We start from the raw sequence: 225,110 nt of genomic DNA, 5'->3' as shown, positions 1-225,110 counted from the left end.
CGATCGTCCTCGAACGGGTCGATTTGATGTTCTCGCACTTGAAGAAGTACGCAAGTCTCAATGAATTCGAGGTTGTCTAACCATGACCGGCGTTACCACCAGCCCGACCGTCCACAAGGAATTTGTCAGCACCGAGTCCCCCGGCGCGAAGCGCGCGGGTGCCGGCGGCTACCCGTGCCAAGGCCTGTACTACACGCCGGCCGGCAAGAAGCCGCGCATCGCAATGATCGCTACGCATTACCAGATTGATTTCTCGGAGCATTACCTCGCCGAGTTCATGGCTGTGTGCGGCATTGGATTTCTGGGCTGGAACACCCGCTACCGCGGTTACGAAGAGCTTTTCAACCTCGATGCGGCCCTGGTCGACATCGGTGTGGGCGTGCGCTGGCTCAAGGAGCACGAGGGTGTGGATCAGGTTATCCTGCTTGGTAATTCCGGTGGCGGCTCGCTCATGGCGGCCTATCAGGCGCAAGCCACCTCGCCGTGCATCCGCCCCGCCCGCGACATGGAACCCGCAGTGGGTATCAACGATCTCATCGCCGGTGATGCCTACGTCTCACTCGCGGCGCACGGCGGCCGGCCCGATGTTCTCACCGCATGGCTGGATGCAGCCGTCGTCGACGAGAACGACCCGACGCTGACCGACCCCGAACTCGACCTGTTCAACCCGGTGAACGGTCCGCCGTACTCCGAGGAATTCATCGAGAAGTACCGCGCCGCGCAGGTTGCTCGCAACCACCGGATCACCGCCTGGGCCAAGGAAGAGCTTGCCCGGGTCACCGACGCCGGTTACTACGACCGGCACTTCGGCGTCCCACGTACATGGGCGGATCCCCGGATGATGGATGCGACGCTGGATCCGAGTAGTCGCCCGGAAGGTCAGTGCTATCGCGGGGAGACTCCCGCGGCCAACCGCGGCGACCGCGGCATCGGTGCGGGCAGCACCCTGCGGAACTGGCTGCACATGTGGAGCCTCGAAGAATCTCAGTGTCGCGCGGAAATGCACATGGAGAAGATCACGGTGCCGGCGTTGGTCATCAACCCTGACGGCGATTCGGGTGTGTTTCCGAGCGACGCGGACACGCTGTACAGCGCCTTTGCGAGCGAGGACAAGTCGCGCAAGGACCTGCCCGGCGATCATTACTTCCAGGAGCCCGGTGCCCGCGAAGCCGTCGCCGAAGTGATCTGCGATTGGATCGCCGACCGTTTCCCCAAGGCGCAGTGGTGAATACGAGCATCGAGATGGATGATCTGGCGCTTGCGCGAAAGCAGCACTGGGTCAATCAGGTTGCACGGTATGCGTTTGAGCGCGGGGGCCTGACGGCCATCGTCTTCGGTGACCGCCGGATAACCTGGGCGCAGCTTCAGGAGCGAGTGGTTGCCGTCTCTTCCGCACTCACCGAGCGCGGCGTGGGCTCGGGCGACCGCGTTGCAGTGCTGATGGGCAACCAGGCCGAATACATCGAGATCATGATCGCCGCCAACCGAATCGGTGCTATCGCGGTGCCGATCAACTTCCGGCTGAGCGTCGGTGAGGTGGCGTTCACACTCGACAACAGCGGGTCTGCCGTCCTTTTCGTGGACGAACAGGCGAGCGCCACCGGAATCGCGGCAGTTGCAAAGGCCGAGGGTCCGGTGCAGGTATTCCAGCTCGGCAGCGAGAGCACTGATGGTGCAACGCCATACGACGTTCTCCTCTCTCACCCCGGTTCGAGAGGAATCGTCGAGGAGGTGGACGAGGCACAGTCAGCGCTGCTGATGTACACCTCGGGCACCACCGGACGACCCAAGGGGGCCGTCCTCACGCATCGCAACCTGGCAGCGCAGTCGACCACAAATCTCATGGCGTTCCGCTTCGAGATGCATGACGAGGTCAGCCTCTGCGCAGCGCCGCTGTTCCATATCGGCACCATCGGCCTGGTGGCCCCGTCCATCCTGGTGGGCGCCACGATGGTCATCCTGCCGAGCGTCTCCTTCGATGCGGGTGCCCTGCTCGACGTTGCGGAGCGCGAGCGGGTCACCTCGACGTTCCTCGTGCCCACTCAGTGGCAGGCGGTCTGTGACGAGCAAGAGCGAGCGCCGCGTGATCTGTCACGGCTCCGCGTCAGCTCCTGGGGCGCGGCGCCGGCCAGCGACACGCTGCTCCGCAAGATGGACGAGGTGCTGCCGGGCGCGTCGAGCCTTGCGCTGTTCGGACAGACCGAGATGTCGCCGGTCACGTGCGTGCTCGAGGCAAAGGACTCGCGCCGCAAACTCGGCTCCGTCGGACGCCCGGCTCCCGGGGTCTGGGCACGCATCGTCGACCCCGACATGGTGGATGTGCAGCACGGAGAGGTCGGCGAGATCGTTTACCGCGGCCCGGGGCTCATGACCGGCTACTGGAACAACCCGGAGGCGACGGCGCAGGCTTTCGCCGGCGGCTGGTTCCACTCCGGTGACCTGGTGCGAATGGACGACGAGGGCTTCATCTATGTCGTGGACCGCGCGAAGGACATGATCATTTCCGGCGGAGAGAACATCTACTGCGCCGAGGTCGAGAATGCGCTGGCCGGCCACCCCGACATCGCCGAGGTTGCGGTGATCGGCCAGGCTCACGAGACGTGGGGCGAGACCCCGGTCGCAGTGGTCTCGCTGAAGGCGGGTGCGGGGGAACTGACCGTCGAGGCGCTGCGCACTTGGGCAGGGGAGAGGTTGGCCCGCTACAAGTTGCCGACCGACCTCGTTGTGGTCGATATGTTGCCGCGAAACGCGTCGGGCAAGGTCACGAAGAATGATCTGCGAACTTCTGCCGTTACGCTACCTGCGTGACCGCAAAGGAAGATTCATCTGCGAACCGTCCGCAGTACCCGATCGAGTCCGTCGATAATGCACTTCGGATCCTGCTGCTGCTGGGCGAGCGCCGCAGTATCCGGCTGACCGATGTGAGTGAGTACCTCTCGGTTGCCTCGTCGACCGCGCACCGGTTGCTGGCGATGTTGCAGTACCGAGGTTTCGTTCGTCAGGTCGAGGGCTCGCGGGCATACGAGCCGGGTCCTGCCTTGACGACGATAGCGTTCGCGGTCTTGCGTCAGACCGACGTTCGAGCACGGGTGCATCCGGTGCTCGAGCGTCTCTCGACCAGTCTGGGTGAGACTGTCCATCTGGCCCGGCTTGATGGGAACACGGTGACTTTCGTGGACTCGGTCGAGAGCGCAAGGGCGGTGCGCGTGGGGTCCCGCATGGGGATGACGATGCCCGCGCACTGCACATCGTCCGGCAAGGCGTTGCTCGCAGCGCTGGATGACCGCGCAGTACGTGAGCTCTATCCCGAGGAGAAGCTGACGGGCCTGACCTCGCACTCGATCACCAAGCGGTCGGCACTGCTGCGCCAGCTCACGGAGATTCGCAAAGTCGGCTTCGCTACCAGCGACGAAGAGTCCGAGGATGAAGTTGCATCGGTGTCGGTTTCGCTCGGCGAGTACGGCGGGGCGCGGTACACCTTGAACGTGTCCACACCCAAGAGTCGGATGTCGGATGTGACCCGTGAGGAGATCGCAGAAGCTCTGGCCAAAGCGGTGGACGAAGTCGCAGCGTTCTTCCTGTGATCTGGAGATAGTGCGAATCTGCCTGCGCGGCAAGGTAGTGCAACGCGACAGCCACGCCGATCAAATTGATCGGCGTGGCTGTTCTATGTACTGCGTACTCTTCAGGCGAACACCTTGCGGAGTTGACCTGCGTCCAGATACTCCTCGATACGACGGACCTTGCCGCCGTCGACGTATACCCGAAAGATCGTGGGGACGTTGACGGTCTTGTCTCCGATGGACGCCCGGATGACGTGCTGGCGCACAAAGCCATCCTCGAGTGCGACGCAGCGTGGGTCGTCGTAGCCGAAGTCGTCGTAGCGGGTGGGGATGCCTGAGAGGATGCGGAGGTTGTCCTCACGGGACTGCTCGGCGTTGTCCCAGTTGTGCCAGATCTTCACGTCGTCGTGATAGATCTCGTCGAGAACGGCGACATTACCGAGCTCGAGGGCTCCGAACATCTTGTCTGCGAGCTCGAGTATCTCGCTCATTTGGCGGCAGCCCCAACCGGGGTGCCAAGGTCACCGTCTGCGGTCCGGGGAGCGTGCTTCACATCGTCCTCGCGTAGCTCTCGGGTCCAGGCCGCGAACTCGAGCAGGATGCCGTCCGGGTCGAAGAAGTAGATCGATCGAACGAACGTGGAGTCGCTCTCTCCGAAGCTGATCCCGCGCTCGGACATGTCGTGGTTGAGCATGGGGCCGGTCTGCACGCCTTTGGCTTCGAGCTTGGCCTTGTACTCGTCGAACTTGTCGAGCGGGATCTTGAACGACACGTGGTTCATGGAGCCGTGCGCTGACGCGATTTCCTTGCCGATGCCGGGGATTGCCGCGGGTGCTGCGATGCCGGGGGCGTGGGGGGCGGCGTCGGCGAACCAGAAGAATGCGATGAACTGTCCGCCGCCCATGTCGAAGAAGAAGTGCTGTCCGCCGCCGGGCAGGGAGAGTGTCATGGACAGCTTCATGCCCAGGACGTTGGTGTAGAAGTCGACGGTGCGTTCCATGTCCTGACACACCAGCGCCAAGTGGCATACGCCGCCGAGTTCGAATTCCGTATTTGTCATCACACTCTCCCTGCTCTGTGACGCTCACCGCGCCGTTGCCTTGGTTCGAGACTATTGCCGAGTGTTCGGTTCGTCAAGACCTATCGATCGCTAAGTTACGAACATTGGGCTGGCTATGGTAGTGGCGGCACCTGTCCCTCGGGTGTTCGAGGGTTGGGTCAGCCAAAGACGATGTTGAGTTGGCCGCGGTCGAAGTACTCCTCGATACGGTGGATCTTGCCGCTCTCGACGTACACGCGCAGGACCGCGGGAACGTTGACGGTCTTCTCTCCGATCGTGGCCTTGATGACGTGCTGGCGGAGAAATCCGTCCTCGACTGCGGTGTGGCGGACGTCCTCGTAACCGAATTCGTCGTAGCGGCTGGAGATTCCAGCGAGGGTCGCGAGGTTGTCCTCACGAGACTGATCGAGGTTGTCGAAGTTGTGCCAGACGGTTACGTCGTCGCGGTAAAAGCCGGCTACCGCATCGATGTCACCGCCCTGGACAGCGTTGAAGAACTGCTCTGCAAACTCGAGGATGTCGCTCATTGGGATGCTCCTGACCGGGCGTCGTAGGCGACGCTGAACGTATTTATCAGAGGGTGAGATTGCGCAGTTGCCGGACCTGGTCCGGGGTCTCGTATTCGCGCTGTGATGTGACATTCATCGCTCGAACATCACACGAAGACCGTATTGTCACCTGTTTGGTTCGTCAAGGACTATCGATCGATAAGTTTCGAACAAGTTGCGAACCTGGTATCGGGGATGACCCACTTGGCATGCAACCTAGCCGTCTAGCCGGGCAATCGCGAGTCGGCGGGATACCGTGGTGGGCATGGCAGCGGTGGGACGAATCGGTGGGGACGGGCTAGGTGTCAGGATGCGCGCAGCGCGCATCGAGCGTGAGATGGGGCTTAGGCAACTGGCGCAGCAGATCGGGATGAGTCCGTCGTCGCTGAGCGAGTTCGAGAACGGCAAGAGCATGCCGGGCGCTGAGCGTCTGCAGGCACTCGCAACTGTGCTCGGAGTACCACTCGAGCTGGATCCGCCCGAGCCTGCCGGCCCAGGGTTCGAGGACTGGCGGGACTTTGAACGACTAGACCTCGCCCCGGTCTTTCGGGTGGCACTGGATGTCTTCGTGGAAGAGGGTTACCACGCTGCGACGGTCAGGATGATCGCCGACAGGTGCGGATTGTCGATGGCAGGCGTCTATTACCACGTGGAAAGCAAGGACGCGCTGCTCACCGAATTGTTGCAGGGCGCAATGGCTGAGCTGATCAGTCGATGCGTAGCAGCAGACGCCGAAGCGGATTCACCTGCGCAGCGGGTGGTGAATCTTGTCGAATGCGTCATCCTGTTCCATACGTACCGTCAGGCCTCGGCGGTACTCGCGTCCACGGAACTCCGTTCGCTTGACGAGCCCGGCCGATTACTGCACCTTCAGTCGCGCCGGAAGGTTCGGGAAATTATTCAGTCGGCAGTGGAGGCCTGCCGTAATGCGGGACGGGTCGGAACTGTGCCGGCGACGTCGACGGCCACGGCGATCGTCACGATGTGCGTCGCCGTGGCCGATTGGTACCGGCCGGGGATCAGTCCGTCGCCGCGTGAGATCGCCCGGGAGTACGCCGATCTCGCGTTGGCCATGGTTGGTGCATGAGCGAGTCGTGCAGGCTTGGGGTTTCGGACTTCATGCCTTGACTAAGCCAGTTGGCCTATGCAATTCTGAGAGCAGAGAAGTATTCTGCATTGCAGAATAATGTGGTGGATGAATGTCAGTCCCACGAAATATCAAGTCCAGGCGACACGTTGAGGGGTCAGCATCCGACACGGTTGCTGACCCCTCGAACAACCGGATACCAGGAGTGCGCAATGACCGCGATTGTCCAGGGACACCCGTCGACGAATGACGATTCGTATCAGCTCAACACAACGACGTTGATCCGTCATTCGGCGCGGAACTACCCGGAGCGCGAGATCGTCTATCGCACCAGCGATGGGGGATGGGACCGTTACACGTACGCCGACGCGTATGCACGCGTCAAACGGATTGCGAACACTCTGACCGATCTGGGTGTAGCACCTGGTGACGTGGTGGGAATCCTGGACTGGAACAGCAAGCGGCACTTCGAGCTCTACTGGGCCATCCCCGGTACCGGAGCAGTGATGCTTCAGATGAACCTGCGCTTGGCGCCCGAAGATGTTGGCTATGTCGCGACGCACGGCGGTGCGTCCGTGGTCCTGGTGGACGAGAGTTTGCTGAGCGTCGCGGAGTCGGTCGCGCCGTTCGCGCCGGAGGTCACGTGGGTTGTGATGTCCGACAAGCCATTATCCGACATCACCACGACATTGCCGAATGTCCGTCATTTCGAAGACCTCGTCGCGAAGGCGTCGCCGGAGATCGACTGGCCGATGATCGACGAGAGTTCCGCCTACAGTGCTTGCTACACGACCGGAACCACCGGCCGGCCCAAGGGCGTGTACTACTCGCATCGAGCGATCTATCTGCACACCCTGACGCAGGCCTCGTCCTACGGGATGAGCGCCGCCGACGCGGTCATGCTGATCACGCCGATGTTCCACAGTCAGTCCTGGGGTCTGCCGCAGTCCGCGGTCTACGTCGCGGCCAAGATTGTTCTGCCCGGCCGCTATTCGGCGGAGGACACCGACATGCTGGCGGACGTGATGATCGCAGAGGCTGTGACTGTCGCGAACGGCGCGCCGGCGATCTTCCAGCCGATGCTCGACTACATCAAGACTCTCGACGTCAAACCCGACTTCAGCCGAACCCGATTGCTGTCCGGCGCTACCGAGCCCGCGCTTTCCCTCATGCGCGGGTTCCACGACTTGACCGGGGCTGATTTCATCCATGCGTACGGGGCTACCGAGACTGCCCCGATGGCCTTCGTCAACTACGGCCGCAAGGTGACCTTGCAGGGCAAGGTGGCGGAGGACGAATGGTGGAACATCAAGCGCTATCAGGGTCTTCCCGCAGGTGGTGTCGATGTGCGGATCGTGGATCCAGAAGACAACGACTTGCCGCATGACGGCAAGAGTCAGGGCGAGGTCCTACTGAAGGGGCCGTGGATCACCGCGAGATATCACAAGCTTGATGACGACGCCGATCGATTCCTCGACGGATACTGGCGTAGCGGCGACATCGGAACCATTGATGAAAACGGCTACCTCAAGCTTGCGGATCGGCTCAAAGACGTCATCAAGAGTGGTGGCGAATGGATTTCGTCGATTGACATGGAAAACGCGATCATTGCTCATCCTCGGGTAGCTGAGGCAGCAGTGATCGGTGTCGAGCATCCGAAGTGGCAGGAACGTCCGGTCGTCATCATGGTGACCACGGACGGTGAGGACGTTGCGCTCGCCGAGATCCACGCACTGCTCCACGGTTCCTTCGCCAAATGGCAGCTCCCCGACACGATCTTGTATGTCGACGCGCTTCCACGGACGAGTGTGGGAAAGCTCGACAAGAAGGTCATGCGTGTTCAACACGGGGACTTCTACCGGGACGCCTAAGTTTCGTGAAAGCCCGGCTAGTGAGATTTTCACACTGGCCGGGCTTTGTTGTATCTGTTTGTTGCGCACTCTTTTCCGGACTTTCCGGCGCCGGATCTCCATTCTTCACAGTAGAAATGACTTCTGATAGCCTCGTCACAGGAGCCGCCGGAAGTGGCTCGAATCACCTCGATGTCAGGGAGACGCAGTTGACCAAGCGGATCGCATATCTCGAAATGAATACGGGCCAGCAGAAGAGCCCGGTCCCCGATCGCCTGATCTCGCCCGGGTATTCCGTAGAGTCGGTATACACGGGGATTCGAGTGACTCCGATCGACGCGGTCGACCTACTGCTCTCCGATGTCATCTACACGGAGGCTGCTATGCGGGCCGCTCGCGACGGGTACGCCGGAGTGCTGATCGGCGGGGTTCCGGATTACGGTCTGGCTGCCGCGCGCGCTGCCTCCGACATCCCGGTGGTCGGCAGCGGTGAAGCTAGCCTGCTGGCTGCGGCGTCTCTCGGTGAGAAATTCAGTATCGTCACGATCTGGCCGGAGACGATGGACTTCGTCTACGAACGCCTCTTGCGCGATAATCCTGTTGGGCGTCAGTGTATCTCGGTTCGCTATGTCTCGACACACGCGGAGCAGAGCACTCTGGCCGATGAAGACAACTTCCTCACCCGGATGAAGGCCGGACGAGAGGACATTGTCGAGCGCATCCTTACCGAGATCGAGCTCGCAGTGCGGGACGGCGCCAAGTCGGTCATTCTCGGTTGCAACTGTATGAGCCCGGTCGCCGAGATCCTCGCTGCCCGTTCGAGTGTCCCCATCGTGGACCCGACGACGGCCGGTTACCGCCAGCTCGAGACGCTGATCGAGCTCGGCTTGCGCCCGGCGCGGGATTCGCGGCTGCCGCGATCGGAGCGACAGGAGCTTTTTGCCGAGATGGTGCAGGCGGCGGATCTCGCCCTCGGGGCTGATCTGGAAGACTGCCCGGTGTGTGTCCTCAATGACGACGGCACCGCCTCGTGCGACCTGCCGGCGAGCATGCCCGCAGAAGCATAGGACGGGCAGAGATATATGAGCGCTGCATACACACTCGAATCAGTATCGGCCCGAGCCGAAATCGAAGATGTCATCCATCGGTACTGCCATGCGACGGATCGCCGGCGCTGGTGGCTGATGGACTCGGTTTTCCATGAAGACGCGACGTGCCGATTGTCGTCGATCGGCGGAAGCTGGCGCGAATTCGTCGCACAAGGCTCAGCGCTTCTCGAGCCGGTCGCCGCGACGCACCACCAGGTCGGCAACATCATGATTGCTTTCGAGGGTAGCGTGGCACACGTCGAAACCTACGTGACTGCTTTCCACGCAGTCCCGGCTGATGCACCGGCCGGTGGCTCATTCGGTGGCACGGGAGTGGCGTACGAGGTCATGCTCGGCGCTCGCTACATCGACCGGTTCGAGCTCCGCGACGAGCGCTGGCGGATCGCCGACCGTCGCCTGCTCACGGAGTGGCGTAACCACCGCCCGGTCCGTGAAGGCGGATTGGCCGGCGTCACTGCGCAGGCGCGGGGACAGCGAGAGGACGGTATCTCGAGATCCGTCGTCGAGGCATGGCGCACACACGATCTCGGCCGAGTAGACCCGAGCCGGCTTGTCGACCGCGCGGAAATCGCCGACGTTGTCAATCGCTTCTGCCACGCAGTGGATCGGAACCGATGGGAACTGATGGCGAGCGTTTTCCACGAGGACGGGAAAACTGTCTTCATCGGAACCGAGAAGCCTTGGCAGAAAATGGTGGAGGGCGCGCGCGTATCGATGGGCTCCCTCGATCGGACCCACCACCAGACGGGAAATATGCTGTTCTCGTTTGACGGTGATGTCGCCGAAGTGGAAACCTACGTCACCGCCTACCACCGAGTTCCGCCCACAGCTTCCGCAAATGCATTCTGGGACGGCCGAGATGAGGACTACGAGGGCGTTGCGGGCGGTCGGTACATCGACCGGTTCGAGCGTCGCGACGGTCGCTGGCTCATGGTCGAGCACCGAACCTTTGTCGAGTGGCGTCATGACCATGCCGTCGAGGAAGGCTCGCTCGCTCATACCCCGTCGAACATGCGGGGTCAGCGCGGGGATGCCGACACATCGCTTCCGGTGGTAGCGGCGCTGCTGAACTGACTACTGTATTGCGTTGAGGTGCAACGAATGAGTGCCGGCAAATCGCCGGCGCTCATTCGTTTCGAAGGTCATTCGATCCCCAGGGCACGCGACCATAGGTAGGTGATGGTGTCGATCGCTTCGTCATCGGACTCAGGTCGGCCTATCCCTTGCGCGTTCATGCCGAGCCAGAGATAACAACTGTGTTCGAGCATGGACGAGAGCGCTGACGCGGCAACGTACGGATCTACATTGGGATCCGTTATTCCTTCGCGCTGAAGCACTTTGATTCGTCCGGCAATCTTTCGGACACCGACCTCGCGAATCTCCATCCACGCTTGCAGGAATTCGTCCTCGACTGCCGCCGCGTGCGTGATTCCGACCAGTTCAGGAATGAACTCGGTGTAGGTACGCCAGAACACGGCGACGGCAGATCTCAGTGATTCCGCGGTGTACTCGCCCTGCGGATCGGGTTTCCCGTCCTCGAGGACGCGGCTGAGGAAGTCTTGCAACATTGCGTGGAGGATCTCCCGCTTGTTGTCGAAGTAGTTGTAGAGCGTTCCTGGAGATTTGCCTGCCTCGTCAGCGATATCGGTCATCCGGGCGTTGAGGTAACCGTCGCGCTTGAAGACGGTGCGCGCCGCGGTCTTGATGAGCTGCTCGGTCTGCTGCCCCTTCGTACCCACGTGTTCGGTACTCGCTGTATGCACCTTGATGGCCCCTTCAGATCTCGTCGCTGCAGGTCTGGATTGTAGCGATATCGCTGACGTGGATGCACCTACAGCTTGGGCATGATCTCGGAGGCGAAGAGTTGCATTGTGTCCATGAGCATTTCGTGCGGCAGGGCGCCGACGTCGAAGACCGGCAGGTGGATATCGGGATCGATGATTTCCTGCAGGTTTCCCATGCGGTCGAGGACTTCTTCCGGGCTGCCGCACATGGCGGTGCCCTCGATCAGGTCTTGGTAGTCGACGGGCTTCGACTTGCCGAGCATCTTGTGAACCCACGAGACGTACCCGGTCAGGTAGGGCTCCCACTGCGTCCGCGCCTTCTGTCCGTCTACGTCCACATGTAGGTAGCCGCACGAGCCGACCAACGGCGTCAGGCCCTGCTCCTCCATGAGTTCGCGGTAGATCTTCACGAGCGGGCCCCACGCGTCGATACGGGCGAAGATGCTCGGGAGCATCAGTGGCAGGCCCTGTGATGCGGTGCGGCGCACGGACTCCTCGGTGGTGCCGGTGCCCATCCACAGGCGCGGCGCACCCTTGAGGGGAGCGGGCTTGAGTTGCACGTTGTCCAGAGGCCCGCGGAACTCGCCGGACCAGCTGAAGGGCTTCTTCGCGTTCCAGAGCTGATCGAGCAGCAGAACCTTCTCGGCCATGATGGCGTGGCCTTGCTTGGGATCCAGACTGCCGAATGCCGCATAGGTTTCCGGGTTGATGCCGCGTCCGACGACGATCTCGGCACGACCGTTGGACAGTAGGTCGAGAGTCGCGAAATCCTCGGCAACCTTGACCGGGTCCGAGGTGGCGAGCAGTGTCACCGCGGTAGCCAGGCGCATACGCTTCGTGCGCTCTGCGATCGCGGCGAGCATCAGCTCGGGCGAGGAAATGATGTAGTCGTTGAAGTGGTGCTCGCCCAGCGCGATCATGGAGAAGCCCATGTCCTCGCCCGCGACAGCGCTGTCGATGATGGAGCGCAGTCGATCCCGCTGTGAGTTCCGGGCTCCCGTGTGTGGATTGGGTACGTGGTCGCCGAGGCTCAGAATGCCGATTTCCATGCGATATTCCTTCCGGATTCAGTGAAAAACTAAAACTGACGGTAGTTTCAGTTTTTGTGTTCGTCAAGGCTTGGGATGAGGAAGTTCGCGAACAGTCATCGAGTCGGATGAGTGGGTAACACGTTGGGGCAGTAGATTTCTGGAATCCAGGTGAGTTGGACGTATCTTGAATGGAGGAATGCTCGTGCAGTTGACGGTGGATGAACACGGTGGTGTCCGATTGGTGGATTGGGATACTTTCACGGCCTTCGCAGTGCATGCTCCCATCGGCCACGACGTCGAGAGCGTCGGAAAGGCTCTCGAAGCTGACGCGGCGGGTGAGGTCGAGGATGGCCGCGCCTGGATATCCGCGGATGCGGTTGCGCGACTTGCGGGCGAGGCCGGCGCTGGGGACGACTGGCAGAGTGGCTTCGAGGCGATGGTGGAGTATGCGCGGCTGAAAGGTTGGCTTCGAGAGGATGGCGCGATTCGCGCGCACATCGAGTTCGACTGACAGGTCATCTGTCGGGAGACTGTGCCAGAATCGGTGACATGACCCAGTTCGGACGGACGTGCATGCTGCGGCAGGCGCTGGGTGAGGCGCACCAACCGTCGCCCCGGTTCGTCCTCATTCGGGGGTAGCGGGTCGGGGCGCACGAGCCCGAAAGGCACTGCCTTGTCCCGTACTGATTCACACGCACCGCTGTGGGTTCGCCTGACTCGTCGTGAGTTGGGAATCGAAGCCGACCATGATCATCGCGGTGGGCCCTGCGATCTCCCGTCTATCGCTGTGTTCGATCGCTCGTCACAGTCGCCGGGAACCTGCTGCTGGACATTCACTTATACCGGAACCCGGATCTGCTCCTGCTCGCTCTGCTACGACGGCGAGGGTCGTCACCGCGATCTTCGGCGGGAGCGGCGTCGCGCGGTATCTCGGATCTCGGCCGATCTTCGGCATTGGAGGATCGGCGACGGCGAAGTATTCGACGACCTCTCCATGCCGCATCGTCGCTGCGATTGGTGGTGACGATGCGGTGACGAAGCCGCGTCACTCGCCGATGGGCATCGAGTCGCGTAGATACGGATAGGCGTGATGGCGTTGTCTCGGCAGTTTGTGCCGAGACAACGCCATCACGTTGTCGAGGGTGCTTGTCAGACCAGGGAACCCTGGTAGTTGAGAACGAGACCCGCTCGGGGCCAGTCGAATCGGAGCAGTTTGCCGGTGCTCGATGCGGTGACGTACGCCGTTCGCATGTCTTCGCCGCCCCAGCAGATGTTCGTGATGCCGGGGTCGCCATCGGTGTCGATGCTGACGAACTCGACAAATTCGCCTTCGGGACTGATCACACAAATACCGGGCGTAGCCAACGATGCGACGCAGATGTTGCCGTTGGCTTCGACACCGAGCGAATCGAAGTATCGGAAGTCGGGCGAACCCCAGAGGAAGTTGCCACCACCGGAACCGGCAAGCGTACGGCCGCCGACGATCTCGCCGGGACCGGTAACGTCCCACCACCAGACGCGGGCGGTGTACGTCTCGCTGACGTAGAGGCGGGTGCCGTCGGGGGAGAGGCCGATTCCGTTGGGGCCATTCATCTCTGACGCAACGAGGCGGATGGACGAACCGTCGCTTGTGCCGTAGTAGAGGCGGCCGTGGTCGGTACCCCGTTCGTTACTTTTGCCGTGGTCCGTGAAGTAGAAGCCACCATGCGCATCGAAGACGATATCGTTGGGGCCGCGGAGCGGGACGCCGTCGCACTCGGTGTAGAGCGTCTCGACCTCGCCGGATTCGAGATCGACAGCTTGAATGCTGCCGCCGGTGTAGTCCTCGGGGGTGCCGCCGGCGAAGACGTAGCCATACGCTTCGGTAGCGATCATCCCTCCGCAGTTGGCAATGTACGCGAGGCCGTCGGGGCCGATAGCGGTGCCGTTGGGCCCACCGCCTACCTCTGCGACGACGGTGTTGGTGCCGTCAGGGGTGACGCGGGTGAGCGTGCCGCGGTGAATCTCGACGACCAGTGCATCGCCGTTGGGCAGTGCTACCGGGCCCTCTGGGAACTTGAGTCCGGTAGTGACAACTGTGAACGACATCGGGTTCTCCTCGGTTCGTGTACTGCGGGAGTTCGTGTACTGGGGGTGTTGGCGTCAGTTGGTCGTGAACTGATCGCGCAGGACGTTCTTGCGGATCTTGCCGCTGACGGTCTGGGGCATTTCGTCGATGAAGATGACCTTGCGCGGTTGCTTGAAGGCGGCGAGTTGCGACTTGCAGCTGCTGACAACGTCGTCGGCGGTAAGAGTGGTGCCGGGCTTGCGGACGACGACGGCGGTGACAATCTCGCCCCACTTTTCGTCGGGCGTTCCGATGACCGCCGCGCCGAGGACTTCAGGGTTGGTGTAGATCGCGTTTTCGACCTCGCTGGAGTACACGTTCTCCCCGCCGGAGATGATCATGTCCTTGGCGCGATCGACGATGTAGAGGAATCCCTCCTCGTCCTGACGTGCCAGGTCACCGGTGTGGAACCAGCCGCGCTCGAAACTCTGCGCATTCGCCTCGGGATTGCCGAAATAGCCCTTTGTCACCTGGTCGCCCCGAACGATGATTTCGCCAATTTCTCCTGTGGGACAGTCATTTTCGAGCGGGTCTACGACGCGGACATCGACGAGGGACATCGGCTTGCCGACGGCGTCGAGCAGGTGCTCCTCGCCGTTAGCCGCCCGGATATGCGCGGCCTTGTCGAGTGTGAGCATGTTGCCGCCGAGTTCGGTCATTCCCATTCCGGCATAAACAACAGGCCCGAACCGATCAATGGTCTGGCGCAACACATCTGCCGGGATCTTCGACGCACCGTAGCCCATCCACTCGAGGCTGCTCAGGTCGTAGTCATTGATCTTCGGGTGTGCGAGCAGCATTTGCATCATGGTCGGCGCGAAGCCACCACTGGTTACGCGGTTGTCCTGCACCAACTGCATCCATCGTTCTGGGTCCCAGCCCGACATCATCACCACCGAGCCGCCGTGGAATTGATGTAGCGGAGTGAGGTAGCCCGCGATGTGGCACAGGGGCATGGCGTTGAGGAAGCAGGTTTCCGGTTTCGGGTCGTACTCGAGCGCGGACTGGATCAGGGCAGTGTTGAGGTTGCGATGGCTCAGCCGGGCTCCCTTGGGCTTGCCCGTCGTTCCGCTCGTGTACAGGATCCAGGCATCGTCGTCGTCGCTGATCTGAAGTTGTGGGGCAATCATCGACGCGGACTGGAGGACGTTCTCGTAGGTCGTGAAACCTGTTGTGCCTTGGCCGATCACGATGATGTGTTCGATGCTCGTGAGCTCGGATCGATAGTCGGCGATCACCTCGAGATACTTGGCTTCCACCATCAGCACACGAGCCCCGGAATCGTTGAGGATCCAGACCCACTCTTTGGGGTGCAATCGGTAGTTGAGCAGGGTCAGGACCATTCCGGCAGCCGGGACACCGTAGTAGGCCTCGACGTACTCGAGATTGTTTTCGGACAGCAGGGCTACGCGGTCGCCGGGGGCCGCAAGACCGCTCATACCGTTGGCCAGGCGCAGGGCGCGCTGGTGGAGTTGGGCGTAGGTCCGGGTATCGGATCCGTCATCCATTGCGAGCGCAGTCTTATGGGGGAAGCGAGTGGCGTTCCGCCGTAGAAGATCGCTGTACAGCATGTGGGGCTCCAGTCGAAACGAGATCAAGCGGCCGTGAATTGCACACAATCTAACTCAAAAGTGCCATGGATCACAAGCGCTTACCGGAGGCGGTTGGACGATCTGACTTGAGTCCAACTGGCGGAATGGTGGAGGTGCATGGAAGGGGGCTTGATTTTGCGACATTGTCGACTCCGTCAGGCGAGGGAGTTTGTATACAATGATTCATGATCGGTGCGCAGTTCGCCGAGCGATGCTGCACAGGAAGGGATATGCCGTGGAGATTGTTGAAGTAAGCCCGCGCGACGGACTACAGAACGAGGCAGTACATGTTTCGACGGCGAACAAGATTGCGCTGATCGAGCACGCCATTGCTTCCGGTCTACGTCGCATCGAGGCCACCAGCTTCGTGCACCCGGCCGCAGTGCCGCAGATGGCCGACGCGGAGGCAGTCATGGCAGGGGTGCCTCGTCGTGACGATGTCTCCTACAGCGGTCTCGTACTCAATCGCCGCGGCTTCGATCGCGCGGTGGCAGCAGGCGTGAACGAGGTCAACGTCGTAGTCGTGGCGTCGGAAACCTTCAGTCAGCGCAATCAACGTATGTCGGTCACGGACTCAGTCCACATAGTGCGTGATCTCGTCGACGATGCCCGTTCCGCGGGTATCGGGGTGTCGGCCACCATCGCCACCGCCTTCGGGTGTCCGTTCGAGGGAGAGGTGTCCGAATCTGCGGTCCTTGCTCTCGCCGGGCAGATGGCCGATTTGGGGGTGGACGAGATCGCGCTGGCCGACACGATCGGGGTGGGAGTGCCCGCCCAGGTATCCAGGCTGGTCGCGGGGACCGCAGCGATCGCACCTGGAATTCGATTGCGCGCTCATTTTCACAACACGCGCAACACGGGCTATGCAAACGCTGTTGCGGCCATCGATTCCGGTGTGAGCGTGCTGGATTCATCGATCGGCGGGATTGGTGGATGTCCCTTCGCTCCGGATGCCACGGGCAACATTGCGACCGAGGATCTGGTCTATCTCCTCGATCGCAGTGGTATCGCCACGGGCGCTCAGCTGCCCGAGTTGATCAAGGCCTCACACTGGCTCGGCGGGATACTCGGCGCTCAGGTTCCCGGCCAACTCGCCCGTGCCGGCGGTTTCCCAGGTTGAGACGCCGAACAACTCGTCCACTTCGTCGCTGCTGGTTACTGCGAGGTGGGCGAGAAGCACATCGCGGCCTTGGAGGACGTGCTCGTGCATCAGGGCGGACGCCCGATTTCCGTCGCCGGCGACGATAGCGTCGCGGATGAGTTGATGGAACAGGTGCGAGCGCTCGGTCTGGGCGCGGTCGTACTGGCGGAATGCCTGGAAGACCAACGGAACGTCGGTGGTCCGTTCGAGTAGGCGGCTCAGACGCTCGTGCTTGGCGGCGGTCATGATGGCCCGGTGGATCTGGCTGTTTGCCGTATCCACCGCTCGAACCTGATCGACAGCGTCCGCCGACGTGATTGTCAGGGCGAGAGCAAAAGCCTCGATCCCCGCGTCGAGAACCGTCTGGGTGGCGGGGTCGATGCGTGAGGCAGCCAGTTCGGCGGCATACGCCTCGAGTCGGGCGCGAAGTCCGTACAAGTCCGAGACATCCTCCACCGACAGGGTTCGGACGATGGATCCTCGGTTCGGCTCGCTGAGCACAAGGCCCTCGGCTTCGAGTCTCCGAAGCGCCTCGCGCACCGGTGTGCGGGACAACGAAAACTGCTCGGCGATCCGTTGTTCGATCAGACGCTGGCCAGGCTTGTAGCGCCCTTCGACGATCGCCTGACGGATCTGGGAGTAGGCGATCTGACCCGGTGCCTGCGGTGTGGTTGCCACGGTGCCTCTTCGTTTCATGTGGGGTTGATGCGAAAACAAGCCTATCCCGACGCACTTTCTATTTTTGTATGCAGTAGTTACGTGTTCCAGGGAAATTATCGAGCTTTGATGTCAGATTGTGTACAATTTTTCCATGACTACAACTTCCGGTCCGCTCAGCGGCCTGCGCGTACTCGAACTGGGAAACTTCATCGCCGGTCCTTTCGCGGGGCAGTTGTTGGGCGACTACGGGGCGGAGGTGCTCAAGATCGAGGCGCCCGAATCTGGTGACTCGATGCGGCGGTGGGGCGTCACGGTTGACGGCGAAAGCCTGTGGTGGCCGTCGATTGCGCGGAACAAGAAGTCGGTCGCGATCGACCTGCGTCAGCCCGACGGTCGAGAGTTGGTGCGCAAGCTGGTCGCCGAAGCCGACATCGTCCTCGAGAACTTCAGGCCCGGCACGCTTGCGAAGTGGGGGATGGACTACCCGACCCTCTCTGAAATCAACTCGCGCGTCATCCTGGTTCATGTCTCGGGGTTCGGTCAGAACGGGCCGCGTTCGACGGATGCGGGTTTCGGCAGCGTCGGTGAGGCGATGGGTGGAATCCGTCATACGACGGGCAACCCCGGACTGCCCCCGACCCGCGTGGGCATCAGCCTCGGGGACTCCTTGGCTGCACTGTTCGCGGTGATCGGAACCCTTGCAGCGGTCCATGAGCGGTCGGTCAGTGGCCGCGGCCAGGAAGTGGACGTTGCGATTTACGAGGCAGTTGCTGCCCTCATGGAATCGACGATGGCCGACCATGAAATCGGTGGAGTCACCCGAGGTCGTACCGGATCGGTGCTGCCCGGCGTCGCGCCGTCGAACGTGTACCCCACGTCGGACGGAGCCGAGATCATCATCGCCGCCAACGCCGACACCGTCTTCCGTCGGCTCTGCACCGCAATGGGCCGTCCCGAGTTGGCCGACGACCCGAAGTTCGCAACGCACGGCCCGCGCGGTGACAACATGGCCGAGATCGACGCGGTCATCGGTGAGTGGACCCGCGGGATGACGGGCGACGAACTGCTGAAGTCCATGGAGGACAACAGTGTTCCGGCCGGCCGCATCTACACGGCCCCGGACATGCTCGCCGACCCGCAGTATGCCGCGCGCGACATGGTGGTCCGCCTCGTCAACCAATTCGGTATTGCAGTGCCCGCGACCGGCGTCGTACCCAAGTTCTCCCGGTCGCAGCCGGCGACTCCCGTGCCGGGACCGGGTCTGGGCGAACACACCCGCGAAGTCCTCGCTGCATTGGCCGGCGTCGATGAGAGCCAATGGGACGACTTGAGGTCGGCCGGTACCGCTGTTCAATCGACCAGCTGACGCGACGAAGGCCTCCCGTCGTGAATTCACGACAGGAGGCCTTCGTCTGCGTAGATTCGATCAGACCTGCGAGTCGACGGTTCCCGTCGTCAGCGACGGTGCGCCTGCCAGTAGCGGACCGAGGTCGGTGATAGCGCCCTCGCCGGCACGGAACTTGCGGTACTCCGCGTCGTGCTCGGCGGATTCCCAGGTTTCGATAAATCGCCACGTAGTGGGGCTCTTGCTGTCGACGACTGTCTTCACGGAAATGCAACCGGGGAATGCTCGCGTTTCCTCGAGTACCCGCGCCATTACCGTACGTGCAGATTCGAGAGAATCCGGCTTGAATGAAAGTTCCAGGATGGCAACAAGTTCCATGGTCGGTCCTTACAGAGTAGGTAGTCTTCGATGAAGACTAGCGGGTCATTCTCCGGCGAGGTCGGCGGACAGGTCGGCGACAACGACGCCTTCGGGAATTCGGACTTCCTCGATGAGTTCGGGGCGATCGTCGAATTCGAGTTTCAGGGCACGGCAGATGGTGGCGTGCATGTCGTACATGCAGGTGATGTACGTCAGTTCCATGATCTGCTTGTCGGACAGGTGCGCTTTGAGGGCGGAGAAGACCTCGTCGGGTACGCGCCCGCCGTCGTAGACGAGTCCGTCGGTGTAGGCGAGGACGGCGCGTTCGATGTCGCTGAACAGGTCGCTGACCTGCCAGTGGGGGAGCGCGGCAATCTTCTCTTCGGTCATGCCCAGGGAGCGCATCTGCTTGCAGTGCTGGGAGAAGACGAATTGGCTGCCGCGAGCGTACCCGGCGCGGGCCTGGCCGAGTTCACGCAGGAGGGGATCGAGGTCTGCGTTGCGATACAGCGCGAATCCTTTGACGGCATGACGGAAAACGTCGGAGGACTGGGCGAATACGGTCCACCAGTCACCGGGGGTGGCGTGGATAGTGCCGTGATCGACGGCGGGGTCCTTGTCGGGGCCGAACAGACGGTCGTAGAAGAAGAGGATCTTCTCGTCGGTTACCTCGGAGCGGGGGATTTCGCGAAGACGTGGCATGCAGGTTCCTTTCGGGTTTTCAGGAAGCTCGGGGTATCAGGAAGTGCTGGGAACGGTGCGGTCTGCGGCGGTCTTCGGCGTGTGTGCGACGTCGGCCTCGGTGAATTCTTTGGTCCAGCAGGCAAATTCGAGAAGTACGCCATCGGGGTCCTGGAAGTAGAAGGACCGGACGAAGGTGCCCTCATGGATCTCTCGCGATGCGCCCTCCGGGCTGTCGTCGTGGTTGAGAGTGATGCTCAGCGGTATGCCGTCGGCCTTGAGTCGCTTGCGGTACTCGTCGAACTTCTCCGGCGGGACGGCAAAGGCAACGTGATTCATCGAGCCGACAGCGCTGACAAGTTCGTCCCGGTCAGGCAGTCCGGCCGGGGCGGAGATTCCGGGAACTGCGTCGGGTGCATCCGCCAGCCAGAAGAACGCCAGCGTGTCTCCGTTTCCACAATCGAAGAAGAAATGTTGTCCGAGGTTACCGGGAAGATCGAGCGTCTTGACGAGCGGCATACCCAGGGTTCCTGAGTAGAAGTCGACGGTGCGCTGCATGTCCGAGCACACAAGTGCGAGGTGATTGATTCCGCGGAATTCGAACTTCGGATTGGCGTTCATTGCGATCCTTTCGGGGGAATGGCATGGCGCGAAACAGGGCAAGAATGTGACTTGACAGTCATGTCATGTTCTTGGATAGTTTGTCCATACGCAAGTCGTCTGTCAATACCAGCTCCTTGCGGGCGGGGCGGGAGACCGTAGCTTGTGTGCTGTAACTGCCTTGAGGAGAAGCATTTTCGCATGAAAGACCTCGCAGATCGGTTCTTCGCCGCCGTCTCCGGTGGTGATGAAGCGACACTCACCGAACTGTATTCGCCGGACGCACGTATCTGGCATAACGACGACGGACAGGAGCAGACGGTCGCGGAGAATCTTCGCACCCTACGCTGGCTCTCCCGAACCCTCGAGAACTTCCGCTACGAAGACATCCGGCGCTACACGCTGCCCGACGGATTTGCTCAACAGCACGTCGTGCGTGGCACCCTCCCGGGACACGGACCACTCGAGATTCCGGCCAGCCTGTTCGTCCGTGTCGAAAACGGTTTGATCACTCGCATCGACGAGTACGTCGACTCGGCCGCAACCCGGCCCCTGCAACTTGCTGCTGCTACAAGGAGGCACTCATGACCGTTAACCAACCCGAAGGCGACATCGCCGAATTGCGTACTCGGTTACGCGCATTCATCGACGACGAGGTGATCCCGATAGAGTCCGTCCTCGCGAAAGAGGACGACGCCGCTCACAAGACTCTCGGTCAACTGCGCTCGCGCGCAAAGGAACTAGGTTTGTGGGCGCTCGGGCACCCGGCAGACGTCGGTGGCGGCGGAGTTCCTTTCCTGGACTTCGTCTACCTCAACGAGGTCATCGGTCGTTCCGAATTCGGCCAGCTGGCAGTCGGTTCGGTCTCCATGCAGGACACCCTGATGTTGCACAAGCACGGCACAGACGAGCAGAAGAAGCGGTGGATCCCGCCGATCGTCGCAGGAGATTTCCTGCCGTCGGTCGGTTTGACCGAGCCGGACACTGCAGGCTCCGATCCCACCCTGATCGAGACCCGCGCAGAACTCGACGGCGACACGTGGGTTATCAACGGGCTCAAGTGGTTCACCACGGGTGTGGCGAATGCTGGGTACTGTTCGGTCTTCGCTCGCACCGAGCCCGAATCGACGCCCCGGCACGCCCGGATCAGTGCGATCATCGTGCCCACCGATACTCCTGGATTCGAGATCGTCCGGTCGATTCCGACCATGGGCCACGATCCCAGCGATCACTACGAGGTCCGACTCACCGACGTCCGAGTGCCGGCGGCCAACCTCCTCGGCGAACGGGGCAAGGGCTTCGTCGTCGCGCAGGACCGACTGGGACCCGGCCGGATCTTCCACTGCATGCGCTGGCTCGGCCAGGCGCAGCGCGCATTCGAATTGATGTGTGAGCGTGCGAACACCCGCTACGTACACGGGTCGCTTCTCGCTGAGAAGGGCGAAATCCACCGGTACATCTCGGAATCCGCGGCGCAGATTCACGCCGCCCGTCTGATGACCCTCGACGCAGCCCGCGTGATGGATTCCGGCGAGGACGCTCGAATCCAGATCGGGCTCGTGAAGTTCTGGGGAGCCCGGATGCTGCACGACGTCATCGATCGCGCCATCCAGGTACACGGCGCGCTCGGCCTGACCGCCGACACCCCGCTCGAACGGATGTACCGCCAGGCTCGCTACGCGCGCGTCTACGACGGTCCGGACGAGGTACACCGCATGTCGACCGCGCGTCGACTGCTACGCGACCCCGGTGCCGCGCCATGGCTGTGACTCACGCTGCCGGCAATCTCGGTGACGGAATCCGGTTCGCGCTCAGTGCCGCCTTCGGCACTGAAATGACCGTCGGCGAACCTCGTCAGCTCACCGGCGGCGCGAGCCGTCAGATCTGGGCGATCGAGGTTCGCGGCGCGGACGGCCGATCGCAGGACGTTGTGCTGCGACGGGACCCACCCGGGCACGGCGACGCCGACCGGATGCAGGCAGAGGTGGCATGCCTGCGGGCAGCCTCCGCAGTCGGAGTTCCAGTTCCTGCTGTCCTCGCATCGGGGGACACGGCACCGGGCATAGATGCCCCGTATCTGTTGATGGACATGGTTGTCGGTGAGTCGATCCCGCGTAAATTGCAGCGAGATCCCGAGTTCGACGAGGTGCGGATGCATCTCGCCGAGGACATGGGTTACGTGCTCGGGCAGATTCACAGTGCCGACACCGGGACTCTCGGGATGCTCGACAGCGGCGACCCGTTGGACGCGCTCGAGGCTGTGTACCGGGGCATGGACCAACCCCGGCCCGCAGTTGAAGTCGGGCTTCGATGGCTTAGGGACAACCGGCCGGTCAAACGTCCGGACGCGTTGGTGCACGGCGACTTCAGGCTCGGCAATGTGTTGGTCGACGGCGCCGGAATTCGCGGAGTGCTGGACTGGGAACTCGCTCACCTCGGTGATCCGATCGAGGACCTCGGCTGGCTCTGCGTGCGTGCGTGGCGTTTTGGCGCGCAGCCGCCGGTCGCGGGTATCGGTACCCTCGAACAACTGCTCGACGGTTATGAACGCGCTACGGGCGTTCGGCCGTCGGACGCTGAACTGCACTGGTGGGAAGCGTACGGCACGTTGCGGTGGTTGGTGCTCAGTCAGTTTCAGTCGCAGCGGCACCTCGGTGGCACCGAGAACTCCATCGAACTGGCCGCGATCGGACGACGGGTGTGCGAGTCCGAGTACGACCTGCTCCTGATTCTCGGTTTGCTCGAAGATGTCGATCCGCAACCAGATGCGACGGCGCCGACGCTGCACGACCGCCCGGGCCTGTCGGAGATCCTCGAACTCGTCAACGGTGCTCTTCGTGACGATATTGCCCCCGTGCTCGACGGGGTGCACGAACGCGAACGGTACCTACTGAGGATCTGCGTCAACCTACTGGGAATTGCCGGACGGGAGCTCAGCGCGGGAGACTGCACGGGCGAGGTTCAAACCTTGCTTGCAGCCCTCGATTGCACATCTGAAACCGATCTCGCCGATCGAATTCGTGTGAGTGCCGTCTCGTACTCCGACGTAAGGGTTCGCCGGTTGCTCTCGACTTCGGTGCTCGCTCGGCTGCGCGTGGCGAATCCACGGCACATGCTGCACCCGTCGCGCAACTGATTTCGACGTGAACTTCGGTCCTTCCTGTATGGCATGTCTACGCTGGAGGGGTCGAGTTCTTCGTTTCTCCGGAAGCAACATGACTTGACAGTCATGTCATCTTCTTGGACACTCGTGACGGTGAGCAAGTTATCCGACAGCGCACCTTCGGTGCCGCCATCCGTCGACACCCTGACTGCGAGGGGGCGAAAGACCCGGGACAATGTGCTTGATGCAGCGCGCAAGGTCTTCGAGGAGGTCGGGTTTCTGGAAACCCGAGTCGAGCAGATAGCGCAGGAAGCGTCAGTCTCCTACGGAACGTTCTACCGGTACTTCGAGTCGAAAGACGATGTGTTCCAAGAATTGAGCACCAGGCTCTTCGACGACGTGCATCGCCGTGAACCTCTCGATCCCGACCTGTCTCCGGCGGAGAGATTGATTGCCACCAACCGGTTGTATTACCAGGCGTACCGCCGCAATGCGAAGCTCATGGCCATCGTTGAGCAGGTCGCTACATTCAACACCGAATTTCGCGGACTTCGCCACGAGCATCGTCGGCAGCTGATCGACCGGACAGCCCGGGCCATCGCGCGCTGGCAGGAGCAGGGCGACGTCCGAGCGTCCCTCGATCCGGTCATGGCGGCTCGCGCCATGTCGGCGATGGTTGACCACACTCTGTATCTGTGGCTTGTCCAAGGCGACGAGGCCGACGAGGAGTGCCTGCTCGACACTCTGGATCAGATGTGCATCGGCGCGCTCGGTCTCGAACTCGGTGAGTCCGGGACCGAGCGTATCGATCCTCTCGCCAGTCATGCACCGTGAGGATCGATGTGCCGCAGAATTTGATCGTCTACAACCGGTGCTTTGCAAGTTTGCCGGTCTCGGTGCGGGGCAGAGTGTCGACGAACCGCACCGACCGCGGGCACATGTAGCGGGCGAGTCGGCCGCGGGCGAAGTCGATGATGTCCTGCACAAGGTCGTCTGACGGCAAAGTACCAGGCATCAATTGCACAACGGCCTGCACAGATTGCCCCATCTCGGGATCGGGAGTGCCGATCACCGCTACATCCCAGATATCGGGGTGCACGCTGAGACAATTCTCGATCTGCTGCGGGTAGATGTTGACGCCACCCGAAATGATCATGAACGTCGCCCGGTCAGTGAGGTACAGGTAGCGGTCCTCGTCCAGGTAGCCGACGTCGCCGACCGTCGTCCACGTCGGATGGTCGGGATGCTGTGCAGCGGCCGTCTTTTCAGGATCGTTGTGGTACTCGAAGGTCCAGTCGTCGCGTTCGAAGTACAGCAGCCCGACCTCGCCCGCGCCCAGCTCTCGACCGTCGTCCCCGCAGATGTGAGCGATGCCCTGCACGCCGTCGCGGCCGACGCTGCCCGGTTTGCGGCGCCACTCGGCGCTGTCGATCAGGGTGGAGCCGTTGTTCTCGGAGCAGCTGTAGTACTCGAAGAGCACGTCGCCCCACCAGCCCAGCATCGACTCCTTGACCTCGACTGGGCAGGGCGCGGCCGCGTGGACTGCTACCCGCAACGAACTCAGGTCGTACCGGGTCCGCTCCTCGTCCGGCAATTTGAGCATTCGGATGAAGTGTGTAGGCACCCACTGCGAGTGCGTCACCGAGTATCGCTCGATCGCCGCGAGGGCGTCACCCGCATCGAACCGGTCCATCAGAACCACGGTGCCGCCGAGTGACTGGGTCGCCGTGCAGTACCGCAGCGGCGCGGCGTGGTAGATCGGTGCGGGTGAGAGAAAGACGGTGTCGGGGCCGAAACCGTAGAAGGACTCGACGATTGGAGTCGCCGGGAGGCCAGGTGCCTCGTGAACCTGTCGGTCGGGCAGAGGGGATTTGATGCCCTTCGGCCGGCCCGTCGTCCCGGATGAGTACATCATGTCCGCCCCGCTTGGCTGATACGGCAACGGCTCTGCCGATACCGAGCCCACCGCGTTCTCGTAGGAGTCATAGCCGGTGACCGGGCCGCCGAAGGCCAACCGTCGGCAGTTTGCGGGGACGCGGTGGGTCAGGTTCTCGGCGAGCGAGGCCAGCGCAGCCGACGCCACGAGCACCTTCGCACCCGAGTCGGCGATCACGTAGGCGAGGTCGTCGGCGGTGCCGTGATGGTTGACGACCGTGATGTAGAGACCGGATCGCAGTGCACCCCAGTATAGTTCGAACACGATCGGGTCGTTGTCGGAGAGCACGGTGATGTGGTCTCCGCGTCGCAGTCCGATGTCGAACATCCACCGTGCAAAGCGTGAAGATCGGGCTTCCAGTTCGGCGTAGGTGGTCGTCGCTCCGGTAGAGGCCACGATGACGGCGGCCTTGTCTGGGGTGACGACACTGTGGGTGCCTGGGAACATGACGGTTGATCTCCTGTCGGGTTCGCGGTGGTCTTCGGTGAAATTCCTTGTCCAGTAAGCGAATTAGCTCTTCGTAGAGTTGTTCGTCAGGGCAGGTTCAGCGAGTTCGTGTCACCGGAACCCAGCGGCGATGTCCCGGCCGATGATTTCTTTCATGATCTCGGTAGTCCCGCCGTAGATGGTCTGGATTCTGGAGTCGACGAAGGCGCGGCCGATCGGGTATTCCATCATGTAGCCGTAGCCGCCGTGCAACTGTACGCAGCGGTCGACAATACGCTTCTGAAGTTCCGTCGCCCACCACTTGCTCATCGACGCGTCGACTGCTGTGAGCTCGCCGGCATTCAACGCGATTACTGCACGGTCGATATGTGATTCGGTGACCTCGATTTCCGTGCGCATTTCTGCGAGGGCAAATCGAGTGTTCTGCAGATCTCCGATCGGCTTTCCGAATGCTTTTCGTTCGAATACGTAGTTCTTCGTCCACTCGTAGGCGGCGCGGGCAGCCACGATTGCAGACACCGCGATGGAGATCCGTTCGAGCGGAAGGTTCTCCATCAGGTGCTGGAATCCCTTGCCCTCGGTTCCGAGCAGGTTGTCGGCCGGAACGCGCACGTTCTCGAAGACCAGTTCTGCGGTGTCCTGTGCGGCTAGTCCGACCTTGTGGAGCTTGCGCCCGCGGGTGAATCCGGGAGTGCCGCGTTCGACTGCGATCAGTGAGAAGCCTTTCGACCCCGCCTCCGGGTCGGTCCGGCACACGACGATCACGAAATCGGAGTGAATTCCGTTGGTGATGAACGTCTTCTGGCCATTGATCACCCATCCGTCGGCGTCCCGTACCGCAGACGTTCGAACTCCTTGCAGGTCCGAGCCGGCGCCGGGCTCGGTCATGGCAATGGCTGTGATCACCTCACCGCTGGCCATTCGAGGCAGCCAGCGTGCCTTCTGCTCCTCCGTGCCGAGATGCAGGATGTACGGTATGGCGATGTCGTCGTGCACGCTCAGGCCCGACCCGAACGACGTGGTGCCCGTGCGGGCGATTTCTTCGAAAACGACCTGACGGAACCGGTAGTCGGCAACGCCCGCGCCGCCGAATTCCTCGGGCACGCTGAGGCCGACGAGGCCTGATGCACCGGCGGCGAGCCACACGCCGCGGTCGATCAACCGATCCTCTTCCCACTGCGGGTAGTGAGGTTCGATCTCACGGGCGAGGAACTCACGGACGGTTGCACGGTAGTCCTCGTGGTCGGCTTCGAAGTGCTTACGCTGCATCGGTTTTCTGCCTCAGGCTCGGTGTTCAGGTGGGTCGGGTGTAACGGGGAACCCAGTGGTGTAGGGTGATCGTCTTGTCGCGGAGGGTAATTCGAATACTGTTAGCGTCCCTGTCATAGAGGTGGACGCCTTTCGGTGAAGGCTTGCCTTCAGATCGGCGCAAGCGCGGAAAGTACCTCAGGTGCCGGTGACGACGCGGATGTCGGCATCTGAGTGGGTCTGCTCGATGAGGTTGTCGGCGGCCGTCACCAGCTCGCCGTTGACCGAGTTGAGCGCGCGCGGGCGGCTCAGGGTAAAGATTGCGATGGAGCCTCGGCGCTCGTAGAACGCTGCGGGTTCGGTCGTGCTTGATTCGTCGGCCACGAGGACTCCTTGGAACGGCACTATTTGTCATTTAGCGATCGATAAATAGCTACCACTCGAACGGCGCTCAGGTCAAACTCTTGATCTTCGTGGCACGTGCAAAGAGTCTCACTTCACGTCTGTAGTCAAGGAATTCGTCATGACAACCGTCGAGTCGGGTATCGCGAGCGCACTCGAGGATGAGTTCTGCATATCGCAATTGATCCTCCTGCCGGCAAGAATGCCGTCCATGCCGAAACGCTCGAAGCGATTGCCGACCTATTCTAGGGGACCTGCGGATCCGGAGGTTCGGGTCGTAGTTTCTCACTCGTCGGCCGCTGGACGGCCCGCCCCATGCCTCCGTCGGACGCAGGATGCGCGATCAACGGACGCCACGCTCGGCAAACTGGCGCTGCCTTCGAGTGCGAGCGGGTCAACTGGAACTGCTGGCGGGTGCGGATTTTGCGGCAGGGGTCGGCGCGTTTCGGGACAAGCGTCCGGCGACGGTCGGGCGCTGATCCAAGAATGTTCGCAATGCGTACTGGGGTTCACAATACGCACAGTTCGCGGTAGTGTCATGAGCATGATGGACAAAGTCGTTCCCACTGCAGCCGAGGCCGTCGCGGACGTGCCGGACGGCGTCACGATCGCTGTCGGAGGATTCGGGCTCGTCGGAGTGCCTGAGATCCTCATCAATGCACTGCTCGAGCAGGGCGCAACGTCTCTCGAGACCGTGAGCAACAACTGCGGTACCGACGGATTCGGGCTTGGTGTACTCCTCGAACACGGGCGGATTCGCCGGACGATCAGCTCGTACGTCGGCTCCAACAAGGAGTTCGCCCGCCAGTACCTCGGCGGTGAACTGGAAGTCGAACTCACGCCGCAAGGCACATTGGCCGAGCGCATGCGCGCCGGCGGTGCCGGTATCCCCGCGTTCTTCACTCCGGCTGGTGTCGGTACTCAGGTTGCCGACGGCGGCTTGCCATTGCGCTACGACGGCAGTGGCGGCATCGCAGTTGCCAGCCCGCCCAAGGAAACTCGCGAATTCGACGGTGTCACCTACGTGATGGAACGAGGCATCGTCGCAGACTACGCCCTGGTTCACGCGTGGAAAGGCGACCGGCACGGCAACCTCGTCTACCGCGCCAGCACCCAGAACTTCAACCCGGCCGCGGCAACATCCGGTCGGATCACCATCGCTCAGGTGGAACACCTCGTGGAACCCGGTGAACTCGACCCTGCCGAGATTCACACCCCCGGAATCCACGTTCAGCGAGTTGTCCACGTCGGCCCTGTGACAGTCGGCATCGAGAATCGGACGGTACGAGCATGACTGCAGTGACCCCAACCAAACTCACCCGCGAAGAGATGGCAGCACGGGTAGCGCGCGAGCTCGAGGACGGTCAGTACGTGAACCTCGGCATCGGAATGCCGACGCTGGTTCCGAACTACCTGCCCACCGACATCACCGTCGTATTGCATTCGGAGAACGGCGTTTTGGGAGTCGGGCCGTACCCGACCGAGGAAGAACTCGATCCCGAACTGATCAACGCGGGTAAGGAAACCATCACGGTGCTACCCGGCGCGTCGTTCTTCGACTCGTCCGCGTCGTTCGGCATGATCCGCGGTGGCCAGGTGGACGTTGCTGTCCTCGGAGCCATGCAGGTAAGCGCCACCGGAGACCTCGCGAACTGGATGATTCCCGGCCACATGGTCAAGGGAATGGGTGGCGCGATGGATCTGGTTCACGGCGCCAAGCGCGTCATCGTGATGATGGAGCACGTGTCGAAGAAGGGTGAGCACAAGATCGTCGAAGAATGCTCTCTTCCTCTCACCGGCAAGGGATGCGTGCAGCGAATCATTACCGACATGGCGGTGATCGACGTGACCGCCGACGGTTTGCGTCTGGTCGAAACGGCGCCGGGTGTCAGCGTCGACGACGTTGTTGCCGCAACCGGAGCAAAGCTGCTCGTCTGACAGTTCAGCGGACTCCGCGAGTACGGAATTGCACGCTGATCCGCGGCCCGAGTGCGCGGGCGCTCTTGGGCACAGCGTGCTCCCAGGTCCGTTGGCACGAGCCTCCCATGACCAGGAGATCGCCGTGTCCGAGGTTGAAGCGGATGGACTCCCCGCCGCCGCGGGGACGAAGAAGTAGCGGTCGGGCAGCGCCGAGCGACAAGATGGCTACCATCGTGTCCTCGGTGCGGCTTCGCCCGGTGTCGTCGCCGTGCCACGCGACGCTGTCGCTCCCGTCGCGATAGAAGCACAGCCCGGACGTGGTGAACGGTTCACCGAGTTCGCTGCGATAGTGGCTGCTCAGGGCGTCCTTTGCTTCGACGAGCAGGGGATCCGGCAGTGGCTCGTTCTCGCCAAAGAAACACACCAACCGCGGGACGTCGACCACGCGGTCGTACATCTGGCGTCGCTCCGCACGCCAGGGCACCGAGCTTTCGAGGGTATCGAACACGGCTTCCGATCCGGTGAGCCAAGCGGGCCGATGATCGACCCACGCGCCTGCGGTGAGTTTCCGTCGTTGCAGGGTGTTGTCGAGTTCGGCCAAGGAAACACCCAGGTCGACATTGTCGAACAGTGACGGTTGCATGGCGCTGGACATGAATAACAGACTACACCGAAGCTAGAACATATGTTCGAACTTTTCGAACTCGAGCAATCTCGGGCAATATCTGAAGCACCGTATCGGGGCCGTGAAATTTGGCGGCCCACCTCCCGGCGAGTGACAGCCGGGCGGCAGGCCTGTTGCGGCTGACCCCTCGCTCCGAAATCTCTGCCGCAATCCGTCAATACCCCGGAAGGCTGCTCCCGAAACACGACTAATTTGCTTCCTGTCCCGCTGCTGCGGCGGATTGCGCCTGCCATCGCTCTTCGACGTGCCCCAGCTTCCACACGGCAATCGCAACGAGCCACGTGATCACAAACAGTCCGACGATGATGAAGCCCATCGCACCCCAGTCCAGGTTGCCGATCGCGCCCAGGATTCCGGTGTGAATATCAAGTTTTTCGGTGAAGATCGAGATGATCTCCTGCACTCCGATGATCAGAGCCACGGCCACCGACAAGCCGGTAATCACCATGTTGTAGTAGATCTTTCGCACCGGCTGCGCAAACGCCCAACCGTAGGCAAAATTCATGAAGGATCCGTCGATGGAGTCGAAGAGGCACATCCCGGCGCAGAACAGAATTGGCAGAACGAGAATTGAATACCACGGCAAGCCCGTCACGGCTGCGCCGCCGGCGATGACGAGAAGGCCGACTTCGGTGACAGTGTCGAAACCCAGGCCGAAGAGTAATCCGACGGGGTACATGTGCCATGGCTTGCGGACCGTTTTCATGACCGGTCCCAGAATCTTGTTCAATGCCCCGCGGCTGTCGAGTTCCTTCTCGAGTTGTTTCTCGTCGAACGTTCCCGCTTTGTATTTCGTGTAGACCCGGTGAATTCCGATGAGGGACACGAGATTCAGGAGGCCGATCAAGATCAGGAATGTGCCCGACACGGTGGTTCCGAACAGTCCGGCCCATTTCCCCAGATCGGAGTTCTCGTCGGACAGGCTGGACGCCAGCCGTCGCACACCCAAGGCGAGCAGAGTGACCATGACAAACACGATGGTCGAATGGCCGAGGGAGAACCAAAACCCCACGGACATGGGCTTTTTGCCATCGGCAACAAGTTTGCGTGTGGTGTTGTCGATAGCGGCGATGTGGTCGGCGTCGAAGGCGTGCCGCATTCCGAGCGTGTAGGCGGTCACACCCAGTCCGACACCGAAAACACTGCCCTCGACGGCATAGTGCCCGGGAACGACGAGGCCGAACAGCACTGCCCAACCGACCACGTTGAGCACGACGACCGTGGCCGTCATTCCGATGATGCTGCGTCGTTGGGGGCGGTCGAGGCTGGTCCACGCTGCGACGAGTTTGTTTCCGGTCGAGGTTGTATCCGTCGTCATCGAACGTCACCGATTTCGTGTCGAGGGTCGGCGTGCCACCGTCATACAAAAATCGTATAAGTGTTCAACTGTTCAGATAAGGGCATTTCGGTTACAAGTTGCCCATCCGCGAGTAAAGGCGCTTTGCTGCCGGATGGGAAAGTCAGGCGAAGATCGTGTTCATCAGCGCGACGTACATCGCGGTCCCGACGACGATGCTCAGCACTGCGTTCTTTCGCCACAGGTGGATTGCGGCGGTAGCCGAGACGGCGATCAGTTCGGGTATGCCGTGCGACGGTCCGATGACGGAAACGTTCTTCAGCGAGTACATCACGAGGATCGACATGACTCCCGCCGGCATGTAGATTCCGAGATACGCGATGAGAGCCGATGAGCGCAGCGGCTTCAGGACGGCAAAGGGTATGGCGCGCAACGCAAAGGTGACGACGGCCATGATGGCGACGGCGCTGAAGATATACGTGGTGTCAGGCATCTGCTGCGGCCTTTCGGGACGTGGCCAAGTATCGGACGATCAGGAACGTGACAAATCCGCCCATCGCGATCGGTAGAACATGATCGGGTGCAATGAGGCGCGCCACCAGTGCGCAGGTAACTGCTGCTGCCGGCACGGCATAGCCGCTCTGTGCCCGCATCGCTTCGATCGACAGGACGACGAACAGGGCTGTCAGCGCAAAGTCCATTCCGACGATCGAATCGGGAATCCATTGTCCCGCAGTAGCTCCGAGGATCGCGCCGCCAACCCAGTAGCCGTGCAGGAACAGTTGTGAGAATACGATGACGCGACCGGAGAGGGCTTTGGGGTCGGTGGTGACCGACATGGCATACGCCTCGTCGGTGAGGGCAAACATGCTGTAGAAGCGCGCAAACGGATTCCGCACCTTGTTCAGCGGAAAACTCAACGCGTAAAAGACGTGTCGAAAGTTGACCAGCAACGCAGTGAGTGCGACGTAAGGCAGGGGAGTCATCGCGGCCACCATGCCGACGGCAATGAACTCCAGCGATCCGGCATAGATCAGTGAGGTGAAAACCAGTGCCCACCAAGGGTTCAGGCCTTGTTGTACGACAAGTACCCCGAGGGCGATGCCGAGCGGTAAGAGTCCGATGCCCACCGGCAGTGACAAGGCAAAGGCGCGTCGCCACGCTGGGCTCCGGTTCGCGGCATCGACGGCAGGTGCGTCCGCTGATGTTGAAGATTCGATCACCACAGAAATGTAGTACAAAGTGGGTGGTCGACGATTGCCCAGAATGCGCAGAATTCAGACTTTGCGCAATAATATCCGCATGGATGCCATGGATGACGCAATTTTATTCCACCTCCGTCAGGACTCCAGTCTGACCAACACCGAATTGGCGGATCTGGTGGGCCTGACGCCGTCGCCGTGCCTGCGCCGGGTCAAGAAACTCGAGGCCGACGGAGTCATCATCGGTTACCGGGCAATTGTCAGCCCCGAAGCACTCGACCGCGGATTTCAGGTGATCGTGACCGCCGAGATCGGCGTCAACGACCAGGCGACCATCGAGGACTTCGAATCACGCGTCGCAGCTTTCGACGAAGTGATCGAATGTCGACGGCTCTTCGGGATCCCCGACTACTTCATCCGCGTCGCAGTCAAGGATCTCGCGACCTACGAACAATTCATGGCCACCAAACTCAGCGGCCTCCCCGCTGTGTCACGGGTGACCTCGCTCATCACGATGAAAACCATCAAGAGTGTGGACTGAGGTCGGTGGCCTCGCACCGGAAGGATGGGGTTGGCGCACACAGCACCTGATCTTTGTCGGTGCCTGGCGTTAGCGTCGGAACATGGGATACGAATTTCAAGTCACCGTGGACTCCGCGCAACCGCATGAACAGGCAAAATGGTGGGCCGCCGCGCTCGGATGGGCTGTCGAGCCGAGCGACGAGGATTTCATCAGAGGGCTCGTCGCCGCTGGTCACGCGCAAGAATCCGACACCACCACTTTTGAGGGCGTACTTGTCTGGAGGGAAGGTGCGGCCATCAGCGATCCGGAACATCCGGAGCGCCCGCGTGTTCTGTTTCAGCTCGTGCCTGAGAAGAAAGCGGTGAAAAACCGACTTCACCTGGATATCCGAGTGGGTGACAACCGTGAGGACGTAGCCGCTCATCTCGAGACGGTCGGTGCGACGATACTTCACCGAGGGCAGCAAGGCCCGAGCGTGTGGATCACGATGTCCGACCCGGAGGGCAACGAATTCTGTGTCAGCTAGCGATACGAACTGGGAGTATCTCCGGTCCAGCGTTTGAACGCCCGGCGGAACGCGCTGGGCTCGGAGAACCCGAGGCGAGCCGACAGAACGTCGACCGATTCGCCCCGGCCCAGACCGGCGATCGCGACGTCGCGTAGCACTTCTTCACGCAACTGATTCAGTGACGTGCCCTCGCGGCGAAGCAACCTTCGCAGGTGCGGCACGCTGATCGAGAGCATTTCGGCAATCTCTTCCGCTGTCGAGGTGCGTCCCTTCACCCCCAGCTCCACAACTCGGCGTACCTGTGCTGATGCCGTGCTGTCGTAATCGCGCTCGGACATCAGCTGAATAGGCGACGTGCGCAGGTACTCCTCGAGGGTTTCCTCGGTCTGGATGATCGGTGCGCGCATAGCGGAATTATCGAAATCCAAAGCGGCGCAGGATGCATCGAAGGTGACCGGGATGCCGAAGATGTAATCGTAATCTTGAGCCAACCGCGCATCCGGTGGTGGGTACGGCAACTCGACGGCCCGCAGCTTGACTCGCTTGCCGATCAACCAGGCGGCAAATCGGTGCAGGAGTATCAAGACGAAGTCGGTGGTGACACGCGCTGCGATACCGGGTTCGGCGACTCCGTCCCGAGGCTGAACGGAGAAACTGATACGAGTGTTGTCTTCGCCCGCCTCTATCGACAACGGAGCCAAACCCGGCAGTGCCCGGATGACGTCGGCCATCCGTGCGAAGGCGCTTCCGAGGTCGGGGCAGTGAATCAATGTCAGGCAGATCAGGCGAAAGGTGCCGCGGGGGACCGGGGAGCGGCCGAGACCGAACAATTCGTCGTTCGTGATCTGCCAGGTGGTTTGGATGAAGGTAGTTACCTGAGCGGGGGTGAGCCGCGCCCGGGGGTCCGCCAGCGTAGTGAGATCGATTCCTGCTGCGCGCAGGGCGCTCGACAAGTCCACATTGTTGTCCGGTGAGAACAAGAGATAACGGTGAACAAATGCAGTGGGGATGGTGCGAGCATTCATGGGTGAGCTGCTCCTTGGAGCCCCTGGAGCCCCTGCAGACGCTTCGCTGCTTCGGCAAGTACATGGTCCTGTTTGCAGAATGCAAACCGCACCAAGTGTTTCCAGTTGTCACGGTTGTCGGCGAATACGTCGACGGGCACGGCTGCAACACCGATCCGTTCCGGCAACGCGCGGCAGAAATCTCCGGCATCAGATTCACCCAGTGGCCGGATGTCCGCGAGTAGAAAGTAGGTGCCGCCGCCCGAATGCACGTGCAGTCCCGCGTCGGTCAACGCGTCGGCGAGCACATCTCGCTTGGACTGCAGGCTTGATCGCAGATCCGTGACCCACGCTTGCTCGTTGGTCAGTGCGTACGCAACGGCCGGTTGGAACGGCGCGCCGGCCACGAACGACATGAATTGTTTGGCCGCGCGCACACCGTCGATGAGCTCGCGCGGACCGATCGCCCAGCCGGTCTTCCAGCCGGTGACATTGAAAGTCTTTGCGGCGCTGGACACTGTGACGGTGCGTTCGCGCATTCCGGGCAGCGATGCCATCGGGGTATGGGTGCGGCCGTCGAAGACCAAGTGCTCGTAGACCTCGTCGCTCAGCACGATCAGGTCGCGCTCACACGCAATGTCTGCGAGTGCACGCAATTCGGTATCGGTGAACACCGTCCCGGTGGGATTGTGTGGACTGTTGACCACCAACATCTTTGTTTTGGGGGTGATCGCTGCCTTCACTGCGTCGAGGTCGACAATAAATTTGTCACCGGATGGGACCAACGGGACGGTACGACGGATCGCGCCGGCCAGCGCAACAGAAGCCGCGTACGAGTCGTAATACGGCTCGATGAGTACAACTTCCTCGCCTGGTTCGACCAAACCCAGAATTGCAGCACTGATCGCTTCGGTGGCGCCGACGGTGACGAGCACTTCGGAATCGGGATCGAAATCCAAGCCGTACCGGGCCGCGCGGTCGGCAGCAACGGCCTGGCGCAGAACCGGCATACCCGGACCAGGTGGATATTGGTTGACTCCATCGGCAATGGCTTGGCGCGCAACCTCGAGCATTGCGGCGGGTCCGTCGGTGTCTGGGAACCCTTGGCCGAGATTGACGGCGCCATGAAGAGTTGCCAGTGCTGTCATCTCGGCGAAGATCGTGGACGCAAAGGGCTGCAGCCGCGAAACGGTGCGATTGCGGGGCGTCGAAGGCATCTTTGCAGCTTAGTCGGCGGTAGTTGCATCTTCGCATTGCTGTCAGGGCTCGGTTCAGCACGTTTAGAACCCAGCATTCGTTCCACTCTGTAAGTGGCGCCGATTGTGGTGCCACAGACTTACGGAGGTTGCCATGACCCGCATACCCGCAGTGGCGCCCGGTGATGCCGGACCACTGATCAAAGTGGCGTACAAGTTCGCGGCCCGGCAGTTCGACGAGGTCCCAGAACCGTTTGCCGTGCTCGCGAACCACAGGAAGCTGTTTCTCGCGGCTGCCCGACATGAAATGGCAGTACAGAAAGCGTCGAAGGTACTGCCGGTGAGCGTCCGGGAATTGGCCGTCTACCGGGTTGCCTCTACCGTCGGCTGTTCGTGGTGCGTCGACTTCGGCACGATGCTCGCGCGTCTGGACGGCCTTGACGTCGAGCGTTTGAAAGCGATTGAGCATTATCGGGATTCGCCGCTCTACAGCGAGGACGAGCGAGCAGCCATTGCGTACGCAGACGCGATGACAGGTTCCCCGCACGGTGTCACCGACGAGCAGGTCGCGGATCTCGAAACTCGGTTCGGTCGGGCCGGCGTGGTGGAGCTGACCTATCAGATCGGGCTCGAGAACATGAGATCCCGAATGTATTCCGCGTTGGGGATTACCGAGCAGGGTTTCAGTACCGATTCCTGCCGAGTTCCGTGGGCGGAGGACTGAACGTGTAATTCCGCAAGAGCGGACAATTTGATCTATTTTTAACGCATCTGCGGGCCTTTTGGCTTGTTTGGTACTGCTATGAGCCTTACGATCACGAGGTGCCCAACATACGAATACGCGAGGCGGCCGGACTGCTCGGTGTCAGTGACGACACTGTGCGTCGGTGGATCGACAGCGGTCAACTGAGTGCCGCGGCCGACGATTCGGGGCGCAAGGTGATCGACGGAGCCGAGTTGGCCGCGTTTGCGCGATCCAACGCGGCTCCTGCGCCCACGGACCCGCTCAGTACCGGCACATCGGCCCGCAATCGGTTTGCCGGCCTCGTGACCAAAGTTGTCACCGACACGGTGATGGCCCAGGTCGAATTGCAATGCGGGCCGTTCACGGTGGTCTCGCTGATGAGCGCAGAAGCGGTCCGGGAGTTGGGGCTCGAAGTCGGCAGCATCGCAGCAGCAGTCGTCAAAGCCACCACCGTGATTGTGGAAACCCCGTCAACGCCCAAAACTCAGTAAGGAAAACAGTGAAGAAAGCTCTCGGAATTGTTGCCGCAGGATTTCTCTCGCTTGCCTTGGCAAGCGGATGCAGTAGCTCGGACAGTTCGTCATCCTCGACGTCGTCAACATCTACGGCGCCTGCGAGCACCTCGGCAAGCGTGACCGGTGACATCACAGTCTTTGCGGCGGCCTCGCTGAAGAACACCTTCACCGAACTCGGCAAGGAGTTCGAAACCGAGAACCCCGGAACTACAGTAACTTTCAGTTTTGCCGGTTCGTCAGATCTGGTTGCGCAGATTATCCAGGGCGCTCCCGCGGACGTGTTCGCGTCGGCAGATGCGGCAAACATGAAGAAGGCGACCGATGCGGGAGTGGTAGCAGGTACGCCCTCCGACTTCGCGAGCAATACCCTCACGATCGTGGTGCCGCCAGGAAACCCGAAGGGAATCACCTCGTTCGCCGATGTGAACAAGGAGGGAACACAATTGGTGATCTGTGCCCCCCAGGTTCCGTGCGGGGCGGCGACGAAGAAGGTGGAAGAATCCACCGGTCAAACTTTGACGCCGGTCAGTGAGGAATCGTCGGTGACCGACGTGCTGAACAAGGTCACTTCCGGTCAGGCAGATGCCGGCATCGTGTACGTCACCGACGCGAAGTCCGCGGGTGACAAGGTTGAGACCGTTGCCTTCCCCGAAGCTACAGCGGTCGTCAACCTGTACCAGATTGCAGCACTGAAGGATTCGAAGAACTCTGCGGTCGCCACCAAATTCGTCGATCTCGTGAGCGGGCCGAAGGGTCTGGCTGTTCTGACAACTGCAGGATTTGCCGCTCCGTGATTCGAATCAGACCGGCAGTCCGCGCTCCGCTCGGGCTGCCGGTATGGATTTATCTCCCTGCCGTAATCGGCGGGGCCTTCGTGATAGTTCCACTGCTGGCGATGCTTCAGACAGTGCAGTGGTCGCAGTTCTGGCAACTCGTGACGTCGGAGTCGTCGGTTGCGGCTTTGAAGCTCAGCCTGAAGACCGCGGCGATGAGCACCATGCTCTGCATACTCTTCGGTGTACCGATGGCTGTGGTGCTGGCGCGCAGCAGCTTCCGTGGATTATCGGTACTGCGGTCCCTGATTCTGCTGCCGCTCGTTCTGCCTCCGGTGGTGGGCGGAATCGCGCTGCTCTACACATTCGGCCGTAAAGGACTGATCGGGGAACAGTTGGAGGTGCTCGGAATTCAGATCGCCTTCTCCACGACCGCAGTTGTTCTGGCACAAACGTTTGTCGCATTGCCGTTTCTGGTGGTCAGTCTCGAAGGTGCGCTGCGAACGGCAGGCACTCGGTACGAGGCGGTGGCATCAACGCTCGGAGCCAGGCCGACCACAGTGCTACGACGCGTCACACTTCCCCTGGTGCTTCCCGGTCTGGTCTCGGGAGCGGTACTTGCCTTTGCGCGCGCGTTGGGGGAGTTCGGTGCGACACTGACGTTTGCCGGCAGTCTGCAAGGAGTCACGCGCACCCTACCGTTGGAGATCTACCTGCAACGTGAGAGCGATCCGGATGCTGCCGTGGCCCTTTCACTGGTTTTGATCGTTGTTGCCGTGGTCATCGTTGTTGCCGTCCGTGGACGTGGATCGGCGGGATCATTGTGAGCGGCTTGCACGTGGATGTCGAAATCCCCGAACGGGACGTGATCGCGTCGTTCGACGTTGCAGCCGGTGAGGTGACGGCAATACTCGGGCCGAACGGCGCCGGAAAATCGACAGTGCTGGCTGCTGTTGCGGGACTGCATCATCCGCACCGCGCGCGGATCGAACTCAATTCACGGGTGCTGACCGATACCGATGCCGGAGTCTTCTTGTCTCCGCACAAACGCGGGACGGTCTTGCTCGCCCAGGATGCGCTGCTCTTTCCCCACCTGAGCGCTGCGGACAACGTCGCGTTCGCACCGCGCAGTGCCGGGCGATCCCGGCGTGAATCCGCGGAGTCGGCCCGTCACTGGCTCGGTGCCGTCGACGCCGGCGAGTTGGCGGATCGGAAACCGTCGCAACTGTCCGGGGGACAGGCACAACGCGTCGCCGTCGCACGTGCACTGGCAGCCGAACCTGAATTACTTCTCCTCGACGAACCGATGTCGGCGCTCGACGTATCGTCGGCCCCGGCCCTGCGATCCTTGCTGCGACGAGTGCTGCGAACCGGTAACCGCACCGCCGTTCTGGTGACTCACGACGCGCTTGACGCCTTGGCCCTCGCGGATACCGTCGTGGTGATGGACGGTGGACGTGTTGTCGAACGCGGAGATGTCCGTACGGTGCTGACGCGTCCTCGCAGTACGTTTGCCGCCAGGATTGCCGGAATGAATCTGCGCAGTGGCACCATGTTCGACGTTGATTCGATCCGAACTCCCGGTGGCACCGCCATAGCCGGCCTTGCCGAAGTGACTGTGCCAGTGGGTAGCCCGGCGGTCGCGATGTTCGAACCCAGTGCAGTGTCTGTCTATCTCCAACCGCCGCACGGGAGCCCGCGCAACACTTTCGAGGTCACCGTCGCCGAGATCGAGAATCGAGGCTCGACGGTTCGGGTGCGAGCCGAGGACAACGAGGGACAGCCGGGACTGTCGGCCGACATCACGACTGCGGCGGCGGCAGAGCTGGATCTCGTTCCAGGCTCGATGGTGACCTTCGTTGTCAAGGCGACAGAGACGCTGATCTACGCTCAATGACGTCTCACACGTAATTCGGCTCGAAGGATGGGTAGTGAACCCCGAAAACGCATCACCAGGGGAGTCTGCCGTTGTACCAGCTCCACGGCCCGCCCGGAGTGTGTTGTTCGGATTACCGCCCGTGGGAAACCGATTCCCCGGAGCCGTGCGGGTGGCACTCGCCCTGGCGATTCCGGCGACCGTCGCCACGCTCCTCGGATACGGTTCCGCGTCACTTCTGGTCGGCCTGGGTGCCTTCGCTTCGATCTACGGCGAGGGCCGGCCGTACCGGAGTCGGTGGAAAGCCGTCGGCATTGCCGCGCTGGCCTTGACGGTTCTCTCGTTCATCGGAGCATCGGTGGGAGAACCGATCCACCGAGCGATTTCCGAGGGAGCGCCCGAGACTCTCCTGATCCTCGTCATTCTGGTCATGGCGGTGGTGGTGTCGACCTGTGCGTTCACGGTGGACGCGTTGCGATTGGGGCCACCGGGAGCGTTCTTCCTGTTGCTGACCACCGAGATCAGTTCGGTCATCGCCACTCCGGGACAACCACCGGCAGAGATTGCTGTGTGGACGGCAATAGGCGGCGCGAGCGCACTACTCGTATCCATGACGGGGATCCTGTGGGCGCCGAGAGCGGTGGAACAAGCTGCTGTTGCGGCGGCAGTGTCGGCTGTCGACGAATACGTAGCAGTGACAGATCAAGCAAACCGTCACGCTGCCGCGCTGAGACTGCAGGACGCCTGGCAATGCCTGTACCGCGGAAAGATTGTCGGCACCGAGCATCCGCTCACCCGTGAGTTGCAACGCGCGCAGATGCGGATGGCGCGAGCCCTTTCCGACGATCACGATCCGGAGTTGATGTCGGACGCGGCATTCGACGTCGACGAGATCGGTGTGTATCCGCCATTGCCGAATCCGACGATTCGGTACAGATTTCTGCGGGCGTGTAACCCGTCCAGTCGAGCAACGATCACTGCAATCCGATTGCTTCTGGCCTGCACCGCAGCGGGAAGCCTGACGGTACTTCTCGGAATCGACCGACCGGACTGGGCGGTGATTGCCGCAGCGATGGTTCTTCACCAGGGACCGGATCGAATTCTGGGAACCTATCGGGGTATTCACCGGATCGGCGGGACCGTTCTCGGATTGCTGGTACTCGGCGTGGTGTATCTGTGGGGTCCGACCGGCCTTGCCATGGTGGCCGTACTTGCCGTGCTGCAGTTGGGGATCGAACTGTTTCTAGTGCGCAACTATGGCGTCGCGGTCATCTTCATCACACCGATGGCGATTCTTCTGGGCGCTGCAGGCGGCGCGCACGGCACCGTGGCGCACCTGGTCCTGAGCCGAATGCTCGAAACAGCAGTCGGTGTTGTTGTCGCACTGATCGTGCTGTGGACGGTGGGTCGCCAAGCGCATCGCCGAACACTGGAGTGGGTCGACGGGCGTGCGGCGCATCTGCTCGGTGTGCTGCTCAACGACATTCGGTCGGCACAGCGCGGGCCGAGTGCGGAACTGTGCCGCGATCTGGAGTTCGAACTACGCGGAGCCACGATGGCAGGAATCGATGCAGCGCACAACGAACCGGACTGGGCAACACAGAGGTGGGCGGCGCACACCGAGTTGCATCACCTCGGATCCGATGTGCTGCAACGATTGTCATTCGGCACTTCGGTGTCGCGCTCGCACCTCGAGGATTGGGAACGACGCTTCGCGGCGTGCCGGCCGAGCTGACTCAGCAGCGGTGCACGTGCCCCGTCTCGGTGGTGTTCAGACATTAAACCCGGCGTGAATGAAACCGTTGACCCAGGTAGGGGGTGTCGACGTATGGTGTCGGGACTGCCTACTACGGTACTGCCTTCCACGTTTGGAGTCCCGCGTGTTCTCGTCCTGTCGCTGTTGTCGCTGACCGACAAGCACTCACACCTGCCTCGCACAACACGTGCGGCGCTGCGTGACACTCGCCCGTCGAGCATTCTCCGGGCGGTGTAGCCGATCACGGTACCAATCATCTTCTACAGGAAGCAAATTCATGATTCGCCCCCGTTTTGCGCGCTCTGTCGCCGCGGCTCTCACCATTGTCTCGCTGGCCGGACTGGCCGTCGCCTGCTCCGGTTCCTCCGACGAAGTGGTCAAGACCGCCGACGGTAAGACCGTCCTCCGCTACGAAGGGAGCGCAGGTCAGGTGCTGTTCCCCGAACTTGCCGCCGACCTCGGCTACTTCAACGACGTGGAACTCGACTGGATCGGTGACAGCACCAGCGGCCCCCAGAGTATCCAGAACACGGCCACCGGCCAGACGGATTTCGGCGGAGCTTTCAACGGCGCCATCGTGAAGTTGGCCGCCGCAGGGTCCCCGATCACCTCGGTCATCGGCTACTACGGTTCGGACAAGCAGACCTTCAACGGCTACTACGTGCTGGACGGAAGCCCGATCACGTCCGCCAAGGACCTGATCGGCAGGAAGGTCGGAATGAACACGCTCGGGGCGCACAGTGAGTTCGTCGTGCGGGAATGGCTTGCGCGGGAGGGTCTTACACCGGACGAGATCAAACAGGTTGAACTCGTCGTCGTTCCGCCGGTAAACACGGAACAGGCACTACGCCAAGGGCAGATCGACGTCGGATCACTCGGATCGGTGTTTCGAGATTCTGCCCTCGAGCGCGGCGGCCTGCGCGAACTCTTCACCGACGAATCGCTGTTCGGATCGTTCACCTACGGCACGAACGTGTTTCGGGACGAGTTCATCGCGCAGAACGAGGAGGCCGTAGCGGATTTCGTCCAGGGAACAGCACGCGCAATTCGTTGGACACAGACTCATCCGCGCGATGAGGTAATCGCCAAATTTACCTCGATCATCAACTCTCGGGGACGCAACGAAGACACGAAGCTGGCCAGCTACTGGAAGAGCCCGGGAGTCGCCGGCCCCGGTGGAGTGATTGCGGACCTCGAGATCAGCACCTGGATCGACTGGTTGACTCGCAACGGAGAACTGGACGAAGGGAAACTAACTCCGTCGGATATTTACACCAACACATTCAACCCGTACGCCAACGGAACGTACACACCCGAAAGTGGCGCTGACGGAGAGGCATTGGAGGTCGGAAAATGAGCATTCAACCGAAACTGCGGCTGGAGGACGTCACCAAGGAATTCGACATTCGTGGGACGAGCGAGAAATTCACGGCGGTCGAAGACATCAACATCGACGTGGCGGCGGGGGAGTTTCTGGTCCTCGTCGGACCCAGCGGCTGCGGCAAGTCCACCCTGCTCGACCTACTCGGCGGCCTCAGTTCTCCCACAGCGGGACGAATCCTTCTGGATGGCAAGCAGATCAACGGGCCAGGCCTCGATCGCGGAATTGTCTTCCAGCAGTATGCGCTGCTGCCGTGGCGTACCGCCCGTCACAACATCGAGTTCGGGCTCGAGGCCAAGGGCGTCAAGAAGAGCACGCGACGCGAACTCGCCGATCATTACCTCGAACTTGTCGGTCTGGAAGGCTTCGCCGATCGGTACCCCCACGAATTGTCCGGCGGCATGAAGCAACGGGTGGCCATAGCTCGCAGTCTTGCGTTCGACCCTGAAGTGTTGCTGATGGACGAACCCTTTGCGGCGTTGGACGCGCAGACCAGGGAATCACTGCAGGGAGAACTGCTTCGGATCTGGAAAGCGACGGGCAAGACGATTCTGTTCATCACGCACGGAATCGACGAGGCCATCTATCTCGGACAACGCGTCGCCGTCCTGACGTCTCGGCCCGGCAGAGTGAAGACGATCGTCGATATCGACATCGACCGATCTGCCGCCGACGTGCGCTCCGGTGAGCAATTCCGCGACTACCGGCATCAGATTTGGACATTGCTGCACGGTGAGGTGGAACGTGCGCGGACCGACGAGCTTGACCCGACGAAGGAGACCGCGAATGTCTAGCGCGCTGGCAACTCCGGAATTGGTCACCGCGGCGGAACCGAAATCAGAGCAGCGTATCGAAGTTGTCGCGCGTAAGTCGGCCAATCAGGCCGGCGCCGCAGCACGTTACGTGCGATCGACGGCATGGCGCGTCGCCAAGCCGTCGATCGCCATCGCAGTCTTTCTCGGAATGTGGGAGTTGGCACCGCGGTTGGGGCTGGTGGACAAGGTTTTCCTCCCACCGTTCAGCGAAGTGGTGTCGGCGTTCTTCACTCTGGCCGGCAATGGCCAACTGCAAGAACATGTCACGGCCAGCTTGACCCGCGCCTTGACCGGATTTTTCGTGGCGGTAGCGATCGCGGTTCCGTTGGGTATCGCGATCGCGTGGTACCGCCCTGTCTCGGACTTCCTCAATCCGATACTCGAACTGTTCCGCAACACAGCGGCTTTGGCGCTGCTGCCCGTATTCGTGCTGATTCTGGGAATTGGTGAAGAGTCGAAGATTGCGCTGGTGATCTATGCCTGCACCTTCCCGATCTTGCTCAATACGATTTCCGGAGTGCGCAGTGTCGAGCCATTGCTCGTCAAATCTGCTGTATCACTCGGATTCTCGCCGATCAGGTTGTTTCAGAAGGTTGTTCTCCCGGCTGCTGTACCGACCATCTTCACCGGAATTCGGATGTCTGCCGCGTCGTCGATTCTCGTGCTGATAGCAGCCGAGATGGTCGGAGCCAAAGCTGGTCTCGGGTACCTGATCACGGCATCCCAGTTGAACTTCCAGATCCCGAACATGTACGCGGGCATCGTCGCGATCTCTTTGCTCGGCCTGACCCTCAACGGTGTGCTGGTGCTGATCGAACGCCGGCTTTCACGCTGGCGGCCCGCCAACTGATTGCCGGCGTCTCGCCGCCTCATACTCGTCACCCACCGGAAGGAAAGTTCTTTCATCATGTCCGAACGACAGTTTCATCTGAACGCATTTCTCATGGGCGTCGGCCACCACGAAGCAGCGTGGCGCCACCCGAGAACTGATGCGGCTAACCTGTTGGACGTCAAGCATTTCCAGAATCTGGGCCGCATTGCCGAACGAGGGAAGCTCGACTCGGTGTTTTTCGCCGATGGTTTGGCCGTCGGCCCGCGCGTCAAGCACAACACCCAGGCGATCTTCGAACCGGTCACCTTGCTGTCGGCGATAGCAGCAGCGACAGACAAGGTCGGCCTTATCGCCACGGCCTCGACCAGTTACGGCGATCCGTACACTCTGGCCCGGAAGTTCGCATCGCTCGACCACATCAGTGGTGGCCGCGGTGGATGGAACATCGTCACATCGGCCGGCGCTGATGAAGCAGCGAATTTCGGACTGGATGCGGTCCCGGCGCACAGTGATCGCTACGCGCGTGCGGAGGAATTTGTCGATGTGACGCTTGATCTCTGGGACAGCTGGGAGGAAGGCGCAATTGTGCTGGACGAGGAGTCCGGCGTGTTTGCCGACCAGGATCGCGTACACCGTATCGACCATGACGGTGCGCGATTCTCGGTGGCCGGACCGCTCAATTCGCCGAGATCGCCGCAGGGACGGCCACTCTTGGTGCAAGCGGGTTCTTCCGAAAGCGGTAAGGATTTTGCGGCGCAGTACGCCGAAGCGGTGTTCACCGCGCAACGAACACTCGAACAGGGCCAAGACTTCTATACCGACCTCAAATCCCGCTTGATCCGGTACGGGCGCAGTCCGGACGACCTCAAGGTGCTGCCGGGAATCGTTCCCTTCATCGCCGACACGGAAGCTGAAGCCAAAGCTCTCGAGCAGTCGTTCACCGATCTGATCTCGCCGGAGTACTCGCTGCGCCAACTGTCCAACATGGTGGGGGTCGACCTCACGGAGCACTCGCTCGACGCACCTCTGCCGCCATTGCCGGATCTCGATCACATTCAGGGCAACAAGAGTCGATACCAACTGGTCAAGGACTTGGCAGAGACCGAAAAGCTCACCGTCCGTGAGTTGATCGGAAAACTGGGCGGTGGACGCGGACACCGTACCTTTGCCGGAACAGCGGAGCAGGTTGCCGACGAGCTGACCGAATGGTTCGACAAGGGGGCAGCCGACGGTTTCAACATCATGCCGCCGTACCTGCCGGGTGGGCTCGAGATTTTTGTCGATCAGGTTGTGCCGATTCTGCAGTCCCGTGGGCTTTTCCGTACGGAGTACACCGAATCCACGTTGCGTGGCCACTACGGACTCGCGGAATCGGTCGGTAAGCGCTCCCAGGCTGTGGTGGCGGCAGAAGTGAGCGCGTGACGGAAACTGTTCCCCGAGCGCAGCCGGGAGTGGGCGCGCTCAAGCCCTTGATCACAACGGTTTTCGTCCCGGCTGCGATTTTCGGGATCGGCCAGGGCGCGGCGGCACCGATCATGGCTGTGACGGCTAGGGATCTCGGAGCCTCGATCACCGTTGCGGGACTGATCGTTGCACTCGGCGGGTTGGGCGCTGTTCTCGGTGATTTACCGGCCGGTCGAATCGTCTCGCGCTTCGGTGAACGTCGGTCCATCATTGGCGGAAGTGCGCTCGGTGCAACAGGAGTGGTGATCTGCCTGTTCGCCACAACTCCCGGGGTGCTGGGAATCGGAGCTTTGCTGACCGGATTGGCAAATGCGGTATGGGGTCTGGCTCGACAGAGCTACCTCGCCGAGACGGTTCCGCTACACCTGAGGGCCCGGGCAATGTCGTCGTTCGCGGCGATGTGGCGATTGGGATTCTTTCTCGGACCACTGATCGGCGCCGGGGTGATTGTGATGATGGGCACCCGCGGCGGATTTCTGGTGCAGTTGGTCGGAGTTGTACTCGCCGGAGCTCTGATGGCGCGCGTTCCCGATCCACCACGTACCGGCGGCGAGAATCGTGAGGAACATCGACTCGTCACGCTGACCGACATTCTGGGGCGGCATCGTGCACCGTTGTCGACTCTCGGAATCGGATCTCTCCTGATGGGCGCAGCTCGGGCGTCGAGGGAAGCGGTACTTCCACTGTGGGCTCTGCATCTCGGGTTGGACGCAGCTCAGGTGAGCGTGATCTTCGGTGTGGGTGCGGCAGTGGATCTATTGTTTTCGTACCCGGCCGGGCACATCATGGACCGCTACGGACGAAGACTGGTGGCGGTCCCGTCGCTCACCGTGATCGGAGTGTCGTACCTGTTGCTGCCGTTGTCGACCGGAGCACTGGGATTGACCGCTGTTGCCGTTGTCATGGGTATCGGCAACGGGCTGGGCAACGGGGTAATCATGACTCTGGGCGCGGATATCGCTCCACCCGCCGAGCGAGCCGAGTTTCTCGCAGCCTGGCGCCTGACCCATGATGCGGGGATGTTCGGCGGACCGCTTGCGATCGGTGTGCTTGCCGCCGCAGTTCCCCTCGGGTGGGCCTTTGCGGCCTTGGGGGCGACGTCCTTTGCCGGCGCGGCGGTGATGCACCGATATATTCCGCGCTACTCGCCGTCTGTGGTGGCGGAGGCGGATCGCGGACGGTCTGGGTAGGCTCGCGTCATGCGATTCGGACTGTTTGTTCCTCAAGGCTGGCGCCTGGACCTGGTTGGTATCGACCCTGCACAACAGTGGGAGGTGATGCGTGACTTCACATTGCGCGCTGAAGCGGGGCCATGGGAATCGGCGTGGGTGTACGACCATTTTCATACGGTTCCCGCTCCGACCGAGGAAGCAACGCACGAGGCGTGGACCCTCATGTCGGCGCTTGCGGCATCGACGTCGAGTATCCGGTTAGGTCAGATGTGTACAGCCATCAGCTACCGCAACCCCGCATACCTGGCAAAAATTGCGGCCACCACCGATCTGATCAGTGGTGGCCGCGTCGAAATGGGCATCGGTGCAGGTTGGTACGAGCAGGAGTGGCGCGCCTACGGTTACGGTTTCCCCTCTGCCGGTGAGCGACTCGGCCGTCTCGACGAAGGAATCCAGATCATGAGGCAGTCGTGGTCGAAGGGCAGCGCGACGCTGGACGGCAAGTACTACCAGGTTGACGGCGCGATCTGTCGGCCACTTCCACTTCAGGACAAGGGAATCCCGTTGTGGATCGCGGGTGGCGGCGAGAAGGTAACCCTGAAGATCGCGGCAAAATACGCGCAGTACACCAACTTCGACGGAACCCCCGAAGGATTCGGGCGCAAGTCCGAAATCTTGAAGAAGCACTGCGACGCGGTGGGTACCGACTTCGACGCCATCGTTCGCTCGGCCAACTACAACGTTGCCATCGGATCGACGGAAGCCGAAGTGGCCGAGCGGCTTCGGGCAGTGAAGGACCGGCTGACACCGCTGGTAGGTGAAGCTGCTGCCGAAGCGTCGTTGGACGCGTTCCGCGGTATGCCCGCCGTCGGAACACCGGAACAGATCATCGAGAACCTGTCCGCGCTCAAGGCGCAGGGACTCGAATACGGGATTTTCTACTTCCCCGAAGCGGCGTACGACACCTCGGGCATCGAACTGTTCGAACGTGAGGTGTTGCCGGCGTTGCGCTAGCGCAGGTTGTCGGGCAGGTCAGCCGGCTCGATCATGACGCGACGTTCCGGGTGGGTGCGAACTTCCTTCGAATCAGCGAGGCGACTCTGAAGGAAGTTCCACTCACTCGCACTGATCGCGGCCGTGGCGCGGGCAAGGACTCGGGCGTCCTTGGTGCCCCATTCGATGGGCATCGGATTGACCATCTGCCAGTCGGCGTCCTTGCTTCGTGTGGAGCGGTCCGACCGCAGAGCCACCGACGGAACACGATCGCCGACCTTCCAATGCGGGTTGAGACGGACGTTCCGGCTGACCAGGGCGTATCGGGGTCCTTGTGCGGACGGCTTCGCGATGTCGATCAGCGCGGTCAGTGTCGCGGCGCGGGGGTGAATCTCGGAGACGATCGCGGGTGCCAACGGGTTGTCGCTGTACAACTTTTCGATGCTTCCCACCTTGCGTGGGGCCCATACGGCAACGCCCAGTGAGCTGATCGCACCAACGGCGAGGACAGCGCCGACGATGATGGACCACACCGCGCCCATGCTGATGAGCCACGCGGCGAGCCCGGCGAGTATGAGGGCGAAGATCACGGCAGAAACCTGCAGACGACGAACATCTGCCAACGTGTCGTTGACGGACTTTGCGTGAGCCTTGTCGACGGTGAACTGGAAATCAGCCACTGATGTGTTCCTTCGCAGGTGGCGGGCGGGCGTACTCGGTCGAGGGCTCCTGAAAACTCCAGGAGCCACTCCACCAGGGTAACTACTTCCGCGCGCGCTCCCACATCTGCAGGTAAGCCTCGGCGCCGCGGCTCATATCGTCGATAATCTGATCGCCGTCCGGTCCTGCTGCAATACGCATGTCCGCAATCCAGTCGGGGATCAATCCGTACTGCGCGACGCCGTCGACATTGACATCGAAGACACGATCACCGGCGCGCTGCTTGTCCATGACTGTGCCGTCGAAGGCGGTGTACGGGTACTGCAAGGGATTGACGTCGGCATCACTGCGCGGAGCTGCCTGGGGGCCGAACCCGTTTGTGTCGGCGCCGTAGCCGAATCCGAAGTAGTAGTTTTCGCTTCGCATCTCCCGGGCTTCGCGCCACTGGTCGATGAATCCGGTCTCGCCGTGCCTGCCGTCGGAAGAATCGAGTTTGCCCGCGTACAGCGCGACAAAACCACCGAGGGCGTAGATCCGCCGGTAGAGGCTGGGGTCGCTCCAACTGTGGCTCGATACAACACCGGAGTAGTGGGCGGCTTCGAGAATATCGAGTGTCGATTCCGCTGTCTTGACGCTCATGTGGTCGATGTCGATGATCATGCCGCGATCCATCAACCCGCGGATGGTGTGTTCACCGAGAGCGCTCAGTCCACGTGAATTACATTGCGAGCCGGCCGGGTACACCGGAAGCGTCACACCGGGTGGGAGTACTGCGAGGAGATTCTGGGCGCCGTCGATCTTGGTGGGCAGCTCGTTGTCCTCGGCGACGCCGGTGCACGGCTCGGACTGCCAGAACTCCCCAGTGCCCAGGTAATTGCCGATGTTGACGGCCACCCCGGTGACGCCACCGTCGAAACGCGTTCCGCCCAGAGCATTGTCGAACTTGTGGGTCACGATCATCTGCCGGACACCCAGATCGTAGAGTTCGTCCAGACCGCGGTCGATGTCTTCGGTCGTACACTGCGGGACGCCGTTTCGGAGAGTGCACCCGAAAGGTTCCGACACCTCGATACCGAGCGTGACGGCCAGTTTTCCGTCGGCCGCGACCTGCCGGGCTTCGGCCGGGGAGCTGACGATCCGGAACCAGCCACGGCCAGGTCCCCCGTACTGTGCGTCGACGTAATCCTGGATCTCACGAGTCTGCTCGGCCTGGATCCGGATCGTCTCCATTTCGTTGCACGGATTGCGTTTGCTCGGATACAGCTCGCACAGAACACGATTGGCAACAAGAAGGTTGGTGAAGATGCGCAAACCGCCGCGCCACGCACGTTCCACCCACGTGTAGTAGGTCTGCTCGTGAGTCAGGGAATCGTGAGCCGGCCAATCGGGGAAAGTAGGCCACCCGGTGGTGTTGTGGGTTGCGAAGGGATCGCCGAAGGAGAGAACGTTTTCGAGGAGCGCCGGCATACCGTCAGGTTGATGGTCCGGGCAGTCGACCAGCGCGGCGGTGACGCCTTGCGGATCAAAAGGCTTCCCGCAGTGCAGATTTCCGCCCATGAACTCGGACGCGTTCATGTGCACGTGCGTGTCGATGAATCCGGTGACCTCGCCGCTGGGGCCGATCTCCGTCGGCGCGCCCGTTGCGTTCACCTCGGCTTCCGGGAAATCGGCGCATCCGGTGCGGGGGATCAGGGCAAAGGAGGCGGCTTCCGGTGCTGAGCCGGGGTCGGCCAGTGACAGGGTGGAATTCTGGCTGACCAACGCTCGACCGTTTGTGGTGGCCGTGAGAACGAATGCGTCGCCGCTCGACATCACAGTCCAGTCCGTCGACGGGGTTGCGGTCGCCGTGGCCATGACGGCGTTCGCGTCGTCATGGGCGAGCATCGATCCGTCGGTGCCGTAGAACATGAACCGGCCGAGTTGTGCTGCATGGAGCCGGAACGATTCGGCGTCGTCGACGGTGGTGCCGGCGCTGCGGTATCCGCTGCCGTCGCGGCTGATGAACGCGCCGCCGGCACTCTGTAGCGCGTAGCAGCCGTTCGCGAGCTGAAAGACCGTCGTACCGGCTGCTACCGGAGTCGCAGAACTGACGCCGGTGGTGGCAACGACCCCGACTGCGGCCAGCAGCGAAGCTGTCAGTAGCGCAACGGCAGCGCCGAGACGACCGCGTGAACGTGTAACCGAGCGCAGCATGCGCGACTCCCCGATAGGCACAAGTGTGACAGGGAGCACGCTATCGCGATATGGACGTCCGTCCAGCTATTTAGTGAAACTTGTTACAGAAACGTGTTCAACCGATGGCTGGGCCCAACAGGTCGTCCGCATCGGTGATTCGATAGGCATACCCCTGTTCCGCGAGGAAGCGTTGACGGTGTGCCGCGTACTCGGCATCAAGCGTGTCGCGGGAAACCACGGAGTAGAAATGCGCCTGACCACCGTCGTGCTTGGGTCGCAGCAGTCGCCCGAGTCGCTGAGCTTCTTCCTGCCTCGATCCGAAGGTTCCCGAAACCTGCACGGCGACAGACGCCTCCGGAAGATCGATCGAGAAGTTCGCGACCTTGCTCACCACCAGTGTCTGGATCTCGCCGTTGCGGAACTGATCGAACAGGATCTCGCGCTCCTTGTTCTTGGTGGATCCCTTGATCACCGGGGCGTTCAGGGCCTCGCCGAGTTCGTCGAGCTGATCGAGATACGCACCGATCACCAGAGTCGGGGAATCCGGGTGCTTCGCCAGAATCGACTTCACGACAGCAATTTTGGTGTGCGCCGTCGAACACAGTTTGTAGCGCTCCTCCGGTTCTGCGACAGCGTACGACATGCGTTCGGCGTCCGTCATCGTCACTCGCACCTCGACACAATCGGCCGGCGCGATCCAACCCTGCGCTTCGATGTCCTTCCACGGAGCGTCGTAACGCTTGGGGCCGATCAACGAGAAGACGTCGCCTTCGCGGCCGTCCTCACGAACCAGCGTTGCGGTGAGGCCGAGGCGTCGGCGCGACTGCAAGTCTGCCGTCATCCGGAAGACCGGCGCGGGCAGCAGGTGTACCTCGTCGTAGATCACAAGTCCCCAGTCGCGGGAGTCGAACAGTTCGAGGTGCTTGTATTCACCCTTGGTACGACGCGTAATCACCTGGTACGTCGCGATCGTGACGGGTCGAATCTCCTTGCGCTCGCCGGAGTATTCGCCGATTTCTTCCTCGGTCAACGACGTGCGCGCGATCAGCTCTCGCTTCCACTGTCGACCGGCAACGGTGTTGGTCACCAGAATGAGTGTGGTGGCCTTGGCCTTTGCCATCGCTGCCGCGCCCACCATTGTCTTGCCCGCGCCACACGGCAGCACGACGACGCCCGAGCCACCGGCCCAGAACGAATCCGCCGCCATTGCCTGGTAATCGCGAAGTTCCCAGTGGCCTTCCTCGAAGGCGAGGTCGATGGGGTGCGCCTCGCCGTCCACGTAACCGGCGAGATCCTCGGCCGGCCAGCCGATCTTGAGCAGCATCTGCTTGAGGCGGCCACGCTCACTCGGATGCACGATCACGGTGTCGTCGTCGACCTTCTCGCCGAGCATCGGCGAGATCTTCTTGTGCCGCATCACCTCGGTGAGCACTGCGCGGTCGAGGCTGACCAGGATAAGGCCGTGTACCGGGCTCTTGACCAACTGCAGGCGTCCGTACCTGGCCATCGTGTCGACGATGTCGACCAGGAGAGGCTGCGGCACGGCGAACCGCGAGAACGAGACCAACGCGTCGACAACCTGCTCGGCGTCGTGCCCGGCTGCGCGCGCATTCCACAAGGCCAGGGGAGTGATCCGATAGGTGTGGACGTGCTCCGGAGCCCGTTCGAGCTCGGCGAAGGGGGCGATCGCCTGCCTGGCCTCGCCGGCGCGCTCGTGGTCGACCTCCAACAGCAGCGTCTTGTCGGATTGGACGATCAACGGTCCGTCGGTCACGGAATCCTCCTAGTGAAACAAACGCGGCAGCCACAGAGCGTTGCACCGTGTTGTCGGCTGACGCCAACCCTGCCATTGTCCTGTTATCGGAGCGCATACGCCAAGTGACGGCCGATACACAACGCAAACAGGGGTGCCCAGACCTGGGCACCCCTACGTCAACGTGGCACGGTTGACAGCTATTCCTGGCCCCCGTATTTCGGAGACATGGAAACTTTTTATTTCTGCGCCACTGCCGACTTTCGCATTTCCATCACGTGGGTTATCGCTTCTGAAATTCCGGAGCGATAACCGATATTCTTTTCGCTGTCCCCCGGAGTTGAATCAAGTTCGGATTCGAGTCTGGTTTGTATGCGATCGAGCGCATGGATCGTTCTTTTCACGGTGGGTCCTTTTTCTACGAACGACCCGATAACAAAATTCCGGGTCGACGAGCGTGTTCGTCGAGGACGTAGACCGTGGCCAGTGTCATCCCGGCAACGTATCCGCGGGACCGGGGATCTGTGCCTCGGCTACTGGATCTGAACTGGTCAAACGTCTCGTGAAGGTAGTCGAGTACGTCGGTCTCGGACTGCATGATGAATACTTCTCGCGAGAAATACGAAAGTATTTTCCGTCAGCTCCGCTTTCTCTTGCGGATCAATTCCGAAGAATCCGCTGCTTTTTCGCGCTTTTCCGCGCGGCGTTCCTTGATCGACTGAGCGGGTTTCTTCATATTCTTACCCGGCGCCTTGTCAGCCATTGTCGCTCCTCATTTTTCGAAGTGGCAATCACAAACTGACCTCGACCATACTTCATTTACAGAAAAAAGCCAGTTTGCTTTTTCCGATCACTTTTTTCCGGAGTCGACAGGGCTGACGGAGGTAATGCGATGCAGGGTGAACCTGCGCACGGCGCCGCTCGCCGGATCGAATGCGTCCAACTGTCCACCGCCCACGCTGACGGGGTCGACGATGCGATGCGTCGCCACCCCCTGAGCATCGACGTAGCCGATGTTGACGCTCTTTCCCTCACGGGCGGCAGACGACAGGAGTGCGATGGCGGCGGCATTGCTCTCCCGCGATCCGTCCGCGCGAACCCCGCCTCGGCCGGGTGTCGCAGCACGGTCGCCCGCTCGCATCGTTCGCACCAACGCGTCGAGTTGTTCGGGCGACGGACTCGACGGCGTTCGAGTCGCATGGCGCAAGCGACGATTCGGGATTCGAGCACCACGCGGGCGCAGATCGACGAGGGCTCCTGATGAATCCTCGCCCGCCGGCGCAAAGCCGGCCGCGCGAAGTTCGGCCAGAACTTCCCGCAGCGGGGCCTGGGACACGGCCACCGTGGGAGCGAGGGCACGCAAAGCCAAGGGCTCCGCGACGGGGGAGGCAAGAACCTCGGCCAGGAGAGAGGCGTCCTCGCATCGGATGAACGACGCCGCCACACCCGCCCGCAACCGGCCGTGCCTGCGGGCGACATCGTCGATGAGGTACGACAGTGATTGCGGTACCGGAGTTTTGGACTTCGAGCTGAACATGGTCTGCAGTTCCGTAGCAGTCAATCCGGCGTCGAGCGCCCGGCGGATGCTGTTCTCACTGATGCGGTACATGGACGCCGCACCGGCCGATTCGATATCGGCCACCAAGGTCACCTGCTCGAGCAAGTCCGGTACCAGCGGACCGGGAGCGACCAACGTCAAGTCGGCCTGCACCAGGATGTAGTCGATCGGTTTCGGCAGCGCCGCCGCCATTTCGGCTTCGGCGTCGCCGCCGTGCAACATCGCCCGGCCCGGTGAACTCAGCGCGCCCCGCGCGACCAATCCGAGAGCCGACGCCTCCGCCAGGGTGTTCTCGACTGCAAACGTCCGAAGCCGCCCGCTCCGTCGGGGATGACGCCACGCAAGCAGACGGCTGACCTCGGCGGGCGAGGCACTCTGTCCACTGTCGAGTTCGGCCAAGAGTCCGAGAATCGACGCCCGGTCTCGCGGTGCAGACGGCGCACGCCCTTCCTCCGCCAGAGCAGCGATCGGCTTGTCGGACGGATCGCGCATCCCGATCATCCAAGGGACTCGGGGGACGTCGATCCACGCCGACGCCAGGACCTCCCACTTCCGGGCCGTCGTCGAGTTGAGCCAACCGTCGACCGTCATCGTCGGAGTCCAGTAGTCGTCCGCAGTGTCGGACGCAGGCGCGGGGTCCGGGGTGCCGCTGGCAATCAGCCCGGCGGCGGCGAGGAGTTCGACCACAAGATTGAGCCGACTCTCGTCGAGATCCGCGGCCTTCGCGATCCGCCGCAGTTCACGCACACCGAGTCCACCGGCGCGCAGTGCCGGGGCCGGTGCGGCGCCCAGAACGGCAATCACGTTTTCGCTCTGGCGAACCAACTCGAGTGCTTCACCCGCGGCTGCCGCATTCACGTCGGCAGGTTTGAGTTTGTCGCCGGTGATCACCGGCGCGGTCAGTGTTGTCGGATCGAAGACCGGTTCGCCGCGAATGACCTGTCGTACCGTCGCCGGCAACTCCACCGTCTGCTCGTCCAGCCACCGGAGTAGACCAGCCGCCAGGAGTTTCTGCACAGGACGATCTGCGGGCGTTTCAGGAGCCGCGTCGCGGGTTCGGCCGATGGGGCTCGAGTTGGCCAGGGTCTCGAGCAGACCACGTTCGCGTTCACCGAGCGAATTGAGCGCCGCGGTGATCTCGGCTTCCGACATGGACTCGGCGGGTTCGAGAGCGCGGCCCAGTCGCCACGGAATCGTGTCGATGGCAGCCGGGACGATACTGATCGGATCCGTGCCCCAGATGAGCGCATAAGCCCGCATCTTCGCAAGCGACGAGTCGACTGCCTTCTTGGTGACCTTGCCCTTGCCGGTGAGGGCGCGTGCAGCGAGCGCGTCGTTCAACTCCGCGCGCGTCATGGGGGTTTCCTCGGCACCGGCGAGCGCCAGGAGTTCGAGAAGTCCGAAGTCCAGTGTGTCCAGCTCGTCGGCTGCTCTGCTGACCGACGCGCGTTGCTGCGCGCGTCCGCCGAGCACCACCATCGTGCTCGGCGGTGGCACTGCCAGATCCGGCCGCAGACGCAGCAGTTCCGTCAACTCGGCGTCAGTGCGCGCCGACAGCCATTCGGTCAAACTGTCGGCGCCGGAAGTGCCCGCCTGGGTGCCACGTATTTCGGTCATCAGGTATCAGATTAGAGACCTGGTATGTACGGCGTAACGGAGTCCTGTCAAAATGGCTTCGTGGCCAACAATTCGAAGCAGCACTATGTAGATCCAGGATGGCCGGAAACTGCAGACGGAGATCACGCAGTGACCGAATTGTCATCGACCCGCTCCGGTGGACTTTCACCGTTCGGCGAGGACACCACCTTCCCGTTACCGGTGGAGTCACTTCCTTACATCCACCCGTACACCGTCATCAACCGCTAAACCAGCTACGACGAAGGCCCGCACCGAATCGGTGCGGGCCTTCGTCGTAGCTGGGGGCGTTCGAGCGGAACGCGCAGTTCGCGTCCTACTTGAGGAAGGACTTCGCGGTGTCTGCTGCTGCGAGGATCTGGGGATCGACGACGATGCCGTTGGCCTCGGCAAATGCGATGGCCTGATCGATGGCGTCGGCGACCGGGTGTGCGACGGTCTGAGCGACCTGCTGCGCCGGTGCGGCGGGTGCGGCCGGTGTGGTGGCCGGAGCGGAACGCTGCGTTGCGCCGCTGCTCAGGCCGAGGCTGGAGGAGCAGGACGGCCAAGCGCCCCATCCCTGGTTGGCCAGCACGCGCTCGGCAACGACGATCTGCTGCTCGCGAGTCGCGTTGTTCGCGGTGGCTGCGTACTCGCCGCCGCCGTGTGCGTTCCAGGTGCTGGGGGAGAACTGCAATCCGCCCTGGTAGCCGTTGCCGGTGTTGATGGCCCAGTTGCCGCCCGCTTCGCACTGTGCGAGGCGATCCCAGTCGGAATCGGGGGCAGCGCTGGCGGTACCGGTGGCTGCGAGTCCTGCTACACCCATGATGGCGCCGGTGACGGCGACCTTGGCGACAGTGCGGCCTGCGGTGGTGGGCTTGCGATGGCGTCCGCTCATGATCGTGAATTCCTCTCCACACGCGCCTGCGAGGTCAGCTGTCGGGTTCGGGCTGAGAGGTTGCCCGGCCTCGCCTTTCCTGGCTGGAAAGGGTCTGGCTTCACCCCAAGGTTCGACTGTGTTGCTTGTCGAACCGGTGTCAGGTGGAGAACATTTCTGCTCTCACAGAGGACTGTGGGTCCCCCGTCCTTGTCCCTGGAATGCTCGAAAGTGGGAAGTTCCGGTACCCGCGGGACAAGGTTTGGCGCGGCGGGCCGGAGGTGGCCGGAGTTTCCCGGCCGGAATTCACGGTAACGGCTCTCACCGCTCATGTCACCATTTGATAACGCGGCGCGCCGAATGGGATACAAACCGGCAGCCAAAGCGCAGGAGACTCTTCCCAGGTAGTGAAGGATTCCGCAGTGAAGGGTCTCTTGTGGCTATTCCGTTATCCACTCGTAATGTGACGAAGGTCACACCGTTATCGGCGGGGGATTGGAAGCTAGGCGTAGTTCACGCGGTTGGCGTCGACGATCTCCTTGCCCAAAGGCATCAGTGAGATCGGAATCATCTTCAGATTCGCGACGGCCAAGGGGATGCCGATGATCGTGATGGCCATCGCCACTGCCGTGACAATGTGCCCGATCGCCAGCCAGATACCGGCGATGATCACCCAGATGACGTTGCCGATCATCGAACCGACACCGGCCGTCGGCTTGTCGACGACGGTCTTACCGAACGGCCAGAGGGCATAGATGCCGATTCGGAAGGCGGCGATACCGAAGGGGATCGTGATGATCAGAATGCAGCAGATGATGCCTGCGGCGAAATAACCCAAGGCCAACCAGAATCCACCGAAGACCAGCCAGATTACGTTCAGGAGAAGTCTCATGGTCGGTGACCTTTCGGTTGGGGTGATGGGAGATCAGCGGGCGCGACGACCCGCCCTCAAGGTGTAGACGATGGCCAGGAGAAAACCGACCGGACACGCCAGGGAGATCAGGTACAGCGCCAATCCGGGCGGTGTGTCGCTGAAGATGTTGATCGCGAAGATGGCGACGAGCGCGAGGAGTCCGATGAAAAACAACCCCATCGCGACTCGAAACAGGCCGTTTCGGGTGTCGGAAGTGCTCGGGTTCGGTTGAGTGTCCACAGCTACAAGGGTAGTGCCCAGCAAATGCGTGTGCCGAGACCGGTTCGTCACAGGTAGACTGTGAACCGACTGCGCGTCCCGTCAAGCAAGTTCGGGGCGCGTTCTTTTGCATTCTTCGACCGAAGGCATTTTCTTCGTCCGGAGTGATGTGAGCAGGACCATTGAGGCTCGTACGCGAGCCTTCCGAAAGTAGTGGGACGCACGTCCCAGACGAGTGATGAGCGGGTGAACGCGGTGCCTACCGGCAAGGTGAAGTGGTACGACGTCGAAAAGGGTTTCGGCTTTCTGTCGCAGGAGGAAGGGGAGGACGTCTATGTACGTGCGTCTGCCCTTCCTGAAGGTGTCGAGGGCCTGAAAGCAGGTCAGAAAGTCGAATTCGGCATGGCTGCCGGTCGACGCGGTCCGCAGGCACTGAGCCTGAAGGTGCTCGAGCCTGCCCCGTCACTGCGCGGCGCATCTGCGCAGCGACGTGAACCGGTTGTACGCAAGCACACACCGGATGAACTACACGGCATGGTCGAAGACATGATCACGCTGCTCGAGGCCAAGGTTCAGCCTGACTTGCGCAACGGCAAGTACCCCGACCGGAAGACCGCACAGCGGATCTCCGAGGTTGTCCGCGCCGTGGCACGCGAGCTCGACAGCTGACCAATTCGAGAAAGAAAATGCCCTGCACTCCGATGAGACGTGCAGGGCATTTTTTCTGTCAGTGGTCAGGCTGTCTTGATCGACCAGATCAGTAGCCCCTGCTCGCTGCCTTCACCGACAGCAAGGTGGATCTCGACTCCCACGAGTTGCTTCTGCGGTTCGGCTTCGACGGTGACTGCCATCGATTCGCCGGCGCCGAAGAAGCGAGGTTCGCCGGTCTGGTTGCCGTCGGCGTCTTCGTAGACTGCCAGCATCGCCCACTCGGCGTCCGAGACTTCCTTCGACAACGACAACTGCAACGGGTACCCCTCCGGCACGTCCAGCTCGTACACATCGCCGATCTGCGCGCACTGTGAGAGGTCGATCGTGCAGAACCCGGCAGGCTGAGTCTCGATGGTGCGGCCGTGTGCGTATGCGGTGATCTGCGGGAGCCCTTCGGGCTCGTCGTTGATGTTCTTGATGATCACGACCAGAACCGAGACGTAGGCAACCAGCGCCACCACCATCAGGACACTGACCGCTGCCACGATCTTCTTTGTTCTTGCGCGCATGATCACTGCGGATTACTTCCTTGTCCTCGATCGGATTTGCCGGTGTAGATCACTTCGGTCACTTCTTGCTCGGCCAGATCAGGCCGCTTGCCACCGAGCCCGGGCAGAAGTGAGCTGCCCCGGTAACTCAGGAACGTCTGCAGGAGACCGATCGTCAAGAACACCGAGACAACAGTGAACCCGATCCAGTATTCAGTAGGCAGCAGAACGCCCAACGCCCCGCCCAGTACCCAACTGAGCTGGAGCACGGTTTCGGATCTACCGAAACCGGACGCGATCGATTCCTCGGGCAGGTCATGCTGCAACGAGGCGTCCAGGGAGACCTTGGCCAAGGCGCTCGCCGCGGACGCGATCAGCGTGGCCAGCGCGGCCGTCATCAAATTGTCGGTGAACGCCGCGATGACGGCGATGATCCAGACCGATGCTGTACAGCGAAGGACGACAAGAGCTGGTCGCCCCAGTTTGAGTCGCGCGCCCGCAGCGTTGCCACCGAAGTTGCCCAGCCCGGCGGCGGCACCGACCAGTCCGAGCATCATCGCCTGCTGCAAGGGCTCGTGGTCCGTTTTCGATTTGGCGACAAACGCTATGTACAGCGTGAGGAAGCCGGTGAGAACGCGAATGGTGCCGTTGCCCCACAAACCGATGATGACCGCGCGTCCGAGCGGCTGGCGGACCTTGGCGCTCTTGATTTCGGGAGCGCGCCCGCCACCTGCCTCGTGTTTCTCGTCCGGGTGATAGGTGATGGTGGCGGGAACCTCACCTTCGGTCACCTCGACCCACGACGGGATGCGCATGCTCAGGTAGGCGCCGAACACCGTCACCACGACCGCGAACCAGAGGGCACCCGGCGATTTGAAAGCGAGTGCGAGTGCGCCTGCCACAGCGCCGGCACCGATGGTTCCACCGATCAACCCGAATACGGTGAGCCGAGAATTGACCCTGACCAGGTCTATTTCCGGTGGAAGCACCCGTGGAGTCACCGCGCTCTTGAGTACCGAGAACGATTTACTGAGCACCATCATGCCGAGCGCCGCCGGATACAGAATCCAACTGTCGAAGTTGAACACCAGGATCAGCGCCAGCACGGTCCGAAGTCCGAACGACGCGGCCAGCGCGATTCGGCGGCCCCGTTGTAATCGGTCGAGCATCGGTCCGATGAGCGGAGCGATGACCGCAAACGGAGCGATGGTGATCAGGAGATAAAGTGCGACCTTCGTTTTGTCCTCGCCGGTGGCAGCGGAAAAGAACAGGGTATTGGCCAAGGCAACCGCGAGAGCCGCGTCGGTCGCGTTGTTGGTCATCACCGCGTAGGTCAACGCGGTGAGACCAGACTTGTCCGCGCCGTCGGCTTTGGCGGCGCGCTGGAACGTCGCGATGCCCTTGTTCGTCAGTTCGCGACTGCGCATCGCGGCGACTCGCGTGACCGTGAGCTTGCGAGGCATCGGTGGGGCTTTGGGTGCGTCGGAACTGCCTTTCGAACCCGAGTTCCTCGGATCAGCGTTAGGGCCGGTATCAGCGTTCTGCCCGGCATCGCCTGTGGCGTCACGGGAGCCGGGGATCGGGTGAAGCGGCGGCAGCGGCGCACGACGCGCAGACGACCGCGCCGCCGGTGGGTAATTGTCGTAACCGGGATGCAAAGTCTGCCCTGCGGATTCGTCGGGAATTCGCCGAGTATCGGGGTCGTAGGGCTCGCGCGGTCCGGTCACCACTCAATTCTGTCCTAGTCCGCGATCTGCGACCACGCGCACCCCTGACGTGTCGAGGCGACATTTCGAAATCACTCCACAAATCGGACTTCGAAGATCTGCGGCCAGTATTTTCCGGTGAGGAGAAAACGGTCCGTTCCGGGTATCTGGGCGATTCCGTTGAGGACGTCGACTGGTGTGGCGGCCCCACCGGTATCGAGTCGGTTGCGCAGCAGCGAAGCATCGATCACGCTGCTCACCTGCCCGTCGGCTGGGTCGATCGCCACGATTGTGTCGGTCTGCCAGACGTTGGCGTAGATGGTTCCGTCGTCGGCGCATTCCAGTTCGTTCAGATCTCCGACCGGTTGGCCGCCGCGAGTGACCACGACCGAATCGGTGACTGCAAAGGTGTCCGGATCGCGGAACATCAGCGTCGACGTGCCGTCGCTGGTGACCAAGCGATTCTCGAGTGCGCAGATTCCCCAGCCCTCGGTTGTGAGCGGAAACCGGCCCTGCTCGGTGAGAGTGTCCTTGTCGCGGGCAATTGCGACGCCGTTCTTCCACGTCAGTTGCCACAGCACGTCACCGATGACGGTGATGCCCTCACCGAACAGTGGAGGTGCCAACTCGGCGCGGGCTATCTCGGGTCCGGAGACCGGGGCGCCGTCGAATTGCGTCGAGCGCACCCAGGATTCGCCGACACGCCCGGTGCTCTCGTACAGCCGCTCGCCGTCGATCTCGAGGCCCTGGGTGAAAGCCCCGCCGTCGTGGTCGTAGACCTCGATCACTTCGACGGAGAGCTGCCCCGGGGAGTTGTCGGCACTCGGATCGACTGTTCCCTCATCAGTTGTCGAGCACCCGGCAACGCCCAACGCGATCACTGTGAGCGTCGAGGCGATGCTGACGAAACCGGCGCGTGACCTACTCATCCGTCCAGCATCGCAGCCCTGTGCGTTGCGTACTTGTGGTGGTGCGGCAAACTGGAGGAGTGAGTGTTGCTACTTCTCCTGAGCGTGCAGTGCCGCGCCCCGTACTGGCCGATGCCGTCGATCTTGCCCGAGCAGCTGTAGTCGAGCTGCGCGAAGGCGGAGTCGGTGCATACCTCGGCGTCACGTCGGAGGATGAATTCGCCGCTACCCATCGTTTTGCAGCAGACCTTCCCGGCTACCGTGGATGGCAGTGGGCCGTTGTTGTCGCCGCAGGTCCAGACGATACCCGCGCCACGATCAGTGAACTGGCGTTGCTGCCCGGCCCCGACGCGCTGGTTGCGCCCGAGTGGCTTCCGTGGGATCAGCGGATTCGTCCCGGAGACCTGTCGCCAGGCGATCTCCTGGCTCCGCCGGCGCAGGATCCGCGTCTGGTTCCCGGATATGTCGCCAACGGCGACCCGGAGGTCGACGACGTCGCCTTGGAACTGGGTTTAGGACGCAAGAAGGTCATGAGCCTCGAGGGCCGTCTCGACGCGGCGACGCGATGGTTCGAGGGAGATTTCGGACCCGAATCCGACATGGCGAAGGCCGCGCCGTCGACCTGTGGGCTGTGCGGTTTCTATCTTCCGCTGGCAGGTTCGTTGCACGCAGCTTTCGGCGTGTGCGGCAACGAACTGTCCGCTGACGGCCGGGTCGTACACGCGAGCTACGGCTGTGGCGCGCATTCCGACACCAGCCTTCCACTCGGCGCGGGTTCTCCGGCGTTCGACGCCTACGACGACGGAGCTGTCGAGATGTCGACCACGTCTGCAGCGCCCGGCGCGGGCACTGAAGATTCGGGCTCGGTATCCACCGAGTAGGGGATCCCTTCGGGACCGGCGCGCTCCGCGAAGCCACGCTGCGCGCGTGGGCGGAATCGCCGACGCGTCTGCGTGAGGACGCCGCCACCGAATCGGATTTGGCTGCAGCGGGTTACCGCGACAGGCTGCTCACAGAGCTGGCGCAGAACGCTGCCGACGCCGCCCTGCGGGCAGGTGTGCCCGGTTCTTTGTGGGTTGATCTCGACGGTTCGGTGCTGACCGTCGCCAACACCGGCAGGCCGCTCGACGAGGACGGTGTTCATGCCCTGACCGCTCTTCGTGCTTCAGGAAAGATCGACTCCGCGAACGGGGTTGTCGGGCGCTACGGCGTTGGTTTCTCCGCCGTCCGTTCGGTCAGTGACGAGCTCGAACTGCGCTCGACGACAGGTTCGATTCGGTTCTCCGCCAAGGAAACTCGTGCCGAGATCGAGAAGGTCGGCCTGAATGTTCCTGATTCGGGAGTGCCGGTCCTGCGCCTGGTGTGGCCGTCGGAAGTGCCGCCGAGTGGCGGCGCCGATTCCGAGGTGGTGCTCACACTCCGCGACGATGTCGACGGCGCCACACTGCTGTCGCGGATGGCACGTGAAGCCGTGGATCTGCTGCTCGAGCTTCCTGGATTGACCTCGATTCGTCTGGGCAACAAAAGCTTTGAGCGAACCGAACGTCTGCTGGACTCCGGGCTGACCGAAATCTCGATCGGCGGGGCGGTGTGGTGGCAGTACCAGGGCGCCAGGGCCCGCTGGATTGTTCCGGTGAAAAACGGAGTGGTCACGCCGATCGCCGAAGACGTACTGCGGGCGCCGACGCGATCCGACGAGGAATTGTCCGTCCCGGCGCTGGTAGTCGCAGACATTGCGATGCAGCCGGATCGGCGACGGATACTGCCCGGCGCGTCGATTGCCGCGCTGGCGGAAGGCTATGCGGATTTTGTCGGTGCGTTGCCGGCAGATCAGCGCACGGCGCTTGTGCCCGTTCCGGCTTTTGCGCGCAGCGAGGTGGATTCGCTTCTGCGGGAAGCGCTTCTGAAGGAATTGCAGGAAAATCCCTGGCTTCCGGTTGTGGGGGAACCTGACCGGGCGCCGCAGCGGGCTTCGGTTGTTCCCGGGCTCACCGACGATTTGTCGGAATTGCTGACGGACGTCATCGGCGGATTGGTCGTTCCCGAGCTGTCCGGGCCTCGCCATGAGCGGGCTTTGGCGGCGGTGTCGACACACCGGATCGGGTTGGCACGCATCGCGGAATTGCTCAGCGGGCTCGATCAGGAGCCGTCGTGGTGGTACAAGCTGTATGCGGCGCTCGAACCGTTGGTCGTCGACGCTCTTGCAGTGGAAGAGCTTGGTACGCTGCCAGTTCCGCTGTCGGACGGGCGAATTGTGACCGGCCCGCGAACGGTGGTTCTCGGTACCGAACTGGGCGATTCGGTGCCGCCGGTGCCCTGGACCCGGCTGGTACACCCGCAGGCGTCGCACCCCCTTCTCTCGCGTTTGGGTGCAACGAGCGCCACAGCGACGGATCTGCTGTCCGACCCGGCGCTGCGAGCATTGATCGAGGATGCTGCCGACCAGGATGATTCCGTTGCAACGGAATTAGCGTCGACGGTTCTGGCTCTCGCCGCACATGTCGCGCCCGGTGCCGCGCCGTCCTGGATCGGAGAGGTGTTGTTGCCGGATTCGGACGGAGAGCTGTGTTCGGCAGATCAGTTGCTCCTGCCCGGCGCACCGCTGGCGACGGTTCTGGTCGACGACTCACCTTTTGGCACAGTGCAGTCGAGCTTCGTCGAACAGGTGGGGGAGCAGGCTCTACGTGTCGTCGGTGTCGGCTGGGGTTTCACCGTCTTTCGCGAGGAGTTGCCGTCCGGTCCCGATCACGACCTCGATTCCGAGGATCAGTGGTGGGATACGTTGGGGGAGGACCCCGAGTACATCGAGGCGGTTCGAGACCTCGACCTGGTCGACGAGAACCGATGGGCAGATGCACTGACCCTGTTGCTGGAGTCACCCGCAACGCGCGCCCTGCTCGAAGACCGTCGCGGCTACACGGCGTGGTGGCTGCGCTCGCGCGCCGAATTGGGCGGCGAGATACTGGGTTTGCTGCGCGCACCACACGATCGCACGTTCGAGGATCTTCTCGATGTTGCCGACCACCCTGGAGCTGAGCATCTCAGTGGTGTGTTGGCGTCCGATACCGTCGACGATCCGGAACTGGCTCAACTGCTGCTCGATCGGCTTGCCGATCCACTGCGCATGCCCGCGCCGGCCGTCATTGCCCGGACGCACCACTTGCTGGCCGATGCTTCCCGGCGGCGGATCCTCGATCTGGACGAATTGAGCTTGCCGAGCTTCGTTCGCGGGCTGTCCGGAGAGCTCGTAGACCCCGGTGACGCCGTGGTTCTCGATCGTCCGTGGCTCGGTCCGGCGCTACCGACACACCGAATTGTTCTGGGTAGCTTCGAGACTGCTGAAGCGTTGGCGGATTTGCTCGATGTCGCGACGGCGTCGTCGGTTGTCAGCGGTCAGGTCGCCAGCACCGGCGTGCGAAGTTCGTGGGCGGCGCAGCCGCACGCGGTCCTGATGTTTGCGGCACTGGGTCGCGAGGTGCCGGGCGGCGAGGTAGTGATTCATCACGAACTGTCAGTCCGATTGACCGGCGCAGTGGAGTCCACAGTGATCGTGCCGTGGTGGGTCGACGGTGACGGTGTCCATCACGTGATGCGCGTGTGGGCAGTTCAGTAGGGGAGGAACGTTGTGTCGTTCGATCAGTGGGTGCTCGACAGTGCCGTCGACCAACGGACGCCGTGGCTGGTCGACGTGGTGGCCGTCATCACCGACAGCGGCGGAACGTTGGCCGCGTGGATCATCTCGACGGTCCTGACGATTACGCTGTTGATGCGCGGTCGGCGCATCGACGCGCTCCTGGTGGCGGGCTCGATGCTCACCGGACTGCTGGTGATGAGCGGGTTGAAGCGTGTTTTCACGCGAACCCGTCCGCCGGTCCCCGAGCGCCTGATCGAGATCGACTCGTACTCTTTTCCGTCCGGACACGCGATGATGACGGCAATCCTTGCAACGGCGGTGGCTGCTGTGATCGTTCGGTTGGCGTTGCCGCCGCTCGTTCGGGTCACCATGCTCGCTTCGCTTGCCCTGTACACCGTCGCTGTCGGGTTCTCCCGCGTCTATCTGGCGGCGCATTGGATGACGGACGTCGTGGCGGGGTGGGCGTTGGGTGTCATCTGGGCGGGCGTGTGGATCCTGGGAACCTCTCGCCTGAGACAGCGCCGCCACGAACGACAGCCGGCCTGATCACTTCTCAGAGCAGCCCGGCTCCCTGTTGCGCACCCCGGCTCCCTTTCCGGGCAGCGCGGCGTTGGAGCCAGAACAGGCTGTAGCCGAGGAATCCGACGCCGATCCCGGCGTAACAGATGGGCAGTGCTCCTGACCATCGATCACCGCTGAGAAGGACCACGGCTGTGGCGATCACCCACGCCAGCGTGCCGACGACGAGAGCCGGCGCCGGTGCGGACAATCGGTCGATAACGGTTGTTGTGTTGGGAGTCTCGTTCACAAAATTAACGCTACCCGTACCCCTGTGCCCTACTCTCCCTTATGCGACCGGCCTTCGTACGCCGGCACACGGCGGCGCAAGAACACCGGCGACCTATGACAGCGATGGGAAAAAGATGGCGGCACCCGGGAAAATTCTCGATACGTATTTCAAGATCAGTGAACGCGGATCAACGATCTCCACGGAGGTTCGCGGCGGTGTTGTCTCGTTTGTCGCTATGGCGTACATCGTGGTACTCAACCCGCTGATCCTCGGTAGCTTCTCGGCGGATGACGCCGTCGCAAAAACCGACGTCCTCGGAAACATCCTGCCGGTCAACCAGGTGGCCGCGGTCACTGCGCTGGTTGCGGGCCTGATGAGCATCGCGTTCGGCATCATCGCGAACTATCCGTTTGCGATCGCGGCCGGCCTCGGTATCAACAGCCTGCTTGCCGTCACGATCGCCCCGCAGGTCACGTGGCCGGAAGCCATGGGCCTGGTGGTCATCGACGGCATCATCATCGTCGTGTTGGCGCTCACAGGTTTCCGCACCGCGGTGTTCAACGCGATTCCCAACGCTCTCAAGTCGGCGATTGCTGCCGGTATCGGCATGTTCATCGCGTTCATCGGCCTTGTCGACGCCGGATTTGTCCGTCGTATTCCCGACGCCGCCGGTACGACGGTTCCCGTCGGACTCGGCATCAACGGTTCCATCGCGTCGTGGCCGACTGCGGTCTTCATCTTCGGTGTTCTCATCATGGGTGTGCTCGTGGTGCGCAAGGTTCGTGGCGGGCTGCTCATCGGCATCATCGCCACGACCATTCTGGCCGCGATCATCGAGGCTGTTGCCGACGTCGGACCGTCGCTCGGAACCAACCCCAAGGGCTGGAACCTCAGTGTTCCCGCGATTCCGGATATGTTCGGCGGTATGCCCGACCTCAGCTTGGTCGGCGAATTCAGCCTCTTCGGCGCGTTCACCCGTATCGGTGTTCTGGCGGCCAGCCTCCTCGTGTTCACGCTGGTTCTCGCGAACTTCTTCGACGCCATGGGCACGATGACGGGACTCGGCAAGGAAGCCGGACTGACGGACAAGGACGGCAATCTCCCCAACGTCGGTAAGGCACTTGTCGTGGAAGGCGCCGGTGCCATCGTCGGTGGTGGCGCATCTGCGTCGTCGAACACGGTGTTCGTGGAGTCGGCGTCCGGCATCGCCGAAGGCGCTCGTACCGGTCTGGCAAACGTGGTGACGGGTCTGCTGTTCCTGGTTGCGATGTTCCTGACACCGCTCTACTCGGTGGTGCCGATCGAAGCCGCAGCGCCGGCCCTCGTCATCGTCGGCGCGCTGATGATCGGTCAGGTTCGAGACATCGACTTCACGCAGTTCTCGGTCGCGCTTCCCGCGTTCCTGACCATGATCGTGATGCCGTTCACCTACTCGATCGCAAACGGCATCGGCGTCGGATTCATCTCCTGGGTAGTCCTGCATTCGGCTACCGGCGGGGCCAAGAAGATCCACCCGTTGCTGTGGATCGTGGCGGCTCTGTTCGTCGCGTACTTCACCGTCGGGCCGATTACTGACGCACTCACGTAAACCTGCAGCTGGCTGGTAACCGATAACCTCGGCTACCGGCCAGTTGTTGACGTATTGTTCTCGCGTGACCACCGAAACTCGAGCGCTCGCCAGTGATCTGTCATTGGCGGTTGTGCGTCTGAGCAGGCATCTGCGAGGACGACGGGCCGACGCGCAGGTATCCCTGACACAGCTGTCTGCTGTGGCGACACTCTCGCAAGAGGGACCAATGACCCCGGGTGCGCTCGCAGCGCGTGAGAAGGTGCAGCCGCCTTCGATGACCAGGGTGGTGGCGTCCCTCGCCGAATTGGGGTTGGTGCAGCGTTCACCGCATCCCACGGACGGTCGTCAGATCATCGTGACTCTGTCCGATGCGGGGGAGGCTCTACTCGCCGACGAGACCCACGCCCGTGAGGCTTGGATGAACGAGAAACTCTCCGACTTGAGCGCCGAGGATCTTGCCACGCTTCGGGGCGCCGTCGAGATCATCACCAGGATCGTCAGCGCCTCCGAATAGCCGCTCGGTACAGTCTCCCGGCGAGGTAGTTGCTCACGCGAAAGACCGCAGGAGCAAGATGGGGTAGTGCCCCGTGACCCCGAATCCGGCATGTTTGCCGCACTCCGCAATCGTAACTACCGTCTCTGGGCGTCCGGACAGATCGTGTCCTTGGTCGGAACCTGGATGCAACGCATCGCTCAGGACTGGCTGGTTCTGACGCTGTCCGACGGTAATGCGCTGGCAGTCGGCATTGTCATGGCATTGCAGTTCGGGCCGACGCTGTTCTTGTCCGTGTGGGGTGGCGTCCTTGCCGATCGGTACGACAAGCGGCGCATTCTCATCTTCACGCAGTGGGCGAGCGCGCTGTGCGCGTTGGTGATGGGCGTCCTGGACGTCGGCGGTTTTGTTGCTCTGTGGCACGTGTATCTGATCGCATTTGCCCTTGGCTGTGTATCGGCGGTGGATGCGCCGGTGCGCCAGTCGTTCACGATCGAAATGGTGGGCAAAGAGCATCTGTCCAACGCAATTGCGTTGAACTCGATGACCTTCAACACCGCACGCATTATTGGTCCGGCCATCTCCGGGGTGCTGATCAACCTGATCGGAACAGGGTGGGTGTTCCTGCTCAACGTGGCGACCTTCGGCGGTGTGCTTGTTGCGTTGGCGCTGATGAACGCCAAGGAATTGATCCCGTCGGATCCGACACCGCGCGCAAAGGGGCAGGTGCGCGACGGATTCCGATACGTGTGGGGTCGCAAGGACCTGCGGGTCATCATGGTGTCGGTTTTCATGGTCTCGACGTTCGGATTGAACTTTCCGATCAGCCTGGCGGTGATGGCGCGTACCACGTTCGATCGCGGCGCCGACGCCTACGGATTGCTCTCCACCACCCTGGCTGTCGGCACATTGGCCGGCGCCGCGTATGCCGCCAGACGCAAGGACGCTCCGAGATTGCGAACGTTCCTCAGCGCGGCGGCGGCGTTCGGTCTCTTCGAAATCGCGGTCGGCTTGATGCCGACGTACCCGCTGGTGGCGTTGATGCTGATTCCCACCGGCGCACTGACCCTGACCTTCACGACATCGGCGATGAACATCCTGCAGATGTCGGTGCCGTCGGAGATGCGGGGGCGGGTCATGGGTATCTACATGCTCAGCTTCCTCGGTGGTACCCCACTGGGCAGTCCGATGCTGGGTTGGTTGGCCGACGCCGTCGATCCGCGGGCACCGTTGATCATCGGTGGCGCGATCTCGCTGGTGTCGGCCTCTCTGGCCGGCGTGTACCTCCTGCGCAGCGAGGGCCTGAAGCTTCGGTTGAAAATGCCGGACGACGGCGGACGCCTGCCGGTGTTCGACCTGCGTCCGGCCGTCGTCTGTGATGCGACCGAGCAAGCGGTGGAAGCTAACCGCGCACCGTGACCTTTGCTCGTTTCGGAAAAACGGTGTAGCTCAGGGCGATTGCACTCCATACAGCGAGAATCATGGTGAGTGTACGGATCCAACTGCTCAGGGCTTCGGTGCGCGAGGCGTCGTCGACCAGGACGATTGCGGCACCGAGCAGCCCACACGCGATGGCCCAGGCCAATGCGGCTTTCCCGAATTCACGCCACTCTCGGATCGCCCGCGCTGTCCCGTATTTCGGCGGTGCGACGGGTTTCGGTCCAGCGGCGAATCGGTAGGCGAATCGCGCGTCGGCCCACGAGATGAGGCTGTGCCCGAACACGACGGATACGCCGATGTAGGCGGCCGCCAGTCCGTGGCTGGCGTTGGCCTGACCGCCGCCGCGCAGATCGAGTGCGGTGGCGACCAGAAGAACGACGTCGACCAGGGGAGCGCAGATCAAGAGAGCGGCGCCGATGCCGGGTTTCCGGAACAGATAACGAGCAGTCAGCCCGGCGGCGATGAAAACCCAGAACATGATCTCGCAGGCAACGATGAGTGTGACGATCATGGGAACTCATTTCTAGTACGACTGTGTTAGTGATGGAAAACTAGCACAGCTGTGTTAGTTTTGTGAAGTGGTGAAACGACCCAGTTCCGAAGTGCGGCGTGAACAGATTGCTGAAGCCGTCTGGCGTGTGATCAGGCGCGACGGGATGGCCGCGGCCAGTGTTCGCACCGTCGCCGACGAGGCAGGCATGTCCACGGGCTCACTGCGGCATTTCTTCGCGACTCAATCCGAACTCCTGCTCTTCGCCATGGAATTGGTCTCCATCCGCGTCGAGAACCGAATCGCCGACATCGAGTTCGATCCCGACATCAGGCGGGCGATCCGCCAATTTGCCGAACAATTTGTTCCCCTCGACCCTGACCGCCGCGAAGAAATGCAGGTCTGGGAGGCCTTCGCCGCCGCATCGCGAACCGAACCGGATTTGGCAGTGGTCAGGGACCGGACGGATCAAACCCTGTTCGGGCACTTCCGGCAGTTCGTCGAGGCCCTGCGTGACGCGGGTTTTCTTCGGCCCGGGAGTTCCGTCGACAGTGAAGCGATGCGTCTGCACGCACTGGTCGACGGCCTTGCCGCGCACGGCGTCAACAATCCGACGAGGGTGAACCGCGCCGCGATCACCGAAGTACTCGATGCCCATTTCGCGTCACTGATCACCTCGGCCGGGAGCAGTGACTGAGGACGTCGTCCGATACGGCACGATAGAAGCCGTGGTTCACGTCATCGATATCTCAGATCCAGCCGATTCCAGGCTGGATGACTTTCGCGATCTCAACTCCTCCGATCGTCGACCCGACCTACCCGAAGGAAAGGGTTTGGTCATCGCGGAGGGGGTATTTGTCACTCAGCGCCTGCTGACTTCACGTTTCGAGCCGATCAGTCTCCTCGGAGTCGAGCGCCGACTGCAGGAACTTGCAGACGACCTCGACGGGGTTGACGTGCCGTTCTATCGAACCAGTGCGGAGGTGATGGCCGAAGTGGTCGGTTTCCATCTCAACCGCGGAGTGCTGGCCGCAGCGTCCAGACCGGCGCCCCTTGCTGTCTCGGACATCCTGGCGGACGCGCGAACAATTGCCATCCTCGAAGGTGTCAACGATCACGAAAATCTCGGTTCGATGTTCCGTAACGCCGCGGGGCTCGGAGTCGACGCCGTACTTTTCGGAAAGGGCTGCGCAGATCCGCTCTACCGTCGCTCGGTCCGAGTCTCCATGGGGCACGTACTCCGAGTTCCGTTTGCCCATGTCGAGAAGTGGCCGTACGACCTGGAAGAATTGCGCAGCAACGGTTTTCAGCTTATCTCGCTCACGCCCAATTCCGAAGCCGTGACACTGGCCGAAGCGATGACGGGAGACAAGGTGGCTCTCTTGCTCGGCGCCGAGGGTCCTGGTCTGACCGAACATGCCATGCGTGCGACGGATATTCGCGCGAAAATCCCCATGGCTCCGGGTACGGATTCACTCAACGTCGCCACCGCCGCCGCAATGGCCTTCTATGAACGAGTCAGGACCCGGCAGTAATGCCGACCAGAACTCCCTGGTTTACCGGCGTTGCGGTGTCGATCTTCGCCGCACTGCTGTCCACCGCTGCGGTGGGCGCGTTCAGCGAGGGCCTGGCACACGTCAACGTGTTTCTTGCCATTGCTGTCAACGTCATCGCTGTGGCCGGATTGGCTCCCACGGTGTGGCGGTGGCGGGCCGTACCCATCTGGCGATGGGTGGTTTACGGTGCGGTAGTGGGCATTCCGTTGGGGTGGATAGCCGCGATCGCCTGACTGCCGTGAACACCTGATTGCTCAGTGGAAGCCGAAGTATCGCGCCAGGCGGCTGCGCTTCTTCGGTGCGGGGGCTGGGACCTCGGAGGTGGGCTCTTCGGGTACTTCCAGCGTGTCGGTGAACTCGGGTGGTATGGACTCAGGGGTGACAGGCTGAGGGGCGACGGGTTCGGGTGTCGGGGGCCTCGGTTCGTTGGTCTTCGGTTCGTTGATCGGCGGATCAGCTTCGGGCGCAACAGCAACCGGTTCTTCCGGCGGCGCGGGTGTCGAAGCAGATTCCGGGAGGTTCTCCGGTTGGGGTGCTGCAGTCGGGGGCTCCGCCGGCTTGGGTGCCGGCGGTGTCGTTTTCGGTACTTCTGATTTCTGGTGAATCTTGAAGCCCCACAACAAGATTTGAGTCTTGTCGAGATCGTCTTCGTGCGGCGTGCCCGTGTAACGGAAGCCCAACCACTCCGCGTTGGCGGCCTCGGCGAACTGCTGGGGGTGGAATGGCAGTGCTTGAGGATCGGGCAATACGCCTGGGGGATAACGCAAGGGGTGTTCACCCGACCAGTAGGGCAACTCCCAGGTTTGAGGGATGCCGATGTTCTCGACGATGTCGATCGGGAGCGCGCTGAACGAGCGTCGTAGCTGACCGTTTTCCCACACGGCAAAGGATCCCTGCGCGCGGTCGGGTGACGAGCTGACGAGGAAGGTGAGCGGGCGGTGCGGCGAAAGTAGCCAGGACTCAGGAAGTTCCGACGGAAGGAACGTACTCAACTCTGCACTGGCGACAACGCTGATGTTCTCGTAAGTGCCGATGAAGAGATAACCGGGTTGTACGGTTGCGGCGATCGACAGTGGGTGGGGGCCCAGAGACTCGAACTCTTTACCGGGGTGTAGTCGCTGCGCGATCGCGAGTGCCGCGGCCTGGTCGGGTTGCGGGTACAAACTCAGTTCAGCACGAACGTCATTGTTGTCGACAAACCAAATTGTTGATACACGTGCAGCCACCGATCGCCCTCTCTCCTGAACCTCGCTGCTTAGAAGAATACGACGAATCGGCCGGTGATTTTGCCGCCGAGACGCTCCGGGCGGGAGCGTCAGCGGCCGCTGCTACGCACACCGAGGAGAACGTCGTCCCATGACGGAAGCGCGGGCTTTCCACGCTTGTCCTTGGTCGACGATTGTTGCGGCGCTGCCTTGGGCGTGACGTCCTCGGCAGGTTCTGTGATTTCTTCTTCCATCTTCGGTTCGGGCTCGACGTCGACCTCTACGTCGGCCGGCGCAGTCTCGACGCGAGGCGGAGTCTCTACGCGAGCCGGAATCTCGATCACGGGGGGTATTTCCGCGACAGGAGGTATCTCGGTGACAACTACGACGGCGTCGTGGGTATCGGGTTCGGCGTTGACTTCTTCGTCGGATTCGAAGTTGTTATCGATCCGTGACAGTTCGGGCCGCTCGGAGATCACGGGCGCTAAACCGCGCAGTGGACGGCCGAAATCCGGATCGATCAAGTCAAAGGCAGTGTCGTCGAGTGCCACGATGGTTCCACCATGCGCGTCCGGCTGGTAGCGCCAATGCGCGGCGTTGGTGCTGCGCCCGGCCTGCCATTGCAGCTGCGCAACCCAATGATTATCTTCGTCGCGCCAGGCGTCCCATGTCGCGTCGTCGATGGTGTGGCCGCGGGCACGAAATGCGTGAGTCACAATTTCCGCGAGCGTCGGCACCGTGGGCCCGTTGTCGCGGATCGGGTGCCCGCCCTGCGCCATTTCTGCTGCTCGGGAGCGTTCGAGAAGGACCGGGTATGCGTAGCGCTCGACTTTGCTGACCGGGATGCCGGCTTCCTTGGCGACCTGTTGGACGGAAGCGCCGGATCGGATGCGGGCCTGGATTTCGCGGGGGCGGAGCTGACTTTCGTTTTCGATCTCGATCTGGCCGAGTCGAGCTACATCACCCCGGCACGCTGCGCGCAGTTTGTCGTCGGCAGGAAGTCGAAATTTCTGGCCGGTTTCGGCGTCGGCGCACACCACATGCGATCCATCGGGTTCAAGTCCGATCACTCGAAGCTCTCGCACATTGACCTCCCTTATCGCGCCGGCTCGCGACTTTGCGCCGCAGTCAACTGTAATTCATTTGTGATGACCAATCCGGCAGGACACTCCCGGCAGCGCCCTCGCGTACCGATATGAACGCAATCACGCCGCCGGCCGCGACTCGCGTAAGGAGTCGAGGCCGACGGCGTGGCAAGAGAACAGGAGTTGGCTCAGCCGAGCTGCGAGACAACCCAGTCGATGCTCTTGGTGAGAGCGGTGACATCTTCGGGGTCGATAGCCGGGAACATGCCGACGCGCAACTGGTTGCGGCCGAGCTTGCGGTACGGCTCGGTGTCGACAATTCCGTTGGCGCGCAGGATCTTTGCTACCTGTGCTGCGTCGACGTCGTCGTTGAAATCGATGGTGCCGACAACCTGCGAGCGGTGTGCCGGATCAGCGACGAACGGCGTTGCGAACTCGCTGGCCTCGGCCCAGTTGTACAGACGCGAGGACGAATCCGCGGTGCGAGCGGTGGTCCACTCGAGGCCGCCGTTGCTGTTCATCCACTCGATCTGGTTGGCGAAGAGCAACAGGGTGGCCAGGGCCGGGGTGTTGTACGTCTGATCCTTGGAGCTGTTGTCCACGGCGATGGGCAGCGACAGGAAGTCGGGGGTCCAGCGTCCCGAATCCTTGATCTCCGCGACGCGCTCGAGGGCGGCCGGGCTCATCAGTGCGATCCACAGTCCGCCGTCTGCAGCGAAGCACTTCTGCGGAGCGAAGTAGTAGACGTCGGAATCGGCGACGTCGACCGGCAGTCCGCCGGCGCCGGAGGTGGCGTCGATTGCGATCAGGGCGTTCTCCGAACCGGCGGGACGCGAGACGGGGATCGACACACCGGTCGAGGTCTCGTTGTGTGCCCAGCCGATGAGGTCGACGGACGGGTCGGAGACCGGCACCGGTGCGCTGCCCGGGTCAGCGGAAACGACGATCGGGTCACCGATGAACGGGTTGGCCTTGGCGACCGAAGCGAACTTGGAGCTGAATTCGCCGTTGGTCAGGTGCAGCGACTTCTCGCGAATGAGGCCGAATGCAGCGGCATCCCAGAACGCAGTGGTTCCGCCGTTGCCGAGGACAACCTCGTAGCCCTCGGGCAGGGAGAACAGGTCGGCGAGACCGGAGCGAATGCTGGCGACAACGTTCTTGACCGGCTTCTGGCGGTGGCTGGTGCCGAACACCGAAGCGCCCACGTCGACCAGGGACTGCAGCTGCTCGGGGCGAACCTTGGAAGGACCGCAGCCGAAGCGTCCGTCAGCGGGCTTGAGATCGGCGGGGATGATCGGGGCGGTAGCGTCAGCCATTGGTCAGTGCGTCCTAAACGTCGAGGAACCTTTGCCGGGTCAGTTTAGACGGCTGCGGTGTTGCAGTGGACGGTCGAGGTGCTGTGACGAGCGTCGAAACGCTCCGTTGGTCCGCAAAACGAGGCCCACCACCAGCGTTGCGGCTCGGTTACTATCGCCACCACGGTCGATTCGACAACTCGAGGACACTCATGAAAATTCGCTCCCTAACCTTGCTGTTCGTCACCGCGATAGCTCTGACGTCGTGCGCCTCGAACACGACTGACTCCACGGCAGAAGGGGGCGCAGACGGTGGCGCGTTCCCGGTGACCATCGACACCAAATTCGGTGCGGTAGCCGTCGAATCCCAGCCGGAACGGGTGGTGGCGCTCGGCTGGGGCGACGCCGAGACGGCTCTTGCGCTCGGAGCTCAGCCGGTGGGTGCCAGCGACTGGCTCGCGTTCGGCGGCGACGGCGTCGGACCGTGGGCACAAGGGCTGTACCAGAACCCACCAGAACTGATCGGCACCATGGAGCCGTCCTTCGAAGCGCTCGCGGCGTTGGCTCCTGACCTGATCCTCGATACGAAGAGTTCCGGGGACAAGAGTCGGAACGACCTACTTGCGAAGATCGCTCCGACAGTCGGTATGCCGGTGGGAAGTGACGCCTACCTCACATCACTTGACGACCAGGTCACATCGGTCGCGACTGCACTCGGTGTGCCGGCGAAAGGCGAAGACCTACTCGCTCAGATCGACTCGCAGTACGCGGATGCGAGGACCGCACATCCCGAGTTCGCTGGGAAGACGGTCACAGTTATCGCCTACACATCCGAAGGGTGGGGTGCCTATGTGACCGGCGACTCGAGAGTCGACTTCATGACCGAACTCGGATTCGTGAACAATCCGCGCGTTCAAGCCGTGCCCACCGAGAACTTTTTCATTCCGGTCTCCGAGGAGAACCTGGACATGCTCGACGCAGACTTCGTTATCGGGTTGCCGATCTACATGCCGACCACGGATGTGACGAACAACGTTCTGTTCCAGCAGATCCCGGCCGTCAAGGACGGACGCTTCATCGTCCTCGACAGTGACTCGGATATCTCGGCCGCGTTTTCGACGAATTCGGTGCTGTCCATACCGTTTGCGCTCGAGCAGTTGGTTCCCCTTGTGGCCGAACGCGTTTCCTGACGTCGCTGACGACATAGTGCAACCGGCCGGGTACCTCGTTGAGAGGTGCCCGGCCGGTTGCCTGTGCTGCGGAGAAACTTACGCGTGGCTGATCTGGTCCCAGCCTTCGACGGATTCCGGTGTGCGTGGTGCCGGGCCGGTGTAGATAGCTGCCGGGCGTACCAGCTTGCCGAGGCGCTTCTGCTCGAGGATGTGCGCGCACCAACCAGCGGTGCGACCACAGGTGAACATGGCCGGCATCATGTGCGCGGGAACCTCGGCGAAGTCCAGGATGACGGCAGCCCAGAACTCGACGTTGGTCTCGATCGCGCGATCGGGACGACGCTCACGCAGTTCGGCGAGTGCGGCCTGCTCGAGCGCTGCGGCAGCCTCGTAGCGGGGAGCATTGAGGCGCTTGGCGGTGGCGCGGAGCACGCGTGCACGGGGATCTTCGGCGCGGTAGACGCGGTGCCCGAAGCCCATGAGCTTTTCCTTGCGGTCGAGGATTCCCTTGACCAGTGCGCGGGCGTCGCCGGTCTTCTCGGTCTCTTCGATCATCGGGAGCACGCGGGCCGGTGCGCCGCCGTGCAGCGGGCCGGACATCGCGCCGATGGCGCCGGAGAGGGATGCCGCAACGTCGGCGCCGGTGGAGGCGATGACTCGGGCGGTGAAGGTGGAGGCGTTCATGCCGTGCTCGGCTGCCGAGACCCAGTACGCGTCGATTGCTTCGACGTGGGCCGGATCGGGCTCACCCTTCCAACGGACCATGAAGCGTTCGGTGACGGTCTTGGCCTCGTCGATGCGCTTCTGCGGAACTGCCGGCTGGTAGATGCCGCGAGCGGACTGCGCGACGTACGACAGAGCCATGACGGACGCGCGGGCGAGCTGATCGCGAGCGGTGTCGTCATCGATGTCGAGGAGTGGCTCGTAACCCCAGATGGGTGCCAGCATCGCAAGTCCGGCCTGGACGTCGACGCGGACGTCACCGGTGTGGATGGGGAGGGGGAACGGCTCGGCCGGCGGCAGGCCGGGGCCGAAACGACCGTCGACGAGTAGTGCCCAGACGTTGCCGAAGGTTACCTTCTGGCCGACCAGGTCTTCGATGTCGACGCCGCGGTAGCGCAGAGCGCCGCCGTCCTTGTCAGGTTCGGCGATATCGCTGGTGAAGGCGACAACGCCTTCGAGTCCGCTCACAAAATCGTCCGGTATTGCTGCGCTCGCTGCCATTCTCGTGGACTCTCCTCGTTCGAGTGCGCCAGGTCTACAGTCGCACTGCCTCAGCTTCCGTGACTGCGCCTCGGTGCTCGCAGGGATGAGCACGCACCGTGTTTTGTACTGCGCAATCGTCTCGTCCCGATTCGGCTGCTGTCGCTGGTGCGGCTCGCGGTTCGGATCGGGTCTAGCCACGGCAAACTTTAGCGCGTGCCGAGTAGTCGGTGGCGGGTTGGTACCCGGGAGTAGCGTTCTGGGCTGTGTCGAAGGAACGTCAGGACCCGGTGGTGGTGAACAGTGAACTCGCTGCGATGCGTGTGGGGTACCCGCAACCAGGCAGTGAATCCGAGGCGGTACACGATCGGATGCGCGTCGAGTTGGATGTAAGTGCGGTCGCCGACGGTTGGTTGTCGCTGATGCGGCAGTGGCTGCTGGACGCCGTCGAGGCGGATGCGCCGGAACCGAATGCGATGACGCTCTCCACCGTCGACGAGCACGGCCACCCCACATCGCGGACCGTGTTGTGCAAGGGACTCTCCGAGGATGGCGTTCTCTTCTTCACCAACTACCGTTCGGACAAGGCCAGGCAACTCGACGCCCATCCGTATGCGTCGGCCAACTTCACCTGGCTGACCCTTGCCCGTCAGGTTGTCGTTCGAGGAGCTGTGGAGCACGTGAGTCCGCAAGTTACACAAGAGTATTGGCGAACCCGGCCGCGGGGTTCGCAGCTCGGAGCGTGGGCGTCCCATCAGTCGCAGCCCGTCGAATCACGTGCAGTCTTGGACGAACAACTCCGTGAGGTGGCCGCGCGCTTCGGCGTCGACGGCGAGATTCCCGTGCCGCCGCACTGGGGCGGGATTCTGATCCGGCCGGAGTCCGTCGAGTTCTGGCAAGGCCGCGCCAACCGTATGCACAATCGGGTCCGCACCACCGTCGTCGACGGTCAGTGGTCCGCAGTTCGTCTCCAACCGTGAGGCGGGTTCTCGCGGACACGACTCCGCTCGAAAATCTCGACTACCGCCGGCTGTGGATCGCCGGCATCGTCACCGTTATCGGCGCCCAGCTCAGCGTTGTGGCCGTCCCGCAGCAGGTGTACGAGATCACCAGAAGCTCGGCGTACGTCGGTCTGACGGGAATCTTCGGTCTTGTCCCGTTGGTCGTTTTCGGTTTGTGGGGCGGTGCCCTCGCCGACGTGATGGATCGACGACGGCTGCTGATGATCACGACGGTCGGGCTCGGTGTCACGTCGGTGTTGCTGTGGATCCAGGCGGCGCTCGGTGTGAACAACGTGTGGCTCGTACTCGTCCTGTTCTCGGTGCAGCAGGCATTCTTCGCGGTCAATCAGCCGACGCGCGCGGCCATCATTCCGAGGTTGATTCCGGGTAGACAGCTGCCCGCTGCGAACTCGCTGAACATGACGGTCGTGCAATTCGGTTCGATCGCGGGTCCGATGCTGGCCGGCGTGCTCATACCGGCGGCCGGGCTGCAACTGCTGTACCTGCTCGACTCGATCCTCCTGCTCGCCACGTTGTGGGCGGTGTGGAAGCTGCCGGCGATTCCGCCGACAGGTACGTCGCGACGGGCCGGTCTGAGCGAGGTCCTCGGCGGCTTTGCCTATCTGGCCACGCAGAAGGTCCTGCTCGCGTCGTTTGTCGTCGACATCATCGCGATGGTGTTCGGTATGTCGCGCGCGCTGTTCCCGGAAATCGCGCACGAATCGTTCGGTGATCCTGTCACCGGCGGCTTTGCGCTCGGCCTGTTGTTCGCGGCGATGTCTGCGGGCGCAGTTCTCGGTGGTGTGTTCTCGGGATGGTTACCGCGAGTGCAATATCAGGGGCGGGCGATTCTGGTCTGCATAGCCCTGTGGGGACTGTCGATGGTCGGCTTCGGCACGGCGGTGTACTACGCAAGTCCTGGATCCGGCGCGATTCTGCTGTGGGTTGCGGTGGCATTCCTCGCATTCGGCGGCGCCGTCGACATGATCTCGGCCGCATTCCGCAGCACGATGCTCCAGCAAGTGGCCACCGACGACATGCGTGGCCGGCTTCAAGGCGTGTTCATCGTGGTTGTCGCGGGCGGTCCGCGTATCGGCGACGTGGTGCACGGCGGCGCCGCATTCCTCTTCGGAACGGGAGTGGCGGCGGCCGGTGGTGGCGTTCTGGTGGTAATCGGCGTTGTCGTGGCGACACTCATGTTCCCGGCATTTGCCGCTTACAAGGTGGGACGCGCCGTCTGACGTCCTAGTATGTGGGCGGTTTGTGGGGGAAACTGATTCCATGACGCAACCGCACAGCACGGGCAAGGGCGGCTTCGAGATCCGTGGTGGGGGCTATCGCGCCGAAATCGCGGCAGCCGGAGCAGGTTTGCGATTACTCGATCACGAGGGGCCGTCCGGGAAACGCGCGCTCACCGAAACCTGGGAACTGGGATCGAAACCACCACTGTCCGCCGGGTTGGTACTGGCGCCGTGGCCCAATCGGATTCGGGACGGGCACTTCATGTTCGACGGTATCGAGCATCAACTCGAGATCACGGAACCGGACCTGAACAACGCCAGCCATGGGTTTGTGCGTCGTCGCAATTGGAACCTCGTCGATCACACCTTCGATCGTGTCGAACTGTCGGTGGACGTCGGCCTGCACAAAGGATGGCCGTACCCGCTCGTTCTGTCGATCGTTTACTCGGTGGACGAAACAGGATTGACGGTCACCCACACCGCGACGAACAAGGGTGCAACACCGTCGCCCTTCGGGCTGGGCATACATCCGTTCATCCGAGTCGGTGATATCCCGCTCGACGAGTGCTCACTACACCTGGCTGCGGGAACACGGTTGCCGATCGATCCGGAGCGGATGCTGCCGAACGCGTATTCGCAGGCCGTCGAGGGTACGGATTTCGATTTCCGGACTCCGCGCCCGCTCGCAGGTGTGCAGCTCGACACACCGTTCAGTGCATTGGACGTGGTCGACGGTAGCGGACGCACTCAGCATGAGTTGCTTGCGCCGGACGGGACGGGGACGGCTCTGTGGACGACGCGGGAGTTCCCCTGGATTCAAGCCTTCATCGCAGATCCCGCAAACGGTAAGGGTTACCCGGATCGTGGTCGGGCTCTGGCACTCGAACCGATGACGTGCCCACCGGACGCTTTCAACTCGGGAATCGACATGTTGGTTCTCGGCCCGGGCGAAACCTGGTCGGGTGTGTGGGGGATCCGTGCAATGTGATCCGGAGGATCGTGCGGTGTGATCCGCATCCCAGATAGTGGGAGCCTGTAACGAACGGTTGCGAAGTCTCGATGGCCGCGCTTTGCCGAACGTAGTTCGATTCGATGGCACATTTTGCACGCGGATTCTGAATCTGTGACGCGTTGCGCGAGAAGGAAAGTCCAGATCACGGCCATGAGTGAATCTCGGAATGCGCGTCGGAGCACAACACTTCGGCACTCTGAAACCTGTTGCAGTTTAGGGGCATATGCCCGACGCTGATCGACCGGCAAAAACCCCGTGGAGCGACCCTCCCTGGGCGCGTCGTGTTCGGTGCGACTAGTTTCTAGTTGATCGTATGTAGTTACTCGTTGGTTTGAGCTTGAGAGGGATCCTTCGTGCCCGCTGACAATGACACAAAGCCCACGCTTACTTACCCCGGTGGTGAGCACACGATGTCCATTGCCAGGGCAACCGAGGGCAATGACGGCATCGAACTGGGAAAGCTGCTGGCAGATACGGGGTACACCACCCTTGACCCCGGCTTTGTGAACACCGCATCCACCAGTTCCGCAATTACCTACATCGACGGCGAGAAGGGAATCCTGCGCTACCGCGGATACCCCATCGAGCAGTTGGCGGGTAAGTCCACCTTCATCGAGGTCAGCTACCTGCTGATCTACGGTGAGCTACCGACCGACGCACAGCTCGAGTCCTTCACGGACCGCATCCGTCGCCACACTCTGCTCCACGAAGACCTCAAGCGGTTCTTCGACGGATTCCCGCGCAACGCACACCCGATGCCGGTGCTTTCCTCCGCAGTCAACGCGCTCTCCGCGTACTACCAGGATTCCCTGGACCCGGAGGACCCGGAACAGGTGGAACTCTCCACCATTCGCCTTCTCGCGAAGCTGCCGACCATCGCGGCCTACGCGTACAAGAAGTCCGTCGGACAGCCGTTCCTGTACCCGGACAACTCGCTGAACCTGGTCGAGAACTTCATGCGCATGACGTTCGGCTTCCCGGCTGAGCCGTACCAGGGTGATCCCGAGATCGCCAAGGCACTCGACATGCTGCTCATCCTGCACGCAGACCACGAGCAGAACTGCTCCACGTCCACCGTGCGCATGGTCGGCTCTTCCGACGCGAACCTCTTCACCTCGGTGTCCGCCGGCATCAACGCACTGTGGGGCCCGCTGCACGGCGGAGCCAACCAGGCCGTGCTCGAGATGCTCGACGACATCAAGGCAAACGGCAGCACCGCAGCCGAGTTCGTCCGCAAGGTCAAGAACAAGGAAGACGGCGTGAAGCTCATGGGCTTCGGGCACCGCGTCTACCGCAACTACGACCCGCGCGCTGCGCTGGTCCGCGAGACCGCGCACAACATCCTCGGCAAGCTCGGCGGCGACGACGAACTGCTCAACATCGCCATGCAGCTCGAAGAAGCCGCCCTCACGGACGACTACTTCATCGAGCGCAAGCTGTACCCGAACGTCGACTTCTACACGGGTCTGATCTACCGCGCGATGGGCTTCCCGCCCCGCATGTTCACCGTGCTCTTCGCCATGGGCCGTCTGCCCGGCTGGATTGCACACTGGCGTGAAATGCACGAGGACCCGGCCACGAAGATCGGCCGCCCCCGCCAGATCTACACCGGCTACACCGAGCGCGACTACAGAGACATTACGTCCCGCTGACGCGTGACATAGCGACATCACGTCCCGCTGACGCGTGACCTAGCGACATCACGTCCCGCTAGTCTTCTGCCCCCAATATTCGCCTCAACGAGGAGGACATCATGAGTAGCAAGCCCGTAATCGAGTTCCAGGAAGGCCCCGCGCCGACCGACCTGGTCGTCAAGGACCTGGTTGTCGGAGAAGGCGCCGAAGCCGTTCCCGGTGGCACCGTCGACGTTCACTACGTCGGTGTCGAGTTCGAATCCGGTGAAGAGTTCGACTCTTCCTGGAGCCGCGGCGAGTCCATTCAGTTCCCGCTTCGCGGCCTGATCAAGGGCTGGCAGGACGGAATCCCTGGCATGAAGGTCGGCGGACGCCGTCAGCTCACCATCCCGCCAGAGCTGGCATACGGCCCCGCCGGTGCAGGACACCAGCTTTCCGGCAAGACCTTGGTCTTCGTGATCGATCTGCTGGACGCCAAGTAATTCACTGTGCAGCAGGAGAGCCCCGCACCGTCAGGTGTGGGGCTTTCTTGTGTGGTCAGCGCGCCGTCTTTCGTCGGTAGAGCCAGTTCGACCACACAAATCCCGCAGCGGCGATGCCCGCGCACCACGCGAGCGCGATGACGGCGCTGTTCCCGATCGGTGTGCCCATCAAGAGTCCGCGCACCGTCTCGATGATCGGGGTCACCGGCTGGTGCCGCGCAAACCCCTGCAGCCACGACGGCATGGTCTCGGCCGGCACGAAAGCAGTGCTGACGTAGGGCAGGAACATGATGGCGAAGGTGAATCCGCTTGCTGCCTCCGGGTTCTGGGCCAGGAGCCCCAGGGCTGTCGAGAGGTACGACATGGCGAATACGAAGGCAATGATGACCGCGGCGACGCCGACCCAGCGCAACGGATCGCTGGTCGGCCGAAATCCCATGATCAGAGCGACGACGATAACGATCGCCGTAGTCAGTACGTTGCGGACGACACTGGCGAGAACGTGTCCGGTCAGGACGGAGGACGGAGAGATCGCCAGGGTCCGGAAGCGGTCGATGATCCCGTCCTTCATGTCACTCGAGACGCTGACCGCGGTGGTCGACGCACCGAAACCGGCACACAGCAGAATGATGCCTGGCACGACGTAGTCGATGTATTCGGTGCCGGTGTTGATGGCCCCGCCGAAGACGTAGACGAACAGCAGCATGAGCATGACCGGAAGGGCTATCGCAGTGATCATCGAATCAGGGCTGCGCAGAACGTGTTTGAGATTTCGGCGCAGCATCACCGAGGAATCGATTGTCGTGGTGGAGTTCATCGAACGCTCGCAATCTCGGGTTGGCCTGATCCGGTGAGTGCGAAGAACACGTCGTCCAGATCCGGGGTGTGAACGGAGAACTTCTCGACGGTGATCGAGGGGTCGTCGATCGAGTCGAGGATGGCTTTGATCGACGGCACCGCCCCGTCGGACGGGACGTGCAGGGCCAAGGTTTCGGCATTCGAGTGCGCCTGTGGAAGTGACGCCGCGGCGAGGTCGAGTTGAGCCAGGTTCTCGAATTGCAGAGCGACGTGGCCTCCGGGAACAAGACGTTTGAGTTCTTCCGGGGTTCCTTCCGCGACCAGACGGCCGCCGCTGAGCACGCCGACTGTGTCGGCCAATTCGTCTGCCTCGTCGAGGTATTGGGTGGTGAGGAAGATCGTGACGCCGGATGCCGTGAGGCCACGAACGATCGACCACATTTCGTGGCGGCTTCGCGGGTCCAGACCGGTGGTGGGTTCGTCGAGAAAGACGACGTCCGGTTTCGCGACGAGACTCATCGCGATGTCGAGTCGTCTGAGCATGCCGCCCGAGTAGGCGCCGGCTCGCTTGTCACCGAAGTCCGTCAGGTCGAACTGGTCGAGAAGTTCTGCGGCGCGTCGACGGGAGTTCTTCCGGCCCAGGTGATTCAGCTCGCCCAGGAGGGTCAGGTTCTCGGATCCGGTGAGGAGCGTGTCGACAGCCGCGTACTGCCCGGTGACGCTGATGCGTCGGCGAACGTTCTGGGGATCACCGGGCAGTGAGTGTCCGGCGACGGTGACCTCGCCGCCGTCGAAGGGGATGAGAGTGGTGAGAATTCTTACGGCCGTTGTCTTTCCGGCGCCGTTTGCTCCGAGGAGGGCGTACACCGATCCAGTCGGGACCGACAGATCGAGTCCGTCCAGGACCTGCTGATCGCCGTAGCGCTTGCGAAGTCCGCGGACCGAGATTGCTGGCATCGAAACCTCCAGTTGATAACTGTGTATGACATAAACTCGTGTTTATAGCGTACACAGTTCTAGGATGATGGCAAGAGCGGAGAGTGGGAGTTGTATGGATCGCGCGCTACCGAGGGCAGTTGAACTGGCCTGGGGACTGGACCAGCCCGGAACGCGGGGTCCCAAGAAGGGGCTCAGCCTCGAGCAGATTCTCGACACCGCGATCGAGCTTGCCGACGCCGAAGGCGTCACGGCACTGTCGATGGGCCGGGTAGCCAAATCCCTTGGGTTCACGACGATGTCGCTCTACCGCTACGTGGCGAGCAAAGACGAACTGATCGAACTGATTTCGGATCGCGTGATCGGCCCACCGCCGGTAATTCCCGACGGCGCGACCTGGCGCGTCAAGCTCGAGGCGTGGGCGAACCACGAGTACGCCACGATGCTGAGTCGGCCGTGGTGGCTCAAGTTGCCCATCACCGCCCCGCCGACCGGGCCGAACAACATGGCGTGGCTCGACGCGGGTCTTGGCGCTCTCGACGGTGTCGCCCTGAGTGCCGCGTCGAAGTTCCAGGTGGTGACCAATGTGTCGTTGTTCGTCATCGGTCGTGCTCGATTCTCGGCTGACCTGGCTTCGCGCTCGGAGCAGTCGGCCGACGACGACGTCGCTTACGGCGCCCTCATCGCTCGGGTCATCAATCGTGAGGACTTTCCCCACCTCAGTGCTGCAATCGAAGAGGGCGGCTTCGAGGACGGCAGTCCGGAGGGTGACGCAGCCGGCAACGATGCTTTCGATTTCAGTTTCTCGCTGGGTCTTCTGCTCGACGGAATCGAGAAGTTGGTGCAGCGGTCAGGACACTAGTTCTGCTGTGCGCCTTTATTAACCGCGGGCGGTTGATAAAGGCGCACAGCAGTTCGGCGGGTGCGTCGCACCTGCGCGTATTCGTAGCCGTTCTGCCAGGTCACTGTCAAGACGAGCACCCAGATGATCCATGTTGCGCTCATGTGTGAGCCGGCAAAGCCGACGATCAAGGGAATCGCGGTGCACGGTAGCGCCCACCCCAGGAGCCACCGCGGATCGGAACGGGCAAACAGTCCGGCAACGGCGCTGATTCCGAAATAGGCTGCGACGCTTCCGCACAGCAGCCACCGCAGACTCGTGGGCGTGTGTTCGGCTCCGTGTTCGGTGGCGGCGCCCAATCCGGCGACCAGTACCGCGATGGCGCCGGTGGTGAAGCAGTGCAGTGCCATGTCGATCCGCGCCGGGAAGGTACCGGAACGTAGGTGTGGGACACCGGCATTGCCGTACAGCAGGGACAATGACCACATCGAGGCCAGTAGAACGAAGGAACCGACTGCCAGGCTGACGACCGTCGAGTCCCATACCAGTTTCGACGCCGCGGAAATGACCAGGATGACACCTTCGCCGAGCACGATGATGACGTACAGGCCGAGGCGTTCGGCGAGGTGTGCCCGATCGGAGTGCAGGGCTTCGAGTTCGGGGATCCGATCGTCTTTGTTGCCGCGGAATCTGATGACCCGGTCCAGTTTTTCCTGCGCGTCCTCCATGATGGCGGACCCGGATACCACGAACATGATCAGCAGATCGATTGTTACGCCGACCGCCCACAGCCAGTACCGTGCGTCGCCCTCGACCCAGAAGGAGATGATCCACGGCACGACGCCCAGAGACATCTGGGCGATGGGCCAGTCCACAACGATCTGACCGTTGCGCCAGACTCGGCCCGCCAACAACCGGACGGCGACGTACGCGACGGCAAAGGCCAGGGCGTGGTTCTCTTGGATTCCCGCGACAGCGGCCATCATCACGGCTAACCCGAACATGGCGATCAACATGCTCGGAATGCGCACGCGATCCCCGGCGACGTTGCCGTACATCGTGAAACACGCCCACGCAGTCCAGAATGCCAGGTAGAGCAGGGCATAGAGGCCGAAGTCCGACCAGCTAGGCGCGCCGTGGAGTAGATGGGCGAGTTGTCCGATGCCTGCGACAACGACAAGGTCGAAGAACAACTCGATCCATGAAGCGTGGCGTTCGAGCACCGATTCTTGGCTTTGGCTCTGAGGCTTTTCCGACTCCGACATGGTGGAAAGTATCCGCCATCGGTTCAGGCGCTGCAGGTGAGCGCCCTATTTGTCCGCTTTCGCGAAGGTTAATCTCGGGGCCACCACGGTGGCATCTGGTCGCGCACACTGTTGGCCCAGCATTCGGCGTCGGTCTCGTCGGATGCGGCCCAGGCCTCGACCGACGCGGTGAGGCCGCCCGAGACGAATGCTGCTGCGGCGACTGGATCCGTGTCGAGAGCAGCGCCTTGGGCATGCCAGATGCCCAAGGCGATATCCACCCGTCGAGCGAACATCGCAGTAAGCGAGCGACGAAGCGGCGCAGACGCGTCGGAGTCGAACCCGACGCGGAAGTTGTGCCGTTCGTCTGTCACGAGCCGGAAGGCCGCCACGAGGGTCTCCTGGAAATCCTGCGCCAACTGTGCAACGGACTTTCCGGTGGTGCCTGGCACATCCAGGAGTCGATCGATGTCCGTGGTCAGCATTTCGGTGAGGAGATCAGCGACGCTCGGATAGTGCGTGTAGAAGGTCGTACGCCGGACGTCGGCGTGGCGGCACAGTTCGCTCACACTGATGTCGTCGAGTGGGTGCTCGCGCAGAGACACCCGCAGCGCATGGCGGAGGTTCGCGACCGTGCGGAGGCTGCGGGGGTCTGGTGCGCGTTCGATCATGGCATTGTGAGAACGGCCTTGACCGCGACGCCCGACTGGGTGTCCGCAATCGCCTTCTCGATCTGATCGAACGGGTAGGTGGTGATGAGTTCGTCGAACGGGAACATGCCGGCCTGGTACATCGCGATGAGTTCGGGGATGAAGATCTGTGGCACGGAATCACCCTCGACTGCGCCGATGAGAGTCTTGCCCGCACCGGAGACCAGGCCGAGCGGGATGGTCGCACCGGGCTTGCCGACACCGACCAGCGCGATGGCGGCGCCGAATCGGGTGGCGTTGACGACGTTCTCGATAACAGCCGGAATCGCTGTCGTGTCAACGGCATATGCCGCACCGACGCTGTCGGTGATCTCCATGATCCTGGCGACGACGTCGTCAGTTCGGCCGTTGACGACGTGTGTTGCGCCGAGTCGCTTGGCGAATTCGAGTCGCTCGTCGAGTACGTCGACCGCGATGATGGTGGTGGCTCCGGCAACCTTGGCGCCCATGATGGCTGAGAGGCCGACCGCACCGGTGCCGCTGACGACGATGCTGGAACCGGCGGGGATGTTCAGCGAGTTGAGGACTGTTCCGGCGCCCGTCTGGATTCCGCAGCCGAGCGGGCCGACGATGTCGAGGGGTACGTCCTTGGAGATCTTCACGGCGTTGCGGGCTGCGACGATGGCGTGGGTGGCGAAGGAGGACTGGCCGAAGAAGGATCCGTGCATCTCACCGCCGTCGGGCGCTGACATGGTGCCGGTTCCGTCTTCGCGGACGCCGGCGATGTTGAGCATCATGAACTTGGCGCAGTAGGCCTCACGTCCCGCGAGGCAGTTGAGGCAATGGCCACAGGACGCAAACGACACTGCCACGTGGTCGCCGACAGCCAGATCGGTGACGCCGGACCCGATTTCCTCGACGATGCCTGCACCTTCGTGGCCGAGAACCATCGGGAAGACGCCGGGGAGATCGCCGTGAACGACGGCAAGGTCGGTGTGGCACAGACCGGACGCGACGATCTTGACGAGAATTTCGGCAGGCTGCAGATTGTCGAGCACAACGTCTTCGAAGGAGAAGGGGGAGTCGGTGCCCCGGACAACTGCGGCGTGAGCGGTGGTGGTCATGAACGTGCCTTTCTCGTTTCCCCGTTCCGCTGGGCCTCGAGATGTGATGCGGCGGCGGGCGATGAAATCACCTTACGCTTTTTTCGACAGTTGTCGATAAATCGAGAGGCGCTCGTCGAAGTCGGGCTCGGTTGTCCAAGTTTTCGCATCAACGGTGCTGGTGGGAGGCGAACCTGTCCGTTTTGACGAGCTCAGTGCCTATGCTGTTCGTCGAGTGATCCGGGTCATATTTCTGGTGAGGTGGTAGTTGTGGGTAGTGGCGGTGACGTGGCTCTGTCAGCAGCGGACTACGACCGAGTCTTTGCGATCCTCGACTACTGTTCGCCTGCGAAGACGTTGGACGAACTCAAGAGCCTTCTCATGGTGGCTCTGCACGATCACTACCGCTGCCCCAACACCACCTTCCTTGTCGGGCCCACGTTCACGTCGGCCTTTGCTGATCCGAATCCGGTGACCACCGGTCGGATCACTCCGATTCTCGACGAGTATCAAGCACGGTGGTATCCCGACGACGTCTTCGCGACAGCGCAATCGCGGGCGACCTTGATGTCGTCGCCGGCCATCACCCACACTCAATTATCCGATGTGCCATCGGAATCGGCGACGTACCTCAGTGATTTTCTCTATCGCAAGCGGTTACACAGCGCGGCGGTCATGCACCTCCAGCTTGCTCACGGCGTTCACGGATTGGTCGGGATATTCGATTCCGAGGGCAAAGATCTGTCGGCGACCGACGTGGCGGGTCTGGGAATTGTGGGTCGGCAATTGTCACTTCTGTGTCAGACCTTGCCCGGTCAGTCCAACCCGAGTTGGCAGGAGAAGTTGACGCGTCGCCAGCGTGATCTTGCCGAACTGCTGGCAGATGGCCATACGAACGACGAGATCGCGGTGATCTTGTCCTTGAGTCCCGATACGGTGAAAAAGTATGTCAGCCGGATCCTTGCCGTTCTGCACGTGCGCAATCGCGCGGAGTTCGTGAAGTTGGTCTACCAGCACAAATTGGCCGATCGGCGGGCCTGAATTTATCCACTTTCGTGCACTGTGACTGGTGTCACTCGCTCGATAGCCTGTGTGTGCACGGCCAAGAATTGGCCAACGGCACGAGGAGACACCGATGAGCAGGCTTCGTTTCGGGTATTTCATGGCACCGTTTCACGTCCCAGGACGTAATCCGACGGCAGCATTGCAGCGCGATCTCGAACTGGTCGAACATCTCGACCGGTTAGGGTACGACGAGGCGTGGTTCGGTGAACATCACTCTGCCGGAAGCGAAATCATCGCATCACCGGAAATCATGATTGCCGCGGCGTCGCAGCGGGCACCGCGAATTCGTTTCGGAACCGGCGTGACGTCACTGTCTTATCACAATCCCCTGTGGGCAGCTGATCGAATCATGCAGTTGGACCACCTGACTCACGGTCGAACGATCTTCGGCGTCGGACCCGGATCGTTGCCCACCGACTCGGCGATGATCGGACTCAACCCGACAGACACGCGAGAGTTGTTGCAGGAGAACCTCGACATCGTCGTTCGACTTCTCCGCGGCGAGACGGTCTCGGCAAAAACTCGCACTCACGAGTTGTTCGACGCGAAGCTGCAACTTGCCCCGTATTCGGCGAACGGTATCGAAATCACCGTTGCCGCAGTCGCTTCCCCGACCGGGCCACGCCTGGCCGGCACGCACGGTCTGGGTTTGCTGTCCATCGGTGCGACCCTGTCCGCCGACGGTTTCGATGCGCTGGCACATCACTGGAACGTCATGGAGGAGCGCGCAGAAGCCAACGGCACCACGGTGGACCGTCGTCGGTGGTCCCTGGCTGGGCCGTTCCATATCGCGGAGACCGAAGCGGAAGCGCGCAAACAGGTGGAGTACGGAATCGAGGAGTGGTTCGACTACTTCCAACACGTTGCTGCCTTCCCTCAGATGGCGGTCTCCGGTGCTCGGTTGAACGAGATGATCGATTTCGTCAACGAGGCCGGGATCGGTGTCATCGGCACGCCGGAGCAGGCTCGGCGTCAGGTGCAGCGACTGTGGGATCAGTCCGGTGGATTCGGGTGCATGCTGCAGATGGGACACGACTGGGCGAATCCGCAGGACACGCGTCGTTCGGCAGAGTTGTTCGCGCAGGAGGTCTTTCCCCATTTTCAGGGGCAGGCGCAGGCCACGCTGGACGCAGCAGAGCATGCACGGGCGGTCCGTGAGGGACATGCGAAGGCGCAACTCGACGCGGTTGATCACATGACGAAAAAGTACGCCCAAGAGATCGCAGACAAGGCCTGACGTGTACATCGCGGTAGAGGAAGGCCGGGTCAGCGTCGAGGATGCGAGGAACTCGCGAGACTTCCACGTCGAAGTGCCGTCGGACATGACCGAGCGTGAACTCGACGAGGTGTTGCGCGCTCAGGATTTCGGCTATGTCCGAGGTGCACGCGCTTTCATTCTGACAAGGCGGATCGAGTACGCCGCTGAAGATGTCACGGCGATGGTCGACTACGCCAGCAGTAAGGGCTGGATCGACGAGGACGGAAAAGCATTGCAAGCCCACATCGTTCGCAGGTAGTGGCTTGTCAGACCATGTCTTTCTTCTGTAGCCAACGCAAGATGGGCCAACCGCAGAAGACGGGCAGCCAACAGGTCAGCACGCGGTAGAGGAGGACCGACGGAACTGCAATGCTCATCGGGAGTCCGAATGCCGTCAGGCCGCCGATGAGAGCGGCCTCGACGGCTCCGACGCCGCCTGGTGTCGGAGCGGCCGATGCAAGCGTTCCACCGATCATGGTCACGATGGTGACGGTGATGAACGTAGTTCCTCCGCCGAATGCCTCGACGCTTGCCCACAGCGCCAGAGCCGCGCCGAGAGTTGTTGCGGCACTTCCGCCGACGATGATCAGGAAGCGGGTGGGATTGCGTGCCAACTGGCTCAGCTCGCCGAGAACTTCGGTGATCTGTGGCTTGAGGTCGTTGTTGAGCCAGCGCCTCAGTTTGGGGATGAACATGAAGGCGCCCAGAATTCCCAGGGCAATGCCGCCGATCAGAGACAGCACCGTCGTTCCGGGGATGAAGTGCGACAGGTTGGTATCTCGGCCGGCAACGACGGAGAAGAAGATCAGCAGACCCACGTGGGTGACTACTTGAACTGTTTGTTGTAGCGCAACCGCGGCAGTGGCCCGGACGGTTCCGAGTCCGCCTTTTTGGAGGAATCGCACACTCAGGGCCAGACCGCCGACGCCGGCGGGGGTGGTGGTAGCGGCAAACGTGTTGGCTACCTGCATGATCAGAAGATGTCGATAACTGACCATCGACGACGCACAGGCCCAGAGAGCAGCGGCGGCGCCGACGTAGGTCAGTGCCGAGACGCCGAGTCCGAGGAGTGCCCACCACCAGTTGGCGGTCTTGAGTTCGGAAAGGAACGTCGGCACCTGGGTCAGGAACGGGTAGGCGACGTAGACCAGGCCGATGAGAAGCACCAACTGGATGATCTGATTGCGGCTGAATCGTGTGACCTGTGCCGGGGCGATCTTCTCGATGCCGTTCTTGGCACCGACTTCGTCGCGAATCGCGGTCATCAGCGGGGTGGAATCGGGGATTCCCCTGCGGATTCGGTTCGGCATTGCGGAGGTTGTCAACCGTCCGGACGCGGCAAGAATTGTTTCCGCGCCCTGAGTCCGGATAGCCGCGTCGACGGCCCGTTCGACGCCGAACAGTGCGGCCGTGGTCAAGAGCAGTTGCGCGTTGTCCGATTGCATCTGCACATCGGTGGCGCCGAACTCGGAGTAGGCGTAGCCACCGAACAGGACTCCGCCGCCGTCGACGTGGATCTCGGATGCTCGGAGGTCGCCGTGAGCCATCTGATGAACGTGCGTCGTATGCAGGGTCTGCCACAGGGTGTCGACAAGTTTGGTGGACGGACCGTCCGCATCGAGATCCTCGGCCTTCTGATCCCGAGCAGCGACGGCGAGCGGGATCCCCCGGGGAGTGGGGCGTGCATACATTTCCCAGCCGCGATCGAGTGGCGCGGTCGCCACCGCTTTGGAACTGGCGAGTCCGATGTCGGCAAAGGCGATTCCCATCAACGCGCGATGCTCGACGGCACGGCGGAGCGACGCGTGGCGCGGCGGAGTTTCGCGATTGCGCAGGGAAATCCAGCGGAAGGTCTGGCGGATCACGCCGCTGCTGCGCTGATTCTGTCCGTACAGTTCGACGGTCAGGTCCTCGCAAAGTTCGTCATCGGGGACTTCGTCGACGGCTGCGGACAGGACGAGGGGGCCGAGACCTGACGGGCTGACCACGCGGACAGCGGTGACACGGTAGCCGCGTTTGGACAGCACGCGCACTGCGGAGTCGAGCGGAACTTCGAGGGCGGGTGTGCCGACGAGCAGCACGATGACGGCACCGATGAGATAGCCGACGGCCAACCCGAGCATCGACCGGGCCGGCACGATCGCGCTGACCACGAGGTGGATCGGAGCGAACAGCAGAAGAAGAGTCCACCAGGCTCGTCGCCACTTCTTCGCCAGCCACGGACCGGACACGGTCAGAACGGCGGCAAGCATCGCGATCCACCGGGGATCGTCGAGGAACTGGGACAGGAAGGTGGCGTCGATGCGGTCGGGCACGTCGAGGTGCCATTTCGGGGCGGAGAGGCCCGTTCCGGTGAAGGACAGCGCTACCAGCGCGCACAGTGCCGCCGCGGCGTATCCGGCAAACAGCTTCCACCGTCTGCCGACGACCAGTTCGATGAGAATGGCGAACGGGAGAGCCAGGATGGCGAGGCCGTACAGCAGATACACCGTGTCGGACAGGCTCGGGGAGAGAACACCGACGATGTTGGACACGGAGGTCTCGAGGGCGTCCCACTGACTGCGTGTGATCAGTGAGCCTGCGATGACAGCGCCAAGGACGACCGCAGCAAATACGACGCGCATGATGTCGCTGGTTCTGCGTTGCAACGGCGGCAGCAGGCTTCCCGTTACCGGGATGTCCCGTCCGTCAACGCGCATATCCTCAGAACTCTTCTCATGCAGGTATCGGCAACCGCTGTGGTTGCCTCGATTCAAAGTACCGTGCTGGCACCAGTGCGCCGTGAGGCAGCGACATGTTGCCTGCCCACGGGCAACTTGTGTTGCTCCGCATTCGCGGTAAATGCAGCAGAGATCGTACGTGGCCGGACATCAGAGCGTAAAATTCGCATTCCGGATGCTCGACGGTAAGGAGCGCACAACTTATGAGTCCTGAGTCGAACGGTGTCGACGGCCGGGTTCCAGACCTGCCTGTCAGCGGCACCAGAATCTCCGTGACCGAGGACTACGCGCACGAGATCGACGAGATCGCGAACCTGACGGACAAACTCGGTGGGCTGGAGCCCGCCGAATACGCGGATGCCTGGAAGCAGGGCTACCCGTACGAGAAGAAGATGTCGCGACGGGAGTACGAGCGGAAGAAGCGCCGACTCCAGATCGAATTGCTCAAGCTGCAGTTGTGGGTCAAAGAGACCGGTCAGAAGGTTCTGATCATCTTCGAAGGTCGAGACGCGGCGGGCAAGGGTGGTTCCATCAAGCGGTTCACCGAACATCTCAACCCGCGTGGTGCGCGCGTCGTCGCTCTGGAGAAGCCGACGGACATCGAGCGCACACAGTGGTATTTCCAGCGGTATGTCGCGCATCTTCCGAGCGGCGGCGAAATCGTGATGATGGACAGGTCGTGGTACAACCGCGCCGGCGTCGAACGGGTGATGGGGTACTGCACACCGACGCAATATCTCGAATTCATGCGGGAGGCACCGGACTTCGAGCGGATGCTCGTCAACTCCGGAATCCACCTGCACAAGTTGTGGTTCTCGGTGAGCCGTGAGGAACAGTTGGCGCGGTTCGCGGCGCGTCGAACCGACCCGGTGCGCCAGTGGAAGCTTTCACCCACCGACCTTGCCTCCCTGGACAAGTGGGACGACTACACCCAGGCCAAGGAAGCGATGTTCTTCTACACGGACACCGGCGATGCTCCGTGGACGGTGATCAAGAGCAACGACAAGAAACGTGCACGGCTCGAAGCGATGCGTCACGTGCTCGCCTCTTTCGAGTACCCCAACAAGGATCACCGGGTTGTGGGAATCCCGGATCCCCTGATCGTGGGACCGGCGTCGGCAGTCTTCGAAGAGGGGGAGCACGTCAACGTGGAGTTGCCGACGGTGTCGTAGGTCCGTCCGCTCAGATCGAACTGGCCTCGGCCCACAGATTGATGCCGCTGTCACGTGCGTGTTGATCGATGGAGGCCAGTTCGTCGGGGCTGAACTCGAGGTTGTCGAGTGCCCCGACGTTGGCCTCGAGCTGTGCGACGCTGGACGCCCCGATCAGCACCGAGGTGACACGTGAGTCGCGCAGTGCCCAGCTCAGCGCGAGTTGCGCCAATGACTGACCTCGGCCACGGGCGATGGCGTCGAGGGCGCGGATGTGCGTCAGGGCATCGTCGGTGAGCCACGACGGGTCGAGTGATTTACCTTGTGCCGCACGAGAATCCTCGGGGACGCCGCTGAGATATCGGTCGGTGAGCATTCCCTGTGCCAACGGCGAGAACGCGATGACACCGACGCCGAGCTCGTCGACGGTACTGAGAAGGTCCTGTTCGATCCATCGGTTGAGCATCGAGTAACTCGGCTGGTGAATCAGCAGCGGGACACCGGCTGCCTCGAGCACCGCGGCGATAGCGCTGGTGCGTTCGGGGGAGTACGAGCTGATCCCCGCATACAACGCTTTGCCTTGCTGGACTGCGCTGATGAGCGCTCCGGCAGTTTCCTCGATCGGGGTCTCCGCGTCGGGGCGGTGGCTGTAGAAGATATCGACGTAGTCAACTCCCAGGCGGCCGAGCGACTGGTCGAGCGAAGCCAGCAGGTACTTGCGTGAACCGCCGAAACCGTAAGGGCCGGGCCACATGTCCCACCCGGCCTTGGACGAGATGACCAACTCGTCGCGGTGGGATGAAAAGTCCTCCCGCAAGATCCGTCCGAAGTTGGTTTCGGCACTGCCGTACGGTGGCCCGTAGTTGTTGGCCAGATCGAAGTGGGTGATCCCGAGGTCGAATGCGCGTCGTAGCACGGCTCGTTGACGCTCGACGGGGACGTCGTCACCGAAGTTGTGCCACAGACCCAGCGAGATCGCGGGCAGCTTCAAGCCGCTTCTGCCGGTACGACGGTAGGGCATGGTGGTGTAGCGATCGGGGTGCGCGGCATACGGTTCGGACATTGTTCCTGCCTTCGATTCAGTTGTGCGTTGACAGATTGTCGAGTTCGATCAGCAATCGCGCTCCGCCCAGCGGACTGTCGTGGAACGAGGTGCTGCCACCGTGGATGGCGGCTTGCTGCGCTACCAGGGCAAGCCCCAGCCCGGAACCGGTCTGACTTGCCGTGGACCCGCGCGTGAATCGCCCGAATACTGCCTCACGCTCGTCTATCGGGATGCCGGAACCGTTGTCGTCCACGGTAATGGTGAACTCGGTGGGTGCGTCCGGCCGGTAACCCAGAGTGATACGCACTTCGGTAGCCCGGCCGTGCCGCACGGCGTTGGTGATGGCGTTGTCGAGGATCAGACGGATGCCGCCTGGCAGTGCGTGTATGCGATACGGCACCGGTGAATCGGTGGCGTCGACGCTCACTCGCAGATTCGGATAGAGGCGCATCGCTTCATCGGCGGCGATATCGCACACTTCGATGAGGTCGGTGTCCTTGAAGTCCTCGGACGTGGTCAATTCACCTTTCGCGAGCCGCTCTAGGTCCCGCAAGGTCGATTCGACCCGTCCCTGAGCGCGGGCGAGATCGACCAGGATCTCCTGCCGCTGAGATTGATTCAGTTCAACTGTGGACAGCACTTCGATATCCGTGCGCATGGCGGTGAGAGGAGTGCGCAGCTCGTGTGCCGCGGCGGAGGCAAAATCGCGAGCCGTTGCCAACGCCGACGTCGTGGCAGCTTGTGCACTGGCGACGTCCTTGAGCATCGACTCTGCCGCTGCCGCAAGCTCGTCCGCCTCTCGGATGCCGGAAACCCGCGTCGCAAGGTCCGGGTCGCGTCGGGCGATCCGGCGGGTCAATTCCACCAGTGGACGCACCGCGGGACCGCCGAACACCCACCCGAGAGCGGCGGCAGCAGCCACGGCACCGAGTCCGAAGAAGGCAACCTGGCGTTGCTGTTCGACGGTGATATCGCGGGCCTCTGCATACGGAACTGCCAGTGAGACAAGAGCGTTGATGCCTTCGGCTTCCGACGTGTAGGCGCGGTACATGGTCCCGTCCACTTCGACGGTTTCCGAACCGGGCGGCAGTTCCGGAAGCCGAGTGGGAGTGCTCGACATGACGGCGCCGTTGGCCGCGTTGCGGATCGTCACCGAGAACGCGCCGGCGTCCCCGAACGCGCCGAGAAACGGGCCTGCTGTCGCGGCGTTGGCCACCAATACCGTCGATGCGGTCTCGAGACGACGGTCCAACTGGGCGAGATTGTTTCGTGCGATGGCCAACGCCACGACTGCGCCGAGTGCGATGACGATGAACGTGGCACCTAACGCGGCAGCGGCAGCTACTCGGATTCGGAGTGAGTATTGCCGACGTTTCACGGATTTTCCCGCAGGACGAACCCGACTCCACGAACGGTATGCAGCAGTCGGGGCGAACCGCCCGACTCGAACTTGCGGCGAAGGTATCCGATGAACACGTCCACGACATTGGTGTCTGCGACGAAATCGTATCCCCACACAAGCTCGAGGAGGCGTTCGCGGGTGAGAACGATTCCCGCGTTGTGAGCGAGAACCTCGAGCAACTCGAATTCACGTTTCGTCAACGGGACCTCACTGCCGTCGACGTGAACGCGGCGTCCGGACAGGTCGATGTCGAGATTGCCGATGCGCAAGGTATTGGCGCCTTCGGCGCGATCACTGGCCGGGGCATTGCTCCGCCTCAGCATCGCCCGGATCCGAGCGACCAGTTCGGCGAGGACAAAGGGTTTGACCATGTAGTCGTCAGCCCCGGATTCAAGTCCGGCAATCCTGTCGTCGACAGAATTTCGGGCACTCAGCACGCAGATCGGGATTTCGTTGCCGGCAGCGCGTAGCGCCGTCACGACTCCGGTGCCGTCGAGTACTGGCATGTTGATGTCGAGAACGACCGCGTCAGGATGCTTGTTCGCGATCACCCGAAGGGCGTCGGCGCCGTCGACCGCAGTCAGGACGGTGAATCCCGTGAGCCTCAATCCGCGTTCGAGGGAAGAGCGGACGTCGGCGTCGTCGTCGACCACGAGGATGAGGGGTGTGTCGGTCACCGTCCTATTGTGCCCGCGGGGATGTCGGATGTGGGGATCAGACCGGCAAATCGGTGCCGTCCGGTCGTAGACCCGCGACGAAGACCGCGACCAGGCGCGGAACCAGGTTCGGCAAAGCGTCGTCGGACAATTCGATCTGCGGGCGCGTGAGCTTGGCCAGGGCCATGACGAACTCGAGTGGGTGCAGATCGGTGCGGACCAGCCCGGCCGCTCGAGCTGCCTCGATAGCTGCGGTCATCTGTGTCTTGGTCAGCTCGCGGGCGGCCAGTACCTCCGGCGCAAGTTCGGTGTAGCTGCGCTCCACCAAAGACGGGATCAGTGCGCCCAGTCGAAGCTCGACAAGTCTGTCTACCAGCCCCTGCCACGCTCTTTCCGGATCGGTGGACATCGCCGCGAGTGCGAGTTCGGCAGTTCTTCTGACATCGACGAGTGTTGCGAGGGCGACGGCGGTGACCAAGTCCTCGCGCGTCGGAAAATTCCGATAGAGGGTGGCTATCCCCACATTCGCGAGTTCGGCAACCGCGTCGAGCGGCGCATCGTGTCCACGCTCGGTGAACACCACTCGCGCGGCGTCGACTATCGCATTTCTGCGGGCAAGCGCATCGGCTCTCACATCTACCTCCGGTATTGACATCCCATCATAACTGGAGGAATATCTTCCATAAATAGTGGAGGAAAAACTTCCACTTTGGAGGGTGGGTCATGAATACCGAAGTCGGCGCGAACGACCGCGTGAAACTTGTTGCCGTGGTGATCGGTCTCTCCGCGGTGATCGGGGTGATGCTGTTGGCGTTTGTGCTGCCGTCGGTCAACAGCGGCGCGCACGAGTTGAAACTGGGAATTTCCGGACCTGCTGCGGCGACCACGCAGATCACGTCCTCTCTCGAGGCGAACAAGCCGGGAGCGTTTGTCACCGAGGAGTTTGCCGACGCCGACGCAGTGCGCGACGCTATCCGCCACCGGGACGTCGTCGGCGGCATCATCGTGGATGCAGCCGGACCACACGTCTTGATTGCAACCGCCGGTGGCGCTCCCATCGCGCAAACGCTGACCGGTGTAGCCGGTGCGCTGTCCGAGGCGTCGGGAACGAAGGTAGCGGTTGAAGACGTGGTGCCGTTGACGGCCGACGACCCGACCGGGGCCGGACTCACCGCATTGGCGCTTCCGCTGGTTTTCGGTGGAATGATGCCCGCTGTAGTTCTGGTGCAACTATTTCCGAGAAGTATCGGCAAACGGGTAGTGGGTGCGGTCGGCGTTGCGGTTGTCGCGGGCTTCGGGCTGGCGGCGATCCTGCAGTTCGGCACACACAGCCTTGACGGAAACTACCTCCTCACGTCGCTTGCCCTGGCCATGGGCATCTCCGCGATTTCCCTTCCGCTGCTGGGACTCGAGTCGCTGTTCGGTATCAAGGGCTTTGCACTGGGTGCGCTCACGATGATGTTTGTCGCGAATCCGCTCTCGGGTATGGCAACGACGAGCGCGTGGCTTCCCGCCGGCTGGGGTTCGTTCGGGCAGTTGCTGCCGCCGGGGTCTGCGGGAGCGGCCGTTCGTTCACTGGCGTTCTTCGACGGACACGGCGCAGGAACGTCGGTCCTGGTGTTGGCGTGCTGGATTGGCGTCGGAGTTGCGCTGTGTCTGGTTGCCGGGATGAAGAAGGCTCCATTGCCCGCATCGGAGCCTGACGCTGCGCTCGTCTAGTCGGTTGCGGTGCGACGTCGTCTCTCATCGGTAGGCTCGGCGTGGTGAACAACTCTGTGGTCTGGTTCAGGCGCGATCTGCGGGTGGGCGACCTTCCCGTCCTGAGCGCGGCGGCCGACGCCGGCGGGCAGGCACTCGGCCTCTTCGTTCTCGACGAGAAATTGCTCGGGCCGGCGGGATCGCCTCGGCAGGACCTGCTGTTCGCCAATCTGTCGGAACTCGACCGGCAGCTAGGTGGCCGGTTGATGGTGGTGCGCGGTGACCCGGTCGACGTAGTTCCCCGAGTTGCGAGATCTGTTGGCGCCGAGGAAGTTCACATCAGCGCTGACTACGGACCGTACGGGCGGACGCGGGATGCGGCAGTGGCCGAGCACGTGACGTTGATCGCGACCGGTTCCCCGTATGCGGTTGCGCCGGGACGGGTGACCAAATCCGACGGTGACCCGTACAAGGTCTTTACGCCGTACTTCCGTCAGTGGATGCAGCACGGTTGGCGTGGCCCGGCAGCAACCGATGCGCAGACCGTTGGCTGGTTCGATCCAAGCGACAAGGACGGCGGTCCGCGACGCGTCGACATACCGTCCCCGAGTAGCGACGTTCTCTATCCTGTCGGCGAAGCGGGCGCTCGTGCGCAGTGGAAAGAATACTGCGAGAACAATCTTGACGGATACGACGACGAGCGTAATCGGCCGGATCTCGACACGACAAGCCGAATGTCGATCCCGCTCAAGTACGGCACCATTCACCCGCGAACGCTACTGGCGGATCTGTCCCGGCGCAGTGGCGACGGCGCCCAGGCCTACCGTCGTCAGCTTGCGTGGCGAGACTTCTACGCAGACATTCTGTTTCAACGACCGGACAGTGCCCGAGGCAACTACGACGCCAAATTCGACCGGTTGCGTCAAGACAGTGGAGCTTCTGCCGATGTGGCATTCCGGGCCTGGTGTGAAGGGAAAACCGGCTTCCCGATCGTGGATGCCGGGATGCGCCAGCTTGCGGCCGAGCATTGGATGCACAATCGGGTGCGCATGATCGTGGCGTCATTTCTGGTGAAGGACTTGCATATTCCGTGGTGGCGCGGCGCACGGTTCTTCATGGAGCAGCTCGTCGACGGCGATCTGGCGTCCAATCAGCACGGCTGGCAATGGACCGCGGGGTCGGGCACCGACGCGTCACCGTTTTTCCGGGTGTTCAACCCGATCACCCAGGGTGAGAAATTCGACCCCGACGGTGCCTATGTCCGCCGGTGGGTGCCTGAACTCCGAGACGTTCCCGGCAAGGCAGTCCACTCGTTGAAAGCCATGCGCCCGGTGGACTATCCGGATCCGATAGTCGACCACGCTCACGAACGCGAGGAAGCCCTGCGACGGTACGGCGAGATCAAGGGTGGATGAGACCGGACGATTTGCGATCATGACCGCGCTTACTCCGGGACGGACGGAATCGAGACTTTGCGCTCCCCAGTCATCAGCAGTCCGACCAGCGCGGCAGCTGCAAGAAGCATGACAAGTGCCCCGTAGCCACGCGTCGTATCCACCAAGCCGACCTTGCCGACCAGGTATCCCGCCAGCAGTGCCGGAAGGCTGTTGGCCAGGTAGGCGATGACGTACACGGTGGACAGTAGACCCGCGCGTTCGTGGTTTTCGGCGAGCGGCATGACGGTGAGGATGGTTCCCTGGAATCCCGCGCCGAAGCCGATGCCCGCAACGGCAGTGCCTGCCAGAATCACTACCGCAGAAGATGTTTCAGCGCCGACGAGGGTGACGGCCACGCCGAGCACCAATGCGGTGGTTCCGATCAGCATCACCGTCCGGCCACCGAGTTTGCGGAAGGTGAGCACGGCGGCAGCTCCGAATCCCGTCAGTGTTGCAACCATGATGGCGCCGATGAGGGAGCTGTGAACGTCGAGTGCGTTGCGCGCCAACGCCGGCCCGAGTGAGAGGTAGAAACCGCCCAGCGCCCAGACCGCGATCAGGCACGGCGCGGTCAGCGCGATCATCGTGCGGGCTTGACGAGGAACGGCAAGGGTGGGGCGCAGCGACTGCCAGGCTCCTGGCCGTCCGCCGGAGGTTTCCGGAGCGGTCCATACTCCGAGGATTTCGAGAGCGACGAGCACGAGGAGCACCAGGTAGACAGTGCTGGTGGGCCGGGGGAGGTGCTCACTGATGAGACTCGAACCCACTGCGCCGACTGCAAGGCCCACCGTCGGAGCGACACTGTTGATGATCGAACCGCGACCAGGAGACCGTTCGAGGTCGATCAGCGCAGAACCCAAAGCGCTGATTGCGGCGCCGGTGGCAACACCCTGTACGACGCGGGCGATCAGCAGAATCGCCAAGCCGTCGGCCGAGGCGAACAACGCCAGCGAGACCGCCTCGAGAGCGAGCGCTCCGAGCAGAACCGGACGTCGGCCGATGTGATCGGACAGAGACCCGGCGGTCAGAAGGGTGGCGAGCAGTGCGAGGGCGTAGATACCGAAGACGAGCGTCGACGCGAGTGAGGAGAACCCCCACATCTGTTGGTAGTGCTCGTACAGCGGCGTCGGCGTCGCGGATGCGCCCAGGAACGTGGCGATGACGACGGCGATAAGTGTGAAAGCTGCTCCTCGTCCCAGACGCGGGCGTGAGGTGCTCTCGGCAAGTGGTGAAACGGTCGTTGTCATGGTCGTAGCGCTTCCCGTGTGGCTGGTGAAGACTTTAAACGCAAATACTTTGCGTTTGGGACGCTACGCCTGGCTATGTCCTAATGCAACATCTTTGCGTTAGGATGGAAATTATGAGTCCGTCCGCAGGTCCGCGCCCCGGTGGCCGCAGTGCGCGCATCCAACAGGCCGTGCACGCGTCGGCGCGCAAGTTGTTGGAACAGCGCGATCGAGCCGAGATCACGGTTCCTATGATCGCGACCGACGCCGGCGTGACTCCGTCGACCATCTATCGACGGTGGGGCGACATCAACGAAGTCTTTGCGGACGTCTCGATCGAACGGCTGCGCCCGGATGCCGACCCGCGCGAAACGGGGTCACTCCGAGGAGATCTGACGGTCTGGGCGCAGGAGTATCTCGAGGAGATGTCTGCGCCCGTTGGTCGCGCGTCGCTGCGAGATGTGCTGATGAGCGACGATCAGCAGACGCGCGCACCGGACGGCACGAAGAAGTTCAAGTGCGCCTTCTTCTGTCGGACGCAGATCGACGTGATACTCGCGCGTTGGCCGGAAGCTACTGGCGTAGATGGTGATTCGGTAGTCGACCATGTGGTGGCACCGATTATCTACCGGATTCTGTTCGACCTCGAGCCGGTCTCGCCGCAGCGCGTTGCGGAATTGGTGGATCAGACACTTGCCCTCGGGGGTCGGGTCGCTATCGAGTGACCACCGCCTGATCGCTGTGGAGGCGGGCGTGCAGGTGCATGTCGTGCCACCCGTCGGAGTGCTTTGCGGAACCGCGCCGAACACCTTCTTCGCTGAATCCGGCTTTGGTTGCGACTCGGCAGGATTGTGGGTTGTGAGGTCGGCACTGCCGTCCCGTAAATCGAGACCTTTCAAGGCGATTCGGCCCAGGAGTTCGCCGCCGGTGGCGATGGCAGGTATAGCCAATTCGGGCATGTGAGCATCATGAACTACCCGCACCCCTTTCGAAAACTGCTACCGCTGCCACTCCGCGTTCAACCGGCGCGCCGATTCGAGCGTCGCGATCGCCTGCGTCGTATCGACTCGCGCGAGTACGAGTGCACTTACCGTGCAGGACAGAAGGACTCGGGTTCGATCCTCGATCGTTTCCGATGTTGCAGTTGGCAATTGTGCTTGCAGACCGCGCTCGATCGCGTCGGAGAGTTCTTGCCGGTAACCACGAATCACGGCCGCGACCGCGTCGTCGTGTGCGCCGAGTCCGGCCGTGGCGTTGAGTAGCAAGCACCCACGCCGGGGTGAGTCAGCGGTCATGGTGGCGATCGCGTTCGCGAGTGAAGCGAGGTGGTTGTCGACAGAATGCGGCGTCGGATTGTCGGTCAGGCCGCGCAGGCGCGGTCGGATGACGTGGTCGAGGTACATCTGCACCGCCGCGTCGAATACGCCGCGCTTGTTGGTGAACGAGTTGTAGAGGCTCGATCGACTCAAGCCGGTTACCGTTTCGAGGTCGGTGAGCGACGTTCCTTCATACCCGCGAGCCCAGAACACATCCAGCGCTGCGGCAATCGCGCTGGTGGTATCGAACTCCTGTGACCGGGCCATCAAAAGCCACCCCTTTCTGTATCGTTCGGTCCAGTATATATTGGACCGAACGATACAGAATCTGCCGAAACTCAGGAGTCCACTGATGAACGTTGCCGGCTACATCTTCGCGGCCCTCGCCGCACTTGTACACGTGTACATATTTGTCCTCGAATCGATCCTCTGGACGGCGCCGAAGACTCGCGCGACGTTCGGCGTGAAGTCGGAGGAGGAGGCGTTGACGACAAAGTCGCTGGCGTTCAACCAGGGCTTCTACAACCTCTTCCTGGCGATTGTCTCGGTGATCGGCATCGTCGTCGCCGCGACGGGTTCGGCGTCGGTGGGAATCGCACTCGTTCTCGCGGGAACCGGGTCGATGGTTGCGGCCGGTCTTGTTCTGATTCTCTCGTCACCGGACAAAGCGCGCGCCGCGGTCGTTCAGATGCTGTTCCCGGTCATCGCAGTGATCTTGCTGGTGATCCACCTGCTGTAAGGAATCGAGCCCCGGTGGCGTCGACGACCGTGGGCTGGGACGGGTGAAAAGATCCGATCCGGTTCGATAATAGGTGGTGAGAGACTTGCCGCGTTTGTCTGAATCTGAAAAAATACCGCCGTTCGGCGCGCACTTTTCCGAGAACGGTTCTATTCTGGTCTTGGGTTTGTTGCGCATCCCACACATGATTTTCCTACTTCAGACGAGGAGCGCCTATGAGGTTGCCGACTACTTGTTCTGTTGCTACGAAGGCTTGATCAAGCCGAGAATTGCCCCTGCCGGATGGTGCTCGAGACCCATCCGGCAGGGGCAATTTTGTGTGGTGCTCCAGCCGCCTATCCGCCGGCGAACTTCTCCGAGGTGCCGAGGTCGATGGGCAGCGCGATGCCCGTGATTCCGCGGCCGGCCGGCCCTACAAGATAGAACATCGCATCCGCGATCACCTCGGGATCGACCCACGGATGCGGCAGGAGATTCAGTTTCGACATGATGGGCGCGGTGTCCTCCAGAACCGGGTTTTCGAGATCCGGCCGGAAAGCTCGAACCATGGGTTCGTTGTCGATCATCGTGGTGCGCACGTTGCCCGGGTGTACGGAATTGACTCGGATATCGGCCCAGCCGAGTTCGTTGGCCAACGACTTCGCCAATCCTCGGACAGCATGCTTGGACGCCGAGTAGTGGGCGATGCCCGGCACGCCGCGCAGGCCGGCCATCGAACTGATCAGCACAATCGATCCGCCTCGGTTCCCGTTCATGATGTGGGGGATAGCGACCTTGGTGGTCAGCCAGACGCCGGTGACGTTGATGTCCATCAGTTCGCGGAATTCTTCCGGACTCAGATCCCAGGACAACTTCGCCGACGCGGCGATTCCGGCATTGGCGATGACGATGTCGAGTCGGCCGAACTTCTCGACGCCGGCATCAACCGCGGCTTTGAGCGCGTCGTGATCCCGGGTATCGGCGACGGAAGCGGAGATACGTCGGCCCTGTGCTTCCACCAATGTGACGGTGTGAGCCAGATCCGCTTCGGTAGCCATGTCGTATCCGGCTGTTGCGACCGGCGAACACAGATCCACTGCGATGATGTCCGCGCCCTCGGACGCGAGCCGCACAGCGTGTGCGCGGCCCTGGCCTCGGGCCGCCCCGGTGATGAATGCGACCTGTCCGTCCAAACTGCCCATGTTGATTCCCCTGCCCGAGTGACTACCTGAAACCTAGAACACGTTCATCTTGCGGGTTCTGGAGGTGCGGGGCAGGGGAACCGGGAAATTTGTTATCCGCGAAGGAGTTTCGTCAGATCTTCGAGGACGGTCATGTCTTCGATGGTGGACGGCACCGTGTATTCCTCGTTGTCGGCGATCTGGCGCATGGTCTTGCGCAGAATCTTGCCGGAACGAGTCTTCGGCAGGGCTCCGACCACCGTCACATCGCGGAACGTGGCGACGGCACCGATCTGATCGCGGACCCGTGCGACCAGTTCCTTACGTAGGGTCTCCGGATCGATGTCGACGCCGGACTTGAGCACGACGTAGCCGCTGGGGCGCTGTCCCTTGAGTTCGTCGTGGATGCCGATTACGGCGCACTCCGCGACTGCGGGATGGCCGGCGACAACAGCTTCCATGCTGCCGGTCGACAGACGATGGCCCGCGACGTTGATCACGTCGTCACTGCGGCCGAGGACGAAGACGTAGTTGTCCTCGTCGATGTAACCCGAATCGCCGGTGAGGTAGTAACCGTCGAAGGTGGAGAGGTATGACCTGACGTAGCGGTCGTCGTCGCGCCACAGTCCGGCAAGGGTGCCGGGAGGCAGGGGCAGACCGATCACGATGTTGCCCTCGGTGCCGGGTTCGACGAGTTTGCCTTCGCCGTCGACGATTTCGACGCGATAGCCGGGGCAGGCAACGGTGGGAGAACCGGCCTTGATCGGCATGGGTTCGAGGCCGCGAAGGTTCGCGCAGATCGCCCATCCGGTTTCGGTCTGCCACCAGTGATCGATGACCGGACGGTCGAGAACGCGGGTCGCCCATTCGTACGTGTCCGGGTCGAGGCGCTCACCGGCGGCAAACAGAGTCTCCAGTGACGAGATGTCGTACTTGGCAATCTCTTTCGCGTCGGGATCGGCTTTGCGGACGGCGCGAATTGCTGTCGGCGCGGTGAACAGTGCCGAGACCTTGTACTCGGAAATGATGCGCCAGAATGCGCCGGCATCTGGCGTCCCGACGGGTTTGCCCTCGTACATGACCGTCGTGGCTCCCGCGAGCAGAGGGCCGTAGACGATGTACGAGTGGCCGACCACCCAGCCGACATCGGATGCCGTCCACCACACCTGGCCAGGGGAGATGTCGTAGAGATTTTTCATCGTCCAGGTCAAGGCAACAGCGTGTCCGCCGTTGTCACGCACAACGCCCTTGGGCTTACCCGTGGTACCCGAGGTGTAGAGGATGTAGAGCGGATCGGTGGCAGCGACGGAAACCGGATCAGCAGGTGTCGTGTCGGAGATCAACTCGTCCCAGTCGAACCATGCCGAGCCACTGGACTTGTAATCGGCCGCCGAACCCGGAATCTGATCACGATTCTTCACGATGACGGTATGAGCGGGAGTCGCGGAAAGCTGCAGAGCCTTCTCGACCATCGGCAGGTACTCGATGGTGCGGCCCGGCTCGAGGCCACCCGACGCGGTCACCAGGACAACCGGGCCGGCGTCGTCGATACGGGTTGCGAGTTCCTTCGCGGCAAATCCGCCGAACACCACCGAATGCACAGCACCGATACGGGCACACGCCAGCATCGCAATTGCGGCTTCGGGGATCATCGGCATGTAGATGATGACGCGATCACCGGCCACAACACCTTGGTCGCGCAGCACACCGGCGAACAATGACACCTGCTCGAGCAGTTCCGAATACGTGTACGTGGCCTTGGTAGGGACCATCGCGGAGTCGAAAATCAGGGCGGTCTGATCGCCGCGGCCATCGCGCACGTGGCGATCGAGAGCATTGAAGCTGGTGTTCAGCGACGCGCCGGGAAACCAGCGGTAGACGGGCGCCGCGGAATCGTCGAGCGCAGACGTCGGGGCCACATCCCAGTCGACTGCCTTCGCCGCGTCGAGCCAGAACTTTTCCGGCTGGTCCATGCTCTCGCGGTACGCGTCGGCATAGGTGGTGTGGGACGCCTGCGGGCTCTCGCTCATCGACGCGGGTCCTTTCCTCAACTTCGCACAGCTATGACGGGAAACACCTTAGGCCAGTTGGGTGACAGATTGGACATGAGGATGGCTGCGGAGAGTTCTGTTGCGCTGGACGGGCACGATCCGTCGGTCAGTGGCGGATTTCGAGCGCGGGGTCGGGCGCGGGCTGGAGGTCTGCCTCCTCGCGCCGGATCGTGACGCGGAGTACCGCGAGCAGGAACAGCGAGAGAACAAATCCGGTGAGGGCGCCGAACTGATCCTGGGCGAACAGGAACACCTGTGTCACGAGAAGGTTGACGACGATGGAAGCCCGTAGCAGTCGCAACGCGCGCAGGTAGCGTCCGCGGAACAGGAACCACACACCGAGAATGACCAGGATTCCCGTTGTGATACTCGACAGCAGTACAACAAGATCGGAGATGTCCTGCGCGATGATTTCTTCGTCGGTCGCGAACGCGACGACGACGCTGACTACCGCGCTGAGTGCGTCCAGGACAAAGATTGCCAACACGACTCGACGGACGATGCGATGACCGATGAAGAGGTCGAGGCGGGCGGAGACCGAGTTGCGCCACTGCGTGATCCGCGATTCGATGCTGTCGCCGGTGGGGGTGTGTGAGTGCAGACCTGCCCTGATCGAACCGGCCAGGTCGGCAAGCGCCGGGTCGCGCACTCCGTCCAGAACACGCAGCGCGTGGTTGTACTGCACTGTGTCCAGTTGTCCGAGAGCAAGATCCGACAGTGCACGGGCGCCGATAGCCAGTCGATGCCGGTCGTTCATGCCGCGCCGGATCACCACTTCACGTGCCACCAGGTAGAACAGAACGAAGACGACGTACATGATGGCGATGGCGGGCTGATAGAAGTAGTTGACGTCTGACGTGACGAACTTGCCGATCTCGTCGATGAACAACCCGAATCCGATGCCACCGATCAGTGCCACTCCGTTGCGGATTCGACTTCCCTCGGCGATGACTGTCATGACGATCGCAACCGCCATCAGCAGTCCACCCCACAGGACGTGCGCGATATGCAGTGCACCGCCACCGATTTGGGGATATCCGGTGGCGGCGAGGTAGGCCCGCGTAATGAGTACCGTGGCGATCGATGCGAAGAGAAACACTTCGAAGCGCGCGAGCGCGGCACGGTCGTAACTGTGTGTGAGCGCGCTCGGATCGGTCGACTTCGGTTTCATCGCGGTACTCCCAAATTTCGATAGCGAGCGATCCGAGCAGAGGTTCGCGCGGCGGTGGGTTCATCTGCGAGCAGAGCGAGTTCGTGCGAGATTGCCGCACCGACGCGTTTGGAGAAGTCGACGGGCTCATCTGCCGCGTCGGGTAGTTCGGGAATGACGGCATCGACGATGCCGTCGCGCAGAAGATCCGACGATCGAATTCCCTGGGCCGCCGCCATCTGTGGCGCGTGAGTGATGTCGCGGTGCACGATCGCGCTGGCACCTTCCGGCGGTAGCGGTGCGAGCCATCCGTTCTGCGCGGCCAGCACCCGATCGGCCGGCAGAAGTGCCAGGGCGCCGCCGCCGGTGCCCTGGCCGAGAAGTACCGATACCGTCGGCGTTCGGAGCATTACGAGATCCGCTATGCAGCGGGCGATTTCGGGGGCCAGTCCGCGCTCTTCGGCTTCCTTGGACAGTGATGCCCCGAGTGTGTCGATCACGAGAACTAAGGGCAGTTGTAGTTCTTCCGCCAATTTCATGCCGCGCCTGGCCTCGCGCAGGGCCGCAGGCCCCATGGTGTTCTGCGTTGATTGCCCACTGCGATCCTGCCCGAGCAGGATGCAGGGGTAACCCCGGAACCGCGCGAGTGAGAGCAGGATCGTCTTGTCGGTCTCACCTTGGCCGGTGCCACTGAGCGGAACCTGTTCGGTGGCAGCGTGACGCAGGAGTTGCCGGATGCCCGGACGGTCTGCACGACGTGAGAGCATCACCGACTGCCAGGCCGGAACATCGGGGATTTCGGGAACATCTGTGGTTTCGGGTGCTGACGGCGCGGGGGGATCACTGAGGACGCACAGTGCTCGATTGACCAGCAGGCGTAGACGTTCGACGGGCACCACACCGTCGATGACGCCGTTGCGGTACAGGTTTTCCGACGTCTGAATGCCCTCGGGGAATTTCTCGCCGTACAGAGACTCGTAGACGCGTGGCCCGAGAAAGCCCACCAGTGCGCCGGGTTCGGCAATGGTGATGTGGCCCAGCGATCCCCAGGATGCGAACACGCCACCAGTCGTGGGGTTGCGCAAGTAGACGAGATACGGCAGATGCGCCCCCTTGTGAAGCGCAACGGCCGCAGCGATCTTGACCATCTGTACGAACGCAACAGTGCCCTCTTGCATTCTCGTCCCGCCCGACGTGGGGGAGGCCAGGAGTGGAAGTCGTTCTGCTGTGGCACGTTCGACCGCCGACGTGATTCGTTCGGCTGCGGCGACGCCGATCGACCCCGCGAGAAAGCTGAAATCGCAGGCGATGACCGCGACCCGACGCCCCCGAACGGTGCCGACGCCGGTTGTGACCGACTCGTCGGCACCGCTCTTCTCCCGAGCTTTGGCGAGGTCTGCGGCATACGCCGGGCCGGGGTGGACGTCGAGCGGCGCTACGTCCCAGGAGACGAAGCTCCCCGGATCGAGCACCTGCGCCAGTAGTTCGTCGGCCGAGATTCGCACAACACCCTCCGTATCAGGTAAGCACTTTCGCTGCGGTCGAACCTACGGGGCGAGGTGCGGGAGTGTGAAACCGGATCAGCGGCCGAACGCCTCCTTCCACGAGACGACCTTGCCGATGCGAAGGATGGAGCGCTGGTAGATCTTTGCCGCGATCATCGAGAAGATGACGGTCACGGTGAGCATCAGCACGATGGTGCCCACGATCTGGAATGGCGTTGCCACCCCCGCAGCGATGCGCAGCGGCATGAGGATGGCGGAGAACGGCGGAATCCAACTGAGAACATTGCTCAGCGTTCCGTCCGGATTACCGACAGTGGAGAACGCGATACCGAACATCGCCACGATGAGGATCACCAGTGGTGCGGCCGTTGCATTGACGTCTTCCTGCCGCGACACCATGGAACCCGCGGCGGCATAGAGAACGGCAAAGAACGCGAACCCGAGAATGAACCAGCCGATGGTGCCGATCAGTACGCCGATCGCCGTTCCGGTCACAGTCAGCAACCCGGTTGCCAGACCCGTGCCGACTCCGGCTATAGCGTAGGCAGCCAGCTGAAGCAGTCCCACCGCGCCGATGCCGAGTACCTTGCCCCACAGCAACTGCAACGGCCGAAGCGTCGAAAGTAGCAGTTCGACAACGCGACTCGACTTTTCCTCCACGACGCCCATTGCCACATAGGTGCCGAACAACATGATCTGCATGTACAACAGTGCCACCGCGGCAACGGACAGCGCGATGCGCTGGCCTTGTTCGGGGTCGGGTGGATCGAGAGTGTCGACGGTGACCGTGGCCGCTGCCGTCGCGCTGGCAAGCTGCCCTGGATCGACTCCCGCGTCCGTCAACGCGGCCGACTGCGCTTGCTGGGCAACCGAACTCTCGACAACCACCCGGAGATTGGTGTCGATTTCCTTGTTCGTGATGACGGTGACGCTACCGCCGTTGCCCGGTACGACTGCAACGTCGAGGTTTCCGTCCTTCACATCGGTTCGGGCGGTCTGCTCATCGCTGTATTCCGTGATCTCGACCGGAGTGCCGATCGCGTCGCCGGTAGAGACCAGAGTCTGTGAGAGCGACTGATCGCCAACCACACCGATCGTGGACTTGCTGTCATCGCCTCCGGAGAACAGCGAAATGCCGATGATGCCACCGACAATCGCGATCAAGATGATGATGTTGCTGATCAGGAAGCTCTTCTTGGCTATCTGCGTGGTGAATTCGCGCCGCGCAACCAACCCGATGGCGCGTGCCCCACTCAACTGCGTACTCACGCTGCAACCACCTCGCGGAACAGGTCAGTCAACGACGGTCGTCGACGGGTGAATTCGTGAACCGGACCGGTTTTCAGCGCGGCGTGCAGGATCTGCTGATCGTCAGCGGTGGCGTCGACGCTCAGGAGTGTCCGTCCACCGCCGTGGCTGATCGCCGAGACGCCGATGAGGTGATCAGCCCAGCCTGCGGGAGCGTCGGGTGCATGCACTTCGAGTTGGGCATTACCCTTACCGCGCAGCTCGTCCACCGTTCCGATCTCGCGCATGCTGCCCCGGCTGATGATGCCCACGCGATCACACAGGCGCTCCACCAGTTCGAGTTGGTGGCTCGAGAAGATGACGGGCACACCGGTACGCGCCTTCTCGACCAGGACTTCGCTCATGACGTCGACAGCCACCGGGTCCAAACCCGAAAAGGGTTCGTCCAGAACCAGGACCGCGGGGTCGTGCACCAAGGCGGCAGCGAGTTGGACGCGTTGCTGATTGCCCAACGACAGTGAGTCGACGGTGTCCTTGACCCGGCCGGCTATGTCCAATCGCTGCGTCCACCGCTCTGTTGCCGCCCGCGCGTCGGCCTTGGACAGGCCGTGTAGTTCTGCGAGGTAGGACAATTGGGTGCCCACCTTCATCTTGGGATACAGCCCCCGCTCCTCGGGCATGTACCCGATGGTGCGTCGGACATCGAGGTCGACGGGTTTACCGCCGAGACGTACCTCTCCGGAATCGGCTGCCAGCACTCCGAGCGCGATGCGCATGGTTGTTGTTTTCCCGGCGCCGTTGCTACCGACAAACCCGAAGATTTCGCCTGGATGTACCTTGAAGCTGAGGTTGTCGAGTGCAACGACGTCGCCGTAGCGTTTGGAGATGCCGTCGATCGTGAGGGTGGCTGGCATGGTTCCTTCCCAGTGGTCGAATGCTCAGGTTCGGTAGTGCGGGGTATTCGGTCTGCGTCCCGTCCAGTCCATGTCGCCGGGTTCCGGATCGGGCTGAGTCCAGGTGAGGATCATCGCCGGTGTACATGCGCCGATCAGCATCGCGGTGATTGCCATCCCACCTCCCGAGTACGCCAGTCTCTCTACATTCCACCCCACTGTCGAGGTGAAAATCAGGAATATCGCGACAATGAAGACCAACGTTTGGGTCACGGTCAGTGCGATGGAGCGGGCACTGTTGCGCTGCTGAATCTCCCATTCGTCGAGTGCGTCACGTGGTGCGTCGCCTTGGCGTCCCGAGACCACTTGCACTGATGTCCACAAGGGCAGAAACACGAAGGTGAGCGGTATCCAGAGCAATGGAGCCACGGTGGTGTTGAAAAGAAATGCGACTGCCGAGACGGTCATCGCGGCGAACACGACGCCGAGTGCGATCACGAGCAGGCGTCGGCGTCGACGTGTCCGCCACTTGGGCAACCACTGGCGGAAAATCTCCTCATTTGCGAGGAACTGTCGGGTACGGCGTGCCTGGTAGCGGTCGATCAGATTCGTTTCATTCGGATTCTGTTGTTTCGGATTTTGTGGGGACACTGTTCTTTTCGCTCCCTTCGGTGAGTCGGCCCGATCGGTAGACCTCGGTGGACAGCCGGTAGACCTCAGTGGACAGGGGGCTGAACTCCGTGCGGGAGAACACCGCTTCCACGGGGAGATCGAACACATCGCAGATGCGGAACGCGAGATCCAGGCTGGGGTAGTGGTCGCCGCGTTCGAGTGCGCCGACGGTCTGGGGATTGACATCGACAAGGTGTGCCAGTTGCGCCCGACTCATCTTCCGCTCGGCACGAAGTACGCCGATGCGATTGAAGATGGGGAGCGCATCTCCCCGCCGGACTGGGCTCATACATCAAAGTGTTGTAAAAACCCAACAAATTGTCAAGAATTGCAATTTCAGAAGTCCTGCCGGTGTGGGCCGACCGGATTAGGGTTTGCGACATGGCTGTCGATCAGTTGGTACTCGAAAAGTCCGGCGTTGTGGTTTGCGTGCGCGAGGACAGTAATTACAGCGTGGGGCAACGCGGGAGTGGCGAGGTCTGGCATGTGCCGATGGAAAAAGGGGCCGTTATCGGCATCGGGCAGCACACTCCTGGCGACGTCGAGGGCGAATCCTGGTGGGTGGTGTACGGGCAGTCCGACGCGCACGCCGACGTGACGGTTCGTCTCGAGGATGGTTCGCACGTTCCGGTGCTGCGTATCGGCGACATCTTCGTGTGTGAATGGGTGAGCACGCCGCAGCAGGCTTTGCTGTACCGGTCGGATCGTCCGGTGGAGTCTCAGCCGACCAATCTGTCGGTGCTCTTCGCTCGTCCGCGGTTCATGCCCACGGCGCCGTTTCCGGAGAATGATCGTCTCTAGAGGTTGTTACGGTACGTACTGTACCGTTTAGATATGACGACCTGGCCTACAGAACTTCCCGTTGTCCAAGTGCGCATCGCGCGCCCCACCGACCGGCTTGCCGAGGTGGCTGCGTTTTATCGCGATTGTGTGGGCTTTGCCGAGTTGTATCGATTTTCCGGGCATGCGGGATATGACGGCATCATGCTGGGACTGCCGGATGCGAGTTATCACCTCGAATTCACAACCCATGAAGATGGCAGTCCCTGTCCGGCGCCCACCCGCGACAATCTGCTGGTTCTGTACTTCACCGGAGAGTCCGCGATGTACGAGGTGGTGCAACGTTTGGGGGAGGCCGGGCATGAACCGGTCGAGTCCGAGAATCCGTACTGGATCGAGAACGGCGGAATGACCTTCGAGGATCCCGACGGATGGCGCCTGGTCCTGATGCCACGGCCTGTCCTGATGCTGCGGCCGGTGCTGTAAATGGTGCGCACACGAGACGACCGAATCGACGACGCCGTCATTGCGGCAGCCTTGGAGTTGTTGGCGGAGAAGGGTTATGCCGAACTGTCGATCGGATCCGTCGCATCGCGGGCCGGTATTCACCGGCCCGCAATTTACCGGCGGTGGCCGTCCAAGCGGCATCTGGTTGTCGATGTGGTGGCCGGGCAGATCGGTATTCATCCGACGCCGGACACCGGCGATCTTCGTGCTGATCTGATCGCCGGCATCACGACTGTGGTTGTGGGACTGCGAGACACCGTTGTCGGCTCCGTGCTCCCGGCTCTGGTTGCGGATCTGGCGGCAGACCCGGAACTGGCCTGCGCTTTCCGTGAGTCTTTCTTCGAGCCGCGACGCAATTCCACTGCGGCAGTGCTGGAATCGGCGCGCGCCCGCGGGGAGATTCGTGCGGACTTCGATCTGGACTTTGTGCTCGACGCACTGGCGGCGCCAGTCTATTACCGGGCGCTGTTCCGGCATCTGCCCCTGGATGTGTACCTTGCGGAACAGGCCGTCGATGCGGTCCTGCTTGCATTGGCGCCGCGCGAAGATTCCTGAATCACTTTTCGGCTCAGTTCAATTCGAGCGGATCGGGGCCGACGCGGCTGTCCGTGTTCAGTGCGGCGATGGCGGCCGACTGATCGGCGCCCAAAGCGAAGTCGAAGATGTCGGCGTTGTCGCGCATGCGCTGCGGTGTCACCGTCTTGGACAGTACGGTATGGCCCTGCTCGATGTGCCAGCGCAAGATCACCTGTGCCGGGGATTTTCCCAGCGCGCCGGCAATGTCGACGATAGTCGGATCGTCGAGGATCGTGCCCTGGCCGAGTGGGCTCCACGCCTCGATCTCGATGCCGCGGTCCTGCGCGTACTTCCGTGACGCGTGCTGCGCCAGCCTGGGGTGCAGCTCGATCTGGTTGACGGCTGGTGTAACCGAACTGCGCTCTGCCAGTAGATCGAGGTGCTCGGGGAGGAAGTTGGAGACGCCGATTGCCCGGGTACGTCCGGACGCGAGAATCTCCTCGAATGCCGCCCAGGTCTGCGCGATCAGGCCCTTGCTCGGTGCCGGCCAGTGGATCAGGTACAGGTCGACGTAGTCCAGGCCCAGCTTGCTCAAACTGGTGTCGAACGCTGCCAGTGTGCGGTCGTGGCCCTGATCGTCGTTCCACAATTTGGTGGTGACAAACAGGTCTTGCCGGGGAATGCCGGCGGCTGCGATTGCGCGGCCGACGCCGGCTTCGTTTCCGTAGATCGACGCGGTGTCGATGTGGCGATATCCCAGGTCGAGGGCGGTGGCGGTGACATCTTCTGTCTGCTCGTCCGGAACTTGGAACACGCCGTAACCGAGTTGCGGAATGGTGATCGGTTCGCCGGTGGTTCCGTGGGTCAGTGTGCGGTCGGGTATCGACAACATCGTGGGTCCTTTCGAGGCTCGCGGTGCGGCGACGGCCTTATGGGCCGCGGGCACCTATCACGCGCATGCAACTATTGCGTGCGCCGGATAAATAGTTGCACACGCGTTATGTCTGCGCAAGCGCGCGACTTCTACCCCTCGAAAACCGTTACTCCTCGAAAAGTTGCCCGTCGTCCATCCGCCACTTCCGGGTGCTGCGAGTGGAGCTGAGCATCCGGCGATCGTGAGTGACCAGAAGCAACGTGCCCTCGAAAGATTCCATCGCCTGCTCGAGCTGCTCGATTGCCGGCAGGTCGAGGTGGTTGGTGGGCTCGTCGAGCACGAGGAGATTGACCCCGCGGGCTTGGAGCAAAGCCAGTGCAGCCCTGGTTCTTTCGCCGGGGGAGAGAGACGCCGCCGACCGCAGTACGTGATGCCCGCGTAGTCCGAATTTGGCGAGGAGGGTACGGACATCGGCGTCGGGCCACTCCGGGACCTGGGCGCCGAAAGCCTCGACCACCGGCTGATCGCCCTCGAAGAGCCCTCTGGCCTGATCGATCTCGCCGATCGCGACACCGGATCCGAGGGAAGCGATTCCCTCGTCCGGAGCGAGTTTGCCGAGTAGGACGTTCAACAGGGTGGTTTTGCCCGCGCCGTTGGCGCCGGTGATGAGAATGCGGTCACCCCAATCGATTTGCGTCGTGACGGGCCCGAAGGTGAACTGGCCGCGAGTGACCTTGGCAGCGTTGGTGGTTGCGACCACGGACCCGGATCGCGGAGCGGCCGCGATCTCCATGCGCAACTCCCATTCCTTGCGGGGTTCCTCCACGACCTCGAGACGCTCGATGCGGCGCTGAGTCTGACGGGCTTTTGCCGCTTGCTTTTCCGTCGACTCGGTACGCAATCCGCGGCCGATCTTGTCGTTGTCCTTGGCCTTACGGCGCGCATTGCGGACGCCGTGTTCCATCCAGTTGCGCTGCATCTGGGCGCGATCTTCGAGTTCGGACCTGGTGCCCGCATATTCTTCGAACGCCTCACGCGCGTGTTGGCGGGCAATCTCACGCTCAGTGAGGTAGGACTCGTAGCCACCGTCGTAGACGGCGATATTCTGTTGTGCCAGATCGAGTTCCACGATTCCGGTTACGGTGCGTGAAAGGAACTCGCGGTCGTGGCTCACCACAACAAGCGCCGCCCGCGTTTCGGCGACAAAGCGCTCGAGTTGCTCGAGTCCGCGCAGATCGAGATCGTTCGTGGGCTCGTCGAGCAGCAGGATGTCGTAGCGCGAGAGCAACAGCGACGCGAGGCCGGCCCGGGCCGCCTGACCGCCGGACAGGGCCGTCATGTGCGCGTCGAGGGGGACGCCTAGGCCCAGTTCGTCGACAACTTTTTCGGCGCGCTCCACCAGATCTGCGCCGCCGAGTGCGAGCCACCGCTCGAGCGCCGGGGAATACAGATCCTCTTCGGAATCCGCGAGGGTTTCCGCTGCGGCGTTCATGACGTCCTCGGCGTGCGTGACACCGGTGCGTCGGCCCAGGAATTCGAGCACGGTCTCGCCGGCGATACGGTCGGGTTCCTGCGCCAGATAGCCGACAGCGGCGTCTGGCGGGCTGAGGGTGATCGACCCTTCCACATCAGCCGTCCCGGTTCCCGCCAGCGCGGTCAGGAGCGTCGACTTGCCCGCGCCGTTTGCGCCGACAAGTCCGATGACATCGCCGGGAGCGACGGTGAGATCGAGATCGGAGAACAGGGTGCGTTCTCCCCGGGAAGCTGAGAGTCCGCTGATGCGCAGTGTTGCAGTCACACGTGAAGTATCCCCTGTGCTGTGCGCCTTTATTAACCGCGGGCGGTTAATAAAGGCGCACAGCGTCAGCGCCGCACCAGGTGGTACCAGCATGGATGAGCCGCACGGGCAGGCAACGGCGCGTCGGCCATATCGGCCGGGTCGCTCGACACCATGGTCCAACCGTCGAAGGCCCTGGCCACATCTGCCTTCGACACGCCATGCGGCATCGGCCACCGATGGCCGGGGCTGAAGGCGAACATGATCAACGACGCGTCCGGTGCCGTGATGGCGTTGACGGACTCCGCATAGCGACGGCGATCGAGATCACCCAGTCCGTGGAAGCAACCGACGTCCAGGACGAGCATGTGACCGGCGTCCACGGCTATGTGAAGATCGGTGGCGTCCTCGTGCAGGAATCGAACGGTCGAGTGTGCCTCGCGGGCACGGATCCGGGCTTTGTCCAATGCTTCTTGTTCGATGTCGACGCCGGTGACCTGCCAGCCACGCTTTGCCATCTCGATGGAATGTGCGCCGGTCCCGCATCCGATGTCGAGGGCGCGCCCATTGTCGGGGACGGGAATCGCGTCGAGTAGAGCGGACAGTTGGGTATCAAAACCTCGCCGGGTGTGCTCCCACGGAGTCACTCCTACTTTGTAGGCGAGATGATAGGGGATATGCATCACAGTCCCTTTTTCTCGAGGAGATTTCAAGGCACGCTCTCCAAGGTAGACGGGCTTTTCGGGCAGAACAAGGGGGGTTGTGCGGGAACACTGCGCCGAGGTGCCGCGTTGCGTAGGTATGACCGAACCACAAGACACGACCACCGTTCCGAGCATCGTGCTGGCAGACGGCAAGGCCATCCCAGCTTTGGGATTCGGTGTTTTCCAAGTGCCGGACAACGAAACCCGAGACGCCGTATCAACCGCCTTGCAGGCTGGTTATCGAAGTATCGACACCGCCAAGATCTACGGCAACGAAGCAGGCGTCGGGCAGGCGATTGCCGAGTCCGGTATCAACCGCGAAGACCTCTACATCACCACCAAACTGTGGAATGACGATCAGGGATACGAGTCGACGCTGGCTGCGTTCGACGCGAGTCTGGAACGCCTCGGCCTCGAGTACCTCGACCTCTACCTGATCCACTGGCCGGTGCCGTCGAAGGATCTCTACGTCGAGACGTTCAAGGCATTCCAGAAGCTCAAGGCGGACGGACGAGTGCGGTCGATCGGTGTTTCGAACTTCACCGTCGACAATCTCGAACGGGTGATCGGCGAGACGGGTGAGGTGCCGGTCCTCAATCAGATCGAGCTTCACCCCAAGTTCAACCAGTCCGAGCTTCGTGCCTTCCACACCGGCAAGGGGATTGCCACGGAGGCGTGGAGTCCACTCGGCCAGGGCACGCTGCTCACGGATTCCGTCATCACGGCAATCGCTGACGCCCACGGCGTCACGGCGGCTCAGGTCGTGATTCGGTGGCATCTGCAGATCGGCAACGTCGTGATTCCCAAGTCGGTGACGCCTGAGCGCATCAAGGCGAACTTCGACGTCTTCGGATTTGCATTGACGCCGGACGAGATCAATGCCATTGGAGCGCTTGATGATCCGGCCGGCCGAATCGGTCCGGATCCGGCGGTGTTCGGTAGCTAGAACAACACGGCAAACGGCACTCCCACCGTTGGGTGGGAGTGCCGTTTGCCGTGTCGAGTCAGTTCAGATGTGTGCGGTGCTCTGCGCTGAAAGCGATGTGTTCATCGGTGCGTCCGGTGCGCAGTTTTTCCACCCATTCGGGGTCGGCGAGCAGGGCGCGTCCAATGGCAACCATGTCGAATTCGCCGTCGTCGTACTGAGCTTCGAGACGCTCCAGTCCGGTGACAGCGGACGCAGCATCAGCGGTGAAGGCCGTGGTGAATACGGAATCAAGCCCGATAGATCCCACTGTGATGGTGGGCAGGCCAGTCAACTTCTTCGTCCAGCCTGCGAGTCCGAGTTTGCCGTCATCGCCGTCGATTTCGGCGAATGCCGGCTCCCAGTGCCGCCTCGTAGACGGGTGCAGCACATCGACCCCGGCGTCGACCAGAGGAGTGAGAATGCGCTCCAGTTCCGCCGGATTCTGGGCGATCCGGGCGTCGTACCGACCGGACTTCCACTGCGAGAATCGGTAGACGATCGCAAACTCGTTTCCGACGGCCTCTCGAATGGCAGCGACAACCTCAGCGGGGAAGCGGGTTCGAGCTTCGAGTGATCCGCCGTACGCATCGGTGCGGACATTGGTTCCAGCCCAAAGGAATTCGTCGAGCAGATAACCGTGTGCGCCGTGTAGTTCCAGGCCGTCGAATCCGGTACTCTGCGCGTTGAGGGCAGCGTCGACCCAGGCTTGCTTCAGTGTTTCGAGATCCGATGCGGTGAATTCTCGTCCCAAGCGCGTGCCGTCGAGTGCGAGCCCGGAAGGGCTGACCGTCTCCACGTCGGGATTGAGGCGAGAGTTCTCGCCGCGCTCGACACCCAGATGCCACAGCTGCGGAATGATGGATCCGCCCTCGGCGTGGACGGCGTCGACAACCGAGCGCCAGCCGTCGAGGCTCGAGTCGCCGTAGATACGCGGTACTCGGGTATGTGGGCCGGCGGCAGGGTCAGGGATATATGTGCCTTCGGTGATGATCAGGCCGACACCTCCCGCTGCGCGACGACGGTAGTACTCGGCGACGTCGGCGCCGGGAATTCCGTCGGGGGAGAAAGCGCGGGTCATCGGGGCCATGGCAAAGCGGTTACGCAACGAGAGTGATTTGACCTCGAAGGGCTGGAAGAGGCCGCGCAACGCGGAGGCCTCGGGTGCGTTCGAAGTGGGGGAAAGAGTCACGCGTTGGTTCAACGTGACCGGCTCCGGGTCTATTCCGGACGGTGGTTGTCCCAAGATTAGTTAGTGCAGTATTAGTTATCGCACTAACTAATCTGTTACGGTGTAGTCATGACCACGCAGGAGTCGCTCACCGATCCACTGGCGCTCGATCGCCAGGTGTGTTTTGCGCTCGCCGTTGCGAACCGGGCGGTGCTGTCCGTATACCGTCCGTTGCTCGAGCCCATGGGTCTCACGCATCCCCAGTATCTTGTGATGCTGGCGCTGTGGGGCAAGGCTCCGATGGCGGTCAAGGAAATCGGACAGGCATTGCAGCTCGATTCGCCCACTCTGTCACCGCTTCTCAAACGCCTCGAGGCATCCGGTCTGATCACGCGAACGCGCAGCCGGGCGGACGAGCGTCAACTCGACGTCGATCTCACCGAGGCTGGTGCAGCCTTGCGGAGCGAGGCGGAGAAGATTCCGCCGGCAGTGGTGGAGAAGCTTGGTGTGGGACTGGCTGAACTCGAAGAACTTCACACAGTGTTGACGCGGGTCAATGAAGCCGCGTTGCGCGCTGGAGCATTGGACCAATGAAAGGCAAGGATATGTCTGCCGCGCCCGCCGGGAAACAACATGCGTCACCGAACCCTCTTCAGTGGCTTGGCTATTCGTTCGGTCGTAGGTTGCCGGATTCCATGCAGGAATGGGTTCGCAACGATCTGATCGGCGATTGGGCCGTGCCCCGGCACCTTGTCCGCAGCATGGTGCCCTTCCTGCCGGTCTTTGCGGTCTTCATGCTCTTCCCAGGGCCATGGGCACTGAGGGCGTCCATGGTGCTTCTCGGTGTATTGCTGGCGTTGTTCTATTCCGTTTCCTACATGGCGCAGAACAGGTCTCGTCGTCTCGAACGACACGGACTACCCGCGGATCTGGAGAATCCGAAAAAGGTCACTCGCCACGACGCCGAGAAGGCCGCATACGACAAGTTGTACGGCCACGGTTAGTCGCGGTTGTGCGACTTCAGTTCCCAGTTGCAAATTCGCGTGCTTCGAAAGCCAGATCGTCTGCAGCGGAATCCATGCGGGCGATCTCGCGATCAGGCACCGTCAGGACGGCGACGATCGGCACTGCCATCGCAAGAAGCCCGATGACAAAGACGGGGAAGAGGAACGCGAACACCTCGAGCCCGACGGGGGCGGGAGCGGACGTGTCGTGGACAACCTCCACCGCGGCCATCCCGGTGTAGTGCATGCCGACTACGGCGACACCCATGATCACACCGGCGATCAATCGCATGACGGTGGATTCCATCACCATCGTGAACCACAACGCGGCGGTGCCGGCAACAATGGCAATCACAAGCGAGAGCGCGACGAAGTACATGTTGTAGTTGATCTCGCCTTGAAACCGCAAGGCCCGCATACCCGTGTAGTGCATGATGTTGACCGCGACGCCGACGAGAAAGCCGGCGGCCAGGAGCCTCGACCAGCGGAATTCGGTGCCGACGATCAACAAACCGACAAATACCGCGGTTACGGACATCAGCGCCGAAATGATCGTCCAGCTCAGGCTGTAGCGAATGGGACTGCCTGGCACGGCAAACCCGAGCATCGCGATGAAGTGCATCAACCAGATACCGACACCACCGATGGACAGTGCACCCATGAACAACCAGCGCATGCGCGCCCGAGGGTGGGTGGCCGCTGCGCCGTGTCGGGTACACGCCAATCCGATGACCGATCCCGAGACTGCAACGGCGAACGCCAGTCCGAGCAGCCAGATTCCCATCGAGAAATGGTGCATTTCATCCGACATGCGGAGTTCCTTAGAGTCGTTGTTGTCCGAGGTGTTAGTACAGTGCTGCTGCCGCGATACGTTCGAGCGCGTACTCGGTGATCGTGATCAAAGCCTGCTTCGCGGATTCCCGGTTACGCGCGTCGATTTCGATCATCGGTACGCGGTTGGGAAGCGCAAGAGCCTGACGAAGGTCACTCGCGGCATGTATGGGAGCTCCGTCAAAACGGTTGACTGCCACGATGAACGGTAAACCGCGTGCTTCGAAGAAGTCGACAGCGGCAAAGCTGTCTTCGAGGCGGCGTGTGTCGACAAGGATGACAGCTCCGATGGCGCCGGTGATGAGGTCGTCCCACATGAACCAGAACCGTCGTTGACCAGGTGTGCCGAAGAGATAGAGGACCAGGTCGTCGGCGAGTGTGATGCGGCCGAAATCCATTGCGACTGTTGTGGTGTCCTTGTTCGGCGTCGCGCCGAGGTGGTCGATACCGTCGCTGGCGTCGGTCACCAATGCTTCGGTGCGCAGCGGGACGATTTCGGAGACCGTCCCGACAAGGGTGGTCTTTCCGACACCGAAGCCGCCGGCGATCACGATTTTCGTCGAGGTGACGCGAGACGATGCGTCAGAGTGCCCGAAGTCCACTGAGGGTCCTTTCGATCAATTCGCGGCGCTCGACCGCAGTCGCATCGCTTCGCAGAGTGGCTTGTACTTCCAATGCCCCGGCGACGATCAGATCTGCCACCAGGACCCGGGCCACCCCGATCGGAACACCAAGGTGCGCGGCGATTTCCGCGATGGAGATCCGCTGCTCGCAGAGGGAGACTATCGAGGCGCGAATGTCCTCAGGCGCAAGGTGCCCGGCGACGGCATCCTCCATCGTCGCGACAATCGCTTCGATGGGGAGGTCGATGGACGGCTGTGTCCGGCCTTCGGTGAGCGCGTATGGACGAACCAGACTCGGTTCGGGGTCAACGCGTTCGGGGTGGTTGGACATGAGTATCAGGAATCCCGACCCGAACGAGCGGCAATGTCCATCGTGGGTCCGACTCGGTCGACCAGAGTGGCCATTTCGTACCCGATCTGACCGATGTCGCATCCCGCGACGGCCAGCGCGGCCAGATAGGCGCCGCTGCCGACACCCATCAGCAGCAGGTAACCGTTCTCCATCTCGACAACTGACTGCAGGACGGCACCGCCGTCGAACAACCGCGACGCACCGGCGGAGAGGCTGGCGAGTCCCGAAGTCACAGCGGCCAATTGGTCAGCTCGATCGACCGGAAGGTGGGTGCTCGCAGCACTCAATAATCCATCGGCCGAGACGATGATCGCGTGGCTCACTCCCTGCACGTCGCGGGCGAAACCCGAAACCAACCAGTCGAGTGAGCGAGGAGTCTCTTGGGCTCCGACTGAATTCACTGTTCTCCTTCATCGTTGCGCACATTCGCACCACGTGGCGTGGTCGACCCGACGGTGTTCTCAGTGCTACGACGCCGGCCGCGACTGACGCCGGATTGGTAGTCGTTCCACCCGCGTCTGACGTTCTCCGGATCCGTGCTCTGGCGGTGAGTGCCCGAGCGCACCGGGGCATTGGTGCCGCCGACAGTACCGGGAACCAACCTCGCACCACGATCACGGATGGGGAGACCGGAGTCGGCAATTCTGGTGACGGGCAACTCGAACGACGCTCGGGCTGCAAGCCACCCCTGGTCGGCTTCGGTGGTCCAGGCGGCTTCGCCTGTGGCGGAGGCTGTCCCCGCTGTCGGGTCGACCAGCCACTCGGACACCATGCGGGCATAGATCGGTGATGCGGCCGGTGCCGCGGCGACGGGCGGATCGGAAAATTCCGTGGTGCGTGCGCCGCTACGTGGTGGGAAACCGTCGCGCGCACGGGAGGAGAAGAATGCCGCGGTGTTGGTCGGTGTGGGGGAGCTGAGCCGGTGCCGCGGTGCCGGTTCGGCGCTTGGCTCCGGTGAAACAGTTTCTGTCGGAGCGACAAAGCGCTCGGCAGGGGATGCACCCGGTTCGGGCGTCGGCGCTGCTGAGACGGGATCTCCGATTCCGGGTGCCCCGCTGGCACCTGGTGTGCGACGTGGCAACCCGAGCGCGTCGACCGGCGATACTGCGCCGAGTTGAGAGGCCGCTGATGTCGGGGCGCCGTCGACGGGAGGCGGCATGACCGCTCTGACGGTGTTGCCCGGTTGACGCTGAGGAAGTCCCGTAGCGGACAGGGTGGGTGCTTGCGCGCCCATCGAATATGGCTCGGCTACTGCAGGTTCGGGAGCGCGGACGGGTGGAGCTGATACCGGAGGAGCTGATACCGGAGGAGCCTGGACGGGAGCAGCATTCCGGACCGGAGCACCCAGGTGGGCGGGGCTTGGATGCGGTGCAGTCACCGTGTCCGACGGATGTGCTTCGAGCAGAGCCGCGGGCAGAAGGATCGAGGCGGTGATGCCGGCGCGCTCTGGTGCATTGCCGGTGGGACGCAGCCGAACAGAAATGTTGTGTCGCAGGCTGATCCGGCTGATGACGAACAGTCCCATGTGCCTGGCAGTGTCCGGGGTCATCTCGCCGCCCGAAGCCAGGCGTCCATTGGCGTCGACAAGATCTGCGGTGGACATTCCGAGTCCCAGATCGGCAACTTCCACAAGCATGGAACTGTCGTTGGTGCGAGCTGCGTTGATGGTCACGGTCGATTCCGGCGGTGAGTATCGCAGCGCATTGTCGAGGAGTTCGGCGACAATGTGCACGACGTCTGCGCTGGCTTGTCCGGTGATGACGGCGGACGGCATCTGGCCGAGTCCGACGCGAAGGTAATCTTCGACTCCGGAGACGGAGGCGCGGAGAGCGTCGGCAAGCTGGATCGGCGCAGTGCGACCGCGGCGACTTTCGGTGCCGGACAAGATGAGTAGGTTCTCGCCGTTGCGTCGCATTCGTGCCGCGATGTGGTCGAGGCGGAAGAGGTTTTCGAGACGCTTCGGGTCGTCTTCGTCCTGCTCGAGTTGCTCGATCAGGCCGAGTTGGTGTTCGACGAGGGACTTGTTGCGGCGTGACAGTGTTTCGAACATGTCGTTGACTTGGCGTCGCAGGGTTGCCTGCTCGCCTGCCAGGCTGATGGCCTGCCCGTGCATATCGTCAACCGCGCGAGCGAGTTGACCGATTTCCTCGTGAGTGTGGACCGGTACACGCGGGATTTCGAGGTCGCTGATCTTTTCGCCGGAGCGGATTCGTTCGATGGCCTCGGGCAGTCCGCGTCGTGATGCCTGCAGTGCCGCGAACCGCAGGCGCCGGATGGGATCGACCAACGAGCGACTGATGATCAACGCGATCACGAGTGCGGCGAGAACCGCGCCGAGAACCAGGGCAGTGTCGCGCAGAGCTGCGGTTCGGGCGGTGTTGGATTCGGCGGTCACGCTGGCGCTGAACTGGTCGACGGCTGCGTCGGTGACGTCGTCGTACTGGTCGCTGCTGGTTTGCAGTCCGATATCGATCTGGCTGCTGAGCGGGGACGATGACGAGGTCGCGCCGATTTCGGCGATGCGACTCTGTGCGGATGTACGAAGCGCGTTGACGGCCACCGTGGTCGGTGAGCTGTCGGATTCGTCTGGTGGGAGCACCTTGTCGAGTGCCGCGAGTTCCACGCCGGCGGTGGTGGCAAGCGCGGTGCGCGTTTGTTGGTCGAGGCGGCCGGAACCGAACAGAACGCGCTGATCGGACAATGCCCGACGGGCTTCCCACAGGGACGAGAACTCGCCGCCGTGCTGACGCAGAATGGGGCTCTGGGATGTATTGATGACGCCCGTGAATGCACTCGAGATGTTGGTTGACACCTCATTGACGAGTGTGACGAGCCGGGCGGGTGCAACGGCGCCCGCGGCCACTTCTTCGACGATGGAGTTGCTGTCCTCCAGCGCTCGGGCGACTTTGTCGTTGAGTACGTCGTCGGCCTGGAACGAGCGACCGGCGGTGACCAGTTCCTGCATGGAATTGTTCACTGCCCTTGTGGCAGTGGTTGTTTCAGTGCCATCTGAGGATGCGACCGCGAGGTCGTACAGTGCTTCCTCCACATGGAGTGCCGCGGGGACTGCGAGCACTCGTTCGGATGAGGAACTGAGCCTCGAGGCCTCGGCCAGTTCGGCCTGGATCCGGAAGGCGCCGAGTACGACGGCGATGAGCATCGGAACGGCAAGGACCGCGACGACCTTCCAACCGAGGCGCCATTCGCCGATCGACCACCAGGAGGTTGCTGTGTGTGCATCGTGTTTCATGCGGACCGCTTCCCCTTCGTAATTGCCCCTCGCCCAGTCCCCCTGATGGGTTACTGCACGCACTCCTCCGAGTGCACGCAGTCGAAGAAAGGTTAGCTGAACGGTAACAGACTGTTTCGCGACAGGCTAGGAGCATGCCGGATTCCGGGCCTTGGGCTGAAAATGTCCTGCTGAACAGGTTATGGACGAATCGGGCAAACGTAGCCAAATGGAAGCTGGATCAGCGAAGTTCGAGGAAAGTCGTCAACTCAGCTGCGGCTGCCTGGCCGGCGCGGTTCGCGCCGATTGTCGACGAGGAGGGGCCGTAGCCCACCAGATGCACACGAGGATCGGATGCAACCTGGGTGGCGAGGCGACCTTCCATCTCGATTCCACCGCCGGTACCGCGCAGACGAAGAGGCGCGAGATGGTCGAGCGAACTTCGAAACCCGGTGCACCACAAGATGACATCGGCATCCATGGCGCTGCCGTCAGCCCATCGCACCCCGTGCGGGAGGATTTCCGAGAACATCGGTCGGCGTGTCATCACGCCGCGTTCCCTGGCAGCGCGAATGGCTGGAGTCACCGGCAACCCCGTGACCGACACCACCGATCCTGGCGGCAAACCGCGTCGTACCCGCTCCTCGACCATGGCGACGGCATCGCGACCGATCTCCGGGGAAAACGGTTCGTCGCGGAACTCCGGCTCGCGGCGCGTCACCCACGTGGTGGTCGTGACCTGTGAAATCTCGTCGAGCAGTTGCACAGCGGAGATGCCGCCGCCGACAACCACAACATGTTTGCCCTCGAACTCGTGGGCCGAGTAGTAGTCCTTGGTGTGTAACTGGCGTCCACGGAACAATGAGGCGCCGCGGTAGTAGGGAATGAACGGGCGCTCCCACGTTCCGGTCGCATTGATCAGCCCGCGTGCCGCGTACACGCCGTGATCGGTCTCGATTCGGAGACGTTCCTGCCGCGGGCACACCACTCGCGTATGGACGGGGCGGTGGACGGGCAGCTCGAATTGCTTCTCGTACAACTCGAAGTAATGGGGGACCGCAACCGACGCCGGCACCTGCTCGGCGTCGGTCCCTGTCGTCTCCGCAAATGACATGCCTGGGAGGTCGTGAACTCCGTTGACAGTGCTCAAGGTCAGGCTCGGCCACCGGAACTGCCAGGCGCCGCCGGGGCCTGCTGCGTGATCGAGCACGACAAATCCCGATTCGGGCACAACGGAGAACTTGCGGAGGTAGTACGCCGCGGACAATCCGGCTTGGCCGGCGCCGATCACCACGATGTCGACATCAACGCTCTCGCTGCGTCCCTCGTCACTGTCGTTCGTACTCATCGGTAATCTAACCTCCTGATGCGCAGAACTCTGCGGTGAGAGAACTACGTGGTCGGCAAACTGCATTCGGGTCAACCCTCGCGTCTACCCTTGCGCACGAGCCTTCCAGAAATGAAAGTGAGCGGACATGATCGGGACTTCCCGTGACGGCAATGTCGTGACCATTGAATTGCAGCGTCACGAGCGTCGCAACGCGCTCAGTGCGGAACTCTGCATCGCGATCAAGGACGCGGTGAATACCGCCGTCGCAGATCGTGCTCATGTCATCGTGATCACCGGCCAGGGATCCGCATTCTGCGCCGGTGCCGACCTGTCCGGCGACGTGTACATGGAAGGCTTCACCGACCGACTCTTCGAGATGCTCCGCTCGATCGACACGGCACCGATCCCGGTGATCGCAGCGGTCAACGGCCCAGCCATCGGCGCAGGCACACAGTTGGCCATAGCCTCCGACCTGCGCGTTGTCGCCCCGGCCGCGCGGTTCGGCATTCCGGCGGCGACGCTTGGCGTGTCTGTCGACAAATGGACGATGCGACGGTTGGCATCACTCGTCGGCGGCGGCCCGGCTCGCACTATTCTCCTCGGCATCGAACAGATCGGCGCCGAAGAAGCATTCAACCGCGGACTTGCCAACAAGATCGGCACCCTCGACGACGCCCAGGAATGGGCGCATCGCATCGCCAACCTCGCACCACTGTCCTTGCGTCATATGAAGATGGTCCTCAACGACGACGGAACGATGGAAGAGCAGTCGCCCGAGCAACTCGACGCACTGCACGCTGCGTGGCTCAGTGACGACGTGCAGGAGGCCCGCGCCGCCCGCATCGAAAATCGCCCACCGGTCTTTAAAGGCAGATAGTCGCTAGTCTGGGCACAATGAAGACGACGACGCTTCTCGGTGCTGCCGCGGTCACTGCGGCAGTCGGATGGATCGCCCGCGCCGCCTGGGGAATCCCGACGCAGATCGGGGCGTCGCGCAATGCGGTGCAACCCTATGCGGCGATGTCACCTCGATATCGGAATCGACGGTTCCACAATTCGGACCCCAGCAGCATGCTCGTGCCGGGCACCGATGCCGGGATGGCAAAATCGCTGCTCACTCGCGGTTCGACGGGTCGGCCTCGCGCGCCTATCCCGTTGGCGACGCCGCTCGCACCCGCTCAGGCCGGCGGAGCGGCAGTTACCTGGTACGGGCATTCGAGTGTCCTCGTCGAGGTGGACGGCTACCGGGTGCTTGCCGACCCGGTGTGGAGTGAGCGTGTATCACCCTCTGCCACAGTCGGTCCTGCGCGAATGCATGCCGCGCCGGTGGCGTTGGATGACCTCCCCGCGGTGGATGCGATTGTGATTTCCCACGATCATTACGACCACCTCGACATGGAGACGGTCAAGACTCTGACCCGCACTCAGACGGCGCCGTTCGTGGTTCCGATCGGGATCGGCGCGCATCTGCGGCATTGGAAGGTGCCGGAGAACCGGATCGTCGAGTTGGACTGGGACGAGTCGACGACTATCGGTGACCTGGTTCTCACGTGTACCGAGGCTCGACACTTTTCCGGGCGCGGCCTTGTTCGCAACGCGACCCAGTGGGCGTCGTGGGCGTTTGCGGGACCGAAGCATCGGGTGTTCTTCGGCGGGGACAGCGGATACACACCGCGATTCGTGGAACTCGGCACGACGTACGGGCCCTTCGACCTGACGCTCTTGCCTGTCGGCGCGTACGACGTGCGGTGGCCGGATATCCACATGAACCCCGAGGAAGCAGTTCAGACGCACGCGGATCTGAATCGCGGTGACCCCGCGCGTGGAGTATTTGTGCCGATTCACTGGGCCACGTTCAATCTGGCGTTCCATTCGTGGTCCGAGCCGATCATCCGGTTGACCGAAGCTGCCGGCGATGCCGGCACTACGGTGGCGGTGCCGATGCCAGGTGGACGGATCGATGCTCTGTCCGCGCAGCCGCCGACACAATGGTGGATTCCCCTGGGGTAACCGCTGCCGCGAGCCTGAGATCGGAGTCGGACCCGGTTTTGTCGCGGCGGGTGCGTAATCTTTGACCATGGCTCACGAGCACATCGGTTCAGAAGGCACGGCGACTTCGATCGCGAGAGACGGTGGCGGGGTCACCGTCGACGTCGTTCGCGGCCTGACCGCAGATCAAGTTGCGTCGCGGATCGCGTCGGGGCAGACCAACGACGTACCGGATCGGGCGTCTCGTTCGGTCAAGGACATCGTTCGCGGCAATGTGTTCACCCGGATCAATGCGATCCTGGTGGTGCTGTTGGCGATTGTCCTCGCGACAGGTTCCGTGATCGACGGCATGTTCGGACTGTTGATCGTCGCGAACAGTGGCATCGGCATCATCCAGGAGATCCGGGCGAAGAAAACACTCGACGCCTTGGCGATCGTCAGTCAAGCTAAGCCGATGGTCCGGCGTGACGGCGTTGCTGTTCCGCTGGCGCCCAAAGACGTTGTGCTCGACGACATTATCGAACTCGGTTCTGGCGATCAGATTGTCGTCGACGGCGAGGTGGTGTCGTCGTCGGCGCTCGAAGTGGACGAGTCGCTGCTCACGGGCGAAGCAGATCCGGTGCACAAGAATGCCGGTGAGTCGATACTCTCCGGCAGCTTTGTCGCCGCCGGTAGCGGCGCATACCGCGCCACCAAGGTCGGCGGCGACGCGTATGCAGCGAAGCTCGCGGAAGAGGCGAGCAAGTTCACGCTCGTTCATTCGGAACTACGCAGTGGCATCGACAGCATCCTGAAGTTCATCACATATCTGATGATTCCGGCTGGTGCGCTGATCATCTACAACCAGCTGTTCTCGAGTGGTGAGTCCCTCGGCCCGGCCCTGAACGGCATGGTCGCGGCCCTGGTCCCGATGGTTCCCGAGGGTCTGGTGCTCATGACGTCCATCGCTTTTGCCGTCGGCGTCATTCGACTCGGTCAGCGGCAGTGCCTCGTTCAGGAACTGCCTGCCATCGAGGGGCTCGCCCGGGTTGACGTCGTCTGTGCGGACAAGACAGGAACGCTCACCGAGAACGGTATGCGGTTGTCCGAGTTGAAGCTCGCCGACGGGTCTGCCGACGAGTCGGTGATCAAGGCGGCGCTCGCCGCGATGGCATCGTCGGATCCTCGGCCCAACGCCAGTGTCCTGGCGATCCGCGAGTCTCTGACCGATGACGCCGGCTGGGGCGCCGCCACTGCTGTGGCTCCCTTCTCGTCGGCGAAGAAGTGGAGCGGGCAGTCGTACGGCGTCCACGGTAACTGGGTTCTCGGCGCTCCGGACGTGCTGCTCGATCCGTCGTCGGAGATGGCCCGTCTGGCAGAAGAAATCGGTTCCACCGGGTTGCGTGTTCTCATGTTGGGCAGCAGCAACCTCTCCGTCGACGACGTCGACGCTCCGGGAGTCGTGACGCCGGAAGCCTTGGTGGTGTTGGAGCAGAAGGTTCGCCCGGACGCGCAGGAAACGTTGGAGTACTTCGCAAGTCAGCGAGTGGCCGTCAAGGTTATCTCCGGTGACAATGCCGTGTCCGTAGGTGCTGTGGCGGGTTCGCTGGGACTCGAGGGCGGTGATCGTCCGATCGACGCGCGTGAGCTTCCCGACGATCAGGAGAAGCTGGCCGACGTTCTCGACGGAGCAACCACCTTCGGACGCGTCCGCCCGGATCAGAAGCGAGAGATGGTTGCGGCCTTGCAGTCTCGCGGCCACACCGTCGCGATGACCGGTGACGGTGTCAACGACGTTTTGGCTCTCAAGGACGCCGATATCGGAGTTTCGATGGGTTCGGGCAGTCCAGCGACGCGCGCTGTCGCTCAGATCGTGCTGTTGGACAACAAGTTCGCGACATTGCCGTACGTGGTGGCCGAGGGCCGCCGAGTGATCGGCAACATCGAACGCGTCTCCAACCTGTTCCTGACCAAGACCGTGTACTCGGTGGTGCTCGCATTCCTGGTGGGAATCACCGGTGTGTTGTCGAAGATGCTCGACTTCGAACCGCTGTCGTACCCGTTCCTGCCGCGCCACGTCACCATCGCCGCCTGGTTCACGATCGGTATCCCGGCGTTCATTCTTTCGCTGGCACCCAACAATGAACGGGCCCGTTCGGGCTTCGTGCCGCGCGTGATGCGATTGGCTTTGCCATCGGGAATCATCATCGGCGTCACCACCTTCATCGTGTATGTGCTCGCGCACCGCAATCACGATCTGACACCCGAGCAGGAAGGCACCACGGCTCTGATCACCTTGATCATGATCGCGCTGTGGGTGCTGGCCGTGGTTGCGCGTCCGTACGTGTGGTGGAAGCTGGTGCTGATCGGCGGTTCCGTAGCCGGCTACCTGATCTTGTTCGCGTTGCCGTTCACCCGCGAGTTCTTCAAGTTGGATCCGAGCAACGTGGCCGCGACGACGCTCGCGATCACCCTCGGTGCGGTAGGCGTCGTACTGGTGGAGGTGTCCTGGTGGGTCAGCGCCCGCCTGCACGGTGAGAAGCGAAAGCTGTTCACCACGCCGGACGATTTGCCGGGCGAACACCATCACGCGGAGGCGTCGAAGTAGGCCCTTGGCCCGGCCCACCTTGTGGCGCCGCACCGTTCGACCTGTGAGAATCTATGTGTGTGCGGAGGTTCTTCTTTCCGCAGCAAGATGTGCATGAGCACCGGGAGAGGACAGAAAATGGGTTTCTTGGAAAACGTCAAGGGTCTGGTCGAGAAGGGTCAGGAACTTGCCGCGGAGAACTCCGACAAGGTTCACGACGCAATCGACAAGGTAGCCGACATCGCCGATAACAAGACCGGCGGAAAGTACGGCGATCAGATCGACAAGGCAGCCGAGGCTGCCAAGAAGGCTGTTCCCGAGAAGGAGTAGCCCCCCAGCAATCAGGAGCCCACAATCTCGATGAGGTTGTGGGCTCCTGTGCGTCCGTTGAGTGACTTGTCAGTCTGGGCGGGCACAATGAACGGGTGAACTTCACCTGGATTCTGCTGGTCGTCATCGCCGCCATCGCAGTGACAGGGCTGGCGAACCGCCGAAATCTTCAGGCGCCGCTGGTTCTGGTCGCGGTCGGTTCGGTCGCGTCGTTCATCCCGGGAATGCCTCGGCCCGAACTCGATCCACACGTCATTCTGGGTGTCGTGCTTCCGCCTTTGCTCTATTCGGCTGCGCTGAAATTCTCGGTGGCGACGTTCAAGCGCAACCTCGCTGCGATCTTGCGTCTGGGTGTTGCCATGGTTCTCGTGACGGCCTTCGTGGTTGCCTTCTTTGCGGAATGGATGGTGCCGGAATTTACGATCGGCGCGGCACTGGTGCTCGGCGCGGTGATCGCACCGACCGATGCGGTCAGCGCCGTGGCAGTGGGACAGAAACTCGGACTGCCCAAGCGTGTCATCGCGATTCTCACGGGTGAAGGCCTGGTCAACGACGCCACCGCGTTGACGTTGTTCACCGTCGCCGTCGCCGCAGTGACCGGTACTCGGATCGCCACGGATTCACCATTGCTGTTCTTCGCCTACGAAGTTGTCGGTGGTGTCGTGATCGGTTTGGTGCTGGCGTTCATCGTGAAATTCGTGCGAGCCCGGATGTACGATTCGCCTCTCGAAACCGGTTTGGGCCTGGTACTTCCGTTTGCCGCGTATCTGGCCGCGGAAGAACTCCATGCTTCGGGGGTTCTTGCGGTTGTGGTCGCAGGCTTGGTGATCGGACACTACTCGACGGATGCCTCGATCATGACGAGGCTGCAGGAAAGATCCGTCTGGTCGAGCCTCGACACGCTCCTCGAGATGTTCGTCTTCGCCTACATGGGCCTGCAGTTGAGTTTCGTGATCGACGATGTCGTGAACGACGGGCTTCCGGTGGTCAACGTAATCCTGTACGGGCTCGCGGTGTTGGCGGTGGTCATCGTGATCCGGCCGCTGTGGTTGTTCCTGAGCTACTCCCGGGTGCGGTTCGGAATGACATTGCTCCGCGGGCAGCGTCAGAAACAGTTGACGTGGAAACAGAACGTCGTGGTGTCGTGGGCTGGGATGCGCGGGGTGGTCACTCTGGCTGCGGCGGGCGGTATTCCGTTTGCCCTCTCGTCCGGAGAACCGTTTCCCGGACGCGGCGTCATCCAGGCGATTGCGTTCATCGTTGCGGTGGGAACCCTGCTCCTGCAAGGTTCCACACTGCCGTTCCTGATCCGCAGATTGGATGTTGCGGATCCGTACGAGCAGCTGCGCACGCAGGAGCAAATGGAGTTGGCGCGCACCATCTCTCGTCAAGCCGGTGAGAAAGCGCTGGCCGACGTGGTGGCCAGTCCGCCACCAGGCGTCGATGTCGCCGAACTGCAGGCAATCGTCGAACGTGTGCGACGCTCGATGCAGGCCCGCCTTCAAGTGCAGGAGACGGACGAGAACAACGATCGCGACACGGCGATGTGGAATGCGGGTGCGCTGTTCGACAAGTTCCGGCATCAGTCGCTGCGTACACAACGTATGGCGTTGATTGCAGCGAGGGACGACGGCGACCTCGACGACGAAGTATTGCGTACCGTGTTGGAGGGTCTTGATCTCGAAGAGGCTGCTGCTGAGGAACGGGTACGGCGCCGCCGCGCTCGCGCGGCGGCCGGAGGGGACGGCACAGTATGAGTGCACGAGCGAGGCAATTGATCTGGGGGACGCTCGCTGCGAGTGTCCTGGTGGTGAGCACAGCCTGCGGATCTACCGGCACCGAGGCGACAACGTCGGCAGAACCGCCTGCCCCCACATCCGCGGTGGAGTCTTCATCAGCGCCGAAGAGTGCAGCACGCGGCGTTGTCTTCGACGACCAACCGTTTGCGACTAACGCTGCCGCCGGAGCGAGTGCCCGGAAGATTCTGTACGGCTCCACATCCGGTGTCGACGGGCGCGAAACACAGGTGTCGGGAACGGTATTCACCCCGGCAGGCACTCCGCCCGACGGCGGCTGGCCCATCGTGTCCGTCGGACACGGCACCACCGGAATCTCGGACGATTGCGCACCGTCCACTTCACCGACGCTTCTCGGGACCATGGGATTGGTGGAGCCGCTGCTGAACGCGGGTTACGTTGTCGCGGTCTCGGATTTCGAGGGGCTCGGAACTCCTGATCCGCACCCGTATCTGCAACCGGATACTGCCGCATACAACGTGATCGACGCAGTGCGCGCAGCGCGCAACCTCGTCCCGGATACGTCGGAGCGGTGGGCCACGTTGGGACTCTCTCAAGGTGGTCAGGCGTCATGGGCAGCTGCCGAGAAGGCCGGCGACTACGGGGACGGACTCGAATTTGTCGGTGCGGCAAACCTGTCGCCCGCGGCCGACATCTCGCCGATCATCACCAGTGGGACGGAGGTGAATCTGTCACTGCCACAACAACTGTTGTTGCCGTACGTTCTCGAGGGTCTGTCGCTGACCCACCCGGATCTCGAACGCGACGACTACGTGCACGGAGCGTTTGCGGAGAATTACGAACTGTTGACGTCGTGCCTCACAGCCCGGGCGCCCGAGAAGTTGTCGCTGGTGGGCAAGGTGACGCCGGCTGATACGCGTCCCGCCACCGATGCCGATGCCGATCGAATTCAGAGTTGGCTGAGCGACGTCGCGCTGCCCCGGCAGCAAGCGAGCGGCCCGATGTACGTGGTTGTCGGGGCGAACGACAACCTGATTCTTCCCGAGTGGACCGAGGCCGCGGTGGCTCGGGCCTGTTCGGACGGAGACGTGATCGAGTTCGTGTCGAGACCAGGGGAGGGACACGCCGACGGCCGGGCCGTTCCCGGGGCCGTGCAATGGATTCAGGATCGCTTTGGCGGTATACCCGCTCCCTCTACCTGCGGGGCCTAGATGAGCCCCACCGTCGCTGCTCTGTTTGCCTGCGTAGTTGCCCTTCTCATCGCGGCTCTTACTGCGGTCTGGATGCGGACCAGACGCGAGGTCACCTCACCCACCGAACGAGCAGTGCATGCGGCGTTGCATACGGCTTCGCTTGCCGCACGGCCACTTCGGCGCGGACTCGACCGTGATTCGGCTGCTGAAGCGGCGCCGCATCTGCGCGAATTGACCGGTGCCCGAGGGTTGGGCATCACCGACGCGGCGGGAAGTGTCCTGGCGTGGAACGGGCCGCACGAATCGATGGCAGAGCAGTTTCACGACGCTGCACTGCGCGCCATCGAAGGCGAACGCCGGGTACTCGTGACCTACTCGGATCTGGTGCGGGGCAGCGACGATCACGCGGTCCGCGCCTTGATCGCCCAGCCGCTTCTCATCGAGGACAGCGGTGTGGTCGGGGTACTGGGGATCGTCACGACCGAGGACCCGTGGCCCGGCATGCTCGGTGCGATCACAGAGGTCGCTCGCTACGCGTGCAGCCAAATCGAACTTGCGGATCTCGATGCGTCACGCGCCCGGCTCGACCGAGCGGAGGTTCGGGCACTGCGCGCGCAGATCAGCCCGCATTTCATCTACAACGCACTCAATACCGTGGCGTCGTTCGTGCGTACGGATCCGACGCGGGCGCGTGAGCTGATTCTCGAGTTCGCCGATTTCACGCGCTACTCGTTCCGCTCGGCGGGAGAGTTCACGTTGCTTGCCGACGAACTGCGCAACATCGATCGCTACCTGACTCTCGAGCGGGCCAGGTTCGGTGATGCGCTCGACGTGCGACTGCAGGTGGCGCCCGAAGTGCTCAACGTGGTTCTGCCGTTTCTGGCACTGCAACCGCTGGTGGAGAATGCTGTTCGGCACGGTATCTCCGGAAAACCGGAGGGCGGCACCATCAGCATCGTGGCGGCAGACGAAGGCCCGGACTGCGTCATCAGCGTCGAAGACGACGGTGTCGGCATGGACCCGGACATGCTGCGGTTCGGTTCCCTCGATGCCATCGAATCCGGCGCCGGCCGGCCGAGCGCTCGGGAGGCCGCCCACGTGGGTCTTGCCAATGTCGACGATCGCTTGCGTGCTGCATTCGGTAACGATTACGGCCTGGTGGTGGAGACCGCGCCGGGTGCCGGAACCAAGGTCAGCATGCGCGTGCCCAAGTTCAAGCAGGGCATTCGAGTGTGATCGGCGGCTTTGTGGGTTCGGTGCGGGTAACCGTGGGAATATGGGTGTGCTGTGAATGAGACTGACATAGGTGCCCAACTGACCGTGCTTGCCGTCGACGACGAAAAACCGGCGCTCGACGAGCTGGCTTTTCTGCTGCGCGCACAAGAATCGGTGGCGCACGTCCACACCGCGTCGGATGCAACGACGGCGCTGAGGATTCTTCGCGACGGCGGCATCGACGGCGTTTTTCTCGATATCAACATGCCGGGACTCGACGGTCTGGAACTGGCCGGGATTCTCTCCAATTTTGCGACTCCGCCGCCGGTAGTCTTTGTCACCGCGCACGACGATCGAGCAGTAGCCGCCTTCGATCTCGGTGCGGTCGACTACCTCCTCAAGCCGCTGCGCGAAGAGCGGTTGGCGCAGGCAGTACGCCGCATCGTGGGTCTGGCGGGGCGAAATCAGGTCGGCGCCAAAGCCGATGCCGCGCCCAGCGACGAAGTGATTCCGGTGGAACTCGGCGGGGTCACGACGCTGGTGCAGCGCTCGGCGGTGGAATGGGTCGAAGCCGACGGAGACTACGCGCGGTTGCATACGGCGGGTAAGTCACACCTGGTGCGGATCCCGATTTCTACCCTCGAATCCCGTTGGGCCGAAGCGGGTTTCTTGAGGGTTCACCGTTCGTACCTGGTCTCCGTTGCCTTGGTGACCGGAATTCGTACTGTCGGAAGTGGTTTGGTGGTGACGCTTCGCCCACACAGCGGTAAACCACCGGTGGAGTTGCCGGTCAGCCGTCGGCATACCCGCGAGTTGAAGGATCGGTTGGTGCGCACCCCCAAGCAGAGTTGGTTGTCGCGGTGAGTGGCCACACTGATCCACCTGCTCGTCAGCGCGTGGTGCTGGCGCAGCGTCACGGCGCCCGCATTGTGCGCACCCGGGTGGAGGTGCAGGAACAGACCGAGGTCGGCGACGCCATGATCCGGGGTCTGGTTCGTGCCCAATTGGGCCTGGCGATTCGGTTGACTGTGGTGGTGGCTGGATCATTGTGCGCCATACCGATGTTGACCATGCTATTTCCGGCATTGTCGGATTACTCGGTGTGGGGGATCAGGCTTCCGTGGTTGGTGATGGGTGCTGTGCTGCCACTGTTGCTGATCACCGGGTGGGTGTTCGTGCGTCGGGCTGAGCGCAACGAGCAGGATTTCACCAATCTCGTGGACGACTGAGCGCGGGCGCTGTGGGTGGGCAATCGATTCCGGCGTTGACGGTGTTGGGCATCGTGGCGGCGGCAGTGGCGACGGTGGCGATCGGTATCTACGGAGTGCGGCTTTCCCGCACGACGTCCGACTTTCTCGTTGCCTCCCGCACCGTGGGTCCGCGGTGGAACGCCACGGCGATTTCCGGTGAATACCTTTCTGCTGCGTCTTTTCTCGGCGTAGCAGGTCTGGTCGCGAAGTACGGAGCGGACGCGTTGTGGTACCCGATCGGGTTTACCGCCGGCTATCTGGCGCTGCTGCTTTTTGTCGCCGCACCGCTCCGTAGATCGGGCGCATACACCGTCCCGGACTTCGCCGAATTCCGGTTGGGATCACCGTGGTTACGCAAACTCGCAATGCTCGTGGTTGCGATGGTGTGCATCCTCTACCTGATTCCGCAATTCCAGGGGGCGGGTCTGACCCTCAATATCCTTCTCGGCGTGCCGAGTTGGATCGGCGGTGTCGTAGTCGGGGTGATCGTGATCGCCAACGTCGTCGGTGGCGGCATGCGATCCATCACGTTCGTTCAGGCATTCCAATACTGGCTCAAGCTGTCGGCAGTGGCGATTCCGGCTGTGGCGCTGGCCTTTTACTTTTTTGCAGACGAGCATGATGTGGGTGCTGCGGCGCCGCCGACGGTCACCGAGCAGACCACCGTGGACATCACCACCGACGTGGTGGTGCAGGTGACGCAGCCGGTCACCGTACACGGTGGAACGGTGGACGGTCGCTCGGTTACGGACAGTGTTGTTCTCGAACCTGGCGAGCACACCCTCGGCGAGGGGATGTCGATGGTTCTGGAAGCCGGTGCAGCCGTTCCGGTAGTAGCCGGGGCGCCGGCGCAGAATTCGGATTGGATCACGCCCGGTTGGGGATTCGGTGGTCCGCACCCGACGTATCAGGTGTATTCGCTGATCCTCGCGACCTTTCTCGGGACACTCGGTTTGCCGCATGTGCTGGTGCGGTTCTACACCAATCCGGACGGGCGGACCGCTCGGCTGACGTCCCTGGCCGTCGTGGGTCTTGTCGGCGTCTTCTACCTTTTTCCGGTCCTGCTCGGAGTGTTCGCGCGGTTGTACGTTCCGCAGTTGCTGATCACCGGAACCTCGGACGCGGCAGTGCTGCTGTTGCCAGGTTCGGTGTTCTCGGGCTGGGGTGGGGAGTTGCTGGCAGCGCTGGTGGCGTCGGGCGCGATTGCTGCGTTCCTGTCCACATCGTCCGGTCTGCTCGTGAGTATCGCCGGTGTGATCAGCACCGACGTCCTACGAGGGCGGATACGAGATTTCCGGATCGCCGCTCTTCTGGCTGGTGCGATTCCGCTGGCCATGTCGCTTGCCGTGGTGTCGGTCGACCTCTCCATCACGGTCGGGTTGGTGTTTGCGGTGGCCGCGTCGACGCTCTGCCCGTTGCTCCTGCTCGGCGTCTGGTGGCGTGGGTTGACTGCGGTGGGCGCAGGCGCCGGCATGGTGGTGGGCGGCGTCGTAGCCGGGTCGGCAGCCACCGTCGCGATTCTCGGGGGATTGTCGGAAACGGTGTTGAGTGGGTGGCCGGCTGCGATCTTCGCGTTTCCTGCCGCCGTCAGCGTGCCGTTGGCGTTCGCGACAATGGTTGTGGTCAGTAAGGCATCGAGCAAGCAGGTACCTGCGGATATAGCGCGGATCTTCACCCGTATGCATGCTCCCGAGCGTCTGGGCATGGGTTCCGATCGCGAAGACGAGCTGCGGCAGCCCTGATAATTCGTGCCGTTTGTCGCGCTGGTGTGACCGCTCGGCGCACGACTCGACAGCTCACCGTGTGAGCGCCACCACAGCCATTTCATGTGACTCCGATCTCACTAACGTCTGCACGTAGTTCACTTCACACGCGAGGCGAGGAGCCGGCAGTGTCCACAGCAGAAGTCAGTGAGGGACAGTCGCACGAGCGGCGAACCCCGGATGCCCAGGCATTCATAGACATGCAAGCAAGCCCCGAGTTCCAGGAACTCCGGACGCGCCTGCGCAAGTTCGTTTTCCCTATCACTGCATTCTTTCTGCTCTGGTATGCGGTGTACGTCCTCCTGGCGACCTACGCTCACGACTTCATGGCGACCAAGGTTCTCGGCAACATCAACCTCGGCATCATTCTGGGCCTCGGCCAGTTCGTGACGACGTTCGCGATCACCGCCTGGTACGTGAAGTTCGCCGGTCGCGAACTCGACCCGCGTTCCGCTGCTATCCGTGACGAGCTGGAAGGCCCCGCATCGTGATCACCACACTCGCCGCGTCCGGGACGGATGTGGGAAACCCCATCTTCAACATCGCGATCTTCCTCGCTTTTGTCGTCGTCACGATGACGCTGGTCATTCGCGCCAGCCGCACCACGAAGAAGGCATCGGACTTCTACACCGGTGGCGGGCAGTTCACCGGTCCGCAGAACGGTTTTGCCATCGCCGGTGACTATCTCTCGGCCGCGTCTTTCCTCGGTATCGCCGGAGCCATCGCCGTCTACGGTTACGACGGTTTCCTGTACTCCATCGGCTTCCTGGTCGCCTGGCTGGTGGCTTTGCTTCTCGTTGCCGAATTGCTCCGCAATACAGGTAGATTCACCATGGCCGACGTCTTGAGCTTCCGCCTCAAACAGCGCCCGGTGCGTATGGCTGCGGCACTCTCCACACTCGCCGTCTCCCTCTTCTACCTCCTCGCCCAGATGGCTGGTGCCGGTGGACTTGTCGCTCTGCTGCTCAACATCGAAGGTAAGACCGGTCAGGCAATCGTGGTCGCGATCGTCGGCGTGCTGATGATCGTCTACGTCTTGGTCGGCGGCATGAAGGGCACCACCTACGTGCAGATGGTCAAGGCCGTTCTGCTGGTGGCCGGCGCCGGAATCATGTTCGTACTCGTACTCTTTGCCGTCCGCGGTAACTTCTCCCAGCTCCTCGCGGACGCTCAGAACGTGGTCAGCAATTCCACCAACGAAGCCGTCGCCGGTCGCGACATTCTTGCTCCGGGTGCAAAATACGGGCTGACGGGGATGACGAAGCTCGACTTCATCTCTCTGGGAATCGCTTTGGTGCTCGGTACTGCGGGCCTGCCGCACGTGCTCATGCGCTTCTACACCGTCCCCACCGCCAAGGAAGCTCGCCGTTCCGTCACCTGGGCAATCGCGCTGATCGGCGCCTTCTACCTCTTCACGCTGGTACTCGGCTACGGCGCAGCCAAGATGGTTGGACCCGACGTGATCCTGGCTGCTCCCGGCAAGGAGAACTCGGCGGCACCGCTGCTGGCCTTCGAACTCGGCGGCACGATCTTCCTCGGCATCATCTCGGCCGTGGCTTTTGCCACCATCCTCGCGGTGGTCGCCGGTCTCGCGATCACGGCATCGGCGTCGTTTGCTCACGACATTTACGCCAGTGTCATCAAGCGCGGCAACGCAACCGAAGAACAGCAGGTTCGGGTTTCACGTATCACCGTTGTCGTGATCGGTGTCATCTCGATCGTTCTCGGAATCGGTGCCATGGGCCAGAACATCGCCTTCCTGGTTGCTCTCGCCTTTGCCGTTGCGGCCTCGGCGAATCTGCCGACCCTGCTGTACTCGCTCTTCTGGAAGAAGTTCAACACCACGGGTGCGCTGTTCAGCATCTACGGCGGTCTGATCAGCTGCTTGACGCTGATCGTGTTCTCGCCGGCTATTTCCGGCAAGCCGTCGTCGATGCTCCCGAACTCCGATTTCGCGTGGTTCCCGCTCTCCAACCCCGGCATCGTCTCGATCCCGCTGGCATTTGCCCTCGGCATCATCGGTACCTACATCGGGCGCAACAAGCCCGAAGATCCTGCCAAGCAGGCAGAGATGGAAGTTCGTTCGCTCACCGGCGTCGGCGTCGAGAAAGCTGTCGATCACTAGTGCGGGCGTAGCCCTTCAGCCCTGGTAAGGGCAGCCCCTGTGCGCCTTTCTGGTACCTCCGGTAACTTGTGAAGTGTCAGGACATCGCGGACACTTTCATGTTTCATGACATCCCGGACAGTGTGGTGGTGTCCACGATCGGTGGATGACACGCCGCCGAAAGATGCTCAGCCCTGCTGTCCTGGTCGCGATCACCGATCGAGCGGCCGGCCGCAAGGTCAACATCGCAGCCCTGTGCCGCGAGGAGAACATCAGTACCAGCTGGTTCTACGAACAACTCGGCCGGTTCACCGAAGGCGGCCTGGAAGCGTTGACACCGCACAGCACCGCACCCCACACACGACCCTCGACCACCCCACCCGGGGTGGTCGAGGCCATCGTGCGGGCCCGCAAAGACCTTCACGACGAAGGCAGCGACAACGGACCGTTCTACATTCGGCAACGACTGATCGCCGACGCAGAAACGATCGTCCCGTCCGAGTCGACGATCTACCGTCACCTCAAACAACGCGGACAGATCCTCGCGCAACCGAACAAACGCCCCCACACCTACCGTCGATTCGAATTCCCGGCACCGAACGCGTGCTGGCAGATCGACGGAACCCACGTCTACCTCGCGAACGGCACCCGAGTCACCGTCGTCGAGATCATCGACGACCACTCCCGCACCTGTATCGCATCACAGGCGGCAGCCTCCGAATCATTCGAATCTGCTTGGGCAGCTTTACAATCCGGCTTCGAGGAATACGGGCATCCGGCGATGATCCTCTCCGACAACGGCACCGCGTTCTCCGGTCGACGGCGTGGGACGATCTCCGAACTCGAACGTGAACTCGCTACCCTCGGGATCGTCGCGATCTCCTCCTCTGTCGCGCATCCGCAAACCTGTGGGAAGGTCGAACGCCACCACCAGACGATGAAGAAATGGCTTGCCGCGCGCCCGGCTGCGGCGTCGCTGCCGCACCTGCAGGTCCTGCTCGACGAGTACCGCCGTTTCTACAACAACCGGCCGCAGAAAACACTGGGCGGCGCCACTCCCGCCGAACGGTGGGAGGCGACGCCGCCGGCCGCACCCCATCCCACAGCGATGGTGGCAGCGGGGACGAGTACTCGTCCCAGTTCCCCGACCGGGGTGATCAAAATCCACGGACTCTCGATCCACCTCGGTCGAGTATGGAAAAACCGTGAGACCGTCGTGTTCTGGCAAGGCGAGCGTTACGCGGTGTTCGTCGACGACGAACTCGCACGCGAGCTCGTCGTCGACCGCACCCACACCCGACAACTTCTCAACCCACGAAAATCGTGAAGTGTCCGCGATGTCCTGACACATATGTGTCCACTAAGTCATGACACATCACAGGTACCTCCGGTAACTGGAAAGGCGCACAGCGCTATGGTCGCCCCATGGCAAAACTCACAGTGAAGATCGATGTCCCCCTGCCACCACAGGAAGTATGGGAGAAGGCCTCCGATCTCAGTGGTTACGAGAATTGGCTTGTCGTCCACGACGGTTGGCGAGGGGACATTCCCGAACAACTAGGGGTGGGGACCGAGATCAGCTCAGTAGTCACGGTGAAAGGCCTGCGTAATCGCGTGCGCTGGACAATCAAGAAGTACGACGTGCCCACGGCGTTGTCGCTCGAGGGTGACGGAAAGGGCGGCGTCAAGCTGGGGCTCGAACTCGACGTCAGGCCCAAGGGCGCTGGTTCGGAGTTGGCGTTGATCATCGAACTCGGTGGCGCTCCGCTTTTCGGACCCATCGGTTCCGGCGTTGCTCGGGCGCTCAAAGGCGATATCGAGCAGTCGTTGGCGGAGTTCGTTCGAATCTACGCCTGAATTCGCATAAGTAGTTACTTTGCGGCAAACATGAGTTAGGATTCTTTTCGGCGGGATAAACCGGGCATTGGTTTGTTATGGACTTGGTGCTCCGCCGGAGAGGATTCCGCACATGTCTGGTCGTCACGGCTCGTCCGGGGTACCTACAGCGTCTATGCCGCGATCAGTGAAAGTCCTGGTCGGAGTGCTGTCCGTGGTTGCCGTCGCAGGTTCCGCGGCATTTGCCGTCACCTTCGGTAACCTGGGCGAGGATGCTCCGACGGTCACACCCGCCGCCGCTTCCTCGGACTGCGCGCAGGTCGCCAACCTGGTGGTGGCGGTTGATCCGTCCATTGCGACCGGGGTTGACGCAGTAGCGTCGACCATCGATCCGGAAAAGCTCGGTTGCGCATCGTTTACCGTGGTGTCCCAGGACTCGGCTCGCGCTTATGGGGATCTTGCGCTCGGCGGTTCCGGTCCGGCGATCTGGATACCGGATTCGTCAGAATGGCTCGACAAGGCCGCGGCGGCTGGTCGTTCCGTCTCGAAGGTCAGCGAGTCGGTAGCGTCCACACCGGTTGTCACGGTGTCGAGATTCGGTGAAACTACGAGTCCGGCAAGCTGGCTCGACGTTCTGGCGGTTCCAGGACTGCACATCGGCGATCCGCTTTCCAGTGCTGTGTCCAGTGCGCCCATCGTGGCTGCGTTTGCCGAAACTCAGGCGCGCAGTGGCGATACGGCATCCATTTCGGCCGCGCTGGTTCCGGTGGCACAAGCTCAACTCGGGAATGTGAAGGAAGCCGGTTCGACTATCCGGATCGAGAAGGTTGCCGCGGACAGCGGAACCGCGATCACCACCGAACAGACTTTCGTCGCCTACATGGCCGCGCATCCCGATGCCCGGTTGACCGCCGCAGTCCCCACGTCCGGCACGGTGTTCATGGATTACCCGATGGCGCTGACGGGAGATTCCACTGCACTTCCGGCGGCGCAGGTTCTGGCTGACGCACTCACCTCTGACAAAGGCCGCCCAGCCTTGTCCGGTCTGGGTTTTCGTGCGGCGAGCAACGAACCGTTGCCGAGTGGCGGCGTCGGGATGATCACGCCGTTGGCGCCGAGCGATCCGTCGATGGTGACCACGGCCTTGGCGCGCTACGAGATTCTGTCCAGACCGTCCCGAGCACTGGCGGTTGTCGACGTCTCCGGTTCGATGGATTACATGGAGGGCGGGGTTACCCGCATGGCCGCCACGGCGCAGGCCGGCGACATCGCGATCCGAATGTTCCCGGCCAACGCACAATTGGGTCTGTGGGCCTTCTCGATCGACCTCGGCGACGGCACCGACTACCGAGAACTCGAACCGGTTACGCGAATGGATACACCCGAGGGCGACGCCGATCACCGGACCGAGCTTCTCTCGCACGTCGACGAACTACCGGCACTTGTCGGTGGTGGAACTGGTCTGTACGACAGTGTTCTGGCGGCGTTTCGCCAGATCCAGAGCACCTATGACCCGTCGTCGATCAATTCGGTCATTCTCCTGACCGACGGGGCCAACGACGATCCGTCCGGTATTTCACGCGAGGAGTTGCTCGACACTCTTGCACGTGAACGCGATGCAGCGCGTCCGGTGCCGATCATCACCATCGGCGTCACCGGTGATGCCGATACCGAAGTGTTGAAACAGATTTCAGCAGTCACCGGCGGAAACAGTCACTTCGCGCCCACGCCCGCCGATATTCCCAAGGTGTTTGTCGGCGCGATCAGCGGCCGCGGTAACTGACCGGAGCTAGTCGAGGATTTTTGCGTCCGCAGTATCGGTGATCCATTCGGTGGCAAGAGCTTCGAGGGTTCCGTCGGCGTACAGCGAGTCGACTGCGGCCGACACACACGCAGTGAGTGAACTGTTCTTCTCGAGGACAGCCCCGAAGAACTCGGTGACGGCGTTGGGCCGCGGAAACTGTCCGACGATGACGGATTGTGGCAGCTCGGTCTCCGTGATGTGGAATCCGGTGGGAATGTCGACAACAAGAGCGTCGATCTCACCGGCGGCCAGTGCTGCCTTGGCGTCGTCGGTGCTCGTGTAGGTCTGAGGCTGGGTCGACGGACTGATGGTCTCGGTAATGGCAAGCAGGCTGGTCGAGCCGGCCTGCGCGCCGAGTCGATACGACTTCAGCGAATTCAGATCTGGGGCCTGGGCGGCGCCGTTGTTCTGCAAGGCGATGACCGATTGCGCCACCGCGTAGTACGGCGAGCTGAAATCGACGGATTCGCGGCGCTCTCCCGAAATCGTGAACTGGTCGAGCGCGAAGTCGAAGTCTTTGTTGCCGGGCTTCAGGGCGTCGTTGAATGCGACGCTCGTGAAGGTGACCTGGCTGGGGGTGTATCCGAGCTTCTCGATCACGGCGCGGGCCACCGCACCTTCGAATCCTTGCCCGTTCGACGGATCGCCGTCGTGAAACCACGGCTCGTACGACGGAGTACCGGTGGCGATGGTGAGCGTGCCGTCCTTGGTGGTAGTGCCGCTGCCCGGACCGCATTCCGTCACGGCTGCAGTGGACGGAAGCTTGGTGAACGCCTCGGGAATGCTGGTGGTGGTTTCCGGGACTGCCGCGGCGCTCTCAGGTTGGGTGGAGCATGAACCCAACAGGATCGCGGAGGCGAAGATCGCGGTTACGGCAGCGCAACGTCGTGGCATGAGCACGTTGCCATCTTGCCTGTATGTCCGGTATCGCCGCGACCGGGGGCTCGTCAGAGGCGAGTCTTCAGGCTGCTGAGCGGCGCAGGGTGAGGCGTTCAGTGGGTGTAGTTCCTCCCCAGACACCGTGCGGTTCACCGGTCTCGAGTGCAAAGTTCAGGCAGTCGTCGATCACGGGGCAGCGGAAGCACACCTGCTTGGCCGTCTCTTCACGCGCAAGCCGATTGCGCCCGCGTTCCTCACCTGGTGAATAGAAGACGGCTGGATCGACGGACTTGCAGGTCGCGAACATTCGCCAGTTGTTGTCCACATTCGGTTCCGACCTGTGTCCCGTTGCCATCGCGGTTGTCCTTTCGACTGGAGTTCCAGTGTGGCCGGTGAGGGTTGGGCGAGGACAGGGTTCCGATCGCAGCGATTTCTACTGCCGGATCGCGGGCGCTGCAGCACAATGAAGTGATGGCGACGACTGATCGGGGCCAGATCACACTCGACGGCATAACCGTGCCCGTGACCAATCTCGGGAAGGTGCTCTATCCCGAGAGCGGAACCACCAAAGCCGAAGTCATCGACTACTACACTCGCATCTCCGCAGTCATGATTCCCCACGTGATCGGTCGACCGGGTACGCGGAAACGGTGGCCCAACGGGGTTGACGGTCAATCGTTTTTCGAGAAGAACCTTGCGTCGTCGGCACCGGATTGGCTGACCCGCGCGTCACTGCAGCACTCCGACCGAGTGGTCACGTATCCCATTTTCGATTCGGTGGCGTCGCTGGCGTGGCTCGGTCAGCAAGCGGCCCTCGAATTACATGTTCCGCAATGGCGATTCGACGGCTCCGAGCGCGGGCCTGCAACCCGCTTGGTGTTCGATCTCGACCCGGGCGAGGGCGTCGGGCTGGCTGAATGTGCCGAGGTGGCCCGTTCCATCCGTGATCTCGTGGGCACGCTGGGGTGGAGTGCGTATCCGGTGACAAGCGGAAGTAAGGGTATTCACCTGTATGTGCCACTTGATCGGCGGCTGGACGGCAGTGGTGCGTCGACCGTCGCCAAGCAGATTGCGGTGGGACTCGAGAAGATCCATCCGGGTCTGGTGACAGCGACGATGGCGCGAAATGTTCGCGCCGGCAAGATTTTTGTCGACTGGAGCCAGAACAACGCGGCCAAAACCACTATCGCTCCGTACTCGATGCGTGGACGTGCCCAGCCTTATGTTGCGGCGCCGCGCAGTTGGGACGAACTCGACGACCCGAAGTTGCGCCACCTACTGTTCGACGAGGTTCTCGAACGCGTTGACGGCGGCGGTGACTTGTTGGCCGATCTGGATCCACCCGTGGTGCAGCAGGATTCGCTGACACGATACCGCAGCAAGCGCGCGGCAGAGCGGACACCGGAACCGGTGCCGGATTCCGTTTCTCCGGGCGCCGTCGGCAATTCCTTTGTGATTCAGGAACATCACGCGCGACGCCTGCATTACGACGTTCGACTCGAACGCGATGGTGTGTTGGTGTCGTGGGCCGTTCCGAAAGGTGTGCCCACCACCGCGGGGGAGAATCGCTTGGCTGTTCACACCGAGGACCATCCGCTCGAGTACGCCACCTTCTCCGGCACGATTCCCCAGGGAGAGTACGGCGGCGGATCGATGACGATCTGGGATTCCGGAACGTACGAGACCGAGAAGTGGCGGGACGACGAGGTGATCGTGCGGTTGGAGGGAAACCGCGTGCAGGGTAGATTCGCGCTGATTCGGACCAAAGGTGACCAGTGGCTGATGCATCTGATGAAGGATCAGAAAGCCAGCTTCGGAATCGAGTTTCCGAGAGGGATCGAACCGATGCTCGCGACACCCGGAACGCTCGCGGGCCTGGATGAGGAGGAATGGGCATTCGAGGGTAAGTGGGATGGAATACGAGTGATTCTCGAGTTTCATTCGGGCATACTGTCGCTCCGCAGTCGGGCCGGAAATGACAAGACCGGCGACTATCCGGCGCTGGCTGGGCTTGCTTCGGTTCTGGCCGGCCACGAAGTGGTTCTCGACGGTGAAGTGGTGTCGTACAACGAGCAGGGTGTTACCGATTTCGGGGCCCTGCAGCGCGGCGGTGAACCTGAGTTTCTGGCTTTCGATCTCCTGTACCTCGATGGTGTGTCTTTGCTGCGGAAATCGTACACGGACCGTCGGACTGTTCTGAATGCGTTGGCCGCCAAGGTCGGTGATCTCACCGTGCCACCCCCGATCGAAGGAACAGCGGAGAAGGCGCTGGCGGTGAGCCGCGAATCCGGCTGGGAGGGGATCGTTGCAAAGCGTCGCGCCTCGGTCTATCTTCCTGCACGGAGAGGTTCGAGTTGGATCAAGGTCAAGAACTGGCGCAGCCAGGAGGTAGTGATCGGCGGGTGGCGCACCGGTCAAGGCAACCGGGCCCGGGGGATCGGTGCGCTCCTCCTGGGAATGCCGGGTGAAGGCGGGTTGAGCTACGTCGGCCGGGTGGGGACCGGCTTCACCGACCGCGACCTGGAAATGCTCAGGGCGCGTTTGGAACCTTTGCAGCAGAACGAAAACCCGTTCGAGGACGATGTGCCGGCCGACGATCGCAAAGGGGCGGTGTGGATCCGCCCCGAACTCGTGGGTGAAGTGCGATTCATGGATTGGACCGCGAGCGGTCGGCTGCGACACCCGAGCTGGCGGGGGCTGCGGGAGGACAAGTCGCCGACGGATGTGCGGCGGGATCCGTAGTGGGACGCACTAGGCGCTATGTCCGGGTTCGAGATCGCGGACGTCGGTGGAGGTGACAATCGGATCGAGATTATCAGGTGCAAAACCGGATTCGGGCTCCAGAAGGAAACCTACGTGGTCTCCGAGAGGGATGCGGTCGAGTATCCGTCCGCCGAACCACGCGGCTGCCTCGTCGAGTATGGGCAGGCCGTGGGGGCCGGGATGCCACGTGCAACGCGCGAACTTGTCGATGTCGTCGCCCGTTGATCCTCCGAACAACGTCGCCAATTCGATGTGATCTCTCGGAATGACATGAACAGCAAGAAATTCCGTGTTCAACGACGCGCGGTACGTGTGGTTCTTGTTCGACAGACCGACGAGGAAGCGGGGCGGTGCGATACTCACCTGAGACGCAAAACCTACCAGGCAACCCGAACGCTGATTCCCGTCGTACGTGGTGACGACGAACATCGGGTTTTCGAGTTCCCCGACCAGTTTGTCGAAAGCGCTTGTGTCCGGTAGTGATTCCTTGTCGTCAGAGCTGGAGTGTGCCCCTCGAGTCCCACTGGGGCGCTTACCCGTCAATGACCTTCCTGGTCCAGGAGATCCTTGCCTTCGAGGCGCTTGACGCGTCGCCGCTCGACAAGGACGGCGGCTACGCCCAGTGCGAGGGACGCCGCACACACGACGCCGGCGATCAACGCCCATCCGCGAAACCCGTAACCCAGTGCCACCAAGGTCAGCCCGAGTGTGGCCAGTGCGAGTCCGATGAGAAGGTATCCGGGGTAGTTGCGTCCGTCGGCGATCCCTTCGCCGACGTGCGATCGATTGGTATGTGCGTCGTCGACTGGTAATGCTTGCTCGTCGGTCATCACGCCTCCTGGGTTCATCTCGACGGGGAAGTCGAGGGAGCGACCTACCGGCCGCACCAGAAAAAGCTAATCTATATCCGTGGAAACAGATAATATCATGTAGTCATGCAATGATTGCGTTAACTCTTGTTCTGTCGGGCATGCATCCGTTGCCTGACACCTTGCATCGAGGCAGATACTGACCACAGGACGCTCAACTCTCGAGGAGTCACCGATGTTGCTACGGCTGCCAGGCGTGTACCCACCGCAAGAGGACACCTGGTTGTTGGCGGAGACGCTGGCAGCGGAAAGCCTCGGACCAGGATCACGCGTGCTCGACATTTGCGCCGGTACGGGCGCGTTGAGTCTGTGTGCTGCAGCTGCCGGGGCCGGCCGCGTCACTGCAATAGACATCTCGCGCCGCGCACTTGCCACTACCTGGATCAACGCCCGGCTGCGACGCCATTCGGTTCACGTGGTGCGCGGGAATTTGACCACGCCGGTGCGTGGTCAATGTTTCGACGTGATCGTGTCGAACCCGCCGTATGTGCCGGCGCACGACGATGTACTGCCCACTCACGGGATCGAGCGAGCCTGGGACGCGGGCGTAGACGGTCGGATGCTGTTGGATCGAATCTGCGCGACAGCACCCGCAATCCTTGCGCCGTCGGGTGTGCTGCTGATCGCGCAGTCGGTGCTCAGTGGGGTCGAGAAAACTCAGTCCATGCTGGAAGAACAGGGATTGTCCGTGGAGATCGCCGCGCGGGCCGAAATTCCGTTCGGGCGCGTGCTTTCCGACCGGGTGGCGCTTTTCGAAGCTCGGGGACTGATCAAGAGAGGGCAACGGACGGAAGAGATTGTCGTGATTCGTGCGGTGAACTACCTACTGGGGTGAACTGCGCAGTGACGTGTCCCCTCGGTCCCAGCAACCGGTGATGTGCTCTGCCAGCAGATCATCGAACACCAGACAGGCAGCAGCACCGAACAGAATGTCGCTTCCCGTCGTGGGGTCTTGTTCCGCCAGCTTGCCGGCGAGATCGCGGACCGCGATCTGTTCGTGAACGGAGTCTGCTTCTACATGCTCGTCGTAGAACAACGTTGCTCGCGCGCCGAAGCCGAGGCGCCGCAGCCCGGCACTGTAGTTCTTGCTGGGCAGCGACGACGTGGTTTCCACCGCGCACAGATGGCCGATCAACGCCCCGAGCAGGCGACGATGAAATCCGAAGAGCGAGAGCACATTGAGACTCGCAAGCGTCACAGCCGGAACTGCGTCGAGATAGTGTGCGTACCGATCCGACAGTCCGAGTTCGCGCATGGTGTTGGCGAAGAGGGTGGAGTGCATCCTCTCGAGTCGACCGCCACCGTACTCGTCGGCTTGCACTTCCACGAGCGCGGCCTTCGGGGCTCCGGACAGGCGCGGAATACCCAATGTGTGAACATCGGATTCTCGTAGCTGATTGAGAGAGCGGTGGACGAGTACCTCTTGAAACTGTTCGGTACTGGCGTCTGTTGCCATGAACTTGGACATGCTCGGACCGGTCGAGGGCGCGGTCATCGCCCACAATTGTGAAATGACGTCACCGGCTTCGACGTGGTGGCCTGCGACGAGCGTGCGTACTGCTGCCTCGAAGGACGACTCCAGCGCTGCGCGACCCGCAAGAAGATCGAGGTTCCATTCCCACTCGTCCGGCACCCCGGCGAGTCCCTGAAGATGCAGTTCGTACAGCAGCGTCAGCGACAATTGTGCGTCGTCGTCGAACACTATCGATGTACCGTCGTGCTCGCCGGCCGAACCCCGAGCGGCGGCGGTGAAGGCGGCCGGGTTAGCGTCAGATCCAGACAAGAGTGCAATCAACAGTTCGCTGACCGGCCCGCGGGCAGAAGGGATCGGCATACGAGTGCCGGTTGTTACTGCTTGTGATGGTGTTCGATCAATCCGTGTGGAGGACATATGAACTCCGATTCCGATCCTGGGGGCGACGATTCCGCTGTCACGATCACTGTATGCCCAGACGGGCCGCTGCTGGTTAGAGGCCCGGCGGCGCTGGTCGATGCCGACGGCAATCCGATCAGCCGTGAACGTGCAACTGTGGCGTTGTGTCGATGTGGTGGCACATCGATACCTCCCTTCTGCGACGGTACGCATAAAAAGAGAAAAGTTCGACGTTCTCATGAGTGACCACGAACCTGGTTCACGGCAGACGCCCGATGGGACGTTGGCGATCGGTAGTGATCGGCAACGCCCCACCGGGCAGGTTTGACGAGGTGGATCAATACCAGACTTTCCGGCCGCCCACCGCGCGGCCTGTAGCTCCGAGGAGCGACAAGACTGCGCCGACGACAACCAAAATGATGCCGATCGTAGTCAGAATGCTGATGGACGTGAAGTAGCCGACAAGCGCCAAGATAATGCCGAGAACAATCATTGTGAATCCTCATCTCTGATGTGCCGGAAGTTACTGTGAAATAAGAACTTCCGCTATGTGTTCACCGGTCGCGGTACCCGTGATTCCCGCTCAGTTGGTGAACTTGTCCTTGATATCGCTGGCAGCATCTGAAATATCGTCACCGACCTGTTTGGTCTTGCCTGAGACCTGATCCTGGGCGCCCTCGGCGGCAAGATCGTCGTTGTCGGTCTTGTGTCCGACCTTCTCTTTTGCTTCGCCGATGAGTTCCTCGGCCTTGTGCTTTGCCTTGTCGATGAAATCAGCCATGGTAATCGTAATCCTTTCGGGTGGATGTTGATTCGAGTCGTTCTGGATCTGGGAAGGTCCTGAATTTGAGAAGAGTCAGCGTCGGCCGACGACGGCCTTGACCAGGAAGAGCAAGATCACCGCGCCGAGTACACACGTGAAGAAGCTGAATATCAGGCCACCGCCGTTGACGTCGACACCGAATAATTTGAGAAGAAATCCGCCGATCAGGCCGCCGATAATGCCGACGACGATGTTCAAGAGAATTCCCATGGAGGCATCGGTTTTCATGATCTTGCTGCCGATCCAGCCGGCGAGCCCGCCGATGATGATCCAACCGAGGATGCCGAGTCCGAGCACAGTGAGTCTCCTTGTGACAGTGAGAATTCAAGAATGGAGGGGATTTCAGGGAGTCAGAGGGAAGTGATAGCAACAGCCCCGAGCAGTGTTCCCACTACTATCGATCCGGCCAGCAAACGTTGCTGAAGTCGGAAGATCCGAAGTTCGCGTTTCGTCACGGTTCAGGCTTTGCGTGCCTTGTCGGCTGCATCCAGTTCCGTCGAACTTCCTTCGTGTACAAGGCTTCCGCCTGAGTTCTCCAGATGAGCCCGGACGAACCACTGGAACTTCTCCAGCTGCGCTGTTTGGCCGATCAACATGTCTTCGGTGATGGGATCGATTTTTCCGACCGAGTCGATCGCGGCGCGGGAATCGGTGATGACTCCGGTGTACACGAGGTCCAGCGCGGCCAGGTGTGCGCGAGCGTCGTCACGTCCAACCGAGTAGTCGTCCCACGAGCGGTCGGCTTCGATGGCGCCGGCGGTGCCCTTCGGGGAGTTTCCGAGTGCGGCGATGCGTTCGGCAACGTCATCCGCGTATCCACGGACCAAATCGACTTGGGGATCGATCATTTCGTGTACGCCGATGAAGTTCGGGCCTATGACATTCCAGTGAATGTGCTTGAGAGTGAGGTGAAGATCGTTGTAGGCGCTCAGTCGTTCCTGCAGAAATGCGGCTACGCGTGCGCCGTCGTCGGTGCTCAGCCCCGGGATTGTGAATGTAGACATGTGTCTTCCTCTCGTCAGTGTGTCGAGCTGGTGCACTGGTATGTGCGGCTGCGGCACAAGTACTTTCGGATCGTTTCCGTCGATTCAGTTAATGCTTGCGGCCAGGTCCTCGGATATCGGATCCCCGAACATCAGGGCGATTCGCAGTTTGAGTTCCGGCGTGGCCAAGGTCGAACTACCGGAGTTGATCTCGCCGCTCTGTGCGGACGGGATGTCAATCGTCGTCATCGTGCTCCTGCGGTGTAGGGGAGGCGTGATGAGAGTCGGGCGGTCCGCTTCTCGTCAGCGCCTCGCAGTACTCAAATCTGTAGGCGAATCGGTACACATGTTCTCGTCAGGACGTACTAAAATCTATACCAGTGGGTGCAGATAATTAGCAAGCCGTCAGCGCCAGATTGGGGCCCGAACGGAATCGGTTGGAGGGTGAAACTATCGTCGTGTTCAGGCGAAATGTCCGAATAGGCAGAAATTGAAAAAATCTTCCGCACGACTGGCAATATGAAATCTATGTCTCAGAACGCAGATTCCTTGACTGAAGGTGTTAAAGTCGAGGAATCACCGATTGAGCGAGGAGGCTTGTAGTGACACTAGAGCCAGAGACGCGCTCACAGCGTGGCGTTTACGGCATCTCGGTGATGTCGGAGTTGTCCGGGGTCGGGCCTCAGACGTTGAGACTTTACGAGCGAAGGGGGCTGTTGACCCCGACACGCACCGGCGGCGGAACTCGCCGCTACAGCGAATCGGATCTGGAGACATTGCGTCGCATCACCGCGCTGATCGACGACGGAGTCAACTTGGTCGGCGTCCGATTGATTCTCTCGCTCGAGGCAGAGAACTCAAGTCTTGCGGCGCGGATCGCCCAGTTGAGTGAATCGGTAGACGATCAGGCCTGACCTTCGAGTCAGTCGACGTCGGTCGCTTCGGAACGGCTGATATCCCCGAAGTCTGCATCGGCAACGATCTTGTTTCCGTCGGCTTCGAGTGAGGCCAGTGCGGAATCGAAGGCGTCGATGAGCCACTGATGTGTTGCTTCGGCGAGCAGTTCGTCCGGCGCGCCGTCGATATCGGCCTGGAAGAAGCGAACCAGCCAGGTTCCGCTGGCACCCGGTTCGTTCGACAAGCCCTGTGGTGTGTTTGTGGCGAGGACGTGGCGGTTGTATTCGAGATCCACCCGGATGGAATAGGCGCCGGCCAGATTGACGATGTTCGCGGGGCGCTGTGTGGCTGCTGCCAGCGCGATCAGTGCGTCGTTGTACATTTCCGCGTACTTCACAGTGAGTGGCATGGTCGGCCTATCTGTTCGACGTGGCCGATGCAGCACAGCATGGCAAGGATAAAACGGTTCAAACGCCCATACCAGGCAAAGAACTGAAATTTATCCTATCTCAGACAGGTGCAGGGGGACTCCGGCGGCCGTTCAGGGGCACAGCGCGTGGGAGAGCATGGCCACGATGTCCGGTTGTTCCTTCGGGGTAGAGGTCAAGGTCACGGTGTATGCGCGATCTTCCGTTGCACCGGACAACGTGTAATAGCCGTAGATTCCACCGCTGTGTCCGATATAGGTAACCCCGCACGGCAGTTCGGTGGATCCGACTCCCAAGCCGTAACCCAGGCCTTCGGCCTCGGTGGCACCGCTTTGTGGGGTGGTCATCTCGGTGAGTTCCTTCTCCGGGACGATCTTCCCGCTCAACAAGGCGCGCCAGAAGGTGTTGAGATCCTTGCCGGTAGACACCAGGGCGCCCGCCGACCAGGGGATAGACGGTTCGATCCGCGAGACATCGGTGCGGCCGCCAAGCAGATCGGCATACCCGGTCATGTGCTCACCTCTGATGTCTCGCTCACCTGGCGGCGGGAGATACGTGTCCCGGAGTTGGAATGGTTCCAGAATCCGAGTGTGCAATGCGTCGGCGTAGCTTCGGCCGGTCACAGCTTCTACGAGCATTCCGAGAACGATGTAATTGGTGTTGGTGTAGCGAAACCCTGATCCAGGCTCGAACTGCGCGGGCTTGCTCATAGCGATGGCCACAGCGTCGACCGGCGTGAGGGTGCGATTTTCGTTCGCGGCCACCCATTCGTCTGCGTTGGGTTCACCGGCGAACTCGGGTAATCCGCTGCGGTGTTGTAGTAGGTGCCGGACAGTGATGGTGTTGCCCTGCAACAGTCCGGGCAGATAGCGATCGACCGGTGCGTCGAGGTCGATCTTGTCCTGCGCTACCAGTTGCAGCACGAGGGCCGCGGTGAATGTCTTTGTCACGCTGCCGATCCGGACGCGATAGTTCGGCCCGATTGAATCGCCATTCGTCTGGTGGGGGACACCACTGGTCAGGACAACCGTGCTCGAGTTGTCGTCGAGCGTTGCGATCGAGCCGATTGCTCCGGATTTCGTGAGCGAATCCAGATCCGATTGAACCTCGAAGTTCCGTTGGAGCGTCGAGCAGCCGACTAGTGCCATCGCGGCCGCGACTGTGGCAATCGTCGCGGCCGCGCCTGTGGCAATCGTGGCCAAGACGTGTGAGCGCATACATCGAATCTAGGGATCGACGGTGCGCGGGAAATCCAGGAAGTCCCGGATCTTTCCCTGATCTTTCTCGGGCGCCGGGGACAAAAGGCCTCATTCTGCATGGGAATGCCGATTCTTGTCTGAATTGCCCGAGTTGGTCGTTAGCATCCGAAGGTCACGTGCTCATTTCATATCCGACCAGTTCAACGCCATTTCGGTGCGATGGCCGCACCTCTGTAGAGCTGCACCTCTAACGAAGGACGGTTGCATGAGGAAGTCGACACTGCGTAAGGGAACGGTTGCAGCCCTGCTGACCGGAAGCGTGCTGCTCCTGTCTGCGGCACCTGCTCTCGCGGAACCTGGTAGCGCTGGTAGCGCAGGCAGTACCGGGTCACTGGGCAGCCTTGGCAGCATCAGCAGTGGTTCTGCGGCCCTTCCGATCCCCAGTCCCGCGGGTTTGATCGCCTTGGCGGCCGCCACAACCCAAACCGGAAAGCCCTATCAGTGGGGTGGCGTCGGACCGAACTCGTGGGATTGCTCCGGACTGGTGCAGTGGGCATTCCGGCAGGCCGGCGTGAATCTTCCCCGAACCAGCCAGGAGCAAGCCCGCGTGGGACAGGCAGTTCCACGGTGGGCACTAGCTCCCGGCGACGTCATCACCTTCTATCCCGGCGCGACGCACGTCGGAATCTACGCGGGCTTCGGAATGGTGTTCAACGCGTACGGCGTCGGAGTTCCTACAGGTCTCACGCCCTTGGCGGATTTCCCGATCAACAACATTCGACGCTTCTAATCTGCACAGAACCTTCACAAGTCCTCCCAGGTTCATCCACGTCGGGCTAATACAGTCAGTTCCATGAGTCAGCGAAAAGTGCTCGTGGTCGACGACGAAGTCAGCATCTGCGAATCGATTGCCGCGCGTCTGCGTGCCGAGGGATTCGACGTGGAGCTGGCATTCGACGGACCCAGTGCTGTCTCGCGGTGCGCCGAAGTCAATCCGGACCTGGTGGTTCTCGACGTGATGATGCCCGGATTCGACGGACTCGAAGTGTGCCGTCGAATCCAGGCCGTACGACCGGTGCCCGTTCTGATGCTCACGGCGCGCGCCGACGAAACCGACATGGTGATCGGTTTGGGCGTCGGCGCTGACGATTACCTCAGCAAGCCGTTCAGTATGCGGGTGCTTGTTGCGCGGGTACAGGCACTGCTCCGACGTGCTGATCGCCCCGCCCGGCCGGTATCCGATCTTCTTGAATTCGGTGATGTCGTGATCGACCTGACCGAACGTCGGGTGCGCCGTGACACGCAAGAAGTACACCTGACGCGGACCGAATTCGATCTGATCGTGTACCTGGCGGAGCGACCCAGAGCCGCGATTCCCCGCGAATCACTGCTCGAGGAGATCTGGGGATGGGGCGAAGGGGCAGGTAGCCGCACCGTCGACAGTCACGTCAAGGCGCTGCGACGCAAACTGGGGCCATCGGTGATCCGAACTGTTCACGGTGTCGGCTACGCGTGGGACGCGCCGCGATGAGCGTCGTCGAGCGACTTCTTGCTCGGTGGCCACGACCGTTGGACCCGATGCGGTCCTTCAAGGTGAAGGTCGGGTTGCTGGTCGTCGCCGCACTGCTGTTCGCATCAGGTGGTTTCTGGCTGACGTCGCAACAACCATTCCGATTCGCTCTGTTGACGGCATTGGTTGTTGCCCTAGGCGTTACGCAGGTGCTCGCCCACGGTATGACTTCTCCTCTTCGTGAGATGACGGCAGCGGCCAAGGCGATGGCGCGTGGTGACTATTCGCGCCGAGTACGGGCGACGTCCCGAGACGAAGTGGGCGAGCTTGCAACGGCATTCAATCGAATGGCCGAGGATCTCGGTGCCGACGACCGGTATCGCCGCGAGTTGATCGGCAACGTATCGCATGAATTACGCACGCCGATAACTGCTTTGCAGGCGATGCTCGAGAACATCGTCGACGGGGTACAGGATCCGAACCCGGACATGATGCGTTCGGCTCTCGCTCAAACCGAACGTCTCGGTGCTCTGGTGGACGATCTGCTTGATCTCTCGAAACTCGAGGGCGGTGCAATGCCCTTGAATCCCAAGATGTTCGAGGTAGCGCCATTCCTGAACGAACTGATGTCGCAGCGTCGGGGAGGCGTGGACATCGATGTGAGCCCTGCGTCGTTGAGCATATCCGCCGATCCGGATCGACTGCATCAGGTAGTGACCAACCTGCTGGACAACGCTGTTCGTCACGGCGGCGTCGACGCCCACGCCGTGATTCGTGTGCGCCGGGATTCTGCCCGCGGCGTCGTGATCGACGTCCATGACGACGGTCCGGGGATCGAGCCGTCCGCCCGCTCCGAGGTCTTCGACAGATTCATTCGAGGTGGTTCCACAGACGGCGGCACCGGCCTTGGACTTGCCATCGCGAAGTGGGCCGTCGAATTGCATGGCGGCACTATTGCCGTCGTCGATGCGCCAACAGGGTGCTGTATTCGAGTGGTACTGCCACAGAACTGAATTAACCGATTATCGAAGGCGCACCCCACCCGGTTCTGCGCCTGATTTGCCGATCCTGAAAGTAGGTTTGATAATGACTACTCCGGTTGCCGTTACACCAAAACCCAGTGCGCCGACACGGCCAGTGCCACGCGTATGGCGCCGAGATCGAACGTCCATTCCGACGCGCCCGATGTTGATCGGGTCGGCAGTCGTGGGTGTGCTTGCCGCCCTGATCCTCGATGTCGACACTATTGGTGTTGCTTACGCGATCGTGTTTGTCGGTGTCACCGTAGTTGTCGGGATCCTTACGCCGCCACGGCTGACACCGATTCAATGGGGCGCCTGTGCCGGTGCGCTGGCGTTGTTCGGTGTGGCTGCGGTTCGCGGTGCGGGATGGCTTGTCTTCGTGTGCCTGGTGGCGGCGTGGGTTGTGTTCACGTGGGCGTTGATCGGTGGCCGGACGTGGACGGGCATCGCGTTGGGAACGATCATGCCGTGGCGTGCTCCGCTACGGGTGATGCGCTTTGCTCGGCGCACAAACGCGAGACCTGGTACAGCGCTGCGAGTGCCGGCCGTCCGCGTGGTGGCCGTCGGTGCCGTCAGCGTCGCAATGCTCCTGATATTCGGATCTCTTTTTGCCAGTGCGGACCCGGAATTCGCGAAGTTCTTCAGCGGCGCCGCGCCCTCGATTCGCGTCGACGAAACAATCGCGCACCTGTTCATCGGAATCCTGGTGGCTTTCGGGACGCTCACGGCTGTGTATCTGCGGCGCCGGACACCCGACGTCGACGCGCTTGCTCCGGCACCGGCGTCGCCGCTACCGCTGTGGGAGTGGGTGGTGCCTCTCGCGATGCTGAACGTGCTGTTCTTGGGATTTGTTGCAGTGCAGCTCAAGACGCTGTTCGGTGGTGACAACCACGTGCAGGTCACCGACGGCCTGACGTATGCAGACTATGCGCGCCAAGGATTTTGGCAGCTGATGATGGTGACGGTGCTGACATTGGTGGTGATCGCGGTTGCGGTTCGGCGTGTAGATCGCGGCGATCGCAGATCGAGGGTACTGGCCCGAGGGCTTCTGGGTGCACTCTGCACGTTCAGCCTCGTGATTGTGGCGTCAGCGGTTCATCGAATGTGGTTGTACGAGAACCAGTACGGATTCACGAGGCTGCGCGTGAGTGTCTTTGCTGTCGAACTGCTGCTCGGGCTGGTCTTTGTTCTGCTGATCATCGCGGGAGTACGGATGTCGGGCGCGTGGCTGCCGACAGCTGTACTGGCCATGGCCACGGTGGGTTTGCTGGGCTTTGCGTTCTTCAACCCTGATGCATACATCGCGGAGAAGAACGTCGAGCGGTTCGAGGCGGGGAAGAGCATCGATGTGAACTACTTGAGCACGCTATCGGTCGACGCCGTTCCTGCTCTTGATCGACTGCCGGAGCCCCAACGCAGCGATTCGCTGTGGTACCTGAAACAGGATCTGCGTGGATCCGAGGATTCGTGGTGGGAGTTCAACAGTGCACGTGAGCAGGCGAGAGAAATCCTGTTCGGGTAGCCGCGCGCCGATTGTGCAGCCGCAGCGGTAACTACCCGTGCGGCTGCACAATCGCCCTGCGACCTAGTGCACTGCCAGCGAAATCTTCTCGCGCTCCTCGGCGGAGACAACATCACGCGTCGGAAGCAAGTCGATAGTCACGCTGTTCAGCTTGCCGCCGTAGCGGAATGTGCCCTGCTCGGCGAATTCCTCGGAAACCGGGCTGCCACGGTTGATTCCGATATCCAGCTGCTCGTTCATGCTGAAGATTGCCCGAGTGGTCTTGTCGATCCGACCCTTGGCGACAACCTCGCCGTCGACGCGCAACGTCGCGAGACCGCCCTTGCCGATACCACCGCCGTCGTAGTCGAAATGGACGGATACTTCCTTGGCGTCGGCGGACAGAGGCTTGTCGGCTCGCACGAACGTGCGGCCACCACCGCTGAAGTTGTAGCAATAGACCGGTACGGAATCGATGACGTACAAGGCGAATCCGCCGAAGCGGCCACCGAGGCTTACCAGCATGCCGTCGGCGACGCTGCCGAGATCGGCGGTCAACGCGTACGAGCGGTTGAAGAAGTTGGGTGCTGCTTTCTCGACCAGTCCGTTCATATGCGGGTACAGCGTCAACGACTTGCGGCCCATCATAGGATGCGGCGGACGGGATTCCGGTGTCGAATGCCGTCCGACGGTACGGTCGTCGAGCGGCAGGACCTGGTACTTGGCCGCCTCGACGAGGAACTTCTCCTTGAGTCGCGCGAGGATCTCAGGATGCTCGTCCGCGAGATCGCGGGCCTGCGACCAGTCGACCGTCGTGTCGTACAACTCCCACTTGTCGTCACTGAGTGACGTGAGTTCCAGTCCATGCGTCGCCATCAGCCAAGGTGCGCGGTGCGCGGTGACGGCGGTCCAACCGTGATCGTAGATGCCGCGGTTTCCGAAGATCTCGAAATACTGTGTGGTGTGCCGCTCGTCGGCCTCCGGATCATCGAAGGTGTAGTTCATCGCAACACCCTCCATGGGCTTCTGCGCTACGCCGTCGACGCTCGTCGGTGCCGGGATGCCGGCAGCTTCGAGGATCGTGGGGGTGATGTCGACGCAATGGTGCCACTGTTCGCGAATGCCGTGATTCTCGATTCCCCTGGGCCAGTGTGCGATCAAGCCGTTGCGGGTTCCACCGTAGTGGGAGGCAACCTGCTTGGCCCACTGGTACGGGGTGTCGAGCGCGAGGGCCCAGGCGGCCGGGTAGTGCGGATAACTGGTTTCGGTGCCCAGTTCGTCGTACCGGGCAAGGACTTCGGCTGTCGCGGTCTTGTAACCGTTGAGCCCGGCGAGGTAGTTGAACGACCCCTCCATACCGCCTTCGGCAGAGGCTCCGTTGTCGCCCATCATGTAGAGAACGAGGGTGTTGTCCAGAACGCCCATGTCCTGCAAACGATCCACCAGTCGACCGACCTCGTCGTCGGTGTGCTCGAGAAACGCGGCGTACAACTCCATCAGCCGGGCCGAGACCTTCTTCTGGTCGTCGTCCAGTTCGTCCCAGTGCGGAACGCCCGGTGCCCACGGAGCCAGCACGGTATCGGGTCCGACGACGCCCAGTTCCTTCTGCTTTTCCAGGGTGATCTCGCGCTGGCGATCCCAGCCGTGGTCGAATTCGCCGACGTACTTGTTCAGGTAGCTGTCCGGAACCTGAAGTGGCGCATGGCACGCGCCGAAGGGGAGGTAGCAGAACCACGGCTTGTCCGGGTCCATGGTGTTGACGCCTTCGACCCATTCGATGGCGTGATCGACGAGGTCTTCGGAGAGGTGGTAGCCCTCCTGCGGGGTCTTGGGCAGGTCCACCATCGTGAAGTCCTCGTAGAGAACTGGGGTGAACTGGTCGGACTCGGCGCCGAGAAAGCCGTAGAACTTGTCAAAACCTTCACGTACAGGCCAGCGATCGAACGGCCCCGCGGCGGTGGTCTCCCAGGTCGGGGTCTGGTGCATCTTACCGAAAGCGCCCGTGGCGTAACCATTTCCCTGCAGAATACGAGCGACGGTGGCCGCCGACGCCGGGCGGGTTCCGTTGTATCCGGGGGCGGCGTTGGCCATCTCGGAGATGACGCCCATGCCGACGCTGTGGTGATTGCGGCCCGTCAGAGTGGCAGCGCGGGTCGGTGAGCACAGTGCGGCGGTGTGGAATCGGCTGTACTTGACGCCGGTGTCCGCGAGGCGCTCAGCCGTTGGGGTACGGCACGGGCCGCCGAACGCGGAGGGGGCGCCGAACCCGACATCGTCGATCATGATGAGCAGGACGTTGGGCGCCCCGGCCGGCGGGCGAATGGGTTCTGGCCGGGTGAAAGGCACCTTCTGGTCGCGGTAGTCGACCGATGCGGCGACGTTCGGCGTCTCGGCGATGATCGGAATGGAATGACGATTCACAAGCGGGCTCCTGGCTGTCTTGAGACCGAGAATTAAGTGGCTGACTTAATCTGCAGCGTAGCTCTCGATGTCACATTGAAAGGAAAGGTCTCGTTGAGTGGGATTTACTTCCTGCTGTGCGCCTTTGTTAACCCCCGGCGGTTAATAAAGGCGCACAGCAAAGAGGGGTTGCAGTTTTAAGGCACTGACTTATATGCTCCATTCATGCCCAGCTCGTCAGATGCCAAGAGTGCAATGATCGCCGTCGCGGAACGCATGTTTGCCGAACATGGCATCCACGAGGTGTCGATGCGCGATGTCGCGGCAGCGGCGGGGCAACGTAACAACTCTGCAGTCCAGTACCACTTCGGGGGACGGGACGGGTTGGTGCTGGCCGTATTCCGCTATCGGATGGGCCAGATCAATATCGCTCGCCTGACGTACCTCGACGACATCGACGCAAGCGGCCGAACGGACACGGTTCGAGCCTTGGTCGAGGCCTTCATCTACCCGCTAGCAGATTTCCTCGCCACTGCCGACGGCTCGAATTATGCGAGGTTCATCGCCAGGGTCTCGCCATCAGTCGATACTCAGAGCCTCGAGTTCCGCGAGGTCAGCGAAGCAATCAACGAAGTGGTCTCGCGGTTGACGCGTGCGCTACCGCACCTGTCTCGCCGTGTTGCGGTCGAGCGAATCGACCTGACGTCCAACATGACTGTCTCCGCGCTTGCTGTTTTCGAGCAGCGGCGTGCCGAGGGAAATCTTGTGGTGAAGGCAGATTTCGACACCACTGTGGACCATCTTGTCGACCTGATGGTCGCGGCATTGCTGGCTCCGCAGAGTGAGTACACACGCACCCGAAGCAAGATCGCGCAGTCCCCTGACGCGCGAGTCAATACGTAAATCGAAACGGAGCTGTTTTCATGGCTGCACTCACGTCGTCTCGTACGGTTCAAATCGGTAATCACACAATCGAATTCGGTCCTCGCGGGATGCGCCGCAATCCCGAAGGTGTCGAGTCGAGGCCGTACGAGCGTTTCACTCTCACGCCGGTTACACCCTTCATCGGGGCCGAGATCAGCAACATCGACCTGCGTGATCCGTCAGCCGAGCAGATCGACGACGTCCGTCGCGCCTTGCTCGAATGGAAGGTCGTGTTCTTCCGAGACCAGAACATCTCGAGCCTCAATCACCGTGACTTTGCCGGCAATTGGGGTGAACTCGAAGTCCACCCGTTGCTCCCGCAGGGTGAGGTCCCGGCCGTAGTGCGCTTCGAGCGCGGCGAGGACAGCCCTGGCACCGAGAACATCTGGCACGTCGACGTCACGTGGACCAAGACGCCGCCGCTAGGTTCTGTCCTGCGTGCCATCGATGTTCCGCCGGCCGGTGGCGACACCCTGTGGGCCGACATGGGCAACGCGTTCGATTGCCTTTCCGACGAGGTCAAGGACTTGATCGACGGGCGTGAAGCCGTCCACGACTTCGTTCCGTCCTTCGGTCGCAGTATGTCGCCCGAAAAGCTCGAGAAGATGAAGGAGCAGTACCCGCCGGTGCTGCATCCGATGGTCCGCAAGCATCCGGAGACTGGCCGCAAAACGCTGTTTGTGAACAGCCTCTTCACCACTCACATCCCGGACATGGATCCGCAGGAAGGCAAGGATCTGCTCAATCTGTTGTTCGCGCAGGTCAAGGTTCCGGATTTCCAGTGCCGATTCAAATGGGCAGCCAATTCCATTGCGTTCTGGGACAACCGAGCGACGCAGCACTACGCGGCCAGTGACTACTTCCCGCATCGACGGGTCATGGAACGCGTCGCGATTCTCGGCGACGCACCCTTCTGACCTACTCCTGCGGAATTCGCACGACGCACCGGAAGCCGACGTGGCAGGTCGAGGACTCTTCGGACTCGCTCTGCCGCGCGGCCGGCCGGTAGCGCAGGCAGTAGTTGGGTGCACACAGATGTGACCCACCCTTGATGACTCGTAGCGGATAAGTCTCTCCTGCAACTGTTTCCGTAGCAAGCTCGGCGCGCGGGTTGCGGGGAATGCAGCACGAGGTTGCCGGCGCAATGTTCTTGGTGCTGTGGGCGTGGTCCGACGTGTAGTGATCCGCTGTCCATTCCCAGACGTTGCCGGCCATGTCGAGGAGGCCGTAGCCGTTGGGACGGAATTTCCCCACGGGGGCGGTACGTTCGTAGCCGTCTTCGAGCAGATTTTCCCACGGGAACTGGCCTTGCCACACATTGCCGCCAGGTTTTCCGCCGGGAGAATCCTCGTCGCCCCACACGTAGGCCTTGCGATCGAGGCCGCCGCGCGCCGCGTACTCCCACTCCGCTTCGGTGGGGAGTTCCTTGCCGGCCCATTGTGCGTATGCCTGCGCGTCGAAGTACGAGACGTGCGTGACGGGATGCTTTTCGCGTCCACCGACATTGCTGCCCGGGCCCTCCGGGTGTCGCCAATCCGCGCCAGGTGTGAACGTCCACCACTGGGTGTAGTCGTCCAGGGGGACCGGTCCGGGCGGTGAGTGGAAGACCAAAGAACCGGGCACCAGCAGCGTGGGGTCGGCAGCGGGGTAATCGGCCGGATCTGGCGCGATCTCGGCAGTCGTGACGTGACCCGTTGCTTTGACGAATCGACGGAACTCGGCGACGGTGACGGCCGTCGTATCCATCCAGAAACTGTCGATGCTCACTTGGTGAACCGGGCGTTCTTCCGGATAGAAGTCCTCGGACCCCATCCAGAAGGTTCCGCCCGGAATCAATGACATGTTCTTCTGGGGAGTGCTCATGGCGGCTGCGGGCGTCATGGTTTCAGCATGACATGCGGCCGAAGAATGGATGAAACGTCAATCCCACCTAGTGCTCTCGCAGAAATGGAATGTGAGAGACATTGTCGGATCTGTTTGGAGGGGCGACAGTCGGGGTACGTGATTTTCAGGCCGCAACTGCCGGGGTACGCGCGCGGTCTCGCAACTTTGCGGTTCAGGTTCTTGTCGGTTGAGCACACAGCCTGCAGGAACCGTTGTCGTTTGGGCTGTTGCCGCACGTGACTGCCCCTGCACATGAACGACGCCCCCACCCGCATCACTGGGAGTGGGGCTCTTGTCGTCATGTCCGCCGTGCCGGCGAAGCGGGCTACTAGGTAGTGGAGGTGACAGCGTGATCGTCGACGGGGTGCGGAGGTTCGATTTTGTGTCGCTTGACGATGAGCACGATGGCGATGATCGGGTAGGCCAGGATTGGCGCGAATGCACCCGCATAACCCTGTTGGTCGAGCAGGATTGCACTGCCGCTGAGTAGGGCGAAGTCGAAGAGTCCGTGAAGTACCGAGTTGAGTGCATTGCTCCCCGAGACCCGGCGTGTGAGATAGAAGAAGTACCCGGCGAGGCTGACCATGATTGCTTGTGGGACCGCGGAAGCGCCGTTTCCGAAGACGTTGGAAAGGTGGACGGCGCCGAAGATGAGGCTGGACCAGAGGGCTACCTGGCCTTCTCGGAGTCCGTGGTTGCGCAGCATGGTCACTCCGATGCCGCGGAACATTCCCTCTTCGCCCCAGCCCACGAACTGGGTGGCGATCAACAGGACGAGAACGAACAGCCAGCCCTTCTCTGCGAGCGCGCTGTAGTCGATGCCAACCAGGATCGCGACGAGAAGAACGACAGGCACAACCCAAACCCAGCGATTTACCGGCCGATCATCTTTGATGACCGGACGCCACCAGCCGAGGGCTGCGATAACGCCGTACGTAAAGATCAGAGCGATCGCCAACGGGATCAGCATCGTGAAGACCACCCCGCGAGTGGTCAGGGTGTCGTCTTCGTTTCCCCAACCTGCGATGAGGCGGCCGCCGAACTGAATTATTGCCAGATACACGATGACGACGACAGCGAAGGCCACGTAAGAGAGTTGACGCCCGGAGATGCGAGCCTGACCCGCATGCTTTTGTGTGTTCACGGCGTCAGACTAATGTCCGGATTGACTTGATGCTGGCTAATCCGCGTGCCCTCGGCAGGATTCGAACCTGCGACCCTTCCTTTAGGAGAGGAATGCTCTATCCCCTGAGCTACGAGGGCGGGGAGCTCATCCGAAAAGCATGAAAACCGTGTTGTACTGCGGTTTTCACTCACCGGTTGGGCTGTGCCGCTACTCGACCGGCCGGCGCGGGGCTTTGGGCGTCGTAGCTGCGGTAGTCAGTGTAGCGGCACTACCCACACGGCGCGAAGCCGACGGGTGTGTGCAATGCCGAACCTCAGTGGGCGGCGTCGGCAATCCTCAAGTCGATTTCACGTGGGCTCAGGAGATTGTCGAGTACCAGGACGGCGCACCCGAGGATTCCCGATTGCGCTCCGTGGCTGACGGACACGATGTGTAGTGAGCGCGTGGCGAGGGCAGTTGCGTTGCCGTAGACAGATTCTCGAAGTCCGGCAAGGAAGAGTTCGTCGGCTTCGGCCATGTCGCCGCCGATGACAAGCACTTCCGGGTTGAGGAGATTGACCGCGCCGGAGATCACGTCGCCGATGAGCCGGCCGCTCGTTCGGATCAATCGGCGTGCTTCCCCGTCGCCGTCGAGGGCCAGGCGAACGACGTCGCGAACGTGGCCGACGTCCCGGCCCTGGGCTTCGAGTGCATGTACGAGTGCCCAACCGCTGGCGACGGTTTCGACGCAACCTACGTCACCACAGCGGCATTGGACGTCCTTGGCCGCAGCGGTTTTGGTGTGCCCGATCTCGCCGGCGGCGCCGAGCGACCCGCGTTGCAGGACACCGCCGAGAACGATACCGGCGCCGAGGCCGGTGGACGCTTTGATCATGAGTAGATTCGGTGCGCTTTCACGCCTTTCGCTGAGTTCCGCGAGCGCCATGACGTTGGCGTCGTTGTCGGCGAACAGCGGTGCGTCTGTGACTGATGCAAGGTAGGGAGCAAGGGCGACGCCGTCCCAGCCTGACATCATCGGTGAATCGAGACTGGCTCCGGCTGCGATGTCAACGGTCCCGGGGATGCTGAGTCCGACTCCGATGACTTCGGTAGGGGGGCGGCCGATTCGGGCCAGCAACGACGTCAGATGGTCCGCGATTTCAGGCATCAGTTCGTCAGGCCCGACGCCCACCGATTTATCGATGTCTTCCGCGGTGAGGATGGTGCCGGATAGGTCTGTGACGGCCAACTGTGCGCGTGAGCGGCCGATGGCGACAACCAGTACCAGTCCAGCGGATTTGTTGAACGTCAAGGTTGCCGGCGGACGGCCACCGGTCGAGGGGCCTTCGTCGTCGTCCGCGATGAGGCCGATCGACTGCAGTGCGCCGACTCGCGCAGACACGGCGGTCCGGGACAGTCCGGTGAGTTTCCCGATTTCGCTTCGTGTGGTCGCGGAACCTGCGCGGATCAGCGAGAACACCTCGCCGGCTGTGGCGGGAGTGATAGGCGGTCGGGTCATACGTTCTATTCAAGCATTCTCTTAGCGTTACTTCAGGATACAAAAGATTGATTACTTTAGTTCTTTGAGTACCTAAGTGGGTATTGTGAAAAAGCAGAAGTGGGCATAGGCTGTGTCTTGACTCACGGGGCACCGCGTTCTCGGGTGGGTCGCAGTACGAGGTCAGAGGGCGCACGAACCTAGGGGAGAACCCGATGAGTCGCACCGACACGCAAAACGAGATTGTCGACTTCGCGCGCAAATGGCAGAAGTTCGACGGCGGACCGGACGAAGACATCTTTGTCACCTTCGGCCTGGAGCCCCGCGAGTACTTCCGGAGATTGAAGAACATCCTCGACGACGGCAGCGCCGCATTGGACCCGCCTGCGGTCAGTGAACTCGCCACGGTGTGCGCGTACCGGTTGCGTCGGGGAGATGTCCAGACGATCGGTCAGTAGGCCGGTCACACCCTTCTCCGTCACAGAATTCAAAGTCCGTCTCAGAATCAAGAATTGAGGTCGCCATCATGCACAAGCACCTTCCGATGCCGAATCCGACAACTGAAGTGTGGGACTGGCAGATGCAAGGAGCGTGCCGTGGGCACGACTCCGCCGTGTACTTCCACCCGGACGGCGAGCGTGGGCATGCTCGCGAAAACCGCGAACTGAACGCAAAGAAGATCTGCTCCGCCTGCCCGGTTCTTCAGCAGTGCCGCGAACACGCTCTGGCTGTCCACGAGCCTTACGGCATCTGGGGTGGAATGACGGAGACCGAGCGCGCAGAATATGTTCGATCGCTGCGTAAGCGCAGCAACCGAATGCCCGCGGTCGCAGTCGCGAGCTGAAGGTCCTTCAGAGAGGACACGCTGTGACGCTCGTAGCCGGGATCGATTCCTCAACTCAGTCGTGCAAGGTCATTGTCCGTGATGCCGATTCGGGTGAATTGATCCGGGAGGGACGTGCGACGCATCCCACCGGCACCGAGATCGACCCGGCGCGGTGGTTTGAGGCCATGGACAGCGCGATTGCCGCGGCCGGTGGACTCGGCGATGTCGCGGCAGTATCCGTAGGCGCGCAACAACACGGCATGGTGTGTTTGGACGGCGACGGCGACGTAGTGCGACCGGCATTGCTGTGGAACGACACTCGCTCCGCGCAGGCCGCGAGCGAACTCGTCGACGAGCTGGGTGGACCACAGGCGTGGGCCGACGCCGTGGGAGTTGTGCCGGTAGCCGCCATCACTGCGAGCAAGTTGCGGTGGCTGGCAGATCACGAACCCGACAATGCGAACCGAACTGCAGCAGTCTGTCTTCCGCACGATTGGCTGTCTTGGAAGTTGGGCGGCGCCGTCTCGCTCGACGGCCTTGCCACCGACGCCGGTGACGCGAGTGGAACGGGGTACTTCGCAGCCGCGACGCGCGAGTACCGGATGGACTTGCTGTCGCTGGCTTTTCGCGATCGAACGCCACAGGTTCCACGTGTTGCTCTGCCCAGCGAAAAGATCGGTATCACTCGATCCGGCGCGGTAATCGGTCCGGGAACTGGTGACAATGCCGCAGCCGCACTGGGTTTGGGAGCGATTCCCGGTGACGTGGTCATCTCGATCGGAACCTCCGGCGTCGTCTCTGCTGTGTCAGTCACGCCGACGCACGATTCCAGTGGCAATGTTGCCGGCTTTGCCGACGCGACCGGACTGCACCTGCCGTTGGTGTGCACACTCAACGGTGCCCGGATTCTCGACGCGACGGCGTCCATTCTCGGAGTCGATCACGACGAACTGTCCCGATTGGCGTTGTCTGCCCCACTCGGGAGCGACGGCCTGGTGATGATTCCGTACTTCGAGGGTGAACGGACTCCCAACCGTCCCGACGCGACCGGGGCCATGCACGGCTTCCGGCTGCAGAATTCGACGCCGGCGCATTTTGCGCGTGCTGCTGTCGAAGGATTGCTGTGCGGTTTGGCCGATGGCGTAGACGATCTCGTCCGTCAAGGTGTCCAGGTGAAACGGGTTCTGTTGGTTGGCGGCGGCGCAAAGTCTCGCGCTTTGTGTGAAATCGCTCCGGCGATTCTCGGGGTGCCGGTCGTGATACCTGATCCTGGTGAATATGTTGCGGAAGGTGCCTGTCGGCAAGCTGCCTGGACGCTTCTCGGAGACGAGCACCCACCGGTGTGGGCCAAACCCGAGGAGAAGCGCTTCGAGGCCGCACCGGCCCCGCAGGTTCGGGAACGTTACGCATCGCTGCGCGAACTTACCGAGGGTGTGTAGAGGTCCGCTCAGCTAGGGTTGTTGCGTGGACTTGTTGGTAGGCATCGACATGGGGACGGGCAGCAGCAAAGGAGTTCTGGTAACCCCTGACGGCGTGGTCCTGGCAACCGAGCAGATCGACCATCGGATCTCGATGCCCAGGCCAGGGTGGGCGGAGGTGGACGCCGAGAAGATGTGGTGGTCCGAGGTATGCGCCATCTCCAAACGTCTTGTGGCACAAGTTCCCACATTTACCAAGGTTTCCGGTGTCTGTGTCAGTGGTGTCGGCCCGGCGCTGGTGTTGTGCGACAGTGAACTTCGACCTGTGCGTCCGGCCATTCTGTACGGAATCGACAGTCGAGCATCCGCAGAAGTTGTTTCACTGACCGAATTGTTCAGTGAGAAGGCAATACTCGACTGTGGTGGCAAGCTCCTGTCGAGCCAAGCTGTCGGTCCGAAAATCGAGTGGGTGCGCAATCACGAACCGGAAACGTTTGCAGCAGCGAAGCGATGGTACGGGTCGAACTCGTATATCGCCGCAAAGCTGACCGGTGAGTACATTCAGGATCATCACACTGCCAGCCAGTGTGATCCGCTCTATTCGGTCCGAGACTTCACCTGGAGATCGGAATGGGCGAATCGTGTTCTCGGCCATCTCGAGTGCCCCCGATTGGTGTGGCCGAGTGACGTTGTCGGACGGGTACACGCGGACGCAGCCGAGCAGACCGGACTGCCCGTCGGGACGCCCGTTGTCGCGGGTACCGTCGACGCATTTTCCGAGGGGTTCAGTGTGGGTGCCCGCCATCCCGGGGATCTCATGCTCATGTACGGGTCGACGATGTTCCTGGTGCAGGTGCTCGACAAGTTTCACAGCAACCCGGCATTGTGGACAACCGCAGGCGTTCAGAAGAATACTCTGGCACTTGCGGCCGGAACGTCCACTGCCGGAAGCCTCACCGAGTGGCTGCACAAGCTCACCGGCGACGTACCTTTCGAGCAACTGTCAGCGGAAGCCGAGGCAGTGCCGGCCGGCGCCGAAGGGCTGTTGATCCTGCCGTACCTCGCCGGCGAACGGACACCGGTATTCGATCCCGACGCCAGGGGTGTGGTTGCGGGACTCTCATTGCGCCATGGCCGGGGGCATCTGTTTCGAGCTGCCTATGAGGGTATTGCCTTCGGAATTCGTCAGATACTCGAAATGTTCGGGGACACAGACGAACCCGTTCGTCGCACGGTTGCTGTGGGAGGTGGTGTCAAGAGTCGGGTCTGGACTCAGGCCGTCAGCGATATCACCGGACACACACAGTTGGTGCCCGCGCAGACCATCGGCGCAAGTTACGGCGATGCACTGTTGGCTGCGATCGGTACCGGGCTTGTTGCGCCGGAAACCGATTGGACGACACGCTCACACGAAGTAGTGCCGAATGCAGCCAACAGGGCCAGGTACGACGACCTGTACGGGACGTGGTTGACGCTGTATCCGTCGACGAAGGAACAAATTCACCACCTCGCCCAGTTCGGCTGAGTTCCTTTCAGATCAGCCCGAACTTCCGCACCGCGTCGAGTAGCGCGTGTGGTCGTTCGGACGTCGGCAGCGGATCGACGAGAGCGAACTGGCATCCGATGTCGCGGGCGGCGCCGTCGGCGACATCACTGTCTCCGATCATCAAGGTCTGGGCTGCGTCCACGTCGAGTTGCGACAGGGCGTGCTCGAAAATTGCAGGTTCGGGCTTGACCGCCCCCACCTCGAAGGACAACACAAATTCGTCGACCCACAGATCCCAGCCGCGGTCGACGAACGCGGGACGGATGTCGAAGGCGATGTTGCTCAAGACCGCAGTGCGAATACCCTTCTCCGACAGAGACTTCAGTACCTCGCCGGTGTCAGGGTACGGAGTCCACCGATCCGGGTCCACGAGCAGTCCGTACAGCGCTTCGGCGCGACCGAGATCGGGCACACCGGACTTGCTCAGGACATCGAGGTACGCCTGACGATGCAGCTTCGGATCCCGGTCACGGTTCTCCCACGCATACAGTCCAGCTTCGTCCATCTCGACTGTTCGCCCGACCGGAGCGGTCATTCGGCGCATCAGCTCGGCTTGAGCATGCACGTCCATCGGCTCGCCGGTGTGATCGACAAAATGTTCGGCCCAGTCGGAATCTTCCTCGAGGCGGAAGAGCGTCCCCGAGAAGTCGAACAATGTTGCGGCGATATGCCCGTTTCGAGGGTCGGTGCGGTCAGTGTTCACCGATCCAGGTTATCGGCGCGGGCTTTCCGATGCGCATTCTGCGGCGGGGCGCGCGTACTTTGAGAGAGCATATTTTCCGAGGTTCGTGTTGAAGGGCAGTGTTCGTTGCTCTCGATCCGCGCCGAACGACCAGGGGGATTCTCCGTGTCCGACCACGTGAACCACGTTGACCAGAACAAATCGGCGGGTGACGACCCCCACTTGTCGCGTCAGCTGTCCAATCGTCATATCCAGCTGATCGCGATCGGCGGCGCCATCGGCACCGGCCTGTTCATGGGTTCGGGCAAGACGATCTCGCTGGCCGGGCCTTCGGTGATCTTCGTGTACATGATCATCGGCTTCATGCTCTTCTTCGTCATGCGGGCGATGGGGGAGTTGCTGCTCTCCAACATGTCGTACAAGTCGTTCTCCGATTTCGCCGCTGATCTGCTGGGGCCGTGGGCGGGATTCTTCACCGGCTGGACGTATTGGTTCTGTTGGATCGTCACCGGCATCGCCGACGTGATCGCGATCTCGGGATACTTCAAATACTGGTGGCCGGGGCTGGCTGCGTGGATTCCGGCATTGCTCACCATCGCCGCACTACTCCTTCTTAATCTGCCGACGGTGAAGGCGTTCGGTGAGACCGAGTTCTGGTTCGCACTGATCAAGATCATCGCCATCGTCAGCTTGATCATCGTCGGCATCGTCATGGTCGTCTCCGGGTTCACCGCGCCCAACGGTGCGACTTCCGGCATCGACAATCTCTGGAACGACGGTGGCATGTTCCCGACCGGATTCATGGGATTTGTCGCAGGCTTCCAGATCGCGGTGTTCGCGTTTGTGGGTATCGAGCTGGTGGGTACGACGGCGGCCGAGGCGAAGGATCCGGAGAAGAACCTCCCGAAGGCCATCAACTCCATCCCGATCCGTGTGCTGCTGTTCTACGTGGTCGCGCTGACCGTCATCATCGCTGTGACGCCGTGGCGTGAGATCGAGGCGGACAAGAGTCCGTTCGTCGCGATGTTCACCCTCGCGGGCTTGGGTATCGCCGCGTCGGTCATCAACTTCGTGGTGCTGACGTCCGCGGCGTCCTCGGCGAACTCGGGCATCTACTCCACCTCACGCATGGTGTACGGCCTGGCGCAGGAGGGCGACGCACCGAAGGCCCTCGGAAAGCTGAACTCGCGCAAGGTTCCCGCGAATGCCCTGATGTTCTCGTGCATCTTCCTGCTGGCATCTTTGATTCTGTTGTTCTCCGGTGACTCGGTGATCGAGGCATTCACCGTTGTGACCACAATCTCCGCGCTGCTCTTCATGTTCGTCTGGACGATCATCTTGGCGAGCTACCTGGTGTACCGGAAGCGTCGCCCGCACCTGCACGAGGCGTCGAAGTTCAAGATGCCCGGCGGCATCGTGATGTGCTGGGTTGTACTGGCCTTCTTCGTGTTCATCTTGTGGGCTCTGACCACCAAGGACGACACACTGCAGGCGCTGGTCGTCACTCCGATCTGGTTTGTCGCACTCGGGATCGCCTGGGCGATTATTCGTCGACGGCCCGCGCACCGAGCGCGGTACGAGGCATTCCGGGCAGAGTTGGATGCAAGTCGACAGACGGACGAAAAATAGTTTGATCAAGATCGTGTAACGGTGGCGGTCTCCTTGACCAAACTGTTACATTCGTCGGCAGACAGAGGAGCGGGCTTCGTTCGAAGACCGTTGCAGGCCGACGACTGACAGGGCAAAAACTGTGGGAGACCACCACCGCACGGACAATTCCATTGCTGCATTCGAGATCGATCCTGACGCAGTGAGTGGACGTCACCGCGTTCCGTCAGCTGGCCCGGGCGCAGGTGTCAAGGCTGGTGTTGTAGCTGCAGCTACGGGCGCACTCCTCGTTGGCGCAGGCCAGATGGGTGCAGGTACCGCAGCGGCAGCTCCGGCCACCCAGAACATCGCCGGATTCGAGATTCCGCAGGGACTGCTTCCCGAGGGCATCGAGATTCCAGCAGCACTGTCGAATCTCGGGCTCCCGACGGCGGCGAGCATCGAGGTGCCCGAACTTCCTGATCTCGTGGCGCAGGTGAACGCACAGGTACAGCAGTTCACCGGCTCGTTCAGCCCGGTTTCGTCGAACGGCGGCACTGTGCAGCCTGTTTCCGGAACGCTCACCTCCACGTTCGGTAACCGCTGGGGTGCACACCACGGCGGCCTGGACATCGCCGCCCCGATCGGAACTCCGGTCCTTGCGGCAGCAGCCGGACAGGTCATCGACGCCGGACCCGCCTCGGGCTTCGGTCTCTGGGTACGCATCCAGCACGACGACGGCGCCGTCACCACGTACGGACACGTCAACGACTACCAGGTTGCGGTGGGCCAGCGCGTAGCCGCCGGTCAGCAGATCGCCACCGTCGGTAACCGTGGCCAGTCCACCGGCCCGCACCTGCACTTCGAGGTTGCCGAAAACGGCGCCAAGGTTGATCCGGCCGTGTGGCTGAAGGCGCGCGGCGTTGCGGTCACCTGGGTGGACAACTCGTAGGAATATTTCTCGCAGACCTGCAGGGCATCGGAATTTCTTTCCGGTGCCCTGCAGTTTTTCATTCACGGTTTGTGTTGTGGGCCGGTGGCCGCCGGTTAGCCTTGCGGAAGACGACCTTCGGTGGTTGATCGCGAAGGAGGGGGACCGGACATGGGCGCAGAAGTTCAGGCACGGATGTTCACCAGGGCGGACCGGCGTGTATTCCGCAAGAAGGTGCGATCGTGTGTCGACGCCATGAAGCAGATGCTCGATCGCGGCGACTTCCGGGACGCCGTCGACAAACCAGACCCACTGCTGGGAATGGAGATCGAGTTCAACCTCGTCGCCGGTGACATGCTGCCGGCGATGTCCAACCTTGCAGTGCTCGACGCCATCGACGACGACGCAGTGTTTCAAACGGAACTAGGGCAGTTCAACGTCGAAATGAATGTCGAGCCCGGACCACTGACCGGTGACAACACCTTCGATCTCGAGGAGAAACTGCGCAGTTCTCTCGTGATCGCGGACGCTCGCATCCATGAGCACGACGCCGAGATGGTGATGATCGGGATGCTGCCGACGCTCCAACTCGAACATCTCGACCGCGAGTGGATCACCGCCAATCCGCGCTACGAATTGCTCAACGAGCAAATCTTTGCGGCGCGGGGTGAAGACATCGAACTTGACGTCGAAGGTGTCGCACTTCCTGGTGGAACTGTGGAAGTGCTACGTGCCGATACCAATTCGGTGGTTCCCGAGGCGGCCTGCACATCGATGCAGCTGCACCTGCGGGTTTCTCCGGAAGAGTTTGCGCCGCACTGGAATGCGGCGCAGTGCCTGGCCGGGCCGCAGGTTGCCCTGGCCGCCAACTCGCCGTTCCTGGCGGGTAAGGCGCTGTGGCACGAATCTCGGATACCGATCTTCGAACAAGCCACGGACACAAGAACATTCGAACTCAAGAATCAGGGAGTGCGGCCGCGCGTCTGGTTCGGGGAGCGCTGGATACATTCGGTTCTCGATCTCTTCGAGGAGAATTCGCGATACTTTCCGGCGCTGCTGCCCGACGTGTCCGATGCCGATCCCCTGGCGGTACTCGCGGCAGGCGGAATTCCCGAGTTGAAAGAACTCCAGATGCACAACGGAACCGTCTACCGTTGGAATCGGCCTGTGTACGACTGCTCGGATGGCAAGCCGCACTTACGGATCGAGAATCGAGTGCTGCCCGCCGGGCCCACCGTTCTCGACATCATGGCAAACGCCGCGTTCTACTACGGAACAGTCCGAGCGCTCGTCAACGCGGATCGACCACTGTGGTCGCAGATGTCTTTTCATGCAGCAGAAGAGAACCTGCACATCGGCGCCAAGCACGGGCTCGACGCGATGTTGTACTGGCCGGGTATGGGATGGGTCGGTGCAGACGAGCTGATCCTGCGACGGTTACTTCCCCTCGCGGACGAAGGCTTGGCCGACTTCGGATTGTCGAGTGCAGCACGTGAGAAGTACCTCGGTGTCATCGAAGGCCGGTGCCTCAACCGGCAGACGGGTGCGGCCTGGCAGCGTGGACGCGTCGGCGCCGGTGAAGCCGCGGGACTCGACCGAACCGCTGCACTTGCCGAGATGATGCGGGCATACATCGAGAACATGCGCAGTGGTAATCCAGTTCACTTGTGGGACTGATCCGGGCCTGCTAATTCAATTCCCCGTCAACAGTTTCGGGGACCTTGGTCACCGAAACAGGGTTAGGCTCGACCCGGAAACCATGTCGTAATTGCGATGGTTAGAGTGGAAGTGGCTCGGTTACTTCTTACGGAAGGTGGGCACATGAGTTCACGCGAACACAACAATGTCGTCGTCGGAATCGACGGATCGGACACCTCGTCGACAGCGCTCCGAGAAGCTGCGAAAATTGCCGCGCAGCGAGAATTGCGACTCGATATCATTCACGCGCTCGACTTCGCACCGTACGGATTCGGCGGCCCGTACATCGACGCGGGTGGCGTGTACGAGTGGGTGGAAGAGGCAGGTAAAGAGGTACTCGGTGAGGCTGAGAAGTTCGCCGCCGAGGTAGCCCCGAACATCACCGTTCACACCGAGATGGCCATCGGCAGCCCGACGCAGTGGCTCCTGGAGAGTTCAGCGAAAGCCCGCCTGGTCGTAGTAGGGGCGTCGTCGTCGGGAAAAGCTGCCACCGCGGTACTCGGCAACACGGCCGTCGGTGTCGCGAGCCATGGCAAGTGCCCCGTCATCGTGGTGCGCGACCGTGACGGCGTCGTACCGTCCGATGGCCCCGTCGTGGTGGGTGTCGACGGCAGTGCCCTGAGCGCACAGGCGGTGGGCGCTGCATTCGAGGAAGCGGCGTTCCGTGGCGCAGAACTCGTAGCCGTCCACGTCTGGAGTGACCTCGGAACAGCAGCGTTCGAGGATCCCCGCGCCGCCGCACTGGCACCGGCGTCGCTCGAGGAAGAAGAGCACGCGGTACTGAGCGAGAACCTGGCCGGATGGTCCGAGAAGTACCCGGACGTCGTAGTTCGCCGCGAGATCTACCTCGACAATCCGCGTGGCCGACTCCTGGAATGGTCGTCTCGGGCGCAGCTCGTCGTAGTCGGTAGCCGAGGCCGCGGCGGATTCCGCGGAATGCTCCTCGGATCCACGAGCAACACGCTGATCGCTTCCGCGCAGTGCCCCGTGATGGTGGTTCGTCCCGAAGATTCCTGATTTCTCGACGCTCATGTGAGAACCCGCCCCGTTCATTTCGGTCATCGAATATGAACGGGGCAGTCACATGAATACGGCCTCATGTTCCGTAGTGTTCAAGGGGAGGTGTGCCTGGCGCACACATGGCAATCGTGAGGATTGGGGTTAGAACGTGCGCATCGGAATGGGATTGAACTACAGCGGCGGATTCGCCGAGACTGTCGAGGAAGTCGGTGACCTCGAAAAGGCCGGTCTGGACATTGCGTTTGTCCCCGAGGCCTACTCGTTCGACGCGGTCAGCCAACTCGGTTACCTGGCAGCCAAGACGACAACCATCGAACTTGCCTCAGGCATCTTCCAGATTTACACCCGCACGCCGTCGCTCACCGCGATGACTGCCGCCGGACTCGACTTCGTCTCCAACGGACGATTTGTCATGGGCCTCGGCGCTTCCGGCCCGCAGGTGATCGAAGGATTCCATGGCGTCAAGTACGACGCCCCTCTCGGTCGCACTCGCGAGGTTGTCGAAATCTGCCGCCAGGTGTGGCGTCGTGAGAAGGTCGAGTACCAGGGCAAGTACTACCAGGTGCCGCTGCCTGCCGAGAAGGGCACCGGACTGGGCAAGCCGCTCAAGCTGATCAACCATCCCGTTCGCGAGCGCATCCCGATCCTCATCGCATCCCTCGGCCCCAAGAATGTCGAACTCACCGCCGAAATCGCCGAAGGGTGGGAGCCCATCTTCTACCACCCGGAGAAAGCAGCAAGCGTGTGGGGCGAACCCCTCGCCAAGGGCAAGGCCAAGCGCGACCCCAGCCTCGGCGAGCTTCAGGTATATGCGTCACCGGCGCTCGCGATCGGTGACGACGTCGACCACATGCTCGACTGGGTTCGTCCCAGCATCGCCCTCTACATCGGCGGCATGGGAGCCAAGGGAAAGAACTTCTACAACGACCTTGCCGTCCGCTACGGCTACGCCGAAGCTGCCGAGAAGATCCAGGATCTCTACCTCGGCGGCAAGAAGGAAGAAGCCGCGGCAGCAGTGCCGGACGAACTCGTCCGCGCGGTGTCGCTCATCGGCCCCGAAAGCTACGTCCGAGAACGCGTCGCCGCATTTGCAGAGTCCGGCGTCACGACCCTCAACGTCACTCCGTTGGCCGCTGATCGCGCCGGACGCGTCGGCCTGATCGAGAAGTTCCGGAACATTTGTGACTAACCGCTGTGCGCCTTTATCAACCCCCCGCGGTTAATAAAGGCGCACAGCAGATGTCCGATTCGGGACCCGCCGTAGCGGATGAAACGTATTTATCGCCTTTGGGCAATAGTGTGGGAGCAATAGTGTGGAGGCAGATAGAGTTCTGTAGTCGATCCTGAAGGGACGAACATGAGTGCAATCCAACCAGTTGTCGTAGCTGTGGACGGTTCCGAGGCGGCGTCGTCGGCCGTTGTGTGGGCTGCACGCACGGCCGCTGTGTTGGGGCGTCCGCTGCATATTGCAACGGTGGTGCATATTCCGGCCTTCTATTACTCCGAGCCGTACCTGGCCGAGAGTTTCAAGGACGAACTGCGACGCACCGCTCGTGCTCGACTCGACAGTGCGAAGATCCTGGCCCATCAGAGTGTCGACGGTGAACTCGAAGTGGTCACCGAACAACTCGACGGCAGTGTCTCCGATTCCTTGATCGAACTGTCCAAGCGCGCGTACCTGGTTGCAGTGGGTCCGCGCGGTCACGGCGAATTCACCGGACTTGTCGTCGGTTCGGTGACGGTATCGCTTGTCTCGCATGGCGAATCACCGGTCGCAGTGGTGCGTGGGCGCACGCTGGACGGCCAACCGCCGACTCAGGGGCCGGTTGTTGTCGGTATCGACGGTTCCGAGAACAGCATCGAGGCCATCGAGCATGCATTCGAGCAAGCGGCGGCGCGCGGCGCCACGCTGATTGCCGTCAACGTGTGGAGCGACGTGAGTGTGCAGCCTTCGCTGGGTGCCACTCCGGACGATCCGTTGTGGAGCAGCATCCAGACGGGCGAAGAAGTAGTTCTGGCAGAGCAGTTGGCGGGATTCACCGAGCGATATCCCGACGTTGTGGTCGAGCGTGTAGTGGCGCGTGATCGCCCGGTACGGGTGCTGAGTGAATACGCAGAAACTGCGCAGTTGGTGGTGGTCGGCAGCCGCGGACGTGGTGGCTTCACCGGAATGCTTCTCGGCTCGACCAGTCGCGCACTTCTGCACACCGCGGATTGCCCCGTGTTGATCGTGCGGCACAGCAAGAACTGATGCGGCGAGAACTGACACATTCACCAACAAGCACCACAGTTGATTCGATCGGCAACAGATTCTTGAAAGAGGCTTAGATGACTACGCGCGTGTTCCTGGTCGACGATCACGAGATCGTCCGACGCGGGCTGTTCGATTTGCTCGGTGGCGTCGAGGATTTCGAGGTGGTCGGGGAAGCGTCGTCGGTGGGGGAGGCGATGGCTGTTATCCCCAAGAGCAATGTCGATGTCGCGGTTCTGGACGTGCGACTTGCCGACGGCAACGGCGTTGAATTGTGCCGCGATCTTCGCTCGATGCTGCCGAACCTGCGGTGCCTGATGTTGACGTCCTATGCGGACGACGAAGCGTTGCTCGACGCCATCATGGCCGGCGCGTCCGGCTTTGTGCTGAAGCAGATTCTGGGCACGGATCTTGTTGCAGCGGTACGCACAGTCGGCTTGGGCGGATCATTGCTCGACAGCCGCGCCACCGAAGCGTTGATGGCGCGCATCCGAAGTGAACGCACCGCGGATCCCCTGGCGGAGCTCTCCGACCAGGAACGCGCGGTATTCGACCTCATCGGTGAGGGTCTGACCAACCGGGAGATCGGCGCGCGGCTGTTTCTGGCGGAGAAGACGGTCAAGAACTACGTGACGCGTTTGCTCTCGAAGTTGGGTATGCAGCGCAGAACTCAGGCTGCCGTGTTGGCAACCGAGTTGCGTAACAAGTAGTTCAGGGCTTCCGTCGTCTCAGCGGTACCCGCCACACCAGGCGGGTGCCGTGTGGACTGCGGTTGCCGATCGTGAACGTGCCACCACAATGTTCGGCGCGGCGTTCGAGATTGTGCAAGCCACTCTTGTGGACGCCGACGGGGATGCCTTTGCCGTCGTCGTCGATGGTGATGGCAAATTCGAGGTCCGCGGTCACGGAGATGGTGATCGTGTCTGCTTGGGCATGCCGCAGAACGTTGCTCAAGCCCTCACGAAGCACCGCTTCAGCATGGGGGTGGATTCCTGCTTTCACGAGCGTGTCGATCGCTCCGGAGAACTGAACGCTCGGGGTGACTGCTGATTGTGCTGTGGCGTCACCGATTACGTCGAGGAGCCGTCGGCGCAGGCTGGTCGAATCCGCGGTGGCAGGTGTCTGAAGGTCGAAGATGGTGGTGCGGATTTCGCGGACGGTTTGGTCCAACTGCTCCAGTGATCGGGTGACGATGGCGCGCGCGGAGTCGGGAAGATCGGAATCGGGCAAGGTGCTCTGCAGGCTCATACCGCTGGCAAAGAGACGCTGAATGACGTTGTCGTGCAGGTCGCGGGCAATGCGGTCACGATCTGCCAGGACGGACAGGAGGCGCTGCCCACGTTGCTTCTCGTCGAATTCGATAGCGACAGAGCCTAATTCGGCCATCGACTCGATTCGAGTGAGCTCGTCCGAATCCCAGTGGGTACTGGCGGAATTCGAGGTCAGGAGGAGTGCTCCCACAACACCGGAAGCGACTGTCATCGGGGCCAGCACTGCGCTACCTGCTGTGGGGACCAAGTCGAGCAACGAACCCAATTCGGTGAAGACGTGCAACCGTCGAGTTTGCCGAATGACGTCGAACGGATAGAGGCTCGCAGGGACGCGAACGCCACGCGAAGTCGGCCGGGCGCTGACCGCGGTGTGTACCTGCGCGTAGCCGTTCTCGCAGATCAGCACGATGACGTCGTCGATGCCGGTCAACTCGCGCACACGAGTGGCGAGTAGTTGCAGACTGTCGTCGAGCGAATCGCCTGCCAGCAGTCGTGAGCGGATGGCAGACATTGCGGTGAGCCATCTTTCGCGGGTCCGAGACTGCTCGAACAACCTGACATTCTCGGCCGCTATACCGGCGGCAATGGCAAGTGCTTCGAGGATGACCTCGTCTTCCTCGGTGAACTCGGCCGCACCACGTTTCTCGGTGAGATAGATGCTGCCGAATACCTCACCGCGCATCATGATCGGCGCACCCAGGAAGCTGTCCATCGGGGGATGATTGGCAGGAAACCCGACCGACGCGGGATGTGCGCCCAGATGTGGAACCCGCAGAGTCTTGGGATCGTTCATCAGAACGCCGAGCACGCCGTGGCCTTCCGGAAAGTGTCCCATCGTCTGGCGTAGCGGCTCGTCGATGCCGTCGTACACGAATTCGGCCAGCCCCCCGCCGGGTGCCCGCACGCCCAATGCCCCGTAGTTGCAATCCAATACAGTGGTCGCGGCGGTGATGATGCGCTGCAACGTGAGATCGAGATCGAGCCCCGAACCGACAACAAGCACCGCTTCGAGAAGTCGGTGGAGGGTCGGGATGTCAGCCTTGGAGTTGGCCAGACGCTCGAGTACTTCGGCGAAATTGCGTGTCGGGTTGCCCGAAGAGTCGATCATTCTCGAAGCATATCGCTCCGGGGGCGGTCATTCCTCGCGAGATCGGCCGTCCCACCACTGCTTCCAGTGATGTTCGATCTCGTCGAACTCATCCGCACTGAGATCGTAAGTGGCCAGAATGATCTGGACTTCCTGCTGGGCGCGGTGCGGGACCGCTGGCTTTGTCGCGACGACCAATAATCCGGGACCAAGGTCTTCGATTGTCACTCCTGTTTGAAGCGCGCTGACATAGTCGACAACGCCTTCGGCATAGTCGCCGGGAGCAAGGGTGGCGGTGTAACGACCACCGGCTTCCTCGGGAACGGACTCGAGTCCGAGGATCGAGGCCGCGGATTCACCCGGAAGCAGTGGTCCGTCGAGGAAAATTGTTCTGCGCTCGGCTAATCCGTGATGTTCGACGCCGAACTTCAAGAAGTGCAGAAAAGTGGTCCACCCCTCGGTGACATCCTCGTACCATTCGTCCTCGGGTACGTGCGGTGGGCGTGTCATGCGGACAACGGTTCTGCCGCCCTGATCGATCAGGGAGAAGCGATCGCCGTTGCCCAGTGCGAGGGTGTGCGCGTCGGGATCTGCGACTGCGGTGCCGTAGATCTGGGTGATTTCGTCGTCGAGTCCGTCGTACTCCCACCCGAACCAACGGCGAATCAGCGAAGGATCGCGCAACGCGGGCCACAGCACGGCCGGCGCTGCGGCAATGGACACTTCGATTACCGTTTCGTTCACGGGGAACACGCTACCGGGAACGGCATGAATATCCGCGGCGTGGCGGGATCAACCGTCCGTCAACCCTTCATAGCCACTGTCAGCAGAAAAGCAACGTCTTCGAGCGCTTCGACACTGTGACGGTGTGCCGGAATGGTGAGGAAATCGCCAGTCGATCCCTTCCATTCGTCGGTGCCGCACACTAGATTGAGTTTCCCGCTGAGAACCAACAACGTTGCTTCGCCGGGACTGTCGTGTTCGGCGAGGCTCTTGCCGGCGCTCAGCGCGATAACGGTCTGTCGCAGGCTGCGTTGGTGGCCACCGTAGACGGTTTGTGAACTACGGCCGCTGGTGGCCGACGCAGCCAGTTTCAGTTGTTGACGGGCGAGGGCTGTCAGCGACTTCTTGTCCATCGAAGACCTCTCGGGTAGCGCGATCATCTCGGTTTCTCGAGTATGACCCACGCGTCTCCTGCGGCGGCGACAAATGGAGGAAGTGGTCAGCGCGTGTACTCGAGCCAGCGGAAGCGCAAGCCGTTCTTCTCCGACGTCAGCCACGGCTCGTCGGATTTTCTGGCCCATTCGGGGCCGATCTCGGGTGCGCACGCGTCGCCGGCGATATCGAGATCGATCTCGGTCACCAGTAGGCGGGTCGCGAATGGCAGTGCAGCCGAATATATTTGCCCTCCGCCGACAACAAATAAGTCACCGTCGGACAAGGCCAACGCGTCGTCGAGACTGTGTGCGGCTTCTGCTCCGTCCGCTGCCCACTCCGTATCGCGGGTGACGACAATATTGCGGCGCCCACTGAACGGCCGGAACTTGGGAGGAATGGAATCCCAGGTCAACCGGCCCATGATCACCGGGTGCCCCATCGTGACTCGCTTGAAATAGGCCATGTCCTCGGGCAGCCGCCACGGAATCGTGTTGTCGGCACCGATGACACCGGTGTTCGCCTGAGCCCAGATGAGGGTGACTGCGCGGTCATTCATGATCAGACCGCGACCGGAGCCTTGATAGCAGGATGGTGCTGGTATCCGACTATTTCGACATCCTCGAAGGTGTAGTCGAAGATGGAATCGCGCTTGTTCAGTTTCAGAACCGGAAGGTCGAGCGGGGTCCGGCTGAGTTGTTCCGTGACCTGATCGACATGATTGTCGTAGATATGGCAGTCGCCGCCGGTCCAGATGAACTCACCGACGTCGAGACCGGCCTGCTGCGCCATCATGTGGGTGATCAGGGCGTAGCTGGCGATGTTGAAAGGTACGCCCAGGAACATGTCGGCACTGCGCTGATACAACTGGCACGAGAGCTTGCCGTCCGCGACGTAGAACTGGAAAAACGCGTGGCACGGCGCGAGAGCCATCTGCGGAATATCGGCGACGTTCCACGCGGAGACGATGATCCGACGCGAATCGGGGTTGGATCGCAACGTCTCGACGGTTTGTGCGATCTGGTCGATGTGCTCACCGGACGGGGTGGGCCAACTGCGCCACTGGACGCCGTAGACGGGCCCCAGTTCACCGTTCTCGTCGGCCCATTCGTCCCAGATCGAGACGCCGTGCTCATGCAGCCACGCCACGTTGGAGTCGCCGCGCAAGAACCACAACAGTTCGTTGACAATCGACTTGAGGTGCACCTTCTTGGTGGTGACCAGGGGGAAACCGTCGGCGAGATCGAAGCGCATCTGATGACCGAAGACGCTGCGGGTGCCGGTGCCGGTGCGATCGGCTTTGGGGGTGCCGGTCTCCATCACGAGCTTCAACAGGTCTTCATATGCGGTGGAGACAGTCACGGAACACAGTCTAGGGCACGCACGATAGCCTCGTTCAATGCGTGAACTCCTCGTGATCGGCGTCGGCGCCGGTGACCCCGACCAGGTGACGATCCAAGCTGTCAAGGCCATGAACAGGGCGGATACGTTCTTTGTGATCGGCAAGGGGAGTGAGAAGCAGGATCTAGTCGACCTTCGAACCGGGATTCTCGACGAACATGTCACCGGTGAATACCGCATCGTCGAGATCACCGATCCACCGAGAGATCGGACACCCTCCGACTACGAAGGTGTTGTCGACGACTGGCATGACCGTCGGGCGTCGATCTTCGAGGAGAAGTTTGCGGCCGAGACGGGCGTCGGCGCGATTCTGGTGTGGGGTGACCCGTCTCTCTACGACAGCACCCTGCGCATCGTCGAACGAGTACTGGCGCGCGGCAATGTCGTATTCGACTACTCGGTGATTCCCGGCATCACGAGCGTGCAGTCGTTGGCCGCGCAGCACCGCATTGTGCTCAACCGCATCGGCGAATCGATTCACATCACGACGGGGCGCAAGCTCGCGGAAGGATTGCCGGACGGCGTCGACAACGCCGTCGTGATGCTCGACGCAAACTGCACGTTCACCGAGGTTGCGGGGGATGACGTGCACATCTGGTGGGGCGCATACCTGGGCACACCGGACGAGGTGCTGATCTCCGGGAACCTGCGTGACGTCGAAGACGACATCGTGCGTGTGCGAGCGGAATTGCGTCAGACACACGGCTGGATCATGGATACGTATCTCGTGCGCCGCTGACTTGTACCCGCGTCTAACCTTGCTGAAGTGAAAGTGGCTGATGATCGGCACCTTATGATCGGCCCATGACATCGTTCGGGGCGGATCGGTCGCAGGAAATCCTGCCGGCGCCGCGTGAGCGAGAGCAGTCTGCGCTGCGATCGGCGATCGCCCTTCTGGTGCAGTGGTTTCGGAGGCCGGATCAGTTCGACAGCTTCACCAGGTACCTCGCGTCCAAGGGCCTCGAGTTGTCGGTGCGATTGATCGTGATCAACTCGTTGGCGTCGGTAGTCGTTGCCATGTCGTTGCTGCGATTCAGTGACGCGGGTGTCCACAACCACGTCACGAGTGTCGTCAACGGGGTGATCATCGCCGTGACTGTCGGCATGATCGTGCTGTTCAGCCTTCTGCCGACGCTGACCCGCAAATGGTCGTATCTGTTTGTCGTCTACGCAGAACTCGGCGTGGTGATCGGCGTATTTCTGAACCGCGACCCGTTTATCGGTTTGATCCAGTGCATTGTCTTTGCGCTGATAGGCGGGTATATCGCGTACTTTCACAATGCTCGACTGCAGACCGCGCACATGATTCTGGCCAGCGTGGTTCTGGTGCTCATCGCTCGTCAGGTGGCTGTCTCCGAGGATCCGGCGTTGGCGATTGCGTTGTCGTTGGTCGTCGCGACGGGCATCGTGGTCATTCCATTCGCGAGCCAGTTCGTGCTGTCGATACTGGGTTCGGACGCCGAGAGTTCGGATGTGGATCCGCTGACCGGTTTGCTGAATCGACGCGGACTACAGCGGGCAATCGACGAATTCGGAGTCGGCGGGAGAAACTCTCATGACTTGTCTTGCGTCGTCGTGATCGTCGATGTGGACAAATTCAAGACTGTCAACGACTCGTACGGCCACGAGCAGGGCGATCTGGTGCTGCGCGAGTTTGCTGTGCGACTGCGCCGATGCGGAACCAGTCACGCCCTGTCCGCACGATTCGGTGGGGACGAATTCGTATTGGTCGACATGATCGGCAAGCGCGCTGGACCAGCACTCGCGGAGAATCTGCGCCGAAACATGCGGCTTCTCGACAATGATCCGGTGGTGACGACGAGCATCGGAATGGCGATGCCGTCGTCAGTGTTGTCCGGCTATGTTTCGGAAGTGGAACTTGCGGGATTGTTTCGCCTCGCTGATGCTGCGATGTACGAGGCCAAAGCATCTGGAGGCGACCGAGTAGTCGTCACTCACACACAATTGTGATGATTGTCGGATAGCTGAGGGTCGTCAGGCTTATCCTGTCCGGGTGAGTGCAGCGGTAGGGGGCAGACGTGCGGATGGCAAAGCTACCGAACGCCCGTTTTCTTCTACGGCGTTGGATCGGATCGTTCCTCTGTTCGTCGACTGGTATAGACATCCGGATCAATTCGAGCCATTCACGCGTTACCTTGCAGACAAAGGGCTGACCGGCGCATCGAGAACACTGGTGGTCAGCTCGCTGCTTCTGGTCATCGTCGTGATGTTCTTGACGAGATTCAGCCCAGCGGGTCCCACTACTCACTGGGAGCGCACCGCTAACCTCGTGATTATCGTCCTGACCGCCCTGATGGCGGCGATTCTCGCGACCAGAGTCAGCTTGGAGCGGTCCTGGTCCTACGTCTTCGTAATCTATTCGGAAATTGGAATTGCCGCAGCGCTGGTTCTCTACTCGAATCCGCTCGCAGCATTGGCACACAGTGTGATGTTCTCCGTGATCGGCGGATACATCGCCTTCTTCCATAACGCGCGCATGCAGACTCTGCATCTGTTGTGGGCGTCCGTCGTGGTTATCGGAGTCGTCGCGGGGATCGCCCACACCGAAAAGTACACCGACGTTCCGTCGTTGATCGCTATGGTGCTGCTGGTCGGCGCCGCAATCTACGCGATTCCGTTTGCGTGTCAGTTCGTGTTCTCGATTCTCGGAACCGACGCCTTGAAAGCGCGACGCGACCCGCTGAGCGGACTCTTGAACCGGCGAGGGTTGGCCGACGAGGTCGGGTTGATGTTGCATCGGCCATTCGAGCCGTCCACCAATTTGGTTGTCGCAGCGATTGATATCAATCGCTTCAAGTCGATCAACGACGAGTACGGGCACGACGTCGGTGACGTTGCGATCGAGAAGGTTGCTGCGAGACTGACTCGGTCCGCCGGTCCGTCGGCGTTGATCGCTCGCATCGGCGGTGACGAGTTCGTTCTCGTGGATCGGTGCAACGATCACGAAATCGACAGTCTCGAAGAGTCCCTGCGAAACATATCCGTCACCGGTCCCGAGCATCCTGTTGTCGAGTTGAGCGTCGGAATAGTCGCAGCGACCGGCCCGTTCGAATCCCGGGATCGTGCAATTGCCATCTACGGAAAACTCCTCCGAAGTGCGGATCAGGCAATGTACGAGGCGAAAACGCGTCGGGAACACGCCGTTGTGGTACTGCGAAATGTGCAGTGAGTTTGTCGGTGCTCGGCGCTAGTGTGATGCCATGCCCGAACTGCCCGAGGTAGAAGCGCTGGCGGGATTTCTCCGCGAACACGCGGTGGGTGGCGTGGTCGGCCGCATCGACATTGCAGCGCTGAGCGTGCTCAAGACCTTCGATCCGCCGATCACGGCATTGCAGGGGCGCGACGTGACCGGCGCGGCCAGATTCGGTAAACATCTTGCACTGGACTGCGACGGGTTATGGCTCATCACTCACCTTTCGCGCGCGGGGTGGATGCGGTGGCAGGACAACCCGTCATCGGCACCACTGAAACCCGGCAAGGGGCCGTTGGCACTTCGAGTCCATTTCTTCACGCCGGAAGGCTCCACTCCCGCTTGTGATCTCACCGAAGCCGGTACGAAAAAACGCCTGGCGGTGTGGGTGGTGTCCGACCCGTCGGATGTACCGGGGATCGCTCGTCTCGGACCCGACGCGATGGCCGTCACCGAAGCGGAATTTGCCGAGATTCTCGGTGGTACCTCCGCCAGGATCAAGAATGCGATAGTCGACCAGTCTCTCCTCGCCGGCGTCGGAAATGCCTATTCCGACGAAATCCTGCACACAGCACGGCTTTCCCCGTTCGCGACGTCGTCTCGTCTTACTGCAGAACAGATAGCGACGCTGTACGACGCCATGCGGGCTGTGCTGGCCGATGCCGTCGAGCGATCGGTGGGTCAGGATGCAGCGCGGTTGAAGGGTGAGAAGCGATCCGGAATGCGGGTCCACGCCCGAACGGGATTGCCCTGCCCGGTGTGCGGCGACGTCGTGCGCGAAGTGTCGTTTGCCGAGCGATCCTTCCAATACTGCGCAACGTGTCAGACGGGTGGAAAACCATTGGCAGACAGGCGAATGTCGCGTCTACTCAAGTAGTGAACTGATCAGAGAGGAGTGAGACGAACTCCCGGGCCAGTGACGATGAATGCGCCGGCTCGGTAATGGCGTGGACCACCCGGTGCGGCGCATCGGCAATCGGCACACAGACCAATTCGGGATGCTCGACGCTCATCGACTGCGGCAGTAAACCGACGCCCAAGCCGTTGGCTGTCAGGGAACAGATGAGGTCGACGGAATTTGCTTCGTACGTGCGTCCCCGCGGAACCCGCGATTCGGCAAACGCCCGATCCGTTTGGACGCGGGCCTCGCTGCCCGATGCGAAGTCCACGAGCGGAACGTCTCTGAGATCGTCGAGTCGGATGGACGGCAATGCACTGAAACGATGACCGTCGGGAACAAACGCGGCGGTCGACTCGCTCCACAGCGGCGCGGCCGAGAACGTCTTGGGTAGTCGACCAGGCGCCAACCCCACAATCCCGACGTCGATAGCCCCCGATCGGACACCGTCGATCACCACTTCGCTGCCGTAGGGGCGCACCGTCACATCGAGCCCGGGGTGGCGCTGCGTCAGCGTTGCCAGCGCCTTGCCGACATCGACGCGACCCGCTGACGAAATGACACCGACGGTGAGTCGAACCTGCTCGCCGTCCGTTCCGGAAACGTCGCTGACCAGTCGCGACACGGCACCTAGTACGTCTCGGGCTCGGGAGACGAACACTTCGCCCGACTCGGTCAGCCCGACATTGCGACTGTTCCGCTGAAACAGTTCGACGCCGAGCTCGCGTTCGAGATCCCGGATCTGAGTGCTCAGCGCGGACTGTGACACGTGGAGCCGAAGGGCGGCTTGACTGAAATGCCTGTCCTCGGCAACGGCGAGTGCGTAGCGAATGTGCCGGAGTTCCATGCCACCAAACTATCTGTTTTCACGATTGATCATGCGTATCTATCTATTGGACTGGGGCGGGGTAGCAGTTCATGCTTGAACGATGATTTCTCACGACACACGTCCACGGCTCGGATTACCGATAGTGCTGCTCATGGCCGCGGCAACGGGCCTGTGTGCGGGTGGCAACTACTTCAACCAACCGCTTCTCGATTCCATCGCGCAACATTTGAACGTATCGGCGTCGACAGCGGCTACGACGGTGACCATCGCGCAGGTGTCGTACGCCCTCGGTTTGGTGCTCCTGGTGCCCGTAGGTGACATGGTCGACCGACGCAAGCTGACAGTTGGCCTGATGCTTCTGGCGGCGCTCGGGCAAGCGGTCAGCGGCTTTGCTCCGAACTTCACCACCCTGGCCGTGGGAATTGCAGTTGCCGGAGTCTTTTCGGTTGCCGCGCAAGTTCTCATTCCGTTTGCCGCATCACTCGCGGAACCGCAGCGATCCGGTCAGGTGGTGGGCACGATCATGAGTGGCCTCCTGATCGGAATTCTGTTGGCACGCAGTGTTGCAGGCCTGCTCTCCGGGTTGGGCGGATGGTCGACTGTGTACAAGGTGGCGGCAGCCTTGATGGTGGTCATGGCTGTTGCTCTGTGGCGCTCACTACCCGCGGATGGTGGTCCACGCCCGAAAGTGAGCTACCTCGCGACCTTACGTTCGCTGGGGACTCTGGCAAAAACCCTGCCGCGGTTGAGAACTCGCGCAGCCATGGGCGGCCTCACCTTCGCTGCCGTCAGTACGGTCTTCACTACGATGGCATTTCTGCTGGCCGGTGAGTTCGGTTACAACGACACACAGATCGGCCTGGTTGGACTACTCGGCGTGGCGGGAGCGTCGATGGCCACAGTCGCCGGGCGTCTGGCTGATCGTGGCAAGACCCAACTGGCCACCGGCGGCGCCCTGGCCGTCCTTCTGTTGTGCTGGTTGCCTTTTGCTTTCGGTGGGACGCATCTCGTGTGGTTCCTCGTTGCCTTCCTGTTCGCCGATCTTGCGCTGCAAGGGGTGCATGTGAGTAACCAGAACATCATCTACGCACTCATGCCGGAAGCTCGGTCACGCGTCAATTCCGTCTACATGACAACCTACTTTGTCGGTGCTGCCGTGGGCTCGGCCGTGGGCTCTGTTGTCTGGAAGGGGTACGGATGGTCGGGCGTGTGTGTCGCGGGCCTGGCATTCTCCGTCGCCACGGTAGTGGTGTGGATCGTCGACCGGCGTTTGGAGAGTGTTGCCTCCGCGCCGTCGGCTGTTCCGGCGTGAGTGGCGTGAGTAGCACTGTGCGTCTTTGTCGGCCGTCCGTGGTTGTGTGATGTGTCAGGACATCGCGGACGCCTTATGATATTCGCGAGTTGAGAAATTGGCGGCTGTGGGGCGCGGTGTCAACGCCTCCACTCAGGCCTCGGTGAACCGCATCCGCCGATCATGGACATCGCGAAACCGTCCGGGATGTCCTGACACATGAAAGTGTCCGCGATGTTCTGACACTTCGCCGATATTTGGCGCTACCGGAACGGTGCACAAGGAAAAGCGTTCTTCTGCAAGAGAATTCCGAATATCAAATCCTAAATAGATGTTGACTCGAATGGATGTTCGAGTATAATTGGGGTCACGGGTGGGGAGGCCTTGATGACGGTTTTTGATTCTATTGCGGTGGGGGATGTTGTAGCCGGTTCTGCTGTGGGTGTGCGTGGCAGGTTGTGGCGGTTGCGTCCGGCCGAGGTTCGGGATGTGGCTGTCAGTGCATCTGCGGAAATTCTTCGGTTGGAAGCGATTCGGGTGGCCGCTGTCGACGAATTGGCACTCAATCCCGATGAACAGGTGCTCTGCTACCGCGGTGTGGGCCGGTGGTTGGCGGCGAATACGATGCTGCAGAATGCGGCCGGCAACAAGATCGCTGCCCTCGGTACCGCACTCCGCGGCTTCCCCGATATTGCGGCGCAGTTCGAGGCGGGTGATCTTTCGCTCGATCATGCGGCGTTGATCGCCGCGTTCTGTGAATCGCCACCGAAAGGGATGCCGGACATCGCGTTGACGCCAAGCCTGAAAACGCTGTTGGCCGCCGCGTCCGGGGTGGAAGCGACCACCACGAAGGTGCGGTATGCGATCGCTGTTTTGGAGCGGATTTTCGAATCCGACGAGCACCCGCCCGGTGAGGACAACGATCTGAATGCGCTACGCATCGCGCCGACATTGAACGGTCGGGTTGTCATCAAGGGCGATTTCGACGCGTTGACCGGTGAAATGCTGCTATCGGCGCTTTCAGGTCTGTCGATGCCCAAACCCGCCGCGGACGGGACCCCGGATGCGCGGTCGGCAGCGAAACGCACCGCCGACGCCTTCACGGAGTTGATCCGCCGGTATCTGGACAACGCCGCCACCGGCATTGACGGTGGTCAGCGTCCGCATGTGAATGTGCACATCACCGCGAAAGACCTTGCCGAGCATCGTGAATGCGCCACCACACGAGCTGACAGCGGTGAATCCGATTTCGACGATCTCGACGTCGGCTACATGCCCTGGATGGGTCCGCTCAGCGTGAGCAAAACCCGGATGCTCGCGTGCGATTGCATGCTCTCGACCGTGTTGATGGACGGAAACGGCGCACCCCTCGATGCCACCCCACTCAAGCGTCTCGTCACAGCCGAACAACGCATCGCGTTGATCGCCCGGGACAAAGGCTGCGACTTCCCGAACTGTGATGCCGTTCCGGCGTGGTGCGACGCGCACCATATAAAACCGTGGTCAACGGGCGGTGTGACGGTGATGGACAACCTCGTGTTGCTCTGCCGCAGCCACCACACGTTGATCCACAGCACCAGCGGGTTCCGCGGAATCTGGGAAATCAAAATGGGTTCCGATCACAAACCCTGGTTCATTCCACCAGCAGCGATCGACCCGAAACAACACCGCCGACGTTCCACCACCCGGCAAGGCCCCGTCCGCCGAGACTGAACCAGGCCTAGCTGGCTGGGTCGTACATGAACTCGCGGAGCTCCTGCGAACAACGGCAGGCCACCGCAATTTTCCGCGCCCACTCGACGGCGTCCTCGCGCGTCGGCAACTCCAAAACGGTAAACCCGCCATTGAGTTCGCTGCCCGGATAGATCTCGGTGCTCGCCGATCCGTCGGCGGACACAAGTACAGGATCGACTTCCTCGTCGATCCCGCCGCCGAAGACATAAACGCCGGCAGCCTTCGCCTCCTCGATCACGGCGCGGGATTCGGCCGATACGATCGGGAACTCCTCTTCGGTGAGCACCAGGGCTTTGCTCGGGAAAGAAATGAGATATTTGGTCATACCTCGATGGTGCTCCTCAGATGGGCCGGACAGCAATGGTTGCGGATATCAGCGTGACCGAGTACGTCTAGCGCTCAGCAGTGAGGACATCAGGTTCGAGCCATTCAACTCCGAGGAGTTCGGCCAGACTGCGCAGACCTGACTGATCTCCGCCCTTCAAGCCGGTCACCGATTGAAGATTACGCAGCATGGTTGTTGCAACATCCTCTTCCTTGGTTCCGACTCCAAAAGGGATGAGCCACGGGCACGTTTGGTAGTCGCGGTGTGATCTACCAAAAGTCTGCTCGGCAGCGATACCGGAGTAGCGGGGTTGATGGAAGATGCCGGTACGAGGAAGAGGCGACGCATGAGTACCGTCTGGCAATGCCTCGTTGGCATGCAGTGAGATGGACGTCGTGACGTTGAAAACAACGACGGGGGCTTCGCCGCGTTGGAAGCGAAGGCGTTGATGCTCCTTGTCCGTTACAGCACCGAAGATCTTGGCAACGGAAATGCCCGCGTCCTCGATCATCTCGACCAGGGGATCGCCTGCAGTGGACACGAATTCGACGGCAATCAGAACCTGCTTGCCGGCCTTGACCTGAGCCTGAGCCCACTGAGCGGTGGATTCGGCGCGGATCATGCCCGCCTTCTGCCGGTATCGGAGGACCAGGGCGCGACCGCGAGCAATGTTGCGGCTTTTGCGGGCCAGTCCCATTTCGTAGGCGTACTCGGCCCACTCCGTCTCGTATTCGGCGCGTTGTGCAGGTGTGAGGTCGATAGGCATACCGTCGAGTGGCACCGGACCCCAGGGAGTGGGACGGTGAATCATCAACGGCGGCTTACTGTTCGACAACCATCCGCGCACCGTCTCCAAAGCGCTCGCCTGGAGAGTCGGTGATTCCTTTGCCTCGGCGCTCCACGTCCACTTGCCGTACGACTTGTCCAGAGGGAGACCGGATTCGAGCAGCCTGGCACCGAGGTCCGACCAGTACTCCGAAGGCTCGTTGTGTAGCTGAGCGAAAAGTGGTGCGAGATAACGCTGATCGGCGGGAGTGTGGCCAGGGGTGGCGGTCACCGACAGGACAAACGGGGATTGATCGTGACTGTTAGGGAAGCGGGCAACCTTCTCGAACGCTGCAGTGCGTTGAGTGTCGTTGCTGTACAGCTGAGCTTCGTCGGCAATGACGACCCCGAATGTGTACTTGGGGCGTCCGTTGCGGGCGATGAGCTTCTTCAGTTGATCGGGAGACATGATCAGCCAACGGAATCCGCCGTCGCCGACGGAAGCGATGGAGTACCGCCAGTGCGGGATGGTGATCTGAGCTGGTCGGTCGACGAGGACAAGGATGCTGGATTCACCGCGGTCTTCGGCAATGGCCTTGGCTGCCATGATGGCAATGAGCGTCTTGCCCAGACCTGCGTTGTCGGCCAACAAGAATCCGCGTCGGCCGGCGCGGGCGGCGTCGACCACAGCAGCGGCTCCCGAAACCTGTTCAGGCCTAGGTATTTTAGGTGCCGAAGTCGGACGTTCCCCGGCGTCGCCATTGATGTCGTCCTCTACCCACTGCTGGTAGGAAAAGGGGAGTGCTTTGAACGACAGAAGTTCGGTGGGAAGTTGGCTGCCCACCCAGGCATAGCTCTTCCACTTCTTCACAAACTGCGCGCCCGGCGCCGCAGTCCGGAACGGGACGTCGAGAAGCCAGACACGTTCACCCGGACCCGCGGTGGGAACGTCCGGAGTTGTTGCCGTCTTTCGTGTGGCTGGTTTTCGAGTTGTTGCAGTTCGCTTGCGGGGTGGCATCAGGCGTCGGTACCCGTTTCGCTGGTGCTGAGGAGTTCGCGCAGCGTCAACGGCGGGCGTCCCGTGATGTCCTCCACCGCAGTGCTGATGACGGCGAGTTCTCCGCTGGCGATGGCGGTATAGGTGGACACCCAGGCATCAACTTCCCAGTCGGGTGCGTTGTACGACGCGCGAGACGCGTAGGCCTCCTCGATGGTTTCTTCGTGATAAACGGTCTCACGTCCGGTGACGTCGGTGATGATCGCGGCTACTTCGGCCAGAGTCAGTGCCTCGCGACCGGTGAGGTCGTACGTTCGACCGACATGCGAATCGGGATTCGTGAGCACCGACGCGGCGACTCGGGCAATGTCCGATCGAGCAACTGCGCCGACAGCACCATTGCCCGCCGGACCCCGGATGACACCGTCGGCGCCGGCAAGCGCGGGAAGGAAGTCGAGGTAGGCGCTGTCCCGAAGAAAGGTGAAAGATATTCCAGCGGAATGGATATGCTGCTCGGTGGCCCAATGATCGCGGGCCAACGTGAAGGTGGCGTCCGGTGCTGCGCCTAGGTACGAGGTGTAGACGATATGGCGCACGCCCGCCGAGACAGCAGCGTCGATGAAGGTGCGGTGCTGATCTACACGGTCGGCGCTCTCCGCGGCCGAGACCATGAACAAGATGTTGATGTCGGTGAGAGCCGCGGCGGCGCGATCGTGATCGGAATATGCGGCCTCCGCCGTCTCCGTTCCTGGTAACTGGGGGAGTCGGCTCACCGAACGCGCAATCAGCCTCAGGGGCACACCGGCGTCGGTGAGGATGCGAGCGACCTCACCACCGATGTGGCCAGTGGCGCCGGTGACGGCGATGGTGCATGGACGCTCGGACATGGAAACCCCTTCGATCTTGGTGTGTTCATCTTGCCTGACATCAGCGTCGGTGCTCGTACCCGATCCAGGCTCTTCGACGGTCGCCGAGGGGATCGCTCTCCACTCGGCACGTGCGATCGAAGATCATGGTTCGACGCTGGGCGCCCGTGTACACGGGCCACTCAGCGCCAGGGCTACCGGTTTTCGCGAAGTTGATCCAATGTTCTTGCATCGCTGCGGTGACTGCGGCCAGGGACCGGCGCCCACCGATCGCAGTCAGCGCACCGGTGAGGGCGTCCGATCGGCCGAAGACGGCAAAGAGTTCCGTGGCGTGTGTTGCGCCCAACCCGACAAGCGTGAGGATGCGCGGCGCAAAATCGTAGCGGTAGCTGTACGTGGGAGCCACGTCGCAATGTCCTTGTGCGCACAGGACCATCGGTTCCCAGAATGTGATGTCGCCGCCGATATCTGCGGCGGCGTAGCGGTGCGGGTACGTCGGATAGGCGGCGAGTGCGCGGTTCTTCACGTCGGTCGATACGTGCGAAAACATCTTCTCGATGCGGGCAGGATCGGTGGGGAGAATGTTGAGGAATCGTGGAAAGATTCTGCCCTCGTGAAGATTCGAGCCGAGCATCAGTGGAACGGGATGAGATTTGCCGGCGGCAAAGACGTCCAGCGGGTGTTCGGAGAGGACGTCGTCGCCCACAACGGGGGCGAAGGCACGGGCGCCAGGTTCTTCGTCGGCGCCGCGCCGCACAAGTTCGTCGCCGACCTCGACCAGTCGGCGCACCGGTGCATGTCGTAGCCACGCCGCCGGTGTCTTGGTCGGGGCTCCGGCAATGTCGAGGAACTCGCGTGACCACCGGTGGGCGCGTTGCTTCCCGTATGCCGAAGCCGCTGGCGGACTTTGCGCGATAGCGCGCGCAAACAACCCTCGCGCAGACGGTGCTGTCATCAAGGTGGTGACGGCATTTGCACCGGAAGATTCACCGAAGACGGTGACGTTGGCGGGGTCGCCGCCGAATGCTGCACTGTTTCGCTGGACCCACTCGAGTGCGGCGATCTGATCACGCAGCCCGATATTGGAGTCGAACGACTGTTCTGCAGTGGAGAATTCGCTGAAATCGAGGTAGCCGAGGGCGCCGAGGCGGTACTGGACGGAGACGTAGATGACGCCGCCGCGTTCGACCAACGACGTTCCCCAGTACATCGGTGCCGATGGGTTTCCGCCGTTGTAGGCACCGCCGTGAATGAACACCATTACCGGGAGGGGTTCAGCAGACGACGATCTCGGAGCAACCACATTCACGAACAGACACGATTCGTTGTCGGTGCTCTTGCGTTGTGGTGCCGGCGAACCGAACTCGGTAGCCGACAGGATTCCTGACCACGGCGCAACCGGTTGTGGAGCGAGAAAACGCGCCGGTCCGATCGGCGGAGCAGCGTAGGGAATGCCTCGCCACGTGCGGAGCCGTCCGGCGCGGGTGTCGAGGTATCGGCCCCTGATCTTTCCCGAATCGAGTGCTACTTCGAGATCGTCGGTCACGAGGAAACCTGATGTGGGGTGTAGTTGCGGTAGCCCGCATAGCCGGCCCAAGCCCGTCGCTGCTCGGCCCGTGGATCGGTCTCCACGCGAGGGGTCGCGTCGAAGATCATCGTGCGACGCGCAGCGTCGTAACTCGGCCAGTCACTTCGCGGTGATGCGTGCTTCGCGAAGTGCAGCCAATGTCCTTGCATCGCATCTGTGACGGCGCGGAGTCCTTGTCGGCCACCTGGAAGTGTGAGGCCACGGCCGACGGCGCTCTGGCCGATACCGAATACCGCGAACATCTCGAGTCCATGAGTGGCGTCGAGGCCGACCCATCGCATCAGTGGTGGCGCAAAGTCGAAGCGGTAGGAGTACGTGGGTGCGTACTGCGCGTGCGCTTGCGCCAACTCTACCGACGGATGCCAGAAGGTTACGTCGCCGCCGATGTCGATGGCAGTGTCGGTACTCGGGTATCCCGGATACGTTGCAAGGATTCGGTTTCCGGCCGCGGGATCGGTGAGCGTGAACATCCTCTCGATGCGCGCGGGAGTGGTCGGGAGTCCGTCGAGGAACTTGGGGAAGAGCGTGCCCTCCCGCTTGTTCGTACCGATGATCAGCGGAACCCGATGCGCCAGGCCGCGGCTGCATGCTTCCGTCGGTGCGACGGGGAGGAAATCCCCGTCGATGCTGGGCCCGAACGGATGGAGTCCTGGTGTGGCAGCAAGAGCTTCGGCTCCCAGCCGCGCTCCGGCACGGCCTAATTCACGAGCAGAAGTCAGGCGCAGGGCCTCGTCCGGGGTGGCGTCCGAGCCCAGAATGTCGATGAACCGCCTACCCCATTCGCGTGAGAGTCCCTGGTTGGCAACCAGATCCGGAGCCGGGCTTTCGGCGATGGCGGCTGTGAACAGTCCCTTGGCCGCCGGCGTCGCCAGCAGAGTGGTGACGGCAGTGGCGCCTGCTGATTCGCCGAAGACCGTCACTCGATCGGGGTCGCCGCCGAACGCCGCGATGTTCCGCTGCACCCATTGCAGCGCGGCCACTTGATCACGAAGCCCGAGGTTGGCGTCGAAATGATGACGGGGAGTGGAGAATTCGGTGAAATCCAGGAAACCTAACGCACCGAGTCGGTAATTGATCGACACGTACACGATGTTGCCGCGCGTGACGAGTGAGCGACCGGAATAGATGCCCGTCGCAGAGGTTCCGATGGTGTTGGCGCCCCCGTGGATGAACACCATGACCGGCAGGGGTTCGCGGCTGGGGTACTCCGGGGCAAGAACATTGAGCGTGAGGCAGTCTTCGCTGCTGGGCTGATACTTCCCGGGAGCCAGCGCCAAGCCCTTCTTGTTCTGGACCGACGCGTCGCCGAATGCCGACGCGTTCCGCTCACCCTGCCACGGCCGTACTGGTCGCGGAGCCTGCAACCGCAAAGCTCCGACCGGCGGACGCGCGTAAGGAATGCCACGCCAAGCACGGAGTTTGCCCACGCGCGTACCGCGTAATGCTCCGTCGGACGTGCTCACGAGGAGACCTGAATTCGTCGGTGCGTCTGCCGCCATGGTCGCGACTATACGTAACTTTTGCCCTCGATTACCGCCGTGCCTCCAACAACCTGAGCCAGATTTCGCTGACCGTCGGATATGACGGCACCGCATGCCACAACGTGTCGAGCGGGACCGCACCGACTACGGCAATTGTTGCTGCGTGGAGCAATTCCGAGACATCCGGACCGACGAATGTCGCCCCGACGACGATGTCCGCACCGCGGTCGATCACCAGTTTCGCGCGGCCTTCGTAATTGTCGCGGAGCAGCGAGGATCCTGCGACGGCAATGTCGATCTCCACGACTTCGACGTCGATACCGTCTGCCCTGGCCTGCTTTTCGGTGCGTCCCACCCACGCTGCTTCGGGTGAGGTGAACACCACCTGGGGGACACGGCCGTTGTCTGCGGACGCGATGAACCGTGGATCGACCAATGCCCGCCCCTCCGCACGCGCGGCGATCACATCGCCGCACACCCGCGCCTGGTACTTGCCCATATGGGTCAGTGGTGACCGGCCGTTGATATCACCCACGGCATAGAGCCATTCGCCCTGCGCGCACAGATGGTCGTCCGTCGGTACGTATGCGCCATCCGTCAGACCGATCGACGACAGACCCAGGTGGGTCGACGTCGGCGCACGACCTGCGGCAACAATCAGTTCGTCGACTTCGATCACGCCGGAAGAGGTCTCGATGGTGACCGGTCCACCGTGAATGTTTCCTTCACCCGTATCCCGCGCGTGGGGCCGCGAGACCGAATGGACGGTAGTCCCGAAACGCACGTCGGCCCCGCGCTTCGAGAGATGACGCGCCACCATGTCGCCGGCAAACGGTTCGGCAGACTTCAGAACTGCATTGCCGCGCACCAGAAGCGTCACCTCGGCGCCGAAGGACGACAACCACGTCGCGCACTCCGATGCCACGACGCCGCCACCGATGACCGCAACACGGCGCGGAACCTCATGGAGATTGGTGGCATCGCGTGACGTCCAGGGGAGAGCATCCCGCAGCCCCGGTGTGTCTGGCACCGACGCGGTGGTCCCGGTAGCAAGTACGACGGCCTGGCGGGCGAAGAGTCTGCGGGCGCCGTCGACGACAACGGTCCGCTCGCCGTCCAGCGCGCCGTGGCCGCGGATCACGTCGATACCGGTGGATTCGGCCCACTCGACCTGCGAGGAATCGTCGTGGTTGTGGGTGAAGGAGTCGCGTCGGGCCAAGATCGCCTTGACGTCGGGCGGCCCGGCGGACACGCCTGGCAACGCGTCCGCGTCGTCGAGAACCTGCCCTGGCCTCAGTAGCGCCTTACTCGGCATACATGCCCAGTACGAGCATTCACCGCCGACAAGTTCGTGCTCCACGATGGCAGCGGTACGGGTGCTTCCCGCTATCGCGTATGCCGCCGCATTTTCGCCTGCCGGTCCGCCGCCGATAACTATGACATCGAATTCTTCGGTCATCGCTCTACGGTATGCCGATCAGGTGGTGATGTGCAGGGTAACCGGTTTGTCGACTGACAGTCCGGTGTAATGACCCTGTGATGGATACAGTGTCAGCCATGACGCGGCAGAAGATTCTGATCACCGGCGCAAGCTCGGGTCTCGGCGAAGAAATGGCACGAAGGTTTGCGGCTCGGGGGCGCGATCTGGCTCTGTGCGCCAGGAGAACCGATCGTCTCGACACCCTCCGCGAGCAACTACTTGCCCAGTATCCGACCATCACGGTGGCGGTGGCCGGGCTCGACGTCACCGAACATGATTCCGTCGTCCGAGTGTTCGGTGAACTTCATGACGAACTCGGTGGACTCGATCGGGTCATCGTCAATGCCGGTCTGGGTAAGGGCGCCAAGATCGGTACCGGTAAGGCGTACGCGAATCTTGCGACAGCGCAGACAAATTTTGTCGGTGCGCTCTCACAGTGCGAGGCCGCGCTCGAGATCTTCCGCAAGCACAACGCCGGGCATCTTGTTCTGGTGTCCTCGATCAGTGCAGATCGAGGACTTCCCGGCACCAAAGCCGCGTATTCAGCGAGCAAAGCCGGGGTGGCCGCGCTCGGCGAGGCTCTCAGTATCGAATTGGCGCGCACGCCAATTCGAGTGACCACCCTGCTACCGGGTTTCATCAAGACGGATATGTCCGCGAGTGCCGGCGACAGTTCTTCGTTGATGGCCGAGCTCGACGAGGGCGTCGACGCGATGGTCCAGGCAATCGAAAAGGAGGTTACCCGGGCGGCGCTTCCCGGACTCAAATGGCAAGGAATCGATGCCGCACTGCGGTTTCTGCCCAACGTCGTGACCGCGAGGTTCGTCTGATGAGTATCCACGAGTCGAACGGCAAACCTCGCGTCGTCATTGTCGGCGGCGGATTCGGCGGACTGTACGCAGCCAAGAAGTTGAAGAAAGCCGACGTCGAAGTAGTTCTGATCGATCGCGGCACCAGTCACGTGTTTCAACCACTGCTCTACCAGTGCGCAACCGGGCTCCTTTCCGAAGGGCAGATCGCCAGCCCGCTTCGGCATCTTCTGGAAGACCAGAAGAACACGAATGTAGTTCTGGGCGAGGCAAAATCCCTCGACGCCGAAGCTCGATTACTGACCGCAAGCCGGTTCGACGGTTCGACATTCGACCTACCGTACGACTATCTGATCGTGGCGGCCGGGATGCGGCAGTCGTACCACGGCCAAGACGGTTTCATCGAGTGGGCGCCCGGTATGAAAACACTGGACGACGCGCTTGCCATCCGCCGCAGTCTGATTGCTGCGTTCGAGATGGCCGAATCGCTCCCCACCGCCCGGGAACGGCGTCCGTGGTTGACGTTCGCGGTAGCCGGCGGCGGACCGACCGGTGTCGAGATCGCCGGACAGATACGTGAATTGGCGATGCACGCGCTCACCAATGAATTCAGATCGATCGACCCGGACGAAGCGAGGGTACTCCTCTTCCACGGTGACGATCGAGTGCTTCCGTCGTTCAGCAAGTCGCTCTCCGCGGCTGCCGCGCGGACCCTCGAGAAGATCGGGGTCGAAACGCACCTCGGTGTGCATGTCACCGGCGTGAGCGAAACCGAGATCGAGACCACCGACAAGAAGACAAAAGCGAAGCAGCGCTACGAGACCCGGACCATTCTGTGGACGGCCGGCGTCGAGGCAGTTCCGTTTGCCGAAGCGCTCGCCGACGCGCTCGGAGTCAAACAGGTCGGCGGCGGCCGCATCGAAGTCGAAGCCGACCTGACCGTGCCCGGACACCCCAACATCTGGGTCGTGGGAGACCTCATGTCCCGGGACAAGTTGCCTGGTGTCGCCGAAGTGGCCATGCAGGGTGGACGCTACGCCGGAGCACAGATCAGCGCCCGCGTCGACGACGGCCGACCGAACGGAAAGCCTTTCAAGTACCGCGATCTCGGTACTGCCGCCTACATTTCGCGTCGTCACGCACTATTGCAGGCGGGACCGATTCGAATGTCCGGCTTCCTGGGTTGGGTGTCGTGGGGAGTCATTCATATCGCGTTCCTCGCAGGTTTCCGCAACCGCGTCAGCACGGCCCTCAACTGGGGAGTGACCCTCGCGTCGAAAACGCGCCGGGAACGCGCGATCACCTTCGGCGATCCGGAAACCGCACGGCAGCCGTACAACTGAGCGGACTACTCGGTGGCGAAGACGGGATTTCCGAATTCGTCGATCATGAACCACAGACTGCCGATGGACTGCCCTGACATGTCGCCGGGCACCTGGTCGTCCAGATATCGGTAGACGGGCTTGCCGTTGACCGTCACTTGGAACGAACCTTCAGGGCCCGGTACCGTACCGATCGCCGCGTTGATCCCTTCCGTCACCGGGGAATCGGTGACAGACGTGACGGCAGGCCAATATCGGAGGCAACTCTCGTCGCACGAATCGCCGGTCGGATGCTCTTCGTCCGGGTCGTAGATATAGACGGTCATGCCTTCGCCGTCGACGGTAATTGTTCCGAGTGGTGAGTTGGCAGTCTTCAGCAGCACCGCGCCGGCAGCGGCGGGTGGTGACAGCGACGTCGGCCTTGCGGTGACGTTGTCGGCATCGGTGCCGGAGTCGGTGGCGTCGTACGAACAGCCGGATGCGGCAAGTGCGGCACTGGCGACAATCGCGAACAGCCACTGTCTGCGCATGATCGCTCCATTCGAGGGTGGGCGCTGCTGGCAGTGGGGGTTACCCGCGAAAGGCTCATGGGAAACGTAGGCCTTGTCGGTATTTGTCTCCGAAGTTTACTTGTCACCGAAGTTCGACGTCACTCGTTGCACGCAGGTTGGTGATAACTGCGAATGCACCGCAACAACTTTCGGCATTCCGGGGTCCAGTGCGGCGCCTCGTCGATTGCTGATCAGTCGCGCGGCGGTGGCGCGGTGTAGGTGATGCAGTCGGGCGGCACGGAAGGCAGGCCCTCGGAGGATCTGAGCTTCTCGGCAATCGAGGAAAGGAGGCTCTGTGATTCGGGGGACAGATCTACGGCTTTACGTGTGAGGGAACGCAATTCGTTGTCGTAGAACTCTTCGGCGACCGACCGGTCTTCGTCGGGGATGAGTTCCGGATCATGGCGAGGGGTAGGTGCAAAAAAGTACTCGGCGTCGACTCCGAAGAAGTCGGCGAGTGCCAGCACTACCTGCTCCGACGGGTTGGTTCGGACGCCACTACGCAACTGCGAGAGATACGGTGTGGAGATTCGGCAGCCACGTCGGGAAAGTGCATCGACAACTTGCGCGTTGGTCAGTCGGGGAGGCGTTACGGGGTACAGGGCATTCAGTCGTTCCCGGAACGAATCTGCCACGGTTCCTCCCATTTCCACGGTTCCTCCCATCGCTCGTGACGTGTGCGCCACACAGTGCTGCATATTTCTGCGATTGCATAGTTATCCAAAGCAGATTCACATAGTAGACGACTCGAAATTGGATGTTTAGAAATGAGAGTGCTTTTACCTGGGGATATTTGGGTATTCGGGCCGTGAAAGCGTTTGGGGACAATGTGATTTGCGACGCGAACTGACCGTTCGTTATCAGAATGTTCAAACAGTACCTTCCGTACGGTTTGTACTGCTTTGTGCTGTTATGCAGCCCATTCGACGAAGTTACCGGCCAGTCTCTTGTGCGAGCATACCTTTCGGTCCTTTCGAGGCCTTGATTGGCGCGTTCGCTCGAAGGGGAATGAGTGTTACCAGGGGCGAGCGGAAATGCCGAATTCTTCGAGCGTGTTGCAGGCCGATGTGCGCAGCGACTGATTGTCTGCCGATTCGAAGCTCACCAGCGACAAGGTGTAGGTGGCGTTGTTGCGACTGAGGTAACCGGAGACTCGAGTTGATGTGCTGTCCAGTTGGGCGGCGCTCGCACCAGGATGCACTGCGCGGAGGGCAAGTCCGCTCGTTCGGTGGCCCTCGAATTGATCGATGTCGACCGTACCGATATTGGAGCACAAGGCATCTCGCTGACCAGGTCCGTCGGCAAGTCGATGCGCCAGGCGGTCCGGGACGACCTGTAGGAGTTCAGCCGGGAAGCCGGCCGGGCTCGACATCGGCGGAGCTTCGAATGCGTCGCGGCACAACCTGCGAATCTGCGCGAGAGAAGTCGAGGGGGCCAGTGGGATTGCGACCATCGCCACTGAATTATCGACGGAGTGGTCATTGTCGACGGAGTTGTCATTTCGGTCAGTCGTGCGCACGTTCATCGGAACGCTGAGCGTGACTGGGGCGGTTTTGTTCTCGGCCCGTGCGAGTTCGCCGACACAGGCCAGGAACAAGCTGTTGGGAGTGCCTCCGGAAGACGCTGCGGCGGCATCCCATTGACCCCGATCCACTTCCAGGATCGCGGTGGTTGCCCTCTCTCGCGCTGAACGACGAGGGACGGCGGCCGGTGTGGTGAATCCACGAAGTTCGGCTCTGCGCGCCGGACTGACGATCAATCCGCCGACCGCACGGGAGGTTCCGCGCAGAACCCGGCCCACCGTCGACAGCGCATCAGAGATATCCGACCGTCCAGTGTGATCACTCGGCGGTGAAGGTTTGTGCTGCATCGCGTCGCGCAGGGCGCCGATCAACCCGCGGGCGTCAGCAAGGACATGGGAGCACGTCACGGAGACGACGGTTCCGCCGCTGGAATCGTAGGTCGCGGCGATGCGCCAGCCCGGACCTCGTTCGGGATCAACCGAAATCAGGGCCGCAGCGTCTGCCCACTCGACCACGTCGTCGGCAGCGACGGGGTCCGATCGAAAACTAGGAGGGTAGTGACGTGGGTCCGCGACAAATTCGGGCCGGGCTCCCGGAATTCGGGGCCTGCGCACGCGCCGGCCGAGTGGTCCGGAGGCCACCCGTACACACAACTGCTCGAGTTCACGCGGATCGACGGCGCTGTCGGTGCGCCACACCCCTTGCATCACGATCGGCAAGCCGAGACCGCTGTGGGTCCACAGAAATATCTCGTCGACGACACTCAAGCGAACTCCCACCCCAGCAGTGTAAGCGGGGCACGTAGTGGACCTGCGGTTTCTGGCGGCGCACCTGCGAATCGGCGCATACTGGTTGTTACGCCGCGTGGTACGAAGGGTCGGCGTGGTAGGAAGGCAGGCCGACATGGTCAGTGTCGAGAAGTGGGCGATGTGGGATTCCGCCATCGAGGTGGATGTCACGGAGGGTGCTGCGCTGCCCACAGCGCACACGCTGATCGCCGCCGCCATCGAGGACACCGAAGCACTCTGCGATCTCGGGCGGGGCGACGCGGAAATTCATGCCGTCAATCTTGCTCAGGGGACGCCGGTGAAAGTGACCCGCCGGATGTCGTCGCTGTTGCGTTCGGCGCTGTGGGCGGCACGTATGACAGCCGGTGAGGTGAACCCGCTCGCCGACAACTTCTCGGAGGACGACTCGATTCCGCCCGTCCACCCGACGCCCACCTTCGAGGACGTGCAACTCGACGGCGATGTCGTGTACGCGCCGTGGGGAGCTTCCTTCGACATCACCGGAGTGGCGAAGGCAGACACCGTAGATCGAGCCGCGCAAACTGTTGCGGCAGAGTTGCAATGTGGTGTTGCGGTGCGGATCGGCGACGTACTTGCCACCGCGGGGCACGCTCCGGCCGGCGGTTGGCAGATTCCGGTTCCGGGCGGCGAGGACGTCGAACTGGCCAACGGGACGGCAATTGCCACCGCGCACGCCGCCGAGCCGGCTTCATGGCAACCGCACCAGGATCGTCCGTCAACCGAATGGGCACAGGTGTCGGTGATTGCCGACGACGCGGTGTGGGCGTACGCCGCCAGCCGCGCGGCTCTCACGAGGGGCATCAGTGCGATCAAATGGGTTGAGCAACAAGAGCTTCGAGCCAGGCTGGTGGACCGGTCCGGGCGCGTGTACACCACCGAGAATTGGTTCGGGCCGGACGCAGCCTGACAGTTCGAACCTCGCGCTCAGGCCCGGCCGCGCGCAGTGCGGTACCAGTTCACCAGGGCATCGGTCGAGGAATCGCCGAGATCGTTCGGAGCTGCGGCCGAGGAGAGTGCGGGCCCAAGTTCCAATGCCTGAGTCTTGCCGAGTTCGACGCCCCACTGATCGAACGGATTGAGGCCCCACACAGCACCTTCGACAAACACCTGATGCTCGTAGAGCGCGATCAACTGCCCGACCACCGACGGTGTGAGCTCCTTGGCCAAGATAGTGGTGGTGGGACGGTTACCTGGCATCACCTTGTGCGGCACCAACTCCGGGGGTGTTCCCTCCGCTGCAATTTCCTCCGCGCTCTTCCCGAACGCCAACACCTTGGTTTGTGCAAAGAAGTTACTCATCAGCAGGTCGTGCATCGAACCGGTTCCGTCAGCTGTGGGCAGGTCGTCTGTGGACTCGGCAAAACCGATGAAATCGGCAGGCACCAACCACGTGCCCTGATGAAGTAGTTGGTAGAAGGCGTGCTGACCGTTGGTTCCCGGTTCGCCCCAGAAGATCTCGCCTGTCGAGGTTGTGACCGGGGTACCGTCGGAGCGGACGGATTTGCCGTTCGATTCCATGGTCAGTTGCTGCAGGTAGGCCGGAAAGCGCAACAGGTCATTGGAATACGGCAACACGGCGCGTGACTGTGCACCGAAGAAGTTGGAGTACCAGAGTCCGATCAAGCCGAGAAGCGCCGGCGCGTTCTCCTCCAGCGGGCGGGTACGGAAATGCGTATCGATCTGGTGGAAGCCGTCGAGGAACTCGGCAAAGCGAACGGGACCGACCGCACACATGACGGAGAGGCCGATGGCAGAGTCGACCGAGTAACGGCCACCCACCCAATCCCAGAATCCGAACATGTTTGCGGTGTCGATCCCGAATTCGGAGACTCGCTCGGCGTCGGTGGACACCGCCACAAAATGCTTGGCGACAGCGGCGACGTCTTCGCTACCCAAGCCCGCGAACAGCCAGCGCTTCGCTGCCGTTGCATTGGTCAGGGTTTCGAGTGTGGAGAACGTCTTCGATGCCACGATGAACAATGTGGTCTCGGCATCCAGATCGGCCAGCTGCCCCACCAGATCCACGGGATCGATGTTGGAGACAAACCGGAGGCTGATGCCGGCGTCCGCGTAATGACGCAGCGCGCGGTACACCATGACCGGCCCGAGATCCGACCCTCCGATACCGATATTGACGATGGTGCGGATGCGCTTTCCCGTGAATCCGGTCCACTCACCGCTGCGAACACGATCGGCAAAGGCGCCCATGGACGTCAGAACCTCGTGAACATCGGCGACGACGTCTTGGCCGTCGACAGTGAGGGATGCGTCAGCCGGGAGTCGCAGAGCGGTGTGCAGCACCGCCCGATCCTCGGAAGTGTTGATGTGATCACCCGCGAACATGGCGTCGCGACGCTCCTCGACGCCGGCCTCACGAGCCAGAGCGACCAGCAGATCGAGAGTCTCACGACTGACGCGATGCTTGCTGTAGTCGATGTGGAGATCACCGGCATCCACCGTCAACTCGGTTCCGCGCGCCGGATCCTCGTCGAAGAGTTCCCGAAGGTGAACGGCGTGGAAATCGGCGTGATGAGCGCGCAGTTTCTGCCAGGCTGATGTTCCGGTGATGTCAAGGCTCACAGTCATCGACTTTAACGGCCCGGTCTGGAAACTTCTGGATGAGTCTCGTCGGCAGCCTGGCCTGCGCCGATTGGTGTGCTCCCATCAGCCGGACTGTACGAACTGAGAGAATCTAGTGTCCGAGGCGTCCGCGGCCGAGACGCAGCAGCAACATCGCGAGCGTGTGACCTTCCTGGCCCAACTCGTTGAAACGCTCGAGCACCTTCATCTCACGACTGTGAACCAGGCGCGGTCCCCCTGAAGCCATCCGGGTACGGCCGATGATCTGTGAGACCTCGGAGCGGCGCTTGATCGCTGCCAGGATCTCGGCGTCGAGACGATCGATTTCCTTACGGAGTTCGTTGATCTCGGCTTCGCTGCGCGGAACGTCGACGTCGGTCGGAGTGGAGTTACCCTCAGGTGCCGTTGCCTGCGTGCTCATATGTATTCGTCTCCTCTTTCTACTGCGTGGATCGTGTTCTCAGCTCGGGTCGTTACCGATCCAGCGCCCTGACGAAAAATGCCCCGGATCCGAGTCGGACCAGAGGCAGGTGAGCTGTTCGAAGACTTCACGAGCACCGCGGTCCGGCGCCCGTAAAGTAGTGCCACCGCACACCGACACTGCGGCAAACGCAGGTGGTCGGGGTGTTGCACAGGCTCAACATAGCGTCCAGTTTGCCATGTTCGGCACCCCAGTTCCAAGTGCCACCATCGCGCGACGCAGGCACTCACACTCTTGTCGGTGGACGCCGGTAGCGTGGACAGACGATGAACATGTATCCAGCAGTCGGTGAGCAGGGCAGTCTTGACGGGCAGGGTGGTCTGGACGGGCAGGGTGGTCTGGACGGGCAGGGAGACCTTTACGCACAGGGTGGCCTCTTCGAGCACGAGCACGAGCACGACGAGCCCCAGCAGGGTCGTTCTTCCCGGCACGGGCATTCCGCACAGCAGGGTGGCGCGGGTTCCGACGCGCTCCTCGAGGGGCTCAACCCGCAGCAGCGCGAAGCCGTCGTCCACGCCGGTTCACCGCTGCTCATCGTGGCCGGTGCAGGCTCGGGCAAAACCGCGGTGCTGACGCGTCGCATCGCGTATCTGTTAGCCGAGCGTGGTGCCACTCCGGGGCAGATTCTTGCCATCACGTTCACGAACAAGGCTGCCGCCGAGATGCGTGAGCGCGTCGCGACATTGGTCGGGCCGCGCGCCAACAGCATGTGGGTGTCAACCTTCCACTCGAGTTGTGTGCGCATTCTGCGCGCTCAGGCGGCGTTGCTTCCGGGGTTGAACTCCAACTTCTCCATCTACGACTCGGATGATTCGCGCCGGCTCCTGACGATGATCTCCAAGGATCTCGAACTCGACACCAAGCGTTTCACGGCCAGATTGCTTGCGACGCACATCTCGAACCTCAAGAACGAATTGATCGACCCCGAGGAAGCCGTCGCGGCTGCGGACAAGGATCCCGCGGAACTGCCTCGCCTGGTTGCCAAGGTGTACGGGATCTATCAGCAGCGTCTGCGCTCGGCCAACGCGCTCGATTTCGATGATCTCATCGGCGAGACGGTGGCTCTGCTCCAGAACTTCCCGCAGATCACCGAGTACTACCGTCGACGCTTCCGGCACGTCCTCGTCGACGAATACCAGGACACCAACCATGCGCAGTACATGCTGGTGCGCGAATTGGTCGGTGGCGCAGGCGAATCAGACCACGCAGTGGCCCCCGCCGAGCTGTGTGTGGTGGGCGACGCCGATCAGTCCATCTACGCGTTCCGCGGTGCAACCATCCGCAATATCGTGGAGTTCGAACGCGATTACCCGGACGCCCGCACTATTCTGCTCGAGCAGAACTATCGTTCGACGCAGAACATCCTCTCGGCTGCCAACGCCGTCATCTCCAAGAACACCGGTCGACGCGAGAAGCGGTTGTGGACCGATTCCGGTGAAGGCGAACTGATTGTCGGATACGTAGCGGACAACGAGCACGACGAAGCGTCCTTTGTCGCCTCCGAGATCGACCGGCTGGTCGAGAACGGCGACGCAAAATTCTCCGACGTCGCAGTCTTCTACCGCACCAACAACTCCTCGCGCGCGCTCGAGGAGATCTTCATCCGCCTCGGCGTGCCATACAAGATCGTGGGCGGCGTCAGGTTCTACGAGCGCAAGGAAGTTCGCGACATCGTCGCCTACCTGCGCGTACTCGCAAACGAGGACGACACGGTGAGCTTGCGTCGAATCCTCAACACTCCACGACGCGGAATCGGCGACCGGGCAGAAGCCTGTGTTGCCGTGCATTCTGAGCATCGCAACATCAGCTTTGCTGCCGCGTTGCGGGATGCGGCCGAAGGCAAGGTTGCTCTGCTCAATACGCGTTCCCAGAAGGCGATCGTTGCCTTCCTCGACATGATGGACGGCCTGCGAACGTTGCTGCCGGCTGAATCTGCCGACGGCAGTGAGTCTTCCGAGATCGGCGACATCGGTGAAGTGGCAGAGGCTGTGCTCGAACGCAGCGGCTACCGCGCAGAACTTGCCGCCAGCAGTGATCCTCAGGACGGCGCCCGACTTGACAACCTCAACGAACTTGTCAGTGTGGCAAGAGAATTCAGCTCCGATGCGCGAAATGCTGCCGGGCTGATCGACCCGGACGACGAAGAAACCGCCGCCATGCGCGAAGGTGAACCCGATCCGGGTTCGCTGGCAGCGTTCCTCGAACGAGTGTCGTTGGTGGCCGACGCGGATCAACTACCAGACTCCGACGAAGGTGTTGTCACCATGATGACACTGCACACGGCCAAGGGTCTCGAATTTCCCGTCGTCTTCGTAACCGGTTGGGAAGACGGTCAATTCCCGCACATGCGGGCCCTCGGCGATCCAGCGGAACTTTCCGAGGAACGACGCCTCGCCTATGTCGGCATCACGCGCGCTCGGCAACGGTTGTATCTGACGCGCGCGATCATGCGCTCCGCGTGGGGTCAGCCGATTCAGAACCCCGCATCACGGTTCATCAGCGAAATCCCCGAGGATCTGATCAACTGGCGCCGCGAAGACCCGGGCACCGGCCGCGGGTTCGGTAGTGGCCGCCCCGGTTACGGTGGCGGTCAGAGCTACGGCGGTGGTCAGGGCTACGGCAATCAAGGTGGCCGCGGGTACGGCAACACCTCTCGAAATGACTCTCCCGCACCAAGTTTCGGTGCTGCGCGAGGACGCAACAACAACCTGGTTCTTGCAGTCGGTGATCGGGTCAGTCATGACAAGTACGGGCTGGGTACGGTCTTGGAAACCAAGGGCACCGGTCCGACTGCGACAGTCACGATCGACTTCGGCAGCGCAGGCAAGGTACGTCTGATGCTCATCGGCGGCGTCCCGATGGTGAAGCTGTAGAGGTCAAAGAAACTCTGGCGAAAAAACTTTTGGCCCGCACCGGATAAGGTGCGGGCCAAAAGTTTTGGTATCGGTAAGTCTAGTCCTGCTCGACGCCCAGGCTGATGCCGCGCGAAGCGAGCCAGGGGAGGGGATCGATCTTGTTCTCGCCGGCGAGGTGAACTTCGAAGTGCAGGTGCGGGCCGGTGGAGAAGCCGCGGTTGCCCACGGTGGCAATCTGATCGCCGGCCATGACCTGCTGGCCGACGGTGACCAGGGTGGTATCGATGTGGCCGTAGACGGTGATGGTGCCGTCGGCATGCTGCAGGCGAATCCACATGCCGAACCCGGAAGCCGGGCCGGAGTCGATGACGGTGCCGTCGGCTACTGCGACGATAGGCGTTCCGATGGGTGCTGCGATGTCGACGCCGGCATGCAGGGTGCCCCAGCGACTACCGAAGTTCGACGTGAACGTTCCGACAGCGGGAAGAACGAACAGGGGGCGCCGGGCAGCGGCTTCGCGGGCTGCGCGCTCTTCGCTGAAACGCTGTCCCTTGGCAAGGAGGTTGCTGAACTGCGACAGGTCGGTCGGTGCAGCGACGTTGAGCACCTGGGGTGCGTCGGCTGCGGTGGTGGACGACGCTGCGGTGGGTGCGAACTGGGCTGCCTGCGGCTGTGCTGTGGTTCCGATGGTGGAGGACTGGTCGGCCAGTGCGATGTCCGAGTGCTCGACTGCGTTACCTGAGCCATTGTCGACTACTGCTTGCCCCGCGGCGACTACCGCGCCGGCTGCGACTGCAAGAACTGCGGCGCGGCCCTTGAGTGCGGAGGGCGGGGTGGGAATGCGGTGGGCGCCGGTGCGACGAACCGGGGAGGTGACATCTGCAGGTGCCGGTGGGGTGAAAGTCGAGATGCTGTTCACGTCGGACTCGACGGTCTCGAAGTCTGCCGGGAAGGCGTCTACCGAGTCGGAATCTGACGACGTGGGGGAAGCGGAACGAGTGAACATAATGGAAGAAATCTCAGAACTTTTGGTCTCGGTGTAACGCCGGGCCGAGTGCGTTGGATAAGAGGGCGTGACCTCGTCCGGTTCTGATTCTGTGAACCTACTGGCAGTGAACTGGCTGTGTCGCATATGCCTGTTCGCTCCTTGGGGTTCGTGATCAGCCTGTGACTTAGCTGGAGCAACGGTAACGAAATGGTTGCGACACGTGCAACCTATACAGCAAACGAGCCTCTGTTTGTGACGTGGCTCACACTCTGACCAGGCAAAACGTCGTTTCGGACAAATCGGGCCAAGTATCTCGATTGATGTCAGGGTGTGTCACAACCAGATCACCGACCTGCGCAGGCACTACCGTCGACCAGGTGTCGTCATCACCCCGAAGCTCGTCGGTACACGCGTCCGGCGATGTTCGCACCGATCGCCCACTCCCACCGCCGCTCGCCCTGGCACTGGTTCTGGGTCCGCTCGGCGCGGCCGCAGTCTCCGTTGCGCCGCTGGTCGGTGTGGGGAGTGGACCTGGCGCATCCGACTCGATCGTGACCGCCTCGATATTTTCCGCGCTGTGCGCGCTCGCGATCCCCGCCGCCGCGATTGTGGTGACGCGTCGCCACCCTGCGATGGCGGGAGCGCTCGTGGCCGGTGCCGGTGCGCTGTCCTTCGGAGTCGCGATTCTCGATCTACAGTTGTTCGTCGGCGCGATCGATGCAAACCGCTTGGAACTCTTCCGTCCGATTTCCGCCGGAGCAATCACCGCCGGTGCCGGGTCGTACGTTGCACTCCTCGGACATGCGCTGTTGGTTGTTGCCGGAATCCTGGGACTCGTGGTGGTTCACGGCGAGTCCGAACGCGACGGATACGGCAGCGCGCGTGCCGCTGAGTTCGACGGTAGATCCGTAGGTGGACGCATCGGTGCCGGCGCGACATTCGTATTGATTCTTGCCGCAGGCGTCTACGTGCTCTCGCTGTTCGGGTCCGCCTTCGACTCGCAGGATCCGATCTTTCTCGCCCGCACCCTCGTCGACAGTCCGGCAGCCAGTGCTGTCGGAACCGCGTTGGTCGCCGTTGCCGTCTTGATCGTCACGGCGTCGGCCCTGACGTCGATTTCGCCGTGGGTGGGCGCAGGCGGCGTTGTCGGAGCCGGTGTCGGCGCACTGGGAGTCAGCGGCACTCGGGTTGTTGCCGGTCTGGCATCCGACGACCGGATCGGTGTCGGTGTCGGGTCGATCGTGGGCGCTGTCGCTGCAGTGGTCATCGTGGGAGTTGGAGCGGCGATACCGATTCTGGCGACGCGACGCGAGGTCGCAGCGGCGGAAGAAACAGAAGTGCGGCCGGTGAGATCCGGGACTCAGGCACAGGCCGGCGCCACCAAGAAAGCACGCCGAGCCGCGATGATCGAGCAGGCCCGCGAAGCGCAGGCTCACGTCACGAAGTTGCACCGCATCGCCGGAGCGCTCGGAATCGGCGCCGCAGTCCTGGCTGCGCTGGGAGCGTCGTTGCCGATTCTGTCCTTACCCGGGGGACTTGCCGAACCGTCGATACTCGCGACCCGCATCGTCTTCGTGGCGGCGATCGTTCTGTTCATTGCGTCGCTCGGTCTGTGGATTCCGGGGCGCGGTGTTGCCATTCGGCCGGCCGTGGGAACGCTGTGGACCACCGTTGTCATGGGAATTGCTGCTGTACTGCAACCAGCTGTCATCGCAACCGATGTTTCGGGTGTCGGACTCGGGGCCGGGGTGTACGTGATGGGCGTGGCCTCCGCGCTCGCCGCCGCCGCCGGCCTGGCGTTGTGGTTCGCCGGAACCGCGGAACGCGAGGAAATCGACACATCCGTCGAGATCGAGGCGAACTCCGTGGTCCGGATCCTCGCCGGACTCGGCGGTGTACTTGCACTTGTCGGCACCGCCCTGCCGCTCTATCGCGGTGCAACTCACACTGCGGCGTCGATCACGCAATGGCCGTGGGGAAGCGACGCGTGGGGGATCGATACCTGGGGTCAGCTCCTCGTCGGAGTGTCCGTCCTGCTCGCATCCGTCGTAGCCACCCGATCCCGGCCGCCGCGCGCCGCCGCGCTCCTCGTCGGATCGGCGGTATCGGTGTCGGTGTATCTCGCAGCGGGACCACTGACGTCTTCACGCATACCGGACGCAACAGTGGGGGCGGGTGCGATCGCATCGGCGACGGGCCTACTCTTGCTAGTCGTTGCTGCTTTCTTCAGTGCGCGAACCACGCTGTCGATGCATGCCGGGCGGCGGTGAGACCCGCGCTTGACAAATGGGTGCGAAGTTACGTTGCCGATCGGTGACGACTGCCGCACCTGGCAATGTCGCGTGACATGGGCCACATAGCATGTATGCGGGCGCAAACCGAACGCAGCAACTGGTTAAAGTCCAGAACAGACCCGCTCCTACCCCTCGAGCGGGTGTCAACGCAGACGAGACGGTGAGCAGATGGATCTCTTCGAATACCAGGCGAAGGAACTCTTCGCCAAGCACGGAGTGCCGACTTCGGCTGGGCGTGTTACGGACACGGTCGCAGGAGCACGCGAGATTGCCGAAGAAATCGGCAAGCCCGTAATGATCAAGGCGCAGGTCAAGGTCGGCGGCCGCGGCAAGGCCGGTGGCGTGAAGTACTCGCCCGACGTGGATGCCGCAGTGGCAAACGCAGAGGCAATCCTGGGCCTGGACATCAAGGGCCATGTCGTCAAGAAGCTGCTGGTCGCAGAGGCAAGTGACATTGCCGAGGAGTACTACATCTCCTTCCTGCTCGACCGCACCAACCGCACCTACCTGGCTATGTGCTCGGTAGAGGGTGGCGTCGAGATCGAGGTCACCGCCGAGGAGAACCCCGACGCTCTCGCCAAGATCCCCGTCGACGCAGTCAAGGGCGTCGACCTCGCGTTCGCGCGCAGCATCGCCGAGGCAGGAAAGCTGCCCGCAGAGGTGCTCGACGCAGCGGCCGTCACGATCCAGAAGCTGTGGGAGGTCTTCATCAACGAGGACGCACTCCTCGTCGAGGTCAACCCCCTCGTTCGCACGCCTGACGATCAGATCCTCGCCCTCGACGGCAAGGTCACCCTCGACGAGAACGCAGCGTTCCGTCAGCCCGGCCACGAGGCATTCGAGGATCGCGACGCAACCGATCCCCTCGAGCTCAAGGCCAAGGAAAACGACCTCAACTACGTCAAGCTCGACGGTGAGGTCGGAATCATCGGCAACGGCGCAGGCCTTGTCATGTCCACGCTGGACGTCGTCGCATACGCCGGCGAGAACCACGGTGGCGTGAAGCCCGCCAACTTCCTCGACATCGGCGGCGGAGCTTCCGCTGCAGTCATGGCAGCCGGCCTCGACGTCATCCTCAACGACGCACAGGTCAAGAGCGTGTTCGTCAACGTCTTCGGCGGCATCACCGCGTGTGACGCAGTCGCCAACGGCATCGTCGGCGCACTGAAGACCCTGGGCGACGAGGCCAACAAGCCGCTCGTCGTTCGCCTGGACGGTAACAACGTCGAAGAGGGTCGTCGTATCCTCGCCGAGGCCAACCACCCGCTGGTCACGGTCGTCGCAACCATGGACGAGGCCGCCGACAAGGCCGCCGAACTCGCTCACGCAGCGAAGTAAGGGACTCACAGAACAATGGCAATCTTCCTCACCAAGGATTCAAAGGTCATCGTCCAGGGCATCACCGGCGGCGAGGGCACCAAGCACACCGCTCTGATGCTCAAGGCCGGCACCCAGGTCGTCGGCGGCGTCAACGCACGCAAGGCCGGCACCACGGTCTCGCACGTTGCTGCTGACGGTTCCGCTGTGGAGCTCCCCGTCTTCGCGACGGTCGAAGAGGCAATCAAGGAGACCGGCGCAGACGTCTCCATCGCGTTCGTTCCCCCGGCCTTCTCGAAGGACGCCATCGTCGAGGCTATCGACGCCGAGATCCCGCTCCTCGTGGTCATCACCGAGGGCATCCCGGTCCAGGACTCCGCTTACGCTTGGGCGTACAACGAGTCCAAGGGCAAGAAGACGCGCATCATCGGACCGAACTGCCCCGGCATCATCACCCCGGGTGAGGCTCTCGTCGGCATCACGCCGGCCAACATTGCAGGCACCGGCCCCATCGGCCTGGTCTCCAAGTCGGGCACCCTGACCTACCAGATGATGTACGAACTCCGTGACTTCGGCTTCTCCACCGCCATCGGCATCGGCGGCGACCCGGTCATCGGCACGACGCACATCGATGCCATCGAGGCATTCGAGAACGATCCCGACACCAAGGTCATCGTGATGATCGGTGAAATCGGTGGCGACGCCGAAGAGCGCGCAGCCGATTACATCAAGGCTCACGTCACCAAGCCGGTTGTCGGCTACGTGGCAGGCTTCACCGCTCCCGAAGGCAAGACCATGGGCCACGCCGGCGCCATCGTCTCCGGTTCCTCGGGAACGGCTCAGGCCAAGCAGGAAGCTCTCGAAGCTGCAGGCGTGAAGGTCGGCAAGACGCCGTCCGCCACCGCTGCTCTCGCTCGCGAGATCCTTCAGAGCCTCTAGGTTCTTCTTGCGGAGCGTAATGCTTCGCCCGGTCGGACCACAGCGCCCGCAATCAGGTTTTCTCCTGGTTGCGGGCGTTGTTCGTTACCGCGAGAGTGCGGCCGCCGGACGTTTCAGACGTCCACCCACGTATCGCCCGCGGTTTCGAGTTGGCCGGCGCCAGAGGTGATCGACGCCACCGTCGAGGCAAGGTATTCGGGGTCGTGAGTGGCAAGTGTCAGAACAGCTTTCGATCCGTAATCGGTCCCCAGGACCACAACTCCACGGGCGCGCAGTTCGGCCTCGACGCGGCCAGCCTCCCCATGTCGAATTGCCAAGGTGTGCAATGTTCGTCGCTCGCGTCCGACCAGCGGAGCGGAATCCACCGCGACCGATACGGCACCGGAATACGCGCGCACCAAACCGCCCGCGCCCAGCTTGATGCCACCGAAATAGCGTGTCACGACCACGATTACGTCCACGAGATCGCGGGCCTTGAGTACCTGTAGCATCGGAATTCCGGCGGTGCCGCCAGGCTCGCCGTCGTCGTCGGCGCGTTCGGACCGCGACGATGCGTCGTAGCCCACAACGAAGGCCGAACAATGATGGCGCGCATCCGAATACAGCGATTTCTGTTCGGCCAGGAATTGTTTTGCGGCCTCTGTGTCCTCGATTCGGCGGAGCGAGGCGATGAACCGCGAGTGCTTCACTTCCGTCTCGACAGTGTGATCCGCGCCGGGAGCGAGAGTGAAGGGCATCTGCCCATTGTCTCCTGTCGGTGTTGGCGTGAGAAGACAAGGCACATAGGCTGGAATCGACAGCCGTCCGTCCACGAGGGGAAGCCATGACGTTCACACCGCAAGGGTCAAATTTCGGAGGATCCTCGTACGGATCGCCGACGCCCCCGAACGCAGGCGGTGGGGCCAAGATCGGTTTCTTCTTGACCGTCGCTGTAGCCGCGTTGGGAATCGTCAACTTTCTGCTCGGGTTCGCCCCCTTCACCTCGATAACGAGTTCCGGCGTCGGCTCCGAAGTGAGCACGACATCCAGCTTCTTCGAAACCAGTGTCTACGGACTCGGATTCCTCTTTGCCGGCGGTGTTCTGGCTGCGGTGTCACTGCTGCCGCAGCAACGCTACGCCGGGATATTTGCCGCGTTGTCCCTGGTCGGATATGTCTCGTTGGTGTTCACCGCATTCAGTCTCGGTTCGACGGATTACCTCGATATCGGCTTCGGATGGGGACTGGTAGTCGTCCTCGTCCTCGGATTCGTGCAGACCGTCGTCGCGGTGGCTGCGTTGCTCTTCGACATCGGAATCCTCAAGGCCCCCGCGCCTCGGCCGGCAGCTCCCCAGGCTTTCGGGCAGGGCTACCAGCAGTACGGCCAGCCGCAGCAGCAGGTGTACCAGCAAGGCCAGCCGGGGCAGCCGCAGCAGGGCCAGGCGCCGCAGTACGGGGCCCAGAGCCAGCAGTACGGACAGCAGTACGGCCAGACACCGCAGCCCGGTTCGCAGCAACAGGGATTCGCAGGCGGATACGGTGCGGGCTCCGCGGATTCCGGCGACACGTCGGCAGCCCAGCAAGCCCAGCAATACGGCGGGTACACACAGCCTGCACCGCAGTACCCCTCCGGGCAGCAGCCTCCGGCCGGGTACCCGTCCCAGCACCAAGCGTCGCCGTACCCGTCGGCCCAGCCCACGCCTGCCCAGCCGACTGGCTTCGAAGCTCCCGCAACTCCGGAAACGGGCGAGAACACCGACCCCGCAGCCGAGACTCGAGCTTTCGAACCTCGGAACCCCGACGAGCGCCAGCAGTAAGGGGTTTCCGGATTTGTCCCGGGCGGCGCGCCTGAGTGCGCGCCGCCAAGTCGGGTGAAATCCTCGAGGGGATGAATTCTTTGACTGATCGAACACGACCACGCCCTTCTGCCGGTCAGCAAACACGAGGGCGTACGTCGCTGCGAACACCCGCGCCGGAAGCAGACCAGACGAGAAACTTGCTCACGGTGGCCTTCCGGTCGTCGGGCATGGCGATCCTGCTGATCTCGGCCGTCGTGGTCGTGACACTGGTATCGGCGAGCAGTGATCTGACCGGAACGTTCGGCGCCATCGCGGCGACATGGCTGGCAATTCATCAAGTTCCCGTTTTCATCGACGACGTTCAACTCGGTGTGCTGCCGTTGCTCCCCACCGCACTCATGATGTGGGTCGTAGCCCGGCGATGCGCATCGGCGGCAACACTTGTCGATACACGCGTAGCAGCAGCGCGACTCGTAGGCGCAGCCGTGGCGGGGCCGCTCACCGTGACCGCGATCTGCCTGGCTGTCGTTGCAGACGCGTCCGCCGCGATTCCACTGTCGAGCCCCAATGCGCTGAGCGCGTTCGGATGGGTCGCCGGAATTCACCTCGTGGCCGCGGCGGTCGGCGTTGCTGTCGCACACTGGCAGATCATCGAACCGGAGCTTCCGCGGTGGGCATCTGCTGCCATTCGCCCGGGCGCGTGGACAACAACGGCGCTGCTGGCAGCGGGATCGGTTGCCGTTCTCTGTGCGCTCCTCATCTCCTGGTCCACTGTCGGTGATCTCCTTTCACGCGGCGGAGGCTTTGTGGGAGTGCTGGGTCTGACCGTGCTGTCGCTGCTCTATCTGCCCAATCTTGTTGTCGGTGCTGTCGCCGTCATGACGGGCGCAAGCGCCGATATCGGTGACGTCTCTACCAGCGTTTTCGGCAACGTCGGTGGCGATCTTCCACCACTGCCGATTCTCGGAGCCGTACCGGCCGGCCAAGGTGGCGGGTTCTGGCCCGTCCTCCTCGTTGTTCCTGTTGCGATCGGGATTTACCTGGGCCGCGACTGCGCGCGTCGCGTCGGCGGGCAGGACGGAATCCTCACAGCCGTTGCTGCCGCGTTCATGAGCGGAACAGTGATCGCGTTCCTCGCCCTCGCCAGTGGTGGGGAGTTGGGGTACTTCGGTGCCGTCGAGGTGACCTGGTGGGCCGTCGGGTTGCTGACCTTCGGCTGGCTGGCGTTGTTCGGATCGATCAGCGCACTGATCACGACGTGGTTGCAGCACCGGGCGGTACCCGCACCGGAACCGACGGTGACGGCGCCGCCAGTTGAAGTTGCAGGGTCGGCTGAAGTTGCAGAGCCTGCCGAGGCCGAAGACGATGAGGCGAGCACGGACCGGGCCGACGAGTCGGTGGACGAAACCGATTCCGCGCACGAGACGGAGACCGAGGAGCCCGATGCTCCAGAACTCGAGGCTGAAGAATCCACGGCTGAAGAATCCACAGCCGAAGTATCCAAGGCTGAAGAGGTCGAGGTCGACGCTGTCACCGTCGTTGACGATTCTGCCGACGAGTCTGCGACCGACCTGCCCTCACCGGTGAAAGACCCCAGCGACTAAGCTGTCGTCTGGCCGATTGTCCGGCCACACCATCTTCTAGATCTCAGGAGTAGAGCGCTGACTGCCTCGGCCCACAACCTGCAGCAGGCGACGCCTACCCGCGTCGTGGTTCTCGCCTCCGGAGCCGGAACCCTCCTGGCCTCGCTCATCGAAGCGTCGTACACCGAGAACTACCCCGCACAGATCGTTGCCGTCGGTGTCGATCGCGATTGCGCGGCCACCGAACATGCGGGTGCCGCCGGGATTCCCGCGTTCAAAGTGTCGATCAAGGACTTCGCCGACCGCGCCGCGTGGGACATGGCACTGACCTCCGCTGTCGCGGAACACCAGCCGGATCTGGTGGTGAGCGCCGGCTTCATGAAGATCCTCGGACCCAGTTTCCTCGCGAAATTCGGTGGCCGGATCATCAACACCCACCCCGCGTTGCTGCCCGCCTTTCCCGGCGCGCACGCGGTTCCCGACGCGATGGCGTACGGCGTCAAGGTCACTGGATCGACGGTGCATCTGGTCGACGACGGCGTCGATACCGGGCCGATCCTGGCTCAAGAACCTGTGGCAGTGCTTCCCGACGACACTGAGTCGTCATTGCACGAGCGCATCAAAGTTGTAGAGCGGCGGTTGTTGGCGGACGTTATCGCCGCTGTCGCTACACACGGAGTAGTTTCCGATGGACGAAAGGCCGTGATCCCCAGTGAGTGAACGCAAGGCTGTGCGCCGCGCTCTTGTCAGTGTCTACGACAAGAGCGGTCTGATCGAGCTGGCAACGGGTCTGCACGAGGCCGGTGTCGAGTTGGTGTCGACCGGCTCGACCGCGTCGAAGATCGCTGACGCCGGCATCCCCGTGACCCCGGTCGAGGCTCTGACCGGCTTCCCCGAATGCCTCGAAGGTCGAGTGAAGACGCTGCACCCGCGCGTTCACGCCGGCGTTCTGGCCGACACCCGCAAGCCGGATCACCTCGCGCAGCTCGAGGAACTCGGCATCGCGACGTTCGAGCTCGTTGTTGTCAACCTGTACCCGTTCACGGCGACGGTTGCCTCTGGCGCCACGCCGGACGAGTGCGTCGAGCAGATCGACATCGGCGGTCCGTCGATGGTGCGCGCTGCCGCGAAGAACCACCCGTCGGTTGCCGTTGTGGTGGACCCGGCCCGTTACGCCGATGTTCTGACAGCTGTTGCCGGCGGCGGATTCACGCTGCGTGAGCGCACAGTCCTTGCAGCGCAGGCATTTCAGCACACCGCGTCGTACGACGTCGCAGTTGCGAGCTGGATGACCAGCACCATCGCGGCAGACGAAGACGGCTCGCAGTTCCCGGCGTGGGTCGGTGCCACGTGGAACCGCAGTGCTGTTCTGCGTTACGGAGAGAACCCGCATCAGGATGCTGCGCTGTACGAAAACCCGGCCGCTCCGGCAGGTTTGGCTCAGGCCGAGCAGTTGCACGGCAAGGAGATGTCGTACAACAACTACACGGACTCCGACGCCGCCTGGCGCGCAGCCTACGACTTCTCTGACCCGGCGGTCGCAATCATCAAGCACGCCAACCCTTGTGGCATTGCCGTCGGCACCGATATCGCCGACGCCCACCGCAAGGCGCATGCCTGCGACCCGGTCAGCGCTTTTGGTGGCGTCATCGCAGCCAACCGCGAGGTCACCGTCGAACTGGCCGAGCAAATCGCCGACATCTTCACCGAGGTTGTCATCGCACCGTCCTATGCCGACGGTGCCGTCGAGGTTCTACAGCGCAAGAAGAACATTCGTGTTCTGAAGGCTGCCGCACCGACCGCAACCGGCATCGAGCTTCGCCCCATCTCCGGTGGCACCTTGCTGCAGCAGCGTGACGTCCTCGACGCCGACGGTGACAACCCGGCCAACTGGACACTGGCGAACGGTGAAGCGGCAGACGCGGAAACGCTCAAGGATCTGGAATTCGCTTGGCGCGCAAGCCGCTCCGTGAAGTCCAACGCAATCCTGCTGGCTTCCGGCGGCGCCTCGGTTGGCGTCGGAATGGGCCAGGTCAACCGCGTGGATGCGGCGCATCTTGCCGTCCAGCGTGCCGGTGACCGTGTTGTCGGTTCGGTTGCCGCGTCCGACGCGTTCTTCCCGTTCCCCGACGGACTTCAGGTTCTCCTGAACGCGGGCGTCAAGGCTGTTGTTCAGCCTGGCGGTTCCGTTCGCGACAACGAAGTGATCGAGGCAGCCAAGGAAGCCGGCATCACTCTCTACCTGACAGGTGCGCGCCACTTCGCGCACTGATCAACTTCGTGTGAAGCGGGCCTCGACGTGAATGTCGGGGCCCGTTTTTTTGCTCGCGTTCGTATATCGGGTCAGGCAGCGTGGGTGTGTGTTCCTTGAAGTTCACGCGGAGTTCCGGTGATCACGACACGGGAAGCGCCGCGGGCGCGGATTTCGCTGATCAAGGCACCAAGAGTCGCTTCGTGGGCCGCGTCGGAGTGTGAGAGGTCCAGTGTGACGGCGTAACCGCTCAGGTCGGAGGGCAGCTCGGCATACGGGGGCGCGGTGGACAGTTGGTTGACTCGAAGTTTCATGTTGCTCTCCTGCATGTGAAAGGTAAAAGAAAAGGCACCCGAGGCGTTTGCCCTGGGTGCCCGAAAACGGATCCGATCAATCGGTGGATCATTCTCGGGGGACACCGCGCTTGTGGCTCGCGTGCTTGTGATTCATCGCCTTGCCTGCCAGACGATCTGCCGATGCGACGGCCGAAAGAATCTGTACGGAGGCGGTGCAACTGCGCCAGGAAAGCGCGGATGCAAAGTCCGGGTGAAGCGTCATCTGATCCGTGCCTTTCTCGTTCGGCGTAGCTGGTTAATGGATGACCGTACAGGACGCTGTCAGGGTTTGCACCAATAAAAACCAACACAAACGTAAACTTCGTGTGACTTTTGTCCCGGCGATCGACGTAGTGCGGTCGCTCTTTGCGCAGGTCCGGCGTCGAAAACGAAAGTCCCCCTCACGATGATTCGCAAGGGGAACTTTCATGGTCAAAACAAGGTCGTTCGGTCTGTATGCAGCCCGGGAGTGCGGCTCAGCGCAGTGAGCGAACCCAGGCAGCAAACGGTTCCGCAAACTCGCTCGAATACGGCAAGGGTGCGACGTAATCGGGACCGGTCGAGAACTCGTCACCAAGATCTTTGAGCACAAAACTCGCGTTCTTCATCCGCACCGATGTGAGCGCGGTATGGGCGAGAGCCTCGTCGAGTGCCGCGACTTCAGCCGGAACGATCTGGATGTCTTTCGCCGAGCAACTGGTGAGGACTGGCATGCCGGCGGGGAGCGCCGCGACCAGTGCAACCGGGTCCAGTGCATCTTCCTCGGCGAGAGCCTTGGCATTTGCGTACACCAGTCCGGCATTGCGGAGAGGTTCGGGAAGATCGTCGGGAACCGTACCGTCACTGCGCAACGATTCGACGGCGTCGGCAAGTGCCACACGAAGCTCGTCAGCCAATTCGACCGGCAACTGCCCGGCCCCGACAACTGCGTCGAGCTGCCCGTGAATCTGGTTTGTCAGCAGGTCGAGGAGTCTGATACTCAGCGGCTCGACCAGAGCGAGTGCGTGGACGCGGGAACCGTCGTGACCCGTTGCCACGGCAAGAGCCACCACCGCGCCGTCGCTGTGCCCGATGATGATCAGTCGATCGGCGTCGACGCCGGGTTGCGCCGCCAGGAAGTCGAGACCGGCAGAGGCCGCGTCGACGTACGTGTTGAAACCGAGATCTGCGATGTCGTCGACCTCGTAGGGTCCCAGTCCGGTTTCGCCGCTGCCGATCTTGTCGTAGCGCAGACTTGAAATGCCCTGTTCTTCAAGGAGATCCGCGATGAATCGAAGCGTTCCGATATCGCCTTCGAGGAGTGCGCTGTCGCCGTTGCGATCGGTGGGACCGCTACCCGCGAGGATGAGGGCGGCAGGTGCTTGTTCGTCTGGAGTGGTGGCGAGGCGCAGGCTCCCGAAGAGGGTGACGTCGCCGGATTGAAACGTGATCTCGGTGTCGGACATGACGACCTGTCTACCAGGTTCGGATGTTCAGGCCGTACGCGCACTGCGGAGGCGGCGCAGGCCCCGCCAACTGAACCACAAGAGCGCGGCGAGCAGCGGAATGATCAGGAGCGGAAGGATCATCGCAATCAACGACGTGAAGAACGTCAACACGTCCTCGACGACCGAGAGAACGGGGTTGGCGAGCCCACCGGTAGTTGCCGTACTGACCGCTCGCGCGCCGGTCTGCGCGGAGCTGAAAGTCAGGGCTGTTGGTGCCCCGACGATGATGGCGGCTATCCCGGCCACTGCAGGATCAAGATGGCTGAATGCCGCCCACGCCGCGATCACCCCCGCGATGGGGCCGGTGACATTGCCGACTACGGACAGTGCGTTGTCGACGAACGGAATGAGGTCGGCACCCAATTCGACGACGGCGGCTATCGCCAGTGCCACCAGGGCGCCGGTCGATCCGATCCACTGCATCGACTCGCCGACGGTGATGCCGAACAGCTCGAAATGGACGGCAGCGCTCAGCATCAGCAGCGGTAGGAACGTTCGCATCCCCGACGCGGCGGCAAGGCCGAGGCCGAGCATGGCGGGCAAGACCCAGGTATCCATGGGTGGAGTTTAGGTCTACTGTGCGCCTTTATTAACCGCCCGCGGTTGGCAGATTCGGGTGGTTGTCGCAACGTGCCTGATCATTAACGGGTGATGGTGTTGATGGTGGGTCGTCCTGCGTATTCGC

The 225,110-nt window shown here is 62.0% G+C and carries 222 protein-coding genes, 1 tRNA gene and 1 riboswitch (1 of these 224 running past the window's edge); of the genes, 116 read left to right on the top strand and 107 right to left on the bottom strand.

What is annotated here, in order from left to right:
- The 4 genes in view from ACFRFQ_RS25410 to ACFRFQ_RS25395 are tightly spaced (at most 14 nt apart) and all read left to right on the top strand, a layout consistent with a single transcriptional unit that may run on beyond the window.
- Positions 1–80, top strand: the 3' end of a protein-coding gene (locus ACFRFQ_RS25410; RefSeq protein ID WP_378663896.1) for an NADPH-dependent FMN reductase. The gene continues 496 nt to the left of window position 1, outside the view; 80 of the gene's 576 nt are visible here — the last part of the coding sequence; the start codon falls outside the window, past its left edge; the stop codon is at positions 78–80.
- 2 nt (positions 81–82) lie between these two features.
- Positions 83–1,228, top strand: a complete 1,146-nt coding sequence (locus ACFRFQ_RS25405; RefSeq protein ID WP_378663893.1) for an alpha/beta hydrolase — start codon at positions 83–85, stop codon at positions 1,226–1,228.
- A gap of 14 nt (positions 1,229–1,242) precedes the next feature.
- Complete coding sequence (locus tag ACFRFQ_RS25400; RefSeq protein ID WP_378664182.1) at positions 1,243–2,808, top strand: long-chain-fatty-acid--CoA ligase; 1,566 nt, start codon at positions 1,243–1,245, stop codon at positions 2,806–2,808.
- Positions 2,805–3,584 carry an IclR family transcriptional regulator gene (locus tag ACFRFQ_RS25395; protein ID WP_378663891.1) on the top strand — a complete coding sequence of 260 codons (780 nt, stop codon included), beginning with the start codon at positions 2,805–2,807 and terminating at the stop codon, positions 3,582–3,584. The genes ACFRFQ_RS25400 and ACFRFQ_RS25395 overlap by 4 nt, the downstream gene beginning before the upstream one ends.
- 101 nt (positions 3,585–3,685) lie before the next feature.
- On the opposite strand, the gene ACFRFQ_RS25390 is transcribed toward ACFRFQ_RS25395, so the two are convergent.
- From ACFRFQ_RS25390 to ACFRFQ_RS25380, 3 genes are all read right to left on the bottom strand, one after another.
- A complete protein-coding gene (locus ACFRFQ_RS25390) occupies positions 3,686–4,054 on the bottom strand; it encodes a nuclear transport factor 2 family protein (RefSeq protein ID WP_378663889.1) in 369 nt (122 codons plus the stop codon).
- Positions 4,051–4,623 carry a VOC family protein gene (locus tag ACFRFQ_RS25385; protein ID WP_378663886.1) on the bottom strand — a complete coding sequence of 191 codons (573 nt, stop codon included), beginning with the start codon at positions 4,621–4,623 and terminating at the stop codon, positions 4,051–4,053. Before ACFRFQ_RS25385 ends, ACFRFQ_RS25390 begins: the two co-directional genes overlap by 4 nt.
- A gap of 158 nt (positions 4,624–4,781) precedes the next feature.
- Entirely contained in the window at positions 4,782–5,150 is a 369-nt protein-coding gene (locus tag ACFRFQ_RS25380) for a nuclear transport factor 2 family protein (protein ID WP_378663884.1), read from the bottom strand.
- A gap of 286 nt (positions 5,151–5,436) precedes the next feature.
- Between ACFRFQ_RS25380 and ACFRFQ_RS25375 the strand changes: the two genes are divergently transcribed.
- The 4 genes from ACFRFQ_RS25375 (at position 5,437) to ACFRFQ_RS25360 (ending at position 10,291) form a co-directional block, all read left to right on the top strand.
- The gene (locus ACFRFQ_RS25375; protein ID WP_378663881.1) at positions 5,437–6,258 is read left to right on the top strand and encodes a helix-turn-helix domain-containing protein; all 822 of its coding nucleotides are present in this window, start codon (positions 5,437–5,439) and stop codon (positions 6,256–6,258) included.
- 212 nt (positions 6,259–6,470) lie between these two features.
- Positions 6,471–8,129 carry a long-chain-fatty-acid--CoA ligase gene (locus ACFRFQ_RS25370; RefSeq protein WP_378663878.1) on the top strand — a complete coding sequence of 553 codons (1,659 nt, stop codon included), beginning with the start codon at positions 6,471–6,473 and terminating at the stop codon, positions 8,127–8,129.
- Positions 8,130–8,245: 116 nt separating this feature from the next.
- Positions 8,246–9,175, top strand: a complete 930-nt coding sequence (locus ACFRFQ_RS25365; protein ID WP_378663876.1) for an aspartate/glutamate racemase family protein — start codon at positions 8,246–8,248, stop codon at positions 9,173–9,175.
- 15 nt (positions 9,176–9,190) lie between these two features.
- A complete protein-coding gene (locus ACFRFQ_RS25360) occupies positions 9,191–10,291 on the top strand; it encodes a nuclear transport factor 2 family protein (protein ID WP_378663874.1) in 1,101 nt (366 codons plus the stop codon).
- 68 nt (positions 10,292–10,359) lie between these two features.
- On the opposite strand, the gene ACFRFQ_RS25355 is transcribed toward ACFRFQ_RS25360, so the two are convergent.
- The gene (locus tag ACFRFQ_RS25355; RefSeq protein ID WP_378663871.1) at positions 10,360–10,980 is read right to left on the bottom strand and encodes a TetR/AcrR family transcriptional regulator; all 621 of its coding nucleotides are present in this window, start codon (positions 10,978–10,980) and stop codon (positions 10,360–10,362) included.
- Positions 10,981–11,048: 68 nt separating this feature from the next.
- On the bottom strand, positions 11,049–12,050 hold the full coding sequence (locus ACFRFQ_RS25350) for an LLM class flavin-dependent oxidoreductase (protein ID WP_378663869.1): 1,002 nt from the start codon (positions 12,048–12,050) through the stop codon (positions 11,049–11,051).
- Positions 12,051–12,228: 178 nt separating this feature from the next.
- Here ACFRFQ_RS25350 and ACFRFQ_RS25345 point away from each other — a divergent pair, with 178 nt between their 5' ends.
- Positions 12,229–12,543 carry a hypothetical protein gene (locus ACFRFQ_RS25345; RefSeq protein ID WP_378663867.1) on the top strand — a complete coding sequence of 105 codons (315 nt, stop codon included), beginning with the start codon at positions 12,229–12,231 and terminating at the stop codon, positions 12,541–12,543.
- 638 nt (positions 12,544–13,181) lie between these two features.
- On the opposite strand, the gene ACFRFQ_RS25340 is transcribed toward ACFRFQ_RS25345, so the two are convergent.
- Complete coding sequence (locus ACFRFQ_RS25340) at positions 13,182–14,120, bottom strand: SMP-30/gluconolactonase/LRE family protein (protein WP_378663864.1); 939 nt, start codon at positions 14,118–14,120, stop codon at positions 13,182–13,184.
- Between the two features lie 54 nt (positions 14,121–14,174).
- Positions 14,175–15,710 carry a class I adenylate-forming enzyme family protein gene (locus ACFRFQ_RS25335; RefSeq protein ID WP_378663861.1) on the bottom strand — a complete coding sequence of 512 codons (1,536 nt, stop codon included), beginning with the start codon at positions 15,708–15,710 and terminating at the stop codon, positions 14,175–14,177.
- 232 nt (positions 15,711–15,942) lie between these two features.
- Here ACFRFQ_RS25335 and ACFRFQ_RS25330 point away from each other — a divergent pair, with 232 nt between their 5' ends.
- Positions 15,943–16,851, top strand: a complete 909-nt coding sequence (locus tag ACFRFQ_RS25330; RefSeq protein WP_378664179.1) for a hydroxymethylglutaryl-CoA lyase — start codon at positions 15,943–15,945, stop codon at positions 16,849–16,851.
- Here the strand turns inward: ACFRFQ_RS25330 and ACFRFQ_RS25325 are convergent.
- Positions 16,777–17,550 (bottom strand): GntR family transcriptional regulator, encoded by a 774-nt coding sequence (locus tag ACFRFQ_RS25325; RefSeq protein ID WP_378663858.1) that lies wholly within the window; start codon positions 17,548–17,550, stop codon positions 16,777–16,779. The genes ACFRFQ_RS25330 and ACFRFQ_RS25325 overlap by 75 nt on opposite strands.
- Before the next feature lie 133 nt (positions 17,551–17,683).
- Here ACFRFQ_RS25325 and ACFRFQ_RS25320 point away from each other — a divergent pair, with 133 nt between their 5' ends.
- Positions 17,684–18,898: a CaiB/BaiF CoA transferase family protein gene (locus tag ACFRFQ_RS25320; protein ID WP_378663856.1), complete on the top strand. Its 1,215-nt coding sequence runs from the start codon at positions 17,684–17,686 to the stop codon at positions 18,896–18,898.
- Between the two features lie 60 nt (positions 18,899–18,958).
- Here ACFRFQ_RS25320 and ACFRFQ_RS25315 read toward each other — a convergent pair whose 3' ends face one another.
- The 3 genes from ACFRFQ_RS25315 to ACFRFQ_RS25305 are packed head-to-tail and all read right to left on the bottom strand — an operon-like array spanning position 18,959 to position 20,539.
- Complete coding sequence (locus tag ACFRFQ_RS25315) at positions 18,959–19,255, bottom strand: putative quinol monooxygenase (protein ID WP_378663853.1); 297 nt, start codon at positions 19,253–19,255, stop codon at positions 18,959–18,961.
- A 45-nt stretch (positions 19,256–19,300) separates the two neighbouring features.
- Positions 19,301–19,939 (bottom strand): carboxymuconolactone decarboxylase family protein, encoded by a 639-nt coding sequence (locus ACFRFQ_RS25310; RefSeq protein WP_378663850.1) that lies wholly within the window; start codon positions 19,937–19,939, stop codon positions 19,301–19,303.
- A gap of 36 nt (positions 19,940–19,975) precedes the next feature.
- Positions 19,976–20,539: a VOC family protein gene (locus tag ACFRFQ_RS25305; RefSeq protein WP_378663847.1), complete on the bottom strand. Its 564-nt coding sequence runs from the start codon at positions 20,537–20,539 to the stop codon at positions 19,976–19,978.
- A gap of 180 nt (positions 20,540–20,719) precedes the next feature.
- Between ACFRFQ_RS25305 and ACFRFQ_RS25300 the strand changes: the two genes are divergently transcribed.
- The 4 genes from ACFRFQ_RS25300 (at position 20,720) to ACFRFQ_RS25285 (ending at position 24,455) form a co-directional block, all read left to right on the top strand.
- Entirely contained in the window at positions 20,720–21,106 is a 387-nt protein-coding gene (locus ACFRFQ_RS25300; protein WP_378663845.1) for a nuclear transport factor 2 family protein, read from the top strand.
- Positions 21,103–22,287 carry an acyl-CoA dehydrogenase family protein gene (locus ACFRFQ_RS25295; protein WP_378663842.1) on the top strand — a complete coding sequence of 395 codons (1,185 nt, stop codon included), beginning with the start codon at positions 21,103–21,105 and terminating at the stop codon, positions 22,285–22,287. Before ACFRFQ_RS25300 ends, ACFRFQ_RS25295 begins: the two co-directional genes overlap by 4 nt.
- Positions 22,278–23,654, top strand: a complete 1,377-nt coding sequence (locus tag ACFRFQ_RS25290; protein ID WP_378663839.1) for a phosphotransferase — start codon at positions 22,278–22,280, stop codon at positions 23,652–23,654. Before ACFRFQ_RS25295 ends, ACFRFQ_RS25290 begins: the two co-directional genes overlap by 10 nt.
- A 93-nt stretch (positions 23,655–23,747) precedes the next feature.
- Positions 23,748–24,455 (top strand): TetR/AcrR family transcriptional regulator, encoded by a 708-nt coding sequence (locus tag ACFRFQ_RS25285; protein WP_378663836.1) that lies wholly within the window; start codon positions 23,748–23,750, stop codon positions 24,453–24,455.
- A 28-nt stretch (positions 24,456–24,483) separates the two neighbouring features.
- Here the strand turns inward: ACFRFQ_RS25285 and ACFRFQ_RS25280 are convergent, their stop codons facing one another.
- The 3 genes from ACFRFQ_RS25280 to ACFRFQ_RS25270 form a co-directional block, all read right to left on the bottom strand.
- Complete coding sequence (locus ACFRFQ_RS25280; protein WP_378663833.1) at positions 24,484–26,004, bottom strand: acyl-CoA synthetase; 1,521 nt, start codon at positions 26,002–26,004, stop codon at positions 24,484–24,486.
- A gap of 111 nt (positions 26,005–26,115) precedes the next feature.
- Positions 26,116–27,273 (bottom strand): acyl-CoA dehydrogenase family protein, encoded by a 1,158-nt coding sequence (locus ACFRFQ_RS25275; RefSeq protein WP_378663830.1) that lies wholly within the window; start codon positions 27,271–27,273, stop codon positions 26,116–26,118.
- 177 nt (positions 27,274–27,450) lie between these two features.
- Positions 27,451–27,636, bottom strand: coding sequence for a hypothetical protein (locus ACFRFQ_RS25270; protein ID WP_378663828.1), 186 nt, complete (start codon positions 27,634–27,636; stop codon positions 27,451–27,453).
- Between the two features lie 565 nt (positions 27,637–28,201).
- Here ACFRFQ_RS25270 and ACFRFQ_RS25265 point away from each other — a divergent pair.
- Entirely contained in the window at positions 28,202–28,948 is a 747-nt protein-coding gene (locus tag ACFRFQ_RS25265) for a CoA transferase subunit A (RefSeq protein ID WP_378664176.1), read from the top strand.
- Positions 28,945–29,592 carry a CoA transferase subunit B gene (locus ACFRFQ_RS25260; protein ID WP_138872168.1) on the top strand — a complete coding sequence of 216 codons (648 nt, stop codon included), beginning with the start codon at positions 28,945–28,947 and terminating at the stop codon, positions 29,590–29,592. The genes ACFRFQ_RS25265 and ACFRFQ_RS25260 overlap by 4 nt, the downstream gene beginning before the upstream one ends.
- Positions 29,593–29,596: 4 nt before the next feature.
- Here the strand turns inward: ACFRFQ_RS25260 and ACFRFQ_RS25255 are convergent, their stop codons facing one another.
- The 4 genes from ACFRFQ_RS25255 to ACFRFQ_RS25240 all read right to left on the bottom strand — a co-directional run bounded on the left by ACFRFQ_RS25255 (position 29,597) and on the right by ACFRFQ_RS25240 (position 32,779).
- The gene (locus ACFRFQ_RS25255) at positions 29,597–30,229 is read right to left on the bottom strand and encodes an alpha-ketoglutarate-dependent dioxygenase AlkB (RefSeq protein WP_378663826.1); all 633 of its coding nucleotides are present in this window, start codon (positions 30,227–30,229) and stop codon (positions 29,597–29,599) included.
- Positions 30,230–30,446: 217 nt separating this feature from the next.
- The gene (locus tag ACFRFQ_RS25250) at positions 30,447–31,577 is read right to left on the bottom strand and encodes a HoxN/HupN/NixA family nickel/cobalt transporter (RefSeq protein WP_378663823.1); all 1,131 of its coding nucleotides are present in this window, start codon (positions 31,575–31,577) and stop codon (positions 30,447–30,449) included.
- Between the two features lie 142 nt (positions 31,578–31,719).
- Positions 31,720–32,049, bottom strand: a complete 330-nt coding sequence (locus ACFRFQ_RS25245) for a branched-chain amino acid transporter permease (RefSeq protein ID WP_378663820.1) — start codon at positions 32,047–32,049, stop codon at positions 31,720–31,722.
- On the bottom strand, positions 32,042–32,779 hold the full coding sequence (locus ACFRFQ_RS25240; RefSeq protein WP_378663817.1) for an AzlC family ABC transporter permease: 738 nt from the start codon (positions 32,777–32,779) through the stop codon (positions 32,042–32,044). The genes ACFRFQ_RS25245 and ACFRFQ_RS25240 overlap by 8 nt, the downstream gene beginning before the upstream one ends.
- A gap of 79 nt (positions 32,780–32,858) precedes the next feature.
- On the opposite strand from ACFRFQ_RS25240, the gene ACFRFQ_RS25235 reads away from it, so the two are divergent.
- Both ACFRFQ_RS25235 and ACFRFQ_RS25230 read left to right on the top strand, forming a co-directional pair.
- Entirely contained in the window at positions 32,859–33,299 is a 441-nt protein-coding gene (locus ACFRFQ_RS25235; RefSeq protein WP_378663814.1) for an Lrp/AsnC family transcriptional regulator, read from the top strand.
- A gap of 82 nt (positions 33,300–33,381) precedes the next feature.
- Positions 33,382–33,807, top strand: coding sequence for a VOC family protein (locus ACFRFQ_RS25230; protein ID WP_378663811.1), 426 nt, complete (start codon positions 33,382–33,384; stop codon positions 33,805–33,807).
- Here ACFRFQ_RS25230 and ACFRFQ_RS25225 read toward each other — a convergent pair.
- Both ACFRFQ_RS25225 and ACFRFQ_RS25220 read right to left on the bottom strand, forming a co-directional pair.
- Entirely contained in the window at positions 33,804–34,814 is a 1,011-nt protein-coding gene (locus ACFRFQ_RS25225) for an AraC family transcriptional regulator (protein WP_378663809.1), read from the bottom strand. The two genes, ACFRFQ_RS25230 and ACFRFQ_RS25225, sit on opposite strands and share 4 nt — an antisense overlap.
- The gene (locus ACFRFQ_RS25220) at positions 34,811–36,010 is read right to left on the bottom strand and encodes a pyridoxal phosphate-dependent aminotransferase (protein ID WP_378663806.1); all 1,200 of its coding nucleotides are present in this window, start codon (positions 36,008–36,010) and stop codon (positions 34,811–34,813) included. Before ACFRFQ_RS25220 ends, ACFRFQ_RS25225 begins: the two co-directional genes overlap by 4 nt.
- 133 nt (positions 36,011–36,143) lie before the next feature.
- Between ACFRFQ_RS25220 and ACFRFQ_RS25215 the strand changes: the two genes are divergently transcribed.
- The 12 genes from ACFRFQ_RS25215 (at position 36,144) to ACFRFQ_RS25160 (ending at position 48,332) form a co-directional block, all read left to right on the top strand.
- A complete protein-coding gene (locus ACFRFQ_RS25215; RefSeq protein WP_378663804.1) occupies positions 36,144–36,713 on the top strand; it encodes a carboxymuconolactone decarboxylase family protein in 570 nt (189 codons plus the stop codon).
- A gap of 98 nt (positions 36,714–36,811) precedes the next feature.
- The gene (locus ACFRFQ_RS25210) at positions 36,812–37,225 is read left to right on the top strand and encodes a molybdopterin-binding protein (protein WP_138872188.1); all 414 of its coding nucleotides are present in this window, start codon (positions 36,812–36,814) and stop codon (positions 37,223–37,225) included.
- Positions 37,226–37,233: 8 nt separating this feature from the next.
- A complete protein-coding gene (gene modA / locus ACFRFQ_RS25205; protein WP_378663800.1) occupies positions 37,234–38,043 on the top strand; it encodes a molybdate ABC transporter substrate-binding protein in 810 nt (269 codons plus the stop codon).
- Positions 38,040–38,849: an ABC transporter permease gene (locus tag ACFRFQ_RS25200; protein WP_378663797.1), complete on the top strand. Its 810-nt coding sequence runs from the start codon at positions 38,040–38,042 to the stop codon at positions 38,847–38,849. The genes modA and ACFRFQ_RS25200 overlap by 4 nt, the downstream gene beginning before the upstream one ends.
- Entirely contained in the window at positions 38,846–39,919 is a 1,074-nt protein-coding gene (locus tag ACFRFQ_RS25195; protein ID WP_378663794.1) for a sulfate/molybdate ABC transporter ATP-binding protein, read from the top strand. The genes ACFRFQ_RS25200 and ACFRFQ_RS25195 overlap by 4 nt, the downstream gene beginning before the upstream one ends.
- Before the next feature lie 121 nt (positions 39,920–40,040).
- A complete protein-coding gene (locus ACFRFQ_RS25190; protein ID WP_378663791.1) occupies positions 40,041–41,633 on the top strand; it encodes an FUSC family protein in 1,593 nt (530 codons plus the stop codon).
- A gap of 298 nt (positions 41,634–41,931) precedes the next feature.
- Positions 41,932–43,011, top strand: coding sequence for an ABC transporter substrate-binding protein (locus ACFRFQ_RS25185; protein ID WP_378663788.1), 1,080 nt, complete (start codon positions 41,932–41,934; stop codon positions 43,009–43,011).
- Positions 43,008–43,829 (top strand): ABC transporter ATP-binding protein, encoded by an 822-nt coding sequence (locus tag ACFRFQ_RS25180; RefSeq protein ID WP_378663785.1) that lies wholly within the window; start codon positions 43,008–43,010, stop codon positions 43,827–43,829. Before ACFRFQ_RS25185 ends, ACFRFQ_RS25180 begins: the two co-directional genes overlap by 4 nt.
- Complete coding sequence (locus ACFRFQ_RS25175) at positions 43,822–44,700, top strand: ABC transporter permease (protein WP_378663783.1); 879 nt, start codon at positions 43,822–43,824, stop codon at positions 44,698–44,700. The genes ACFRFQ_RS25180 and ACFRFQ_RS25175 overlap by 8 nt, the downstream gene beginning before the upstream one ends.
- 57 nt (positions 44,701–44,757) lie before the next feature.
- Entirely contained in the window at positions 44,758–46,104 is a 1,347-nt protein-coding gene (locus ACFRFQ_RS25170; RefSeq protein ID WP_378663780.1) for an LLM class flavin-dependent oxidoreductase, read from the top strand.
- Positions 46,101–47,336, top strand: a complete 1,236-nt coding sequence (locus ACFRFQ_RS25165) for an MFS transporter (protein WP_378663777.1) — start codon at positions 46,101–46,103, stop codon at positions 47,334–47,336. The genes ACFRFQ_RS25170 and ACFRFQ_RS25165 overlap by 4 nt, the downstream gene beginning before the upstream one ends.
- Positions 47,337–47,345: 9 nt before the next feature.
- Positions 47,346–48,332 (top strand): LLM class F420-dependent oxidoreductase, encoded by a 987-nt coding sequence (locus tag ACFRFQ_RS25160; protein WP_378663774.1) that lies wholly within the window; start codon positions 47,346–47,348, stop codon positions 48,330–48,332.
- Here the strand turns inward: ACFRFQ_RS25160 and ACFRFQ_RS25155 are convergent.
- The 5 genes from ACFRFQ_RS25155 to ACFRFQ_RS25135 form a co-directional block, all read right to left on the bottom strand.
- Positions 48,329–48,991: a DUF3239 domain-containing protein gene (locus tag ACFRFQ_RS25155; protein WP_378663771.1), complete on the bottom strand. Its 663-nt coding sequence runs from the start codon at positions 48,989–48,991 to the stop codon at positions 48,329–48,331. The genes ACFRFQ_RS25160 and ACFRFQ_RS25155 overlap by 4 nt on opposite strands.
- Before the next feature lie 82 nt (positions 48,992–49,073).
- Entirely contained in the window at positions 49,074–51,161 is a 2,088-nt protein-coding gene (locus tag ACFRFQ_RS25150) for a peptidase (RefSeq protein ID WP_378664173.1), read from the bottom strand.
- Positions 51,162–51,261: 100 nt separating this feature from the next.
- The gene (locus tag ACFRFQ_RS25145; protein WP_378663769.1) at positions 51,262–52,920 is read right to left on the bottom strand and encodes a DNA repair helicase XPB; all 1,659 of its coding nucleotides are present in this window, start codon (positions 52,918–52,920) and stop codon (positions 51,262–51,264) included.
- 616 nt (positions 52,921–53,536) lie between these two features.
- Positions 53,537–53,662 carry a hypothetical protein gene (locus ACFRFQ_RS25140; protein WP_254922770.1) on the bottom strand — a complete coding sequence of 42 codons (126 nt, stop codon included), beginning with the start codon at positions 53,660–53,662 and terminating at the stop codon, positions 53,537–53,539.
- Between the two features lie 87 nt (positions 53,663–53,749).
- Positions 53,750–56,074, bottom strand: coding sequence for a helicase-associated domain-containing protein (locus ACFRFQ_RS25135; protein WP_378663765.1), 2,325 nt, complete (start codon positions 56,072–56,074; stop codon positions 53,750–53,752).
- 60 nt (positions 56,075–56,134) lie between these two features.
- On the opposite strand from ACFRFQ_RS25135, the gene ACFRFQ_RS25130 reads away from it, so the two are divergent.
- Positions 56,135–56,323: a hypothetical protein gene (locus ACFRFQ_RS25130; RefSeq protein ID WP_033234086.1), complete on the top strand. Its 189-nt coding sequence runs from the start codon at positions 56,135–56,137 to the stop codon at positions 56,321–56,323.
- An 85-nt stretch (positions 56,324–56,408) separates the two neighbouring features.
- Here the strand turns inward: ACFRFQ_RS25130 and ACFRFQ_RS25125 are convergent, their stop codons facing one another.
- The 3 genes from ACFRFQ_RS25125 to ACFRFQ_RS25115 all read right to left on the bottom strand — a co-directional run bounded on the left by ACFRFQ_RS25125 (position 56,409) and on the right by ACFRFQ_RS25115 (position 58,101).
- Positions 56,409–56,969 carry a transglycosylase family protein gene (locus ACFRFQ_RS25125; protein WP_138872203.1) on the bottom strand — a complete coding sequence of 187 codons (561 nt, stop codon included), beginning with the start codon at positions 56,967–56,969 and terminating at the stop codon, positions 56,409–56,411.
- A 7-nt stretch (positions 56,970–56,976) separates the two neighbouring features.
- Positions 56,977–57,195: riboswitch (cyclic di-AMP (ydaO/yuaA leader) on the bottom strand.
- A gap of 255 nt (positions 57,196–57,450) precedes the next feature.
- Entirely contained in the window at positions 57,451–57,840 is a 390-nt protein-coding gene (locus ACFRFQ_RS25120; protein WP_033234088.1) for a YccF domain-containing protein, read from the bottom strand.
- A gap of 33 nt (positions 57,841–57,873) precedes the next feature.
- On the bottom strand, positions 57,874–58,101 hold the full coding sequence (locus tag ACFRFQ_RS25115) for a hypothetical protein (protein WP_138872205.1): 228 nt from the start codon (positions 58,099–58,101) through the stop codon (positions 57,874–57,876).
- A 234-nt stretch (positions 58,102–58,335) separates the two neighbouring features.
- Between ACFRFQ_RS25115 and ACFRFQ_RS25110 the strand changes: the two genes are divergently transcribed.
- Positions 58,336–58,749 (top strand): cold-shock protein, encoded by a 414-nt coding sequence (locus tag ACFRFQ_RS25110; RefSeq protein WP_165826321.1) that lies wholly within the window; start codon positions 58,336–58,338, stop codon positions 58,747–58,749.
- A 65-nt stretch (positions 58,750–58,814) separates the two neighbouring features.
- Here the strand turns inward: ACFRFQ_RS25110 and ACFRFQ_RS25105 are convergent, their stop codons facing one another.
- From ACFRFQ_RS25105 to ACFRFQ_RS25095, 3 genes are all read right to left on the bottom strand, one after another.
- The gene (locus tag ACFRFQ_RS25105) at positions 58,815–59,300 is read right to left on the bottom strand and encodes a DUF2771 domain-containing protein (RefSeq protein ID WP_378663759.1); all 486 of its coding nucleotides are present in this window, start codon (positions 59,298–59,300) and stop codon (positions 58,815–58,817) included.
- 2 nt (positions 59,301–59,302) lie between these two features.
- The gene (locus tag ACFRFQ_RS25100) at positions 59,303–61,006 is read right to left on the bottom strand and encodes an MFS transporter (protein WP_378663756.1); all 1,704 of its coding nucleotides are present in this window, start codon (positions 61,004–61,006) and stop codon (positions 59,303–59,305) included.
- 71 nt (positions 61,007–61,077) lie between these two features.
- Positions 61,078–61,914, bottom strand: coding sequence for a glutaminyl-peptide cyclotransferase (locus tag ACFRFQ_RS25095; protein WP_378663753.1), 837 nt, complete (start codon positions 61,912–61,914; stop codon positions 61,078–61,080).
- A gap of 38 nt (positions 61,915–61,952) precedes the next feature.
- On the opposite strand from ACFRFQ_RS25095, the gene ACFRFQ_RS25090 reads away from it, so the two are divergent.
- From ACFRFQ_RS25090 to ACFRFQ_RS25080, 3 genes are all read left to right on the top strand, one after another.
- Complete coding sequence (locus ACFRFQ_RS25090; RefSeq protein ID WP_378663751.1) at positions 61,953–62,774, top strand: DUF3027 domain-containing protein; 822 nt, start codon at positions 61,953–61,955, stop codon at positions 62,772–62,774.
- A 68-nt stretch (positions 62,775–62,842) separates the two neighbouring features.
- On the top strand, positions 62,843–65,506 hold the full coding sequence (locus tag ACFRFQ_RS25085) for a sacsin N-terminal ATP-binding-like domain-containing protein (protein ID WP_378664170.1): 2,664 nt from the start codon (positions 62,843–62,845) through the stop codon (positions 65,504–65,506).
- Positions 65,507–65,518: 12 nt separating this feature from the next.
- Positions 65,519–66,073 carry a phosphatase PAP2 family protein gene (locus ACFRFQ_RS25080; RefSeq protein ID WP_378663749.1) on the top strand — a complete coding sequence of 185 codons (555 nt, stop codon included), beginning with the start codon at positions 65,519–65,521 and terminating at the stop codon, positions 66,071–66,073.
- 7 nt (positions 66,074–66,080) lie between these two features.
- Here ACFRFQ_RS25080 and ACFRFQ_RS25075 read toward each other — a convergent pair whose 3' ends face one another.
- Positions 66,081–66,335 (bottom strand): DUF2530 domain-containing protein, encoded by a 255-nt coding sequence (locus ACFRFQ_RS25075; RefSeq protein ID WP_378663746.1) that lies wholly within the window; start codon positions 66,333–66,335, stop codon positions 66,081–66,083.
- A 115-nt stretch (positions 66,336–66,450) separates the two neighbouring features.
- Between ACFRFQ_RS25075 and ACFRFQ_RS25070 the strand changes: the two genes are divergently transcribed.
- The 3 genes from ACFRFQ_RS25070 to ACFRFQ_RS25060 all read left to right on the top strand — a co-directional run bounded on the left by ACFRFQ_RS25070 (position 66,451) and on the right by ACFRFQ_RS25060 (position 69,799).
- Positions 66,451–67,905 carry an NCS2 family permease gene (locus ACFRFQ_RS25070; RefSeq protein WP_138872212.1) on the top strand — a complete coding sequence of 485 codons (1,455 nt, stop codon included), beginning with the start codon at positions 66,451–66,453 and terminating at the stop codon, positions 67,903–67,905.
- A 64-nt stretch (positions 67,906–67,969) separates the two neighbouring features.
- Entirely contained in the window at positions 67,970–68,401 is a 432-nt protein-coding gene (locus ACFRFQ_RS25065) for a MarR family winged helix-turn-helix transcriptional regulator (protein WP_378663742.1), read from the top strand.
- Positions 68,402–68,491: 90 nt separating this feature from the next.
- Positions 68,492–69,799: an MFS transporter gene (locus tag ACFRFQ_RS25060; protein ID WP_378664167.1), complete on the top strand. Its 1,308-nt coding sequence runs from the start codon at positions 68,492–68,494 to the stop codon at positions 69,797–69,799.
- On the opposite strand, the gene ACFRFQ_RS25055 is transcribed toward ACFRFQ_RS25060, so the two are convergent.
- A complete protein-coding gene (locus ACFRFQ_RS25055; RefSeq protein ID WP_378663739.1) occupies positions 69,783–70,331 on the bottom strand; it encodes a hypothetical protein in 549 nt (182 codons plus the stop codon). The two genes, ACFRFQ_RS25060 and ACFRFQ_RS25055, sit on opposite strands and share 17 nt — an antisense overlap.
- Positions 70,332–70,398: 67 nt before the next feature.
- On the opposite strand from ACFRFQ_RS25055, the gene ACFRFQ_RS25050 reads away from it, so the two are divergent.
- The 3 genes from ACFRFQ_RS25050 to ACFRFQ_RS25040 are packed head-to-tail and all read left to right on the top strand — an operon-like array spanning position 70,399 to position 72,099.
- Positions 70,399–71,007 carry a TetR/AcrR family transcriptional regulator gene (locus ACFRFQ_RS25050; protein ID WP_378663736.1) on the top strand — a complete coding sequence of 203 codons (609 nt, stop codon included), beginning with the start codon at positions 70,399–70,401 and terminating at the stop codon, positions 71,005–71,007.
- 31 nt (positions 71,008–71,038) lie between these two features.
- Positions 71,039–71,845: a TrmH family RNA methyltransferase gene (locus tag ACFRFQ_RS25045; protein WP_378664164.1), complete on the top strand. Its 807-nt coding sequence runs from the start codon at positions 71,039–71,041 to the stop codon at positions 71,843–71,845.
- Positions 71,845–72,099: a DUF2537 domain-containing protein gene (locus tag ACFRFQ_RS25040; protein WP_378663733.1), complete on the top strand. Its 255-nt coding sequence runs from the start codon at positions 71,845–71,847 to the stop codon at positions 72,097–72,099. The genes ACFRFQ_RS25045 and ACFRFQ_RS25040 overlap by 1 nt, the downstream gene beginning before the upstream one ends.
- Before the next feature lie 21 nt (positions 72,100–72,120).
- On the opposite strand, the gene ACFRFQ_RS25035 is transcribed toward ACFRFQ_RS25040, so the two are convergent.
- The 3 genes from ACFRFQ_RS25035 to serC form a co-directional block, all read right to left on the bottom strand.
- The gene (locus ACFRFQ_RS25035) at positions 72,121–73,092 is read right to left on the bottom strand and encodes a DUF6928 family protein (RefSeq protein ID WP_378663730.1); all 972 of its coding nucleotides are present in this window, start codon (positions 73,090–73,092) and stop codon (positions 72,121–72,123) included.
- An 89-nt stretch (positions 73,093–73,181) separates the two neighbouring features.
- Complete coding sequence (gene sepH, locus ACFRFQ_RS25030) at positions 73,182–74,156, bottom strand: septation protein SepH (RefSeq protein WP_378663727.1); 975 nt, start codon at positions 74,154–74,156, stop codon at positions 73,182–73,184.
- A gap of 188 nt (positions 74,157–74,344) precedes the next feature.
- Positions 74,345–75,472 carry a phosphoserine transaminase gene (serC, locus tag ACFRFQ_RS25025; protein WP_378663725.1) on the bottom strand — a complete coding sequence of 376 codons (1,128 nt, stop codon included), beginning with the start codon at positions 75,470–75,472 and terminating at the stop codon, positions 74,345–74,347.
- 191 nt (positions 75,473–75,663) lie between these two features.
- On the opposite strand from serC, the gene ACFRFQ_RS25020 reads away from it, so the two are divergent.
- The gene (locus ACFRFQ_RS25020) at positions 75,664–76,641 is read left to right on the top strand and encodes an iron-siderophore ABC transporter substrate-binding protein (protein WP_378663723.1); all 978 of its coding nucleotides are present in this window, start codon (positions 75,664–75,666) and stop codon (positions 76,639–76,641) included.
- A 78-nt stretch (positions 76,642–76,719) separates the two neighbouring features.
- On the opposite strand, the gene ACFRFQ_RS25015 is transcribed toward ACFRFQ_RS25020, so the two are convergent.
- Entirely contained in the window at positions 76,720–77,847 is a 1,128-nt protein-coding gene (locus ACFRFQ_RS25015) for a citrate synthase 2 (protein WP_138872219.1), read from the bottom strand.
- Between the two features lie 245 nt (positions 77,848–78,092).
- Between ACFRFQ_RS25015 and pdxH the strand changes: the two genes are divergently transcribed.
- From pdxH to ACFRFQ_RS24990, 5 genes are all read left to right on the top strand, one after another.
- A complete protein-coding gene (gene pdxH, locus ACFRFQ_RS25010) occupies positions 78,093–78,806 on the top strand; it encodes a pyridoxamine 5'-phosphate oxidase (protein ID WP_378663719.1) in 714 nt (237 codons plus the stop codon).
- A complete protein-coding gene (locus ACFRFQ_RS25005; protein WP_378663716.1) occupies positions 78,803–80,068 on the top strand; it encodes an MFS transporter in 1,266 nt (421 codons plus the stop codon). The genes pdxH and ACFRFQ_RS25005 overlap by 4 nt, the downstream gene beginning before the upstream one ends.
- A gap of 40 nt (positions 80,069–80,108) precedes the next feature.
- Positions 80,109–81,056 (top strand): aldose 1-epimerase family protein, encoded by a 948-nt coding sequence (locus ACFRFQ_RS25000; RefSeq protein WP_378663714.1) that lies wholly within the window; start codon positions 80,109–80,111, stop codon positions 81,054–81,056.
- A 377-nt stretch (positions 81,057–81,433) separates the two neighbouring features.
- Positions 81,434–82,732 carry a citrate synthase gene (locus tag ACFRFQ_RS24995; RefSeq protein ID WP_138872223.1) on the top strand — a complete coding sequence of 433 codons (1,299 nt, stop codon included), beginning with the start codon at positions 81,434–81,436 and terminating at the stop codon, positions 82,730–82,732.
- 101 nt (positions 82,733–82,833) lie between these two features.
- Positions 82,834–83,196 carry an FKBP-type peptidyl-prolyl cis-trans isomerase gene (locus ACFRFQ_RS24990; RefSeq protein WP_378663711.1) on the top strand — a complete coding sequence of 121 codons (363 nt, stop codon included), beginning with the start codon at positions 82,834–82,836 and terminating at the stop codon, positions 83,194–83,196.
- A gap of 55 nt (positions 83,197–83,251) precedes the next feature.
- Here the strand turns inward: ACFRFQ_RS24990 and ACFRFQ_RS24985 are convergent, their stop codons facing one another.
- Positions 83,252–84,013 (bottom strand): ABC transporter permease, encoded by a 762-nt coding sequence (locus tag ACFRFQ_RS24985; RefSeq protein WP_378663708.1) that lies wholly within the window; start codon positions 84,011–84,013, stop codon positions 83,252–83,254.
- Positions 84,010–84,951: an ATP-binding cassette domain-containing protein gene (locus ACFRFQ_RS24980; protein WP_378663705.1), complete on the bottom strand. Its 942-nt coding sequence runs from the start codon at positions 84,949–84,951 to the stop codon at positions 84,010–84,012. The genes ACFRFQ_RS24985 and ACFRFQ_RS24980 overlap by 4 nt, the downstream gene beginning before the upstream one ends.
- A gap of 94 nt (positions 84,952–85,045) precedes the next feature.
- Between ACFRFQ_RS24980 and ACFRFQ_RS24975 the strand changes: the two genes are divergently transcribed.
- Positions 85,046–85,792: a TetR/AcrR family transcriptional regulator gene (locus tag ACFRFQ_RS24975; RefSeq protein ID WP_378663702.1), complete on the top strand. Its 747-nt coding sequence runs from the start codon at positions 85,046–85,048 to the stop codon at positions 85,790–85,792.
- Here the strand turns inward: ACFRFQ_RS24975 and ACFRFQ_RS24970 are convergent.
- The 3 genes from ACFRFQ_RS24970 to ACFRFQ_RS24960 all read right to left on the bottom strand — a co-directional run bounded on the left by ACFRFQ_RS24970 (position 85,789) and on the right by ACFRFQ_RS24960 (position 88,789).
- Positions 85,789–87,036 (bottom strand): low temperature requirement protein A, encoded by a 1,248-nt coding sequence (locus ACFRFQ_RS24970; protein WP_378663699.1) that lies wholly within the window; start codon positions 87,034–87,036, stop codon positions 85,789–85,791. The genes ACFRFQ_RS24975 and ACFRFQ_RS24970 overlap by 4 nt on opposite strands.
- Positions 87,037–87,104: 68 nt before the next feature.
- Entirely contained in the window at positions 87,105–87,686 is a 582-nt protein-coding gene (locus tag ACFRFQ_RS24965) for a TetR/AcrR family transcriptional regulator (RefSeq protein WP_378663696.1), read from the bottom strand.
- Positions 87,683–88,789 (bottom strand): NAD(P)-dependent alcohol dehydrogenase, encoded by a 1,107-nt coding sequence (locus ACFRFQ_RS24960; protein WP_378663693.1) that lies wholly within the window; start codon positions 88,787–88,789, stop codon positions 87,683–87,685. The genes ACFRFQ_RS24965 and ACFRFQ_RS24960 overlap by 4 nt, the downstream gene beginning before the upstream one ends.
- A gap of 267 nt (positions 88,790–89,056) precedes the next feature.
- On the opposite strand from ACFRFQ_RS24960, the gene ACFRFQ_RS24955 reads away from it, so the two are divergent.
- The 3 genes from ACFRFQ_RS24955 to ACFRFQ_RS24945 all read left to right on the top strand — a co-directional run bounded on the left by ACFRFQ_RS24955 (position 89,057) and on the right by ACFRFQ_RS24945 (position 91,350).
- Positions 89,057–89,809 carry a response regulator transcription factor gene (locus ACFRFQ_RS24955; protein ID WP_378663691.1) on the top strand — a complete coding sequence of 251 codons (753 nt, stop codon included), beginning with the start codon at positions 89,057–89,059 and terminating at the stop codon, positions 89,807–89,809.
- Positions 89,810–89,903: 94 nt separating this feature from the next.
- Complete coding sequence (locus ACFRFQ_RS24950; protein WP_378663688.1) at positions 89,904–91,070, top strand: LLM class flavin-dependent oxidoreductase; 1,167 nt, start codon at positions 89,904–89,906, stop codon at positions 91,068–91,070.
- A 1-nt stretch (position 91,071) separates the two neighbouring features.
- Positions 91,072–91,350 (top strand): hypothetical protein, encoded by a 279-nt coding sequence (locus ACFRFQ_RS24945; protein WP_378663686.1) that lies wholly within the window; start codon positions 91,072–91,074, stop codon positions 91,348–91,350.
- A gap of 7 nt (positions 91,351–91,357) precedes the next feature.
- On the opposite strand, the gene ACFRFQ_RS24940 is transcribed toward ACFRFQ_RS24945, so the two are convergent.
- Positions 91,358–93,790 (bottom strand): YbhN family protein, encoded by a 2,433-nt coding sequence (locus ACFRFQ_RS24940; protein WP_378663683.1) that lies wholly within the window; start codon positions 93,788–93,790, stop codon positions 91,358–91,360.
- Positions 93,791–94,014: 224 nt separating this feature from the next.
- Here ACFRFQ_RS24940 and ppk2 point away from each other — a divergent pair, with 224 nt between their 5' ends.
- The gene (gene ppk2, locus ACFRFQ_RS24935) at positions 94,015–94,983 is read left to right on the top strand and encodes a polyphosphate kinase 2 (protein WP_378663681.1); all 969 of its coding nucleotides are present in this window, start codon (positions 94,015–94,017) and stop codon (positions 94,981–94,983) included.
- 10 nt (positions 94,984–94,993) lie between these two features.
- Here the strand turns inward: ppk2 and mgrA are convergent, their stop codons facing one another.
- From mgrA to ACFRFQ_RS24915, 4 genes are read right to left on the bottom strand one after another with little or no spacing between them, the layout of a single operon-like run.
- Positions 94,994–96,025: an L-glyceraldehyde 3-phosphate reductase gene (gene mgrA / locus ACFRFQ_RS24930; protein ID WP_378663678.1), complete on the bottom strand. Its 1,032-nt coding sequence runs from the start codon at positions 96,023–96,025 to the stop codon at positions 94,994–94,996.
- A gap of 16 nt (positions 96,026–96,041) precedes the next feature.
- Positions 96,042–97,385 (bottom strand): sensor histidine kinase, encoded by a 1,344-nt coding sequence (locus ACFRFQ_RS24925; protein WP_378663675.1) that lies wholly within the window; start codon positions 97,383–97,385, stop codon positions 96,042–96,044.
- Positions 97,382–98,086 carry a response regulator transcription factor gene (locus ACFRFQ_RS24920; RefSeq protein WP_378663673.1) on the bottom strand — a complete coding sequence of 235 codons (705 nt, stop codon included), beginning with the start codon at positions 98,084–98,086 and terminating at the stop codon, positions 97,382–97,384. Before ACFRFQ_RS24920 ends, ACFRFQ_RS24925 begins: the two co-directional genes overlap by 4 nt.
- Positions 98,087–98,123: 37 nt before the next feature.
- Complete coding sequence (locus ACFRFQ_RS24915) at positions 98,124–98,699, bottom strand: TetR/AcrR family transcriptional regulator (RefSeq protein WP_378663670.1); 576 nt, start codon at positions 98,697–98,699, stop codon at positions 98,124–98,126.
- 89 nt (positions 98,700–98,788) lie between these two features.
- Between ACFRFQ_RS24915 and ACFRFQ_RS24910 the strand changes: the two genes are divergently transcribed.
- Together ACFRFQ_RS24910 and ACFRFQ_RS24905 are read left to right on the top strand one after the other, a co-directional pair.
- Positions 98,789–99,784, top strand: coding sequence for an ABC transporter permease (locus ACFRFQ_RS24910; RefSeq protein ID WP_378663667.1), 996 nt, complete (start codon positions 98,789–98,791; stop codon positions 99,782–99,784).
- Positions 99,785–99,828: 44 nt separating this feature from the next.
- On the top strand, positions 99,829–101,178 hold the full coding sequence (locus tag ACFRFQ_RS24905) for a cryptochrome/photolyase family protein (protein WP_378663664.1): 1,350 nt from the start codon (positions 99,829–99,831) through the stop codon (positions 101,176–101,178).
- 29 nt (positions 101,179–101,207) lie between these two features.
- Here the strand turns inward: ACFRFQ_RS24905 and ACFRFQ_RS24900 are convergent, their stop codons facing one another.
- Positions 101,208–102,446, bottom strand: coding sequence for an MFS transporter (locus ACFRFQ_RS24900; RefSeq protein WP_378663661.1), 1,239 nt, complete (start codon positions 102,444–102,446; stop codon positions 101,208–101,210).
- Between the two features lie 113 nt (positions 102,447–102,559).
- Here ACFRFQ_RS24900 and ACFRFQ_RS24895 point away from each other — a divergent pair, with 113 nt between their 5' ends.
- Complete coding sequence (locus ACFRFQ_RS24895) at positions 102,560–103,150, top strand: TetR/AcrR family transcriptional regulator (protein ID WP_378663658.1); 591 nt, start codon at positions 102,560–102,562, stop codon at positions 103,148–103,150.
- A 273-nt stretch (positions 103,151–103,423) separates the two neighbouring features.
- Here the strand turns inward: ACFRFQ_RS24895 and ACFRFQ_RS24890 are convergent, their stop codons facing one another.
- Positions 103,424–104,008: a TetR/AcrR family transcriptional regulator gene (locus ACFRFQ_RS24890; RefSeq protein WP_378663655.1), complete on the bottom strand. Its 585-nt coding sequence runs from the start codon at positions 104,006–104,008 to the stop codon at positions 103,424–103,426.
- Positions 104,009–104,093: 85 nt separating this feature from the next.
- Here ACFRFQ_RS24890 and ACFRFQ_RS24885 point away from each other — a divergent pair, with 85 nt between their 5' ends.
- Positions 104,094–104,480: a DUF1304 domain-containing protein gene (locus ACFRFQ_RS24885; RefSeq protein WP_378663652.1), complete on the top strand. Its 387-nt coding sequence runs from the start codon at positions 104,094–104,096 to the stop codon at positions 104,478–104,480.
- 335 nt (positions 104,481–104,815) lie between these two features.
- Here ACFRFQ_RS24885 and ACFRFQ_RS24880 read toward each other — a convergent pair whose 3' ends face one another.
- The 8 genes from ACFRFQ_RS24880 to ACFRFQ_RS24845 form a co-directional block, all read right to left on the bottom strand.
- The gene (locus ACFRFQ_RS24880) at positions 104,816–105,661 is read right to left on the bottom strand and encodes a mycofactocin-coupled SDR family oxidoreductase (protein ID WP_378663649.1); all 846 of its coding nucleotides are present in this window, start codon (positions 105,659–105,661) and stop codon (positions 104,816–104,818) included.
- A 92-nt stretch (positions 105,662–105,753) separates the two neighbouring features.
- Positions 105,754–107,670, bottom strand: coding sequence for a propionyl-CoA synthetase (locus ACFRFQ_RS24875; RefSeq protein ID WP_378663646.1), 1,917 nt, complete (start codon positions 107,668–107,670; stop codon positions 105,754–105,756).
- Between the two features lie 127 nt (positions 107,671–107,797).
- A complete protein-coding gene (locus ACFRFQ_RS24870; protein ID WP_378663643.1) occupies positions 107,798–108,862 on the bottom strand; it encodes a hypothetical protein in 1,065 nt (354 codons plus the stop codon).
- Positions 108,859–110,346 carry a carboxyl transferase domain-containing protein gene (locus ACFRFQ_RS24865; protein ID WP_378663641.1) on the bottom strand — a complete coding sequence of 496 codons (1,488 nt, stop codon included), beginning with the start codon at positions 110,344–110,346 and terminating at the stop codon, positions 108,859–108,861. The genes ACFRFQ_RS24870 and ACFRFQ_RS24865 overlap by 4 nt, the downstream gene beginning before the upstream one ends.
- 75 nt (positions 110,347–110,421) lie before the next feature.
- A complete protein-coding gene (locus ACFRFQ_RS24860; RefSeq protein WP_378663638.1) occupies positions 110,422–111,615 on the bottom strand; it encodes an ABC transporter permease in 1,194 nt (397 codons plus the stop codon).
- Positions 111,612–112,508, bottom strand: a complete 897-nt coding sequence (locus tag ACFRFQ_RS24855; protein ID WP_378663635.1) for an ABC transporter ATP-binding protein — start codon at positions 112,506–112,508, stop codon at positions 111,612–111,614. Before ACFRFQ_RS24855 ends, ACFRFQ_RS24860 begins: the two co-directional genes overlap by 4 nt.
- A gap of 24 nt (positions 112,509–112,532) precedes the next feature.
- Entirely contained in the window at positions 112,533–113,138 is a 606-nt protein-coding gene (locus ACFRFQ_RS24850; RefSeq protein ID WP_378663633.1) for a hypothetical protein, read from the bottom strand.
- A complete protein-coding gene (locus ACFRFQ_RS24845; RefSeq protein WP_378663630.1) occupies positions 113,101–113,448 on the bottom strand; it encodes a helix-turn-helix transcriptional regulator in 348 nt (115 codons plus the stop codon). Before ACFRFQ_RS24845 ends, ACFRFQ_RS24850 begins: the two co-directional genes overlap by 38 nt.
- Positions 113,449–113,540: 92 nt before the next feature.
- Here ACFRFQ_RS24845 and ACFRFQ_RS24840 point away from each other — a divergent pair, with 92 nt between their 5' ends.
- From ACFRFQ_RS24840 to ACFRFQ_RS24830, 3 genes are read left to right on the top strand one after another with little or no spacing between them, the layout of a single operon-like run.
- Entirely contained in the window at positions 113,541–113,960 is a 420-nt protein-coding gene (locus tag ACFRFQ_RS24840) for a hypothetical protein (RefSeq protein WP_378663627.1), read from the top strand.
- A gap of 33 nt (positions 113,961–113,993) precedes the next feature.
- Complete coding sequence (locus ACFRFQ_RS24835) at positions 113,994–114,425, top strand: VOC family protein (RefSeq protein WP_378663624.1); 432 nt, start codon at positions 113,994–113,996, stop codon at positions 114,423–114,425.
- Complete coding sequence (locus tag ACFRFQ_RS24830; protein WP_378663621.1) at positions 114,426–115,001, top strand: TetR/AcrR family transcriptional regulator; 576 nt, start codon at positions 114,426–114,428, stop codon at positions 114,999–115,001.
- Between the two features lie 13 nt (positions 115,002–115,014).
- On the opposite strand, the gene ACFRFQ_RS24825 is transcribed toward ACFRFQ_RS24830, so the two are convergent.
- From ACFRFQ_RS24825 to ACFRFQ_RS24815, 3 genes are all read right to left on the bottom strand, one after another.
- A complete protein-coding gene (locus ACFRFQ_RS24825; RefSeq protein ID WP_378663618.1) occupies positions 115,015–115,854 on the bottom strand; it encodes an aldo/keto reductase in 840 nt (279 codons plus the stop codon).
- Positions 115,855–116,002: 148 nt separating this feature from the next.
- Positions 116,003–117,634 (bottom strand): ABC-F family ATP-binding cassette domain-containing protein, encoded by a 1,632-nt coding sequence (locus ACFRFQ_RS24820; RefSeq protein WP_378663615.1) that lies wholly within the window; start codon positions 117,632–117,634, stop codon positions 116,003–116,005.
- A gap of 65 nt (positions 117,635–117,699) precedes the next feature.
- Positions 117,700–118,296, bottom strand: a complete 597-nt coding sequence (locus ACFRFQ_RS24815) for a class I SAM-dependent methyltransferase (protein ID WP_378663613.1) — start codon at positions 118,294–118,296, stop codon at positions 117,700–117,702.
- Between the two features lie 118 nt (positions 118,297–118,414).
- On the opposite strand from ACFRFQ_RS24815, the gene ACFRFQ_RS24810 reads away from it, so the two are divergent.
- Complete coding sequence (locus ACFRFQ_RS24810; protein ID WP_378663610.1) at positions 118,415–119,263, top strand: aldo/keto reductase; 849 nt, start codon at positions 118,415–118,417, stop codon at positions 119,261–119,263.
- A 58-nt stretch (positions 119,264–119,321) separates the two neighbouring features.
- On the opposite strand, the gene ACFRFQ_RS24805 is transcribed toward ACFRFQ_RS24810, so the two are convergent.
- Positions 119,322–120,473, bottom strand: coding sequence for an NADH:flavin oxidoreductase (locus tag ACFRFQ_RS24805; protein ID WP_378663608.1), 1,152 nt, complete (start codon positions 120,471–120,473; stop codon positions 119,322–119,324).
- A gap of 108 nt (positions 120,474–120,581) precedes the next feature.
- Here ACFRFQ_RS24805 and ACFRFQ_RS24800 point away from each other — a divergent pair, with 108 nt between their 5' ends.
- Both ACFRFQ_RS24800 and ACFRFQ_RS24795 read left to right on the top strand, forming a co-directional pair.
- Entirely contained in the window at positions 120,582–121,046 is a 465-nt protein-coding gene (locus ACFRFQ_RS24800) for a MarR family winged helix-turn-helix transcriptional regulator (RefSeq protein WP_033234140.1), read from the top strand.
- Entirely contained in the window at positions 121,043–121,456 is a 414-nt protein-coding gene (locus ACFRFQ_RS24795) for a DUF5313 family protein (protein WP_378663606.1), read from the top strand. Before ACFRFQ_RS24800 ends, ACFRFQ_RS24795 begins: the two co-directional genes overlap by 4 nt.
- Positions 121,457–121,472: 16 nt before the next feature.
- Here ACFRFQ_RS24795 and ACFRFQ_RS24790 read toward each other — a convergent pair whose 3' ends face one another.
- The 6 genes from ACFRFQ_RS24790 to ACFRFQ_RS24765 form a co-directional block, all read right to left on the bottom strand.
- Complete coding sequence (locus ACFRFQ_RS24790) at positions 121,473–122,267, bottom strand: MHYT domain-containing protein (protein ID WP_378663603.1); 795 nt, start codon at positions 122,265–122,267, stop codon at positions 121,473–121,475.
- Positions 122,268–122,301: 34 nt separating this feature from the next.
- Positions 122,302–122,889, bottom strand: a complete 588-nt coding sequence (locus ACFRFQ_RS24785) for an ATP/GTP-binding protein (RefSeq protein ID WP_033234142.1) — start codon at positions 122,887–122,889, stop codon at positions 122,302–122,304.
- The gene (locus tag ACFRFQ_RS24780; RefSeq protein ID WP_378663601.1) at positions 122,870–123,241 is read right to left on the bottom strand and encodes a DUF742 domain-containing protein; all 372 of its coding nucleotides are present in this window, start codon (positions 123,239–123,241) and stop codon (positions 122,870–122,872) included. Before ACFRFQ_RS24780 ends, ACFRFQ_RS24785 begins: the two co-directional genes overlap by 20 nt.
- 5 nt (positions 123,242–123,246) lie before the next feature.
- Entirely contained in the window at positions 123,247–123,663 is a 417-nt protein-coding gene (locus tag ACFRFQ_RS24775) for a roadblock/LC7 domain-containing protein (RefSeq protein WP_378663598.1), read from the bottom strand.
- Positions 123,660–126,512: an ATP-binding protein gene (locus tag ACFRFQ_RS24770; RefSeq protein WP_378663595.1), complete on the bottom strand. Its 2,853-nt coding sequence runs from the start codon at positions 126,510–126,512 to the stop codon at positions 123,660–123,662. Before ACFRFQ_RS24770 ends, ACFRFQ_RS24775 begins: the two co-directional genes overlap by 4 nt.
- Before the next feature lie 220 nt (positions 126,513–126,732).
- Positions 126,733–127,839, bottom strand: a complete 1,107-nt coding sequence (locus ACFRFQ_RS24765) for an NAD(P)-binding domain-containing protein (RefSeq protein WP_378663592.1) — start codon at positions 127,837–127,839, stop codon at positions 126,733–126,735.
- A 127-nt stretch (positions 127,840–127,966) separates the two neighbouring features.
- Here ACFRFQ_RS24765 and ACFRFQ_RS24760 point away from each other — a divergent pair, with 127 nt between their 5' ends.
- The 15 genes from ACFRFQ_RS24760 to ACFRFQ_RS24690 all read left to right on the top strand — a co-directional run bounded on the left by ACFRFQ_RS24760 (position 127,967) and on the right by ACFRFQ_RS24690 (position 145,607).
- Positions 127,967–128,698, top strand: coding sequence for an enoyl-CoA hydratase (locus ACFRFQ_RS24760; protein ID WP_378663589.1), 732 nt, complete (start codon positions 127,967–127,969; stop codon positions 128,696–128,698).
- A gap of 17 nt (positions 128,699–128,715) precedes the next feature.
- A complete protein-coding gene (locus ACFRFQ_RS24755) occupies positions 128,716–129,831 on the top strand; it encodes an MBL fold metallo-hydrolase (protein WP_378663586.1) in 1,116 nt (371 codons plus the stop codon).
- Positions 129,832–129,898: 67 nt separating this feature from the next.
- The gene (locus tag ACFRFQ_RS24750) at positions 129,899–132,397 is read left to right on the top strand and encodes an HAD-IC family P-type ATPase (RefSeq protein ID WP_378663584.1); all 2,499 of its coding nucleotides are present in this window, start codon (positions 129,899–129,901) and stop codon (positions 132,395–132,397) included.
- A gap of 117 nt (positions 132,398–132,514) precedes the next feature.
- Positions 132,515–132,706 carry an antitoxin gene (locus ACFRFQ_RS24745; RefSeq protein ID WP_378663582.1) on the top strand — a complete coding sequence of 64 codons (192 nt, stop codon included), beginning with the start codon at positions 132,515–132,517 and terminating at the stop codon, positions 132,704–132,706.
- 95 nt (positions 132,707–132,801) lie between these two features.
- A complete protein-coding gene (locus ACFRFQ_RS24740; protein ID WP_378663579.1) occupies positions 132,802–134,463 on the top strand; it encodes a Na+/H+ antiporter in 1,662 nt (553 codons plus the stop codon).
- A complete protein-coding gene (locus ACFRFQ_RS24735; RefSeq protein WP_378663576.1) occupies positions 134,460–135,674 on the top strand; it encodes a lipase family protein in 1,215 nt (404 codons plus the stop codon). The genes ACFRFQ_RS24740 and ACFRFQ_RS24735 overlap by 4 nt, the downstream gene beginning before the upstream one ends.
- Positions 135,675–136,892 carry a histidine kinase gene (locus ACFRFQ_RS24730; protein WP_378663574.1) on the top strand — a complete coding sequence of 406 codons (1,218 nt, stop codon included), beginning with the start codon at positions 135,675–135,677 and terminating at the stop codon, positions 136,890–136,892.
- 51 nt (positions 136,893–136,943) lie between these two features.
- Complete coding sequence (locus ACFRFQ_RS24725) at positions 136,944–137,735, top strand: LytR/AlgR family response regulator transcription factor (RefSeq protein WP_378663571.1); 792 nt, start codon at positions 136,944–136,946, stop codon at positions 137,733–137,735.
- The gene (locus tag ACFRFQ_RS24720) at positions 137,732–138,100 is read left to right on the top strand and encodes a hypothetical protein (RefSeq protein ID WP_378663568.1); all 369 of its coding nucleotides are present in this window, start codon (positions 137,732–137,734) and stop codon (positions 138,098–138,100) included. Before ACFRFQ_RS24725 ends, ACFRFQ_RS24720 begins: the two co-directional genes overlap by 4 nt.
- Positions 138,101–138,111: 11 nt before the next feature.
- Positions 138,112–139,863: a cation acetate symporter gene (locus ACFRFQ_RS24715; RefSeq protein WP_378663565.1), complete on the top strand. Its 1,752-nt coding sequence runs from the start codon at positions 138,112–138,114 to the stop codon at positions 139,861–139,863.
- 149 nt (positions 139,864–140,012) lie between these two features.
- Positions 140,013–140,375, top strand: a complete 363-nt coding sequence (locus tag ACFRFQ_RS24710) for a DUF485 domain-containing protein (protein ID WP_138872273.1) — start codon at positions 140,013–140,015, stop codon at positions 140,373–140,375.
- Positions 140,372–142,009, top strand: a complete 1,638-nt coding sequence (locus ACFRFQ_RS24705; RefSeq protein ID WP_378663562.1) for a cation acetate symporter — start codon at positions 140,372–140,374, stop codon at positions 142,007–142,009. Before ACFRFQ_RS24710 ends, ACFRFQ_RS24705 begins: the two co-directional genes overlap by 4 nt.
- 145 nt (positions 142,010–142,154) lie before the next feature.
- Entirely contained in the window at positions 142,155–143,315 is a 1,161-nt protein-coding gene (locus ACFRFQ_RS24700; RefSeq protein WP_378663559.1) for a DDE-type integrase/transposase/recombinase, read from the top strand.
- 98 nt (positions 143,316–143,413) lie between these two features.
- Complete coding sequence (locus ACFRFQ_RS24695) at positions 143,414–143,845, top strand: SRPBCC family protein (RefSeq protein WP_378663556.1); 432 nt, start codon at positions 143,414–143,416, stop codon at positions 143,843–143,845.
- Positions 143,846–143,957: 112 nt separating this feature from the next.
- On the top strand, positions 143,958–145,607 hold the full coding sequence (locus ACFRFQ_RS24690; protein ID WP_378663553.1) for a substrate-binding domain-containing protein: 1,650 nt from the start codon (positions 143,958–143,960) through the stop codon (positions 145,605–145,607).
- A 6-nt stretch (positions 145,608–145,613) separates the two neighbouring features.
- On the opposite strand, the gene ACFRFQ_RS24685 is transcribed toward ACFRFQ_RS24690, so the two are convergent.
- Both ACFRFQ_RS24685 and ACFRFQ_RS24680 read right to left on the bottom strand, forming a co-directional pair.
- On the bottom strand, positions 145,614–146,522 hold the full coding sequence (locus tag ACFRFQ_RS24685; protein WP_378664161.1) for a transporter substrate-binding domain-containing protein: 909 nt from the start codon (positions 146,520–146,522) through the stop codon (positions 145,614–145,616).
- Between the two features lie 67 nt (positions 146,523–146,589).
- On the bottom strand, positions 146,590–146,862 hold the full coding sequence (locus ACFRFQ_RS24680) for a WhiB family transcriptional regulator (RefSeq protein WP_378663551.1): 273 nt from the start codon (positions 146,860–146,862) through the stop codon (positions 146,590–146,592).
- 116 nt (positions 146,863–146,978) lie between these two features.
- Here ACFRFQ_RS24680 and ACFRFQ_RS24675 point away from each other — a divergent pair, with 116 nt between their 5' ends.
- Positions 146,979–149,249 (top strand): ATP-dependent DNA ligase, encoded by a 2,271-nt coding sequence (locus ACFRFQ_RS24675; protein ID WP_378663548.1) that lies wholly within the window; start codon positions 146,979–146,981, stop codon positions 149,247–149,249.
- Positions 149,250–149,258: 9 nt separating this feature from the next.
- On the opposite strand, the gene ACFRFQ_RS24670 is transcribed toward ACFRFQ_RS24675, so the two are convergent.
- Positions 149,259–149,723 (bottom strand): flavin reductase family protein, encoded by a 465-nt coding sequence (locus tag ACFRFQ_RS24670; protein WP_378664158.1) that lies wholly within the window; start codon positions 149,721–149,723, stop codon positions 149,259–149,261.
- An 86-nt stretch (positions 149,724–149,809) separates the two neighbouring features.
- Entirely contained in the window at positions 149,810–150,100 is a 291-nt protein-coding gene (locus ACFRFQ_RS24665) for a hypothetical protein (protein ID WP_378663545.1), read from the bottom strand.
- Between the two features lie 214 nt (positions 150,101–150,314).
- On the opposite strand from ACFRFQ_RS24665, the gene ACFRFQ_RS24660 reads away from it, so the two are divergent.
- Complete coding sequence (locus ACFRFQ_RS24660) at positions 150,315–150,974, top strand: HemK2/MTQ2 family protein methyltransferase (RefSeq protein WP_378663542.1); 660 nt, start codon at positions 150,315–150,317, stop codon at positions 150,972–150,974.
- Here ACFRFQ_RS24660 and ACFRFQ_RS24655 read toward each other — a convergent pair.
- Positions 150,963–152,030: an iron-containing redox enzyme family protein gene (locus ACFRFQ_RS24655; RefSeq protein WP_378663540.1), complete on the bottom strand. Its 1,068-nt coding sequence runs from the start codon at positions 152,028–152,030 to the stop codon at positions 150,963–150,965. The genes ACFRFQ_RS24660 and ACFRFQ_RS24655 overlap by 12 nt on opposite strands.
- On the opposite strand from ACFRFQ_RS24655, the gene ACFRFQ_RS24650 reads away from it, so the two are divergent.
- Positions 152,031–152,258 carry a CDGSH iron-sulfur domain-containing protein gene (locus tag ACFRFQ_RS24650; protein ID WP_378663537.1) on the top strand — a complete coding sequence of 76 codons (228 nt, stop codon included), beginning with the start codon at positions 152,031–152,033 and terminating at the stop codon, positions 152,256–152,258.
- Positions 152,259–152,349: 91 nt separating this feature from the next.
- Here ACFRFQ_RS24650 and ACFRFQ_RS24645 read toward each other — a convergent pair whose 3' ends face one another.
- From ACFRFQ_RS24645 to ACFRFQ_RS24625, 5 genes are all read right to left on the bottom strand, one after another.
- Positions 152,350–152,505: a DUF6131 family protein gene (locus tag ACFRFQ_RS24645; RefSeq protein ID WP_185993139.1), complete on the bottom strand. Its 156-nt coding sequence runs from the start codon at positions 152,503–152,505 to the stop codon at positions 152,350–152,352.
- Between the two features lie 90 nt (positions 152,506–152,595).
- On the bottom strand, positions 152,596–152,793 hold the full coding sequence (locus tag ACFRFQ_RS24640; protein WP_378663535.1) for a CsbD family protein: 198 nt from the start codon (positions 152,791–152,793) through the stop codon (positions 152,596–152,598).
- 75 nt (positions 152,794–152,868) lie between these two features.
- Positions 152,869–153,132, bottom strand: coding sequence for a GlsB/YeaQ/YmgE family stress response membrane protein (locus ACFRFQ_RS24635; protein ID WP_378663532.1), 264 nt, complete (start codon positions 153,130–153,132; stop codon positions 152,869–152,871).
- A gap of 161 nt (positions 153,133–153,293) precedes the next feature.
- Positions 153,294–153,839 (bottom strand): Dps family protein, encoded by a 546-nt coding sequence (locus tag ACFRFQ_RS24630; RefSeq protein ID WP_378663529.1) that lies wholly within the window; start codon positions 153,837–153,839, stop codon positions 153,294–153,296.
- A gap of 84 nt (positions 153,840–153,923) precedes the next feature.
- The gene (locus ACFRFQ_RS24625) at positions 153,924–154,067 is read right to left on the bottom strand and encodes a hypothetical protein (RefSeq protein WP_378663526.1); all 144 of its coding nucleotides are present in this window, start codon (positions 154,065–154,067) and stop codon (positions 153,924–153,926) included.
- A gap of 353 nt (positions 154,068–154,420) precedes the next feature.
- On the opposite strand from ACFRFQ_RS24625, the gene ACFRFQ_RS24620 reads away from it, so the two are divergent.
- Entirely contained in the window at positions 154,421–154,732 is a 312-nt protein-coding gene (locus tag ACFRFQ_RS24620; RefSeq protein WP_378663524.1) for a MerR family transcriptional regulator, read from the top strand.
- Between the two features lie 8 nt (positions 154,733–154,740).
- Here the strand turns inward: ACFRFQ_RS24620 and ACFRFQ_RS24615 are convergent, their stop codons facing one another.
- Both ACFRFQ_RS24615 and ACFRFQ_RS24610 read right to left on the bottom strand, forming a co-directional pair.
- Positions 154,741–155,124, bottom strand: coding sequence for a hypothetical protein (locus tag ACFRFQ_RS24615; protein WP_378663521.1), 384 nt, complete (start codon positions 155,122–155,124; stop codon positions 154,741–154,743).
- Between the two features lie 132 nt (positions 155,125–155,256).
- Complete coding sequence (locus ACFRFQ_RS24610; RefSeq protein WP_378663518.1) at positions 155,257–156,360, bottom strand: serine hydrolase domain-containing protein; 1,104 nt, start codon at positions 156,358–156,360, stop codon at positions 155,257–155,259.
- A 247-nt stretch (positions 156,361–156,607) separates the two neighbouring features.
- Between ACFRFQ_RS24610 and ACFRFQ_RS24605 the strand changes: the two genes are divergently transcribed.
- The 4 genes from ACFRFQ_RS24605 to ACFRFQ_RS24590 all read left to right on the top strand — a co-directional run bounded on the left by ACFRFQ_RS24605 (position 156,608) and on the right by ACFRFQ_RS24590 (position 160,396).
- Positions 156,608–157,132, top strand: a complete 525-nt coding sequence (locus ACFRFQ_RS24605; RefSeq protein ID WP_378663516.1) for an NlpC/P60 family protein — start codon at positions 156,608–156,610, stop codon at positions 157,130–157,132.
- A gap of 63 nt (positions 157,133–157,195) precedes the next feature.
- Positions 157,196–157,873 (top strand): response regulator, encoded by a 678-nt coding sequence (locus ACFRFQ_RS24600; RefSeq protein ID WP_378663513.1) that lies wholly within the window; start codon positions 157,196–157,198, stop codon positions 157,871–157,873.
- A complete protein-coding gene (locus tag ACFRFQ_RS24595; RefSeq protein WP_378663510.1) occupies positions 157,870–158,865 on the top strand; it encodes an ATP-binding protein in 996 nt (331 codons plus the stop codon). The genes ACFRFQ_RS24600 and ACFRFQ_RS24595 overlap by 4 nt, the downstream gene beginning before the upstream one ends.
- A gap of 73 nt (positions 158,866–158,938) precedes the next feature.
- Positions 158,939–160,396: a DUF4153 domain-containing protein gene (locus tag ACFRFQ_RS24590; protein WP_378663507.1), complete on the top strand. Its 1,458-nt coding sequence runs from the start codon at positions 158,939–158,941 to the stop codon at positions 160,394–160,396.
- 63 nt (positions 160,397–160,459) lie between these two features.
- Here the strand turns inward: ACFRFQ_RS24590 and ACFRFQ_RS24585 are convergent, their stop codons facing one another.
- Complete coding sequence (locus ACFRFQ_RS24585) at positions 160,460–162,796, bottom strand: arylsulfatase (protein ID WP_378663505.1); 2,337 nt, start codon at positions 162,794–162,796, stop codon at positions 160,460–160,462.
- Positions 162,797–163,000: 204 nt separating this feature from the next.
- On the opposite strand from ACFRFQ_RS24585, the gene ACFRFQ_RS24580 reads away from it, so the two are divergent.
- Together ACFRFQ_RS24580 and ACFRFQ_RS24575 are read left to right on the top strand one after the other, a co-directional pair.
- Entirely contained in the window at positions 163,001–163,678 is a 678-nt protein-coding gene (locus tag ACFRFQ_RS24580) for a TetR family transcriptional regulator (RefSeq protein ID WP_378663502.1), read from the top strand.
- 20 nt (positions 163,679–163,698) lie between these two features.
- Positions 163,699–164,616, top strand: a complete 918-nt coding sequence (locus ACFRFQ_RS24575) for a TauD/TfdA dioxygenase family protein (protein WP_378663499.1) — start codon at positions 163,699–163,701, stop codon at positions 164,614–164,616.
- Between the two features lies 1 nt (position 164,617).
- On the opposite strand, the gene ACFRFQ_RS24570 is transcribed toward ACFRFQ_RS24575, so the two are convergent.
- From ACFRFQ_RS24570 to ACFRFQ_RS24555, 4 genes are all read right to left on the bottom strand, one after another.
- The gene (locus ACFRFQ_RS24570; RefSeq protein ID WP_378663494.1) at positions 164,618–165,580 is read right to left on the bottom strand and encodes a formylglycine-generating enzyme family protein; all 963 of its coding nucleotides are present in this window, start codon (positions 165,578–165,580) and stop codon (positions 164,618–164,620) included.
- Positions 165,581–165,911: 331 nt separating this feature from the next.
- Positions 165,912–166,727 carry a CPBP family intramembrane glutamic endopeptidase gene (locus ACFRFQ_RS24565; protein ID WP_378663491.1) on the bottom strand — a complete coding sequence of 272 codons (816 nt, stop codon included), beginning with the start codon at positions 166,725–166,727 and terminating at the stop codon, positions 165,912–165,914.
- Positions 166,728–166,773: 46 nt separating this feature from the next.
- Positions 166,774–166,846: transfer RNA gene (locus tag ACFRFQ_RS24560), tRNA-Arg, on the bottom strand.
- Between the two features lie 176 nt (positions 166,847–167,022).
- The gene (locus ACFRFQ_RS24555; RefSeq protein WP_138872297.1) at positions 167,023–168,207 is read right to left on the bottom strand and encodes an ROK family protein; all 1,185 of its coding nucleotides are present in this window, start codon (positions 168,205–168,207) and stop codon (positions 167,023–167,025) included.
- A 194-nt stretch (positions 168,208–168,401) separates the two neighbouring features.
- Between ACFRFQ_RS24555 and ACFRFQ_RS24550 the strand changes: the two genes are divergently transcribed.
- The 4 genes from ACFRFQ_RS24550 (at position 168,402) to ACFRFQ_RS24535 (ending at position 171,955) form a co-directional block, all read left to right on the top strand.
- Positions 168,402–168,644, top strand: coding sequence for a DUF3263 domain-containing protein (locus ACFRFQ_RS24550; protein WP_378663488.1), 243 nt, complete (start codon positions 168,402–168,404; stop codon positions 168,642–168,644).
- A gap of 68 nt (positions 168,645–168,712) precedes the next feature.
- Positions 168,713–169,030 carry a WhiB family transcriptional regulator gene (locus tag ACFRFQ_RS24545; RefSeq protein ID WP_138872299.1) on the top strand — a complete coding sequence of 106 codons (318 nt, stop codon included), beginning with the start codon at positions 168,713–168,715 and terminating at the stop codon, positions 169,028–169,030.
- Positions 169,031–169,053: 23 nt separating this feature from the next.
- Positions 169,054–170,451, top strand: a complete 1,398-nt coding sequence (gene xylB / locus ACFRFQ_RS24540; RefSeq protein ID WP_378663485.1) for a xylulokinase — start codon at positions 169,054–169,056, stop codon at positions 170,449–170,451.
- Between the two features lie 25 nt (positions 170,452–170,476).
- Positions 170,477–171,955, top strand: coding sequence for an FGGY-family carbohydrate kinase (locus tag ACFRFQ_RS24535; protein ID WP_378663483.1), 1,479 nt, complete (start codon positions 170,477–170,479; stop codon positions 171,953–171,955).
- Positions 171,956–171,962: 7 nt separating this feature from the next.
- Here ACFRFQ_RS24535 and ACFRFQ_RS24530 read toward each other — a convergent pair whose 3' ends face one another.
- Positions 171,963–172,679: an HAD family hydrolase gene (locus tag ACFRFQ_RS24530; protein ID WP_378663480.1), complete on the bottom strand. Its 717-nt coding sequence runs from the start codon at positions 172,677–172,679 to the stop codon at positions 171,963–171,965.
- A 144-nt stretch (positions 172,680–172,823) separates the two neighbouring features.
- Here ACFRFQ_RS24530 and cycA point away from each other — a divergent pair, with 144 nt between their 5' ends.
- The 7 genes from cycA to ACFRFQ_RS24495 all read left to right on the top strand — a co-directional run bounded on the left by cycA (position 172,824) and on the right by ACFRFQ_RS24495 (position 180,855).
- The gene (gene cycA / locus ACFRFQ_RS24525) at positions 172,824–174,287 is read left to right on the top strand and encodes a D-serine/D-alanine/glycine transporter (RefSeq protein WP_378663477.1); all 1,464 of its coding nucleotides are present in this window, start codon (positions 172,824–172,826) and stop codon (positions 174,285–174,287) included.
- 121 nt (positions 174,288–174,408) lie between these two features.
- The gene (locus ACFRFQ_RS24520) at positions 174,409–175,197 is read left to right on the top strand and encodes a M23 family metallopeptidase (RefSeq protein WP_378663474.1); all 789 of its coding nucleotides are present in this window, start codon (positions 174,409–174,411) and stop codon (positions 175,195–175,197) included.
- 150 nt (positions 175,198–175,347) lie between these two features.
- Complete coding sequence (locus ACFRFQ_RS24515) at positions 175,348–176,853, top strand: glutamate-cysteine ligase family protein (protein WP_378663472.1); 1,506 nt, start codon at positions 175,348–175,350, stop codon at positions 176,851–176,853.
- A gap of 144 nt (positions 176,854–176,997) precedes the next feature.
- Entirely contained in the window at positions 176,998–177,891 is an 894-nt protein-coding gene (locus tag ACFRFQ_RS24510; protein WP_378663469.1) for a universal stress protein, read from the top strand.
- Between the two features lie 151 nt (positions 177,892–178,042).
- Positions 178,043–179,083 carry an LLM class F420-dependent oxidoreductase gene (locus ACFRFQ_RS24505; protein WP_378663466.1) on the top strand — a complete coding sequence of 347 codons (1,041 nt, stop codon included), beginning with the start codon at positions 178,043–178,045 and terminating at the stop codon, positions 179,081–179,083.
- A gap of 168 nt (positions 179,084–179,251) precedes the next feature.
- Positions 179,252–180,145: a universal stress protein gene (locus ACFRFQ_RS24500; protein WP_378663463.1), complete on the top strand. Its 894-nt coding sequence runs from the start codon at positions 179,252–179,254 to the stop codon at positions 180,143–180,145.
- Between the two features lie 77 nt (positions 180,146–180,222).
- Positions 180,223–180,855: a response regulator transcription factor gene (locus ACFRFQ_RS24495; RefSeq protein WP_033234187.1), complete on the top strand. Its 633-nt coding sequence runs from the start codon at positions 180,223–180,225 to the stop codon at positions 180,853–180,855.
- 1 nt (position 180,856) lies between these two features.
- On the opposite strand, the gene ACFRFQ_RS24490 is transcribed toward ACFRFQ_RS24495, so the two are convergent.
- The 5 genes from ACFRFQ_RS24490 to ACFRFQ_RS24470 form a co-directional block, all read right to left on the bottom strand.
- A complete protein-coding gene (locus ACFRFQ_RS24490; protein WP_378663460.1) occupies positions 180,857–182,524 on the bottom strand; it encodes a GAF domain-containing protein in 1,668 nt (555 codons plus the stop codon).
- 27 nt (positions 182,525–182,551) lie between these two features.
- The gene (locus ACFRFQ_RS24485) at positions 182,552–183,247 is read right to left on the bottom strand and encodes an SRPBCC domain-containing protein (RefSeq protein ID WP_378663458.1); all 696 of its coding nucleotides are present in this window, start codon (positions 183,245–183,247) and stop codon (positions 182,552–182,554) included.
- Positions 183,248–183,306: 59 nt separating this feature from the next.
- Positions 183,307–183,639, bottom strand: coding sequence for a cupin domain-containing protein (locus tag ACFRFQ_RS24480; RefSeq protein WP_378664155.1), 333 nt, complete (start codon positions 183,637–183,639; stop codon positions 183,307–183,309).
- 86 nt (positions 183,640–183,725) lie between these two features.
- Positions 183,726–184,217, bottom strand: coding sequence for a dihydrofolate reductase (locus ACFRFQ_RS24475; protein ID WP_378663455.1), 492 nt, complete (start codon positions 184,215–184,217; stop codon positions 183,726–183,728).
- A gap of 2 nt (positions 184,218–184,219) precedes the next feature.
- The gene (locus ACFRFQ_RS24470; RefSeq protein ID WP_378663452.1) at positions 184,220–185,020 is read right to left on the bottom strand and encodes a thymidylate synthase; all 801 of its coding nucleotides are present in this window, start codon (positions 185,018–185,020) and stop codon (positions 184,220–184,222) included.
- A 37-nt stretch (positions 185,021–185,057) separates the two neighbouring features.
- On the opposite strand from ACFRFQ_RS24470, the gene cobF reads away from it, so the two are divergent.
- From cobF to ACFRFQ_RS24450, 4 genes are all read left to right on the top strand, one after another.
- On the top strand, positions 185,058–185,798 hold the full coding sequence (gene cobF, locus ACFRFQ_RS24465) for a precorrin-6A synthase (deacetylating) (RefSeq protein WP_378663450.1): 741 nt from the start codon (positions 185,058–185,060) through the stop codon (positions 185,796–185,798).
- Between the two features lie 65 nt (positions 185,799–185,863).
- The gene (locus tag ACFRFQ_RS24460; RefSeq protein ID WP_378663447.1) at positions 185,864–187,030 is read left to right on the top strand and encodes a diguanylate cyclase; all 1,167 of its coding nucleotides are present in this window, start codon (positions 185,864–185,866) and stop codon (positions 187,028–187,030) included.
- A 43-nt stretch (positions 187,031–187,073) separates the two neighbouring features.
- On the top strand, positions 187,074–188,249 hold the full coding sequence (locus ACFRFQ_RS24455; protein ID WP_378663443.1) for a diguanylate cyclase domain-containing protein: 1,176 nt from the start codon (positions 187,074–187,076) through the stop codon (positions 188,247–188,249).
- 31 nt (positions 188,250–188,280) lie between these two features.
- Positions 188,281–189,147 (top strand): Fpg/Nei family DNA glycosylase, encoded by an 867-nt coding sequence (locus tag ACFRFQ_RS24450; RefSeq protein ID WP_378663440.1) that lies wholly within the window; start codon positions 188,281–188,283, stop codon positions 189,145–189,147.
- On the opposite strand, the gene ACFRFQ_RS24445 is transcribed toward ACFRFQ_RS24450, so the two are convergent.
- Complete coding sequence (locus ACFRFQ_RS24445; RefSeq protein WP_378663438.1) at positions 189,140–190,015, bottom strand: LysR family transcriptional regulator; 876 nt, start codon at positions 190,013–190,015, stop codon at positions 189,140–189,142. The two genes, ACFRFQ_RS24450 and ACFRFQ_RS24445, sit on opposite strands and share 8 nt — an antisense overlap.
- Before the next feature lie 82 nt (positions 190,016–190,097).
- Here ACFRFQ_RS24445 and ACFRFQ_RS24440 point away from each other — a divergent pair, with 82 nt between their 5' ends.
- The gene (locus tag ACFRFQ_RS24440; protein WP_378663435.1) at positions 190,098–191,309 is read left to right on the top strand and encodes an MFS transporter; all 1,212 of its coding nucleotides are present in this window, start codon (positions 190,098–190,100) and stop codon (positions 191,307–191,309) included.
- 366 nt (positions 191,310–191,675) lie between these two features.
- Positions 191,676–193,001, top strand: coding sequence for a DUF222 domain-containing protein (locus ACFRFQ_RS24435; protein WP_378663432.1), 1,326 nt, complete (start codon positions 191,676–191,678; stop codon positions 192,999–193,001).
- Positions 193,002–193,008: 7 nt separating this feature from the next.
- On the opposite strand, the gene ACFRFQ_RS24430 is transcribed toward ACFRFQ_RS24435, so the two are convergent.
- From ACFRFQ_RS24430 to ACFRFQ_RS24405, 6 genes are all read right to left on the bottom strand, one after another.
- Complete coding sequence (locus tag ACFRFQ_RS24430; RefSeq protein WP_378663429.1) at positions 193,009–193,347, bottom strand: YciI family protein; 339 nt, start codon at positions 193,345–193,347, stop codon at positions 193,009–193,011.
- 67 nt (positions 193,348–193,414) lie between these two features.
- Positions 193,415–195,130, bottom strand: coding sequence for a DEAD/DEAH box helicase family protein (locus tag ACFRFQ_RS24425; RefSeq protein ID WP_378663427.1), 1,716 nt, complete (start codon positions 195,128–195,130; stop codon positions 193,415–193,417).
- Positions 195,130–195,996, bottom strand: coding sequence for an SDR family oxidoreductase (locus tag ACFRFQ_RS24420; protein WP_378663424.1), 867 nt, complete (start codon positions 195,994–195,996; stop codon positions 195,130–195,132). Before ACFRFQ_RS24420 ends, ACFRFQ_RS24425 begins: the two co-directional genes overlap by 1 nt.
- 40 nt (positions 195,997–196,036) lie before the next feature.
- Positions 196,037–197,521: a carboxylesterase/lipase family protein gene (locus ACFRFQ_RS24415; RefSeq protein WP_378663422.1), complete on the bottom strand. Its 1,485-nt coding sequence runs from the start codon at positions 197,519–197,521 to the stop codon at positions 196,037–196,039.
- Positions 197,518–199,062 (bottom strand): carboxylesterase/lipase family protein, encoded by a 1,545-nt coding sequence (locus tag ACFRFQ_RS24410; RefSeq protein ID WP_378663420.1) that lies wholly within the window; start codon positions 199,060–199,062, stop codon positions 197,518–197,520. The genes ACFRFQ_RS24415 and ACFRFQ_RS24410 overlap by 4 nt, the downstream gene beginning before the upstream one ends.
- 31 nt (positions 199,063–199,093) lie before the next feature.
- On the bottom strand, positions 199,094–200,503 hold the full coding sequence (locus ACFRFQ_RS24405) for a dihydrolipoyl dehydrogenase family protein (RefSeq protein WP_378663417.1): 1,410 nt from the start codon (positions 200,501–200,503) through the stop codon (positions 199,094–199,096).
- A gap of 98 nt (positions 200,504–200,601) precedes the next feature.
- Here ACFRFQ_RS24405 and ACFRFQ_RS24400 point away from each other — a divergent pair, with 98 nt between their 5' ends.
- Together ACFRFQ_RS24400 and ACFRFQ_RS24395 are read left to right on the top strand one after the other, a co-directional pair.
- Positions 200,602–201,354 carry an SDR family oxidoreductase gene (locus ACFRFQ_RS24400; RefSeq protein WP_378663415.1) on the top strand — a complete coding sequence of 251 codons (753 nt, stop codon included), beginning with the start codon at positions 200,602–200,604 and terminating at the stop codon, positions 201,352–201,354.
- On the top strand, positions 201,354–202,676 hold the full coding sequence (locus ACFRFQ_RS24395) for an NAD(P)/FAD-dependent oxidoreductase (protein ID WP_378663413.1): 1,323 nt from the start codon (positions 201,354–201,356) through the stop codon (positions 202,674–202,676). The genes ACFRFQ_RS24400 and ACFRFQ_RS24395 overlap by 1 nt, the downstream gene beginning before the upstream one ends.
- A gap of 5 nt (positions 202,677–202,681) precedes the next feature.
- On the opposite strand, the gene ACFRFQ_RS24390 is transcribed toward ACFRFQ_RS24395, so the two are convergent.
- The 3 genes from ACFRFQ_RS24390 to ACFRFQ_RS24380 form a co-directional block, all read right to left on the bottom strand.
- Positions 202,682–203,185 (bottom strand): hypothetical protein, encoded by a 504-nt coding sequence (locus tag ACFRFQ_RS24390; RefSeq protein ID WP_378663410.1) that lies wholly within the window; start codon positions 203,183–203,185, stop codon positions 202,682–202,684.
- 212 nt (positions 203,186–203,397) lie between these two features.
- A complete protein-coding gene (locus ACFRFQ_RS24385; RefSeq protein ID WP_378664152.1) occupies positions 203,398–203,841 on the bottom strand; it encodes a helix-turn-helix domain-containing protein in 444 nt (147 codons plus the stop codon).
- Between the two features lie 380 nt (positions 203,842–204,221).
- Entirely contained in the window at positions 204,222–205,508 is a 1,287-nt protein-coding gene (locus ACFRFQ_RS24380; protein ID WP_378663408.1) for a hypothetical protein, read from the bottom strand.
- A 124-nt stretch (positions 205,509–205,632) separates the two neighbouring features.
- Between ACFRFQ_RS24380 and ACFRFQ_RS24375 the strand changes: the two genes are divergently transcribed.
- On the top strand, positions 205,633–206,445 hold the full coding sequence (locus tag ACFRFQ_RS24375) for an FAD:protein FMN transferase (RefSeq protein WP_378663405.1): 813 nt from the start codon (positions 205,633–205,635) through the stop codon (positions 206,443–206,445).
- A 17-nt stretch (positions 206,446–206,462) separates the two neighbouring features.
- On the opposite strand, the gene pgi is transcribed toward ACFRFQ_RS24375, so the two are convergent.
- A complete protein-coding gene (pgi, locus tag ACFRFQ_RS24370) occupies positions 206,463–208,118 on the bottom strand; it encodes a glucose-6-phosphate isomerase (RefSeq protein ID WP_378663402.1) in 1,656 nt (551 codons plus the stop codon).
- A 112-nt stretch (positions 208,119–208,230) separates the two neighbouring features.
- Positions 208,231–208,539 carry a chorismate mutase gene (locus ACFRFQ_RS24365; RefSeq protein WP_033234204.1) on the bottom strand — a complete coding sequence of 103 codons (309 nt, stop codon included), beginning with the start codon at positions 208,537–208,539 and terminating at the stop codon, positions 208,231–208,233.
- A 326-nt stretch (positions 208,540–208,865) separates the two neighbouring features.
- Here ACFRFQ_RS24365 and pcrA point away from each other — a divergent pair, with 326 nt between their 5' ends.
- Positions 208,866–211,472 (top strand): DNA helicase PcrA, encoded by a 2,607-nt coding sequence (pcrA, locus tag ACFRFQ_RS24360; RefSeq protein WP_378663399.1) that lies wholly within the window; start codon positions 208,866–208,868, stop codon positions 211,470–211,472.
- 79 nt (positions 211,473–211,551) lie between these two features.
- Here pcrA and ACFRFQ_RS24355 read toward each other — a convergent pair whose 3' ends face one another.
- On the bottom strand, positions 211,552–212,586 hold the full coding sequence (locus ACFRFQ_RS24355) for a M23 family metallopeptidase (protein WP_378663397.1): 1,035 nt from the start codon (positions 212,584–212,586) through the stop codon (positions 211,552–211,554).
- A 233-nt stretch (positions 212,587–212,819) separates the two neighbouring features.
- Here ACFRFQ_RS24355 and ACFRFQ_RS24350 point away from each other — a divergent pair, with 233 nt between their 5' ends.
- The 3 genes from ACFRFQ_RS24350 to sucD all read left to right on the top strand — a co-directional run bounded on the left by ACFRFQ_RS24350 (position 212,820) and on the right by sucD (position 216,992).
- Positions 212,820–214,712 carry a hypothetical protein gene (locus ACFRFQ_RS24350; RefSeq protein ID WP_378663394.1) on the top strand — a complete coding sequence of 631 codons (1,893 nt, stop codon included), beginning with the start codon at positions 212,820–212,822 and terminating at the stop codon, positions 214,710–214,712.
- Positions 214,713–214,904: 192 nt separating this feature from the next.
- Positions 214,905–216,074 (top strand): ADP-forming succinate--CoA ligase subunit beta, encoded by a 1,170-nt coding sequence (gene sucC, locus ACFRFQ_RS24345; RefSeq protein WP_045069199.1) that lies wholly within the window; start codon positions 214,905–214,907, stop codon positions 216,072–216,074.
- Between the two features lie 15 nt (positions 216,075–216,089).
- Positions 216,090–216,992, top strand: coding sequence for a succinate--CoA ligase subunit alpha (gene sucD / locus ACFRFQ_RS24340; RefSeq protein WP_033234208.1), 903 nt, complete (start codon positions 216,090–216,092; stop codon positions 216,990–216,992).
- Between the two features lie 113 nt (positions 216,993–217,105).
- On the opposite strand, the gene ACFRFQ_RS24335 is transcribed toward sucD, so the two are convergent.
- The gene (locus ACFRFQ_RS24335) at positions 217,106–217,729 is read right to left on the bottom strand and encodes an IMPACT family protein (protein ID WP_378663390.1); all 624 of its coding nucleotides are present in this window, start codon (positions 217,727–217,729) and stop codon (positions 217,106–217,108) included.
- Between the two features lie 86 nt (positions 217,730–217,815).
- On the opposite strand from ACFRFQ_RS24335, the gene ACFRFQ_RS24330 reads away from it, so the two are divergent.
- The 4 genes from ACFRFQ_RS24330 to purH all read left to right on the top strand — a co-directional run bounded on the left by ACFRFQ_RS24330 (position 217,816) and on the right by purH (position 222,624).
- Positions 217,816–218,787, top strand: a complete 972-nt coding sequence (locus tag ACFRFQ_RS24330) for a DUF5336 domain-containing protein (RefSeq protein ID WP_378663388.1) — start codon at positions 217,816–217,818, stop codon at positions 218,785–218,787.
- Between the two features lie 188 nt (positions 218,788–218,975).
- On the top strand, positions 218,976–220,373 hold the full coding sequence (locus ACFRFQ_RS24325) for a DUF6350 family protein (protein WP_378663385.1): 1,398 nt from the start codon (positions 218,976–218,978) through the stop codon (positions 220,371–220,373).
- A gap of 57 nt (positions 220,374–220,430) precedes the next feature.
- The gene (gene purN, locus ACFRFQ_RS24320) at positions 220,431–221,072 is read left to right on the top strand and encodes a phosphoribosylglycinamide formyltransferase (RefSeq protein ID WP_378664150.1); all 642 of its coding nucleotides are present in this window, start codon (positions 220,431–220,433) and stop codon (positions 221,070–221,072) included.
- Positions 221,065–222,624, top strand: a complete 1,560-nt coding sequence (gene purH / locus ACFRFQ_RS24315; protein WP_378663382.1) for a bifunctional phosphoribosylaminoimidazolecarboxamide formyltransferase/IMP cyclohydrolase — start codon at positions 221,065–221,067, stop codon at positions 222,622–222,624. The genes purN and purH overlap by 8 nt, the downstream gene beginning before the upstream one ends.
- Positions 222,625–222,695: 71 nt before the next feature.
- On the opposite strand, the gene ACFRFQ_RS24310 is transcribed toward purH, so the two are convergent.
- The 3 genes from ACFRFQ_RS24310 to ACFRFQ_RS24300 form a co-directional block, all read right to left on the bottom strand.
- A complete protein-coding gene (locus ACFRFQ_RS24310; protein WP_378663379.1) occupies positions 222,696–222,917 on the bottom strand; it encodes a hypothetical protein in 222 nt (73 codons plus the stop codon).
- Positions 222,918–223,414: 497 nt separating this feature from the next.
- A complete protein-coding gene (locus ACFRFQ_RS24305; RefSeq protein WP_138872346.1) occupies positions 223,415–224,383 on the bottom strand; it encodes an alpha/beta hydrolase in 969 nt (322 codons plus the stop codon).
- A 27-nt stretch (positions 224,384–224,410) separates the two neighbouring features.
- A complete protein-coding gene (locus ACFRFQ_RS24300) occupies positions 224,411–224,983 on the bottom strand; it encodes a DUF4126 domain-containing protein (protein ID WP_138872347.1) in 573 nt (190 codons plus the stop codon).
- Between the last annotated feature and the right edge of the window lie 127 nt (positions 224,984–225,110).

It is taken from the genome of Rhodococcus sp. NPDC056743 (assembly GCF_042790355.1).
Classification (GTDB): domain Bacteria; phylum Actinomycetota; class Actinomycetes; order Mycobacteriales; family Mycobacteriaceae; genus Rhodococcus_F.
This window is presented reverse-complemented; position numbering and strand designations above follow the sequence as displayed.

Excerpts from the sequence above, each read along its gene's own strand:
- ACFRFQ_RS25405 (WP_378663893.1), top strand. The coding sequence starts at position 83 with ATGACCGGCGTTACCACCAGCCCGACCGTCCACAAGGAATTTGTCAGC.
- ACFRFQ_RS25400 (WP_378664182.1), top strand. The coding sequence starts at position 1,243 with ATGGATGATCTGGCGCTTGCGCGAAAGCAGCACTGGGTCAATCAGGTT.
- ACFRFQ_RS25390 (WP_378663889.1), bottom strand. The coding sequence starts at position 4,054 with ATGAGCGAGATACTCGAGCTCGCAGACAAGATGTTCGGAGCCCTCGAG.
- ACFRFQ_RS25385 (WP_378663886.1), bottom strand. The coding sequence starts at position 4,623 with ATGACAAATACGGAATTCGAACTCGGCGGCGTATGCCACTTGGCGCTG.
- ACFRFQ_RS25380 (WP_378663884.1), bottom strand. The coding sequence starts at position 5,150 with ATGAGCGACATCCTCGAGTTTGCAGAGCAGTTCTTCAACGCTGTCCAG.
- ACFRFQ_RS25375 (WP_378663881.1), top strand. The coding sequence starts at position 5,437 with ATGGCAGCGGTGGGACGAATCGGTGGGGACGGGCTAGGTGTCAGGATG.
- ACFRFQ_RS25370 (WP_378663878.1), top strand. The coding sequence starts at position 6,471 with ATGACCGCGATTGTCCAGGGACACCCGTCGACGAATGACGATTCGTAT.
- ACFRFQ_RS25365 (WP_378663876.1), top strand. The coding sequence starts at position 8,246 with ATGACTTCTGATAGCCTCGTCACAGGAGCCGCCGGAAGTGGCTCGAAT.
- ACFRFQ_RS25360 (WP_378663874.1), top strand. The coding sequence starts at position 9,191 with ATGAGCGCTGCATACACACTCGAATCAGTATCGGCCCGAGCCGAAATC.
- ACFRFQ_RS25350 (WP_378663869.1), bottom strand. The coding sequence starts at position 12,050 with ATGGAAATCGGCATTCTGAGCCTCGGCGACCACGTACCCAATCCACAC.
- ACFRFQ_RS25345 (WP_378663867.1), top strand. The coding sequence starts at position 12,229 with ATGCTCGTGCAGTTGACGGTGGATGAACACGGTGGTGTCCGATTGGTG.
- ACFRFQ_RS25340 (WP_378663864.1), bottom strand. The coding sequence starts at position 14,120 with ATGTCGTTCACAGTTGTCACTACCGGACTCAAGTTCCCAGAGGGCCCG.
- ACFRFQ_RS25335 (WP_378663861.1), bottom strand. The coding sequence starts at position 15,710 with ATGCTGTACAGCGATCTTCTACGGCGGAACGCCACTCGCTTCCCCCAT.
- ACFRFQ_RS25330 (WP_378664179.1), top strand. The coding sequence starts at position 15,943 with ATGCTGCACAGGAAGGGATATGCCGTGGAGATTGTTGAAGTAAGCCCG.
- ACFRFQ_RS25320 (WP_378663856.1), top strand. The coding sequence starts at position 17,684 with ATGACTACAACTTCCGGTCCGCTCAGCGGCCTGCGCGTACTCGAACTG.
- ACFRFQ_RS25315 (WP_378663853.1), bottom strand. The coding sequence starts at position 19,255 with ATGGAACTTGTTGCCATCCTGGAACTTTCATTCAAGCCGGATTCTCTC.
- ACFRFQ_RS25310 (WP_378663850.1), bottom strand. The coding sequence starts at position 19,939 with ATGCCACGTCTTCGCGAAATCCCCCGCTCCGAGGTAACCGACGAGAAG.
- ACFRFQ_RS25305 (WP_378663847.1), bottom strand. The coding sequence starts at position 20,539 with ATGAACGCCAATCCGAAGTTCGAATTCCGCGGAATCAATCACCTCGCA.
- ACFRFQ_RS25300 (WP_378663845.1), top strand. The coding sequence starts at position 20,720 with ATGAAAGACCTCGCAGATCGGTTCTTCGCCGCCGTCTCCGGTGGTGAT.
- ACFRFQ_RS25295 (WP_378663842.1), top strand. The coding sequence starts at position 21,103 with ATGACCGTTAACCAACCCGAAGGCGACATCGCCGAATTGCGTACTCGG.
- ACFRFQ_RS25290 (WP_378663839.1), top strand. The coding sequence starts at position 22,278 with ATGGCTGTGACTCACGCTGCCGGCAATCTCGGTGACGGAATCCGGTTC.
- ACFRFQ_RS25285 (WP_378663836.1), top strand. The coding sequence starts at position 23,748 with ATGTCATCTTCTTGGACACTCGTGACGGTGAGCAAGTTATCCGACAGC.
- ACFRFQ_RS25280 (WP_378663833.1), bottom strand. The coding sequence starts at position 26,004 with ATGTTCCCAGGCACCCACAGTGTCGTCACCCCAGACAAGGCCGCCGTC.
- ACFRFQ_RS25275 (WP_378663830.1), bottom strand. The coding sequence starts at position 27,273 with ATGCAGCGTAAGCACTTCGAAGCCGACCACGAGGACTACCGTGCAACC.
- ACFRFQ_RS25265 (WP_378664176.1), top strand. The coding sequence starts at position 28,202 with ATGGACAAAGTCGTTCCCACTGCAGCCGAGGCCGTCGCGGACGTGCCG.
- ACFRFQ_RS25260 (WP_138872168.1), top strand. The coding sequence starts at position 28,945 with ATGACTGCAGTGACCCCAACCAAACTCACCCGCGAAGAGATGGCAGCA.
- ACFRFQ_RS25255 (WP_378663826.1), bottom strand. The coding sequence starts at position 30,229 with ATGTCCAGCGCCATGCAACCGTCACTGTTCGACAATGTCGACCTGGGT.
- ACFRFQ_RS25250 (WP_378663823.1), bottom strand. The coding sequence starts at position 31,577 with ATGACGACGGATACAACCTCGACCGGAAACAAACTCGTCGCAGCGTGG.
- ACFRFQ_RS25245 (WP_378663820.1), bottom strand. The coding sequence starts at position 32,049 with ATGCCTGACACCACGTATATCTTCAGCGCCGTCGCCATCATGGCCGTC.
- ACFRFQ_RS25235 (WP_378663814.1), top strand. The coding sequence starts at position 32,859 with ATGGATGCCATGGATGACGCAATTTTATTCCACCTCCGTCAGGACTCC.
- ACFRFQ_RS25230 (WP_378663811.1), top strand. The coding sequence starts at position 33,382 with ATGGGATACGAATTTCAAGTCACCGTGGACTCCGCGCAACCGCATGAA.
- ACFRFQ_RS25225 (WP_378663809.1), bottom strand. The coding sequence starts at position 34,814 with ATGAATGCTCGCACCATCCCCACTGCATTTGTTCACCGTTATCTCTTG.
- ACFRFQ_RS25220 (WP_378663806.1), bottom strand. The coding sequence starts at position 36,010 with ATGCCTTCGACGCCCCGCAATCGCACCGTTTCGCGGCTGCAGCCCTTT.
- ACFRFQ_RS25215 (WP_378663804.1), top strand. The coding sequence starts at position 36,144 with ATGACCCGCATACCCGCAGTGGCGCCCGGTGATGCCGGACCACTGATC.
- ACFRFQ_RS25185 (WP_378663788.1), top strand. The coding sequence starts at position 41,932 with ATGATTCGCCCCCGTTTTGCGCGCTCTGTCGCCGCGGCTCTCACCATT.
- ACFRFQ_RS25180 (WP_378663785.1), top strand. The coding sequence starts at position 43,008 with ATGAGCATTCAACCGAAACTGCGGCTGGAGGACGTCACCAAGGAATTC.
- ACFRFQ_RS25175 (WP_378663783.1), top strand. The coding sequence starts at position 43,822 with ATGTCTAGCGCGCTGGCAACTCCGGAATTGGTCACCGCGGCGGAACCG.
- ACFRFQ_RS25170 (WP_378663780.1), top strand. The coding sequence starts at position 44,758 with ATGTCCGAACGACAGTTTCATCTGAACGCATTTCTCATGGGCGTCGGC.
- ACFRFQ_RS25160 (WP_378663774.1), top strand. The coding sequence starts at position 47,346 with ATGCGATTCGGACTGTTTGTTCCTCAAGGCTGGCGCCTGGACCTGGTT.
- ACFRFQ_RS25140 (WP_254922770.1), bottom strand. The coding sequence starts at position 53,662 with ATGGCTGACAAGGCGCCGGGTAAGAATATGAAGAAACCCGCTCAGTCG.
- ACFRFQ_RS25135 (WP_378663765.1), bottom strand. The coding sequence starts at position 56,074 with ATGACCGAAATACGTGGCACCCAGGCGGGCACTTCCGGCGCCGACAGT.
- ACFRFQ_RS25125 (WP_138872203.1), bottom strand. The coding sequence starts at position 56,969 with ATGAGCGGACGCCATCGCAAGCCCACCACCGCAGGCCGCACTGTCGCC.
- ACFRFQ_RS25120 (WP_033234088.1), bottom strand. The coding sequence starts at position 57,840 with ATGAGACTTCTCCTGAACGTAATCTGGCTGGTCTTCGGTGGATTCTGG.
- ACFRFQ_RS25105 (WP_378663759.1), bottom strand. The coding sequence starts at position 59,300 with ATGCGCGCAAGAACAAAGAAGATCGTGGCAGCGGTCAGTGTCCTGATG.
- ACFRFQ_RS25095 (WP_378663753.1), bottom strand. The coding sequence starts at position 61,914 with ATGAGTAGGTCACGCGCCGGTTTCGTCAGCATCGCCTCGACGCTCACA.
- ACFRFQ_RS25070 (WP_138872212.1), top strand. The coding sequence starts at position 66,451 with ATGGCGGCACCCGGGAAAATTCTCGATACGTATTTCAAGATCAGTGAA.
- ACFRFQ_RS25060 (WP_378664167.1), top strand. The coding sequence starts at position 68,492 with ATGTTTGCCGCACTCCGCAATCGTAACTACCGTCTCTGGGCGTCCGGA.
- ACFRFQ_RS25055 (WP_378663739.1), bottom strand. The coding sequence starts at position 70,331 with ATGATCGTCACACTCATCGTTGCCTGCGAGATCATGTTCTGGGTTTTC.
- ACFRFQ_RS25040 (WP_378663733.1), top strand. The coding sequence starts at position 71,845 with ATGCCGACCAGAACTCCCTGGTTTACCGGCGTTGCGGTGTCGATCTTC.
- serC (WP_378663725.1), bottom strand. The coding sequence starts at position 75,472 with ATGGCTGACGCTACCGCCCCGATCATCCCCGCCGATCTCAAGCCCGCT.
- ACFRFQ_RS25020 (WP_378663723.1), top strand. The coding sequence starts at position 75,664 with ATGAAAATTCGCTCCCTAACCTTGCTGTTCGTCACCGCGATAGCTCTG.
- ACFRFQ_RS25015 (WP_138872219.1), bottom strand. The coding sequence starts at position 77,847 with ATGGCAGCGAGCGCAGCAATACCGGACGATTTTGTGAGCGGACTCGAA.
- ACFRFQ_RS25000 (WP_378663714.1), top strand. The coding sequence starts at position 80,109 with ATGACGCAACCGCACAGCACGGGCAAGGGCGGCTTCGAGATCCGTGGT.
- ACFRFQ_RS24990 (WP_378663711.1), top strand. The coding sequence starts at position 82,834 with ATGAGTAGCAAGCCCGTAATCGAGTTCCAGGAAGGCCCCGCGCCGACC.
- ACFRFQ_RS24985 (WP_378663708.1), bottom strand. The coding sequence starts at position 84,013 with ATGAACTCCACCACGACAATCGATTCCTCGGTGATGCTGCGCCGAAAT.
- ACFRFQ_RS24980 (WP_378663705.1), bottom strand. The coding sequence starts at position 84,951 with ATGCCAGCAATCTCGGTCCGCGGACTTCGCAAGCGCTACGGCGATCAG.
- ACFRFQ_RS24975 (WP_378663702.1), top strand. The coding sequence starts at position 85,046 with ATGGATCGCGCGCTACCGAGGGCAGTTGAACTGGCCTGGGGACTGGAC.
- ACFRFQ_RS24970 (WP_378663699.1), bottom strand. The coding sequence starts at position 87,036 with ATGTCGGAGTCGGAAAAGCCTCAGAGCCAAAGCCAAGAATCGGTGCTC.
- ACFRFQ_RS24965 (WP_378663696.1), bottom strand. The coding sequence starts at position 87,686 with ATGATCGAACGCGCACCAGACCCCCGCAGCCTCCGCACGGTCGCGAAC.
- ACFRFQ_RS24960 (WP_378663693.1), bottom strand. The coding sequence starts at position 88,789 with ATGACCACCACCGCTCACGCCGCAGTTGTCCGGGGCACCGACTCCCCC.
- ACFRFQ_RS24950 (WP_378663688.1), top strand. The coding sequence starts at position 89,904 with ATGAGCAGGCTTCGTTTCGGGTATTTCATGGCACCGTTTCACGTCCCA.
- ACFRFQ_RS24940 (WP_378663683.1), bottom strand. The coding sequence starts at position 93,790 with ATGCGCGTTGACGGACGGGACATCCCGGTAACGGGAAGCCTGCTGCCG.
- ppk2 (WP_378663681.1), top strand. The coding sequence starts at position 94,015 with ATGAGTCCTGAGTCGAACGGTGTCGACGGCCGGGTTCCAGACCTGCCT.
- mgrA (WP_378663678.1), bottom strand. The coding sequence starts at position 96,025 with ATGTCCGAACCGTATGCCGCGCACCCCGATCGCTACACCACCATGCCC.
- ACFRFQ_RS24910 (WP_378663667.1), top strand. The coding sequence starts at position 98,789 with ATGAATACCGAAGTCGGCGCGAACGACCGCGTGAAACTTGTTGCCGTG.
- ACFRFQ_RS24900 (WP_378663661.1), bottom strand. The coding sequence starts at position 102,446 with ATGACAACGACCGTTTCACCACTTGCCGAGAGCACCTCACGCCCGCGT.
- ACFRFQ_RS24895 (WP_378663658.1), top strand. The coding sequence starts at position 102,560 with ATGAGTCCGTCCGCAGGTCCGCGCCCCGGTGGCCGCAGTGCGCGCATC.
- ACFRFQ_RS24890 (WP_378663655.1), bottom strand. The coding sequence starts at position 104,008 with ATGGCCCGGTCACAGGAGTTCGATACCACCAGCGCGATTGCCGCAGCG.
- ACFRFQ_RS24885 (WP_378663652.1), top strand. The coding sequence starts at position 104,094 with ATGAACGTTGCCGGCTACATCTTCGCGGCCCTCGCCGCACTTGTACAC.
- ACFRFQ_RS24880 (WP_378663649.1), bottom strand. The coding sequence starts at position 105,661 with ATGGGCAGTTTGGACGGACAGGTCGCATTCATCACCGGGGCGGCCCGA.
- ACFRFQ_RS24875 (WP_378663646.1), bottom strand. The coding sequence starts at position 107,670 with ATGAGCGAGAGCCCGCAGGCGTCCCACACCACCTATGCCGACGCGTAC.
- ACFRFQ_RS24870 (WP_378663643.1), bottom strand. The coding sequence starts at position 108,862 with ATGAAACCGAAGTCGACCGATCCGAGCGCGCTCACACACAGTTACGAC.
- ACFRFQ_RS24855 (WP_378663635.1), bottom strand. The coding sequence starts at position 112,508 with ATGCCAGCCACCCTCACGATCGACGGCATCTCCAAACGCTACGGCGAC.
- ACFRFQ_RS24845 (WP_378663630.1), bottom strand. The coding sequence starts at position 113,448 with ATGAGCCCAGTCCGGCGGGGAGATGCGCTCCCCATCTTCAATCGCATC.
- ACFRFQ_RS24840 (WP_378663627.1), top strand. The coding sequence starts at position 113,541 with ATGGCTGTCGATCAGTTGGTACTCGAAAAGTCCGGCGTTGTGGTTTGC.
- ACFRFQ_RS24835 (WP_378663624.1), top strand. The coding sequence starts at position 113,994 with ATGACGACCTGGCCTACAGAACTTCCCGTTGTCCAAGTGCGCATCGCG.
- ACFRFQ_RS24830 (WP_378663621.1), top strand. The coding sequence starts at position 114,426 with ATGGTGCGCACACGAGACGACCGAATCGACGACGCCGTCATTGCGGCA.
- ACFRFQ_RS24825 (WP_378663618.1), bottom strand. The coding sequence starts at position 115,854 with ATGTTGTCGATACCCGACCGCACACTGACCCACGGAACCACCGGCGAA.
- ACFRFQ_RS24815 (WP_378663613.1), bottom strand. The coding sequence starts at position 118,296 with ATGCATATCCCCTATCATCTCGCCTACAAAGTAGGAGTGACTCCGTGG.
- ACFRFQ_RS24810 (WP_378663610.1), top strand. The coding sequence starts at position 118,415 with ATGACCGAACCACAAGACACGACCACCGTTCCGAGCATCGTGCTGGCA.
- ACFRFQ_RS24800 (WP_033234140.1), top strand. The coding sequence starts at position 120,582 with ATGACCACGCAGGAGTCGCTCACCGATCCACTGGCGCTCGATCGCCAG.
- ACFRFQ_RS24795 (WP_378663606.1), top strand. The coding sequence starts at position 121,043 with ATGAAAGGCAAGGATATGTCTGCCGCGCCCGCCGGGAAACAACATGCG.
- ACFRFQ_RS24790 (WP_378663603.1), bottom strand. The coding sequence starts at position 122,267 with ATGTCGGATGAAATGCACCATTTCTCGATGGGAATCTGGCTGCTCGGA.
- ACFRFQ_RS24780 (WP_378663601.1), bottom strand. The coding sequence starts at position 123,241 with ATGTCCAACCACCCCGAACGCGTTGACCCCGAACCGAGTCTGGTTCGT.
- ACFRFQ_RS24770 (WP_378663595.1), bottom strand. The coding sequence starts at position 126,512 with ATGAAACACGATGCACACACAGCAACCTCCTGGTGGTCGATCGGCGAA.
- ACFRFQ_RS24765 (WP_378663592.1), bottom strand. The coding sequence starts at position 127,839 with ATGAGTACGAACGACAGTGACGAGGGACGCAGCGAGAGCGTTGATGTC.
- ACFRFQ_RS24760 (WP_378663589.1), top strand. The coding sequence starts at position 127,967 with ATGATCGGGACTTCCCGTGACGGCAATGTCGTGACCATTGAATTGCAG.
- ACFRFQ_RS24755 (WP_378663586.1), top strand. The coding sequence starts at position 128,716 with ATGAAGACGACGACGCTTCTCGGTGCTGCCGCGGTCACTGCGGCAGTC.
- ACFRFQ_RS24750 (WP_378663584.1), top strand. The coding sequence starts at position 129,899 with ATGGCTCACGAGCACATCGGTTCAGAAGGCACGGCGACTTCGATCGCG.
- ACFRFQ_RS24745 (WP_378663582.1), top strand. The coding sequence starts at position 132,515 with ATGGGTTTCTTGGAAAACGTCAAGGGTCTGGTCGAGAAGGGTCAGGAA.
- ACFRFQ_RS24735 (WP_378663576.1), top strand. The coding sequence starts at position 134,460 with ATGAGTGCACGAGCGAGGCAATTGATCTGGGGGACGCTCGCTGCGAGT.
- ACFRFQ_RS24730 (WP_378663574.1), top strand. The coding sequence starts at position 135,675 with ATGAGCCCCACCGTCGCTGCTCTGTTTGCCTGCGTAGTTGCCCTTCTC.
- ACFRFQ_RS24700 (WP_378663559.1), top strand. The coding sequence starts at position 142,155 with ATGACACGCCGCCGAAAGATGCTCAGCCCTGCTGTCCTGGTCGCGATC.
- ACFRFQ_RS24695 (WP_378663556.1), top strand. The coding sequence starts at position 143,414 with ATGGCAAAACTCACAGTGAAGATCGATGTCCCCCTGCCACCACAGGAA.
- ACFRFQ_RS24690 (WP_378663553.1), top strand. The coding sequence starts at position 143,958 with ATGTCTGGTCGTCACGGCTCGTCCGGGGTACCTACAGCGTCTATGCCG.
- ACFRFQ_RS24685 (WP_378664161.1), bottom strand. The coding sequence starts at position 146,522 with ATGCCACGACGTTGCGCTGCCGTAACCGCGATCTTCGCCTCCGCGATC.
- ACFRFQ_RS24680 (WP_378663551.1), bottom strand. The coding sequence starts at position 146,862 with ATGGCAACGGGACACAGGTCGGAACCGAATGTGGACAACAACTGGCGA.
- ACFRFQ_RS24675 (WP_378663548.1), top strand. The coding sequence starts at position 146,979 with ATGGCGACGACTGATCGGGGCCAGATCACACTCGACGGCATAACCGTG.
- ACFRFQ_RS24665 (WP_378663545.1), bottom strand. The coding sequence starts at position 150,100 with ATGACCGACGAGCAAGCATTACCAGTCGACGACGCACATACCAATCGA.
- ACFRFQ_RS24660 (WP_378663542.1), top strand. The coding sequence starts at position 150,315 with ATGTTGCTACGGCTGCCAGGCGTGTACCCACCGCAAGAGGACACCTGG.
- ACFRFQ_RS24655 (WP_378663540.1), bottom strand. The coding sequence starts at position 152,030 with ATGTCCTCCACACGGATTGATCGAACACCATCACAAGCAGTAACAACC.
- ACFRFQ_RS24650 (WP_378663537.1), top strand. The coding sequence starts at position 152,031 with ATGAACTCCGATTCCGATCCTGGGGGCGACGATTCCGCTGTCACGATC.
- ACFRFQ_RS24645 (WP_185993139.1), bottom strand. The coding sequence starts at position 152,505 with ATGATTGTTCTCGGCATTATCTTGGCGCTTGTCGGCTACTTCACGTCC.
- ACFRFQ_RS24640 (WP_378663535.1), bottom strand. The coding sequence starts at position 152,793 with ATGGCTGATTTCATCGACAAGGCAAAGCACAAGGCCGAGGAACTCATC.
- ACFRFQ_RS24630 (WP_378663529.1), bottom strand. The coding sequence starts at position 153,839 with ATGTCTACATTCACAATCCCGGGGCTGAGCACCGACGACGGCGCACGC.
- ACFRFQ_RS24625 (WP_378663526.1), bottom strand. The coding sequence starts at position 154,067 with ATGACGACGATTGACATCCCGTCCGCACAGAGCGGCGAGATCAACTCC.
- ACFRFQ_RS24615 (WP_378663521.1), bottom strand. The coding sequence starts at position 155,124 with ATGCCACTCACTGTGAAGTACGCGGAAATGTACAACGACGCACTGATC.
- ACFRFQ_RS24610 (WP_378663518.1), bottom strand. The coding sequence starts at position 156,360 with ATGCGCTCACACGTCTTGGCCACGATTGCCACAGGCGCGGCCGCGACG.
- ACFRFQ_RS24605 (WP_378663516.1), top strand. The coding sequence starts at position 156,608 with ATGAGGAAGTCGACACTGCGTAAGGGAACGGTTGCAGCCCTGCTGACC.
- ACFRFQ_RS24600 (WP_378663513.1), top strand. The coding sequence starts at position 157,196 with ATGAGTCAGCGAAAAGTGCTCGTGGTCGACGACGAAGTCAGCATCTGC.
- ACFRFQ_RS24595 (WP_378663510.1), top strand. The coding sequence starts at position 157,870 with ATGAGCGTCGTCGAGCGACTTCTTGCTCGGTGGCCACGACCGTTGGAC.
- ACFRFQ_RS24590 (WP_378663507.1), top strand. The coding sequence starts at position 158,939 with ATGACTACTCCGGTTGCCGTTACACCAAAACCCAGTGCGCCGACACGG.
- ACFRFQ_RS24580 (WP_378663502.1), top strand. The coding sequence starts at position 163,001 with ATGCCCAGCTCGTCAGATGCCAAGAGTGCAATGATCGCCGTCGCGGAA.
- ACFRFQ_RS24575 (WP_378663499.1), top strand. The coding sequence starts at position 163,699 with ATGGCTGCACTCACGTCGTCTCGTACGGTTCAAATCGGTAATCACACA.
- ACFRFQ_RS24570 (WP_378663494.1), bottom strand. The coding sequence starts at position 165,580 with ATGACGCCCGCAGCCGCCATGAGCACTCCCCAGAAGAACATGTCATTG.
- ACFRFQ_RS24555 (WP_138872297.1), bottom strand. The coding sequence starts at position 168,207 with ATGACCCGACCGCCTATCACTCCCGCCACAGCCGGCGAGGTGTTCTCG.
- ACFRFQ_RS24550 (WP_378663488.1), top strand. The coding sequence starts at position 168,402 with ATGAGTCGCACCGACACGCAAAACGAGATTGTCGACTTCGCGCGCAAA.
- ACFRFQ_RS24545 (WP_138872299.1), top strand. The coding sequence starts at position 168,713 with ATGCACAAGCACCTTCCGATGCCGAATCCGACAACTGAAGTGTGGGAC.
- ACFRFQ_RS24515 (WP_378663472.1), top strand. The coding sequence starts at position 175,348 with ATGGGCGCAGAAGTTCAGGCACGGATGTTCACCAGGGCGGACCGGCGT.
- ACFRFQ_RS24510 (WP_378663469.1), top strand. The coding sequence starts at position 176,998 with ATGAGTTCACGCGAACACAACAATGTCGTCGTCGGAATCGACGGATCG.
- ACFRFQ_RS24500 (WP_378663463.1), top strand. The coding sequence starts at position 179,252 with ATGAGTGCAATCCAACCAGTTGTCGTAGCTGTGGACGGTTCCGAGGCG.
- ACFRFQ_RS24495 (WP_033234187.1), top strand. The coding sequence starts at position 180,223 with ATGACTACGCGCGTGTTCCTGGTCGACGATCACGAGATCGTCCGACGC.
- ACFRFQ_RS24490 (WP_378663460.1), bottom strand. The coding sequence starts at position 182,524 with ATGATCGACTCTTCGGGCAACCCGACACGCAATTTCGCCGAAGTACTC.
- ACFRFQ_RS24480 (WP_378664155.1), bottom strand. The coding sequence starts at position 183,639 with ATGGACAAGAAGTCGCTGACAGCCCTCGCCCGTCAACAACTGAAACTG.
- ACFRFQ_RS24475 (WP_378663455.1), bottom strand. The coding sequence starts at position 184,217 with ATGAATGACCGCGCAGTCACCCTCATCTGGGCTCAGGCGAACACCGGT.
- cobF (WP_378663450.1), top strand. The coding sequence starts at position 185,058 with ATGCGTGAACTCCTCGTGATCGGCGTCGGCGCCGGTGACCCCGACCAG.
- ACFRFQ_RS24460 (WP_378663447.1), top strand. The coding sequence starts at position 185,864 with ATGACATCGTTCGGGGCGGATCGGTCGCAGGAAATCCTGCCGGCGCCG.
- ACFRFQ_RS24450 (WP_378663440.1), top strand. The coding sequence starts at position 188,281 with ATGCCCGAACTGCCCGAGGTAGAAGCGCTGGCGGGATTTCTCCGCGAA.
- ACFRFQ_RS24445 (WP_378663438.1), bottom strand. The coding sequence starts at position 190,015 with ATGGAACTCCGGCACATTCGCTACGCACTCGCCGTTGCCGAGGACAGG.
- ACFRFQ_RS24440 (WP_378663435.1), top strand. The coding sequence starts at position 190,098 with ATGATTTCTCACGACACACGTCCACGGCTCGGATTACCGATAGTGCTG.
- ACFRFQ_RS24435 (WP_378663432.1), top strand. The coding sequence starts at position 191,676 with ATGACGGTTTTTGATTCTATTGCGGTGGGGGATGTTGTAGCCGGTTCT.
- ACFRFQ_RS24430 (WP_378663429.1), bottom strand. The coding sequence starts at position 193,347 with ATGACCAAATATCTCATTTCTTTCCCGAGCAAAGCCCTGGTGCTCACC.
- ACFRFQ_RS24425 (WP_378663427.1), bottom strand. The coding sequence starts at position 195,130 with ATGCCACCCCGCAAGCGAACTGCAACAACTCGAAAACCAGCCACACGA.
- ACFRFQ_RS24420 (WP_378663424.1), bottom strand. The coding sequence starts at position 195,996 with ATGTCCGAGCGTCCATGCACCATCGCCGTCACCGGCGCCACTGGCCAC.
- ACFRFQ_RS24410 (WP_378663420.1), bottom strand. The coding sequence starts at position 199,062 with ATGGCGGCAGACGCACCGACGAATTCAGGTCTCCTCGTGAGCACGTCC.
- ACFRFQ_RS24405 (WP_378663417.1), bottom strand. The coding sequence starts at position 200,503 with ATGACCGAAGAATTCGATGTCATAGTTATCGGCGGCGGACCGGCAGGC.
- ACFRFQ_RS24400 (WP_378663415.1), top strand. The coding sequence starts at position 200,602 with ATGACGCGGCAGAAGATTCTGATCACCGGCGCAAGCTCGGGTCTCGGC.
- ACFRFQ_RS24395 (WP_378663413.1), top strand. The coding sequence starts at position 201,354 with ATGAGTATCCACGAGTCGAACGGCAAACCTCGCGTCGTCATTGTCGGC.
- ACFRFQ_RS24390 (WP_378663410.1), bottom strand. The coding sequence starts at position 203,185 with ATGCGCAGACAGTGGCTGTTCGCGATTGTCGCCAGTGCCGCACTTGCC.
- ACFRFQ_RS24375 (WP_378663405.1), top strand. The coding sequence starts at position 205,633 with ATGGTCAGTGTCGAGAAGTGGGCGATGTGGGATTCCGCCATCGAGGTG.
- ACFRFQ_RS24365 (WP_033234204.1), bottom strand. The coding sequence starts at position 208,539 with ATGAGCACGCAGGCAACGGCACCTGAGGGTAACTCCACTCCGACCGAC.
- pcrA (WP_378663399.1), top strand. The coding sequence starts at position 208,866 with ATGAACATGTATCCAGCAGTCGGTGAGCAGGGCAGTCTTGACGGGCAG.
- ACFRFQ_RS24355 (WP_378663397.1), bottom strand. The coding sequence starts at position 212,586 with ATGCGACACAGCCAGTTCACTGCCAGTAGGTTCACAGAATCAGAACCG.
- sucC (WP_045069199.1), top strand. The coding sequence starts at position 214,905 with ATGGATCTCTTCGAATACCAGGCGAAGGAACTCTTCGCCAAGCACGGA.
- sucD (WP_033234208.1), top strand. The coding sequence starts at position 216,090 with ATGGCAATCTTCCTCACCAAGGATTCAAAGGTCATCGTCCAGGGCATC.
- ACFRFQ_RS24335 (WP_378663390.1), bottom strand. The coding sequence starts at position 217,729 with ATGCCCTTCACTCTCGCTCCCGGCGCGGATCACACTGTCGAGACGGAA.
- ACFRFQ_RS24330 (WP_378663388.1), top strand. The coding sequence starts at position 217,816 with ATGACGTTCACACCGCAAGGGTCAAATTTCGGAGGATCCTCGTACGGA.
- ACFRFQ_RS24310 (WP_378663379.1), bottom strand. The coding sequence starts at position 222,917 with ATGAAACTTCGAGTCAACCAACTGTCCACCGCGCCCCCGTATGCCGAG.
- ACFRFQ_RS24305 (WP_138872346.1), bottom strand. The coding sequence starts at position 224,383 with ATGTCCGACACCGAGATCACGTTTCAATCCGGCGACGTCACCCTCTTC.
- ACFRFQ_RS24300 (WP_138872347.1), bottom strand. The coding sequence starts at position 224,983 with ATGGATACCTGGGTCTTGCCCGCCATGCTCGGCCTCGGCCTTGCCGCC.